This window comes from Chitinophaga varians, assembly GCF_012641275.1.
Taxonomy (GTDB): domain Bacteria; phylum Bacteroidota; class Bacteroidia; order Chitinophagales; family Chitinophagaceae; genus Chitinophaga; species Chitinophaga varians_A.
In genome coordinates this window covers 2,248,698-2,479,383 of record NZ_JABAIA010000001.1, presented here as the reverse complement: position 1 = coordinate 2,479,383, position 230,686 = coordinate 2,248,698, and the positions used below count along the sequence as shown (strand labels likewise).

The following is a 230,686-nucleotide window of genomic DNA, read 5'->3' as shown; positions in this document are numbered from 1 at the left end:
GCGTCCTGCTCGGAGTCAACGATCGTAAACTCAATGTGGTGGATGTGTTCCACCAGTTTGCGTGTTTTAAAGTTGTCATGATTTTTAACGAAATAGGAGCTTACCCGTTTGCGGAGGCTTTTGGCTTTGCCTACATACAGCAGGGTGCCGTCCTTGTCGTAATATTTGTAGATACCGGCGTTGAGCGGTATAGTATGTGATATTTGCTGGAACTCTGTTGCGGTCATGTGTTACATCCTGTTTTTGGGTGTGACGGCTACATTGACTTCAATCTCTTTGGGTGCCAGAAAAGCTATTTTCTGGTAGGTGGCGATACGGATATTTTTATTCCGCTGATATAACAGGTCCTGCCTGAATTCGTATACCATATTAACGGTATAGCTGTGAACGTTAACCTGCTGTATGGTCCCGTTTTTATCCAGTTCCATGGTGATCTCAGAGGGGAATGTTTGTTTTCCTTTAGACTTATAGATCACTGATTTCCGGCCGGAGAAAGGATCATATAGGCTGGAGGTATCGTATTCGTCCCGCAGGGAAGGTTTGTTCAGGTCGTTATCGGCAAATGGTTTCAGCAGGTCTTTCACTGCAGTGCTGTCGGCCCCGTCGATATAGGCGGTATCGCTAACGCCGTTCAGGGTGACTGTTTTATGCAAACTGAAACTGCCGGTGCGGATGTGTTCCCGTTCTCCGTTGAAGTAGGCCGGTAGTGGCTCAAATTTGGCTGCGGCCGTTGTTTTTCCTGTTGTATTGTTGTCCTGATGGCAGGCTATAAAACCGAATATGGTTAATAGTACCGTCATGTAGCGGTAATGTCTCATACGGCAAAATTAGTACTTAAATGCGGGTCAGAAAAAATGCGCCGTAAAAACGGCGCATCGATGCATGAGCAAATCTGTCGAGAGCACTAAAAATATGAATATCAGTCCGTAGGACTGAGAAAAAATCAGAATGGTGATAGTTAAACGGGAGGGGTGAAAGAAAAGTTACACGTCATGAAAATAATTTTTTGATAAAAGTGCAAATAAAAAAAGCGATGACCGTCGGTCATCGCTTTGTAATATGATGGATTGTGGTGTACCACTACACCAGCAGGTTGCCGGTCATTTCCTTTGGAGCGGCGAGGCCCATGAAATGCAGGATGGTAGGAGCAATATCGCCCAGTTTACCATCTTTCACTTTACCCTGGAAGTCGTTGCTGATAATAAAGAAAGGAACGAGGTTCAGGGTATGTGCTGTATTGGGGGTACCGTCTTCATTCACCATATAGTCGGCGTTTCCGTGGTCTGCGGTGAGGAATACCGTGTAGTTGCTGGCCAATGCGGCAGTCACTACCCTGTTCACGCAGTGGTCTACGGTTTCCACCGCTTTTATGGCAGCGGAGAATACACCTGTATGGCCCACCATGTCCGCATTGGCGAAGTTGAGGGCAATAAAATCGGCGGATTTTTCCTGGAGCACCGGAACGATGGCGTCGGTTACTTCGTTGGCGCTCATTTCCGGTTTCAGGTCGTAGGTGGCCACTTTGGGCGATGGTATCATGATCCTGCGTTCGCCTTCAAATTCTTTCTCGCGTCCGCCGGAGAAGAAGAAGGAAACGTGCGGATATTTTTCTGTTTCTGCAATACGTACCTGCGTATAGCCGTCTTTGGCCAATACCTCCCCAAGTGTCATGTTGAGGTTATCGTTTTCAAAGATGACGTGTACGTTTTTATAGGTTTTATCGTATTCAGTCATGGTGGTGTAGTATACTTCCAGCGGTTTCATATTGAAATCGGGGAAGGCTTCCTGTGTCAGCACCTGCGTTATTTCGCGGCAGCGGTCAGTGCGGAAGTTGAAGCAGAGCACAGCATCACCGTTCTGGATAGTGGCGAGTGGTTTGCCGGCTTCATCTTCCACGATGATCGGTTTGATGAATTCGTCGGTCACACCTTCCGCGTAGGAGGCTTTCACGGCGGTGAACAGGTCGTGGGTGCCGGTGCCGGTACCGTGTACCAGTGCATCATAGGCCAGTTTTACGCGTTCCCAGCGTTTGTCCCTGTCCATTGCATAATAGCGGCCGGTCACGGAGGCTATTTTACCGGTAGACTTTTCCAGGTGTGCCTGCAGGTCTTCCAGGAAGCCCAATCCGCTTTTCGGGTCGGTATCGCGGCCGTCGGTAAAGGCGTGGATATATACTTTTTCCAGTCCATGTTCTTTGGCGATGGAAGTCAGTGCTTTGAGATGTTCTATATGCGAGTGTACGCCACCGTTGCTCACGAGGCCGATCAGGTGCAGCGCTTTGTTGTTGTTTTTGGCATGGGCCAGGGTGTCCAGCAGGACGGTGTTGCCGGCCAGTTCGCCGTCACGCGCAGCTACGTTGATTCTTTGCAGTTCCTGGTATACAATTCTGCCGGCCCCGATATTCAGGTGGCCTACTTCAGAGTTGCCCATCTGGCCGTCCGGTAAGCCTACGGCTTCTCCGCAGGTAACAAGGTGGCTGTGGGGATATTTGTTATACAGGCTGCTCACAAAGGGTGTCTGTGCGTTTGCAATAGCGTCGGAAGCAGGTACTTTACCCTCGCCCCATCCATCCATAATTACGAGAATGGCTCTTTTCTTTTCCATATCCTGTCTGGTTAAGGTTAATTAGTTTTTATTGATTTCAACTCGGGAGGTGAAAGTACTTATAATGCAGTTGAATACTTTCTAAATATTTTACAAAAATAAGGCTAATCCAAAAAATACAAATGCAAGGGCTGGTCATCATGCATTTTGCTATTTAGTTATTTAAAATAATTTGCATATTAATTTTGTCTTATTATTTATGTATTCATTGCTACCACGATGGTGTGATTTTGTTGAAACACAGCGTGTTTGGCATAGTTTTCGCATTTAATTTGTGTTGATTAAGTTACTTTCTAATAAAAAAACTGACAATGAAGAAGCTATTGATTGTGCTGATGGTGTTGTTGGGAGGAATTATTTCAGCATTTGCGCTATCAGCGGGCACGGATGAATCACTGGTGGCCGGACCGTTCGAAGATGTGGTGGGTGCCATCAAGCAAGGCGATGTAAGCAGCTTATCCCGTTACCTGGACAATAATGTCGAAATTAATATCAGCGGCAAAGCGAATTCTTATAGTAAAGCACAGGCAGAAATCATCCTCAAGGATTTTTTCTCCAAAAACCAGGTGAAGTCTTTTGAACTGGTACACCAGGGAGGGGAAGCCTCCAGGTTCGGTATCGGTAACCTGAGCACCAGCGGGGGCAATTACCGCCTTTCCTTTTTCCTGCAGAAAAAGGGAGGATCGATGGTCCTCAACGAATTAAGATTTGAGAATAAGTAACCTTGACCACATAAATTCATTGAAAAGGCCTAAGTGCTCCGCGATTAATTGCGGAGCACTTTTTATTTTTGCAGCGGTTTCACGCGAAGAAAAGTAAGAGAGCCAGGAAACGAAGCTCCGTGATCTTTGCGTGCTTTGCTTACTTAGCCCGCTTTGCGAGCTTAAATTATGCACCTATGTTAGATGAAGCAGCGCTGAACGCGTTTATCAGAAGCGCCCTGGCAGAAGATATCGGAAACGGGGACCACTCCACGCTGGCCTGTATCCCGCCTACTGCCAAAGGAAAAGCCGTACTGAAAATAAAAGAAAATGGCATCCTCGCCGGAATGGAAGTGGCTGCCGCCATCTTTAAATGGCTCGATATGCACGCCGTCTTCACCCCGTTCAAAAAAGACGGTGATGCCATGGTGGCCGGCGAAACGGCCTTTGAAATAGAAGCTGCCGTACATACCCTGCTGATGGGAGAAAGACTGGTGCTCAACTGCATGCAACGCATGAGCGGCATCGCTACGCTTACCCACCAATATGTGGAGCTGCTGAAAGGCTATCATACCCGTATCCTCGATACCCGTAAAACCACTCCCAATTTCCGCATGCTGGAAAAAGAAGCGGTTCGTATAGGCGGCGGCGTTAACCACCGCATGGGGCTCTATGATATGGTAATGCTGAAAGACAACCACATCGATTTTGCCGGTGGCATCACCGCCGCTGTCAATAAAACCGTGGCTTACCTGGCAGAACGTAAACTGCCGCTGAAAATAGAAGTCGAAACCCGTAATCTCGAAGACGTGAAAGAAGTGTTGGCAGTAGGACAGGTAGACAGGATCATGCTGGACAATTTCACCCCTGAACAAATTACCGCTGCGCTGGTGTTAATTAATGGAAAGGTGGAAACGGAAGCCTCCGGCGGCATCACGCTTGATACTATCCGCGCATATGCTGAAACCGGGGTGGACTTTATCTCCGTAGGAGCCATCATTCATCATGCTGTAAGCCTGGACCTGAGTTTGAAAGCGATTATATCTTAAAACAGTTTTTTTGAAGAAGATCCTTTTTATCATAAACCGCAAAGCGGGCACAGATCGTGAGAAACGACTGGAGGGGGCTATTACCAGACATTTCCCGGCAAATCAGTTTGAGGTGAGCATCACCCATCTGGCTTACCTGGGACATGGCGCTGACCTGGCCAGGGAAGCCGTGAAGAACGGGGTGGATACCGTAGTGGCCGTTGGTGGCGATGGGTCTATCAACGAAATCGCCCAGGGGCTTATTGACAGCGATACCGCGATGGCCATCCTGCCACTGGGCAGCGGCAATGGCCTGGCCCGCGCGCTGAAAATACCGCTCGATGTGGATAAGGCACTGCGGCTGATCGTGAACAATAAACAACGGCCCATCGATGTGGGATATGCCAACGAACATTTGTTCCTCAGCAACGCCGGCGTTGGTTTCGACGCGCTGATCGCGGAACAGTTCAAACATACAAAGAAACGCGGGCTGGTGGGGTACGCTAAACTGGTGCTTAAAAGCTTCAGCAGCTACAATCCCGAAGCCTATCACATCAGTATCGACGGCCGTCAGCTGAATGAAAAAGCATTTTTGCTCACGGTGGCCAATGGTAACCAGTTTGGCTATGAGTTTAAACTGGCGCCGGGCGCCAGCGTTTTTGACGGGCAGCTGGACCTCTGTATTATGCCGCCGGTGCGCTTTTATCATCTGCTGCCTGTTAGTTTACACTCGCTGATAGGCAACATCGATAAAACACGTTATCTTAAACATCTCACCGGAAAAGAAATTACGATCCGCAGCAATTCGCTGCAATACCTGCAGGTAGACGGTGATGCTGTGCCGATCAATGGTGATGGTACGGTGCGGTTGTCGGTAAAACCTGCCGCTATTAAAGTGGTCGTGAATGAATAACCTCTAAACTTTTTGTGCAATGAGCAAGAAAAAAAACAGCTCCGGCAATGGTATTGTATACTCTACGGACCCTAATTTTTCTTTTGAACCGGAACATACGGAAGAGCAGGAAACCCTCTCCCCTGCTGACCAGCAGCTGAGAGTAAAACTGGATACCAAACAACGTGGCGGCAAGGTGGTAACGCTCGTAGATGGTTTTGTAGGGAAAGATGAAGATATAGAGAAACTGGGTAAGGAGCTGAAAACAAAATGTGGTACCGGCGGTAGTGTGAAAGATGGTCAGATATTGGTCCAGGGCGACTACAAAGAGAAAGTGATTAAATGGCTGCAGGATTGGGGCTATAAAAAAACCAAATAATACCATTTGGCTATTTAGTTATTTAGATATTTAATTATTGATGAAAGCCTTGCCCGTAAGTCATCTTCAATGATTAAATATCTAAATAACTAAATAATCAAATGATTACCGGTTTACCAGTTTCAGTGCGCCTTCACTGTATCTGGAACCAGCGATGCCGTCTTTCAGGATGGCATTTATTTTTTCAAGGTCAGCGTCGGACAGCTGAACGTCAGCAGCAGCGGCATTTTCCTGTAAATATTTCCTGCGTTTGGTGCCGGGGATAGGTATGATATCTTCTCCCTGGGCGAGCAGCCATGCAAGAGAGAGCTGTGCGGAGGTGATCCCCTTCTCTTTTGCGAAGCTATCCAAAGCAGTAACGGTTTGCAGGTTCTGTTCGAAATTACCTTCCTGGAAGCGTGGCAGCGTTTTGCGGAAATCGTTATCTGCCAGTGTGGCCGTGTCTGTGATAGCGCCGGTGGTCATGCCCCTTCCCAGCGGGCTGTAGGCCACCAGGGAAATACCCAGTTCACGGGTGGTTTGCAGGATTTCTCCTTCCACATCCCTGGTAAATAAGGAATATTCACTTTGTAATGCAGCGATCGGATGTACGGCGTATGCTTTCCGGATGGAGGCGGCGCTGGCTTCAGAGAGGCCAAGGTAGCGTACTTTACCGGCTTTCACCAGATCGGCCATAGCACCTACGGTTTCTTCGATGGGCACGTTTTCGTCCACACGGTGTGTGTAATACAGATCGATCACATCCACGTTCAGTCTTTTCAGGCTGTCTTCAACCGCTTGTTTCATGTGTTTGGGAGAGCCGTCAAAATAATAGGAGCCGTCTTCCTTGAACCTGAAACCGAATTTGGTAGCGATGAATATTTTATCTCTTTTGGTAGCCAGTATTTTAGAGAGCAGGATTTCGTTGGCGCCCTGCCCGTACATATCTGCGGTATCGAGGAAGTTGATGCCCAATTCCAGCGCAAGTTCCAGCGTTTTGAGGGATTCTTCTTCGTTGGTATCACCGTAAGCAAAGGACATGCCCATGCAACCCAGTCCTATCGCGGATAATGATTCGCCTGTTTTTCCAAGTTGTCTGTACTGCATATAGTTAAATTTTTATGGTGTCAAAATTAGCCAGCGGTGAGGAGATGATGATTGTAGCAGGCAAAGTATTAATTGTAAAAATCAAAGTATTACTGTACCCGGTAGACGTGTGGTGACTGCCCGCTGTGGTTTTTAAAGAAATGGGTGAAGTTTCCCGGCTCTTCAAAGCCGAGGCACCACGCTATTTCCGCAATTTGCCAGTTAGTGTGGATCAATAGCAGCCGCGCTTCCAGCAGCAGGCGCATGCGGATATGCTCGCTCACGGTACGGCCGGTTGCCTGTTTTACGCAGGCATTCAGATGATTGGGATGCGTATTCAGCTGCACCGCAAATTCTTTCGCGGATTTCAGTTTCACCTGGTGATGATTGAATTCAATGGGGAACTGTTTCTCCAGCATATCGGTAAAGCGGTGGGCAAGCGTCTGGGCGGCAGTTTGCGGCCGTTGCGGCGCCTGCGCTTCTGTGGCCAGCCGTTTGCCTTCCAGCATCAGTAACCGCAGGTAGATGAGAATGGCTTCCTGCTTAAAGGCGGCATTTTCATGATATTCCTTTAATAATTGCCGGAAGATAGACTGAAGGTAATCGCTTTGCTGTTGATTGAGTTTGAATACCGCCCTGGCTCCAAGTTGTAACAGCGGATGATGCAGCAGGTCTTCGTGCGGCGCATGGACAGAGTCAAACAACAGATCGGTGAAAAGGCAGAAGTAACCTTCCTGGTCGTCTGATGTGGCCCGCCATGTTTTTACCTCATGTGGGTTCAGAAATAATAATGTCGGACCTTCTATCTCATAGCGGTCCTCTCCCATCGTGAATATACCGGTGCCTCTGCTGATAAAGCTGATTTTGTAGTAATCGCGCCTGCTGGCGGTCACTTCGTCCACGCAAGGGTGGTCTGACCGGTCATGTACGGCAAAGCTGCCTTTCAGCGGGGCTTTGGGTATCATGTGCGGGGAATACAGTTTTTCGGTGAAATCCTCCATTCTTTGGAGCAGAATGGCGGGGGTTTTTCGAGTAGACATATTCAAATGTAGTAGTTTCCCGATAAATTTTTTACGGTCACGTTGACTGACTATGTTAAGTTTTTATACGGGCTGATGGCTTCAAATCCTTTACAGTACCGGATAGTGTTTTTAAATGCAGCGTTGTTGCAAATTCATTTTTGATTTATTTCCGAAAATTTCACAATTTGTTAACGCCTTTATCAACCAAAATCTTGTTATCATCGATGCCCTTGATGATCCCTTGTAAAGAGCGTCCTGCCTTGCATAGCGGATAAGCAAGATACTAAAGTTACCTGCGGAATGACTGCGCTTTTCAAGACAGTTTTCCGCTTTTTTATTTTGCTGACAATTTTTATCCTGACCTTGCATTTGATCAATCAAAATCGTACTCCATGGAGCTGAACCAGCGTCGTACTTCCCTGTTATTGCTCTTGCTGTTTCTGGTATTTAAGATAGTGTTTCAGTATACGGTGGTGAATCCGGCGTATGACCTGCACCGCGATGAGTATTTGCATCTGGACATGGGATATCATCTGGCGGCGGGGTATTTATCGGTACCGCCTTTTACCGCTTTTAACTCCCTTCTGGTGCGATGGCTGGGCGGTGGTGAATTCTGGGTGCGGTTTTTCCCGGCATTGTACGGTGCGCTGACCATGGTGGTGATATGGCGGATGGTGTGTTTCCTGGGTGGGGGCTTGTATGCGCAGGCACTGGCGCTGACAGTGTTTGTTTGTTCGGCCTTTTCCCGCTTAAACGTGCTTTACCAGCCCAACTCCTTTGATGTGCTGACATGGGCATTGATATGCTGGCTGATGATGCGTTACCTGCAAAGCCAACAGGGGAAATGGTTATTATGGACAGGTGTAGTGGCCGGTATCGGACTGCTCAATAAATATACGGTAGCCGTGTTGCTGGCCGGATGGCTGGCAGCATTGCTGTTGTCATCCCACCGGCGCATATTTCGGGAGAGGGATTTGTACCTGGGAGCACTGATTGCCTTGGTATTGGCGGCACCCAACCTGATATGGCAGGTACAACAGGGTTTCCCGGTGCTGCATCATATGAATGAACTGGTGGCTACGCAGCTGGTGCATGTGGACCGGATGGATTTTGTGACAGACCAGTTTATCTTTTTCCTGGGCGGCGCTTTTTTGATAGTGGCGGCGTTTGCAGGGCTGCTGTTCTACTGGCCCTACCGGTTGTACCGCGTTGTTTTGCTGATGTATGTGCTGGTGATACTGCTGCTGGTGTATATGCGGGCAAAGAGTTACTACGCCCTGGGATTGTACCCGGTGTTGATCGCCTTTGGTTGTGCCTACTGGGAGCGTGTATTCCGGAACGGCTGGAACCGTTACCTGCGTGTATTATGGCTGGCCGTGGTAGTGGTGCCTTTTGTGTACCTGCTGAACGTTGTTTTCCCGGTGTTGGGACCTGACCAGGCGCGGGAGAAGGGGGCTAAGTTTGCCGCCCTGGGCATGCTGCGGTGGGAAGACGGAAAAAAACATGCTTTGCCGCAGGATTTTGCAGACATGCTTGGCTGGAAAGAAGCCGCTCAGCTGGTCATGCAGGCCTGGCAGCGCATACCGGAGCAGGCGCGGAAAAATACGCTGGTGATCTGTGATAATTATGGTCAGGCAGGGGCTGTCAACTACTTTAACCGCGGCCGCATGCCGGCAGCGGTATCTTTCAGTGCGGATTACGTGTATTGGTTTCCGAAACTGGACACGCTGCAATACATTGTGCTGCTTGGAAATGAGCCCTCCGAAGGTTATCGTCCGCTTATCGGGCGGATGGAGGTTGTGGGCACGGTGCAGGATGCACTTGCCCGGGAATATGGCGCCAGTGTTTACCTGTTGTCCGGCCTGTCGCCGCAGGTGCCTGTACTACTGAAGAAGGGAGTGCAGGAAAAGCAGCAGAGCTATCATTGGAAACAGGGAGAGCGAAGATAGTTTCCGGTGGCGGCCACTATCTCCTCTGTGCTACGTCCACTTCCGAAACCTGATTGCAAAGGGGGCAAAAACAGCAGCGTTGCGCAGGGAGCATGGCGGGCGCTGATTACCTACCGGTGGCAGCCGTTATTTGCTCAGCACAAACTCCACTTCCCCGAAGCCCAACTGCAGGATTTCACCGTCCCGTTCGAGACAGAGGTGCCCGTCTGGTAATACTCCCCGGATGACGCCCTGGAAAACGACGCCGTCTTTCCGGTACAGGCCGGGTTGCTGCCAGCGAAAGAGCTTTGAGGTATATTCTGCCAGGAGTGTATCAAGAGCGGACATTTGCAGTGTCCGGATACGGGCGTCCAGGCAGCTGCATAGTTCCCGGGCCATGGTGGCAGCGTCCCATGTTTTGCCGGTGATCTGCTTTAATGACACGGCGTTGGGAAGATCGTCCGGAAATTTTCCCTGGTTCAGGTTGAGCCCGATTCCGATAATGGCATAATGCCACATATTACCCCGCAATACATTTTCTATCAGGATGCCTCCTGCCTTTCTGTCACGCCAGTAAATATCATTCGGCCATTTGATAATGGTTTCGTCGCCGGCATAGGCAGCGAGGAAATCATGTGCGCCCAGGGCCACTGCCATGCTCAGCATGAATTGACGGGAAAGCGGCAACATGGCTGGTTGCAGCGCTACAGAGAGGGCGAGGATATCACCGGGACGGGCTATCCATTGTTTGCCACGGGTCCCTTTTCCTGCTGTCTGGTTGCTGGTAAACCAGGCTGTACCGGATGTCACCTGGCCCGAATTTACCTGCTCCATGGCATAGTTATTGGTGCTGTCAATTTCGTCTAAAATATAAAACGGGTGTCCTACCACATGAACCTTTTTTAGTCTTAAAACAGCCGGAAAAGTACTTCATTTTATTATTTTCTTAACATTTGTAGGCCCTGAAGCATGATATTTCTGCATGTTATATTAGTGCTTGTTTAGTAACTTTGACAATTAAAGTTTATTTTTAACAAAAACGAGATTTATTGGCACCCTTAACCGTTCTGAGCACGAGGAAAAAGGCCCAAACGCGCCTGACCAGAGAAAGTGAAATTTTTACCACCATCATAAAAGCCATACAGGAAAAGAAGGGGGAAAATATCGTATCCCTGGATTTACGCCAGATTCCTGAAGCCGTGGCCGATTTCTTTGTAATATGTGAAGCCAATTCCAATACCCAGGTAAGAGCTATCGCCGATTTTGTAGCACACGAAGTAGAACTGAAGCTAGGTGAAGCCCCTTATAAACACGAGGGTTTTACTGCTCAACAGTGGATACTGGTGGACTACGTAAATATTGTAGTGCATATTTTCCAGCCGGAAACAAGGAAGTTCTATAATCTCGAGGAAATGTGGAGTGACGCCGACAGGATGGACCACAACGATGACTGAACAAAACAGTCGTGAAAGTATTAATTATTATATAAATATTCTGATTGTAATAAACATCCGTAAAGGAGCGTAAGATTATGGAAAAAGGAGGCAATAACTTCAACAAGGGTTCAGAGAAATCTCCAAAGAAAGGACCGAAGTTCAATATATACTGGGTATATGCTTTTATTGGCATCGCCCTGCTCGCAATGAACTTCTTCCCTGATTTCAGACCCTCTACCAAAGAGATCAGCTTCCAGGAATTTCAGGTAAGTTATTTGAAACCTGGGGACGTAGATAAATTGGTCGTTGTTAACAAGAAATATGTAGAAGTCTACATAAAACAGGACAGTCTTAAACTGCCCAAATTCACGGAAGTGGCCAGAAGCCGTTTTGGCGGCGGCCTGAATCCGGGCCCTCACTACCGCTTCTCTATTGGTAGTGAAGAAAGCTTCAAAAAGGACATCGACAAAGCCCAGGAAGGGATACCGATGGAAAACCAGGTCAAAATCTCCTATGACGAACGTCAAAGCTGGTTTGAACCGATCTTCCAGCTGCTGTTGCCCATTATCCTGATTATTGGCCTGTGGGTATTGCTGATGCGTAAAATGGGCGGCCCTGCCGGCGGTAGCGGTGGCCCGGGAGGTATCTTCAATATCGGCAAGTCAAAAGCCACCTTGTTTGATAAAGGCACCCGCGTAAACATCACGTTCAACGATGTGGCCGGCCTTGACGAAGCGAAAGTGGAAGTGATGGAAATCGTGGACTTCCTGAAAAATCCGAAAAAATACACCTCCCTGGGTGGTAAAATACCAAAAGGAGCCCTGCTGGTAGGCCCTCCGGGTACTGGTAAAACCTTGCTGGCCAAAGCGATGGCAGGGGAAGCACAGGTACCTTTCTTCTCCATGTCCGGTTCCGATTTCGTGGAACTGTTCGTGGGCGTAGGCGCCAGCCGTGTACGTGACCTGTTCAAACAAGCCCGTGAAAAAGCGCCTTGTATCATCTTCATCGATGAAATCGACGCGATCGGTCGCGCCAGAGGTAAAAACGTTATGATGAGCAACGATGAAAGGGAAAACACCCTGAACCAGCTGCTCGTGGAAATGGACGGTTTCGGTACCGACAGCGGTATCATCATCCTGGCGGCCACTAACCGCCCGGACGTACTGGACAGCGCCCTGCTGCGCCCAGGCCGTTTCGACCGTCAGATCTCTATTGACAAACCAGACCTGGCCGGAAGAGAAACCATTTTCGAGGTGCACCTGAAGCCAATCAAAACATCCCCTAACCTGGATGTGAAGAAACTGGCCTCTATGACTCCCGGTTTTGCCGGCGCCGATATCGCCAACGTATGTAACGAAGCGGCCCTGATCGCTGCCCGTAAAGGCAAGACACAGGTGGAAATGGAAGACTTCAACGACGCCATTGACCGTGTGATCGGTGGCCTTGAGAAGAAAAACAAAATCATCTCCCCGGAAGAAAAAGAAGTCATCGCTTATCACGAAGCCGGGCATGCTATCTGCGGATGGTACCTCGAACACGCTAACCCGCTGGTAAAGGTGACTATCGTTCCCCGCGGCGTGGCTGCGCTGGGATACGCACAATACCTACCGAAAGAACAATACCTGTACAATACCGAACAACTGCTGGACGATATCTGCATGACCCTCGGCGGCCGTGCGGTAGAGGAACTGGTATTCGGTAAAATATCCACCGGCGCACAAAACGACCTGCAGGTAATTACCCGTATGGCCTACGCCATGGTGACCGTATACGGTATGAACGATAAGATTGGTAACGTGTCTTTCTATGATCCAAACAGCGATCAGTCTTTCACCAAACCATACTCTGAAGAGACATCCCGGATGATCGATGAAGAAGTACGGAAACTGATCGATGCGGCTTATGTAAGGACTAAAAACCTGCTGACAGAAAGAATGGAACAGGTGAAAACCCTCGCCAAGGAACTGCTGGAAAAAGAAGTTTTATACCAGTCCGACCTGGAAAGGCTGATCGGCAAACGTCCGTATGATGTGCCGAGAGAACATCACCTGGGCAAGGAAGGCATGACTACTGACGGCGTACATCCGACAGACATCATCAATCCTTCTCCTTCACCTGCTAATGCATAAATTTTGATATGAAGATTTCTCCTGCCAAGGAAAATATTCTGAAGAGAGTACGGAATGCGTTAAGCCAGCCTGTACAGTTGCCCTTCCCCAATTCGGAGGGCAACTCCTCTGTTTTCAAAACAGAGAACGAAGGGCTGGAGCTGAGGTTTGCAGAAGAATTTACCAGGTTACAGGGGAAATTTGTTTTCTGTACCAGCAAAGCGGAACTGCTCGAAAATCTGCGCCTGCTGTCAGATAATAAGGACTGGCGGAACGTATACTGCCAGACGCCTGCCCTGCTGAAAGTGATAGGTAAGAATGATCTGCCTACGCTGAACCAGGGTAATATACACGAAGCGGATGCAGCCATCACAGATTGCGAATACCTGGTGGCCCGCACCGGTACAGTAGTGCTCAGCGCCGCTCAACCCAGTGGAAGAGCGGTGCCGGTTTATGCGCCTGTTCACATTATGGTGGCTTATACCCACCAGCTGGTGTTTGACCTGAAAGACGCTTTCAGCAGACTGAAAGACAAATACGGCAACGACCTGCCTTCAGCAGTTTCTTTTGCTACAGGCCCGAGCCGCACGGCAGACATCGAAAAAACACTGGTAGTGGGCATCCACGGACCGAAAGAAGTATACGTATTTTTAGTAGACGAATAAATCATCAGCAATAGCCTTCCGCTTACAGGTTTTAACAGAACATCCCGTTCTCCTGAAACCATATGCGGAAGGCTATAATGTTTGAGAGATAACACAAATTGTCACATGGAAATTCCTTTACCAGCCAATAAGAAAATATACTTTGCTTCCGATTTTCACCTCGGGGCGCCCAACATGACCGTCAGCCGGGAGCGGGAGAAACTCATCGTGCAATGGCTGGAAATGGTGGAAAAAGATGCTGCGCATATCTTTCTGGTTGGAGACCTTTTCGATTTCTGGTTTGAATATAAACATGTGATCCCCAAAGGATATACCCGCCTGCTGGGCAAACTGGCGGACCTGACTGACAAAGGCATCGGGATATCCGTATTTATCGGCAACCATGATATGTGGATGGACGGCTACTTTGAAGACGAGCTGAACATCCCGGTTTATTATGAGCCTCAGGAATATACCATAAATGGTAAGAAGTTTTACATTGGCCATGGTGACGGGCTGGGGCCCGGCGACCATGGATACAAATTCCTCAAGAAGATTTTCCGCAATCCTGTATGCCGCTGGTTGTTTTCCTGTATTCATCCGGTAATGGGCATCTCACTGGCCAACTACTTTAGTCGCAAGAGCCGGGCCGCTACCGGCCAGGAACTGGAGCATTTTCTGGGAGAAGACCAGGAATGGCTGGCTATCTACAGTCGTGAAGTATTGCAGCGGGAGCATTTCGACTATTTTATTTTCGGTCACCGGCACCTGCCGCTGGACCTGAAGGTGGGGCCTGACAGCCGTTATATCAACCTCGGCGAATGGCTTAACTATACTTCCTACGCTGTGTTCGACGGTGCTTCCACCACGCTGGAGTTCTTTACCGAAGCGGGCGCGAAACTGGCACGGTCAGGCGTCAAGGATCTCGTGCAGGATAGGCGGTGAGTGTAATTCCGTAAAATCCGGCATATGCAGCCGGAGAAAATCCAGATAAGCGTATAATAACTTTCTTCTCTTTTCTTTTGCCATGCTGACTGCTGCCAGCTGCTGCACTTCGCTGCATTGAATCAGCCGGTCGGTGAGCTCACTGTATTCGGGGTCCAGATGGTCGGTATGGTGGGGCGGCAGATAGCAGAACGTTCCCTCCTGCAAGTCCAGGTAGGGCGTATATTCCGAGAAGTGGCCGTTGAGCCGGAAGCCCAGAAATTCCGCCAGTTTGAGGGTATAAAACAGGGGCAGGTTGGCAATAACCGCCGTGGGAGAACCATCCAGCAGTTGCAGCGTATTTTCCGTAAAATAGTACAGTTCGAGCTGTTGCTCCGGTTGCTTCAGGCTTTTCTGCAGCAGTTCGATGAGATACAGCGCAATCGTGTTTTTGACCACGTTGTAATGCAGGGAAGTATAGATATAGCCTAGTTTGAACTCGGAAATGCGGTGCAGGTTTTTGACTTCATGGTGATACACCACCATTTCGAGGATATTGCCGGGTTGGAGCAGGTTGCCTTTGGCCGCTTTGGGCTTGGAAGACCGGACACCATTAACGATATACGATTGCAGCCCGAACAGCTCCGTGAAAATGCCCACGATCACGCTCGTGTCGCCATATTTCACCGTACGTAATACTATGCCGCGTGTTTTGTGAAGCAACTGTCTCTGTTTTTAAGGATGCCGCAGGAATAAAGTTGCAATTTAGGGCAAACAAATGTAATTCATCTGCCGGCAACAGGTTAGCTAATGGGTATTTTAACTACCTTTACGCCATTTAACAAATTGAAAAATCCTTATGTGGCAACGTTTAGCCAGCTTTGTGCTAAAATTCCGACTAACGCTCCTACTCCTGTTATTGGTCGCCACCGGCGTCATGGCATTTTATGCCTCCAAGGTGCAGATGTCTTACGACTATGTGGCCACCATACCGCATGATAATCCGAAATTTCTGGAGTACCAGGAGTTTAAGAAGAAGTTTGGCGGAGATGGAAATATGCTGGTGCTGGGCGTACAGACCGATAAATTTTTTCAGGCAGACTTTTTCCGTGACTACCTGCAGCTGAATCATGATCTGAAGAAGATCAGCGCCGTGGAAAATATACTGAGCGTTCCGCTGGCCATCAACCTGGTAAAGAACGACAGTACACAGAAACTGGAAGCCGGCCTGCTGTTTAAGGACAGCAGTTACACACAGGCGCAGATAGACAGTTTAGCGGGTGTTTTCAGGACGCTGCTGTTTTACAGGGGATTACTCTATAATCCCGATACAAAGGCCTATATGATGGCCATTTATGTTAATAAGGACGTTTTTAATTCTCCTAAGCGTACCGCTGTTGTTGCAGAAATCAATAAACTGGCACAGGCCTTCCAGGACAAGCATCATACAGAAGTTCATTTAAGCGGCCTCCCCCTGATTCGTACAGTCATGGCCGTTAAGGTTGCGGATGAACTGAAACTTTTCCTGAAGATCTCTTTTCTGCTGACGGGCCTCATTCTCTTTTTATTTTTCCGTTCTTTCGGTGCGGTGCTGATGTCGATGGTGGTGGTAGCTATCGGCGTGGTGTGGTCTGTGGCCACTATCGTGCTGATGGGATACAAGATCACGCTGTTGACAGGTTTGATACCATCGCTGATTGTGGTGATCGGTATCCCCAATTGCGTGTACTTCCTCAGCAAGTACCATACAGAATATGCGAAGCATGGCAATAAGACGAAAGCGCTGGTGCGTATGATACAGCGGATGGGTATTGTGACGTTGTTTACCAATCTTACCGCCGCTATTGGTTTTGGCGTGTTTTGTTTTACCAACAGCGCTATCCTGAAAGAGTTCGGTGTGGTAGCGGGACTGAACATTATGTTCATCTTCCTGATCTCCTTTATTTTCCTGCCGTCTGTGTTGAGTTTCCTGCCTCCTCCGAAGACCAAACATACCAATTACCTGGAGAATGGTTTCCTGGGCTCGGTGCTGGATTTTCTTACCACGCTGGTGTTTAAATACCGTAAGCCGGTATACTTTGTTACCGGTGCGCTGGTGATTGCTGCATTGGTGGGCATGAGCCGGCTGAAATCTGTGGGGTATATGCTGGACGATATCCCGAAGACAGACAAACTGTATACTGATCTGAAGTTTTTTGAGAATAATTTTAAAGGGGTGATGCCTTTGGAGATTGCTGTGGACACCAAACGCAAGAACGGCGTGGTGAACCTGCAAACGCTCAACAAGCTGGATGAACTGACACAGCTGATTGCAGCGCAGCCTGATTTTGCGCGGCCTTTATCCGTAGTGGAAGGTATCAAGTTTGCGAAGCAGGCGTATTACAACGGCGACAGTTCCAACTATGCCGTGCCTAATACGTTTGATCTGGGTTTTCTGGCGCCTTATCTCCGGATGAAATCCGCCGGTACCGGTGCTAACGCTTCCGCCTCTACGTTTTCAAAACTGGTGGCTTCATTTATGGACAGTACCAGGCAGGTGGCGCGTGTGAGTGTGAATATGAAGGACGTGGGATCGCAACGGCTGCCTCAGCTGATGGACTCGCTGGAGCCGAAAGTGACTGCTATTTTTGACACTGCGCATTATAAAGTGACCTTCACCGGTACCAGCGTTATTTTCCAGGAAGGTACACGTTTCATTATCAACGGTTTAACAGAGAGTATCCTGTTGGCTTTTGTATTGATCATGGTATGTATGCTTTACCTGTTCCGTTCGTGGCGGATGTTGCTGATATCACTGATCCCGAATATTATTCCACTGGTAGTTACCGCGGGAATAATGGGATGGGTTGGCGTGGCCCTGAAGCCTTCCACAGTACTGGTGTTCAGCGTGGCCTTGGGTATAGCCATTGACGTAACCATCCGTTTTCTGGTGAATTTCAAGCAGGAGCTGCCGCATCATAATCTAGACATATCGGCCACGGTGAAGCAGACTATTCATGAAACGGGGCTGAGTATTATTTACACGTCGATGATCCTGTTTGCCGGGTTTATGATTTTCAGTTTCTCTGAATTCGGAGGTACCAAGGCGTTAGGATGGCTGACCTCCCTGACGCTGGTGGTAGCGATGATCACGAACCTGACTATTCTGCCGGCTTTGTTGTTGTGGATGGAGAAAGCTTTGTTAAAGAAAGCGAGGAAAAAAGAGTTGTGGAAACCACTGGATGAAGAGGAAGATATCGAGATGTCTAAACTGGGTGTAAACGACACCGAGTAAACTTTAAATAGGAAAGTGCAAAGCAGCAAGGATGCCGAAGTATTTTAAAAGCGGCGCCCTTGCTGCTTTGCGCTTTTTATGCACTATGCTAAACAAATTATTTTTTTTAGCTAAAATGGACAAAAAAAGGCCTTAAAATAATCTAGTGGGCAGCATTCAAATACCCTTATCACCGCTTGTATAAAAGCTGTGTTTATACCGGATAAAAAATAAGAGGTTTATAATGCCATTCTAACCACTAGTTCATGAAAAACAAGTACTTAAAAGGTGCTCACTTATCTGAGCGCAAGTTTAAGGAGATCCTGCGGCTGTTCGCCGACGATCTCACTGCGACGCAGATCGCGGATATCAGCGGAGTAAGCAGAGTAACGATCAACAGTTACCTGAAAAAGCTTAGAAACCAGATAGCCCGTTTTTGTGAGGCGCAGCATCCAGCGCCGGTTCCGGTCGTAGCCTACGACAACCGGCTGGTTGAAACCCAGACAGACCACGACGGCGATACGCTGGTGGCTGTCAAACCGGAAGTTGACCGCATCGTAAAGCCGGTCATTTTTGGTATCTGCAGAATTGCTGACCGGTTGCACACCGAAATTTTACCTGATGTAAGCAGACCTATGATCCACGCCGCCACCCGCGGCCGTTCCGTGTTGGAAACACTGGATACGACGGAGCGTTTGCGTCGGTTTAACGGGGTGGTGGACCTGGGCCAGTACCGTTTGTACCGACTGGGTAGTTCAACGACAGACACCGTTAACGGCGGACCGTTAATGGACGAAGTAGATGCATTCTGGGGACTTACCAAGCATCGCCTGGCCAAGTTCAAGGGATTGAACCGTAATACGGCTTATTTGCATCTGAAAGAATGTGAGTACAGGTTTAATCATCGTAATGAGGACCTGTACAGCGTGTTGCTGGAGTTGTTAAAAAACTACCCGCTCACCCTTTCCTGATAACTTATTTGTCCCACCAACCGGTGGGACAACATTTATTTCGATTTAGATTTTGATGATGAGTGCAGGTGGTACTCTTGCCGCTTGTTTATTTTCACATATATATAAATTTATTAAAAAATTAATAAGTTAACACTTTGTTAAAAAGATGTTATCTGAATGTTATAGCCAATTTTTCCAGCTTAATTTTTTGTTAATAAAAACTATATTTACAGCTGGTTGAAAATTTGTTAAGGAAACTGCTTATGGGAAAGAAGTTAACTACTTCTTAAAGCGATTTATTGAATAAATCGTAATAGAAGTAGTCGGTTTTTGCGATTATAATACTGTATTGTACCTGCCGGCTTTAGTTCTCCACAATTACATCAACTTTTATTTACGACAAGGAAACCAAAGGAAATTGAGACTAAAGGTCTCGATATAGATTAGTATTTATTGAAGGTTAAAAACTAGGAACAAAATCATGCTTATGAGGAAAGTATTATTTCTCCTCCTGGCCGTGCTCTGCGTGGTCGGTCAGGCTTTTGCGCAAAGTCGCAACCTAACGGGGAAAGTTACCGACGGGAAAGACGGATCTCCTATACCTGGCGCAACCATCCAGGTAAAAGGTACCACCAGAGGTACAGCCACCACTCCAGACGGCTCATTCAGCCTGCAGGTATCTGCAAACGATGTATTAGTAGTATCATTTATCGGCTTTGAAAGCAAGCAAGTGCCTGTTGGAAATGCCACCACACTCAAAATCGCCCTCTCTACAGACTCCAAGAGCCTGGACGAGGTGGTAGTAACCGGTTATACCCTGGAGAAAAAAGTTAACTCCACTATTGCCGCATCTACCATTACCGGTGCAAAGGTGAACAACATTTCCCTGCCTGATGTAAACCAGATGCTGCAGGGTAATGCTCCCGGTATTTCCGTGTCCACCAACTCCGGCCAGCCCGGCTCTAAAACTGAGGTAAGGGTACGTGGTATTGGTTCTGTGTCCGCCAGCAACAGCCCACTGTATGTACTGGACGGTATTATCATGTCCTCTGGTGATTTCACGCAGAACACACCTTCCCAGGACATCCTTTCCAGCCTGAACCCTGCCGACATTGAAAACATTACCATTCTGAAAGACGCGTCTGCAACAGCGCTCTACGGTTCCCGTGGTTCCAACGGTGTGGTGGTTATTACTACCAAAACCGGTAAAAAAGGCCAGAGCAGAATCAATTTCAATGGTAAATTTGGTTTCCAGAACCTGGCCAAAAGCATCCCGATGATGAACGCCACCGAGCTGCTGCAATATCAGCGCGATGGACTGGCCAACGTTTTAAATGCAGATGGCACCAGAAAATACTCTGATGCTGACATTAAAAAATTCCGTCCTGATCACCTGGCTGATTATAACACAGACTGGATGGACCTGGCTTTCCGTACAGGCAAGACCCAGTCCTACGGCATCAACGCCAGCGGCGGTAATGAAAAAACCACCTTCTACGCTTCCGGCGATTACTTCAAACAAGACGGTATCCTGATTGGCAGCAACTTTAGCCGCTATTCCGGTCGCCTGAACGTAGATCACAAGTTCAACGATAAATTTGATCTGAGCGTGAAAATGAGCGGTTCCTATACCGATCAGAACAGCGCCGGTCCAGGTAACTCCTACTCTTCTCCGCTGATGGGCGCCATCACACAGGTTCCCTGGATCCCTGCGAAAGACGAGAACGGTAATCCTTATATCGGTTATGTAGGCGGACAGCCTGGTTCTCCTACCTGGTCCGGTGTTGCCGACATTCCTGATGCATGGCGTCCAACCCTGCAGGGTGGTAACTTCCTGCACACTGTTGCCAACAACTACCGCAAGAACAACAATACACAAACGATCTTCAACGCAGCCCTGGGTTACAACATCATTGAAGGTCTGCGCTTTGTGGTAAAGGGTAATGCTGAACTCACCAACATCCGTGAGAAACAATGGACTGCGCCGAACTCCTACGATGGCCGCAACTATGGCGGTTATCTGTACAACGGCAGCACCAGCATTGGTCTGTATACTGCACAACAGTTGCTGACTTACAACTTCAGCATCAACAAAGATCATAACTTCCGCCTGTTGGCCGGTAATGAATATTCTTACCAGAACCGCAGTTATTTCCTGTATGCAAAGAATGGTTTCCCTGGTAATCAGTTGCAGGTGCCTGACGTAGGTGCTAACCTGTTTGATGGTGCCGGTAGCGAAAGCGGTTATGCTTTCCAGGGCCTGATCGGCAAAGCTGACTACGACTATAAATCCAAATACTTCCTGAGCGCCAGCTACAGAAGAGACGGTTCTTCCCGTTTCCCTAAAAATGCCCGCTACGGTAACTTCTACTCTGTAGGCGCTGCATGGCGTATTACGGAAGAAGAGTTTGCCAAAAACATCTCCTGGCTGAACGATCTGAAACTGCGCTCCAGCTATGGTATCATGGGTAACGCAGAAGGGCTGGGTAAATACTCTGACTTCCCTTTCCGCGGCCTGTACAGCCTTTCCGGTGCTTACCTGGGTGAAACAGCTGCATTCGCCAACCAGCCTGGTAATCCTAACCTGAGCTGGGAAAAACAAAACCTGTTCGACATCGGACTGGATTTCAGCGTGCTGAATCGTCGTTTATACGGTAGCATTGGTTTTTATGACAAACGTTCCTCTGCCCTGCTGATGGAACTGCCGCTGTCCATGACCACTGGTTTTGAAGCGATCAACATGAACGTTGGTAAAATGATGAACCAGGGCTTTGAAATAACTATCGGTGGTGTTCCGGTAGCTACTAAAAACTTTACCTGGACTTCCGACGTGAACTTCGCTACCCTGCGTAACAAAGTATTGAACCTGGGTGGCCAGCAGGCTATCCCTGCCGGTTCCAGACAACGTATTGAAGTGGGCAGACCCTTCGGTTCCTGGTACATGCCGGTATGGTACGGTGTAGATCCGCAAACTGGCAGCCCACTGTGGGTTGGCAACGACGGTAAACCTACCACCAGCTACACAGAAGCACAGAACAACAGACAGTTTGTAGGTCAAGCACTGCCTAAAATCACTGGCGGCTGGACCAACAAAATCAACTACAAGGAATTTGACCTGTCTATGCTGATCACTTTCAGCGCTGGCAACAAAGCCTACAACTCCAACCGCGCCAACCTGGAGAGTGACGGTTCCAACACCCGTAACCAGGCAAAAGACGCATTGGACCACTGGCAAAAGCCTGGTGATATCTCCGACAGACCAAAAGTAGTTTTCGGTAGCATCACTGGTAATCAGATTTCTTCCCGTTATCTGGAAGATGTTTCTTACGCCAGAATCAGAAACCTCACCCTGGGTTATACACTGCCCAAACGTCTGTTGGGTAACATGAAACTGCAGTCTCTGCGTGTTTATGCACAGGCTGAGAATCTGTACACCCTGACCAGCTACAAAGGATGGGACCCGGATATCAACACTAACCCGCTGCCTCCAACCAGCACTGCCTCCGTTGCTACTACCAACGCAGGTGTTGATTTCTATCGTTATCCTACTTCCCGCGTGTTCACATTTGGTATCAGTGTAGGATTGTAATTGAAGAAGTTGATTAACAAAAACCTTGGTTAAATTATGAAATATCCAAAACTTTCTATACTCGCGCTGACGGCCGCTACTGCGTTTTCCGCATGTAACTCCAAGCTGGACATCGCACCTTCCAATGCGTTGGATAATGAATCAGCAGTCACCGAAGCAAATGCCCGTATTCTGGCCAACGGCCTGTATGAGCGTGCCCAGGAGCTGGAATATTATGGTCGTGATTTCAACGTGGTAACTGATGTTACCGGCAACGATATGAAGATCACTGCCGCTAACTCCAACCGTTTCCTTTACGAGTTTCAGTATATCTTCACACCGCTTACTGCTTCCCAAAGCAAAACCTGGCTGAACGCTTATCGCGTGGCCAACCAGGCGAGCGTGATCATCGATAAGCTGCCAGAAACAGCTACCACGAAAGAGTACAAAGGTGAAGCATATTTTATGCGTGCACTGGCGCACTTTGACCTGGCGAGAAGATATACCCGTCCTTATTCCCAAATGAAGAATGATGCGACGAAAGCCAATACAGGTGTGCCGCTGGCCATAAAGGCGGTAGACAATCCGGCTACTTCCAAGCCTTCCCGTGCTACGCTGAAAGAAACGTACGATGCTATCATCAGCGATCTGAAAGCGGCAAAAAACCTGGCGCCTGATGCAGCTACCAAAACTGAAAAAGTTTTCCGTGGCTCTAAAGCTGCTGCCAGCGCATTGCTGACACGTGCTTACCTCTATGTCGGTGATACATCTAATGCCACTGATCCTAACTGGCAGGCTGTAATTGATGAAGCAACACCGCTCATTAATGCTTTCCCGCTGTGGAGCGACGCCAATTATCTGGCAAATTATACCACCAATAATCCTACTTCAGAGGATATCTTCTCCCTGCGTTTCCTGACACCGGAAAACAGAGGCGCTGATAACTTTGGTAATATCTACCTGCCCAATGATGGTACATCCACCAGCGGTTATGGAGACGTGCGCCTGAATCAGAACTTTATGTCCCTGCTGGAGGCTGCCGACTACCGCAACACGATAGTGAAAACATTCTCAGGCAACAACTACATGATGAAGTGGATTGGTAACGGTCTTGGTTTGACTGGCATGTCCAATGTGAAAGTGTTAAGAGTGAGTGAGGTGTTACTGAATCGTGCGGAAGCGTATATGCGTCAGGGCAACCTGCAACTCGCTGCCAACGACATCAGCAACCTGCGTCAGCACCGTGGATTATCAGCGTTTACTGCTTCTGACTTCAACAGCGTGAGAGCAGAGCTGATCAAACAGCGCAGACTGGAACTGGTAGGTGAAGGCTTTGGTGCTACCGATCTGTTCAGGTTCATGGGTAAACGCTCTATTGCCGACGCAGATGCATTACGTCAAAGTGAGATCCTGCCGACTAGTCAATATGTGGCATTTCCAATTCCACAGACGGAAATCGACGCTAACCCGAACATCGTACAGAATCCGGGTTACAACAAATAATTCACAGTACTTACTGTATAAAGGGGCGCCATCTGGCGCCCCTTTTTTATTTAAAACCATGTTTGGCATCCTGACAACCTTATTGTCGATATCCTCCCCATCTGTAAAAAAATTCTTTTATGCAGATTTCTTCTTATTCGCATAAAAAAAATGTATTTCTCAGGGCGTATTTTTCTCAACATTTCCAAATGTCTTCCTGTTATCTAGATGTTATTTAACGAATATTTATATCTATCTATATAGCAAAATATCTGAATCTGTCTGATATTATTTTAACCAATCCTGATAATATATCAGCTTTTTTTGTCGTAATTTAACTGAGTTAACTTCTATTTAGTCAATCAAAACCAAAATTGCTTATGAAAAAAGAGCTACTACTATGGCTGTTCGTGTGCAGCAGCGTTCTCAGCGCAGTAGCCCAGACACGAACGATTAGCGGAAAGGTTACGGATGCAAAAGATGGTTCTGCTCTTCCCGGCGTTACAGTCGTAATAAAGGGTACTACCAAAGGGGTTTTTACGTCCGGTGACGGTACTTACAAGCTAAATAATGTGGCCAGTGGTACAACACTCGTTTTTTCCTTTGTGGGATATCTTACTAAAGAGGTCCCTGTCGGTCCGGGCAATGAAGTTGACGTAGCCCTGGAAGCTGATAAAAAACAACTGGGAGAAGTGGTGGTAACCGCCGTAGGTTTGAAACGGAACGAAACCTCGTTAGGTTATTCGGTGTCCACGGTCAAACCCGATCAACTGGTACAAAAGTCGGAACCTGACATGCTGAAAGGCCTGCAGGGAAAGGTAGCCGGTGTAGACATCAGAACTTCACAAGGTACACCGGGCGCCGCTACCCGTATCAACATCCGCGGTAACACCTCCTTTTTTGGTAATAACGAACCTTTGATCGTAGTAGATGGGATTCCTTACAATAATGACCAGGTGACCACCTCCAGCCAGACATCGGGCGGCGGTGCCTACTCCAGCGGTCTTTCATCCCTCGACCCTAATGACATTGCTTCGATGACGGTGCTGAAAGGCGCCGCCGCGGCAGCACTTTACGGATCAAGGGCCTCCAACGGCGCGATCATTATCACTACCAAATCAGGCAGCGCCAATACCGGCAAACGGAAAACAGAAGTGACTTACTCCTCTTCCCTTTCCATGGAAAGAGTGGCCAATCTTCCCAAATACCAGAATGAATACGGTCCCGGTGCCAGCTTCAATTATCAGAATGCCAACGGCTCCTGGGGCCCCCGCTTCGGTACACTTGACTCAATACCTGTTTGGCCCGACTACCTGAAGGCTTTCCCGGATTTGTTCCCCGCCTCCGGCAACATGGCTTACCGCGCAGTTCCCAATAACGTAAAAGACCTGTTCCGCACTGGCTGGATCACAGAAAATTCTGTGGGAGTGAACGGTGGCAATGATAAATCGGCCCTTAGCGCCACTGCCTCCTATCTGAGCCAGGATGGCTACGTGCCTCACTCCTACTTCAACAGAGGTAATATGTCTATCGGTGGTGTGACCCGTCTCACAAACGGATTGACGGTAAACGCCAATTTCAGCTATAGTACCAGTAACCAGGGCGGCAGTATCTTTGGTGAGAACCAGGTGCCCGGCGCAGCTTCTTCTTTCGCGCGTAACCTCTTTCTGGGACGAAACTGGAACATCGCCGGCCTGCCTTTTGAAAATGCTGCCGGTAAACCGGTATCTACCAACAGCGCACAATATGATAACCCGCTCTGGGCTTTCGCCCATAATACTATTACCACCGCGACTGACCGGTATGTGGCTGGTTTAAAACTCAACTATGAAGTGTTGCCCTGGTTTAACCTCAGTTATCAGTTTGGGGTGAACCAAAATAATTTCCTTCGTAAAGAAGTAACGGACATCGGCTCCAGAGGTGCGGAAGGTAACGGACAGATCATACAACAGAACTACCGTTTCACAGAATTGGAATCCAACCTCATTGGTACGTTTACGCCTAAACTGAAAAATGAAGACTTCGGTTTGAAAATACTGGTAGGCCATAACGTTAACCAGCGTACGACAAAATCTCAGATCAATACGGGTAAAACCATCGTAGTGCCGGGTGTATACTCTCTGTTGAATACCAAAACAGTGATCCCGACAGAAGATATCTTCATGCAGCGCAGGTTGTGGGGTATTTTCGGAGAAGTGGACCTGGACTATAAGAAGTGGTTGTTCCTGACCCTGACAGGCAGAAACGACTGGTCTTCCACGCTGCCTTCCAGCAACCGTAGTTATTTCTATCCCAGCGTGGCGGCATCGTTTGTGTTTACCGATGCGCTTAAGATGGAAAGCAAAGTGCTGACCTTTGGTAAACTGCGTGCCAGCTGGGCCAAAGTGGGCAGGGATGCTGACCCTTACCAGTTATTCAATATTTTCAGGGTTAACCCCGCCTTCCTCGGGCAGTCCGGTGTGATGCAAGACCCTTCTGCGGGCAATCCTAATCTGAAACCGGAGTTCACACAGGACTTTGAAGTGGGAACCAACCTCGAGTTTTTTGAAAGAAGGATAACGTTAGATTTTGCGTGGTATACCCGGTTGTCTACTAACCAGATCGCACCGCTGTCCCTGCCACCTTCTTCCGGCTACGGACAAGTGATCGATAACTATGGAAAGCTGACCAACAAAGGTATTGAAGTGGACCTGAACGTAGTGCCTGTACGTAATGAGAACCTGACATGGAGCATACATGGTATTTTCACAAGAAACAGAAGTGTGGTGAAAGAGCTGAAGCCAGGCGTTACCCGCCTGTTGCTGGCTGGTGTGCTGGATGAAATATCCCCCTTCCTGGAAGCCGGCAAGCCATACGGCTACCTGCGCGGAAGTGCTAACGTACGTGATAAAGACGGCAGCCTGCTCATTGATCCCAGCAACGGTTACCTGATCAGAAGCCCTGAACAACGCATGGTAGGCGACCCTAACCCCGATTTCAAGGCAGGCCTGGGTACGACTCTAAACTATAAAGGATTTTTCCTGAATGCACTCTTCGATCTGACCAGAGGTGGTGATATCTATTCCGTTACTGTTAGCTCTCTGCTGGGGCGTGGTGTGACCAAAGACAACGGTGTTGAACAACGCGAAAATGTATACGTTATTCCGGGATACTATGGAGATGTGAATACAGGTACACCATTACTGGATGATAAAGGGAATAGAATTCCCAACCATACTGCGATTAGCCGTTTTGAAATGTTCTTTGGTGAAACTTTCGCTATCAACTCAGCGACGGAATGGAATGTGTATGATGCTACCGTGTACACCTTCCGTGAGTTGACACTGGGATATGATTTTCCAAAGAAGTGGTTCAGTAAAACGCCTATCGGTGCGTTGACACTGACATTGACAGGAAGAAACCTCTGGTATTATGCACCGGGTTTTCCCAAGTACACAAGATTCAATCCTGAAGTGGGCAGCTTTGGTTCTACCAACGTCCAGGGTATAGAATTGTCCGGTGCGCCTACTACCAGACGTTTTGGTGTAAACGTGAAAGTGACATTCTAGTTTATTACAAAAAATTGAACCGATGAAAAGACTAAGCAGTATAATTTTAGTTACGCTCGTTGTAGTGACGGGATGTACTAAGGGGTTTCTGGATATCAACAAAGATCCTAACAACCCTTCCACCGCATCATTGAGTTTACTACTGACAGGTGCGCAGCAGGGGTTGGCATATGATCTGGGTTTTACCAATGCTGCCCGTGGTGCGAATGGTCTTACGGAAGTGCTGGCGGTATACACTCACCAGATAGTGGTGAGGGAGAGCCAGGACCAGTACGGGGCCACTGGTATATCCACTGATCTTAACGGCGCCTGGTCGTCCTTTTACAGCGCGCAGGCGGTAAGTGGTCTCCCTGACTTTATCGGGATGCTGCAAAACGTGGATGTGCTGATTACGCAGGCTTCCGCCAACAATGCCCGGCATTATGCCGGTATTGCGAAGTTGCTGAAAGCGTATGGTTTCAGCCAGTTTGTGGATGCCTTTGCAGACGTTCCTTTTTCGGAGGCCAACCAGTTTGCTACTAAGGGTACCCGCTATCCGAAATATGACAAGGGCGCAGATATTTATAAGCAGTTGTTCCCGATGATTGACGAAGCCATTGCTGACCTACAAACAGCCAACGGTGTGTTGGAACCGGGTAAAGATGATTTGTACTATGGCGGAGATGTGAAAAAGTGGATTAAGTTTGCCAATACGCTCAAATTAAAATTGTACAACCAGGTGCGCCTGGTGCAGGACGTATCCGGACCGGTCAACCAGTTGATCAGTAGCGGTAACCTGTTCAGCCAGACGAGCGATGGGTTTATGATGAAGTATACAGCACAGGTAGCGCCCGATGACAGAAACCCGGGTTACAGTGAATACTATGCTACCCAGAAGACGCACTATATCAGTCCCTGGTTTTATGAAATCCTGAAAGGGTACAACCCCCGGTTGTTTACAGGTATTAAGGACCCTCGTATTCCGTATTATTTTTACAATCAAAACTCCAAGGCCGGCGGTTCCCAGAACCCCACAGAATATCGTGACTCTGCCTTTATCTCCATCTATTTCGGGTCTACCGGTACCAACAAAGGTGCTTCGCAGGATAACAGCATGACAGTATTCGGGCTGTATCCGGTGGGTGGTCGTTATGATGCCGGTGATGCAGTAGTGGTAAATGCTGGCAGTGGTACCGGTGCGGCGCCTTTAAGGATGCTTACTTATGCTGATGTGCTTTATATAGAAGCAGAGCTGATGAATGTTGGTCTTGTGGCCGGTGATGCCCGTAAGAAGCTGTCTGACGCGATCGATGAGTCCTTCAAGCAGGTGGATTTTGTTGCGAACCTTGCCAAAGGCGGACAAAATGTACCGACCATTGTAGGCACTGCTTCTACCACTTACCGGAATGCGGTGCTGGGCGTATATGATGCCAGGACTACCCCTAAAGACAAGCTGGAAATCATCATGACGGAAAAATGGATACAAGCCTTCGGGTTTAGCTGTGATACTTATTCAGATTACCGGCGTACTGGTTTCCCGGTATTATTTAATCCAAATGATCCGACGATGGCTCCTGGTGGTTTTGCGCAGCCTCCTATTTTAGGTAATCCCACACTGCCGCCTCCGCAGGCCAAGGTGCCGGTCGCCCTGGGCAGGAATTATCCGCTTTCGCTGCCATGGCCCAATGTTGATATACAGGTGAATCCCAATGCCCCTGCACAGAAGCAGCCGGATATCACACCCGTATTCTGGGATAAATAACATCCACATTCACGGATCCAAAAAAAGTAAGTATGAAGAATAAGATTATCTATATAACAATGTTGGCGGTTGGCGTGGTGATTTTTTATGCCTGTCGGAAGAATGATAACCCGAAGCTGCCGGATGGTGTTAGTAACCGTCAGGTGCCGCAGTTGACACAGGATAAAAGCAAAGCCGTGCTGATCCAGTCAGACAACCTGCCTGATTTTAGTACAGCCTTCAACGTGGCATTGTATTTTCCGACCGGCGTACAGCCTAAAGCCACAGATGTGGTGGTGGCGATGAATGGGAAATACAACAATGTGAAGGTGTTGCAGGGCGGCATTGGTTCGTTGCCCACCACGGTGACCATGACCGGAACGCAGCTGATGCAGCTGTTTGGTCTCGGCGCCAACAGTCTTAAGGCGGGCGATTATTTTGAAGTGACCACCAATTTTACCATGAATGACGGTACGCAGATACATGGGTTTGGAGATACGATTACTTTGTCAGACGGCACTAAACGTTACCTGCGTCCTTATGGCTCCGATGTGCTGAATTCAGCAGGTCTGATCCGGATACTGACCTATACGAAGGTGTGCCCGTTGACGGTAAAAACTTACCTGGGAAGTATGACGGTGGATGATCCTGGTGTTACAGAAAGCACTTATCCGGTGACCGTATCTGTTAATCAGGACAGCACGATATTTACCTTCACCGGTTGGGCAGGCCTTGCGGGAGTGCCTGTGACGGCCACATTTGACAAGGCCAGTTATAGGTTTACCATGGCTAAACAAAAGATCGCAGACCTTTTCCAGGGATATCATAATCTGACGGTTTCGGGCAATGGGCAGATCAACCCCTGCGATACCACTATTGTATTGAATGTTACCACTGAGGTGGATGAAGGAAGTTTCGGCAGTAATGTGACAACTTTATCCAAGCCTTGATAATAACAAAGAAAGCAATTAACAGGAGCGCGTCATCCGTAAGGGTGGCGCGTTTCGCGTTAATACACAGGTGGTTTAACTTATCAAGAATTATTTAGGCGCAAGCTAATTTGTTAAAAATATTACCTTCGCTTAGTAGAAAATATTTTTTTGTTTTTATATCTTGTGTCCGTTTTTAAACAAAAATTAACATTTTAAACAAAAATCAAAATCTGATTATTACCAAATCTGAATTCAAGGAAAGTATTAAATACCAAATCTGAATTAAGAATTAAAATTGAATTGTGTGATGTTGTAACCCGTTACTTACAGGCTTTGCTTATGATGCGTTAGAATCCTATGCTGTGGAGTAGTGTACCTAATGCCCAATGCGTGCAATTAGACAACTCGTGTACCACCTGCGTTTTCCCGGAATGATGTTAAGCACCTAGTAATCCAACGACCCTGTGTTTTAGGTTAACTGAAATATTTATCAAATCTAAATTGCTTATGAAAAGAGGACTACTCTTGTGGCTGCTCGTGGCCATTAGCGTCATGCATGCTGCTGCGCAGACGCGAACGATTACTGGTACAGTAAAAGATAGCAAGGGTAACTCCCCTATTCCGGGAGTTTCCGTGGCTGTTAAAGGTAAAGGTACCGGTACCTCCACCGGTCCGACCGGTACTTACAAGCTCCAGGTTGCTAACGGTACTACGTTGGTATTTTCATTCATCGGCTACACTTCCCAGGAAGTAGTAGTAGGCGATCAAAACGTAGTGGACATCACCCTGGAAGAGGATAAGAAACAACTCAACGAGGTGGTAGTGACCGCGTTGGGTATTACCAGGGAAAAGAAAAGCCTCGGTTATAACGTGCAGTCCGTGAAAGGTGAAGACCTGGTACGTGCTGGTGAGAACAACATTATCGAGTCACTGTCTTCCAAAGCTGCCGGTGTTCAGGTAATTGGTTCCGGTGGTACACCGGGTGCTTCTTCCAAAATCCTGATCCGTGGTAACTCTACCTTTACTGGTAATAACCAACCACTGATCGTTATTGACGGAGTACCTGTCGACAACTCCACAAACTCCACTGTATCACAGACTTATCCGTATAATGCCAACTTGCAGGGAGTGAACAACTCTAACCGCGCCTTGGACATCAACCCGGATGATATCGCTTCTGTGACTATTCTGAAAGGCCCCTCTGCAGCAGCGCTGTATGGTGCCCGTGCAGGTAACGGTGCCATTATTTACACTACTAAAAGAGGTAAAGCCGGTTCCGTGCACGTGACTTACGACTTTAACGCTGGCTTTGATAAAGTGAGCCAACTGCCTAAAGAGCAGCATATTTATGCGCAGGGCTCTATCAAAAATGGCGTGCCTGTTTATCTGCCTAACTTTACAACTACTGCTCCTGTTGTTGAAAGCTGGGGTCCTAAAATCAGCTCTCTGAACGGCGTTACAGCTCATGACAACACCAAGGACTTCTTCCAGACAGGTACTAACTTTACCCACAACGTATCTGCTACAGGTGGTAATGATGTTTCTACTTACCGTATCTCTCTGAGCCGTGCAGACCAGAAAGGTATCGTTCCTAATACCAACTTCTATCGTACGTCTGTTCGTGCTAACTTCGATACAAAGGTTACACAGCGCCTGAGCATGAATGCCTCTATGAGCTATGCTGCTACAGAAGGCACCAAAGCACAGAATGGGAGCAATACATCCGGTGTTATGCTGCCGCTGATGAGGACTCCGGCCAGCTTTGATCTGAAAGATTACCTCAAACCTGATGGTTCCAGCAAGAACTTCGTTAACAACTACGATAACCCTTACTGGACAACTGCGAACAACCCATTCCAGGATAAAGTTGACCGTTTCGTGGGTAACATCGGTGCTAACTACGAAATCAACAACTGGTTGAAAGCTACCTATAAACTGGGGGCTGACGTATACACAGACGGAAGAAAACAAATATTTGCTATCGGCTCTAACGGTTACCCTACCGGCCAGCTGGAAGAAAATACCATCAGGAACAGACAGTATTACTCTGACCTGATCCTTAGCGGTCATAAGGAATTTAACGAGAAATATTCCATTACTGCCAATGTTGGTGGTAACGTAACTCAAACGCAAACACAAAATCTGTATGGCCGCGGTACAGATCTCTCTATCCCAAATTATAACAATCTGGGTAATGCTTCTACGCTGTATTCAGACGAAGCTACAGTTCTCACTCGTAGCTCCGCACTGTTTTATGATGTACAGTTCGGCTACAAAAACATGCTTTTCATTGGTACTACCGGTCGTAATGAATGGTCCTCAACCTTCGGATTGCATAAGAACAACTTCTTCTATCCTTCTGTGAACGCATCATTTGTATTTACAGACCTGGTACCGAAGAATGACATCCTGACCTATGGTAAACTGAGAGGTGCTATCGCCCGCGGTGGTTTAGCTCCTGATCCATATACTTCCCTTACGTATTACGTGAAGCCTTACTTTGCTGACGGTTTTACAGATGGTAACTCCTTCCCCTTCCAGAAGCAGAATGGTTTCGTCTACAACAACGTCATTGGTAACGCGAACCTGAAACCACAGACCGCGGTTGAAAAAGAAATTGGTTTGGACCTGAAGTTTTTTGACGCCCGTTTGAATGTTGAAGCGACTTATTATCATAAGAAAACTTCTGACTTGCTGGTAAGAAGACCACTGGCGGGTTCTTCCGGGTTCCAGAAAATAGTGGACAACACCGGTGCTATGGTAAACAAAGGATGGGAAATTTCACTGTCTGGTGATGTGATTCGTTCAAGAGATTTCAACTGGAATATCAATATCAATTTTACAAGAAACAAAAACGAAGTATTGGAACTGGGTGAAGGTGTTTCTGAAATTGATGTTGAACCGGCGTTTACTTCTATCGGTTCCTTCGCTATCGTTGGCAAGCCTTACGGCGCCCTCTATGCTTCCAGGTGGAAACGTACTGACAAAGGAGAGTTGATTATCGGCTCAAATGGTCTGCCAATTGTTGATGCTCAAAACGGTAACATTGGTAATCCATTCCCAGACTGGACCGCAGGTGCAAGATCTACATTCAACTATAAAGGCATTACACTGGGTGTACTCTTCGATATCCGCCAGGGCGGTAAAATTTGGAATGGTACTATTGCCAGAATGCACCAATTGGGTAGAACTGAAGAATCTGCTGACAGGGAAAGAACTTATGTTATTCCTGGTGTGACCGATGATGGTACTGGTAAACTGATACCTAATACACAGGCAATTACTGCAGAGAAATATTTCAAATCATATCTGGGTGATGGTGCAGGTTCTGCGACAGAGAACGCCGTATATGATGGCTCCTGGGTACGTCTGAGAGAAGTATCCCTCTCTTATCGCTGGAATCTGAAAGGTCAGAAAATCATTCGTTTTATTGAACTGACAGGTACTGGCCGCAACCTGTGGTTGTCTACCAAGTATCCTGGTGTAGATCCTGAAACCAGCTTGACTGGTGCAGGTTCTAACCTGACTGGATTTGATTACTTTAATAACCCGGGTACCAAAAGCTACGCCATTGGTGTGAAACTGGGCTTATAATAAAGTAAGACTTGGCGATACTAATATTTGGTAATACTAATAACGAGATAATGAAAAAAATCATAATAGCACTCACATTGCCTTGCATCATGCTTTCTACTTCCTGCAGTAAGTTTGTTGACGGGTATGAAGTTTCTCCAAACAACCCAGTTAAAGCCACCGGTCCATTGGTGTTGTCCAGTGCCGAACTCGGGCTGATGTCTGTTTATGCAGGAACACCTGCACGTACGGCTGGAGTCCTGACCCAACAGTTGGGTGGTACAGCAGATCAGATGTTGGCTATTGATATGTACGATATCAAAGAAGGTGATGCCACCAACGACTGGAATAACATTTACAATAACGTTATTCAGCCTTGTAATGATATAGTTGCCCAGTATAGCGAGGGTAACCCGCATAACAAAGCGATGGCACTTGTTATAAAGGCAATGGGCCTTGGCGTTGCAACAGACATGTGGGGAGATGTTCCTGGCCAGGAAGGTGGTATGGGCAACATTAACGGTAACTTTTCACCGAAGTATGACGCCCAGAAAGACATCTATGCACAAATCCAGTCTCTGCTGGATGAGGCAATCGGTTTGCTGAAAACCGCCGGATCTGATGTTCGCGAAGTGGGCGCCAATGACCTTTTCTTTAAAGGAGATTTGGCCAAGTGGTTAAATACCGCTTATCTGCTGAAGGCAAGATATGCTATCCACCTGACCAAAAAGAATGCTAATGACGCCGCTACCAAAGCGTTGGATGCATTGTCCAATGTGACCAATGTTGGCGACCTGAGGGCAACTTACGGTGAGTCTTACAACGAAAACAACCAGTGGTTCCAGTTTAGCCAGGGTCGTGCTACTCTTCTCAGAATGGGTGAGAACCTGATCAATATGATGAAGGCCAGCAATGATCCACGTCTTAGCGTATACGCTGCGGTTGCACCCGGTGGAGGTTATGTTGGTGCTGCTCCTGGTTCTGAGAACCAGAATGCTTCCGAATTGGGAACTTACATGGCAGGTCAGACCTCTCCTATTACACTCGCAGGATATGTAGAAGCGTTGTTCATCAAAGCTGAAGCAAACCTCATCCTGGGTAAAACACAGGAAGCTGCTGATGCCTACAACACTGCTGTGCTCACACATGTTCAAAACGCAACAGGTAGCCCTGCTCCAGCTGCATTTGTAACTGCTTACGCCAGCGAAACTGCGGCATCTATCACGAAGGAAAAAATCATGAATCAGAAATATGTTGCGCTGTTCGCACAGATAGAAGCATATACTGACTGGCGCCGTACAGGCTTCCCAACACTCACGCCTAACCCGCATAATGTGTTGAACAAACCTGCTATTCCACGCCGCCTGCCTACTGACCAGAATGAACGCCTGTACAACAAAAACGCTGTTGTGACAAGTGATATCCTGAAACCAGTATGGTGGGATGAATAATCACCAACATCTCTTTTCATAAAGCTGACAGGCTGGCCATTATTGGTCAGCCTGTTTTTTTATCCTTCTGGTGATATTGTTGGTACTCCTGATATATCCCCCAAATACAAAGGGCTGGCCCGTTTAAGGACAGCCCTTTGCGTTGATCAATATAATCGGAAGATATTATTTCAATACTTCTTTCAATTTCGCTATCAGCTCATCGCCTCTGAGATTGCTGGCGATTACTTTACCCTGTGGATCGAGCAGGAAGTTGGTCGGGATAGCGTTGATACCATACAATGGCACTACGGAAGAGTCCCAGAACTTCAGGTCGCTCACATGGTTCCAGGCGAGGCCGTCTTTTGCGATGGCTGCGGTCCACTGGTCTTTGGTTTTGTCCAGTGATACGCCAAGCACCGTGAAGTTTTTGCCTTTGAACTGCTGGAAGGCTTTTACCACGTTAGGGTTTTCTTCGCGGCAGGGGCCACACCAGCTGGCCCAGAAATCGAGCAGCACATATTTGCCGCGCATGGATTTCAGGCTGATCATTTTCCCATTAGGATCAGGAAGCGTGAAATCAGGGGCTTCCATGCCTACTTTTACAGCGGTAGCTTCTTCGTCATCGCCGCCGGCTGCATCACCATTGGTCAACTGGTTGTTTTTTTCCAGCTCCGCGATTTTGTCGGTCATGCTTTTTACCAGCGTGTTTTTCGGGAAGCGGGTAGTTAAACCGGTGATGGTTTGTTTATGGGAGATGATTTCCTCCGGGTTTCTTACCTGGCTGATAGCAAATACGGCGTTGGCCGGATTTTTTGTTTTTTCAGCCATGGTGAAGAATTCCTGTTCGAAATCCTTTTCTTTTTTCTGGATAGCGGCCAGCTGTGGCTGGAATACGCTGTCGGGCACTTTGGCGCCGTGGAGGCTGTCCACTTTACGCATTTCTTCCGTCAGGGCGATGGACTGCTTGCTGATGTCCTGCAGGAACTGCTGCAGTTCGGAAGTAGCTTCAGAGCCGCTTACTTTCAGCGCTTCGAGGTTGTTGACGTCCCCTTCGAGTTTCATATCGCCGGCATCGAGCGAGAGCAGGATGAATTTGCCGTTATCAAAGCGGATGCGGTAGAGCCCTTGTTCCGGCACCATGCCTTTCAGGGTAAATTTACCGCTGGCATCTTTTACGCTGGTGGAATCCACCACTTTCAGGTTGTCCAGCGTCAGTTCCTCCAGTACTACAGGTCCGAGGGGGAGATTGGTAAAATGTCCCTCAATTTTAAACTCTCCCTTTTCCGTTTGTCCGGCACATCCGGCCAGGAAGGCGGCTACGGACATCCACAATAAGTATTTTTTCATGCTACTGATTTTTTATCGTTTTCTGAGCCTTTCAACTGTCAATATTAGCTAAATATCTTCAAAGCGGCCTATCCTTTCAGTTTTTCTGCCAGCAGCTCGTTGGTAAGCCGTGGGTCGGCCTTGCCTTTGGACAGTTTCATCACTTCTCCTACAAACAGCGACATCAGGCCTTTTTTACCACCGCGGAAGGCGGCTACCTTGTCGGGGTATTTGGCCAGCACCTCATCAATAATGGGGCTGATATTGTCGGCATTGGTGTCTTGCAGGAGATTGAGCCGGGTGGCGATCGCCAGCGGGTCTTCAGTGGTGGCGGTGATCATCTCCGGTAATATCCTGGAAGAGGCGATGGAGAAGCTTACTTTTCCGCTGTCGGTGAGGTGGATCAGCGCTGCCAGGGCTGCCGGGGGGACCGGGAACTGAGAGATGTCTGCCGAATGTTCGTTGAGCCATGATTTTACAGGGCCCAGCATCCAGTTGGCAGCGGCTTTATACTGTGTGGTGACCCCGGTGAGGCTTTCAAAATAATCTGCAGTGCCTTTGTCATCGCAGATTACACGGGCATCGTATTCCGGCAGTCCGTATGTTGTCGTATATTTTTGGACCAGTTCTTCCGGCAGGGCGGGCAAAGTGGCCCTGACAGCGGCAATAAACTCATCGGTGAGATGGAACGGCGCCAGGTCCGGCTCGGGGAAGTAACGATAGTCGTTCGCTTCTTCTTTGGAGCGCAGGGAGAAAGAGCTGCCGGTGGCTGCCTCGAAGCTTCTGGTTTCCTGTATCAGGGTGCCGCCGGCTTCCAGCAGGTCTATCTGTCTTTTTACTTCATTATCGATGGCCCGCTTCACGTTGCGGATAGAGTTCATGTTTTTTACTTCCACCTTGGTACCCAATGTGGTAGTGCCTTTGATGCGTACGGAGATATTGGCGTCGCAGCGCATGCTGCCTTCTTCCATGTTGCCGTCACATACGCCGAGGTAACGTACGAGCCGCCGCAGCTCGGTCAGGTAGGCGTAGGCTTCGTCGCTGGTATGCATATCAGGCTCGCTCACGATTTCCACGAGGGGCACGCCGGCGCGGTTGTAGTCCACGTAGCTGTTGGCCGGGTCCTGGTCGTGCAGCAGCTTACCGGCATCTTCCTCCAGGTGGATACGGTTGAGCTGAATCTGCCGGCTTCCGGCTTCTGTGACTACTGGTACATATCCCCCTTTGCAAATGGGGGCGGTATGCTGGGATACCTGGTACCCTTTGGGCAGATCGGGATAGAAGTAGTTCTTACGGGCGAAATAATTATCCTTTTCTATTTCGCAATGACAGGCGAGGCCCAGTTTAATGGCATATTCGGCTGCTTTGCGGTTCATCCGGGGCAAGGTGCCGGGATGTGCCAGGGAAATGGCGCTGATATGTGTATTGGGCGCCCCGCCGAAGGCAGCACTGTCACTGCAGAACAGTTTGCTGTCGGTGAGCAGCTGGGCATGCACTTCCAGCCCTATCACTGTTTCATATTTACTGTAGATATCGCTCATAATCCGTACTGATTATCGCAAATATATTCAAATAATGCTGGGTTTCCGACCTATTTCATGCCCGGAAATGCCTAACTTGAGACAGATAAAGGTTAAATTTTACCCTATGATCAGCAATGCCCAGATAAGTCAGCTGTACAATGCCCAGCATGATTATTTCGATTCCGGTGTTACCCGCCCCTATGCCTTCAGAAAAGCGATGCTGCAAAAACTGAAGAAAGCTATTCAGCGGTACGAGCCCCGTATCCTCGAAGCGTTAAAGCTGGACCTCAACAAACACCCGCTGGAAGCGTATAGCAGTGAAGTGGGATTCCTGTATGAAGAGATTGCTTATATAGCGGCCAATCTGAAACAGTGGATGGAGCCGGAAGTGGTGACTTCCCCTTTTGTGACGTACCCCAGCAGCAGCCGTGTATACCGCGAACCGTTGGGACTGACGCTGATCATAGCACCCTGGAATTATCCTTTTATGCTTCAACTGAGCCCGCTGGTAGGTGCTATCGCAGGGGGCAACTGCGCCATTCTGAAACCTTCTGAACTGGCGCCGCATACGGCGACGGTGATCGCCGGCCTGATCCAAGAGACATTTGACCCGGCTTATATTACAGTGGTGGAGGGAGACGGCAGTACTGTGATCCCGGCATTGATGGCTTTCCGCTTCGATCACGTGTTTTTTACCGGCAGCATTCCTGTGGGCAAAAAAATTATGGAGATGGCGGTGCCGCACCTCACACCGGTTACGCTGGAGCTGGGCGGCAAGTCCCCTTGTATCGTAGATGAAAAAGTGAATATAAAAGTGGCGGCTAAACGAATTGTCTGGTCCAAATTCTGGAACGCGGGACAAACCTGCGTGGCGCCGGATTACTTGTTGGTGCATCATAAAATAAAAGAAGAACTGACGGCGGCGCTGAAAGCTGCTATCGTGGAGTTTTTTGGAGAAGATCCTGCTGCCAGCAAGGATTACGCCCGGATGATCAATACCCGCCGCTTTGATGCCGTAGCTGCCTATCTGAAAGAAGGGCATGTGCTTTATGGGGGGCAGACAGACCGCGATCAGCGTTATATCGCCCCTACCCTGCTGGAAGACGTGGAATGGGACGATCAGGTAATGCAGGAGGAAATCTTCGGCCCGGTGTTGCCTATTCTGACCTTTGAAACCTTGCCGCAGGCGATCCAGGTGATTAAGAAAAACCCTTATCCGTTGGCGTTATATGTCTTCACCAAAAGCAAAAAAACAGAAAACGCACTGATAGAGCAGGTGCGCTTTGGCGGTGGTTGCGTCAATAATGCGTTGGTACACCTTACCAATCCTGAGCTGCCCTTTGGTGGTGCAGGCTTTAGTGGTATGGGACAGTATCATGGCCGGTATAGTTTCGAGACGTTCACCCATGCGAAAGGTATGCTGAAAACCGGTACCTGGCTGGACGTGCCGGTAAAATATCCTCCGTTTAAAAATAAACTCGGCCTGTTGAAGAAGATCATGAAATAAAGTTTTCCCCGGGGGGTGACGATATAAAAACGAAGAGGCTGACCACGCAGGTCAGCCTCTCGTCTGTATAATTAAACCCAAAAGAAAAGTCTTGTTTTAAAGGTCTGCCGTGTGCAGTTTTTTCGGGACCTTGATGTCAATGGTCTGTGTCTGACCATTTCGTTTAATCGTTGCCGTTATAGTTCCCTTGTCGCGGTTGGCGCGATAAAGTTCTGCCACGTCATGTGCCGATTTTACGGGGCTGCCGGCCATGTCCGTGATCAGGTCATTGACTTTGAAGCCTGCTTTTTCGGCGGGAGAACCGGGCGCCATATTGATCACCTGCGCACCGTTGTCGTCATCGGTGTCCTGCACCTGGATACCAAGTTTTACGCCGTCATCGGCCCTGTTAAAATCAAAGCCCAGGCCTTGTCTGTTACGGGGCATGGGAAATGTGAACAGTTCGCTCCTTCTGCGGGGTGCGTTGAAGATGCCGCCAAAAGAATCCTCTTTCCTCTCGTCCAGTGTAACGCTTGCTTTATTTTGTTTGCCATTGCGTGTATACGATACCGTTATTTTGTCGCCGGGTTTGAAACGGCCGATGGTTTCAAACAGCGCTTTGGGTTCGTTGATGACTTCATCATTGATTTTTGTGATGGCATCTCCTACTTTGATGCCTGCTTTGTCTGCAGGGCTGCCGGGGGCGACGGATTTCACGGTGGCGCCTACGGCAGTGGTTTTTTCGGTGATAACGCCCAGTACGGCTTTATTATCGGTAATGGGAAGTCCTTCGCCTTCATCTTCATCATTGTTAAAGAGTTGGATTTCATCACGGGAAGACCCGTTGTCAAAGCTGAAGTTGTTACCATTCATGGGGGTAATGCGCCGGCGGAAAACGGAGATGTCAGGATTGTTGTACTGGTCCATCTTTTGGCCGTCCAGCAGGATACTACCGTCTTTGATTTCCACGGTGACCTTTCCGCCTTTGTTGCTTTTGTTTTTGATGACGATTTCATCATACTCGCCCATTTTATCTTTTGCTGAAGCACCCGGACTTTGTGCGGTGGCTACGCTTACGGCGAGGCAACTGAAGCCTGCCAGGGTAAAATTTCTGAGTACGTTTTTCATATGCCAGTTTGATTTTTGAGTGTTACAAAATTAACCGGGGCAACAGGAAAGAAAAAGTTAAAACTGGCCGTCAGATGACGGCAGTCACCAGAGGAATTGTTAAAATTTGCCCCTGGGGCTAAGATAGTGCATAAAAAAGGCTGACCCAAAAAGGTCAGCCTTTTCCGTTGACAAGCGAAATATATTTATCCGATGATGGCTTTCACAGCAGCTATCACCTGGTCCAGTTTATCTGCTTCCTGTCCGCCTGCGGTGGCAAAGGATTTCTGGCCGCCACCACCGCCTTTGATCAGCGGGGCTACTTTTTCCTTGATGATTTTAGGTGCTTCCCAGCCTTTGGCTGCCACTAGTTCATCCGCGATACTGAGGGCCACGCTGGCTTTGCCGCCGATGTTGGCTGCAAACAGCAGCACATGGTTGGGGATATCGTTTTTCAGCTGGAGGGCCAGTTGTTTAAGGCCTTCCGCATTGCTAACGTTTACGACCTGTCCGAGGAAGTTGACGCCGTTGATGTCCTGGGCCTGATCACGCAGGCTGGCGGCGAGCTGGCGTACTTTTTCCAGTTCCAGGGCTTCCAGCTGTTTTTCAAGGGAAGACTTGTCCTGTACCAGTGTTTCCACTGTTTTTACCAGTTCTTTCGGATTTTTCAGCGTGTTCTTGATCTCTTTGAGCTGTTGCAGCTGTTCGTTCACAAAAGCTTCCGCTTTGGCGCCGGTAACGGCTTCCACGCGGCGTACGCCGGCAGCTACCGCACCTTCAGATACAAACTTGAACAGGCCCAGTTCGCCGGTAGAGGCTACGTGGGTACCGCCGCAGAGCTCTACGCTGTAAGCCGGGTCCATGACCACTACCCGTACCACGTCGCCGTATTTTTCACCGAAGAGCGCCATGGCGCCGAGCTTCAGGGCTTCTTCCTTGGGCAGTTCCCTGATCACCACCGGAATATTCTGGCGGATTTTTTCGTTGACGATCGCTTCGATCTGTGCCAGTTCTTCGTCGGTCACTTTAGCGAAGTGGGAGAAGTCAAAGCGCAGGTTCTCGGCGTTCACCAGGGAGCCTTTTTGTGCCACGTGCGTGCCTAACACCTGGCGCAGCGCGGCGTGCAGCAGGTGGGTAGCGGAGTGGTGACGGGCCGTATTATGACGTTTGTCTTTGGCGACGGTCGCTTTCACTTTCGCTGCCGGGTTAGCAGGCAGTTTATCGGTGAAGTGAATGATCAGGTTATTTTCTTTTTTGGTATCGGTAACATGTACGATCTCATCATCGAAGTGGAGGATGCCGGTATCGCCTACTTGTCCGCCGCTTTCCGCATAGAAAGGGGTCTGGCCCAGTACCAGCTGGAACTGCTCTTTTCCTTTGGCTTTTACGGTACGGTATTTCAGCAGTTTGGTGATGCTGTCCAGTTGTTCGTAGCCGATGAACACGGAATCCGGTGTTTCGTCGAGTATTACCCAGTCGCCGGCGTCTACGGCAGTAGCGGCGCGGGAGCGGTCTTTCTGCTGCTGCATGGCGGCGTCGAAGCCTGGCTCGTCTACCGTAAAACCTTTTTCAGAGGCGATGAGGGTGGTAAGGTCGAACGGAAATCCGTAAGTATCGTATAATTCGAAGGCGGTCTGGCCGTCAATGGCTTTGGTGGCCGCCTGTTGGTGCATAAAGTCTTCGATCCGGCGGATACCGCTGTCGAGGGTACGCAGGAAGTTGTTCTCTTCTTCAAACACTACTTTCTTCACAAAGTCCACCTGCTGTTGCAGTTCAGGGAACACGTGAGAGAACTGGGCAGCCAGTACCGGCACCAGGTCGTGCAGCAGCGGCTTCTTCACGTCCAGGAAGGAGAAGTAGTAACGGACTGCCCTGCGCAGGATGCGACGGATCACATAGCCGGCACCGGTATTGGAGGGCAGCTGACCGTCGGCAATGGTGAAGGAGATGGCGCGGATATGGTCGGCGATTACGCGGAAAGCCACATCTTTGCGGTTGTCGGTGCCTTCATATTTTTTGCCGGTGAGCTGTTCGGTGATATGGATGGTGCCCATGAACACGTCGGTGTCGTAGTTGGAGGTTTTACCCTGCAGCACGCGTACCAGGCGTTCGAAGCCCATGCCGGTGTCTACGTGTTTGGCAGGCAGCGGCTCGAGGGACTTGTCCTTCAGGCGGTTGAACTGCATGAACACGTTGTTCCATATTTCGATCACCTGGGGGTGGTCGGCATTGACCAGCGTTTTACCGTCTATGGCAGCCCTTTCGTTGTCGGGGCGGCAGTCTACGTGTATTTCGGAGCAGGGGCCACATGGACCGGTGTCTCCCATTTCCCAGAAGTTATCTTTTTTATTGCCCAGCAGGATACGGTCTTCCGGAACATGTTCTTTCCAGAAGTTAAAGGCTTCCTCGTCTTTAGGCAGGTTTTCGCTCGCATCTCCTTCAAAAACAGTGACATAGAGTTTGTCTTTCGGGATTTTGTACACTTCTGTCAGCAGTTCCCAGCTCCAGGCGATGGCTTCTTTCTTGAAGTAGTCGCCAAAGCTCCAGTTGCCGAGCATTTCGAACATGGTATGGTGGTAGGTATCGATACCTACTTCTTCCAGGTCGTTATGCTTGCCACTTACACGAAGACATTTTTGCGTGTCCGCCACCCGGGTATGGGCCGGCGTTTGGTTGCCCAGAAAGTAGTCTTTGAACTGGTTCATGCCCGCGTTGGTGAACATCAGGGTGGGATCGTTTTTGATCACTATAGGGGCAGAAGGAACGATCTGGTGTCCTTTTGACGCAAAAAAATCCAGGAATTGCTGTCTAATCTCAGATGCTGTCATAAATATGGATGCGAGTTAATATGTATTTTTGTTGCCATGTAATAGCGAAAAACAGGCGTTTCTGTATTGTGTTTCAAGCCATTATAAAGTAGTTAGAAAATTGACATTCAAAAGGTTGATGTTTTAATCTAATTACATTAGGTTTGTGCGCCTTATTTTCCGACGGTTTACAGGGAGTGCAAAAATATTGAAACCTGTATGATTATTCAAAACAGGTTGTGTTACCCGGCAAAAAAGTTAAGGTGGACAGAAAATATTGCAAAAACAGCCATCCGCTTGTTTGGACCTCATGAAAATAAAATTGCTGGAACAGCGTTCACTGCTGTAGGTCAGCGTAAAGTACACCCGGTGCATGAAGAAGGTTAAATATTTTTACAACACCCAAACATTAAAATATGAGAAGCTCGTAGTATCGCTGCGGGTGAAGATCCTGAGGATACTCGGGTTTGTGTCTGCTGCTATCGTTACCGGGGCGATCTTTCTGTCGGTGGCCTACCGGGTGGTGGATTCTCCGAAGGAAAAGTCGTTGCGCCGCGACCTGGAAGGGATGAAGGAAAAATATGAAGCTTTACAGGGGCGTATGAAAGAGGTGAAAGGGAAACTGGCCGAACTGGAAGAGCGGGACAACGAAATTTACCGGGTGATATTTGAGGCCTCTCCCATCCCCGACAGTGCCCGGGAAGGCAAAATCAACCGCGATGAAGAGGCTGCCCAGCTGCAATCCTTTGCCAGCAGCGAAATCATCGCTTCTACGGGCATCCTGCTGAAAGAGCTGACCAACCGTATTAAATCCCAGGAAAAATCTTACGACGAGATCGACAATCTCGTGAAAAATAAACAGCAGATGTTGGCTTCTATTCCGGCCATACAGCCGGTGGCCAACAAGGACCTGAAACACATCGCTTCCGGTTTTGGATATCGTATCGATCCGATCTATAAAACCATGAAGTACCATGCGGGCCTCGACTTTGCGGCGCCCAGCGGCACGCCTATCTATGCTACCGGTGACGGTACCGTGGAAGAAGCCAGCCTGAGCGACGTAGGGTACGGTAACCATGTGATCGTACGGCATGGATATGGTTATAAAACATTATATGGCCACATGTTCCGCATGAAGGTGAAGGCCGGCCAGTCCGTCAAACGTGGCGATGTACTGGGCTGGGTAGGCAGCACCGGTAAATCCACCGGTCCGCACTGCCACTATGAAGTCATTAAAAATGGCGAGAAAGTTGACCCGGTGTACTTCTTCTTTAATGACCTCACTCCCGAACAATTTGACCGCATGCTGAAGATGGCCAGGTCCGGTAACCAGTCCTTCGACTAATATCCGGCGTTGTTAGTGCTTAGGTTTTAACGTGTTGTAACAGGTAAATGATATTTTTCCGGAGGATAAAAGCTGCATGCTTGCCATGAAAAGCTTAACTTCATTCCCGTAAAGAATATTTTTCACCGTTTTTTACCATTTATGCAACAGTTAGACCTCTTTTCCACACCTGGAACTCCCCACCCGGTACCGGAGACTGCGGGAGGCACTGTCAAAGCAAAAGTGAAGAAGACCATAGTTGTACCCAGATTACCTGGTAAAAAGCGGGGACGTAAATCATTGAAAGAGGTATCGGAAGACCCAGACTTGATTATGGAGTTGGACAAATTAGTGCTGGACAAGCAATATTATTCAATCAGTGAGGTAGCTGCCATGTTCCGGGTAAATACTTCGCTGATACGTTATTGGGAAAATGAATTCGATATTCTTCAACCCAAAAAGAACAGAAAGGGGGACCGGCTGTTCCGTCAGGAAGACATCCAGCACCTCAAACTGATCTACCATTTGCTGCGGGAAAGAAAATATACCATCGAAGGCGCCAAACAAAAATTGAAGGAAGATCTCAAACTGGCCGCCCGGAATTTCGAAATGGTACAGGCTTTGCTGAAGGTACGTGGTTTTTTAACCGAACTGAAAGATCAATTATAAAAACATGATTATGCGCTTGAAAACATTACTCCTGGGAGGCGGCCTGCTTTTTTCAACAATGGCCTGGGCACAGAATGGAAACGATAAAGTGATGAAAGGCAAAATTGAAATGAAGTCCCTGATGCAGGACCAGTCTACCGATTGGTTTTATAAAGGGGTGAACAGCTATCAGCCCAACGACAATATGCTCAACTACATCAAGGCCAATCGCACCAACTACAACCTGGTGGTGGTAATGGGCACCTGGGACGAAACCAGCCGCAAAGTGGTCCCTGAACTGTATAAAGTAATGATTACTGCCGGCAGCCCGGAAGACCAGGTACTGATGTTTGGCGCTGACCAGAAAATGCAGACAGATGCTCCTACTGACTATAAAGTGAAAAAACTGCCTACCGTGATCGTTTTCCGCGATGGCAGTGAAGTAGGCCGTATCGTAGGCTCTCCGAAAGAATCTATCGAAGGGGACCTGTCCCGCATCCTGCTGAACAGCTCCAAGAAGGAAAAAGAATAGCCCACTAAAGAACTTCTTCGTGAAAAGGCCCGTTGATGCTGCATCAACGGGCCTTTCTCATTCAGGATTTTGATATTTGGAGACTGCGAAAGCTGTTTAAATATCCGGATGTCCCAAACTACATATCTGAATTGCTGAAGGTGACATTTGTGGAGGTGGTAGGCAGTTTCACCTCATTGGCGGCCAGCAATCGAATTATGGACAGGTTCACGTTTTCCCGGAGAGACGCATATTGTGCGCCATCAATGATATAGGTATTGAAGATGACCTGTACGACGTAGGTGTCTTTTGTGAAATCGTGCAGGTTTACGGTGAAGCCAGGCAGTATATTGGAATTGTTTTTCAGCAGGCTGCGGATGTCGTCCAGTACCTTCATCAGCTTGTCAACAGGCGTTTCCGAGCCCATTTCGATGCGCATGGCCACCCGTTGCTGGGTGCGGAGCGACAGGTTGTCGAGGATGCTGTCTACCATTTTTTTATTGGGAACCGTCACGAAAGTCTTTTCCAGCGTGCGGATACGGGTGCTGCGCAGCCCGATCTTCTCTACGGTGCCCTGCCAGGAGTCAACCTTTACACTGTCGCCCACCCGGAATGGTTTGTCGAAGAAGATGATGAAGGAGCCGATCAGGTTTTCGATGCTCTCTTTGGCGGCGAGGGCAAGGGCTGCCGCACCGATACCAAGGCCGGCGATGATCTTCTCTACCAGCGACGGGCCGAAAAGTATCCGGATAAAGGCGATCGCCCCCATAATAAAGACAATGGCCTTGAAGAAATCACGGAAGAAGATGATAAACTGATTGTCCGTTTTGTCTTCTGTAAGTTCCGCCTTCTTTTCCAGTACCAGCGCAATGAAGTCGATCAGGCGCAACATGATCCAGATAATGCTCATGCTGAAAGCCAGTGACAGCAGGGTGTCTGTGATGTCCTTCAGCGTGGCTTTGTTGTACACATGTACGTTGAGCACCGTAGGAAAGGTAAACCGGTCGATGGTCAGCATAAAAGTGACCAGCAACAGGAAGTACTCCAGTGGCCGCAGCAGCAGGTTAATAAAGTCTTTTTCCTCTATCTGGGGCGACCAGTGGCGCACCAGGCGGAACAGGATGGTAGCCATCCCTTTAGACACATAACGTTTTACAAAAGATACGAAGAGCAGTACGCCAATCAGGATGAGATAGTCCCTTACGGGATTGTCCAGGAATACCTGGTTCAGGAAATCATTCATATGGTTAATTCTAAATAATACGTTTGGTGTTATCGGCAATCAATACTACGCCCGGCTGCATCCCTGCTCCGAAGCTGCCGTAGCGGCTTTCAATGCCCAGTGCTTTGGCGCCGTTGCTGGTGCCCCAGCGTAACAGCTCTGCCAGCGGTATGTCCGGGTAACGGGCCTGTATGGTCTTTATTTCTTCCCAGACTGACAGCTGATGGTTGGAAGCCAGGCTGTCAGTACCCAGTGCGATATTACATCCTGCTTCCCGGAACAGGGGAATATCGGGCAACCGGTCTTCAATATACAAATTGGCCTGCGGACAAAAGCACCACCAGGTTTCCACTGGCTGCTGCAGGGCGAACCGGATGTCGGCTGCCGAGGTATAAGTATTGTGCACCAGCAGGATTTTGTTGTGGGCAAACCGGGGAAGATAGGCTTCCAGGCTGTTGGTGCCGGCTGCCCGGAAGCTGCCGGCGTCCATCCCGAAATGAGCATAGAACCGGAGGAAATCGCCGGTTTTGGTGTTGTAGAGTTCATTTTCCGCCTCACATTCCTGGTTGTGGATGCTGACCGGCGTATTATGCGGCGTTTGGGCCAGCAGGCCGAAAAGCGCGCTGCTGACAGAGTAGGGCGCATGTGGTACAATGGAGGCGCTATGGCCGGTTATCTCCCGGAAAGCCTGTAATACCTCGAGGCTGTATTGATAGCGGGAGGAGGCGCTTACTTCCGCCACGCCCATGCATTCCACGAAGGTATGGTAGTAAAGGCGCTGGTGGCGTTTTTGGGCCACTGTAGCGGGACTGTTGCTGATATCCCCCACCGCCGCAATGCCGGCTTCCCACATGGCTTGTTCCGCTTCCGCGATGGCGGTAGCCTGATCTGTGCCACTGTTGCGGTTTTCCATCACCCGGGTAAGGAAAGCGGGCAGCCCTGTTTTTTCAGGGATCACTCCTTTCATGTGTGAAAGCTCCAGGTGACAATGGGTATTTACAAATCCCGGGCAGAGGATGCCGTCCAGTTCCCGGACATCGCCGCCGGCGGTGTTTTCCGCTACAATGCCCGCCACTGCGCCATCTTCGTTCAATATCAGCACCTGTCCGGGCCCCAGAAACCGCTGGCCGTCGAATATATCTTTTCCTTTTAATTTGATCTGTTTCAACAACCTGATATTTAATTAAATGAATGGTGTTAATTTTGCAACCCGATTAGTGGTATCACCTGCCGTCTTTCAGGAAGGGGTACTCAAAAGTCAAAGATAATTATGATAGACAAACTCGAAGCGATAAAAGGCCGTTTTGAACAGGTTGCGCTGGCGCTGACCAACCCGGAGGTAGTAAGCGACAACAAAAAATTTGGCCAGCTTAGCAAGGAATACCGGCAGCTGGAAAAAATCGTGAAGGCATATGATGCCTACCGGAAGCTGCTGGACAATATTGCCTTCAACAAGGAAGTGCTGGACAGTGGCGACGAAGAGATGCGCGAACTGGCCAAAGCCGAAACGGAAGCGCTGCAGGAGCAGAAGGTAGAGCAGGAAGAGCTGATCCGTAACCTGCTGATCCCTAAAGATCCTCAGGACGAGAAAAACGCCATCCTTGAGATACGTGCCGGTACCGGTGGTGATGAGGCCAGCCTCTTTGCCGGTGACCTGATGCGCATGTACCTGCGCTTCTGCGAAACCAAGGGCTGGAGCACCAACCTGCTGAATGAGACCCCTGGTTCTGCCGGTGGTTTTAAAGAGGTGGTAATAGAAGTCAGTGGTGACGATGTATATGGCACCCTGAAGTTTGAATCCGGCGTACACCGCGTACAGCGTGTGCCTGCCACAGAAGCCGCCGGCCGTGTGCATACCTCCGCTGCTACCGTGGCGGTGCTGCCCGAAGCCGAAGAGGTGGACGTGGACGTTCGTGAAGCCGATATTAAAATGGATACTTTCCGTTCTTCCGGCGCTGGTGGCCAGCACGTAAATAAAACCGAGTCAGCGGTAAGGCTTACCCACATCCCTACCGGCGTGGTAGTGGAATGCCAGGAAGGCCGTAGCCAGCACTCCAACCGCGAAATCGCCATGAAAATGCTGCGTACCCGTATCTATGAGGCCGCAGTCCGCAAACATGAGGACGCTATCGCTTCCCAGCGTAAAAGCCTTGTGTCTACCGGCGACCGTTCCGCGAAAATCCGTACCTATAACTATCCGCAGGGCCGTGTTACAGACCATCGTATAGGCATGACCGTTTACAATCTCGACGCTTTCATGAATGGCGAAATCAAGGACATGGTGGATGCCCTCCAGTTTGCCGAGAACGCCGAGAAACTGAAACAGGGTAGCTAATCACGCCACTGCTATTAATTAAGATGATGATACAGGGAGCGTACAGCCTTTGCAGGCGGTAGGCTCCCTGAATGTTTCCTTACAGGGTTTAAATCCGTGTTAATCCTCCCCCATCTTGTTTTTTCCTGCTGAAATAATCTTACATTTAGTTTATACCACAATATTTTCTTCCACAAAATCATATCAGAATGTTAGAGCAATTAATGGAACTTGTTCGGGAACATGCGCAGAGCACTGTTGTCAATAATCCCGCTGTGCCCAATGAACAGAACGAGGCAGTAATCGGTGCTGCCACAGAATCTATTGCCAGCGGCCTGCAACAGGAACTGGCCAATGGTAATACCGAAGGCGTATTGTCTTTACTGGGCGGCCAGTCTGCTACCGGCGCTACGCAGGACAATCCTGTAGTGGGCAATATCTCCAATAATTTTGTAGGTACCCTGCTCGAGAAATTCAATCTGGACAAAGGAACTGCCACGCAGCTGGCAGCGTCCCTGATCCCGACGGTACTGGGTTCTCTGGTGAACAAAACCAATGATCCGTCCAACAGCAATTTCAACCTCAATAACATTTTCAGCTCTCTGACAGGTGGCGCCGCCAATGGTATCGACCTGCAGGGTGTACTGGGCAAGCTGTCCGGCGGCCTGGACAAAAACGGCGACGGCAAGGTGGACCTCAGCGATCTGACCAGCCTCTTTTCCAATGGCGCTCAGCAGCAACAGGGCGGCAATGATGCCGGCGGTGGCATCGGCGGCATGCTGAAAAACCTTTTGGGTTAATTCGTTGTTTACTCTCCTGATGTATTCATAACGACAAAAACACAAGTATATCGTATATAATTATTTGATTATAGATTGATTGCTTGTGTTTTTTTTAATGTTTGTTCAGATTTAGATTTCAACCAGTTGTAAATGTTAAAATGAAACTGGCAAAGTATTTGTTTCCCACTTTTCGACTTACATTTGTCATCCTGAACCATATATAATAACCTTCATGTTTAAAATTACTAAGATGAAAAGACTCAATGTTCTGGTAGCCCTGGTTTTATCAGTAACCATGTTGTTTAGCTGTAGCACCTGGCAGAGCATGGACAATACTAAAAAAGGCGCTGCTATTGGCGTGGGCGGTGGCGCTGCTGCCGGTGCCATTATTGGTAAAGCGGCCGGTAACACAGCTCTGGGCGCTATTATTGGTGCCGCTCTTGGTGGTGCTGGTGGTGCGCTGATCGGTAAGAAAATGGACAAACAGGCACAGGAAATCAAAAATGAAGTGCCGAACGCTACGGTTGAACGTGTGGATGAGGGTATTAACGTGACATTTGATGCGGGCGTACTGTTTGGTTTTGATAAATCTGACCTGTCCCCTGCTGCACAGGAAAGCGTACAGCAACTGGCAAAAATCCTGAACAAATACCCTGACACCTACGTACGTGTGGAAGGTCACACGGATGACAGAGGTACAGATGCTTACAACATGGGCTTGTCTGAAAGAAGGACCAACACAGTAGTAAACTATCTGAAAACACAGGGCGTTGCTGCAAACCGTATCCAGGGCTTCTGGTATGGTAAGAGCCAGCCTAAAGTACCAAACGATTCAGATGCTAACCGCGCTAAAAACCGTCGTGTTGAGTTTTCCATCTTCGCTAACGACAAGATGAAACAAGACGCTAAGAGAGAAGCAGGTCAGCAATAAAGATATTTAATACACATATTTCTCATAAGCAGATATACATTCCCCCCTGGTTGCAGGGGGGATTTTTTATTTAGACTGCTTCAGAAAGAGATAACGAAAGAGCTTAAACACAAAGACGCCTGCAATAGCGCCCAGTGTATCGGCTGCCACATCGTACATATCAAAGCTGCGCCCGATGGCCCAGTATTTCTGAATCAGCTCAATAACAAATCCGTAAAAAGCCGCCAGTACCACAAAAAGGAATAACATGCCGGAAGACAGCTGTTTTCGCTGCCAGTATACGCCCAGGCTCAGGAAAAACACAATGCCGCCGAAAAGGCCGAAGTGAACGAACTTATCGAAATGGACTTTTTCAAAAAAAGAGTTCGTGGGGATATCCTTACCTGGCAGGGTACACACTATCAGGATCAAGATGATCCAAGCGGTGGCAGGAATATAGTATTTCCAGATTTTCATGGTCCGGTAAATCGATTAACGTTATCCAAAAAAAAGACAACAGGACGGCGGAACACGCATCCTGTTGTCTAATGCTATATAAAATTTTAGTTGGCGTAATTGTGTTAGTCGATCAGCTTCTGGTATTGATCGGCAGTCAGCAGCGCATTAACGTCAGCAGGGTTGGAAACGGTCAGTTTAACCATCCAGCCTTCGCCATATGGGTCGGAGTTTACCAGTTCCGGCTCATCGTTCAGGTCAGGGTTTACTTCGCTGATGGTACCAGCAACAGGCAGGAACAGGTCAGAAACAGTTTTTACTGCTTCAACGGTACCGAATACTTCTTCGGCGGCCAAAGTCTTACCTACTGTAGGAATATCAACAAAGACGATATCGCCTAATTCGCGTTGAGCAAACTCGGTAATGCCGATTGTAGCAACGTTACCTTCTAATAAAATCCATTCGTGATCCTTGGTGTAACGCAGGTTTGACGGAAAATTCATAATTAGTTTGGTTTTGAGCCGTAAAAGTACTGAATCCTTTAGTATTTACGTTTTTTTTGACTTTGATATTTTGATGAACCTTTTTTAAAAGAACAGCCACTTTTTAATGACCCTTATCTTCATGGGAACATTCTCCAGTGGCCTGTTGAGGCTATCGGTTTTCACGGCGGCGATTTTATCGATCACCTCCATGCCTTTAATAACCTGGCCAAATACTGTATAGTTTTGGTCAAGATGTGGGGAACCACCTTCTGTTTTGTACACCTCTCTTTGATCTACCGGGATTTTGCGGCCGCCCAGCCTTGTCTTCTCCAGTTTGTCCAGTTGTTCGTCGGTGAAGATTTTGCCTTGTACGATGTAGAACTGGCACCCGGAGGAAGCTTTGGTGGGATTATCGTCACGGGCCGCGGCCAATGCTCCTTTGCGGTGGAACAGGTCCAGCTGGAATTCAGGAGGGATCGTATATCCTACATCGCCTTCACCGAGCGGGGCGCCGGGTTTGGCATGTTTGGAGTCCGGATCGCCACCCTGGATCATAAACTGTTTGATAACACGATGGAACAGGGTGCTATCATAGAAATGTTGCCTGCTCAGCTTCAGGAAATTGTCCCGGTGTTTGGGCGTTTGGTCCCACAGGCGTATGATCATGGTGCCATAGGGGGTAATGACCTTCACTTTCCTGTTTTTGGCCATGGCCATAGCGGTGATGGCCATCAGTAAGGTACAAAGGAGTACAGTTTTTTTCATACCGGTGGATTATGCTTCCTCTTCGTCGGAGAAATACTCAATGATATGTTCTTTCAGAAATGCTTCCTGTTCTTCCAGGTTGAATTTAGGAACGGGCTGCAGTTCTTTGAAATGGGGCCATCCGTCTTTGTCGTAGCCATCCATTTCGTAGTAACCGCTTTTGCTGAGCAGGGTACAAACGGCCACGTGCATCAGGTCCTGCTTCTGTTCCTTCGTGTATTTCTTCTTCAGATGATTGATTTCGTTAACGCCGATGAGGAACAGGATAGCCTCCATATTGGGCTTTTTCCCGAACCTGGCCGTCAGCATATCTTCTACGGGTTTCCACCGCTTCTCAAGATCGTCCATGATATTGCCTTTTTTTGGGTCAGTGTTTGCTGTTAAGTGGCTCATAGCCATGGCAAATGTACGTTATACGGAAAAATATTATATAAATATGCGGGAGCTTTCTTAATTTGGGCATCCCCGTTAGGCTGGTTTACATGGGGATGAGCCACAGTGGCAAGTTTAACAGCACTTTAACGGCCATTTCACATATTGATAAGTTTTATTTGACAAGAGAATGTTTATTTTAGCACACTTGAAAAACTAACAGCATGGAAAATACATCGTCCGATATCCGGCAACTGAATGAAAAAATTCACCAGGCCAGCGCTTTTGTGGACCTCCTGAACATGGAGCTGGGCAAGGTAATTGTGGGGCAGCGTTACATGGTGGAAAGATTGCTCATCGGCTTGCTGGCACAGGGTCACGTTTTACTTGAAGGTGTACCTGGCCTGGCAAAAACCTTGTCTATCAAATCTCTGTCATCAGCCATCAATGCTAAGTTCAGCCGTATCCAGTTTACGCCTGACCTGTTACCGGCCGACGTAGTGGGTACCATGATCTACAACCAGCAGAAAAATGAGTTTGTAGTACGTAAAGGGCCTATTTTCGCCAACTTCATCCTGGCGGACGAGATCAACCGTGCCCCTGCTAAAGTACAGAGCGCCCTGCTGGAAGCCATGCAGGAAAGACAGATCACCATCGGTGATAATACCTTCAAACTGGATGACCCCTTCCTGGTACTGGCTACCCAGAACCCGATAGAACAGGAAGGTACCTATACCCTGCCGGAAGCGCAGGTAGACCGTTTCATGCTGAAAGTGGTGATCGGTTATCCTACCAAGGAAGAAGAAAGACACATCATCCGCCAGAACCTGAACCCAGAGGCCTCCACGCCTATCCGTGCGGTAATACAGCCGACTGATATCATGGAAGCGCGTAAGCTGGTGCGGGAAGTGTACATGGATGAGAAAATCGAAAAATATATTATCGATATCGTATTCGCTACCCGTAACCCGGAAGAATACAAACTGCAGAAGCTGAAGCCACTCATTTCCTATGGCGGTTCTCCAAGGGCCAGTATCAACCTGGCGCTGGCAGCCAAAGCTTATGCCTTTATGAAACGCAGAGGATATGTGATCCCGGAAGACGTACGCAGCATCTGCTTCGACGTAATGCGCCACCGTGTGGGGCTCACCTATGAGGCAGAAGCCGAAAACGTGACCAGCGAAAACATCCTCAGCGAAATACTCAATGCCGTAGAAGTGCCATAATCGTTTATCATGTTGGACACTGCCGAAATACTCAAAAAGGTAAGACAGATTGAAATCAAGACCAAAGGTCTTACCAACCACATCTTTGCAGGCGAATACCATAGCGCTTTCAAAGGCCGTGGCATGTCGTTCAGCGAGGTGAGGGACTATCACTTCGGGGACGATGTACGGTCTATCGACTGGAACGTGACCGCACGTTTCAATCATCCGTTTGTGAAGGTTTTTGAAGAAGAAAGAGAGCTGACGGTAATGCTGCTGGTAGATATGAGCGAAAGCTCCTCCTTCGGCACCCGGAAGCGCGACAAGCGGGACCTGATCACTGAGCTGTGCGCCGTACTGGCTTTTTCGGCTATCAAAAACAATGATAAGGTAGGCGTTATCTTCTTCAGCGACGGGATGGAAAAATATATCCCTCCCAAAAAAGGTAAGTCACATATCCTGTTCATTATCCGTGAACTGCTATCGTTCACGCCTAAACGAAAAGGTACCAATATCAAGGAAACGCTTCGCTTTTTTAACAATGCCGCCAAAAAACGCAGCATTGTGTTTATGCTGAGCGATTTCCTGTCCGGCGAATACCAGGACGCCCTCAACATTGCGGCCAAAAGGCACGATATGGTGGGTATCCAGGTGTACGACCAGCGCGACCGGGAGCTGCCCCCTGTAGGGCTTATCCAGGTGGCCGACGCCGAAACCGGCGCCACACAGTGGGTGGATACCGCCGACCGCCGGGTAAGGCAATACTATGAACACCAGTTTGCACAACATGCGCAATATTGCAAAAATGCCTTTATGAAAAGCGGCGCAGAGCTGATGACTATCCGTACCGATGAAGACTATGTAAAAGCACTGCAGACATTTTTCCTGAACAGGGCATAAGTTAATAAGGAGAGCAAATTCAGACATGTATAAACAGCAAGTGATAAGACGTATACTTTTATCTTTCTTTATTGGGTTGTTGTTCCCACTCGGCCTGCTGGCGCAGAATACCCTCGAAGTGACTGCCAAAGCGGACAGCAGCAGCATCCGGATCGGCGAGCAGGTGAAAGTGCACCTGAAGGCCACCGTGCCCGCAGCTGTTTTCAACAAGCCCGAATTCAGGCTGCTGTTTCCCATTGTGCCGGATTCCATGGACCATTTCGAAGTGGTGACCCGCTCCAATCCGGACACGCTGACTCAGCAGGACATGAAGGTGTTGCAGCAAACGCTCACCATCACCAGTTTTGACTCCGGTCACTGGGAATTTCCTCCCCTGAAATTTGAAGTATATGGCGCCACCGGCGCCAACAGTGTAGATACGTTGTTCAGCCAGCCGCTGGCCTTCGATGTCAATACTGTGGCCGTAGATACCACCAAGGCATTTAAACCGATCAAAACGGTACAGGCAGTTCCCTGGAACATCTGGGATTACTGGTTGTACATGGCCATCGGTGCTGCCGTAGTGCTCATTGCATTGGGCCTGTGGCTGTATTTCCGTAAACGCCCGGAAAAGAAGCCGGAAGTGAAACTGCCGCTGGTAACACCTTACGACCTGGCCCGGCAACAGCTGAAGTCACTGAAAGAGGAACAGCTGTGGCAGCAAGGCGATATCAAACAGTATTATACCCGTTTGACAGATATTTTGCGCACCTATTTTGAACACCAGTTTGGTATTGCTGCTTTGGAGCAGACTTCAGAAGAGCTGTTGAAGAACATCAAGCCGGTGACCAAACTGAACCAGCAACGGGATAAATTACGCTCCCTGCTGGCCATTGCGGACCTTGCCAAGTTTGCCAAATTACAGCCTACTGCCGATGAGCATGAAGACTGTATGCACAAAGCGGAAGAGATCCTGGAATGGACAAGGCCCAAAGAGGAGCCGGCAGCGCAAACGCCCGCTGCTCCGGATGAGAAGCTGCAACCAGGCGCGTAATTAGTCATTTAACTGAATTTAAGTAATGGATTTTTCAGCGTGGAAAAATATTGAATTTGCCTACCCGGTTTTCTTCTGGCTTTTATTGCTGATACCGGTGATGATATACTGGCGCATTGCCCGGCGGAAGAAATCGCAGGGCGTGATGAAGGTATCATCTGTGGCCGGTCTGAGAGGACTGCCCGTATCCTGGAAGGTGCGTTTCCGGCCGGTTTTGCTGGCCCTGCGTATCCTGGCCTATGCCGCGCTGGTAACGGCACTGGCCCGTCCGCAGACATCCAATACTTCTGAAAATATTGACAGTGAAGGGATCGACATCGTCATGGCGATCGATATATCCGGTAGTATGCTGGCAGAAGACCTGCAGCCCAACAGGATGGAAGCCGCCAAAAAAGTAGCGATGGACTTCGTGGACAAACGTATCAGCGACCGTATCGGCCTGGTAGTGTTTTCCGGCGAAAGCTTCACCCAGTGTCCTATCACAACAGATCATGCCGTGTTGAAAAACCAGATCATGCAGGTGAAAAGCGGTATGTTGCAGGACGGTACCGCCATTGGGATGGGCCTCGCTACTTCCGTGGACCGTCTGCGTAGCAGTCACGCTAAAAGCAAAGTGATCATCCTGCTGACAGACGGTGTGAACAACACCGGCCTGGTAGACCCGCTCACTGCGCTGGAGATAGCCAAAGCCTTTAAGATAAGGGTATACACCATTGGGGTGGGCACACAGGGCAAAGCGCCCTTCCCGATGCCGATGGCCGACGGCAGCGTGCAGATGGTGATGCAGGACGTACAGATCGATGAACCGCTGATGAAGAAAATCTCCAAAGAGACAGGCGGCAAGTACTTCCGTGCCACCAACACCACCGACCTGAAGAATATCTACTCAGAGATCGATCAACTGGAAAAAACGAAAGTGGAAATTACTTCCTATAAACGGTACGCAGAGCATTTCTTCCCGCTGGCCATGCTGGCGCTGGCCTGTATCCTGCTGGAGGTAGTGCTGCGTTATTCCGTATTCAGAAGTTTACCATAAGTTATTATAACAGACACAAAGCAGCAAAGGCACCAGGGATCTCCCCGGTGCCTTTGCTGCTTTGCAGAAACAAGTTACCTTTGGGGATATAAATTTCCGGACTATTGCAAGCAACAGTATACAAATCAACAGGCAGCTGGTATGTGGTGAAAACCACCACAGGTGAAATATTTCAGGCAAGGATGAAAGGTATCTTCAAAAAAAATGATGATATCACGTCCACCAATCCTATTGCCGTGGGCGATGTTGTGGAGATTGTGCCTGATGACAGCGATGCCAACGCCAAAAATGCCATGATCACAGAAATTGGCGGGCGCCGGAATTACATTGTGCGCAGTTCTCCGCATGGGCGTAACAAAAAACACATTATTGCCGCCAACCTGGACCAGGCGATGTTGATTTGTACCATCCGCGAGCCTCGCACCTCATTGGGTTTTATAGACCGTTTTTTGGTTACCGCAGCAGCCTACCATATTCCAGCGGTACTGGTGTTCAATAAAAAAGATATTTACCGCGCAAAGGAAATGGAGCTGTTTGAAGCCATCGAAGCGCTGTACACGGGGATCGGTTATCCGGTGAAGTTAATTTCCGCTACCGGGATGGAAGGCATAGAAGAAATCAGGGCGATGCTGAAAGACAAGACCACCCTGATGTCCGGCCATTCCGGCGTAGGTAAGTCCTCCCTGATCAATGACCTGGTGCCGGGGCTGGACTTGCGTACCACCGCGGTCAGCGGCTGGAGCGGCAAGGGGTTGCATACCACCACTTTTGCGGAGATGTATGACCTGCCCGGCGGTGGATGCCTGATAGACACCCCCGGTGTGCGTGAATTTGGTATCGTGGACATGGAGAAATCGGAACTGTCCCACTATTTCCTTGAAATGCAGCCTTACCTGTCCCAATGCCAGTTCAATAACTGTTTGCATATCAACGAGCCCGGTTGTGCCGTCAAGGAGGCCGTAGAAGCCGGGGAGATTGACCCTGAGCGTTATGTGAGCTATGCCACGATCCTCGAATCCATTGAGGAGGAACAGTACTAGTTATTTTTTAGGCTTACTGAGTTCGTCCAGAACTTTCTCTGCGCCCCAGTTGCGTTTAGGCAGGGGGCATCCTTTCTTTTGTGTACGGCAGGCCATGAGGGTGATGGCAGCGAGCAGGGCAAGGGCGATTATTTTGCGCATAGTATGGTTTTACTAGAATAAACGCATTTGTTTGCCTGCTTTGCGGTTGGACCGCTGTAAATCTTTTTTGTTGTAGCTGGTGGCGGGGCACCCGTATTTCTGCGAAGAGCAGCCTGGCAGTACAATGACGGCCAAAAGGAGCAGGCAAATAAACGTTTTCATAGAGGGATATTTGCCTGCAATATAATGAATTTTTATAAAGCGTTAGGATTGCTTCTCTCCTTCCTGGTACCAGGAAGCGTACATGTTATAGTTGCCGGAGATGCGGTTGATTTCCCCTTTGATAAGGGCCATATCGATGTCTTTCACTTTTTTAGCGGGAACGCCGGCCCAGATGGTGCCTGGCTCCACATGCGTGCCTGCCAGTATCACTGCGCCCGCAGCGATGATGCTGTTGCTGCTGATATGAGCGCCGTCCATCACGATAGCGCCCATGCCTATCAGTACGTCGTTGTCTACCGTACAGCCGTGCAGGATAGCATTATGGCCGATGGACACATTATTGCCCACAATGGTTTTGGACTTCTCATAAGTGCAGTGGATCACGGCGCCGTCCTGTACGTTCACATTTTCGCCGAGGCGGATGCTGTTCACATCGCCGCGAACGACGGCGTTGAACCATACGGTACAGCCTTTGCCCATCTCTACATCGCCGATAATGGTGGCATTGGGTGCGATAAAGCAGCCGTCAGCAATCTTCGGAGTAAATCCTCTTAAGGGTATAATATGAGACATAACTGATAGTTTTAATCTGAATGTTACAAAGATAACAATTACTAATTAGCCGTTGTTTTCTACCTTCGCAGAGAATGTAAGAGATATGAACAACAGGCAACTTTTTTTGCAGCACGTAGCGCAAACATCAGATGCGCCGCTGGCATTGGAGATCGTTAAAGCGGAAGGCATGTACATGTGGGATGTCAATGGCAGGAAGTATCTGGACCTGATTGCCGGCATCAGCGTATGTAACATGGGTCATTGTCACCCTGCCGTGGTGAAAGCTATCCAGGAACAGGCGCAGCAATATATGCACCTGCTTGTATACGGGGAATTCGTACAGTCGCCACAGGTAGCTTATGCTAAAGCGCTGACCGAACACCTCCCTGAAAACCTCGACTGTGTATACTTCACCAACTCCGGCGCCGAAGCAGTGGAAGGTGCCATGAAACTGGCCAAACGTTTCACCGGCAGAACAGAGATCGCGGCCTTTAACCGCAGCTACCACGGCTCTACGCAGGGGGCGCTCAGCATCCTCGGTGATGAATACTGGCGCAACGCATACCGCCCGCTGCTTCCCGGCATACAACACCTCGAATATAACAATTACGCTTCGCTGGAACTGATCACCCATAACACGGCGGCTGTATTCGCAGAAAGCATACAGGGAGAAGGCGGCGTGATCGTTCCCCAACTGGAATGGATACACGCTTTGCGCGCTAAGTGCAATGAAACAGGTGCCCTGTTGATACTCGACGAAGTGCAATGTGGCCTCGGCCGCAATGGAACGCTCTGGGCTTTTGAACAACTGGGCATTGTCCCTGATATACTGTTGCTCGGTAAGGCTTTGGGCGGCGGTATGCCACTAGGCGCGTTCATCTCTTCCCATACCATCATGTGGAGCCTCACCAACAACCCGGTACTGGGGCATATCACTACCTTCGGCGGACATCCGGTGAACTGCGCCGCAGGCCTGGCCGGTTTCAACGCACTGCTGGAATCGCAGGTGATCAAAGATGTGAAAGCCAAAGGAGAACTGTTCCGCCAACATTTGCAACATCCGGCCATTAGAGCGGTACGCTCACTGGGACTGATGATGGCAGTGGAACTGGAAAGTTTTGAAGTCAACAAAAAAACGATTGATTACTGTATAGCGAACGGTGTGCTCACTGACTGGTTCCTTTTTGCGCCGGAATGTATGCGCATCGCTCCACCGCTGATTATTACGGAAGAAGAGATTGTGCAGGCGTGTAGGGTGATTTGTGAAGGGTTGGATAGATTATAAAATGTAATTGATTTAAATACAAACGCCTCTACGAAAAAAGAATTTTTGTAGAGGCGTTTTTGTTTGATACTACAATGTATCAGGCATATAAATGATATAGTATCTATAATTAGATTTTTTATTGTTCATTTTTGCCTAGCAACTTTAATGTCTTCTGATACAGGTAATTCCCAAAATTCAGGAACATCCAATTCATCGATCCCATTATAAGACCGAAAGAGGGAATCATAAGAATCGCAATGAGTGCCCCTTTAAACCCATAATAAGGTTGATCATTAAAATATACAGGTACCAGATTAAAGAATGTTAGAAAGATAAAAAGCAACATAAGCGGCAATACAGCAAAGGTGCATGACCAGAAAAGACTCTTAAATGAAAAGCGGACATTTGACATAACTGTTATTTGTATTCTCTGAAAGGTTTGAATCAGTTATAACGACTAAAGTAATATCAATTACACGTAGTATAAGGATTTGCACACTGCGTTTCCGGCGGTATCCAGCCAATATACAGCTTCCCTTTCTGCCAAAGTGAAATCTTTACCCAGTTGGACTTACACGCAGATACCTGGACCAATTGATTGGTCCACTCAGGAATAGTAGATTTATTCGACTTCTTACTGGGCTCACTATAAATAGCGATGTTCCCTGAATAGGATGTAAGATAGGTGCCAATCTGCGCAGATTTTTTTATCCAGCCTTTTGATACGCCGCCTTTAACGAGGGAATACCTGGCAGTTACCTTAAACAGGCTGTCGTTGTCTTCTTTCAGGCGAAAGACAATGAAGTCTTCGTACCGGAAATTGTGTTCTACATATTTGGTGATGTTGCCTTTGTCATCGTATAATTCGGTCTTCCCGCTGAAGTTCGGGTCCATGAGCACGAGGCAGTCGCAGGTGTTGGTTTCCTGTGCATGGATACAAAGAGATAGAAGCTGAAGGCAGCAATACAGACAGAAGGTTAATATCGTTTTCATAAAGTTGTAGGGTGCTGTTGTTAACTATTCAGCCGGGTCATGTCCATCACTACCTGTCGGGCAAACACTTCCAGTTTAGCTTCTTCCAGAAATTCAAGTTGATAATAATACTCTCCTTTGGAAGTCATTTCATGATGATTGTTATTCATTTCAAAGTGGCTGCGATAAAAGAGCGTGAGTATGCTTCTGGGTTGCGTGGGATTGATACTGCAGCTTCCTAACCGGGCATCAACGAACGTAATAACAATCCTGTCATCATCGTTGGTGAACCGCAGTTCCAGCTTTTTGGCCATCAGGCTGTAGGTAATGCGGATGCATTTAAAATCGTTGTGCAGGTCGTAATACATGTCGCCTATCTCGCCGGACAGCAGCGTATCGAACAAGACGGTATGTGTTACGTCTTTTTTCATCAGAACTGCAATTTAAAGCTGCCAAATACGCCGAATTTCTTATTGGCCGGTTCATCTGGCAATACATCCGGAGCTACGCGCCAGATGAAGTCCACCCGCAGGAATTTAAAGATGTTTTCGATGCCGGTGCCAACTTCCAGGTAAGGGTTGCCTTCGAGTGTACGGAAAGGATAGCCGTTATAGAGGTTGAGTTTTTTATTTGGTTCTGACAGAGAGCCCACTACCCCTTTGGCGGTCCAGAACTGGCGCCATTTCAACTTCTTGATGAGTGGTATATATCCGAAGATACCGTTGCCGATGGTATGTTCCACGTTGAAACCAACATATTGATCGCTGAGGAATTCGAAGCGGTTCATCATGTTGAAGGCGTATTTGTTGTAGTAGTAGATCTCGTTGCCCGGATGTACTTCGAGGGAAGTGTAAGGCACGGTGCCGAAGATCTTGCCACCAAAAACGTTATAGTACAGGGAGCCGAAAGGAGGCAGCTTCACATAGTCAGACACGCTGAGGGATACACGCTGATATTGCTGGCCGCTGTTGGCGATACCCGGGATACCGACAGCGTACTTCAATTCCGTGATGGGGTATTTGCTGCCAAGGCTGATCCGGTAGTAGTTGCCTTCCAGGAATTGTTCATGAAAAGCCCAGCGGAGCTTCAGTTCCACTTCTGTGGTGGTGAGCGGGTCGCGGTTACTGATGGTTTTGGGAAAGAACTCAGCGGTTGGCAATGGCTCGTATGGCCTGGCCTGTTTATGGAGCAGCGTTATCTGGTGAGAGAAGCCGCTGTAATATTCTTTAAAGAATTCCAGCCGTTGTTCCTGTATCATGAGGAACTTCTGCGGGATACCGTTTTTGCGGATGGCGAGGGTGAAAATGTTGTCGGTGCCTACTTCATCGTAGTAGTGGGAGCCGTTGTCAAGGTCTTTCGTGTAGGCGCCGTAGAGATACATGCGCGGATGTCTTTTCAGCAGCCAGAGGGCGGACATTTTTCCTTTATAGACGTTGTCCTTGAAGCCGTAGGCCAGGTATCCGTAGAGGTAGATGTCTTTGTTGAACTTGGGCGTGGTGCCCAGGTCGAGCCGCAAACGGAACCCTTCCAGCCGGTTTTGCGAAAACAGGTAATAGTAAGGTCCCCACTCTATGGGGCCGAACGGTTTATAGCCTGTTGCCAGGAAGCGGATGGTATTGGAGTATTTCTGGAAGAGCGGCATCCGTTGGAGGGTGTCGATCATTTTGTAGATACCCATCTCATTTTTGCTGAGACTGTCCGGGCGGTTGTCCTGCCAGAAAGATTCTTTGCGGATGCGCGCGCTGTCGAGCACTACGACAGCCTCCGGGTATTTTTTGTCACTGAAAATGTTGGTGGCGGCAGTATCGTTCGTGATCACATTATCGTAGGTGGTGCTTTTGCGGCCGATAAAATCGAATGTTTTACCGGGTTTGGGGCTGGGTGCCCAGAAGTCGGCCACGAACTTGTCTTTATAAAGGAACCAGGTGCTGTCGTGCAGCTGCCGGAATTCCTGCACCATGCTCACGCGGCGGACAAAGTTGATGTTGGCATCTTTCGGTACAGAAAGGGTGGCTTTCATGACGGCGTAGGTAGTGTCATGTACCCAGATGTCGCCGATGAACGTGTTCTCTCCTTTTCGTTTAGGCGTAAAGTTGAGTTTGATGAACCGCTGGCTGCTGATGTACTGTGTATCGGCTATTTTATAGTCGTAGTAGAAGGCGCCGTTGTGGTGTATCGGGCTGACGAACTGTTTATCGAATACCGGAATGAAATTGTTGTAGACATTGATATTTTGGTACATGCCACCGAGGAATTTCGTCACGCTTTCGTTGTCGATGCCGGAGGTACGGGCGGCTTTGATGACTTCTTTTGTTTTCCGGGGAGATGATTGAAAATAATAATCCGACAGGGATTCGGTCAGGAAGATAGGGAGGAATGGTTTATCTTCTGATGTGCTGTCGATATTATCGAGGATGAAAGCAAATGGTTTGGTGAACCTGTTTCTGGACAGTTTTTCCTTGTTCAGGTTTTTCATGTCCAGTTCCAGTTTATTGTAAACTTCGTATTTATAATTATCGAGCCGGTTGTAATTATTTTCCGGTTTGTGTTTAACGATCTGTTTAAGGAGGATGAGGGCGAAGTTAACGTTGGCTTTTATTTCGTATGTTTTGAGGGAGAGATCTGAGCGGGTGACTTCAAAGTTGATGGTTTGCTCGTTCAGGGTACGGTTGACCGGCATTTTAAGAATGGTATATCCCATTACCCTGACCAGTAAGGAATCTGACGGGATAACATTTAACTCAAATAAAAATTTTCCTTCGGCATTGCTGACCATACCAGTTTGTGTGTGATCAAACTGAAGGGTGGCGAAGGGAATGATTTCCTGCGAGTGCGCATCTCTCACTGTTCCACTGACCTTATATTGCTGCGCCATCAATTCTGTACACCAAACGCTTATGCCTATTAGGACCGCTATAATTCTTTTCCAACCAAACATATCTGACAACAAACTTAGAGTATTTAACGCTAACCTGTATAGTTGCTTTCCTGAAGGTAACGCAGTTATGACGAAAAAAATATATTTTGAAATACCGGAAATTATTTTAGCTTTGTATTGCAAAGTGCTTTTTAGTATGACAGACGACCAACAACATTTGCAGACGTTAACAGACATCAAGCGTATCATGGAGCGCAGCAGCCGGTTTATTTCACTGAGCGGGCTGAGTGGCGTGTCTGCGGGGCTGTGCGCCCTGGTGGGTGCCTGGCTGGCGCGTGTTTGGCTGGTGGCGTATTATGAGCGTTGGGACAGCACGGGCGTATATAACGATGCCGACTATGCGGACCTGAAGGTTAAACTGATTACCACTGCCTTGGTGGTAATGGTGGCAGCGGTAAGCGGAGGGCTCTTTTTCACGTGGCGCCGGGCGAAGAAAAACAATCTTCCCATATGGGACGTGACAAGCCGTAAAGTACTGATCAATGTGTGTATTCCGCTGGCAGCCGGTGGCGCTTTTGCGGCGGGGATATTGTACAACCATATGGAAACGCTGGTGGCGCCTACCTGTCTGGTATTCTATGGCCTCGCGCTGGTGAATGCCAGTAAGTATACCCTGCCGGAATTACGTTATCTGGGCATCCTGGAAATCCTGCTTGGTATCGCTAATCTTTTTCTTTTGCGTAAAGGGCTTTATTTTTGGGCAGTGGGTTTTGGCGTGTTACACATCGTTTATGGTATCGTAATGTGGTGGAAATATGAGAGAAAGGGAAGCTTTCAATAATTAGCATGAATCCGATCGGTAATTTAAACAAGATATTTGAGAGCCGCATCCGACTGGGTGTAATGAGTGTGCTGATGGTAAATAATGAGGTCAATTTTAATGACCTTAAGCAGATGCTGGAAGTCACTGATGGTAATCTGGCCTCTCATCTCAATACCCTGGAGGAAAACGGCTACATCAAGGTATACAAAGGGTTTATTGGCCGCAAAACCAATACCACCTACGCTATTACCACTGCCGGGGAAAAAGCCTTCAAAGGCCATCTGGCGGCCCTTGAACACATGATCAAATTCACTAAATAATTTTTTTTGTCTTTTTACTTTGAAACACAAAGTGCTTTTTAAAAAATCATACCATGGAAGTTCCCGAAAACAACCTCAACACCTCCTTTTTTAGTCGTTACGCTTACGCCTTCAAAGCGATTGTCATTGTCATCATGATGATGGTATTACTGATCCCGGCCAGCATGATCACCGACGTCATCCGCGAACGCCAGGACAGGCAGTCCTCTGCTGTGGAAGAAGTCAGCAGCCGCTGGGGATACGAACAACATATTACCGACCCTATTCTGGCCATTCCCTATACCGTTGCCGGTTCCGCCAACGCCAATTACGTGTACCTGTTACCGGAACAATTAAAAATCAATGGAGAATTGTTGCCCCAAAAACTTAAAAGAGGCATCTTCAGCGTGGCCGTCTACGACGCCAAAATGCAGCTGAGTGGCTCCTTCAGCCCTGCCGCCATCTACAAATCAGGCGTACCGCCATCCGCCCTGAAATGGGACCAGGCATCCGTTATCATGGGCATCACCGACCTGCGTGGCATAGACAACCAGGTTAAAATGGTCTGGAACGGGAAAACATTCCCTTTCAGCCCCGGCGTGGTCAATACTGACCTGTTTAAAAGTGGCATCCAGTCCCCGGTATCGCTGGCCTCCGGCGATACCGCGGCCCTCGCCGGCACCTTCTCCCTGGAACTGGGCGTAAAAGGCTCAGGCAGGATCAGCTTCTCCCCCGTGGGTAAAACCACTACGGTACATACCAGCTCCAGCTGGCCCGACCCCAGCTTTGACGGCGCCTTCCCGCCGAAAGACCGCCGCGTGGACGCCAAAGGCTTTAGCGCTGCCTGGGAAATACAAGACCTCAACCGCGAATATCCCCAGAGCTGGGCCGGCAATAAATACGATATCCACAGCGCGGATTTCGGCATCAAATTCTTTATGCCGGCTGAAAGCTACCAGCAGTCCATCAGAGCGGTGAAATACGCTATCCTCGTCATCGGGCTTACCTTTATTATCTTCTATTTTATTGAACTCTCCCAACGCCGCGCCATTCATCCATTACAGTACGCCCTTGTAGGCCTCGCCCTCTGTATTTTCTATACCCTGCTGATATCCATATCAGAACAGCTTAACTTTACACTGGCCTACCTGATTGCCAGCGGTCTCACCATAGGCCTGATATCACTGTATGTGGCCAGCGCCTATAAAAGCGGCCGTATCGCTGCAGGCATTGGTGGTACCTTGCTGTTGTTGTACGGTTTTATCTATGTGATTATCAGCGCGGAAGACCAGGCCCTCCTGATGGGCAGCATTGGTCTCTTCCTGACACTGGCTGCCATCATGTATTTCAGCAGGACCATCAAATGGGACAAATTATCCGAAAAATCAACAGTACAATAAAATATGAGGAAAGATTCTTATTTCAGCAAACGGGTGGCCAGTTTCGGATATGCTTTCAGCGGGATAGCGGCTTTTCTTCGCAGTGAACCCCACGCGCGCATCCACCTGGTGGCCACTATCGTGGTAACGGCAGCCGGCTGTTGGTATAAGCTTTCCAGGATGGAATGGATATTGCTGATCATTACCATCGCGATGGTCTGGGTCACAGAAATGCTGAACACCGTCATCGAAAAAATCATGGACCACCTGTCGCCCGACTATCATCCACGTGTAAAGTGGATCAAGGACGTGGCGGCAGGTGCCGTGCTCATCGCGGCTATCGCCGCCGCCGGCATCGGCGCCCTGATATTTATCCCCCATATCCTGTCAACGGTTAATCATTAAAAAAACATTTGAACCATGCGACTGAAAGGCATCTTCCGTTTGATCCGGCAGCGGGTTGCGAAAAACCAGCAGCGATATACGCTGTACTTTTCCATTCTGTTTAGCCTGGCACTGTTGTGCTATCGTATATACCATTCCGGTACTTACCTGCGTGTATCTTTGGTGTGGAATCTTTTCCTGGCCTACGTGCCCTTTGCTATTACCCGCTGGATGGAAAAACATCCCGCGGAAATCAACAACCGCCTTACCTGGTACGGCTGTTTCGTCGCCTGGTTGTTATTCATTCCAAACGCTCCCTATATCCTCACGGACCTGTTCCATCTCTTCGATGGCGGTGTACCGCTCTGGTTCGACCTGTTCGTGATATTCTCCTTTGCCTGGAACGGTATGATGCTGGGCTACATGTCTATCCGCAGCATGGAACACCTCTGGAGCGCCCGCCATACCCGCTGGCCGGCCTGGCTGTTTACCTTCCCGGTAATGTTCCTCTGTGGCATGGGGGTATATATTGGCCGCTATCTTCGTTATAACAGCTGGGACCTGGTAAAAGACCCGCTGACGCTTCTGGGGGATATGAGAGACATTGTCCTGCATCCGGTGGAAAACCGCAGCGCCTGGGCTTTCACGATCTGCATGGGCGTCTTCCTCAGCCTGATGTATCCGCTGGTAAAAAAACAAAGCATTTAGGGTTTGTTGATTTACGATTTTGAAATTTCGGGATCATAACAGCGAAGTATAAAAGAAGTATAAATAAAAGAGAAGACCGAAGCAATCGCTTCGGTCTTCTCTTTTATGCGCTTGGGGCAATCCCCGAAATTCCAAAATCGTAAATTAAAAAATCCCTAAATCAGAAGTCCACGCCCATACCGAAATACCAGATCGGGCTGCCACGGAAGAACGCTACCATCGGCCAACCGGCATCTACACGAAGGAAGTAGCCGGCAATGGTAGTACGCGCACCGAAGCCATAACCGCCAATGAACGGACCAAGGAAACCTTCTTTGATACGGGTGGTCACCAGTCCGTTATCATCGTTGTAGCTGGTATAATTAGCGTCTTTAAAGCTCAGTTTCTCATTCCAGGCGGTACCAATGTCCATGAAGGTGGTTACCTGGAAGTTGCGCAGGAAAGCAGAGTTGATCGGTTTCTCGATGAAGGTGGCGAATACCGGCAGACGTAATTCTGTATTGAGCAGCATCACGTTGTTACCGTTTTTCGCATTCTGTTTGTAGCCACGCAGGTTTTCCGCCAGGGTCTGGAATGCGTAGTTGGCGCTCATATTCACCGGCGTATTGGTGTTGATCTGCGGGTTCAGCCAGTTGTCGATACCACCGAGGTAGTACAGCAGTTTGCGGGTACCCCAGGACATATCCAGTGAAAAGCGGGTAGCCCAGATGAAGTTGCGGTATATTTTCTCGTAGTGTCTAACGTCAACGCCCATATTATAGGTGAACCGTCCGCCGTTGGCAGGTGAATTCGGGTTGAAGATCTCATTCAGGCCGCCATTGGTCAGCTGGGAATTGATCTCTCCATAGACCTTGTAGCGGGTACCGTTCCATATGTTGATGGCCGGATTGATGGTATTGTCATATACATATTCCAGTCGGCCGATCGCATAACTTTCGCTGTAGTTTTTGCTCAGCAGTGACGGTTTCTCCACAGCCTGCGCCACCAGCTTATCGGTACGGTAACCAACAGTCAGGCGGATGCTGCGTACCTGGTCAAACGGATAACGTGCTTCTACCTGGTACAGGTTGGTGATGAACTTGGCGGGGGCACGGAATTGTCCCAGCGTAGAGTCGTTCACGATAACGTCGTTGTTTTTGTCCACTTTACGGTAGTAGGTGAACTTATAATCGAAGCGTTTCTTCAGGTAATTGGCCGTGAAGAAATACTCGGAACCCTGCAGGGAAGACGGAATACGGAACCCGCCGTTAAACTTCAGGTCCTCAAACAGATCGCTGACGCCTATACGAATTAACCCGTTCACAGGATCAGTCAGGCGGATCGGGCCAGACGGAGGACCGGTAAACGGCTGGTATTTGTTGATCAGGATAGAGTTGTCCAGCTGCAACACCAGGTAGTCCGATGCGAATTTGAACTTATAAGGGAAGAGCTTCGCTTTTTTCAGCACCGGTTCTTCTTTTTTCTTCTCGAATAGGCCCGGGATGGATGAAGATGGTGTGGTACCGGACACATTGTTATTGTTATTATTATTAGCATGACTGGTGGTATCCGCCGGATCATTGCCAAACTCGTTCTGGAAGAAGTTGGTATGCGGCGTGGTGTCTTTTGGGGCTGCCTGTTCAGAATAGGTAGGCAGGCCTAAACGAAGGCTGTCGGCATGCATTTCCGCCCGGCGGAAGTTGGTGGGACGGGCGTTTACATTTCTTTTCTTCAGCACGTTGGTGTCTACCTTCAGTTTCATGAGCCGTTTGATACCGGCATAGCCTACCACTTCGGATACTTCGCCCTGCTCGCCGGTGATGCGGGATTCCTGGATACCGTACGGATAGTTGGATATCGGGAAAGTGTAGGTAGAGTCCATGGTGATGGCCACCGCCTGTACAGAGTCCGGAGCAGTGGTGCCATAGGCTGCCAGCGTGGAGTCCAGCTCCTCCTTGTCCGGGTTATGGAGTATTTCCGAGCCTACGAAGAAAAGCGAGTCCACTCCGGCATTTTTTGATTTGAAGAAGCCGGCATAACGGTTACGGATACCGTTGGCATCTGACACAAAGGTGAAGTGCGTAGTGTTATACTGCATGGGCAGTCTGGCATCGCCATACTTCAGGTCGGTGAGCTGTGTGATCTGTTTTTCGCTGCTTTTGTTCCAGTTGTCCACCATGAAGATGTTGAACGGCCTGTTAGGCAGGGTGGTGTCGCTGCCTCTTCCTTTGGGCACGGGCCTGTTGGAAGAGTAGATGATACCGCTTTTGCCCGGGAAGGCGGCGAAAGACGGGTCGAGGTCGTCGTATACGTCGTTGGTGATCTGGTCAGTTTTGGAATTGCTGATGCTGTAGGTGAAGATGTCGGTATGTCCGTTTTTGATGGCAGACAGCAGGAGGGTATTTTCCTGTACCGGCATGTATTTGAAGTCCACCACACGGTCAAACTGCGGCAGGTCCTGACGTAGGGTCGTTTTCGTGATGAGGTCGTAGACCATCAGTTTGGTCTTGCCTTCATGCTCATATACGACGGCGAGGCGGTTACCTTTGGTATTCCAGGCCATCAGCGGATAGTTAGGGTCCACCTGGTTGGCCAGCTGCATGACGCCACTGCGCAGGAGCACTTTGGGTTTGTTCCAGCCCAGCTGTATTTGTACGCGGTAGACGCCTTTTTTGAATTCTACCACGGCATATGAGTTGTTTTTAGGATTGGGATTGAAGCGGTAGTAATCGGATTTACCGATTTCCTGTGCAACAATAGTGCGGCCTTTGGCAGATGTTTTACGTCTGCGGTTATCTTCAGCAAAACGTTTCTGGTAAAAAACGAAGAAGTCCTGGGTGGCTTTTTTGGGTGTCTGGTTGAGCACCTGCTCGAAGCCTTTTTTCAGCCCCCTGTTGATACGGGTGATGTACATCAGGTAAGGAACGGCATCTTTGCCATATTTGCTTTCCACATAGTACCAGAAAGCTTGTCCGGCCAGCAGTGGTTTATCATAGGCCAGTTGGTTGAAGCTGTTGTATTTACCGGAGAGCAGCACGGACTTCAGTTCTTCATCGAGCTTGGCGGTCCAGTTTTCGGCCGCGTAGGCGATAAAGCCGTCGGTAAACCATTTCGGGAAGTCTATCAGGGCGGCGTTGCCGGCAAATTCGCCGATGTCTTCACCAAAGAGAAGGGTTTCCAGCAGAATGCGGGCTATTCCCTGGCGGATCTGGCGGTGCAGGTTTTCGTGGTTGCCATCGTAGTAAACGATCATTTTATTGCCTACCAGCTTAGTAACGCCTCCGGTGTTCTGCCAGTCAACACCGATGCCGATATTGGACTGTTTCATCTCTCCGAAGCTGTTATAGACCACAATATTGATGCGCTGGCGGGGATTCGACTCCATGAACTGTTCTATCGAAGGTAATTCCTTTTCGGCTACCTGGACAACGTACTTGCCCAGTTCCAGCCCGTTCTGGCTGAAATAGGTGTTGAAATGCCGGCTTTGGTAATATCTCCACTTAAAATTCTTGAACTGAACACGATTTTGGCCGAATTCAACGGTATTGGTCTGGGCTTGTGTAACGAATGTTCCAAGTAATAGGGCACCGAATAATAACCTGGTAATAAATCTGTTCATACAGAAAGTATTGATAATATTGTGATCTGTTTTAAAATTAGCTAAAAATCAGGTAACATGATCGAAATCCAACAATTCACTTTTGGTCCTCTCCAGGAAAACACCTACCTGCTTATTAACGGAAAAAGGGAATGTATAATTATAGACCCGGGTTGTTATTTTCAGGACGAAAGAAAAGAATTATTACAATATATACAAACGGAACACCTAAATGTTACAAGATTGCTGAACACTCACTGCCACTTTGATCACATCTTCGGTAACAAACTGGTATCGCAAACCTATGGCTTAAAACCGGAGTTTCATGAGAAAGAACAGGTGGTGATGGACAATTCCCAGGCAGTGGGTGCCATGTATAACCTGCCGTTCGACCCCTCTCCCATGCCTGGGCGTTATATCGTGGAAGGAGAAAAGATTCCCTTTGGCGCTCATGAACTGGATGTGCTTTTCACACCAGGCCACTCGCCCGGAAGTATCTCCTTTTACTGCGCTGACCAGCAGTTTGTGATTGGAGGCGATGTGCTGTTTTACCAGAGCATCGGCCGTACAGACCTGCCAGGCGGCAATCATGCCACCCTGCTGAACAGTATCCGTGAGAAGCTGTTTGTATTGCCGGATGAAACCCGGGTGTTCCCTGGGCACGGTCCCGCCACTACGATTGGGTTTGAGAAGAAATACAATCCTTTCCTGGTATAGGAACTTGCCTATTTAATGTATTTCCCGATAAACGGCATCCGGGCGAACTCCTTTTTCTCCATCCGGAAGATAAACCATGCATAGGCTCCAAACAACAAGGTGGCCACTGCAAGGGATAAAGGCTTCATGGCATAGATATCGCCGGGGGAAAGCACTTTGGCATTCAGCCAGCTGAACACATAGTAGGTAAGCACGGCCAGCCCGATGTAGGTGATCAGTTTAGGGAGATGGTAAGGTATCGGGTAATAACGCTGCCCCCATACGTAGCAGACCACCATCTGCACGAAATAGCAGACCATGGTGGCCAGTGCGGCCCCATAGTAGCCCATTACGGGTATCCACCAGTAATTAAGAAGGAAAGCCAGTACAGCCGTGATCAGGGTGATGATGGCACCGGTCTTGGTACGGTCGGTGAGTTTGAACCAGATAGTCAGGTTGTAATAAATGCCGAGGAACATGTTCGCCAGCAGCAGCACGGGCACTATCCGCATGCCCTGGTAGTAGAAGGGCACCCGCAGGAATATCTTCCAGACATTGAGGTACAGGCTTACAAAGAGGAACATGAAGCAGAGCATCACTACAAACAGCTTCATAATCCTGGCATATACCTTTTGAGGGTCTCGACTTTCCGCCTGCTTAAAGAAGAAAGGCTCCGCCCCTAACCGGAACGCCTGTATGAACATGGTGATCAGTATGGCGAGCTTGTAGTTGGCGCTGTACAGGGCGATGATCTCTTTTTTGGCCTCCATATTGTTGCCGGGAAGGAACTGTGGCAGGAACCAGGCCCTGTCAAAGGTCTCGTTGACCATGCCGGCCATGCCTACAATGATCAGCGGCAGGGCGTAATGGAGCATCTTTTTCCAGAGCGCGGGGTCAAACTTCCATTCTATCTGCCGTATTTGCGGCAGGAACAGCACCAGGGTGACCGCGCTGCCCAGCATATTACTGAGGTAGATATATCCCGTTTGGTCGCTGCCGTTATGCAGGCCCGGTACCCACTGATGACCGGCTGCAGCCAGTTTGGGGCAGATGACCAGGAAAAAGATATTGAAAAAGATAGTAGTCAGGATACCGGCTACCCGGATGGCGGCATACCGCACCGGGCGGCCTTCCAGCCGCAACTGCGCAAAGGGGATGGCTGTCAGCGCGTCAAAGGCCATGAGCAGCACGATGTAGGTGTAAAACGCCGGATGCCCGGTAAGCCCGGCCAGTTCCCCGGTGTACGAATTGATCACCGGCCCCCGTAGCAGCAACAGCAGGATAGTGATGGATATCGTGGATATCAGCAGGGATATGGTGGACGTGCCCAGCACATGGGATTTGTTTTCCTGTTTGGCAAACCTGAAAAAGGCCGTCTCCATACCATAAGTGAGCACAATATTGGCGAAAGGGATATAGGCATATACGTTAGACATCTCCCCGAAGGAGGCCCTGCTTAAAATGCCGAGGTAAAAAGGCGTCAGGAAATAATTGAGCAGCTTGCTCACAATATTACTCAACCCGTAATAAACCGTCTGTCCTGCCAGTTTCTTGATGCTCAAACCCTAAAAATTTTATGCAAAATACAATTGCCGTTATTCAAAATTGCCTCTCCGCAGCTGTTTTTTCTCAGACAACCGCTTCTTGAACTGTATCCTTTTTTCAACTACCGCCTTGGGTATTTTGGTGGCTATTCTTTTCTTGCGGGGGACCAGTGCTTTGTTGACCAGGTCATTTATTTTGAAAATAACCTCCTGTTTGTTGCCCAGCTGGGTACGGGCCGTCTGTGATCTTACCTGTAGGATGCCTTCCGAATTGATACGGTTGGCCAGCTTCTCATGGAGCAGTTGTTTCTGCTCAGGGGTTAACAAGGCGGAGGCTTCAATGTTAAAAGCACCTTCCACCATGGTTTCCACCTTGTTCACATGCTGTCCGCCGGAACCGCCGCTGCGGGCCGTTCGGAAGGTGAGCTCAGGTGTAACATTAATGTTCATTGTATGATTCTTTTTTGTAATGCAAATTTACGTTAATTGGCCGGCAAAATCAATTCCGCGGCCGAAAGTCCCGGGTTGTAACGTTGAAAACAACGAAAAGGAGTTTCCGAAGGTAAGCATAATGGATGGCACATCACAAAAAGCCAGGACTGCCTGTGGCTGACTGGCTGAAATGAACAGTAGGAAAAAGATCACCGGGAAAAAGGAATGAGATAAGCGTCAGTGCTGTCTTTTTTAAGTGGTACAGCGTTATCCCCGACGGTAACGCCGGTAAGTTCGGAGGAACAGGCAACCTGCCTGAATACCATATTTATTTTCAACTGCACGACCTTGCCGGTTTGGCCAACTTCAAGCACCATGTTTGGCGCGGCAGGTCCCTGGAGATAGGTAACGCTGTTACGACGGGTGGCCTTTTCCACCCAGAAGCCGGATTGGCCATTGGGCCGGATAAATCGTACACTGTCAAGCGGAATAGTGGCTCCCGGGCCGGTGACGAGATCTGCGCCGGTTTGCGGATCGGTCAACCGGAACGGGAAACCGATGGCCGCCTTCAGGGTAGCAATGTCATTGCTGTTACAGGGAGTTTTGTCCTTACGGCTGCAGCTGCCTGCCAGCAGGGCGACTAACAGGATACCTGGTAAAATACGTGGCATAAACAATAGATTTTGGTATCTGTTAAGCGTACAAAAGCAGGAAATGTTACCGTGGTTTGTCTTAATTTTCCGCCTGATTAAAACAGGAATTTGATATGAGAGCAGTTATACAGCGGGTATCCGAAGCATCTGTCACAGTGGATGGCGTTATCACCGGCCAGATCGGGCAGGGCCTGCTGGTTTTGCTGGGCATTGAAGATGCTGACGGCCCGGAAGATATCCAGTGGCTGAGCAGCAAGATCGTCAACCTGCGCATTTTCAACGATGATGCCGGCGTAATGAACGTTTCCGTAAAAGACATGCATGCTGACATACTGCTGGTCAGCCAGTTTACCCTGCACGCTTCTACGAAAAAAGGCAACAGGCCTTCGTATATCCGTGCCAGTAAACCGGACGTGGCCATCCCCCTGTATGAAAAAATGATCGTACAGCTGGAGCAGGACCTTGGGACCACCATCCAGCGCGGCATCTTTGGCGCTGATATGAAAGTAGCGCTGCTCAACGATGGGCCGGTCACTATTATTATAGACACCCACCAGCGGGAATAACATAAAACCATTATGCCTGCAATCCGTTATCTTTAAACACTACAATTCATTATCCATGACTATACAGGAAGCACAGGAAAAAATCGACAACTGGATCAACACTACCGGGGTACGCTATTTCAGTGAGCTGACCAATATGGCCATCCTCACGGAAGAAGTAGGTGAAGTGGCCCGTGTAATGGCCAGGCAGTTTGGCGACCAGTCTGCTAAAGACAGTGACAAAAAAAGGGAACTGGCCGATGAACTGGCCGATGTCATGTGGGTGGTGTTATGTATTGCCAATCAAACCGGCATAGACATGACCGTGGCACTGGAGAAAAACTTCGACAAAAAAAATATCCGGGACGCTACCCGGCATACCAACAATCCTAAACTGAAATAATCACCCGCACTACGCCTATGCCACAGGAAGCAAATGCCTATGCATGCTTTTTGCTTCCTGTGGGTAAAAACCTGCAGCATGAATAAAACAATGGGAAAAATACAACTGTACTGGACGGTGCTAAAGGCGTCCGGCAGTGCTTTTATAGACGATAAAGTGCTGAAACTCAGCGCCGCGCTGGCTTATTATACTATCTTCTCCGTAGCTCCCATGCTCATTATCATCATCTTCTTCTGTGACCTGTTCCTTGGAAAGGAAGCGGTGGAAGGCAGTATATATGGCCAGATACAAGGCCTGGTTGGTAGCGAGGCGGCCATCCAGATACAATCCATGATCCGCAACGCTACCCTGTCCAACGATATGAGCTGGGCCACCATGGTGGGTTTTGTGACACTGATCATTGGCGCCACCGGTGTGTTTGCAGAAATACAGGATTCTATCAATTTTATCTGGGGACTGAAATCGAAGCCCAAGAAAAACGGCCTGCTGCGTATGCTCATCAACAGATTGTTGTCTTTTTCGCTGGTAGTCAGCATGGGCTTTATTTTGCTGGTATCGCTGGCTGTCAATGGCCTGGTGGAGCTGTTTCAGAATGTACTGACACAGCTTATCCCTACTAAATTGACCACCACCCTCATCGTATATGTGGCCAACCTGGTAGTGCCTTTCCTGGTGATCACCACCCTGTTTGCCATCATCTTCAAGGTCTTGCCCGATGCGCGGATCAAATGGAAAGACGTGCGGGTGGGCGCTGTGGCGACGGCCGTGCTGTTTATGATCGGTAAATTCGCCATCGGCTACTACCTGGGAGCCAGCAAGGTCAGCTCTACCTATGGGGCGGCAGGTTCTGTGGTCATTATCCTGTTATGGGTATACTATTCCGCAGCCATCCTGTATTTCGGAGCGGTTTTTACCCGCCAATACATAAAGCACTCCGGAAGAGAGATCTACCCCAATGATTATGCTGTCTGGGTAAAACAAATAGAAGTACCTCATGAGCCCCCAGCCCCCGTTGATGCGGTGGAAGAGGGGTAAAAATATTTATCTTAGTTAGATATATATAATAAAATAATTACAATCATATTTTCAAAATTGGCATTTATCTTTGCGCGACTATGTCTACAGATCAGAATAAATTCCAGGCGATCATATCGCACTGTAAAGAATACGGTTTTGTTTTTCAGTCCAGCGAAATATACGATGGGCTCAGCGCGGTGTACGACTACGGTCAGTACGGTTCCGAGCTGAAAAAAAATATTAAGGACTACTGGTGGAAAAGCATGACCCAGCTGCACGAGAACATCGTGGGGATTGATGCGGCCATCTTTATGCACCCTACCACCTGGAAGGCGTCCGGTCACGTGGACAACTTCAGCGATCCCATGATCGACAACAAGGACAGCAAAAAACGCTACCGGGTAGACCACCTGATTGAAGCGTATGCTGAAACGCTGCCTGAAGCAGAAGGCAACGCCGTGCTGGCCCAAATGGACGAGCTCCTGAAAGAAAATGACTTCGCAGGCCTGAAAACCCTGATCGAAGAGAAAAAGATAAGCTGCACTGTCAGCGGGACATCCAACTGGACAGACGTCCGTCAGTTTAACCTGATGTTCTCCACCCAGCTGGGCAGTGTTACTGACGAAGCCAGCGAAATATACCTGCGTCCGGAAACTGCACAGGGTATCTTCGTGAATTTCCTCAACGTGCAGAAAACCGGCAGGATGAAAGTGCCTTTCGGCATCGCGCAGATTGGTAAAGCCTTCCGTAATGAAATCGTTGCCCGTCAGTTCATTTTCCGTATGCGTGAATTTGAACAGATGGAAATGCAGTTCTTCGTACGCCCTGGCACACAGAAAGAATGGTATGAGAAATGGAAAGAAGAAAGGATGCAATGGCACCTGAGCCTCGGCACCGATCCTTCCAAATACCGTTTCAAAGACCACGTGAAACTGGCGCACTACGCCGATGCCGCTGTGGACATCGAATTCGACTTCCCGATTGGCTTTAAGGAAGTGGAAGGTATCCACTCCCGTACTGACTTCGACCTGAAACAACACCAGGAATACAGCAAGAAAAAAATCCAGTATTTCGATACGGAAATAAACCAGAACTACGTGCCTTACGTGATAGAAACCTCTATCGGTCTGGATCGTATGTTCCTGCTGACAGTCTGCAACGCTTACGAAGAGCAGGACCTCAGCACACCGGAAAAGCAGGACAGCCGCGTGGTACTGAAGTTCCCCGCGAAACTGGCGCCTATCAAACTGGCGGTGTTCCCGCTGACCAAAAAAGATGGTCTGCCGGAAGTCGCGCAATTACTCGTAAATGAGTGTAAACAACATTTCCATTGCTACTACGAGGAAAAAGATAGTATTGGCAAACGTTACCGCCGTCAGGACGCCATCGGTACGCCTTTCTGCGTGACCATTGACCACCAGACCAAAGAAGACGGAACCGTTACCATCCGTTACCGTGACTCCATGGAGCAGGAACGCGTTCCGCTCACAGAAGTGAAAAACATTGTTCTGAGCAAGATCATGTAACATATCAGGGGCCACAGCCGTTTAATTCGTATATCCCTTACCCCTATGCATATACGAACTGTAACGACTGTGGCCCTTTTGTTTTGCAGTATTTCCCTTTCTGCCCAAAACACGCCCCGGGACTCCACCCTTCATTCCCGCCCCCGCAAAGAACAACCGGTTTATTTGCCTAAGAAATGGCCGCATGTCGTGTATGGCACGCTGTTCGGGCCTGCCTGCGGTATTGGCGTTAACTATGATACGCGTTTTAATGGAAAAAGAACTGGTTGGGGAATGCGCGTAGGCGCCGGTATCGTGCCTCGTTATGAGGAAACATGGTACTCTCATAAACGTGTCCCGGCGGGAAGAACAATCCGGGACAGTACAATTACACACGGCTTTTCCGTTCCCGACCGCCCCACTCTCTTTGGAGGTATTAATTATGTGTTCGCCCTGCCTGATCCGGACAGGAACTGCCTGGAAGTGGGTGGTGGTATGACTTACATGTTTGGCGACTCGCTTTGGTTTGAAGAAGGGGCTTCGGATCGCACTATTCTGGGGTGGTTGTCAATCGGAGGCCGGCGGCATTTTATCAATAAACATTTTATATTCAGGATAGGAGCTATGCTGATGTTTTCTTCCAATCAGGTAACCCCTAATATGGACACAGGTTTCGGCTATTGTTTCTAAGCTTTATCCGTACAGCTCAAGATGTATGTCATGGCGGTCGTACCCCATAGCGGTGATGCGCTGCCGTGCCTCATCTATCATGGCTTTCCAGCCGCAAAGGTAGAAGTTGGCGGGCCGTTTGTCGCCGGCGAGGATTTCCTCGTAGATGCTGTGTACGTAGCCTTTTTTGCCGGCCCAGTCTTCCTGGCGGCTCAGCGTGGGGATGTAATGAAAGCGTGGCATGTCCTTGTCCAGCTGCCGCATTTCATCAGCGTACAGCAGGTCCTGTTCGTACCGGCAGCCAAAAATCAGATGGATATTGGGATGTGGCAGCTGATGCAGCTGTATATGATGCACCATGGAACGGAACGGCGCTATGCCAGTACCGGTGCAGATCAGGAACAGGTCTTTTTCCATGTCTGCCGGCAGGGTGAACATGCCCAGCGGGCCTCTTACCTGTAAGGTGCTCCCCTCTTTGATCTCATTGAAAAGATAGGTGCTGCCAACACCTCCCTCCAGCAGCACGATCACCAGTTCAAATTCATTGGTGCCGTCCGGATGGGATGCAATGGAATAACTGCGCCAGCGCTTGTTTTTCTTTTCATGAATGGGAAGGTCCAGGGTGACAAACTGCCCTGGCTTGAAATCAAATCGTTCCAGCTCTGGTATACGTATCCAGAAACGCCTTGTATTGGGTGTTTCATCTAACAGCCGGGTGACGATGCCTGTATACCAGATCTCCTGCATGGAAAAAGGAATTTGGTGTCACTGAATATAACAAAACATTTTGAATTTTATCATTTGAATATTTGGCCAGTGTGCCATTGGCTCTTTTGCTGTTACGAAAAACAAATAATTAAATCTCTAAATAACCAAATAAACAAATGTTCGTATCTTTGCAACCTTCATGAATTTACAGGCTGTATTACAATTATTTCAACGTGATGCCCGCCTGCAGACGCTGGTGAAGGGGATTCAAACACCCGCCCCACAATACTTTCAGCTTTCTTCCCTGAGTGGGAGTGCAATAAATTTTGTGGCAGTATCAGTCTGGGCCAATGCAGAAGCGAACCATCTCTTTATTCTGAATGATAAAGAGGAGGCAGCCTATTTCCAGAACGATCTGGAAGAACTCAGCCAAGCGCTGGATATTTTCTATTTCCCCGATTCCTTTAAAAAAACCGGACAGTTCCAGGAGTTCAACAGCAGCCACAGTATGTTGCGTACGGAAGCGCTGATGAAATTTTCCGGAGACAGTATCCGTAAAAAAGTACTGGTCACCTATCCCGAAGCACTCTGGGAGAAAGTGGCCGGCAGCAAGGCCTTCAGCTCCAATATGGTGCAGCTGAAAGTAGGAGACGTGCTGAAAGTGGACCCGCTGCTGGAGAAGCTGATAGGCTGGGGGTTTGAACATACCGACTTTGTATATGAGCCAGGCCAGTATGCCCTGAGAGGTGGTATCCTGGATATCTATTCTTTCGGCAACGAAAAGCCGTACCGTATTGAACTGTTTGGGGAAGATATCGACTCTATCCGCCTGTTTGACCCGGAATCACAGCTTAGCGAACGCAAGCTGACACAGGTGACGCTCATCGCTAATATGGACACCCACACGGTAGACCATCTGAAAACGTCACTCGTGGAATTCCTGCCCGCCAATACCGTAGTATGGATGAAAGACCCTGCTTACATCCAGGGCGTGGTGGAACAGATGGAACAACGGCTCGATGACTGGCTGCTGACCGGTCAGAAAGTGAAGGTGAACGATGACGAAGACATGGCGCTCAGCAGCGATGACTTCGTAAAAGCCGCTCCCCTCATGGAACAGCTGCTAGAGAAAACGACCGTGGTTTTCGGTAATAAAGAATACCTCACGGAGAAAGGCATAGCATCAACGACCATCGCCTTTGATACACAGGAACAGCCCGTCTTCAACAGACAGTTCGATCTCCTGATCAAAGACCTCGCGCAACATAACAACAACAAATATTCTCTCTTTATATTCGCTGATAACCCGCGCCAGCTCGAACGTTTGCGCAGTATCTTCGAAGACCTGAAGGCAGACTTTGTCTTCTTCCCCATACCGGTGGCCATCAGCCACGGGTTCATTGATCATTCCCTGAAACTTGCCTGTTACACGGACCACCAGATCTTCCAGCGTTTTCACAAATCAAGGGTAAAACAAGCCTACAACAAAAACAAGGCGATTACCATGAAAACCTTGCGGGAGCTGCAACCCGGCGATTACGTAACACACATCGACCATGGCGTGGGCGTGTACAGCGGTTTGCAAAAGATCGAATCCGGTGGCAAAATGCAGGAAGCTATCCGCATCATTTACAAAAACAACGACCTGTTGTATGTAAATATCAACTCCCTGCACAAAATCAGCAAATACACCGGCAAAGAGGGCGTGGAGCCGAGAGTCAACAAACTCGGCAGCGACGCGTGGGACAAGCTGAAAGAAAAAGCCAAAACACAGGTCAAGGACATAGCCAAAGACCTGATCAAACTATACGCCGTGCGTAAAGCCCAGCAGGGTTTTGCACACGCACCGGACACCTATCTGCAAACAGAACTGGAAGCCTCCTTCCTGTATGAAGATACGCCGGACCAAAGTAAAGCTACCGCCGATGTGAAAAGGGACATGGAAGGCCCCGCCCCCATGGACCGTCTCGTATGTGGCGACGTAGGCTTCGGTAAAACAGAAGTCGCTATCCGCGCCGCTTTCAAATCCATCGTGGACGGGAAACAGGCTGCCGTACTGGTGCCTACTACCATCCTCGCGTTCCAGCACTATAAAACGTTCTCCGAGCGCCTGAAAGATTTCCCCTGCACGGTGGACTATCTTAACAGGTTCAAATCTTCCAAAGAGAAAAAAGAAACGCTTAAAAAGCTGGAGGAAGGCAAGATCGACATCATCATTGGTACACACGCCCTGTTGAGCAAAGACGTGAAGTTTAAGGACCTGGGCGTGCTGGTGGTGGATGAAGAACAGAAATTCGGCGTATCTGCCAAAGAAAAACTGAAACAGCTGAAACATAACGTGGATACCCTCACCCTAACGGCAACGCCTATACCAAGAACGTTGCAGTTTTCGTTGATGGGTGCCCGTGACCTTTCCATTATCAATACGCCGCCGCCTAACCGGCAGCCTATTGAAACGGAAGTACAGGTCTTCAATCAGGATGCTATCCGCGACGCCATTTATTATGAAACGGAAAGAGGCGGGCAGGTGTACTTTGTGCATAACCGCGTAAAAGGCCTGGCGGAAATGTCTTCACTGATACAGGGCCTTTGCCCTGATCTGGCAATTGCTACGGCCCATGGCCAGCTCGAAGGCCATCAGCTGGAAGAAGTCATTCTCGATTTCATTGACCGCAAATACGATGTGCTGGTATGTACCAATATCGTGGAAAGCGGCGTGGACATCCCCAATGCCAATACCATTATCATCAATAATGCGCACCACTTCGGGCTGAGCGATCTGCACCAGCTCCGTGGCCGTGTAGGACGCAGTAACAAGAAGGCTTTCTGTTACCTGCTGGCGCCTCCCATGAGCACACTCACGGCCGACAGCCGTAAGCGCCTGCAAACCCTTGAACAGCACAGTGAGCTGGGCAGCGGCTTCCAGATCGCTATGCGCGACCTCGACATCCGTGGCGCTGGTAACCTGCTCGGTGGCGAACAAAGCGGTTTCATGGCGGAAATAGGCTTCGATATGTACCAGAAGATCCTGGACGAAGCTATCCGCGAACTGAAACAAAACGAATTCCGCGATCTCTTTAAAGAACAACTGGAAGAGAAAAAAGACTTCGTCAATGACTGTACAATCGATACTGACCTCGAAATACTGATCCCGGATACTTATATAGAAAGTATCCAGGAACGTCTGAACCTATACCAGGAACTGGACAACACCACAGACGATGGCAGGTTACAACAGTTTGAACATGAACTGACAGACCGCTTCGGCCCCATGCCCGACCCAGTAAAAGACCTGCTCACCATGATACGCTGCCGCTGGATGGCTATTCAGCTGGGCTTCGAGAAAATGATGCTCAAAGAAGAAAACCTCCGCTGCTACTTTATCAATAACCCCGACTCCCCCTATTTTGAATCACCTACGTTCAACCATATATTAACGTATATACAAACCCGTACCAACAACGCCAAACTTAAACAGGTAGGCAAAAACTTTATGCTGGTGGTAAACCGTATCCGTAATATGAACGATCTCTATGCTTTCCTCAAAGGCATAACCGACAGCCGCAAATAATTTTCTGTAACTTTTTTATTGCATAATCGTTTCATTCATAATATGAAACGAATGATTTAATTCGACTATATGATGCCGTTGAAAAATTTTTTCCCCTGCTTTTGTGGAAACACGGTTTTGTACTGCATCATGAGGGTGTAATAAACATCGAAAACAATTTTTTTAAATAAGAAAAACAAAGACACATGAAAAAGGTAATGTTATTAGCCGCCGGATTATTCTTCGCTCTGAGCACTTTTGCCCAACAGGCTGACAATAAACAGGTAAAGAAAATTGAAGTAACTGGTTCTGCTGAAATAGAAATCACACCTGATGAGTTAAACCTGGACATCGCCCTGAGAGAATATTTAAAAGGGAAAACAAAAGTGGACATCACCACCCTGGAAAAACAACTGGTGAAAGCCATCGCTGATGCTGGATTACCTAAAGAAACCCTCACCATCGAAAACGTGAACGGCTTTAACAACGAGTTCTTCCTGCGTAAGAAAAAAGATCCGGTTGAATTTATGACCCGCAAGCAATATCGCCTGAAACTGACCAGACTGGATAAAATCAACGATATCCTGGGCGCTATAGACGCGGAAGGTGTGGAAAGCACCCGCATCGCTTCTTATACTTCCAGCAAAATGGACCAGTACCGTAAGGAAGTAAAAATCAAAGCCATAAAAGCGGCTAAAGAGAAAGCGGAATATATGCTGGCAGCTATCGGTAACAGCATCGACGGTATCCTCGAAGTACAGGAAATCAGCACCGATAACTATACTGATTACCGTCCGCAGATCATGTCCAACGCAATGTTCAAATCTGCTGATGCAGTAGGTGGTGGCGCTCCTGAAATTGATTTCAAATCCATCAAAGTTCGCGCTGAAGTAAGAACAGTATTTACCATCAAATAACCTACATCATAAAAATGAAAAAGCCGCAGGAGTTAATTCCTGCGGCTTTTTTTATGTTGTTATCTGAACTTAGAAGCTGTATCTCAGGCCCAGCTGCATCTGGTGACGGGAACCAAAGAAGTCTTTGGAGTAAGGAGATCCCGGATTTTCCAGTTTCAGAACAGGGTAGTTGTTTACTACTTTTCCTGTTGGTGTAGCACCTACGCTGGCCATGGAATTGAAGGTGTTCGGTGAGAAGTACTGAATACCCCAGTCTTTGTTGATCAGGTTGGTCACGTTCACGATATCGTAAGTGAGGGTGAGGGTGTGCATGGTTTTACCGGCTTTGAAGTTGAAATCCTGGCTAAAGCGGAAGTCAGCCTGTGTGTTCCATGGTGTGCGGCCACCGTTACGCTCTGTGAACTGGCCTTTGCGACCGCTCAGGTATTTGTCAGCGTTGATGTAGTTCATGAACTCAGTTGCTTGTTGAACAGCCGTTTTGCCGTTAACATCAGCAAAGAAGTTGGTTGCTTCTGCTACATCTTTCGGGATGTAAGCAAGGCTCACCTGCTGAGGAGTTCCCTGTACGGTAGCGTTTACGAAACCATATGTATAAGGTAAACCGGAAGAAGTGTTAAAGAACAGGGAGAAGTTGGAAACCCATTTGTTTTTGGCATCCCAGCCGTGTTTATAACCAACAGTAGCTACGATACGGTTGCGAATGTCGAAGTTGGAGTAAGCCAGTGCCGGATTGTTCGGGTTCAGCGCCTGGTTCAGCTGCCAGTTAGACTCCATGGAGTTACGGATGCCGTTGGTGATGTCTTTAGCTTGTCCGTAAGTGTAGGCTGCCATAAAGCTCAGGCCAAACGGGAAGGATTTGGACACCTGGGCAGTGATGCTGTAGCGGTAACCCTGATCGGTGTTGGACAACAGGTAAGCATTCGTATATAACGGATTGATTTTGGCACCAGACCAGATAGGCTGTTGTTTATTCACATCATATGCATAGTAGGTGGGATTGTCGACCAGGTTGATCTGTTGGAACATCAGGTCTTTGATAACTTTGGTATAGATACCTTCGATGCTGAATTTCCACTGGTCACGGGTGTTGTATTCCAGCGCGAGGCTGCTTCTCCATACCTGAGGCATTTTGAAGTTATTGTCGATCAGGTCCACCTGGGTAGCACCGGAAGCATCGTTTACTTTAGCACCGTTCTGAGCTGCGAAGTCGGCGATACCGTTGGCAGAAGGTTTTGCTGCAGGGATCGGGCCGTTTACGAAAGGTTTGGTAGAACGCTGGTCGTATGCACCATAAGTTACACCGTTGTTGTAGTAAGCATAACCTAACCATGCGAAAGGAATACGGCCGGTGAAGAGACCAGTACCACCGCGCAGTACAAGGCTGTTGTCACCTTTGATATCATAGTTGAAACCTAAGCGCGGAGAGATCTGCACATTGTTCAGGAAGTTGTTTCTGATATCCTGAGGTTTGGTGTACGTATAGGTGTTACCGTAGTTTGCATCAACAGGCGCTTTGGTGGTTTTGTCGCTCAAAGGCTGTTTGTTCGGGATACCGGTATAGTCTAAACGGATACCCGGAGTGATTTTGAAGCGATCAGTCAGCTGGATTTCATCCTGACCGTACAGGCTCAGCAGGTTCACTTTGAACTGTGCCGGAGGATTGGCCATGATGTTATCGCGGGAGTTGTTGGCGTAGTTATAGTTGCCACGTACGCGGGTAGGCATGTTAGCGAGGAAAGAGTCAACGCTGTTGTAGTCGATACGACCGTTCCAGGAGTTTACGAAACCATAAGTGATGTTGTAAAACTCGTTGTGGGTGCCTACAGTGATGGTATGGTTGCCTTTGAAGATGGTTACGTTATCAGTTACTTCAAAGGTTTTTTGTTTCATGTTGAAGATACTGGCTTCACGGTCAGTACCGAGGAAGATGGTGGAACCGGCGGTACGGCCTTTGATCTGGATCTGCGGAGTAGCAGGATCAGACAGCGGGTCTCTGTAGTCATGAACGCTGGAGTAACCCAGGATCAGGCTGTTGGAGAGGGAGCTGTTGAAGTTGCTTTTCAGTTCAGCAACAGTAGAAGACTGGTTGTTCACCTGTTTGAAGTCGATGCCTTTGAAACGGAAGTTCTGTTGGTCACGTTCCAGGTTGGTAGCTTCGGAGGTGATGGTATTGTTACGGAGAGACAGGTGATGTTTGTCGTTGATGTGCCAGTCCAGTCTGTTGAAGAATTTGTTGGAATTGGAGTAGATGCTGGTGTTACCGGCAGTTCCGATATCCACGCCATAGGATTTCATTACAGCGGTGATGTCAGCAGCGTCTTTTTCAGTGAGGATGCCACCGCCATCAGCAGAACCTGCGGCGAGGATCACCGGGTCTACACGACGGGTGATTTCTTCGTTGGTGAAGAAGAACAATTTGTTTTTGATGATAGGGAAACCTACACGGGCGCCTGCCTGGTATTCATGGAAGTCGCTGGGCAGTTTGGAACCGTCGCCGGCGTTGTTTTTACCAATCATAGAGGCGTTACGGCCATAACCGTAGATGGAACCGTGTACTTCATTGGTACCGCTGCGGGTAACAGCGTTCACGCTACCACCGAGGAAGTTACCAACTTTTACGTCGAAGGGAGCCAGTAATACCTGTACGTCCTGGATCGCATCGAGAGACACGGGGTTGGTACGGGTGCTGCTGCCTGGCTGACCGCTTGTAGAGCTCTGACCGCCAAGGGAAGGGCTGAAGCCGATCGCGTCGTTGTTGATCGCGCCGTCTACAGTCACGTTATTATAACGGTAGTTGGTACCGAGGAATGAGTTGTTATTGCTCTGTGGCGTTACTTTAGTGAGGTCTTGCAGGCTGCGGCTCAGGCTGGGGATGCTTTTGATCTGCTCCTGTCCTATTTTGGTGCCGCCGGTTTTGCTGCCGGTGTTGCCGGTAACCACGATTTCGCTCAGCGCGGTGGATTCTTCCTGTAATTTAAAGTTGAAGTTGATAGTACCCAGTGCCAGGTTCACATTTTCTTTTACTTCTTTTTTATAACCGATGAAAGAAACGGTAATAGTATAAGGACCGCCCGGATTAAGGTTGGGTACAATATAACGACCGTCGCTGTTGGTCTGTGTACCGTTTTTAGTGCCGGTGGCGGTGTTTAATACTACCACTGTTACACCGGGGATAGCCTGACCAGCAGGATCGGCTACTTTACCTGAGATGATAGAGGTGGTGATCTGCGCTTGTGTGTTGTTAAAACATAAAACGACCAGAATGCTCGCTAAAAGCGTGACAAATGATTTCATAAAGCCTGTAAGTATTTACAGGTGCAAAACAACTACTCCAAAGCAACCAGAATGTTAACTCATCATTACCAAATTGTTAAGGACTACTTAAAATGATCTTAAAATAACCTTGTTAATCTGCAATTAAGGTAATTAAATATCAGGTTTAAGAATTTGTATGAAAACAATGTTAACAATCAACAAAGTAGGTGTCAGGACAAAATTGTTTAACAGTTCTTAAACAATAATTTTGTTAAGACAACCCATATGACTATACGAAAATAACGTATTCCTGTGCCTGTTATCTACGAAAAAACCCCGCCTCAAAAGACAGGGTTTCTCTTGTTTTTTTAAACGGTTTCTGCTTAAAAATAGACTTTGAAAGTCCCGTCCGTTAAAGGTTTTTCTATTTCACCACTAATTAAAGTGCCGGAGAAGGTACCCTCCGCTTGTTTACTATTAATGCTTTCAAGTTTGATGGAGATGGCTTTGGTAATGTAGCCCTCTTCTTTTTGCTGAATATCCATCAGCGTCATTTCACCAGCGCTTTGATCATACTGTCCGGCCTGAAGGCCATTGGGGAAAGTGATCATCAGTTCCATATGTTTGGTGAAATTGTTGGTGACACCATCTATTATCAGCGTCTTTTTGCCGGCAATAACGGTATCGGAAATATAACCCTGTGTAGAGTTGGAATGGTAGGTAACATCCCCTACCCGGAAAGTGAAAGTGCCCTCAGGCGTTGCTTCTTTCTTTTTGGAACAGCCAGCAAGTCCTGCTCCTGTAATAATCGCGACAACGGCCCATACGAAGATTTTCAAACGCATATGTTTTGTTATTTAATGCTGTCCTGTATTTGTGCCGCTGCATAAGGAAAACCGGGGAATTGGCCGGCAGAAATGCTGCCGCCAGCCATTCAAGTTGGAATAGGTGTACCGGTTAATATACGGGCATAGGGATAAATTCAGGTGCAATATATGTAATAAAAATTAAATTAAATAAAATGTTAATAAATAAATAGAGTGCAGGCAGTGGGAAGGAAGGCGGCAAAGTCAATATTAACAATATTTTTGTAGGGTAATTCCGTATTATTACTGCTCGGGATTTATCATTATTAAAAGCACATTATGTCATCGGAAGTAGTCAAACAATTACAGGAAGCCGTGCAGTTTTCACCGGAGAATGTGCCGTTGCGCTTACATCTGGCCCAGGTGCTGTTACAGGATTATGAATATGTGCAGGCAGAAGAACAGTACCGTAAAGTGCTGGAACTGTCGCCGGACCATACCGCCGCCCAGCTCGGACTGGCCCGTACCTTTTATCATCAGCAAAAATATTCTGCCGCTATAGTTGTACTGGAACAACTGGAACATCATGAGCCGGACCATTTCGATGCGCTCCTGCTCCACTGCCGCATACTGGTAAAGGAAAACTCCCTCCAGTCGGCAAAGGAGATTTATCAGCATCTGTTGCAGCTCAATCCCGGCTTCCGCGACGAAGCCCTCGATGCCCAGTTCCGCCTGCCGCAACAACAGCCGGCCACCTCCTACGAGGAAGACGACTCTATGGAAGATCCGGATAAAGTCTTCACGCTGGAGAAACCGGATATGAACTTCTCCGACGTAGGCGGCATGGAAAGAGAAAAGCAGGAAATAGACCTGAAAATCATCAAACCGCTGCAATTCCCCGACCTCTATAAAGCCTATGGCAAAAAAGCAGGCGGCGGTATCTTGCTGTACGGCCCTCCGGGCTGCGGTAAAACTTATCTGGCCAAAGCCACAGCCGGACAAATACAGGCGGAATTCATCAACGTAGGCATACACGATGTTCTGGACATGTGGATCGGCAACAGTGAAAAGAACCTGCATGCGCTCTTCGAACTGGCCCGCCAACGCAAACCCTGCGTGCTTTTCTTCGATGAAGTGGACGCGCTCGGCGCTAACCGCACTTCTATGCGCAACAGCGGTGCCAGTCACCTGATCAATCAGTTCCTGGCAGAGATGGACGGTATCGCGGCAAACAATGAAAATGTGCTGATCATCGGCGCTACCAATGCGCCCTGGAGCCTCGACCCGGCTTTCCGCCGCCCCGGCCGGTTTGACCGCATCATCTTTGTGGCGCCACCCGATACAGATGGCCGCGAATCCATCCTGAAGCTGCAACTGCGCAACAAACCCGTATCGGACGTGGATTATAAAGCCCTCGCGAAAGCAACGGCCGGCTATTCCGGCGCCGACCTGAAGGCGATCGTGGACCTCGCCGTGGAAGACAAGCTCCTCGAAGCATTACAGAAAGGAGTGCCACAACCTATATCACAAAAAGAACTGGTGAAAGCCATCAAAACACATAAGGCTACCACACGGGAATGGTTCAACACTGCCCGCAACTATGCCTTGTATTCCAACGAGGCCGGCCTGTATGACGATGTGCTGAAATACCTGGATATAAAGAAATAACTATGGCTGTACTCATTCAGCGTGCCCAGTTACTGCTGCAACAAGGGCGTTACCAGGATGCGCTGACCACCCTGAAACAACATCTCAGCACCAGCGCCAATGACATCGACGCCCTTTTCCTGCTGGCTATCTGTTACCTCGAAATGGGCAAGACAGAAGAGGGGGAACAGGTAGTCAACAATGCGCTGAGCTTTGCTCCGGACGACGACCGGTTCCTGTACCTGAAAGCACGGCTGGCACTTAATAAAAACCAGTACAACGAAGCGTTGCTGGCTATCAGTGAGGCGGTCGCCATTCATCCCTACCAGGCTGATTACTTCGGCATGTGGAGCCAGATACTGCTGTTTAAAAAGGACTACCAGGGCGCCCTGCAAAAAGCACAGGAAGGACTGGCCATAGACCCGGAGAACCTGGTGTGTCTCAACCTGCGGTCCAATGCGCTGTTTAACCTGGGCAAAAAAGAGGAGGCATTTTCCAATTTGCACGAAGCGCTGGAACATAATCCGGAAAATGCCTATACCCATGCTAATCTCGGCTGGAAATGGCTGGAGGCCGGCGATCACCGGAAAGCCCTGGAACATTTCAGGGAATCGCTGAAACTGGACCCCAACCAGCAATGGGCCAAGAGCGGCATGGTACAGGCAATGAAAGCCCGTTACTGGCTGTACCGCCAGTTCCTGAACTATGCTTTTTTTATGGGAAGGCAAAAGGCGGGCATGCAGTGGCTGATCATTGTCGGCATCTTTATTTTCACACAGATCGCCAGCAAAGTGTTCTTTCCGTTATATGTGTTGCTGGCACTGGCGGCATTGTCCACATGGCTGATAGTACCGGTGAGTAACCTGTTCCTGCGGCTGAACCCTTACGGTCGTTACGCGTTAACACCGCAGCAGATCAGGGTTTCCACCATGGTAGGCTGCCTGCTGCTGGTGGCGTTGTTGGCTGCAGCTGCCTACTGGATCACGGCCATTCCCGGCTTGCTGGCTGTCGCTATCTGTTCCGGTGTATTGCTGTTGCCGGTTTCCAGCATGTATGCGCCGGAGTCAAAAAAGAACAAAAAAATCTTCCGTATTTATACCCTGGTATTGGCGGTTATAGGGCTGTTGGGCATCACCTTCGCATTTATCACCAACGATTATGCTAATATATTCGTGGCCGTTATGCTGATCGGTGTGTTCCTGTATCAGTTGCTGGCCAACTATATTATCTCCAGGGAATAGCCATAATAATATATAAAAAGAGAACGCCCATTGATAATAGTATCAATGGGCGTTCTCTTTTTATACTGATAATGAACTTATGCGTCGATTTTCGCGTATTTCGCGTGTGATTCGATGAATGCTCTGCGCGGCGGTACTTCGTCGCCCATCAGCATGCTGAATACGCGGTCTGCTTCAGCGGCGCTTTCGATGGTCACCTGCTTCAGCGTACGTTTTTCCGGGTCCATGGTAGTGTCCCACAGCTGTTCTGCGTTCATCTCACCAAGACCTTTATAACGCTGGATGTTTACGCTGTCTTCTTTACCACCGGCGGCCAGTTGAATGGTAGCGGCTTTACGCTGCTCCTCTGTCCAGGCGTAGATTTGTTCCTTGCCTTTTTTAACGAGGTACAACGGTGGTTGTGCTATGTATACATAACCCTGTTCCACCATGGCTTTCATGTAACGGAATACGAAGGTGAGGATCAGGGTGGCGATGTGGCTACCGTCCACGTCCGCATCCGTCATGATGATCAGCTTGTGATAGCGGAGTTTGGACAGGTTCAGCGCTTTATCGTCTTCTTCGGTGCCGATGGTTACGCCCAGGGCAGTGAAGATATTCTTGATCTCATTGTCTTCGTAGATCTTGTGTTCCATGGCTTTTTCCACGTTGAGGATTTTACCACGGAGCGGCAGGATGGCCTGGAAGTTACGGTTACGGCCTTGTTTGGCAGTACCACCCGCCGAGTCACCTTCGACGAGGAACAGTTCGCACTTCATAGGGTCATTGTCGGAGCAGTCTGCCAGTTTGCCTGGAAGGCCGCTGCCGGTCATCACGCTTTTACGTTGCACCAGCTGGCGGGCTTTACGGGCCGCTTCGCGGGCCTGTGCTGCCAGCACCACCTTATTGATCACCAGTTTGGCTTCGCGTGGATGTTCTTCGAGGAAGGCATCCAGTACGGCAGCTACGGAGCTGTCCACCACGCCCATCACATCGGAGTTGCCGAGTTTGGTTTTGGTCTGGCCTTCAAACTGTGGTTCCGGCACTTTTACGCTGATGATAGCGCTGAGGCCTTCACGGAAGTCGTCACCAGTCACTTCCACTTTTGATTTCTCAAACAGTTTGTTTTTATCGCCATAGGCTTTAAACACACGGGTGATGGCGCGGCGGAAACCGGCCACGTGCGTACCGCCTTCAATGGTGTTGATATTATTAACGTAGGAGAAGATATTCTCACTGAAGGCTTCGTTATATACCAGAGCCACTTCCACGGCTACGTTGGATTCCGCGTCGTGGGCTTCTACGTAGATGGGCTCAGGCAGCAGCGGCGCACGGCGACCGTTTTTATCCAGCATCTGGATAAATTCGAGGATACCGCCTTCGCTATAGAAAGTTTCAGTGAAGATGTTGCCTTCTTCGTCTTTTTCACGTTCGTCAGACAGAACGATACGGATCTTACGGTTCAGGTAAGCCAGTTCCCTTAAACGGCCGGCCAGGATTTCCCGGTTGTAGGTCGTTTCCTTGAATATTTCGTCATCCGGTTGGAAGTGTACAGTAGTACCGGTAGTTTCGCTTACGCCGATTTCCCGTACAGCATATTGGGGGATACCGCGGTGGTATTCCTGTTCAAACAGCTTACCTTCAGTTTGTACGGTCACATGCAGGCGGCTGCTCAGTGCGTTCACGCAGCTGACACCCACCCCGTGCAGACCGCCGGACACTTTATAGGTGTTTTTATCAAATTTACCGCCGGCATGGAGCACGGTCATTACCACTTCCAGGGCGGAACGTCCTTCTTTGGGGTGAATGCCGGTGGGGATACCACGGCCGTCATCCTTTACCCGGATAGAGTTATCCTCGCAGATCGTTACTTCGATATTTTTGCAGTAGCCAGCCAGGGCCTCGTCGATGGAGTTATCAACTACCTCATATACCAGGTGGTGAAGTCCTTTGATGCCAATGTCGCCAATATACATGGCCGGACGCTTGCGCACCGCTTCCAGTCCTTCCAATACCTGAATACTCCCCGCATCATATCCGTTGCTGGGGCTGGTTGCTTGCACTAATTCTTCGCTCATATGTTGGTGTAAAATCGTTTAGAAACAAAATCGGTAGACAATCATGCAAAAATACGAAAAAAACGCCTGATTTCCATAAAAGAATAGCTGTTTTTGAGAGGGATGGACACCACTTTTTTGCCCCTATAATTTTCCGGCCCCGGCGGTCTCCTTCACCCCGGTAAATAATGTTTTCCACACCAGGTTAAAAAATGACTTCTGAACATCCCGTACATGGGTCACATTGGCCACCCGGACCTTCTCCCCCGGGAGGGGATTACCGTCTTTTATGACCATCACATTTGCCACAAAACTCATCAACCCTTTACGGCTGTAGTTTTTATGGTCCTTGTCCTGCTTCAGGATGGCTATTTTCAGGTTGTCATACAACATGGTAACGCTGCCGGCGGCTTTGCGCTCGTCACCCCGGATATTGAAATTCAGGTCCCGGATGTTGCACGACCGTATCTCTATCATGCCCAGGGGCCGGGTTACACTGTTCAGTTCCTTGCCGTTCATATTTTTCAACTGTCCGGACACGGCGAACTGGCCCGCCGGATTGTTGAGCGTAAAGTCAAAATGGGCCCTCAGCTTGCCGCTTTGCATGAAAATAGCGTCAAAATCGGCCATACAATGCTTATTCCGGGCCACCATGGAGTCAATATTGGTGATGTTAGTCAGCCTGGCATGGACATGATTAAAGTTGATCTGGCCCACGTGCCTGGAAACAGGGCTTAACTCGGCATATTGCAGTTCCACATTGTTGCCGGTAAGGGTATCGATTTTTATGGGCAGATGCAGCTTTTGCAGCACCTGGTTGGGGAACTGCCCCAGTTTATCACCCGGCGGCATTGGTAAGGTCCGGTCCCGGTAAATATGCAGCCGGCCATTGCCGATGTTGATACGCCGGGCCCATACCTGCTGCTCCTGCAGTAACAGCCGCGGGTCCAGTTCCTGTACTTTTATATCATTGAACTGCAGCTCATAACGGTCCTGCTGCACACCGCCAGTCTGCTGCTGAAACTGCGTTTTATCGTATCGGGGCTGTAGCTCAAACTGGCCGATGTTCAGCGTCCTTTCGGCCGCATCGTAACGGATACTACGCACATACATCCAGTAAAGGCTGTCGCGGGTGCGGTTCATATAGTCCCGCATGCCGATTTCATAGTTACGGGCATACAGGTAACGGGTAGGATCGTTCAAAGCTACAGAATCAATCAAAAAATCGTTTACCCCTACCCGTAGGTTATGGAACTGGTGTATCACACGGGAGGAATCTTTCCGGGTAAACACATATTTAAAATTGGTGCTGTCCAGCTGTAAATGCCCGATGAAGATGGATTTCATTTTGGAAGATATGTCCTCATAGGCTGTCCGGGGCCGGGTGGTGTCCCTGACGGTGCTGTTCTGGTCCATCACAATACTGGGGCCGGTCACTATCAGCTCTCCGGCGCTCAGCTCTTTTCTGGTGAAATACCGCCACGGTTTAAAGTAACGCAGTTGTAGTTTTTCCACACTGATGAGGTAGGTGTTTTCCGGCGCACGGTGGGCTGCCAGCATGCGCCTGTATACCGCTGAGTCCAGCGTCATGGCGGCTTTGTCCACTGTCAGACTGCCGGAAAGCACATTAAGATGCAGCTCTTTGAATTGTACGGTATACAGACTGTCTGACAGGTCCGTTACATAACCAGATAGTTCCTTGCGTAACAGCTTGGTCCAGTGTTGGTTAAGATACCAGCCTGTACATAATACCAATACCAGCAGTATAGACAATACGGTCAAAATAATCCTGATGATCCGGGGTAATTTCCTTTTCCTGTGTTCCATCTGTTATGAATAAACGAAATTTATACCAATTGATTGCTGCCACACTGCTCCAGATATGTAAAAGTTATTCCTTATGTTAGGAATGCTTTGTAAGTGTATTGTCAAAATGTATTTGATTAAAATTGGAAGTGTTAAATTTGTCCCGGTTTTAAAACATCAGGTAAAGTGAAAGAAATTCAGGAAATACTGGCATTAGCCATCCCGCAGCCCGCCATGAGCGACCAGCTACAGCTGGCGGAGCAGGATAGCGTGACTGTCCCGGATTGCCTGGACTTTACATTGCAGCGCTTTGTTTATGACAAGCCGCTACCGGTGGAAGACGTAGCCATGGTGGTATACCAGCCGGCTAAAAGAGGGCAGTCCGCCGCAATAGAACTTCGCTATTGTGTGGCCGGCAGCAAATATTGTAAAAATCCCGCCTGCACTGACCAGTTATGTGCAGAAGGCAACAAAGAAGCCTGTAAAGACAAGGTCCCTTCGGTAGACCTTATCACCGTCAGGTTCCAGCCAGCGTTTATTCAGTCGCTTCAGAAAAATACCACCTCGTTCTCCCTCTTTGAGAACCAGGCCCGCAAACCTTTCGTGAAAACCATCCAGCCCTGCACCAAATCCAAATCAGTGCTGGAAACGATGGTACATCATGACTATGAAGGAATGCTGAAAAACATCTTCCTGCAAAGCCGCGCCCTGGACTTACTGCTGTACAGTTCAGACCAGTTCATGCAGAACGATCCCGACGAACGCTACGGCTGCCGCTTCCTCACACACCTGGAAGACCGGGAGAAAATTGAAAAAGCAAGAAGTATCTTACTGGAACAACTGGATTCCCCTATCACCATCCGCGATCTGGCCCGCAAAGTAGCCATGAATGAATGTTACCTGAAAAAAGGCTTTAAAGCCATGTATGGTACCACCATCTATGACTATTTCCAGAAAGAAAGGATGGAAAAGGCCAAAGGCCTGTTGTACGAAAAAGGCATGTCCGTGTCTGAAGTGGCTATGCTCATGGGTTATTCCTGCATATCCCACTTTTCCACTGCCTTTAAAAAACATACAGGATTAAAACCGTGTGAGTTGTTACTTCGTTGATTATCAATTAGAAAGAGTTTATATAAATGCTGATGGTCCTTCGCCATCAGCATTTTTTTTGCAATTTCCCGCTTTGATCATTTCTTTTCCCGAATTGAAAACTGCAGCCGGAAATATCGCTGTTACTTTGTACCTGTTAAAACGACGGACAGATATCCATCTGTGAACCTTCAAAGCTTCCTTATTAGATTTGACCATGGGAAGAAACTTTTCTGGTGATTACATTGAGTAAAGCCATAAATTTTAGACTTGCGTTTTTTTGTCAAACACCAGGGGAACACAAGTTATTGCCAGAGAAGTTTTTACCAGATTTTATAAAGTCGCCTCACCTCCGTGGGGCGACTTTTAAATTTTCAGCAATGGGCAATCGCTTCGGCATATTCCACCTCATAAGTAGCCCCGTAAGTGCTTTTGTATTCTTTCAAAAATGATGCGTACAGATGGCGCGCCGCCGCATGCTGCCGCAGTGCTACCAATGCCCTGCATTTGTGACGCACAGCCTCTTCATGCAAAGAGTCGGCATGCAACATACAATCACATACTTCCAGTACAAATGCCGGAGCGGCATCGGGGTTTTCTTCCAGGAAATGACCCAGCAGCTCAATATTATGGGAGGCAATATCGGCCTTAAATTTATCCAGCCAGGGATATTCGGTGCCTTGCAGGAACGGTCCCCGCTTCAATAGCGCTGTCAATGCACTGATATTACCGGAACCCTCCTGTAACAACTGATAATAATGGTCCAGGTCTGTCTGTACAGCCGGCTCTTCAAACCGGAAAATCCAGCGTTCATTGTCTTTCGCCAGCGTATAGGCACCTGTTTTATCAAGTATGTTTTTTAGTTTGACAAGATTAACCGAACGGTTGTTTTTTGCGTCTTTTACAGACCTGCCCGGCCACAGCACCTCATTGATTTCTTCAGACGAAATACCACCCCTGCCAGGCAATGAGTGCAGATATAACAACAGAAACAGCTCTTTCAGCAAAGGACTGAAAGCGCGGGTGATGTCATTACCGTCTTTGTCGGTAACCGTAAAATGGCCAAACAACAGCACACCGGAATGATGGCCCGCGGCGACAGGAGCTGCAGCGGGTATGATGATAGTTGTAGCTGTAACTGGCGGTGGGGCAACAGGTGCGGGCGCTGTCGCTTTCCTGCGGTTCAGTGCTGCAATGCCAAGCGCCAGTAAAAACAGCGCAATCACCACGCCTATCGCTATCATAATTCTGACAAGATACAATGGCGCCGGTCTGTCGGCCGGTGCCTGGGCGCCGAGGCCATAAGGCGAAAACAGCAAAGTATGAATACGTACCTGCGTGGTATTGTTTTTCAGGGAAAACAACGTCACTACCGTCAGTTCATCATTTTCGGGTGTATAGAAGAGCCTCGCGGCCGACCGTATATCGTAAAAATCAAACGGTACAGGAGTGGCCATCGCGGTGTATACCGGTTCTTTCAAGGAGCCCCTGATCAGCTGAAGGGAAGAGTTCATCCGGTCGTTGGCAAAAGTCAGGGCATAATATTCCTGTTGCGCTGTATTCAGGATCATATTGCCGGCAAAGGCAAACTGTTCTTCCGGCTCTTTCAACCGGTAGATGGAGCGGAAGGTGCGGCGCTTTACATCAAACAATACCAGGTCGTACAGGTTATGCGGATTCAGTAGCTGATCGCCGGTAGTGCTGCCGTAACCCCCAAGTATATACGCAGTATCGCCGGCTTCGTTGTGCCCCAGCGCAGCCAGGTACCGGGGCGTGAAAGTGTCCCCTGTCATGGCCACCTGCTCCCACTGATGGCGTGAGGGCGTATAGCGGTGTACTTCGTTTTTATACCTGAAATCGCCATAACCACCTATGATATAAACACTGCTGTCATACGCGGAAAAAAAGAGATTGGAATGCCAATAGCTGGTGACGTTCTGTGGATTTAATGCTTTATCCCATGTGTGCCGGCCGGTATCACATACCGCTACCTGCTGGCTGTCGGCCATCAGCTGGTAAAGCTGTTTGTCTGCCGGATTAAAAACAGCGTGTAGCCCTTGGGGTGATATATGAGGGACCTGTGCCTGTGCCACTGTTTGATGGGTGTAACAGGAATAGCGGTAAAGGCTGTCATTGCTGGTGATATAAATAGTACCGGTTGCGGCGTCCATCGCTATGCCGGCGTTTCCTTTTACAATAAAGGAATCGGCTTTATGCCAGGTAGTAAATGCAGGCCGCATCCACACCGGATTTTTGACCTGCGCTGTTTGCCCGGTGACGAGATCTTTGTCGGTAAAGCCATCAGTCTGGTCCAGTGGCCAGTGATGCTGTAACCTGTTGCCGGCAAACAGCCGTATATCTTTCAGCCGCATGGGTGGCAGGTCAAACGTCCGGAAGGCCTTGCGGTAATTGGCGCCGAAGCAGATCCGGAGCATGCTGCCGGAAATAACGGGACTGCGTGCAATGCCTACCTGTTTCCCATTGACGGTAACGGCTAACGTATGTGCTTCATTGTTACCGTCCAGCCGGATGGTGTTCCATTGGTGAAACAGGCTGTCAGGGCCGATAGAGAAGGTAATGCCGGAAAATGAGTTGCCCGTGACCACATAAAATGCTTTTGTGCGGACATTATATATCAGGTCGATATTCTGGCGCTTTTCATCGGTTATCCTGAACACATAGCCGAAGTACGATCGGAAAAAAGGCTGGAAGGAAAGATCGAAAGACAGGCTGTAACTGCCTTTCACCTGGACAGGTTTTTCCGGTGTAAGGTCCAGTGAAGTGCGATCTTCCTGGGCAATGTTTTTACTGGCGAATGCCAGGCCATACCCCTCCTGTGCCTTGCCGGCTACAACAAGTGATATTAATATGATCAAAAAGACTATATATCTGTACATAGGCTACCTTACAAATCCTGTAAGTCTTTTTTTCATTTGTTCTAATAAGAAGCGGGACAGACCGGCTTTCTATAACGTGGCAAATTAAAATCTAATCGCTAGAAATTTCTGATATGGAAGTTAACTTTGCTTTAAGAAACTTCTCTAGTGTTAATTTAATAGATAAAACACGCATTTCATAATTTAATCGCTGCTTTTTTTCTGTTAATAACGGCCGTTAATCCCCAATTAATCCGCCTGTTAACCCGCTCTTTCTTACTTGCAGCGTGATAATTAACTCCTGTTCATCAAATTACAGAATGTCACCATGAAAAGATGGTTATACATGCTATTGCTGTTGTCTTATGCTTACGGCAGTTCGGCACAAACCCTTCCGCTGAAGGGAAGGGTGCTGGATGAAAGTGGGCAGCCATTGCCGGGTGTAACGGTAAAAGTGCTGGGCACCTCGTCCGGTACCAGTACCAACCCGCAAGGCGATTTTTCATTAAATGCCCCGGCCGGCTCCCGGCTGATTTTCAGTTTCGTCGGTTATCGCCCGGATACTGTGGCGGCAGGCAATCAAACCTTTATTCAGGTTGCGCTGAAAACCAATGTGTCCTCCCTGAGTGACGTGGTGGTAGTGGGTTATGGCACCCAGAAAAAAGTAAACCTGACAGGTGCTGTTACCCAGGTATCCGCCAAAGCATTGGAAAACCGTCCGTTGCCTAACCTGAGCCAGGGACTGCAGGGCGTAGTGCCCAACCTGAACCTCGTGCCGGGCGATGGTAAGCCCACACAGGCCCCGGCCTATAATGTCCGTGGTATCACTTCCATCGGACAGGGGGGAAACGCACTGGTACTGATCGATGGCGTGGAAGGCGACCCGAGCATGCTCAATCCTGCTGACGTGACCAGCGTTACTGTCCTTAAAGACGCGGCTTCTGCCGCTATCTATGGTGCGCGTGGCGCCTTCGGTGTGGTACTGTTCACCACCAAAACACCGGCAAAAGACAAATTAAGCGTTACCTACTCCACCAACTACTCCCTGAAAAAACCTACTACAGTACCTAATGTAGTGACGGACGGTTATGAATACGCTAAAAACTTCAATGAAGCCTGGACTGCCTGGAATGATTATTCCCAGGTGCCCCAGAATATCAATAAAACACAACCTTTCTCACAGGCCTATCTGGCCGCGCTGAAAGAACGTGCTGAAAATCCCGCTCTGCCCAAGACTATCGTCAATGCTGCGGGCAACTATGAATATTATGGTAATACCGACTGGTATGGCTTATTGTATAAAAACCACACCAGCGCTGCAGAACATAACCTCTCCGTTTCGGGTAGCAGCGGTAAAGCCAGTTATTATATTACCGGCAGGTATTATGGTCAGGACGGACTGTTCCGTTTTAATTCTGATGATTACAAGATGTACAACCTGCGTGCAAAAGGAAATATTCAGCTGTTCCCTTTCCTGAACATCTACAACAGCACCGAGTTTTCCAGCAGAGACTACCACAATCCGCTCAACGTGGGCGAAGGCGGCGGCATCTGGCGTAACCTGGCAGATGAAGGCCATCCGTCTTCCATGCTCTTCAATCCTGATGGCACCCTCACCTACACAGCTGCCTATACGGTAGGCGATTTCTTCTACGGTAAAAATGGTGTAGACCTCAACAAGCAGGTGTTCAGAAATACGACCGGATTTTCAGCAGACATCTATAAAGACAAGCTGCGACTGAAAGGCGACTTCACCGTGCAGAACACTGCCGATAACCAGAAGCGTTTACGCGTTCCCGTTCCCTATAGCAATGCGCCGGGAGCTATCGCTTATGTAGGTCTTGGTTATAATGATCTCATGATGAGCAATTATAACACGCTTTATCTGGCCTCTAATATTTATACAGAATATGAAACCCGCTTTGGCACCGACCATTATTTCAAGGCAATGGCAGGTTTCAACTACGAGCAGTCCACCTATAAAGGTTTTTCCACTACCCGCAACGGCCTCGTGTACAGCGATGCTAAAGACCTGAATCTGGCACTGGGCACCAATATAGCCACCGCCGGCGGTTATGAGCGCTGGGCTATTATGGGTGAATTTTTCCGGTTGAACTATTCCTATAAAGACCGTTACCTGCTGGAAGTGAATGGCCGCTACGACGGCTCGTCGAAATTTCCTTCCAGCCAGCGGTATGCTTTCTTCCCTTCTGTTTCCGGCGGCTGGCGCCTTTCCAAAGAAGCCTTTTGGCATATTCCGGAAACAGCGGTTTCTGATCTGAAAATCAGGGGGTCTTATGGTTCTCTCGGTAATGGTAATATCAAATCATATGCTTTCCAGGAGAAGCTGGAGATCAAACAATCCGGCAGAGTAATCAATGGCGTGCGCCCGCAACAGACGTCACAGCCGGTGGTATTGCCTGACGGCCTCACCTGGGAAACATCCACAACGCGCAACCTCGGCCTGGACCTCGCCGCACTGAACAGCCGCCTCACTTTTACCGGTGACGTATATACGCGGATTACTAAAAATATGTTTACCGTTGGCCAGACATTGCCTGCCGTTTTTGGTACGGATGTGCCTAAAGGCAACTATGCCGATCTCAAAACCAACGGATGGGAAATAGCCCTCGGCTGGCGCGATCAGTTCAACGTGGCCTCCAAACCGCTGCACTACAGCGTTAACGCCACACTGGCCGACTACAGCGCTACCATCACCAAATACAATAATACCAACAATAAACTGACCGACTGGTATGCCGGTAAGAAAGTGGGTGAAATATGGGGTTATGTAAATGATGGCTATTGGACCAAAGACAATGTGGCCGCAGCTGCGAAGGCACAAGCGCTTTTTAAAGCTTCCAACTCCGGCCAGTGGCTGCCTGGTGATATCAGATTCAAAGACCTCAACGGCGACGGTATCATTAACAACGGCGCTAATACCTTAAGCGATCATGGTGATATGACCATCATCGGCGACTCGCTGCCACACTATACCTATGGCATCAACCTCAGCGCCGACTGGAACAATATCTTCTTCAGCGTTTTCTTTCAGGGTGTTGGAAAACAAGACTGGTGGCCAGGTGCAGAGTCAGATGTTTTCTGGGGACAGTACAACAGGCCTTACAACTATATGCCTAAATCCCAGATCGGCAACATCTGGTCTGAAGATAATCAAGATGCTTACTTCCCGCGCTACCGTGGTTATGTGGCCCAGAATGGCGCCGGAGAGCTGAAAGCACAACAATCAAAGTACCTGCAGAATGTGGCTTATATCCGTCTGAAAAATATACAGATCGGCTACAATCTGCCTAAGGCGCTGATTTCAAGGGCGAAGCTCAATGCCGCAAGAGTATTCCTCTCTGCTGAAAACCTCTGGTCCTGGTCGCCGATGTACCGCATCACCCGTGACCTCGATGTGGAAAGCATTGGCCGCTCCGACACTGTCACCGATTCCGGCAACTCCGGTAACGGGAACAACTATCCCATCCTCAAAAGTTTCACGCTGGGAATTAGTGTCACGCTTTGATCATCATTGCTAAACGAAAAAAGGATAAACTATGCAACAATATAAAAACGCACTTTCCAAAAGGCTTACATGGCTGGGGATAGTGCTGACGGCCTGGGTGCTTACCGGAAGTTGCTCCAAAAACCTGGACCAGGCGCCGGTAGATACTGCCACTAAAGACGCCATCTTCGGCAGTGAAGATGGGATGAAGCTTTATTCCAACTCCTTCTACGATGTGTTGCCAGGCATCAACGATATCTATAAGACGGATAATATGGCAGACTACAGCGCTGTCAATGCCGTCCCTGATTTCCTGCGCCAGGGAGCTTATACCTCCAGAACGGCCACTGGCTGGGATTGGAAGAACCTGCGCAACATCAACTATTTCATCGCCAACTGCAACAACCCGAAGGTGCCACAGGCTGTGAAAAACAATTACGTCGGACTGGCCCGCTTCTTTCGTGCGTGGTTTTATTTCGACAAGGTAAAACGTTTCGGTGATGTGCCCTGGATTGGAAAGCCGTTTGAAGTGAACGATAACAACCTGTATGCCGGCCGTGACCCGCGGACCCTCATTATGGACTCTGTCGTGGCTGATCTGGACTTCGCTGCCGCCAACATCACACTGGCCAATGATCCTACCTGCAGCCAGATCACCAAAAATGTGGTGCTCGGGTTTAAGTCAAGAGTATGTCTGTTTGAAGGTACTTTCCGCAGGTATCAAACTTCCTACAACCTGATGGCGACGGCGCCTGACTGGCTGAAAGCTGCTGCTGCCGCTGCAAAAACCGTTATGGACAGCAAGGCGTTTTCCCTGAACCAGGGTGGCGGCGTTGCCCAGTCCTATCGTCAGCTGTTTATCAGCAATGCGCCGGTGGCGGCCGAAATCATGCTGGCCAATATCGCCAGCGCCAGCCTCGGCGTATTCAACGATGCCAACTGGTGGTATACCAGCTCTACCTATGGCGCCCGCCTGAGCTTTACACGGAAATTCATCAATACATATCTGAATATCGATGGTACGCCGTTTACCAATACTGACCGGTACGATACCCTGCCTTTCTTCAAAGAAACACAGAACCGCGATAAACGTTTGCAGCAAACTATTCGTATGAGCGGCTATACCAGGACCAGCAACGGGGCTACCATCGCTGCACCTCCGGTATTTTCGTACGTGTATACAGGTTATATGCCTATCAAGTGGAGCCTGGATGATACCTTTTATGACAACGGCGGCAATAATACGAACGCTATCACCCTGATGCGTTATGCTGAAATACTGCTCAACTATGCAGAGGCACAAGCTGAACTGGGGCTGCTCTCAGATGATGACTGGAGCAAAACGGTAGGTGCGTTGCGCGCCCGCGCCGGCGTCACCAGCGGTACTGCTGCAAAACCGGTTATCGTGGACGCCTATATGAAAAACAACTACTTCCCTGAAATCACCGATCCGGCCCTGATGGAGATCAGAAGGGAAAGAGGTATCGAGCTGGTGCTGGAAGGCTTCCGCTTCTATGATCTGGTAAGGTGGAAAAAAGGCGAGTTGCTGGCCCAGTCCTGGAACGGTATGTATGTGCCTGCCCTTGATGTGCCGATGGACCTCAACGGCGATGGCGTAAATGATGTGTGTTTCTACAAAACATTACCGGCTAACCAGCAGAAAGGCGTCACCTATATCAACGTGTCTCCCGTCGCCAATAATGTGACAAACCCGCAGCAGCTTGCCAATGGCAACTCCGGTGAAATTCACTGGCTGGACAATGTGCCGAAGGAGTGGAAAGATTATAAGTACCTTTATCCGGTGCCCTACACAGACCTTCAGCTGAATCCCAAACTGGGACAAAATCCTGGCTGGGTGGAATAATTGACCATTTAAAAAGACGCTCATGAAAAAAGTTGTTTGCCTGCTCTTTGCAGGGTTGTTGTGGTTGTCAAATACGGTAACGGGCCAACGAATTAATGTGGCCACTTATAATATGCGCAACGATAACAACAAAGAAGATTCTCTGCATGGAAATGGCTGGGGACAAAGATTTCCGGTTATAGCTTCCATGATAAGGTTTCACGATTTTGATATTTTCGGAACACAGGAATGCCTGTACCATCAGTTGGTAAATATCAAAGACAGCCTGCCGGAATTTGATTTTATCGGCATCGGCCGTGATGACGGAAAACAGGGCGGCGAACATTCCGCAATCTTCTACAAAACCGGTCGCTTTCAGTTGCTGCGACATGGCGATTTCTGGTTGTCAACCATTACCGACAAGCCTAATAAGGGGTGGGACGCTGTATTGCCCAGAATATGCTCCTGGGGCGAGTTTAAAGATAGGTCCACAGGTTTTGTGTTTTATTTCTTTAACCTCCACATGGACCATGTTGGCGTGGTGGCCCGTGCGGAAAGTGCCAAACTGGTGCTGGCAAAGGTGAAGGAGATTGCAGGCGACAAACCGGCGTTGCTGACGGGAGACTTCAATGTGGACCAGCATAGCGAGTCCTATGGCGTTATCCAAAACTCCGGTGTAATGAAAGATGCCTATGAGATAACGGCGATACGTTATGCATTGAACGGAACATTCAATTCATTTAAGTCAGATAGCAAAACTGACAGTCGTATTGATCACATCTTTCTGACAAAACAGTTTAAGGTAAGCCGTTATGGCATACTGACAGACACCTATCGCAGCAAACGTCCTGAAGAGCAGGCTGCGGACGCCGCTAATTTTCCAAAAGAAGTGAAGCTTTCGAAATACATAGCCAGAGAGCCTTCCGATCATTTTCCGGTAATGGCCGTGCTGGAATACGGCAAATAACCCGCTTTAACTGTCATAACGGGCCCGCCTACACGGCGGGCCCTGTTTGTGTAACCGGCAACTTATGCAAAAGCAATTGTTTTTTTTGTCGCTGGTAGCCTTGTTTTTCCTTGCCGGCTGTGAAACGCCGCCGGAAGAATATATGGACCCTGCTATCGGCAATGTATCCACGTTATTACAACCCACCCGGCCGGTTATGCAATTGCCCAACGAGATGGTCCGCGTATATCCGTTGAGGAGAGATTATACCGATGATCAGATTACCGGTTTTCCTTTACAGGTAGCGTCGCATCATGAGGGGGCGCTATTTATCATGAAGCCGTCTTCCCGCCCGTTATCTCCCGCCGAATGGCAACGCCGCTGTACCTATGATCCTGTGTTGGAGGTGATACGTCCCTGGTATTACAGCACTGTGCTTATAGAAGACAGTATCCGTGTGGAGTTTGCACCTGGTAGTAAAACCGGTGTTTACCGGTTTACATTTCCCCAGGATGCTGATCGAAAATTATTGTTTGCTACTCCCCTGAATTTTTCGGGGAATACTTTTACTGCCAGGACAATTTTTCATGCAGATGTTCCGGTGTACGTATATGGCAGATTTAATACAGCCATAACGGCAGGCTTCGTTTCGGATAGCTTGTATTTCGTGCGGTTTCCGGAAAGAAACGAACATGCGGTTGTAATGCAATACGCTGTTTCCTATGTCAGTGCAGAACAGGCCAAACAAAATTTTCAGCGGGAAATGGCTGGCCGTGATATGGCCGCTGTGATAGCGGAAGGCCGGCGCCGCTGGCATGAAGTGGCCAGCCAAATTCAGGTGGAAGGTGGAACACAGGCGCAGCGCAGGTCATTTTACACCGCGCTGTATCGTTGTCATGAACGGATGGTGAATATCACGGAAGATACGCTTTACTATAGCGGTTACAATAAAAAAGTCAATGTGGCCCGGCGTCCTTTTTATGTAGATGACGCCACCTGGGATACTTATCAGGCGCTGCATCCTTTGCGGATGGTGCTGCATCCGGAGCAGGAAGAAGATATGCTGGACGCTTATGTGACCATGTATGAACAAAGTGGCTGGATGCCTGCATTTCCGCGGTTGTATGGAGATCATCCTTGTATGAATGGTTTTCACAGCACCATTATTTTTCTGGATGCCTTACGCAAAGGATTAAAAATACCACGGTTGGCAGTCGCCTATGAAGGCATGAAAAAAAATGCGATGGAAGCAACGATGCTACCCTGGCGTAATGGCCACAGTGGACCACTCGACAGCTTTTACCAGGCAAAGGGTTATTATCCGGCCCTGCGTCCCGGCGATACAGAAGCAGTGGCAGCAGTACATCCGTTTGAAAAACGCCAGGCAGTGGCCGTCACTTTAGGGCACAGTTATGATGACTGGGCATTATCACAACTTTCAGGGGAACTGCATCTTCATGACGATAGTCTTTTGTTTGCCGCACGCGCCGAAAATTTCCGGCGGTTGTGGCATGACAGCGCCGGCTTTTTTCTTCCGAAAGACAGTGCCGGGCGCTGGATTGGCATCGATCCAGCGTGGGATGGCGGCCCCGGTGGCCGTGACTACTATGATGAGAATAATGGCTGGACTTATCTCTGGGCAGTGCAGCATAACATCCCGGCATTGGTCCGGCTGATGGGAGGAGAAAAGGCTTTTGAAAAAAGGCTGGACGAGCTGTTCCATACAGTACCGGCGATGCCGCGGTATATGTTCTGGCATCGCTTTCCGGACGCTACCGGGTTAGTAGGGCAATTTTCCATGGGTAATGAACCGGGATTTCACATTCCTTACCTGTACAATTACGTAGGGGCGGCATGGAAAACGCAGCGGCGGGTGCGTATGCTGCTGGACCTATGGTTTAAGGACAATGTTTTTGGCATTCCCGGAGATGAAGATGGTGGTGGGATGAGCGCGTTTGTGGTGTTTTCGTCTTTAGGCTTTTATCCGGTCACGGCCGGAGTGCCTGTTTATGCCATTGGAAGTCCGGTGTTCAGCAAGGCCAGTATCCGGTTACCGGGCGGTAAGCGGTTCACGATTGTAGCGCGTCATTGTTCAGTGAAGAATCAATACATTCAGAAAGCCTGGTTAAACGGGGAAGGGTTGTATGCGCCTTTTTTCACGCATCAGCAGCTGATGGACGGCGGTACGTTGTTACTGGAGATGGGGCCGTTGCCGGAGAAGCGCTGGGGCGCAAGTATCCATGCGCCTCGTTGCAGTGATGGAAAATGAAAAACCCCGCCCAAAAGAGCAGGGTCTGTCCTATTTATCCCTATACCTATGAAATACGTGTTTAATTATTCAGTGACGGTGCCTGCTTCGTTCAACAACACTGCTTTATCTGCACCATTGTCCTGAATGTTTACTTTGTAGTAAGCAGCTACATCTGCTCTCTCAATTTTCCAGCCATCTTTTATGGTGGCTGCCGGATATTTTGATTTCAGTGTACCAGCCACTGATTCCGGCAGGGTCTGTGCATCGTATGCGCTTCTGGTGGCAATCCATTTGCCGTCGGCGTCATACTCTGCAAGAGTCTGTATGTTGTCTTTGTGGAAACTTACGCTCCAGTGGCCAGCACTTGTCTTAGTCCACTTGGCGTCTGTAGTTCCGGCAAAGGTCTGATCAAAAGAACTTTTAACCGCTGCGGGTGCTTCCACCTTTTTAGCAACTGTTTTTGCTTTCTTAACTGATTTTTTTTGCTGTGCAAAAGTTGTGCCGGAAGTGATCAATACTGCACAAAAAATTAACGTCAACTTTTTCATAAATCAAGATATGGTTTATCCGCGTTGGGTTAAAATTACTGACTTAGGTTTTTCTAATTCTTCCTGGCAAAGAGCTAAAACAATGCCAAAAACGTAAAATAAATACTCTTTATTGTAAATTACTAAAAAATTTACGAAAAAAATTTCAAAACCCCCGTTTTTGGAAAAGTTGCCCCTTTAGGTGCCATCGTATTTTCTTAACTTCGCACAATTTTAATCAATTATTGTCTAAATAACATCAAAGGGCGGGGAATTGTTTTATGTCCAGCAAATATCAGGAATATAACCAGCTGAATTTACCTCAGATAGAGAAAGATATATTACAGCAATGGGAGCTTCACCAGGCTTTTGAGAAAAGCGTGGAAGTACGGGATGGCGCTACGCCATTTGTATTTTATGAAGGTCCTCCCAGCGCTAATGGTTTGCCAGGTATTCACCATGTGATTTCACGTACCCTGAAAGATCTGGTGTGCCGCTACAAGACCATGAAAGGTTTCCAGGTGAAACGCAAGGGCGGATGGGATACCCATGGCCTGCCGGTGGAACTGGGCGTGGAAAAGACCCTGGGAATTACCAAAGAAGACATTGGTAAAAAAATCTCTGTTGCGGATTATAACGAGACCTGCCGTAAAGAAGTACTGAAATATAAAGACAAGTGGGATGACCTTACCCTGAAGATGGGCTATTGGGTGGATCTGAAAGACCCTTACATCACATTTGACAACAAATACATCGAATCCCTCTGGTGGAGTTTACAGACACTGTACAAAAAAGGCCTGTTATACAAAAGTGTAAGCATCCAGCCCTACTCTCCTGCTGCAGGAACCGGCCTCAGCTCCCATGAGCTGAACCAGCCCGGAACTTACAAAGATGTGAAGGACACGACGGTGGTAGCTATGTTCAAGGCAAAAAACGCGGAAAACTCCAAATTCCTGTTTGATGCTGCGGGTTCAGAAGAGGTTTTCTTCCTGGCCTGGACCACCACACCCTGGACGTTGCCTTCCAACCTCGGTCTTACTGTCGGCGCCAACATTCAGTATGTACTGGTGAGCACTTTCAACCAGTATACCCATCTGCCGGTAAATGTAGTGATGGCAAAAGACCTGCTGGGCAAATATTTCAAGGCAGAAGGCGAAAACGCTGACTTTGACGCTTACAAGGAAGGCGATAAAGTGATTCCCTGGAAAATACTGGCCAGCTTTAAAGGCAGCCAGCTGGAAAATATCCGCTACGAGCAACTGTTGCCCTATACGCAGCCAGAAGAAGGTGATCCGTTCCGTGTGATCATCGGCGACTTTGTGACCACTGAAGATGGTACCGGTATCGTGCATACGGCTCCTGCTTTTGGCGCGGACGATAACCGCGTTGGTAAAAAATACGGTATCGGCATCCTGACGCTGGTGGACCGCGAAGGAAAATTTACCGACAACGTAGGAGAATTTTCCGGCAGATATGTAAAAAATTATAAAGACGACCCGGATTACAAAGATGTGGACGTGGATATCGCGGTGAAGCTGAAGAAAGAAAACCGGGCCTTCAAAGTTGAAAAATACGAGCATACCTATCCTCACTGCTGGCGTACTGACAAGCCGGTATTGTACTACCCGCTGGATGCCTGGTTCATCAAAACCACAGCGCTGAAAGACCGGATGGTAGAGCTGAACAAGACCATCAACTGGAAACCGGCCTTTACCGGTACCGGTCGTTTCGGCAACTGGCTGGAGAACATGGTGGACTGGAACCTGAGCCGCAGCCGCTATTGGGGCACGCCATTGCCTATATGGCGCACAGAAGACGGCAGTGAAGAAATATGCATTGGCGGTATTGAGGAACTGAATGCTGAAATCCGGAAGGCAAATGAAGTGCTGGGTGGCGACGTAAACAAGTCCTATCTGCATGAAGGTATCCTTGATCTGCATAAACCCTATGTGGACGATATCGTGCTGGTAAGCCCTTCAGGCAAACCAATGCGCCGGGAACCGGACCTGATAGACGTTTGGTTTGACAGTGGCGCCATGCCTTATGCACAATGGCATTATCCGTTTGAAAACAAGGAACTGCTGGACAAAGGGGAAGCATTCCCTGCTGATTTCATTGCAGAAGGAGTGGACCAGACCCGTGGCTGGTTCTACACCCTGCACGCCCTTGGTGTGATGTTGTTTGATAGTGTTGCGTATAAAACAGTGGTTTCCAATGGTTTAGTGCTGGATAAGAACGGCCAGAAGATGAGTAAACGCCTGGGCAACGTCGTGAATCCGTTTGAAACAATTGAGCAATATGGTGCAGATGCCACCCGCTGGTACCTGATCACCAACGCTTCCCCCTGGGACAGCCTCAAATTTGACGTAAAAGGCATCGGAGAAGCGCAACGCAAGCTCTTCGGTACTTTATATAATACATATAACTTCTTTGCTATGTATGCTAATCTTGATAAGTTTACATACAAGGAAGCATACATACCCTTACGGGAGCGTCCGGAAATTGACCGCTGGATCATCTCTGTACTGAACTCCCTCATCAGGGACGTGACCAGTTCCTTTGATGACTATGAGCCTACCCAGGCGGGCAGGGCTATTGAATCCTTTGTGGACGAACACCTGAGCAACTGGTACGTGCGTTTGTGCCGTCGCCGGTTCTGGAAAGGAGATTATGGCCATGACAAAATCAGTGCTTACCAGACATTGTACGAATGTTTGGAAAAAATTACACAATTGATGGCCCCGGTTTCCCCATTCTTCACAGACTGGATGTTTAACAACCTGAACCGTGTAAGTGGACGCTTTAACGCGCAATCCATCCACCATACTGATTTCCCTGTGTCTGATGCCGCTGCCATTGACAGCGATCTAGAAGAAAGAATGCAGTTGGCCCAGGATATTTCCTCACTGGTATTATCCTTGCGTAAGAAGGTGAACATCAAGGTAAGGCAACCTCTTCAAAAGATACTGATACCTGTGTCCGGTAATCATATGAAAGACCAGGTGGAAAAAGTGGAAGATCTTATAAAAAGTGAGGTAAATGTCAAAGGGATTGATTATCTTACCGAAACGGGAGGTTTTATCAAGAAAAAGATTAAACCGAACTTTAAGTCGCTCGGTAGCAAAATGGGCGCGAAGATGAAAACCGTAGCTGCAGCCATTGGCGCGTTCACGGATACAGATATTGCTACCATCGAGCGCGATGGCCATTTCAACCTGGCTGTTGAAGGCGAGCAATTGCAGATACAACTCTCTGATGTTGAAATAATTTCCGAAGATATTCCTGGATGGACAGTCGCGAATAAAGGTGCTTTAACGGTAGCGCTGGATATCACTATTACTGACCAGTTACAGGACGAAGGAAATGCGCGCGAGCTGGTAAATCGTATACAGAAAATCCGGAAGGACAGTGGTTTCGAACTGACTGACAGAATTGACGTTACGGTAGAGAGCGTAGACTCGCTCAAATCGGCGATTATAAACTATAATGACTATATTTGCACGGAAATTTTGGCAGATAGCTTGGATTTAGTGGAGCAATTACAGGGCGGAACAGAAATAGAGGTGAATGACCTTAAATTTAATGTATTAGTTAACAAAAAAAGCTAATCCCCCATGGCAACAAAAAAGAAGGTTGCTAGTAAATCGACCCAAAAGGTAGTTCAGGTGAAGAAGGCAGCAGCGAAGGCGACAACTGCAAAGAAAGCCGCCAAACCTGCTCCGGCTAAGAAAGCTGCGTCTGCCGCTCCTAAAAAAGTGGCCGCCGCCAAAAAAGCCGCCGCCAAGCCCGCTAAACCCGCAGCAAAAAAAGCCGTGGTAGCTAAAGCTGCAACAAAGAAAACCGCAGCTACCCCAAAAACCGTAATTAAAAAGGCTCCAGCCGCAAAAAACAGTAAAACATCGTCCGTCCCGAAAGTTGCTGTACCTGCAAAGAAGACCGTTAAAAAAGAGCCTGCTGTAAAGCAGCAAGTGGTCACTAAAAGTGTTGCCGCTGAAAAAGAGAAACCATTAATTTCTAAGTCAGAAGAAAAAGAACTTAAAACAATGGCAGTAAAGAAAGCAGATACAAAGGAACAAGTTGCTAAGGTGAAAGAATCCACTAAGAAAGCAGCGGAAAAACCTGCAGTAAAAGCAGAAAAATCAGCAAAATCCGAGAAAACCGAAAAACCCGAGAAAACAGAAAAACCGGAAAAAGCTGAAAAAGCCGAAAAAGCAGAGAAAAAAGGTGGAAAGCCTTCCCTGGTCGCTTATCAGCCTGAATTTACCAAATCAGTGCTGGACCAGCCCGAAGCAACTTCAGGTCCCCTTTTCAGATATAGTGATGCAGACCTGCAGGAGTTCAGGGAACTGATCCAGAAAAAACTGGAGTTCGCTAAAAAAGAACTGGTTTATCTGCAAGGCCTCATTACCCGCAAAGACGAAGCAGGTACCGATGATACTGAAAACAAATACATGAGCATGGAAGATGGCAGCGGCTCCCAGGAAAGGGAACAGCTGAACCAGATGGCCAGCCGTCAGATCCAGTTCATCGACCACCTGGAAAAAGCTATGATGCGTATCGAAAATAAAACCTACGGCATCTGTCGCGTGACCGGCAAGCTGATAGATAAAGCACGCCTCCGTGCCGTACCACATGCTACGCTGAGCATTGAAGCCAAACTGGCAAAAAGCAAATAAAAGATATCACCATAAACGAAAAACGGGATTTGAACTATCAAATCCCGTTTTTCGTTTATGGTTCACTGTCATGATTTAACAGTCCGCTTTCTGCCGGTTGCGCAGCTGCCGCATCGCGAAATACACCAGGCCCGCACCTGCCAGTCCAACAAGGCTGCCAATACCAATATTGCGCGCCTGCTTCTTACTGATGGCAGGCAACCTGAATTTTTTAGAAGGGCTCGCCGGCGCAATATCCAGCAATGGCGCCAGTGACAAGCCGGTAATAATTTTGTCGGCAACCTTTTCTACATATGCCCGTTGGTACTGTGGACAAAACGCAACACCGATACCCGCTTCTGTCAACAGTTGGGTGTCCTGCTTACCATCTCCCACATAAATGATATTCTGTGAATGGATATTGTACTGCTCTGCAACATAAGGCAACACAGCACTCTTACAATATTCACCGTTTCTCAGAAAATAATCCGGCACTGTTAATTCACCGGTAGCCACGCTGTTGACTAAATGTAATTTATTGGCCAATACGAAGTCCATTCCCAGCTGATTTTTAATATGCCTTGCTACCATGCCAAAACCATCTGTGATAAGGCCACAGGCATATCCCCGCTTCTTCAGTTCCTGTATTACTTCCCGGATGCCTGGTACCAGCGGAATAGCATCGGCTACTTCCAGCAGTTCTGCAATATTGCGGCCTTCAAAAAGGGCGGCAGTTTGCTCCAGGCGCGTGAGCGCGTCCGTTTCAGTAGCCATAATGCGCTGCAGTTCTTCTTCCTGATCAAATGCAATAGCTGCCCATTGAAGATAGTTCTGCGTGAAAACAGCGTGGTCCAGATTAAAGATGACCATCTTCTGCAACTTGTCGATAGACTCAAGAATGGAGTACTCCATCTGTTCCCTGATCAGGTTGATGTTGCCCAGTGTTTCCAGGTTTTCCTGCGGAATATTTTCTGCTTTACGTAAAATAGTTCTGGATACTTCGCGCGACATTTTGCTTAGCTGCTCCCAGGTCTGCATCGCGTTTTCCACCTTGCCGATATTGGCTTCCACAATGCGGGCGCCCAACTGGTGCATGTCTATCAGTAAACCGATGTCCACGCCATAATCATTTTCAAACTGTACTTTGGACAACATGGACTTACGCCCGGCGATCATGCCGCTGAGCGGCTGCTGGAAATGAGCGAGGTCCGGATAAAGAATACTCAGCAGTGGCTTGGCCACTAATTGTGTGACCCTGCCTGCCTGCCTTTCAAAGTAGGATTTAACGAAGTCAGCTTCGTCGCGCTCGATAGGATCAGTTAATAAGTCTACAATATTATCAGGATAAGTAAGAATATCTCCGTCAACATAGGCAATAATCTCGTGCTTGGCAGCCATCATACCTTCCCGCATGGAAATCCCCTTTCCCCGCTGGCTGCTGGTAATTACCCGTACCTGCTCTTTCATGGCCTCTTCCACCGTATTGTCGGTGGAATTATCGTCTACCACAATAATTTCAATTTTGCGGTTGGTCTTCTTTACGGTCTTTATTACCTGGCGTATGGTAGCCCCTTCGTTTAATACAGGAATTACGATAGATATCATAGGAGTTCGCTATGTTAAAAGGTTAAAGAAATAAGCAAGCTGCAAAGAGCTGGTTGGCATATCAGGACGGGTATAACAAAAACAGTACCAAAAGAAACGGGGAGATGCAGGCCAGATAATGATTTGGGGATTTTTTGATTTACGGATTTTTTGATTTCGCAGATTTTGATTTTATGATTTAACAACTTGATCTACGCTATTACATCACAAAATCGAAAATCCGTAAATCAAAAAAACCGTAAATGAAATTATTTAAACTCCTGCATTTCCACCAGTTTGTGGTAGATGCCTTCGCGGGAAAGCAGGTCGTCATGTGTGCCGCGTTCTTTTATTTCACCCTGGTCCATTACCACAATTTCATTGGCATGCTGAATGGTGCTCAAACGGTGTGCGATAACAATAGTGGTGCGGTTTTGCATGAGTTTGTCAAGCGCGGACTGTACCAGTTTTTCTGATTCGGTATCGAGTGCGGAAGTGGCTTCATCGAGGATCAGTATTGGCGGATTTTTAAAAATCGCTCTCGCGATGGTAAGGCGCTGACGCTGTCCGCCACTGAGTTTGAGGCCGCGATCGCCGATAGAGGTCTCATATCCGTTTTCCAGTTGTTCGATGAACTCATGTGCATTGGCAATCTTCGCCGCGCGGATCACCGCTTCGCGGTCTGCTTCCGGATGACCGAAAGCGATGTTGTTGAACACTGTATCATTAAACAATACAGCTTCCTGTGAGACAACGCCAATGAGTGCACGAAGATCGTTCAGTCGAAGGTCGCGTACATCGGTGCCGTCTATACGAATTTCACCTTCGTTGACATCATAAAAGCGGGGTAACACATCCGCCATCGTGGATTTTCCGGCGCCGCTGCGGCCCACCAGCGCGGTCACCTGGCCTTTGCGGATCGTCAGGTTGATATCTTTCAAAACATATTGCTGATCGTATTTGAAAGAAACATTGTTGTATTCAATTTTGTCGTTGAATGCGCTGACAGGCTGCGCATTGCTTTTTTCCTGCACGGCTACCGGCGAGTCCAGGATGCCGAAGATGCGCTCGCTGGCCACTATGCCACGTTGCATCGTAGTGATAGCGGTGGAAATATTTTTTGCCGGCTGCAGGATCTGTGAATAGAAAACCAGATAGGTCATGAAAGTGGCGCCAGTCAACAGATCGCTGCCATGCAACACCATAGTGCCACCATAGATCAACAGTACCACCACTACCATGACACCCAGTATTTCTGATACCGGTGAAGCCAGCTCACGCTGGTTGAACATGGCTTTGCTCACTGTAATAAAGCGATGGTTGACATCTCCGAATTTTTTCTGCATGAAAGGTGCCGCGGTGAATGATTGTATGATGCGGATACCGCCCAGTGTTTCCTCTGTCACATTCAGGATTTTGCCAAGCAGCTCCTGGCTGAACCAGCCTTTTTGTTTCAGCTTTTTAGAGATATAGGAAATCAGCAGTCCGGAGATCGGAAAAAATACGATAGTAAAAAGCGTCAGTTTCACGGAGAGATAGAAAAGAACAGCGAAGTAACCAATGATGATGAACGGATCACGTAACAGGATCTGAACAGAGCTCACCACGGAGACTTCCACCTCCTGCACATCGTTGGTCATCACAGACAAAAGGTCGCCTTTCTGTTTTTCACTGTAATAGCCCAGTGACTGTTCTGTGTATTTTTTATACAGGTTGGTCCGTAAACGGGAAAGCATGGTCATCTTCATCCGGGTCACCACACGGGTGCTCATATAGCGGCCCATGTTGGCTACGGTAACGCAAACGCCGATCACGGCACAGACAAAGTACAGTGCGCTTTCTTTAGATCCGCTGGTGTTGATAAAATAATAAAAGTAATAATTGAACAGGTCAATGAAGTACTTGATAGTGAAGGAAAACACAGGATGGTTAACTACCTGCGGCTCAGTCGTCACCTGGTCGAATATCACGTTCAGCAGCGGGATCAGCATGGCGAAGTTGACCATGCCGAAAACGATACCGATGATAGTATAAATAACATATTCCGGAACATAATGATGCAAGGGAGTAGCATATCCCAGTAATCGCTTGAAAGTCTTCATGCCTGATGCTTGCGTTTTTATTAGCATGCAAAAATAGCATAATTAAGTGACCACCTGCCTGTAAATAGGCCCAATCTTTCCCGGAAATGGTTAATTTCGCGTATAACGGGGCTGTTCGCGGTGGTCCCCGGTTGACGGTATTATATCATAAATATATTATTATTGTGCATATGTGCTGTTTTGTTAACGATTAAAATTGAATGCAATGCAGGAAACTAAAAGGCAAAAGCAAATAGGACAATTAATACAGGAGCAGCTGAGCGACGTGTTTCAGCGGATGGGGTTTAATGTAGTGGAAGGAGGCATGATTTCCATTGCTGCTGTTAAAATGACGCCTGACCTGCTGGAAGCGAAGGTATATCTGAGCATGTTTCAGATAAAATCTCCCAACGAGATGATGGACCGCATAAAAGACAGGATGGGGGAAATTAAAAAAGCACTGGGATTACGGGTGGGCAAGCAATTGCGCCGGATGCCGGAATTGACTTTTTTCCTGGACGACACCCTGGACTATGTTTTCAAAATGGAAGAACTTTTCAAGAAAATCAAAGAAGACGATTCTCACATTAAAGGAGACAACCAATAATCAATTACGAATTACGAATGACAAATGGAGGCCTTTACGTTGGCCCCATGCTGTTAGTGACTTCATCATTCGTAATTCGTAATTTGTAATTTGTAATTCAGAAAAGTATGGTTTGGCAGTTTGCTTCCCGTTACTTCAGGGCTAAAAAATCCACTAACGCCATCAACATCATTGCCTGGGTAAGTGTGGCTGCCATTGCGATAGGTACCGGAGCGCTGATTGTTATCCTCAGCGTGTTCAACGGGTTTGAAGGTTTGGTGAAATCCCTGTATTCCTCTTTTTATCCGGCTATTAAAATAGTGCCTGCCAGTGGAAAAACGCTGTTGCTTACGCCGGCACAGTTACAGGCTATCGGGCGTACCTCCGGTGTGGCCGCTTACTCCGAAGTGGTAGAGGAAAAAGCTGTGCTTCGCTACGGGGACGAGCCTACGATTGCGGTGCTGAAAGGAGTGGATAGCAACTACAACCGGGTGACGGACGTGAAGGGCAATATCGTCCGCGGGCGTTTTGATATAGGAGACGACGCAGCTTACCGAGCTGTATTGGGACTGGAGCTGGAAGGCGCGCTGGGCGTGGACGTAGAGCATAGCATGGTGCCGGTGACGGTATACGTGCCTCGCCGGAACGTAAATGCATTTGTGACGCCCGAAGACGCGCTGAACAACGGCGTGCTTTATCCGGCCGGCACTTTTGCCATTCAGCAGGAGTTCAACAGCAAATACGTCATCACGCATATCAATTTCCTGCGTAGTCTGCTGGAACTGAAGCCTGACGAGATGTCCGCGCTGGAGGTGGCCGCGGCGCCGGGAGTAAACCAGAATGAACTGAAAGACAGGCTGCAGCGCCAATTAGGGACATCTTACAAAGTGCAGACCCGGTATGAACAGAACCAGTCCCTATATGCGATCATGCAGACAGAAAAGTGGGCCGTGTATGTGATTCTCAGTTTCATTATGATTATCGCTGCTTTCAATATGATCGGGTCGTTATATATGCTGGTCATAGAAAAAGAGAAGGATATCACGATCCTGAAGGCAATGGGTGCGCGTAAGTCGCTGATAATGAGAATATTTCTTACGGAAGGACTAATTATTGCCGGTATTGGCACCTTGCTGGGGTTTGTGCTGGGGGGAGGCTTTTGCCTGATACAGCAGCATTTCGGGATTATCCGGCTGGAGGGCACTTCGTTCCTGGTGGACGCCTATCCGGTGAGCATGCATCTGGCTGATTTCGGGCTGGTGCTGGTGACTATTCTGATCATAGGACTGGCGGCCAGCTGGTACCCTGCACGCAGGGCGGCGGTGGAAGCTATTTCCCTGAAAGCCACCTGATAACATTTACGAATTTAGATATTTTGATATTTATAAAAAGGAAGCGGGACTTTAAGGTTAAAGTCCCGCTTCCTTTTATAAAAAATATTTTAATGTTTAGACAAATGTCTGAATATTAAAATATGTAAATCCCAGGATGTTTAGTAGTCGCCGAGTGTTTCCGGCAGTTGGGCCAGTGCTTTAGCCAGCTGTTCATCGCTCGGGGCGATACCATGCCATTCGTGGTGACCTTCCATGAAATCAACACCCTGTCCCATCACTGTTTTCATGATGATGGCGATAGGTTTGCCCTGGCCGGTAAGGCCTTTGGCTTTTTCCAGTGTAGCAACGGTATCATCCATGTCGTTGCCGTTCATGTGAAGGACGGTCCATCCGAAAGCTTCGAATTTAGCGCCTACATCGCCGAGGCCGGCCACGTCGTCGGTAGTGCCGTCAATCTGCTGACCGTTGAGGTCCACAGTAATGATCAGGTTGTCCACTTTGTGGTGTGGCGCAAACAGCACAGATTCCCAGATTTGTCCTTCTTCCAGTTCACCGTCGCCGTGCAGGCAGAAAACGATGCCCTTATCGTTGTTCAGCTTTTTGCTCAAAGCTGCGCCAATGGCTACGCTCATGCCCTGTCCGAGGGAGCCGGAGGCCATGCGTATGCCTGGGAGATGTTCGTGCGTGGTAGGGTGTCCCTGGAGGCGAGAGTTCAGTTTTCTGAAAGTAGCGAGCTCCTGTACCGGAAAGTAACCGGAACGGGCCAACGCACTATAGAAAACAGGGGAAATGTGTCCATTAGAGAGAAAAAACAGGTCCTGGTCACGGCCGTCCATGTCAAAAGGTTGGGGAGTATGCTTTAACACCTTGAAGTACAAGGCTGTAAAGAAGTCTGCGCAACCTAATGAACCACCGGGGTGGCCACTTTGAACGCCATGTACCATTCGTACAATATCTCTTCTGATCTGGCTGGCAATATCCTGAAGCTGTGGCATGATAGTTGAGTGATTTTGTGCCGCAAAACTAATTGATTTCTTAGATTTTGTGACGTTGAATGTTTGTTTTTGCGGTCTCAAAGTATTAAAAATCCCGATTTTTTTAGTGTTTCTTTTACATATTTGATTGAAATAAATATCTTTGCAAAACTTAAGCCCCACTAATGGAGAATGTTTTAATTGCTACCGTCCTGAGTTTTGTGGTAACCTATTTTTCTATTCCGATACTTATCAGAGTAGCGGAGTTAAAACACTTGTACGACGAACCAGACGAGAGAAAAACGCATAAGCAACGCATACCGACACTCGGGGGAATTGGCTTTTTCTCCGGGTTCATCATTGCTGCGACCGTATGTGTTCCCGCTTTACAGAATTCGCCGTTTCAGTATATGATGGCGGCTTTTTTCATCATTTTCATGGTGGGCATGAAAGATGACATCGTGGGATTGTCTCCGCTTAAGAAACTGATTGGTCAGCTCGTTGCCTCTTTTGCCATTATTTACCTGGGTAATTTGCAGATAACCAGTATGTATGGCTTTATGGGCATTACCACCCTTCCTTCCAACATCAGCCTGATGTTGACTTACTTCTACTTTGTTGTCGTGATCAATGCTTTCAACCTGATTGACGGGGTGGACGGGCATGCCGGCAGCATAGGTTTGCTGGTGAGCGCAGTGCTGGGCGCATATTTTCTCCATGTGGGTGAAATCACCTACGCAGTGTTGGGCTTTGCGCTGGCAGGTGGATTGGCCAGCTTCCTGATTTATAATATCTCCCCCGCCCGCATTTTTATGGGCGATACAGGTTCCCTGATGATTGGCCTGGTGAATGCCGTACTGGTGCTTAAATTCATTGAGGTGGCGGGCAACCCGACCAGCAAAATGCCGATTGACGCCACGCCGGCGGTAGCTATCGCCATCCTGATCGTGCCGCTTTTTGATACGTTGAGGGTGTTTTCCGTACGCATGCTCCAGGGCCGCTCTCCCTTTTCAGCGGACCGCAACCATATTCACCACTATTTACTGGACCTGCGACTGGACCACAGACAAACAACCCTGGTATCTGTGAGCGTAAACGCAGTCTTTATTGCAGGGGCTTATCTCCTTCAGGGATTGGGCACTACCGTGCTGACGATCGCTGTAGTGGGCGCAGCTACTACTTTTACTGGTGTCCTGTACCTGGCCCGTAAAAGAAAACAGGCCGTCAAAGTTGCTGTTACCACTATTACACAGCCCGCTGCCCAGAACGCTGCCGCGCCTAAAATACTGCGGGTTACCACTGGAGGCGTATTACAGGATAAATAGCCGGAAAACTGTTATATCCATTCTGTTAGCCATTCTTGTATCCGTTACTTTGATGATTAAAAGAAAACCTGTAGGTTTGCAGGCACTTAACTATTTATGTTATGCAAGATGATCTAACGCTTATCCTGGATGATGCAGCGGACTCGATGAAAAAAGCCATCGGGCACCTGGAACAGGAACTCACTAAAGTAAGGGCCGGTAAAGCCAATCCTCAGATATTGGACGGTATTACTGTAGACTACTATGGTGCTCCCACTCCACTTGCCCAGGTAGCCAATGTCAGCATCGCTGACGCTCGTACCCTGACCATTCAGCCCTGGGAAAAAAATATGTTGCAACCTATCGAAAGGGCCATTATTGCAGCTAATATCGGCATCAATCCTCAGAATGACGGTATCATCATCCGTTTGTTCCTGCCACCGCTGACGGAGGAAAGAAGAAAGGAATTCGTGAAAAGAGTAAACTCTGAAGGAGAACAAGCTAAGGTTGCCATCCGGAACATCCGCCGCGACGCGATCGAAGGCATCAAAAAACTGCAGAAAGACGGATTGAGCGAAGATACCGCTAAAGATGCGGAAGCAGATATCCAGGCTGTGACCGATAAACACATCGTGCTTATCGATAAACACTGCGAAGCAAAAGAAAAGGAAATTATGGCCATCTAATTGCGCCATTTAATCATTTGGTCATTTAATCATTTAAATGATTAAATAAACAAATGAATAAATGAACAGCGGAGAGACTTGCACATCGTGTGTCTCTCCGCTGTCCGTTTTATCAGGAGGCTGTTTTGGCCCGGTTAACTAAATACACGCCCAGCAGGATAATTCCCATACATACCACCTGAATCCAGGTGACCGTTTCATGAGCCAGCAATCCCCAGCCGATAGCGACTACCGGTAACGCATAAGTGACCATAGACGCAAACATGGAACCGGCACGGCGGATCAGCAGGTAAAATAACACGGCCGCCACCCCGGTGCCCATTACCCCCAGCACAAGACCGGCAGACAACGAGCGCCACGGCGCGTGGTCTGTCGCAAACTGAGGAAAAAAGTCACTGAAGAGCAACACCGGAAATGTAGCCAGTCCACAGAAAAACATGGCAATAGATCCCAACTGCAATGAACCAAACCCTTTCAGATAATGATGTACCAGGCTGATGTTGGTACCATAACTGACCGTGGCGGCCACCACCAGCAGGCTGTAATACCAGTGCCCGTTGGTATTGATCCCCTTGGAACTGAAAAGCAGCACAACTCCCAGTAAACCCACACATACCCCTAGCAGCTGCGCTTTTTTAATCGGGCTTTTGAATATAATCAGCCCCGTTAGCAACGCCATCAGTGGTGTCAGCGAATTTAAAATGCCCGCGAGCGAACTGTCTATCTCAGTTTCCGCCAGACAGAAAAGAAAAGCCGGAAGCCCGTTGCCCAGGATACCGGAAAGAATGATCACCGGCAGCTTGTTGACCGGCGTTTGCCGGATAGCTTTGGGCAGAAAAGGCAATAACGCCACCCCCGCCGCTACCAGGCGCAAACTGGCCACCTGCCAGGGCGTAAAAGATTCCAGTCCGATTTTCATTAAAATGAACGAGCTGCCCCAGGTCAGTGACAGCAGTAGAAAAACGCCCCAGTGGGCAAATTTGTGGTTCAAAGTGGCATTTTTTAAGAATACAAAATTGAGAATATAAGTCTATTACGCAAAATATAAATCGTTTGGGATGCAACACTTCTGAATTGATTTTGTTAAATTCATTGGTAAGAATGTAAATCCATGAGTAAAATCAAGTTGTCTGCCATTAGTACTACCGCACCCAAAAAACTGGACAAAGAAAAAATCAAAGTCGCCACGCGGGAAATTTTAGAAGAACTGGATGAGTTGCAAAACCTGTTATATGCCCAGCACAAGCACTGTGTATTGATGGTGATCCAGGGAATGGACGCCAGCGGGAAAGACGGGGTGATTAAAAATGTGACCGGCACCCTAAACCCGCAAGGTTGTACCGTGCACTCGTTTAAAGCACCTACTCCCGAAGAAGCGGACCACGATTTCCTCTGGCGTGTCCATAAACAGGCCCCCGGCAAAGGAATCATACAGGTGTTTAACCGCTCGCACTATGAAGATATTCTGATACAGCGGGTGCATAAGTGGATTGACGAAAAAACTGCCCGTAAAAGGATGACAGCCATCAACGATTTCGAAAAGCTGCTGACCGTGCATAACAACACGCACATCCTGAAATTCTATCTGCATGTGTCCAGGGAAGCACAACAGCAACGGCTGACCGAACGTACGGAAGACCCAAGGAAGATGTGGAAATATAACGAGAACGACCTCGCAGAAGCTAAATTATGGGACCAGTACATGGATGCATATGAAGACGCTTTTAGGTACTGTAATGATGTCCCCTGGATAATTGTACCGGCTGATCATAACTGGTATAAGGAATATATCGTGGCACTAACGCTCAGGGATACACTGAAATCACTCAATATGAAATATCCCCGATTGAAGAAATAATGGATTAATAATTAAGCAGTTCTGTGATTAAACACTATTTTCGTCGTCTTATTTTAACCAAATTAAAACCTTGCATTTATGTCATTCATCAAAGAGTTTAAGGAATTTGCCATGAAAGGCAATGTAATGGACCTGGCCGTAGGTGTGATCATTGGTGCTGCCTTCGGAAAGATCGTTACATCACTGGTAGACAATATCATCATGCCTTTAGTTGGAGTGGTAACTGGTGGTGTGAATTTCACTGACAAATTCGCCTACCTGGACACCAGCAAGGGGACTAATTTTCCTTCACTGGCCGCTGCAAAAGCTGCCGGCGCCAACGTATTCGCCTATGGCGCATTTATTCAGAGCGTGATCGATTTCCTGATCATCGCATTCTGTATTTTCCTGCTGGTGAAGTTTATGAATAAACTGACCAACAAACAAGCTCCGGGCCCGGCAGAACCTACCGCCCAGGAAAAACTGCTCATGGAAATCCGTGATGAACTGAAAAAAAGATAAACTCTCTTTATATCACTGCACAGTGCCCCGTTGCTCTCCCTGGTGGAGGATGGCAGGGTACTGTGTTTATATGTTAATCTAAAAAACACTAATTGATGAGAAAATTTGCTTTGTCCATTGCCTGTTGTTTGCTGGCTTTTACGGCAGTACAGGCACAAAACGACTGGATAAAGAGCCAGCGGGATGAAACCGCGAAAAAAATCAAGAAAGATGATAAAGACACAACGGTTAAGATCTGGAAGAAGGGTGTTAACCTGAATGTGAACATCAACCAGGGCTCACTGAGCAATTGGGCCGCCGGTGGTGATAATTTCACTTTCTCGCTGGGATCTACCGTATATGCGTACGCGTTCTATAAGAATGGCCGGCGTGCATGGGACAACGTTGCTGACCTGGCTTATGGTTTTATCAACACCACCAGTCTCGGCGCCCGCAAAGCAGATGACCGCATCGACCTTACTTCCAAATACGGATATGATATTGGCAGACACTGGTATATAAGCATGTTGGGCAACCTCAGGACACAGTTCACCAATGGTTATCTGTATCCTGCTGACACTACGCCACAATTATCTTCCCGGTTTTTTGCCCCCGCCTATGTGCTGTTGTCTCCTGGTTTTGATTATAAACCTGTACCTGAATTTTCACTGTTCCTCTCTCCTGCCACTTCCCGTTTTGTATTTGTGATGGACGATTACCTGGCAAGCCAGGGTGCGTATGGCGTAGACACCGGAAAACATTTTAAGTATGAAATTGGCGCGTACCTGTCTGCCAATTACATGAAAACAGTGGCTAAAAATATTACATACAAGGGCCGGCTGGACCTGTTCTCCAATTATCTCAACAATCCGCAGAATATCGTGGTGTTCTTTACCAACGCATTGGAACTGAAGGTGAACAAGTACATTGCAGCTACGCTTAATGTAGATATGATATATGATGATAATGTAAAGGTGTTTGAAAATAAACAAACTGGTGTAATGGGACCCCGACTGCAGGTCAAGCAGATATTGGGGATAGGCTTTGCCGCCAAGTTCTGATTAGCCGGAATTTTGTTATTTTTGATATTATGCAGAGGCGCAAAGGCGCAAGGCATCAAAAGTCTTTGCTGCTTTGCGCCTTTGTACTTAAAACATCATCAACGTGAGTGAACAGGTTTCCTATAAAATAAAACTCCCGCAGTTTGAGGGTCCTTTTGACCTCCTGTTGTTCTTTATAGAACGCGATGAGCTGGATATCTACAATATTCCGATCAATACCATCACGCAGGAATTCCTCGACTATATTCATCATATAGAATCGCTGAATATTGAGCTGGCAAGCGAGTTTATCCTCTTTGTGTCTACTCTGATGCGGATTAAGGCGAAAATGCTGTTGCCCCGCAAGGAACTGGACGAACAGGGAAATGAAATTGACCCGCGGATGGAGCTGATAGACAAGATCCTGGAATATAAACGATATAAGCAGGCAGCCGCGGAACTCGCCGAAATGGAGGCTGAGCGGATGCTGCATATCAAAAGAGGTAATATTGCTAAGGAACTGGCCGAGATTGGCGAGGTGACCAGTGAAGGAACGGAGATACAGACACTCACCCTCTTTAAACTGGCCCAGACTTTTGAGAAGGTAATGCAGCGCATGAAAGCGCGCGACCATAAGCCCCAACACGTGGTGTACAAATATGACTACACCATGGAGGGCTCGAGGATGTATATGGAAGAGCTGGCCAGGTCCGAACGGACTTTGTCCTTTGAAAAAATATTCGACCACTGCAAAGACAGGGTACATGCCATTTTCCTTTTCCTGAGCATGCTGGAGCTGGTACAGATGAAGCACCTGGGCATTATGGTGGGAGAAGGCAGAAACAACTTTATTATTGAATACATTGATCCGGAAAACAGGGAGGAAGAACCTGCCGGAACATTGATAGATGGTTAACAGATGGGTGAGAAACGTGACAATATCGGTATCATTTCTTTGCCGGCGTACGCGCAGGCAGATCCAAGTTTCGTAGTGTCCAGCATCTGCGAGCTGGGCGAGAACTTCTTTGATCAGGCAGGCGTGCCGCACCGGCATGACTTCTACACTGTTTACTGGATCAAAAGAGGTTCGCTGTTACATACCATTGATACTGTTACGCACGAAGTAAAAAAGAATACCCTCTTTTTCCTGGCTCCCGGCCAGGTACATAAGCTCCAGATGAGCGAAAGAATCGACGGATATATGATCGCCTTCCAGGAGGCTTTTATGTGCCTGAAAGACCAGTCGCAGGTGTCTGGTATCAATTCCGGACTTTTCTTTAATGACCGGTTTAGCAGCGTTATCACGCTGGACCCCGAGCAATCCACTGATATTGAGTCTATTGTTCGCCTGATGCTGAAGGAGCTCAACACCCGTGAACCGGAATACGAAACGGCGCTGCATGGCCTGCTACGCTACTTCCTGGTGCTGGTGTCCCGTATTAAGGGCCAGAGCGTTGCTATTCCGGCGGAACAACATGCGGTGCACAACAGTTCCATCTTCCTGAAATTCAAAAATCTGATCGAGGAAAAATACCGTGAACTGAAAACCGTCTCCGATTATGCCGGCCTGCTCCATATAAAACCTGTACTGCTCAACGAAATCAGTAAGCAATTGTCCGGTATTACCGCAGGAGAGCATATCCGTAACAGGGTCATCCTGGAAGCCCAGCGTTATCTTTATAATACAGACCTTACCGCCAAAGAAATCGCCTATAAGCTGGGATTTGACGATCCTCATTATTTCAGCCGCTTTTTTAAGAAATATACCTCCCAAAGCCCTTCCGAGTTTAAGGAAGCCTCCCGCTCTGTGAGCCACCAGCCTTAATTTGAACCGTTCAGGTAAAAAAGTCCATCAAGGAAGACGTTTTATCCATTCCGCATAGATGTTGTAACATGTATTTTTGTGTTGTCTTTTAAAGGAGGCAATTATGAAAAATGCAAAACATGTAAGTCAGATTTTAATAGCGCCTGCTCCCCATATGGTGGGTGACGGATTCAGGGTGCATAGCGTACTGCCCGGCGGTACCCGTTCCCAGAACAACCCTGTCAGCCCTTTTATCCTGATGGACTACGGCGCACCCAGTTACTTCCCGCCTACCAACAGACCCCGTGGCGTGGACCAGCACCCGCACAAAGGATTTGAAACTGTAACCGTGGTATACCAGGGAGAACTGGAACACCGCGATTCTACTGGCAGTCATGGTAAACTGGCTCCTGGCGACGTACAGTGGATGACCGCAGCGGCAGGTATCGTGCACGAAGAAAAACACGAAACCGAATTCAGCAAAAGAGGCGGTAAAGTAGAGATGGCCCAACTGTGGGTAAATCTGCCGAAAGCCTATAAAAACAGCAAGCCTGGTTATCAGAACCTTACCAAAGCGGAGATACCTGTGGTGAAAGTAAGTGAAGAAGGATATGTAAGAGTGATTGCAGGAGAATATAATGATGTTAAAGGCGCAGCTAAAACCTTCTCACCTGTAAACGTACTGGACGTACAGCTGAAAAAAGGCGATAAAATAGAAGTGGCTTTCCCGGCACATTTCAATACCATAGCGGTTGTGATGCGGGGAGAAGCAGACATCAACGGTAGCGCCGTCAAAGGTGTGGAAACCGTGCTCTTTGAGCATGATGGCACTGATATCACCATTACTGCTGTTGCAGACACCAGCATGTTGCTGTTGAGCGGTGAGCCCATCAATGAACCGATCGTGGCGTATGGTCCTTTTGTGATGAACACACCAGAGGAAATAAATGAAGCCATCAACGACTACAACGCCGGTAAAATGGGCTTCCTGAATTAATCCTGAACAACAAACACATCTATTTATAAAACTAAAACAAAAACATACTTGTATGACAACCTGGAAAATTGATCCCACTCATAGTGATGTACAGTTTAAAGTAAAACACCTGATGATCACTACCGTTACCGGCCAGTTCGGTACGTTCGATGCTACTATGCAAACGGAAGGCAACGATTTCAGTTCCGCGAACATCACCTTCAGCGCTGACATCAACAGCGTTACCACACAGAACGCACAACGTGACCAGCACCTGCTGGCAGGCGATTTCTTTGATGCGGCACAGTATCCCAAACTGCAGTTCGTTTCCAAAGAAGTGAAAAAAATTGATGACGAAACCTATAAACTGATCGGTGATCTGACTATCCGCGACAACACCCGTCCGGTAGAACTGAACGTGGAATTCGGTGGCGAAGTAGTAGACCCGTGGGGACAAACAAAAGCAGGCTTTGAGCTGAGCGGTAAAATCAACCGTAAAGACTTTGGTCTTACATTTAACGCTACCACAGAAACAGGCGGCGTGCTGCTGAGTGACGAAGTGAAACTGCTGGCCAGCGTACAAATGATCAAACAAGCATAAAAGAACGACGATGGATATTATACAAAAACTGGAATGGCGTTATGCCGTGAAGAAATTTGACCCGGTGAAGAAGCTGACTGCCGCCCAGTTGGACAGGATCACTACAGCTACCCGGTTGTCAGCATCCTCTTATGGGCTTCAGCCTTATAAGATGCTGATCATAGAGAACCCTGCCATCAGGGAAAAACTGAAGGCGGCCTCCTGGAACCAGTCACAGGTTACAGATGCCTCGCATCTGGTGGTGTTTGCCCGGGTACGCGACCTGAACGAGTCCCACGTAGACGATTATACGAATAATATAGCCGCCACGCGTAATATCAATCCGGAAGACCTTGCCGGTTTTGCGGGAATAATGAAAGGCACCGTGAACCGCCTGGATGCAGCGGCTGCCGCCGTATGGACCTCCAAGCAGGCTTACCTGGCACTGGGCACGCTGCTGACAGCCGCCGCAGCCGAAGGAATCGACGCTTGTCCGATGGAAGGCTTTGACGCGAATCAATATGACGAAATTTTGGGTTTAAAGGATAAAGGACTGGCTACTGTAGTGACAGCAGCCATTGGTTTCAGAGCGGAAGACGATGCGATGCAACATGCGAAGAAAGTAAGAAAACCAATTGCTGAATTAGTGGAAGTTATTTAACTGTGACAGACAGGATTACAGTGGATTTACCTGATGAGCGAAGTTCGGTAAGAAGAATTAAAAGATGATTGCGATAACCTGGCAGGAAACCTGCCGGGTTATCTTTTTTTAGATCATGATAATCCTGTTTATTTTTGTAATTTGGGGCCTCTACGCAGAGTAATCACCTCAAATTATTTAAAGTATAATAACATGAAAAGATTTGCAACAGCCAATTGGCAAGGCACTGGTAAAGAAGGTAAAGGTACCGTTAGTTCCCAGTCAACCGTGTTGAACAATACCCAATACTCCTACAGCAGCCGTTTTGAGGAAGGTGTAGGTACTAATCCGGAAGAACTGATAGCAGCTGCTCATGCCGGCTGTTTCACCATGAAACTGAGCTTTGTGATCTCTGGTGCCGGTTTAACTCCTGGTAACATCGACACCAAATGCACCATTACCCTGGAAAACGGCGCTATTACCTCCAGCCACCTGGAAGTGAAAGCCAGCGTTCCGGGCCTGGATGCCGCCAAATTTGCGGAAATGGCTGCCGATGCGAAAGCCAACTGCCCTATCAGCAAACTGCTGAACACCAATATTACCATGGATGCCGTACTGGTATAACCATCGTTCAATACATTTTATGGGAAGTGCAGCGGTGTCTCCGCTGCACTTTTTTTTGTCCACGTTTTTCAACAGATGATCCATTCTGTTCCCTTCACTTTATACCGACCTTTGTACTGTACAAAAACAAGGAGAACAATAGTTATGAAAAAGATTATACAGCGTGCAGATGACAGAGGTTATGCCAATCATGGCTGGTTGAAAAGCCATCATTCTTTCAGCTTTGCTAATTATTATAATCCTGATAAAATTCACTTCGGCGCTTTGCGTGTATTGAATGATGACCAGGTAAAAGGTGGTATGGGCTTCGGCGCACATCCCCACGATAATATGGAGATCGTTTCCATTGTGCTGGACGGTAGCCTGGAGCACCGTGACAATACCGGTACAAGGGGCGTGATCAGAAAAAACGATGTGCAGGTAATGAGTGCCGGCAGCGGTATCGTACACTCTGAATTTAACGCATCCAAAACAGATGACGTGAGCTTCCTGCAGATATGGGTATTTCCCAAAGAAAGAAATATTGCACCGCGTTATGATCAACGTACCTTTGATCCTGCTGACCGCCACAATGCTTTGCAGTTGGTAGTTGCGCCGGATGGCGCACAAAATGCGCTGAGCCTTCACCAGGATGCGTGGTTCTCACTGGGTGATTTTGAAGCAGGGCAAAAAATAGACCTGACACCCAAACAACAAGGCGCAGGCAGTTATCTGTTCCTTCTCAGCGGGGAAATAAAAGTAGCGGATGAAGTGCTGCAAACACGCGACGCCATTGGGTTATCTGATTACGAAAAGGTAACCGTGGAAGTGCTGGAACCGGCAACGTTTTTGCTGATAGATGTTCCCATGCTGAACTGATCTTCCGCTTCGTTAGATATTCTTATATATGCAAGTGACCGCCGGAAGGGCGGTCACTTGTTTTTTATTTTTGTTAAACCTGTGCACCGGGGTTGTATTCCCCGCACAAAGCTTTTATATTACCGTTCAACAGACGACTATCAAGATGTTATTAGCAACAGACTTAGACGGAACATTTCTGGCCGGCTCCGCGGCAGACAAAGATCAGCTATACGAGCTGGTCCGCAGCAGAGAAGACATACAACTGGTTTTTGTAACGGGAAGGGGTATACGTAGTGTATTGACTTTATTGGAAGATACGCGCCTTCCCCGTCCGGAGTATATCATTTGTGATGTGGGCGCCACTGTTACGCATCTGGCTTCGCTGGTATCGGTAGAGCCGGTGCAGTCCGATATTGCCAGATTGTGGCCAGGAGATCAGGTGCGGGAGCAACTGAAATCGGTGAAGGGATTATTGCACCAGGACGCGCAGCAGCAGTACCGTTGCTCCTATTATTATGACGATGCCACTGATATTGACACTGCGCGGGAAGTAGCCGAATCGCTGCACTGTGATCTGTTATTATCTGCCGGGAAATACCTGGATATTCTTCCCCGTGGCGTGAACAAAGGGAATACGCTGCAACAATTGTTAGGAGTGCTGGCATTGCCTCATCATGAGGTGTTGGTGGCCGGTGATTCCATGAATGATTTCTCCATGTATGAAATGGGATTTAAGGGCGTGGTAGTTGGTGGCGCTGAGCCGGAACTGCTTGCCCGTACGGAGGGAATGCCTAATGTGCTGCAAGCGGGCCGCAGCGGTACAGGTGGTATTTTAGAAGCCATGGCATGGTTTCCGGAGTTCGGCAGATATTTATAAACAATACCCGGAGAACGTTAAAAGTTGTGCCGGCGGCATTGAAAAAGGTCGTACCTTAGAAGTGGATCTTTGTTAATAGCAACGGGATGTAAACTGTTAAGTGGATATTGAAAAAAATGCTTGGGTAATGATGAATCATTATTGTTAATGGCTAAATCAATACACCATGGAAATTACAACTCAGCCAACTGATCTGACAGAGCAGATCAATTCCTGGAAGGAAGAAGTAAATGAAGTAAGAGAAGATGCAAAACTGATGCGGGAGCGCCTGGAACAAATAGCCCTCGGTTCTGCGCCCCGGGAAGTAATGACAAGAGTGGAACATTTTGAGAACCGTTTGTTAAGACAGCGGGAAGTTGCCGACGAAATGTTTCATGATCTTAAACAATGCGCCAAAAAGCTCTCGGCCGCGCAGCCACCAACAGTTATCCACGACGACCGGCCCATCTGTGACTATGATACCATGTCCCACCGTATGGAGATTTTTCAGAAATTATTTGTAGAGCTGAAAGAAGATTTCAACCAGTTTATGAATAGTGAACTGTAGCCGGTATTATTCAATATTTTTCACCTTGTGTTCTATTTTGTGAATGATTTCATCCAGTTGCCGGGTGGATTGGTGCAGCCATTCCATCAGCCTGGAATTGAGATGCACATCCTGGTTGCTTTTATCAAACAGGTTGGTGATGCTAAGGATAGACACCACTGGCCTGCGTATTTCATGTGAATTGATCCAGGCTATTTCCCGCAGGGTTTTATTTTGTTTTTCGAGGCGTACCGCCTGTTTCACGTATTGGTCTATATCCTGTACGATGCCTATCATGCGGGTGGGCCGGTCGTTTTCATAGATAATGAACGCCCGGTCCACCACATATTTAAAAGTGCCATCAGAGCAGCGGAAGCGGTATTGCTGTGACCAGGAATTGCTTTTGTTTTGCAGGCAGGTATCGAGGGAGGCCATGACTGCGGGGCCGTCGGCCGGATGGACATTGGATTTCCACCAGTCATACAGGTCGGTATCCGGCTGGGTGGGATGTTGAAACATGCTTTCGAGCCCGTGTTTCCAGAGCACCTCATTGGTGATGAGGTTGCGGTCGTAGAGCGCATCATTGGTGGCCTGTGCCAGCAGTTCGTACCGGATGCCGAGCTGATGGGCCTCTTTGGCGGCGCGTACCTGTTCATCGACATCTTTGGCCATGATAAAACGGGCTTCCCTTCCCTGATAGTAGGCCGTATGGGCATAGATCTCCACAAAGAAATTCTCCCCGTTTTTACGGCGGTGTTTCCAGATACCCCGGTATTCAGCTCCGTTACAGCGGTCACGGACATTTTCCATTAACGCATCAAGCTCTTCATTTTCCCGTATGTCCTTGATCGTGAGAGCAAGGAATTCCTGCCGTGTATAGCCGTATTTTTTACAGGCGGCTTCATTCACAAACAGGAAACGAAGGGTGTCTTTCTCGTAGATCCACATCGGGATCGGGTGATTAATGTACAGATTTTCGAACTGGGAAACCGGTTGTTTGCGTATAAGCGTAACGGTTAACAGCAGAAAGGCGCTGCAGAGTACAGTTTCATTGAGTATAAGCCAGGTTTTTTGAGTAGATGATTCGCTTCCGGTGAGGAGATAAGCATTGATAACAATGATTACAAAAAGCAAACACAAACCTGCAATCTTAATCGGGGAGCGTTGCATTTCTCGAATTTGCTAAAATTTAATGAAAATTCGCGCATGTAAAAAATAATAATCAGAGCGATATGATTAATAAAACTATTTACATTCTGGTTATTTATAATTCGATATTGATTTTATCGCTGGCGGGATAACCCACGCAGGTAAGGATAAGCCCTTCTGCCAGCTCTTTGTCGGTCAGCACCTCATTGACAGACATCCAGACTTTCCCGCTGGTACATTGTGCGGTACAGGAACCGCATACACCACCTTTGCAGCTGTATGGCAGCGGCACATCATGTTCCAGCGCGTAGCTGAGGATCGTTTGATTGGCGGGTACAGACAATGTATATGTTTCGTTGCGCAGCTGGATGTTCACTTCACGAGGCGTATCGTCAGTGGGAATGGTAGTATGGGCCAGTTTGGCCTCTGTGGTGATCACGAAGTTTTCTTTATGCAGCTGTGTGTCCCTGAAGCCCATAAAATGCAGGGTGAGCAGGATCATGCGCATATATTCCGGTGGGCCGCAGAGGAAAAATTGTGCGGTGTCCTTATGGTACAGCAGGTGTTCATTGACCAGCAGCTCCAGCAGTATGTTATTGAGCCGGCGATAAGCGTGGTGGCTGTCCGGGTCGTTGCTGAAGAGAAAAAGGATTTTAAGCTGTGGATGCTGTTGTTCCAGTGTCTGCAGCTGTTCGTAGAAGATAGTCCTTTCAGGCGTGCTGTTGCTGTAAATAAGGGTGATTTTAGACGCCGGTTCATCCCTGAGCATTTGTTTGAGCAGGGAGAACACCGGGGTAATACCGCTGCCGGCGGCGAGCAGGAAGATGTCGCGTTCTTCTGGCGAGGGTTCAAAGGTAAACCTGCCGGAAGGTTCGAGGGCGGTCAGGATATCGCCGGTTTTCCAGGTGTGCAGCAGGTGGCGGGATATCTCTCCGTTTTCCTTTTCCCGGATGGTAACGGCCATAACCGGGTCTATTCCGGGCGTGGTGCTGAGGGAGTAGGAACGGCGATGTTCTTTATGATTGAGCTGAATGACAAATGTGAGGAATTGTCCGGCCTGATATACTACAGGCTCCGGGATGGTATTTTCGAGGTAGTAGGTCTTGGTGCCGGGCGTTTCTTCTTTTATGCCAACAATCTTTAGTTGCAAATACATGCTACGAAATTACGAATTACAAATTACGAATTACGAATTAGAGGGCTTCTTTATAGAGCGGTTATTGTGTAACCAGTCTAAAAGGAAGCCCTCTAATTCGTAATTCGTAATTGATTTATACGGTAACGGTGATTTTTTCCCGCAGCATTTCCCTGGTGGCACGGGCGATGCCGGATGGATCGTAGCCGCATTCGCGGTACAGTTCTTCCGGTTTGCCATGTTCGATGATTTTATCGGGGATACCGAGCATTTTCACCTGGGCGTTATAGTTGTGTTTTGCCATGAATTCCAGTACAGCGCTGCCAACACCGCCGATGATGGCGCCGTCTTCCACGGTGATCACTTTGTTGAAGTTGCTGAACACTTCGTGCAGCATGGCTTCGTCCAGTGGTTTTACAAAGCGGAGGTCGTAGTGGGCAGGTTGCAGGCCATCGCTGATCAGTTCTTTGCAGGCTTCAGTAACGAAGTTGCCTACATGTCCGAAGGACAGGATAGCGATTTCCTTGCCGTCACGGATTTTGCGGCCGGTACCGGCTTTGATGGCTTTGAACGGCGTACGCCATTCAGGCATCACGCCCTGTCCGCGTGGGTAGCGGATCACATATGGATGGGTATTTTCTTCCAGTTGGGCGCTGTACATCAGGTTACGCAGCTCTTCTTCGTTCATGGGAGCGCTGATGATCACGTTGGGGATACTGCGCATATAGGCAATATCGTAGGCGCCATGGTGAGTGGGGCCGTCTTCTCCTACCAGGCCTGCCCTGTCGAGGCAGAATACAACCGGCAGGTTTTGGATGGCCACATCGTGTACGGCCTGATCGAAGGCGCGCTGGAAGAAGGAAGAATAGATGTTACAGAACACACGCATGCCCTGGGTGGCCATACCGGCGGAGAGGGTAACAGCGTGTTGTTCGCAGATACCTACGTCGAATGCACGGTCCGGCATTTTCTCCATCATGAATTTGAGGGAGGAGCCGGAAGGCATGGCTGGTGTGATACCGATGATTTTTTCGTTCTTTTCTGCCAGTTCGATCATCGTATGGCCGAAAACGTCCTGGTATTTGGGCGGCTGTGGCCTGTCGACCGGTTTTTTGAAAATTTCACCGGTGATTTTGTCGAACAGACCGGGCGCATGCCAGGTGGTTTGGTCCTTTTCTGCGAGGGCATAGCCTTTACCTTTGGTGGTAACGATATGCAGCAGTTTAGGGCCGGGAATATCTTTCAGGTCCTGAAGGGTATCGGCCAGTTTGGTAATATTATGGCCGTCAATAGGACCGAAGTACCGCAATTGGAGTGATTCGAAGAGGTTGGAGGATTTAGACACCACGCCTTTGAGGGAGGCTTCCAGTTTGGAGGCCATTTCGCGGGTGAAGCGTTTGCCAACCGGCAGTTTGCCGAGCAGGTGCCACACATCGTCACGCAGCTTGTTGTAGGTAGGCGATGTGGTGATATCTGTCAGGTATTCCTTGAGCGCGCCCACATTGGGATCGATGGACATGCAGTTATCGTTGAGGATAATCAGCACGTTGGCATTGGCCACCCCTGCGTGGTTGAGGGCTTCAAAAGCCATACCGGCCGTCATGGCGCCATCGCCGATAACGGCAATGTGCTGGCGGTCAAATTCTCCTTTGTAATGGGAGGCCATGGCCATGCCCAATGCAGCAGAGATGGAGGTAGAGGAGTGCCCTACGCCGAAGGTATCATATTCGCTTTCGTCTCTTTTGGGAAACCCGCTGATGCCTTTGTACTTCCGGTTGGTCGGAAAGGCTTCGCGTCGGCCGGTAAGGATTTTATGTCCATAAGCCTGGTGTCCTACGTCCCATACCAGCTGGTCATAAGGAGTATTAAAGACATAATGCAGGGCTACTGAGAGCTCCACAACACCCAGGCTGGCGGCAAAGTGGCCACCATGCACACTTACTACGTCAATAATGTATTGACGCAGTTCCTCACACACCTGATGCAGCTGATCTTTGCTCAGCTTTCTCAAATCCGCTGGGGAGTTTATCTGGCTTAAAAGTGAACCGGCCGTGATATTCATACTGTTTTGATGGTTCAGGGTTTAATTAAAAACAAAACTACTAAAAAATATGGGTTATCCGGCGACATTTGGCGGGAAAAACCCCGTATTCCCTGTTAATCCGCCATTCGGTACAGGGGATTCGCCATTTACCGGTTCTGATTCGCCATTTATAACATTTAGGTTTCGGTGGGCAGGGGCATAAGGTATTTTTGGAATACTGGGGAAGTTTACTAATTTGATTTAATGCTTAAACAAGTATCCAAATATTGGTGGGGGCAATTGTTGGGATGGTCTGTATATTTTCTGGTCAACGTATTTTTCAACTTCACCCTGAATAAACCAAATCTGCACGCAGCGGTGATCTATATGATCATCTTCACTATGTGCGGCATTGCTTCTACCCACTTGTTCAGGACGCTTTTAAACAAGTTCAGGGGCTGGGGTAGCTATAACTTTGAAAAGCAATTGGTTATATTTTTGGTGCTGGTAGTCAGTACGAGCCTGGTATGGTACTTCGTGTACAACCTGGTACTGGATTATATGGTGGGCAATCGCCCGAAGGGCAAAAACTTCCTGTTGAACCTTGTTGACAGGGGCTATCTGGCCTCTTTTGCCATTTCTTTCATCTGGTGGGTGATTTATTTCATCTGGCACTATGTGGACCGTAACCGGACGACCCAGGTGGACCGGCTCAAACTGGAGTCCACGGTAAAGGAACTGGAGCTGAAAACCATTAAAGCACAGCTGAACCCTCACTTTATCTTTAATGCGCTGAACAGCATCCGGGCGCTGGTGGATGAGAATCCGCAGCGGGCCAGAACGGCGATCACAGAACTGTCCAATATCCTTCGCAGTTCCATGGCTATCGAAAAGGTAGAGACCGTTAGCCTGGAAAATGAATTAAACATTGTAAAAGATTACCTTGCACTGGAACATATCCGGTTTGAGGAGCGGTTACAGGTGCGGTACGAAATAGATCCGGACACGCTGGAGCTTCAGGTACCGCCAATGATGTTGCAGACTCTGGTGGAAAACGCCATTAAGCATGGTATTTCCAGGATGGTAAGCGGTGGAACGGTGTTTATTGCCTCCCGGTTGAATGGCATGGAGCATGAAATCACTATTGAAAATACCGGGCAACTGGTAGAAAAGAATGTGGTAAACGGCCATGGTTTTGGATTAGAGAGCACCCGGCAACGGTTAAGCCTTTTATTCGGAAACAGGGCTACTTTTGATATCAGAAATAAAAACGAGGCAACGGTGGAGGCCCGCGTGGTGATGCCGTTACTCTGATTCACTTGTTATTCGGAAACCGCTATAGCAGGGCATTGAGCCGGGCTATGGCTTTAAATGTTGATAAAAAAATTGTCATCAACCAAACTTCATATTGCCAATGAAAAAAGCATTGATAATAGATGATGAACGCCTGGCCAGGAGTGAACTGAAAAAATTGCTGGCAGACCACCCGGAGATAGTGGTGGTGGGCGAAGCAGTGAACGCGAAGGATGGTATAGAAAAGATAGAGAATCTGCATCCCGACCTGCTGTTTTTAGATATTCAGATGCCTGACAAAACAGGGTTTGATCTGCTGGCCGAGCTGGAAAAATCGCCCCAGGTGATTTTTACGACCGCCTATGACGAATATGCCCTGAAAGCATTTGAATACAACGCGCTGGATTATTTGTTGAAGCCTGTAGAGCCCAAACGCCTGGCTGACGCCATTCACAAGCTGCATCAGCAGGACGAAAAGGACCGGCTGGCCGCTTCCGGAGGGATACGTACCCTTTTATCGGAGAATGACCAGGTGTTTGTGAAAGACGGCGACCGCTGCTGGTTTGTAAAGCTGCAGGAGATCCGGCTGTTTGAGAGCGTGGGCAACTATGCGCGGGTCTATTTTGAAGGCAACAAGCCGCTGATCCTGAAATCGCTCAACGCCCTCGAGGAGCGGCTGGACGAGCGGGTGTTTTTCCGTGCCAACCGCAAGCATATCGTTAACCTGCGGATGATTGAAAAAATTGACACTTACTTCAACGGCGGGTTACTGCTGGAGATGAAAGGGGGCGAAAAGATCGAGGTCAGCCGCCGTCAGGCTGTTAAGTTCAAGGAGATGATGAGCCTTTAGAATTTTGATATTTAACTATAAAAAAAGCAGCGGAGATTACCATAGGGCGATCTCCGCTGCTTTTTTATCTAAATAATTAAATGACTAAATGGTGATGGGTGCTGTAGAATGCACGGCATCTGCCAGTTCCTTGATCAGGGAGAGATCATTTTCGATGGCATTGCCTACCACGATGATATCGGCGCCGGCTTTGCAGTTCCGGTAAGCTTTTTCAGCGTCGCGGATACCGCCGCCCACGATGATGGGCACTTCCACCTGGCTGGCTACCCTGCTGATCATGGTTTCGGTGATGGGGTTACGGGCGCCGCTGCCGGCATCCATATAGATCACTTTCATGCCCAGCATCTCTCCTGCCATGGCGGTACACATCGCAATATCCGCCTTGTCGGCAGGAATAGGAGTGGCATTGCTGATGTAGGAAACAGTGGTAGGAGCACCTCCGTCAATGACCATATAGCCGGTGGAAATCACTTCCAGCTGGCTTTTTTTAACAGCAGCAGCGGATACTACGTGCTGGCCGATCAATAACTCAGGGTTCCTGCCTGAAATCATGGAAAGATAAAGGAGTGCGTCTGCATATCTCGAAACCTGCGAAGGGCTTCCTGGAAACAAAATAACAGGAATATCGCAACTGGCTTTCAATTGTTGCACGCATTCATCCAGATGATTGGTGATGACCAGGCTACCGCCAAGGAAGATATAATCAACTTTGGCAGCGGTGCATTTTGCCGCAAGTTCAATGATGCCAGCAGGAGTCACCTTGTCCGGATCAATTAAAACCGCGAATGCTTTTTCTTTCCTAGCCTTTCTTTCGATGAACGAAGTGTATATTTTATTGTACATCAATAGCGCATTGTTCCGGTTGTCGCAAATGTATAATTTTTTTATTAATAACCCACAATGCTAAATAAATATGCATGCAATTCATTTTCTATTCATGAACTGCATGATATCTAATGGCATTTTCAAGATGCATCCACCCGGGCAAATCACTGTTAGCGACAAATTTTAAGCCGGATTTTTTGGTGTAAGTCTGCTTTATAACAATCCTGCCCCGAAAGTGTTGATTCAATTATCCACAAGTTGTGCAAAATAATCCAGCTGCCCGAGACTTTTAAAAACTAATTTTAGTTCACCCCCCTTTCACATATTCTTTTTAATCCTGGAAAAAACTTTTGGATATGAAAAATCCAGCAAGCAGCAAGCGTGGCATGGCCTTCTCCCGGTACTTTACCAAAGAAGGGATGCGTCCGTATGAACAGTTTGAGTATGACCTGCGCTCTTCGGTGATCCGTAACCCCGGTGGCGACGTGGTGTTTGAAATGAACAATGTAGAGGTGCCTCAGCGATGGTCGCAGATTGCGACCGATATCCTGGCGCAAAAGTATTTCCGTAAGGCCGGCGTGCCCCAGGAAGATGGCAGCACAGGCCGGGAAACGTCGGTCAAACAGGTGGTGCATCGTATGGCCAATTGCTGGCGGGCCTGGGGTGAGCGTTATGGCTACTTCGCCTCTCAGGAAGATGCGCAGGTGTTTTACGAGGAACTGGTGTACAGCATGCTGAACCAGGCTTGTGTGCCTAACTCCCCACAATGGTTCAATACCGGCCTGTATGAAAGCTATGGTATCAAAGGAAAGCCACAGGGGCATTATTACGTAGAACAAAATACCGGCCGGCTGGAGAAGTCTACGTCCGCCTATGAGCGGCCCCAGCCCCATGCCTGTTTTATTCTCAGTGTGGATGACGACCTGGTGGGTGATGGCGGCATCATGGACCTCTGGATGAGGGAAGCCCGGATTTTCAAGTATGGCTCCGGCGTAGGCACCAATTTCTCTCACATCCGGGGAGAAGGTGAAAAACTGAGCGGCGGCGGCACTTCCAGCGGTCTGATGAGCTTTCTTAAAATCGGCGATCGCGCCGCAGGCGCTATTAAGTCGGGCGGCACCACCCGCCGGGCAGCCAAAATGGTATGCCTGGACCTGGACCATCCGGAGGTGCTGGACTTTATCAACTGGAAAGTGGAGGAAGAGAAAAAGGTGGCAGCCCTGATAGCCGCCGGTTATTCATCCGATTATGAAGGAGAGGCTTACCGGACCGTGTCCGGACAGAACTCCAACAATTCCGTTCGCATCCCCAACAGCTTCTTCAGGCAGTTGGCGGTTGACGGCGACTGGGACCTCATAGCGCGTACTACCGGTAAGGCCGTAAAGACCATCAAAGCCCGTGACCTGTGGGACCAGATAGCTTATGCTGCCTGGCGTTGCGCCGATCCGGGCACGCAGTACGACACCACCATCAATGAGTGGCATACCTGTCCGAAAGGTGGCCGTATCAATGCTTCCAATCCCTGCTCCGAATATATGTTCCTTGACAATACCGCATGTAACCTGGCATCGGTGAACCTGCGGCGGTTTTTTGACGAAGAAAAAGGGCTGTTTGATGTACCGGGATTTGAATATACCGTCAGGCTGTGGACCACAGTACTGGAGATTTCTGTGCTGATGGCCCAGTTCCCTTCCAAAGAGGTGGCGCAGCTGAGTTATGACTACCGGACGCTGGGGTTGGGATACGCCAATCTGGGCTCCATGCTGATGGTCAGTGGTATTGCGTATGACAGTGAAGAAGCGCGCGGTATTGCGGGCGCCATTACCGCTATTATGACGGGAGTGGCTTATCAGACTTCCGCAGAGCTGGCGTCACATCTGGGCGCTTTCCCGCGGTTTGCAGAAAACCGGGAAGATATGTTACGGGTAATGCGTAACCACCGGGCCGCAGCCTATGATGCCGCAGAAGCATACGAAGGGCTCGAAATTTCGCCGCGGGGCATCAACGCGCGGTATTGCCCCGATTACCTCCTGAAAGCCGCTACAAGGGCCTGGGATGAAGCTGTGCAGGCCGGTGAGAAATATGGCTACCGTAACGCACAAACGACCGTGATTGCCCCTACCGGTACTATCGGCCTGGTAATGGACTGTGATACGACGGGCGTGGAACCTGATTTCGCGCTGGTAAAATTCAAGAAGTTGTCTGGTGGCGGATACTTTAAGATCATCAATCAGTCCATTCCGACAGCATTGCACAATCTCGGGTATCAGCCCAATGAGATCAAGGCGATCGTGGACTATGCGAAGGGCACGGGTTCTTTTGCCGGGGCGCCTTACATCAATCATCAGTCACTCAGCGAAAAGGGGTTCATTGCCGAAGAGCTGAAAAAGCTGGACACGTCGGTATCTTCTTCGTTTGACATCTCTTTTGTGTTTAACGTATATACGCTCGGGGAGGCTTGTCTGCAGCGGCTGGGATTTGTGCCGGAGCAGTACTTTAATCTTGATTTCAGCCTGCTGCATGCCCTTGGATTCCAGGATGCTGAAATAGAAGCGGCCAACGACTATGTATGTGGCACCATGACGGTAGAGGGGGCTCCTTACCTTCAGGAAGCGCATTTGCCGGTGTTTGACTGTGCCAATAAATGTGGCAAACACGGACAGCGTTATATTCATCCGCACGGGCATATCCGGATGATGGCGGCTGCACAGCCTTTTATTTCCGGTGCTATTTCCAAAACCATTAACCTGCCGCATGAAGCGGAGGTGCATGAGATAGCAGATGCGTATATGCTAAGCTGGGAGCTGGGCCTGAAGGCCTGTGCGCTTTACCGTGATGGCAGCAAACTTAGCCAGCCGTTGAGCAATAAGACCGATAAAAAGAAAAAAGCTGATACAGCAGCCACCATAACAGCTACCGCTGTGCAGTTGCCCGATCTTGAGCAGGCCACGATTGATGAGTTGCTGGAGGAAGTGAACAGGCGTATGATGGCCAGCAAAGACACCACGTTGAAGCGGCAGTTGTCACGCATTGTAGAGCGGAAAACACTTCCGTCCAAACGGGGCGGATTTACGCAGAAAGCGAAAGTTGGCGGGCAGGCTATTTTCCTGCGTACCGGTGAATACAATGATGGCACGCTGGGAGAAATATTCATTGATCTGGCAAAAGAAGGATCTACTTTGCGGAGTATGATGAACTGCTTTGCCATAGCGGTTTCTGTGGGATTGCAATATGGTGTTCCACTGGAAGAATTTGTAGACAAGTTTGTGTTTACGCGGTTTGAGCCTGCGGGGATGGTGGACCATCCTAATATTAAATCCGCCACGTCGCTGGTGGACTATGTTTTCCGGGTGTTGGGCTATGAGTACCTGGGGCGTACAGACCTTGTACATGTGCTGGACGCGCCGGGAAACACAGGAGAAGAGGATGAAGATGAACCGATGGATACGCCCTCTTTATCCGGTATGCGGGTAACCGTTGGTAGCGGTCAACCGGCGAATGCTTCCAAAACGCCCAAGCAGCAAGCGGTTGCGGCACATCAAAGCGAAAGCGGCACGCAGGATTATTTGCGCAGCATGCAGCGTGATGCCCCTGCCTGTAACGTTTGCGGACATATCACGGTAAGATCCGGCACATGTTACAAATGCCTCAATTGCGGTAACAGCATGGGTTGTAGCTGATTCGGTGTTGCAACTCTTGTTAACGAGATGTTATTGTGCCTTTAAAATTTCAAAGAAAAATAACATGCACTTATCTTTGTATTCAAATAGGGTTTTCATAGGATAGTAACAAATTGAGGGCGCTTTTCTAGGCGCCCTTACTTTTTTTTAAAACCCAGATTTAAGCATCGTTTTCCGGTCACTTTCTCTTCGCTTCTCCCAATGGAGGTATAATCTCACATTTTATTTTATCTAATTTAAAGGCGTTTATTTTCCATTTCTGAGATTTTTTGATCTCATATTAAAAATTATTTAATTTTTAGACATCTTCTTCTGTCACGATATAATTTTATTATATTTGTTATTGTATTAATTTTTATTATGGTTACTGTCCTATGAAAAACCAAATATTCCTACACCGCATGACTCATCATGCACTGTAAATGACTCTCGAAAGCAATGGTTCGTCCATTGCTTTTGTTTTTTCAGGGGGTATGCGTGGTTATACGTATTTTTTTTCTGGATTAGAAATCTCGGAATATTAATGTATTTTTAAGACTCGAAAAATTTGGATACCTTATGACAAAGCTGTTGTTAATGCTGTTGGTAGTTTTGGCCGCAGCCACATCAGCAAATGCCAACACTGTTCATGGTAATGGCAACGGTAACGGAGACAACGCCACTACCGGTTGCAAGAACGGGGACAACAATGGAGATAAAAACGGGGATAACAACGATAACCGTAATAATGCCAGGAATAATGATAAGCCCAAGCCTGTAAGGGTTGAAGAGTTTGTGTTATTATTCCCCCGGGTAGAGACGGGAGAGAAAGTAGATGAAGCAGAGTTGGAAAAAGCTATTGTGGACCTATACAAATGGTATTTACAAAACGAAACAAAAATAAACACCAACGACTTCCTGAAAGGAAGTGGTAAGGAGCCGGCGTTCCCTTTCAAAGTGGACCCGAAAACCTTGCAACAGTATTTCCTTTTCATCAAGAAAAACTTTCCGGGCTTCAACGAGGAATCTCTTTCCACCCTGAAGCGTAACCGTAAGAAAGAAGCACCTGTTACTGTACGTGATGAAATGGATAATCCTATGTCGATTTCCGTAAACAGATAAAAATCGTTTTGCCAGGCGCCTAATGCAGTTAGAGTTTAGTTATAACAAGGGAGATGTATTGCACGCATTACGCTATCATTTTATGCATCGGGGAGAAATAAAGGTGTTCCGCAACACCCTTATTATTCTGCTGCTGGCCACTATTGCCGGCTATGCCTTCAACCTGGTGACTCCTGGCACCCTCTCCGGCATCACCATCATGGTTATTCTGCTTGGGCTCGTTTTCTGGTACCTCCTCCCCATCTCCATCTATAACAAAGCTGCCACCTTCAAGGATGATATCCATCTGCGCTACTCTGAAGAAGGCATCCAGATATCTACCCGTTCGAGTGACCACCTGCGTTCCATCAGCTGGAACAACTTCTCCAAAGTGGTGGAAACCAAAAAATTTTTCTTTCTCTATCGCGATAAAAAGACCTTTTTCCTGATTCCCATCAGTGCTTTTAAAACGGAGGACGCTTACCAGGGATTTAAGGAGATGGTAGAACCACTCAATAAGTAATTGATTATCACGTCTCTCTAAAAAAATCGGATAAGATTTTACATGTTGATGATCAGCTATCTACATTTAAAACCTTACCCGATATCTTTCTGATAAACTATCGTCAGATACTTATCATCCTGTTAATCATCGTATCAATAGTTACAGTTGCTGGAAAACCGCGAAGTGCAATATGTGGTTCATATTTCGCGCGCCATTGCCTCCCTGGACAAACTGGTTCATATACCCGATGTCGGCTTTGAGGGAACCGCTGAGTTTATAGCCAAAAGCGGCCAGAAAGCGGTTCTGGTCAAAGAAGAGGTTGCTGATGTCATTTCCCCATAAATTCAGGAATATTTCGTCCTGCAAGGCTACATAAAAGCGTGTGGCCTGCTGCTGGTGCCTTATATTGAGCTGGGTACGGTTGAAATAACGAAAACGGTTGCCGTATTTCCAGTCGCCGATAGCGTGGGCGGCATCAGGGCTGTTTGGCTGGGCCACCCAGCGCTGTTCCAGCCGGAAGCGGTGCGTCATGTCTATTTTCGGCGCTTTATAGATGTATTGTTCGAAAAGGCGGTGCTCCGGCAGCCAGGTATTGCTGACATTGTTATAGGTGGGCACAAAGGCATAACCCAATAATACCTGATGTTGTGGCGTAATGGCATATTGCAGCCCTCCCCTCATCAATAGCTGTCCTTTGTTGCTGATACCGTCGCGAATACGCCCCTGTATATCAAACGGGACAGACCAGCGCTGATTGATTTTTACATTCCCAAAATAAGTGTACCAGTGTTGATAGGCATGCGTGGTCTCTTGGGCCGTAGCATAGCGTGACAGGGCTATTACGGCCAGTAATAACAGTACTTTCTTCATAAAATCGCTTAAAACTTATTATAGGGGGGCTTAAAGATAACGCAGAATCGTTTACGAATTTGCTGATTTTGATATTTTAAGAGAGGGTGTCTTTATTTATGGCAGGTTGCAGGTGGCGGGAGACAAAAAAGGCGCCCGCAAAAGCAGGCGCCGGCTGATTGTTTTAGTTGAGTGAGTATTTCGTTAGAATTTGTTAAACCACAGTTTGGTGCCTTTCTGGTCGCCACCGATGGCCTGTGCTGCTTCAGTGTAAGCAGCCTGGTTTTGGGCCTGTTCAGTGACCAGGTAAGTAAGGCGGTAAGGCACGAATGGTGCTGACTGGTCCATGCTGCCTGAAACCGGTGCAATAAAAAATGCCTGACCGCCCGGTTTTTTGAAATTGAGCCTTGTGCGCTCGTACCAGCCCTGGAAACCTTGCGGATACAATGCCAGCCATTTCTGGGTACCGATCACATTGCGCCAGTCGGCCGCATCGTAAGGTACTCCTCCTACAAACTTATCAACCACAGCGTCGGTGATACCGGTGTTGTTGGTCAGTTTTTTCCAGTATTCAACAGAGGCCCTGATACCGTTGGTGTAGTGGGTAGAAGCCTCTCCTACGGTCATGCCGCGGGCAGCCGCTTCCGCCAGGATGAATTCCACTTCGGCGTAGTTCATCAGGATACCAGGCATGGTAGCGCTGTAGATCTGTATGCCGGGGTAGGAAAAGTGACCCGGGGAAGGCCTGGCGGCATCAGCGCTGGCCCAGCCATATGGCATGCCTTTCAGCGTTTTATCATCTTTGGAGGGACGTGCATAAATAGGCAGCCGGGGATCGCCGGTTGCCTGCATGTAATCCACCAGGGTGGCGCTGACGAAGAAGTCTGGTATTTCCCTTTCAGAATCGTTGAACGGGAATTTATTAGGCGCTGCATTCAGGTATACGAACTGCGCATTATCGTCATTGCTGGTAAATGCCTGCTGATAGTGGGCTTCGATGATCTGTTTGGCTTTGGCGCCATCGGCATCGGCCATGCGCATGGCTATACGGAGCATCAGCGAGTGTGCCAGTTTGGCCCATTTGTCGGCGCTGCCGTTGTAGATTACATCGCCGGTGGCGGTGACGCCTTTATTGGCGTCGAACACGGCGATCTGTGCCTGAAGCGTATCAAGAAGATGGCCATAGATGCTTTTGGCATCATCATACTTCGGTTTAAGGTTGCCTGCGTCTAGCTGGAAAGTGGAAGAGTAAGGCACATTGCCATAAGCGTCGGCCAGTATCTGGTATATCCAGCAGGAAGATACGCGGGCGATGGCTGTTTGCACGGCCAGCTGCGGCGTTGCCGGCAGGGTGGCGTTTTGCCGCACGATCGTTTCCAGGTTGTTCAGCGAAATACGATAAAGGTTGTTCCACATGGTGGAGTTGTTACCTTCATCCAGTTTGTAGCGGCTGTCATCTGTCCGGGAATTGGCAGACCAGTACTGGGCGTAGTGCATGGCAATGTACCCGTTCTGCAGACCGCTGTACAGTACGTCCATTGCGGCTTTTTGCGCGCCGGCCAGTAAGTACTGCGGTTCCGCAGTAGTGGGTTTGGTTGGGTCGTGATTGATATCGTCAAGCTTTTTACAACCGGTGAACGCCATGGCGGCCAGCAGCAGTAAAGCGGAACTATATTTCAGGATCTTGTTGGTCATCTTCACAAATTTTAGAATGATACATTCAGGTTTAAACCATAGGAGCGCAGCGAAGGCAGTGCTCCACCTTCAATCCCCTGTATATTGGAAGAGGAGTTGATGATGCTGGCCGGATCGACGTTAGGCGCGTTGGACTTGATCAGCCACAGGTTACGGCCATACAGGGAGAGGCGGGCACTTTGGGCGCCGATTCTCCGGTACCATGATTCCGGCAGGTTATAACCAATTTTAGCTTCTCTCAGGTAGATATAGCTGGCATCGTACATATTGGCCCGGCTGATAACGTTACCGCCGTTGGCAGCGAAGTGGTCCTGGGCGGTAATGTTAACCGTGTTAGGACGGCCGTCTGCAGTTACGCCCGGCACTACGATGCCGTTTTCGCGGATATTGTTTTCCACGGTGGTCTGTAACAGGCCGGATTTCTCTCCGTACAGGTTAGTATAGGAGAAGAAGCTGCCGCCATGCTGGAAGTCGACCAATGCTGACAGGTAGATGCCTTTGTAAGTGAAGGTGTTGGTGACACCGCCTACATAATCCGGATAGGCGTTACCAAGCGGAACACTGGTAGTGGTGGGAACATAGTGGCCTTTTTCATCCACAACCCGCTGTCCGTTCAGGTACGTGTAGTCGGTACCGATGAGCGTGCCCAGCGGTTGCCCTACCATGGCCACTACAGAAACTTTCTGTGTACGGCGGTCGGTGCCGATGAGATACACAGGAAGGTTGGTATTGTACTGGTCGATGTTCATGCTGAGCAACTTATTGCGGTTGCGGGCCAGGTTGGCGTTGATATCCCAGCGGAAGCCGTTTTTCAGGCGGATGGGGTTCAGGTTAAGGCCAATTTCAATACCCTTGTTTTCCACTTCACCACCGTTGGCATATGCCGTAGTATAACCGGTGGCGGCCGGCAGGGACAGATAGATCAGCTGATCTTTGGTCCGGCGGCGATAGTAGGTAAAGTCAACGCCTATACGGTTGTCGAGGAATTTCAGTTCCACCCCGGTTTCTATTTCGGTAGTGCGTTCAGGCTTCAGGTCTCTGGTGTATTTGGTATTGGAAGCCTGTGTAGCCGGATAGTTGCCAAAAGGCGGCAGGAACTCGTAGGTGTCGTAGATCCTGTATGGATCGGCGTCATTACCTACGGCAGCGAGGCTTCCTCTTACCTTACCGAAGGTCAGCCATTTCCAGTCTTTCAGCAGATCGGAGAACACGAAAGAAAGGGATGCTGACGGGTAGAAGTATTGATTGTTGCCACTTAACAGCGTAGAGCTCCAGTCGCTGCGGCCGGTAAGGTCGAGGAACAGCATGTTCTTATAACCCAGGTTGGCGGTAGCGAAAACGGAGTTGATCTGTTTTTCGGCGAAATCGTCGATGATCTTAGCTGGTTGTACAGAGTTGTTCAGGTTGTATACGTTCTTTACCAGCAGGCCTTGTTGGGTGCTACCGCCGGTGGTGGTCCACTTGCGGTGCATGATATTGCCGCCTACTGTGGCATTCAGCTGGAATTCCTTACCGAAGTCTTTTTTAATATCGGCAGTCACCTGATAGTTCATTTCACGGGAAGTGCGTACCCTTTTGATATAGCCGCCTATGAGATAATCTTTAGCTGTTCTTTCTTCTTCAAGGGTATTATAGTCGTCCATGAATACGCGGCCGGTGAAGGACAGCCATTTGGTAGCGTCGATGTCTACGCCGGCGTAACCGAAGAGGCGGTTACGGCTGTCAGTTTCATAGTCCATATAACGGTTCCAGTAGGGGCCGTTGCTGAACTGTACAGCAGGATCGCTCCATGACTTACGGTTCCAGGTGATCTGTGATCCGTCGCTGTACTGGTAGTTTTTTTCTTTTTCGATATCGAGCTGGCGTTGTCCGAACATGGTAAACTGAAGGGCCGGGTTAGGGCCGGTAAAACCGGTACCTGGGCGGCCTTTGGCTTTCAGTCCTACGTAGTTCATGGAAGCCACTGCCCTAACACCTTTGGTGACTTCGTAGTTACCGTTGAAGGACAGGTTGTTACGGCTGGTGGTAGCATTGGGCAGCACAAAGGTCTGGTTCATGTTACCGTAAGACAGGCGGAAACCGCCTTTATCGTTACTACCGGCCATGGATATATTATTAGTGAGCGTAAAGCCGGTGCGGTAGAAATCCTTCACATTATTGGGATGTGCTTCCCATGGAGCGGTCTGACCGAAGAGCGGGTTGCCCTTGTCTTTGTCCCATGACCAGTAGTGGCGTACGAGGCGGCCATCCAGGCGCGGGCCCCAGGAGGCATCTTCGTAGTACTGTGGCATGAGGTCATAGCGGCCTTTACCGTTATTATCGTCGTATGCAGCGCTTTGTTCGTTAAGGAAAGCTTCCGGGTGCTGGTTATAATAGAGCGTATCGAAGCGTGGGCTAGCACCGCCACCATACATGTTTTGGTAGGTAGGCAGTTTGTACACCTGATCGATCTGGGCATTGAGGCTGTAGGTTACGCCGATGCCTTTTTCCACGTCCGGGCGTTTTTTGGTGGTGATGAGCATAACGCCGTTAGCGCCGCGGCTTCCGTAGAGGGCTGTTGCGGCTGCGCCTTTCAGCACGGAGATGTTTTCGATGTCTTCCGGGTTGATGTCCTGGAGGGGGCTGCCGAAGTCGTAGCCACCGCCGCCGTTGAGCTGTCCGGGATCGTTGGTGCTGTTGTTCTGCATGGGCACACCATCTATCACGAAGAAGGCGTTGTTATCGCCGAGGATGGATTTTACGCCACGGATGGTGATTTTAGAGGAGCCTCCCATGGAGCCGGTGTTGGTATTGATTTGTACGCCGGGTACTTTACCGGTGAGGGCATTGACGAAGTTCACTTCTTTCGCTTCCTGTACCGCGTTGCCGGCTACTTCCTGCATGGCATAACCTACGGAGCGTGGGTTTTTCTTGATACCGAGGGCGGTAACTACCACTTCTCCCAATACTTTTTTGTTGGCATTTACAGGGGTAAGGGTGATGGTCAGCGGTTCTTTTTTCTCCACGATGATCGTCTGGTCTCCGAACGTTGGTGAAGTTATCGTGATGGTGTCGTTTTGTTTGGCTTTGATGGCGAATTTACCATCCGGATCGGACTGGGCGTTAGTGCCGGCGGTCTTGTTACGGATGAGGGCACCGGGAACGGGCGTAGCTTTATCGTCCTTTACGAGGCCGTTGAGCGTGAACTGTCCGATCTCCTTTTTGATGGTGGCATCATCGGGCGGAAGGATCAGTCCTGTATCTTGTTTCGGTTTTGCGGAATCTTGTTTGGGTGCCGAAGTATCCTGTGCGGGTTTCGCAGTGCCTTGAGCAGGTTTACTGGTATCCTGTGTGGGTTTCACGGAATCCTGCGCGGGTTTTTTGGTGGTATCCTGCCTGGGTTTGGCGGCAGTGTCGGCAGCAGCTGGCTTGATAACAACCGGAACGGTAGTATCCGCAGGCTGCTGCAGGACGGTGAGATACCTTTCGGGTTTCGTGTATGCGCTGCTGGGAGTATAGCAGAAAAAGGCATAGCACAGCCCCGACCAGGCTAGTACATGGCTTCTCATTGTATAGTGCTTGATTTGGTTACAAATTTTTTGTGCAGCTCTTGCAGACTGCTTATTGTTATCTGGACAATACATATCAAATAACAATACAATCGAAAGCCCTTTTACAATGGGCTTAAATTGATTTTATCAGGTTTTTCCTCATTTCGTAGTGTGGAATGCCCACTGCTGTAAACTCTTCTCCACAGATTTCGCAGCCGGTTGCCGATAACATCCCGTTGCCATGCTGCGCGCGTGCATCGTTAGCATTCCGAACCCCTTGTTCACTGCTGTTGTTTCTGTAAACCCGATAGTTGCAACTATCGTGGTCGATTATACGAAAATCCAGCATTCAGTCTTTTTCGGTTATGTGTGACACAAAGCTATCATGCGGTCAGGGAGCATATGCTACAGTCGTCCTCACTCTTGGGGGGTAAAACAAATAGCCTGCCAAGCGGCAGGCTGAAAATAAGTATGAGGGCTGATTTACGATGTTTAGCTTTTGGCGTTGATGGCGTTCACGATAAGTTGGGCGACGGATTTGACCTGGAGAAACTCATCCTGGATAAGCAGTGCGTTGGGATGTGTGTCGGTACAGACGATGCCTTTGATGATGCCACTGTCTTTGATTTTCTGGAATCCGTTGCCTGCGAAGATGCCGTGTGTGGTAATGACATAGATATCGCGTGCGCCGGCATCGCGGTAGGCTTCTGCGGCGTGGAGCAGGGAGCCGCCGGTGCGGATCATGTCATCATAAATGATCACAATTTTATCTTTCACATCGGCGCTGATAGCAGTGATAGCGGTTTCTTCGCCGGATATACGACGTTTGAAGACAAATGCTGCCTGCACGTGAAAGTCGTTGGCCAGCGACTCCACCCATTTTGCCCTGCCGGCATCTGTGCTGGCCAGTACAAACGGTTGGCCGCCAGCCAGTTCCAGGGCGGCTTCCCTTACAAAGTCTTTCGCGTAAAGATGAACGGGGCGGATATCATTTTCAAAATACCAGGTGATACCGTCCACATGCAGGTCTATCAGCATGACGCGGTTGCCCCGTGAGGTATTGGGAAGGGAAGAGAAAAGTACGGCCCTTGTTTTGGCTTTAACGATTTCACCATATTTGACTGCCCTTTCCATGGTAGAATATCCGAAGAAAGGGATGACTATGGTCAGGGAGTGGGCGCCCAGTTGTATGCAGCCGCTGGCCAGGTCGTACAATTCGAGTGTTGCCTTATCGTCGATGGTGCCGCCTATGAGGACCACCTCTTTGTTGCTGATTTCGCTGACGATGCGGTGATAATGTTCTCCGTCCGGAAAATCGCGGATTTCGAGTTCTCCGTTTTCCCAGGGAGCATCTGGCATTGACAGGATACGGTCTTTCAGATATTGATAGTGCTGTGTCGCAAAAATGATCTTCTGTGGCATGATAATGGTGAATTGAAGTAAAAATAAGCTATTTATAAGCTTGATAATTAATATTTTTGCGGCCGAGCACTGTCGCATGCCCGCTTTTTTAACTTTTCATTTGCGGGTGGAACGTTAAATTTGACAGATTAGTACGTCCAATGATTCGTTTTTTAGCATATATCGGAGCACTGTTTTTCTTCTTTTTCATATGCCAACAGCATACATCTGCCCAGGTAAGATTGTCTGGTATGGTGGCTGACCAGGAGACCAAAACGGGATTGCCATTTGTTTCCATCGTTAACAAGAGAACGATGACGGGTACTCTCAGTAGTGAGAGTGGACGTTATTATATAGAGGCTTTGCCGGGCGATACCCTGGAGTTCTCCATGCTGAGCTATGCCCAGCGCCAGATCGTAACACCGGGAATGTCCACCACACAGGACGTTTATTTGCAGAGACGGCTGTTTGAGCTGCAGGGAGTGAACGTAAAAGGGATCAACCACACCAAGGACTCCCTGGCCATGCGGCAGGAATACGGCCGTTATTTCAATTACAAGAAGCCGGGGGCCATGGACGTGTTAAAAACGTTGCCAGCCAATCCGATTACAGCATTGACTTACCTCGTGCCCAGCAAAACACGCAAGCGGAAGGAACAGTTCCGTGAACAGTTGGTATACTGGGAGAAGGAAAAGTATATAGATTACCGTTACTCCCCTGAGCTGGTGGCAAAGATGACCAAGCTGCAGTCGCCGGAACTTGATTCTTTTATGCATAAATACCGTCCCGGCTATCAGTTTTTGAATGATGCTTCCGAATATGATCTGCTGTTGTTTATTAAGCAGTCGTTTGAAGACTATCAAAAAGCAAAAGCCAACAAACAATAGACAATCATCTTCCTGTATAAAAATAAAGGCCCGGAACAGCGATGTCCCGGGCTTTTTTGTGTGCTTATATTACCAAATTGTTAACCTGCAAAACAGACTAGGAACATCTTATTTCCCGGACGTACTCTCTGTGTAAATACCCTGAGCAGGGACCGGGATTATGGATAAACAGTTACTGGACAAGTATTTTAAAGGGCAATGCACAACACAGGAAGCAGCCGCAGTTGAAAACTGGCTTGCTTCGGCAGACACGATGCTGCTGGACGAGTTTATGATGGGGAAATGGGAGGAAGCCAATGCGCCTGTTGTGATGAAACCCCGTGTACACCCGTTCTGGTATGGTGCCGCTGCGGCAGCCGTGATCGGTATCATTGTTTCCATCGCCTTTTTCTGGCAGCACCGTACCGGCGCGCGCCCTGTTGCCGTGAAATGGGACACCCTGCATAATACCAGCGACAACATACAATTGTTCACCATGGAGGATGGCAGTGAAGTCTGGCTCAATACACATTCGTCTATCATTTATCAGAACAGGTATAACAAGGAATCGAGGGAGTTATGGCTGCATGGTGAAGCTTATTTCAAGGTAACCCAAGACGAGCAGCGGCCTTTTCTGGTGCATACCGGCCGCCTGACCACCACTGTACTTGGTACGGTATTTAACATTGCCACTTCCAATATGGCCGATGGCAGTATTCAGATCAGCCTGTTGGAAGGGAAGGTGGCAGTGAGCAAACCAGATGCATTCAACGAAGTATTGTTGCCCGGTCAGATGTTGAACTATACAGATGGCAGACAGCCCCAGCTGACAAACTTCGAGAAGAGCGATGTGCTGGACTGGAAAAAAGGGAAAATTTATTTTAACCACACCCAACTGGCAGATGCATTGGCCCGGTTACAACAGCGCTATGGATGCAGGATTGTTCTGGACGATCCGTCGTTGGGCAAAAAGAAAATTTCAGGTGAATTCAGCCGGGATATGTCTTTGGAAAAAATACTATCCACATTAGGTTATGTACATGATATCTCATTCGTACGGATTAACGACACCACATACCAAACACAGAGTAAGTAGCTAACTACATCCATTTAAAATAAAGAATACATTATGCAAAAATCTACCTACAGATTTTGTACAGGGGAAAGTATGTCATGTCGTGTGATGATCCTGTTGTTTTTTTTCGTTCCACTATCGCCTATGCTGATATTAGCACAGGCTTACAAGTCCCTTACCGACAAGGTACAATTGCAGCTGGGCAAAACCAATGCTGCCGCTGTTGTGAAAGCGTTGCAACAACAAACACCTTATACCTTTATTTATGATCCGGAGTATCTACAACAGTGCACCGTTAGTGAAGCACGGTTTCCGGGTACGCCGCTGGGAGAAGTATTGAGCTATATCGATCAACATACGCCACTGGACGTGGAACTGACCGGAAATCATGTGATAGCACTGCGCAAAGGCAGTGTGGTTACACCGGCAGTACAGACCAATGGCCGCATCCGCGGGAAAGTGGTGGATGCTAAAAATGAACCGCTGCCGGGCGTTACAGTAGCAGCGCAGGGCGGGCAAGGCACCATCACGGCTGTAGATGGCAGTTATGAGCTGGTGTTGAATCCTGGTACGTACAGCCTTAGCTTCAGCTTTGTTTCCTATGAGACCAGGAAAGTGACAGATATCGCTGTAAAAGAAAAAGACATTATTCCGCTGAACGTAGTGCTGAAAAACAGCGGTTCCCGCCTGAAAGAAGTGACCGTGACCGGTAACTACCGCAAGGCTTCTATCGAAGGTCTGTATGCGCTGCAAAAGAATAACGCCGCTATTACCGATGGTATCAGTGCAGAACAAATTGCGCGTACACCGGATAAAAATATTGGTGAGGTATTAAAGAGAGTGAGCGGTCTGGCTACTATGGACAATAAATACGTGGTGGTGCGCGGGCTGAGTGAACGTTATAACCAGGCAGTGCTGAACGGGCAGATCATGCCCAGCACAGAGCTGAACAGAAAGAATTTCAGCTTTGATATTATTCCTTCCAATATAGTGGAAAATATTACGGTGATAAAGACCATCACACCTGACCGCAGCGCGGAATTTGGGGGTGGCCTGGTAGAAGTGAATACACTGGACATTCCTGCTGAAAATTTTCTGAACCTGTCTGTTGGCGGCAGTTATAATGATAAGACAACAGGAAAGGATTTTTTGTCCCTGCCATTGAGTGGCAGCGAGTATCGTGGCAGTGCGGCGAAACACCGTTATCTGTTTGGCACACTGGACTGGAAGGACAGATTTGATGCGGTTGATTATTATAATAAAGAAGGGAAAAACGCGGCTTTGTTTAACAACAACTGGGCGGTAACAAAATTTAAAGCACCGGTATCTCCCAACTTTCAGGCATCATTTGGTCATGTGCTGCGCGGTAATGCCGGCCAGCAATGGGGACTGGTGGCCGCTGCCAGTTATCGCAATACATTATCTACACAGGATATTGTGCTGGGAAGGGAAGGTTTTGCAGAAGTGGAGGGTAATCAGGGGCAGCGTGATTTATTGTTCAAAGGGCAGCGTTATGGCTTTGTCACCAATCTGGGAGGCATGCTGGGTATCGGCTATCGGAATGAAAAAAGCCGGATAGGTTTTCAATCACTCTATCTGCGAACGCTGGACCAGCAACTGATATTCGGTACAGGCCAGAACGGAAAGTTTGGTTCTGACAATACGTTGGGATTGTTTGATCTTGCTATGCAAACGTCTTTGTGGCAAAACCAGCTGAGAGGAGAACATGCCATCGGCCGCAACGGTGTTCGTTTGAAATGGAGCGGCAGTTACCTGAAACTGGACCGGCAGAAACCAGACAATCACATGATGCTGGCTGACTACAAGCAGGCGGATGGCGCAGACAAAAATGAGTACAACATTTCTACCGTTAGCAGCAATTTTTCGGAAGGCGCTCTGAGATGGTGGAGCCGTGCCCTGGAAAACAACTATAACTGGGATGTCGCGATATCTGTTCCCTTTAAGTTCGATGCCGGCAACGTAAAGTTTGATAATACTTTTAAAGGCGGTTATGCCGGATGGAGTAAAGACAGGTTGTTCTTTGTGCTTAACACCATGTCAAAATTCGATAATAAGGACGCCAATTATTTCCCCCTGACTAAGGCATTCACACCAGAGAACAATGTGCGGGTGGACATGAGCACATTTGGCGACAACTTCAAGCGCCGGTCAGCTTCTTTGCATGCTTTGTTCGCCATGTTCGACAACAGGATCGGTGAGAAATGGAGATTAGTGTGGGGATTGAGAGCGGAGTATTATAACCTGAACAAAGTAAATGACAATATTGACTCTATTTTCCGGAAGTACAAACGTGAACCAGGTAAAGAATATGATTATTCAGATTTGCTGAGCAGAGAACCTAATTGGCGTTTTTTCCCTTCCGCCAATCTTACTTACTCGCTTACACCGTCCATGAACCTGCGGCTAGCTTATTCAGAAAGTATTATCCGTCCGGACCTGCGCGAGCTGTCTATTTTCCAGGAGTATGATTTTGAATTAGGTGGTGAGTATGGTTCTGGGTTGTTAAGGTCGACGACTATTAAACATCTCGACTTCCGGTATGAGTGGTATCCTGGCCCTGGTGAAGTGCTTTCGGCATCTTTTTTCTATAAGGACCTTGCTTACCCAATGGAGATTTACCAGAAGGATTTGCTTAACAGTTTTGAGTTGAATAACAGTAAGTCGGCGAAGAATTATGGTGTGGAACTGGAGGTGAGAAAGTCGCTTGCTTTTACCCGGGTGCCGGTGCTGCGTAATATAACGCTGTATGGCAACTTCACTTATCTGGATGCGACTGTTAAGCGGATGACGTTGAATACAGGCCTTTTTGATCCTGCCAATCCGATGAAGGTGATGATAAAGGAAACGGTAGGGGAAGAAGAAAAGCGTCCTCAAATGGGAGCCAGCAATTTTATGTTAAACGCCGGGATTTACTACGACATGAACCCGGTATCAGTAAGTCTGGCTTATAATTCTGTTACCAATCGTGTTTTCCTGCCGAACCTTACCTATGCCTATTCCCTGATGGAGCGCCCTTTGCAGTCGCTGGACGCGCAGATTGGTTTCCGTTTCCTGAAGCAGCGGGCAGAGCTGAAGCTGAACTTGGGAAACCTGCTTAATAGTTATTCGGTGATTTACCGGAATCAGTTTTCTGCGGAAGAATCCAATGCTATTAAGGGAGGAAAGGCACCAAGTAAATCTGATATGAAATATAGCGAAGGAAATGATCTGATTAATTTCAAATCCATGCCTGGCCGGACTTACAGTGCAACGTTTACGTACAAGTTTTAATATTTAAACGTAGAATCCGATGAAAAAGAAGTTTTTACCAATGACCTTTGTGTCCGTTGCAGCGCTATTGAGCTTAATGGCGGGAACATCCTGTAAGAAGGAAAGCAACGTATCCAGGCAGGACCGTGTAGTAGTAGCCGGCGGTCCATCCGGTGTTTCCGGTACCTGTGGGGACAGTACCATAAAAGGGGTGATTACTTCCAATATTGTCCTGAAAAGCTGTAAGGTTTACAATTTGGATGGACTTGTATATGTGGCCAATAATGCGGTGATGACTATCGAACCGGGAACCGTTGTCAAAGGTGTTAAGGGGATCCCGCCAGAGGCCACTAATCCTGGCACGCCGGGAGGAGGATTGATCGTTACCAAAGGTTCAAAACTGATTGCGGACGGTACGGCAGCAGATCCGATTATTTTTACTTCGGGCGATGTTGCACCTAAGTCGGGAGACTGGGCGGGAGTGGCTATAATAGGCCGGGCTACCAGCAATCACCTTTCGGCGGTGTCTTTGCCTGGTATTGGGGGTGTTCCTATGGCAGACATTAGCTATGGAGGTCCTTCCAACAATGTTCCGAATGATAATAGCGGTATTCTGCGATATGTAAGAATAGAATACGCCGGTTACGAATTATCTCCCGATAATTCTCTGAGTGGTCTGACATTAGCTGGGGTTGGCAATGGTACAACGCTGGATTTTATCGAGGTATACAAATCCAGGACGGATGCTTTTGGGATTTCCGGAGGCACCTTCAATGCATCTCATCTGTTGGCCATTGATCCACTGGACGATATGTTCGATATTTCTGATGGTTATACCGGTACAATTACTTATGCACTTGGAATATCTGACCCCAGCCGTGCCGACAAAAGCCAGTCGAATGGCTTTGAATGTGACAACAACTACAATGGAGATGCGATAACTCCTTATACCCACCCTATATTGAACTATGTTACTATTATTGGCCAGCGTGACGCCACTGCCGCCGGCATCACGAACGGGCTGCCTTCCGGAACCGGTAAATACGGACGTGCCGCCCATATAAGAAGAAATGCCGAGTTTACCATTAACAACAGCATTTTTATAGGGTATTGGTACGGAATTTCTCTGGACAGGCAGAGACCTGCTGCTGGTGATAACTCCCAAACCAAATATACGAACGGGACTTCAACACTGACGAGCAACTATGTACATGCGTACGTATACCCATATGCTACGGAAATTAATTATGCTTCCTTTGGGGCATTTACTCCGCTGGGAGTAACCAACAGAGGTTATGTTAATGCTGATCCGAACATGAATATAAAACTTGGTGCTCCATTTTCTGCAACGCGTATCATCCGTAACTATATTCCACAGGTGTTGTCACCTGCCCGTCTTGTAGGTGCTTTCCCCACGGGGCAAACCACTTGGGCGGATGGTTGGACCGTGCTTTAATTGTTTATTCATATCATGTATAAATTCTAACGCTTTCGCGCGCGTATACCCGAAAAATATATCCTGATCAGGTATTCATCATTCATTCCGTATTCATTTGTTTTAAACTTTAAAAAGTAAAAATCCCATGAACAAAAAACCCTTAGCGGTAACCCTCGTGTCTGCAGCGACTGTGCTCGGCATGCTGTTAGGTACATCCTGCAAAAAAGACAACAACGTAGTAAACAATGACCGCGCAGTAGTAGCCGGTGGTCCTTCCGGCGCTTCCGGTACTTGTGGCGACAGCACCATCACTGGTGTGATCACTGCTAATATCACCCTGAAAAGCTGCAAAATTTACAAACTGGATGGTCTGGTATATGTAGCTAACAACGCTGTAGTAACTGTTGAACCCGGAACCGTGATCAAAGGTATCAAAGGTATTCCTCCGAGCGGCACTAATCCTGGTACTCCGGGTGGTGGCCTGATCGTTACCCGCGGTGCGAAACTGATTGCTGACGGTACAGCTTCTGATCCGATCATCTTTACTTCCAATGAAGCCGCTCCTCAGTCAGGTGATTGGGGTGGCGTGGTAGTGCTGGGGAATGCACCAACCAACCACACTGCTGCAGTAACTGTAGAAGGTATCACTGGCACTCCTCCTGCTGATGCTACTTACGGTGGCCCGGCCAACAACATTCCTACAGACAACTCCGGTATTCTGCGTTATGTAAGAATTGAGTACGCTGGTTATGAGCTGGCTCCGGACAATGAGCTGAACGGTCTTACACTGGCTGGTGTTGGTAGCGGCACTATCCTCGATTACGTTGAAGTGTACAAATCCAAAGATGACGCTTTCGAATTCTTTGGTGGTACTGTAAACGCTTCTCACCTGCTGGCTATCGATGCGCTGGATGATATGTTTGATACTGACAACGGTTATTCCGGTACTATCACTTACGCACTGGGCGTATCTGATCCTAACCGCGCTGACAAGAGCCAGTCTAACGGCTTCGAAAGTGACAACAACGCTAACGGTGATCCGTTTACTCCTTACACCCATCCTACTTACAACTACATCACTATCATCGGCCAGCCTACTGCAGCTGCTGCATCCATTACTAACGGTCTGCCTTCCGGTACCGGTAAATATGGCCGCGCTGCTCATTTGAGAAGAAATGCTGAGTTTGCGATCAATAACTCTATCTTCCTGGGCTTCAACTACGGTATCTCCCTGGATACGCAGAAACCTGCTTCCGGTGCTAATACCAAAACCAAGTATGATGCGGGTACTTCTACGCTGACTAACAACTACGTACATGCGTATCTGTTACCTTACTCTACTGAGATCAACTTTACCTCCTTTACTGCATTTACTCCTGTGGGTACTACCAATAAAGGTTACACTACTACTGACCCGAACTTCAACATCAAGTTGAACGCTCCGTTCGGCAGCACACGTGCAATCAACAACTACATTCCTGGTACCCTGTCTCCTGCTAAAGCTGCTGGTGCTTTCCCTACCGGAAACACTACCTGGGCTAACGGCTGGACTATTCTGTAATCATTTTTATCCATCATCACGTATAGAGGGTTTTCCTCTATACGTGATGATCATCTTTTTTCTGTTAATTATTTGAATATGTATCTGTTTTTTAAGCGTTTGCCGCTTCTTTTAACTGTTGTGACATTCCTGGCTTCCTGTCGTAAGGGAGAACTGCCGGAGGAACATTATTTTGGCAAAGTCAATGTTAAGTTGCTGAATCTTCCCAATACTCCTAAAATCATGATGTATTTTGATGGAAAGCAATTGGATACCATTGATGTACGGGGAGAAGGCAGTCTGTTTGTACTTCCCGCCGGTAAGCAGGGCAAATTGAGCGCCTATGATGCCGGTAAACAGCAGTTGCTTGCAGATACACTTATTACAGTTGCGGCCAATGGCCTGCAGCGGTTTAAATTTGCCTATAGTGCGGAATTGGGACTGAAAGGTTTTGTGGGTGCAGGTGGCGGTGGTTCAGTACCCGTTGATTCATTTGATATCCAGATATTCAATAATTTAAGCGCCTCCTTCTATTCCCTCGAAAAATATGACCTGGCATTTATTTATGCTGATCCGGATTCCGGAGAACTGCTCGATTATCCACTTGTTGTAAAAGGATGGACGAGAAAGTCATTGACAGCTGTTCTCAGGATGAGGGCGGTGAATACTAACGGAAACACCTATACGTTTGCCGCCAAGTTACTGGACCCTGCTACAGGGCAGGTGGTTTTACAGCCTGACGGTTCTGAGTTCTTTATTCTCACAGGTGCGGAACTGGCTGGTAAATCCAACATTACTACCATATTTGATGATAGTAACGGATCTATCCTGACTAACGAAATTAACCTCTGATTTTTATGCATCCCGCGAGCAAATATGTAACCCGTCTTATCCCCTACTGCTGGTATGGTTTGAGTAGCTTATCTGTTATCACTGCGGGTTGCAAAAAAAATGACGTGATAAATCCTGCGGCTGCGCAGGAAATTAAAATGGAAATCATCCCTGTGACCGACACCATACGGCAGGTTATTACTTCCAATATGTTACTGACGGCCAACCATCCCTGGTATATTGATGGTTGGGTGTACGTGGCGAACGAAGCGACCCTGCGGATGGAAGCCGGTACAGTGGTCAACATACTGCCCACCGCGGTAAACAAACAAGACGGCCGTCATAGCGGCGGATTAGTCATTACCCGGGGGGCGCATATCCTGGCTGAAGGTACAACAACACTGCCTATCCGGATAACAGTGGAAAGGGCTCCGGACCAGGGACCCTGCGGCCTGCTGATATTAGGCCGTGCCCCTGTCAGAAAAGGATATACTCCTTTCCGGGACCTGACCTTTGGCGGCAATCTGCCGGAAGACAGTTCCGGTGTGATCAGGCATTTGCACCTGCATTATACTCCTGCTGTGGGCAAAGGTTTCCGGGGCGGACTGCTACTGCTGGGAGCGGGCAGCAGAACAATTACAGAAGCGATCGTGACGCACGCTTTACCCGTTGCCGGGTCAGGCCTGAAAAGCGGGAAGCTGCGTTGAGACGTGTTTAAAATAATATGGAAAACCCTGTTTTACTGATTATTCTCCATTAAGTTTCATTTTTGTTAACCCCTCTCTTTCTCTTATCTCGGGATGATCACCATACTGTTAGCAGCCGCTTGTCGACCGGCATCATAGAAATGACGATGGCTGTTGTTACTTTCGGCAGCTGCTCTTACATTACCTGCAATTACTGACAGTGCTTTAGCTACCAGCGGATCATTGGCATCTCCCAATGGAAGTAATGGTTGTTGGCTCATTTCGTCTACCGCATATTGAGGTGCGATGCCATGCGTATAATTGCCATTACCATCGGCATTAGACAGCCGGTAGGTCAGTGGCTGGACCACCCAGGGAATACGGCGGGGGCTGCGCATGTCTTTTATCAGTACAGCACCTTTGTCTTTACCCACGGTGGTTTCTCCTATCTGTATCACTTTCGTATAGGGCTTCAGGTTATTTACCAGCAGTTCAGCAGCAGACACCGTCTGGCTGCCGGTCAACAGAAAAATGCGCGGAAGGTGCAGCCGCGCGGAGGTCAGTGTCGAGAAGCTGATGGGATCAGCATTTTCCGGAACGGACAGCGCGGTGGCAAAGCTGAGTGTCCGTGAACCGAGGCGGTTGTTGCCGCTGTATTGCACAAAGACGCTTTGGTCTGTTACGTCCGGCGCTATCAGTGCTGTAAGCATGGCCGCGGCGGCGAGGCTACCACCGGTATTGTAGCGGATGTCGATGATCAGTTCCGTTATTCCCTGACTTTTGAAGTTCCTGAATACATCCAGCAGGCTGGTGTTGTATGCGTCTATAAAAGCGTTGTAAAACAAATAACCTGTTTTGCGGGTGGCACCGTTTATTAACGTGGACGTATATACGGGATTGGGAGTTACCGGTCTGCCTTGCAGTAATACAGCTGTATTTTCGGTAATCGTAGTACCGCTGACGGTAGCGGGCGTGATAGTGCCGGTGGTAGCTGTCCGTAGCTGTTCGCTAAGCGTTGCGGCATTAGCGGCAGTGAGGCTGGTTCCATTGATGCGGGTAAAATAACTGCCTCTTTTCAGTCCTGCTGCTGCGGCGTAAGACCCGGGCACTACCAGTTTGATAACGCCGATAACACCTTCCGGCCGTTGTGGCCAGTTGATAATACTATAGTCGATACCGTATTTGCTACGGATATCAGTGGCATAGGTGGCCGGATCTTCAGGATTGTACAGCAGGGAGAACCTGTCTTCAGTATACTTGATGCCGGTAAAAAAAGCTACTGTTTCCAGGGAGGTGTTGGGATTGGCTGGCAGCTGATCATTCCACAAATAGAAGTAACGCATACTGTCCAGTACCCAGTTGTTGATTTCCTGTTGCGTGACGGGTCCTGTTGGCACAGGCGGCATGTCGTCCTTTTTACTGCAGGCGGTCATCAGCACGATACTGCCAAGGAAAAACGAACAGGAAAAGAGTCGCATGGCGGTGTTGTTTTCAGGGTGAGCAGTGTCAGCTATGATTGCTGCCGAAATGACTGGTCAGTTCTTTCCGGATATATTGAAGGGCTGCAGTCAGATGGTTTTTTACCGTGGCAGGGGAAATGGATAATTGCTGGCCTATCTCCCGGTGGCTATAGCCCAGGCTTCTGCTGAGCATATATACGTTCCGCCGTTGTTCCGGCATATTTTCCACCAGCTGGTGTACATGTGTGGTGAGTTCTTTTTGGAGCAACAGTTTTTCTCCGCTGTGGGCGGTTTCAATGGCCTGGTTGTCCGCTACTTTCGCCATCGCTTTTTTTTCGCGGTAAAGTTTGCGGGTTTCGTCGATGACCAGGTTTTTAACATACACGAACAATAAAGGAAATACGTCCTGCCCTTCCTTTAGCTGGTGCATGTTTTCCCAGAGGCGAACAAAGCATAACTGGGTGATTTCCTGCGCTCTGTTGGCATCGCCTGTCAACTTGAACGCAAACCGGTATACTTTTAAATTGTTCTCCTCAAATATCTTCTCAAATTGTTCTTTAGGCGGGCTATCAGACATAGTTCGAGGTTGTTGCATTATCCGGATATAAATATAAGCCGGCTATGTTACAGGAATGTTAAGGCCCGGATATTTCTTTTCGGCAGTGACGCAAAGTAACACACATAACAAAGCCCGGAAATATTCCGGGCTTTGTTATGAATTATTTGACAGTAAAGTGCCGTTATTGAAGCAGTGAACCGTTGAGCCGCTGCAGTTCTGTTTCAGCAAGTTTGGTATTGTAACGGGCCTGTATCAGCCGGTAGTTGGAGTCTTCAAGGCTTTGCTGCGCCTGTTTTACTTCAATGGTGGTAGACACGCCCTGCTTAAAACGTTCCAGCGCCACCATCATATTTTCTTCTGCCAGCTGGTTGTTTTCTTCTTCCAGCTCTAGTGCTTTCTTGTAATATTCGTAATCCTTGAAGGCATTGTTCAGGGAAAGGTCTACCTGTGACTTGACATTATCGAGCGTTAGGCTCTGGTAATCAAAATCGATCCGGGCGTTTTTCACCTGTCGTTTTACATTGAAACCATTGAAGATGGGAATGGCAGCGGTAAGGCCATAGTTGAACACGCCGTTGCGGTTGAACCGGGGGCTGAACGCATTGGAGGCGGCATTGGAGGTATTGCGGTTATAGTTATAACCGGAATTAAAAGTAACTACCGGGAAATAATCCGCACGGCGTTCTTTGATGGTCAGCGCGGAGATATTGATATTCTGCTGCTGTACTTTGATGGCGGTATTGTTATTAGCGACATTCTGTTGCAGGGTCACGAAAGACATGCCGGTATTGAGGGGGATGGAATCCGGCACATCGTAGCCTGTAGCGCCGGCAGGTACGGCCATCAGCTGGTTCAACAGCGCTTTGCTTTGTTCGATGAGCGTTATTTGTCGCAGCAGCAACGCTTTTTGTGCATTGTAGTCTACTTTGGACTGCAGCAGGTCTGTTTTAGGACCAAGGCCGGTGGAGAACTTGGCGTCAGACAGCTTTACCCTTTCTTCTGAAATAGACAGCTGTTCACGAACGGCGATCAGTTGTTGTTTTTGCTGTACTATATTATAGTAGCCATTAATCACGGTGGCGATGGAATTCTGTATCTGGTCTTTGATGGCCAGCTCGCCAAGGTCTTTGATGGCTGCCAGTTTATCACGGGTAGCGAACATTTTGAGGCCATCGAAGAGCGTCCAGCTGAGCGTGGCGTTAGCGCTGATATTGTTGCCTTTGATGCCGCTGGTGTCTCTCTTGGTGCCGTTTACGAATTCCTGCTTGGTGGCGGTATTGTTCCAGGTAGTGCCTGCCGTGGCGTTGAGGCGGGGCACGAAAGCGAAATTCGCATAGGCGTAATCGTTAGCCGACAGTTCGGCGGTGTTTCTGGCCAGCCGGATATTGAAATTGTTTTTAAGCGCCAGGTCTATGGCCTGCTCCAGGGTCAGTATCTTCTGTTGTGCGGAGGCACGCAGCGTGCTTCCCGCAAGGAAGATAAAGAGGAGGCCGATACCGGAGATATATTTCTTCATAATAAATTTAATAACGGTTTATGCATGAGCGGCGGCCGCTTCTTCTTCTTTGCCTTCCAGTCTTTCTTCTTCATCGCTGTCTTCTGACTTGTTACCGTGACGGGAGAAGAAGGTATACATGGCCGGGATCACATACAGGGTGAGGACAAGGGAGAAGATAATGCCGCCTACGATCACGATACCCAGCGGAATACGGCTGGTGGCGGCGGCGCCGAGCGACATCGCAATCGGCAATGCGCCAAGGGCCATCGCCAGGCTGGTCATCAGGATGGGACGCAAACGCATGGCGGAAGCGTGTATAACGGCATCGGACTTGGAGAGGCCGGCATCACGCTGGTGGTTCGCAAATTCCACGATAAGAATACCGTTTTTGGTTACCAGGCCAATGAGCATGATCACACCAATCTGTGAGAAGATATTCCATGTCTGGTCAAATACCCACAGTGACAGCAACGCGCCGGCAAAGGCGAGCGGCACGGTGAGCATGATGATCAGCGGATCTATCCAGCTTTCGAACTGCGCGGCGAGCACCAGGTAGATCAGTACCAGCGCCAGGCCTAATGCAAACATGGTGTTGGAGCCGCTTTCCGCGTAGTCGCGGGAGGAACCTGACAAGGCGGTGGTATAGGAATCGTCGATTATTTTCTCGTTTTCCAGTTTATTATAAATGCGGTACATCTCTTTCAGGCCGTCGCCGATGGTTTTACCAGGTGCAAGGCCCGCAGAGATAGTGGCAGATTTATAGCGGTTGAAGTGATAGATGATCGGCGGACTGGTTTCTTCTTCGATGGTCACCACGTTGTCGAGCTGGATGGCTTCTCCGCGTGAGTTGCGCACGTAGAGGTTTTCGAGGTCCATCGGGTCATCGCGGTCGGCGCGGAACACCTGTCCCATTACCTGGTACTGTTTACCGTTGCGAATGAAGTAGCCGTAGCGCAGGTTGCTCAGCGCCAGCTGCAGCGTCTGTGAGATATCCTGGACGGAAACGCCCAGCTGCGTGGCTTTGTCGCGGTTGATATGAATGCGCAGTTCCGGTTTGTTGAATTTGAGGTCCACGTCGGTGCCCTGGAATACGGGGCTGCTGCCTACTTCGTCCATGAAGCGGGGCAGTACGCGGGTGAGGGAGTCGAAGTTGATATGTTCCAGCACAAATGAAACGGGGAGACCGCTGCGGCGCCCTACCTGTATGGTTTGTGTTTCGATAGCAAATACTTTCCCCTGTGGATATCGGACCATGTTACGGTTCACCATATTCACAATTTCCTTTTGTGAACGCTGGCGCTCATTGGGCTCTGTCAGCATTACGTTGGCAAAGGCGGAGTTCACCGCGCCGGCGCCGCTGAATCCGGGAGAGGTAACGCTGAGGATAATTTTCTTTTCGGGTATGGAGTCTGCAAGGAACTGCGTGAGCTTGTCCACGTAGTTGTCCATATAGTCGAAGGAAGTGCCTTCCGGGGTGGTGATGGAAAGGCGGAACTGGCCGCGGTCTTCCAGTGGCGCCAGTTCTGCGGGCAATGTCCGGAAGAGGAAATAGATCATCACCAGACAGCCGGCGATCACGAGCCCTGCTATCCAACGGAAACGCATAAACGATTCCAGTGAATTTTTGTAGCCGTCTTCCATCCAGCGGAAGAATGGTTCTGATTTGGTATAAAACCAGGAATGGGTATGTGTTTTACGTCCCAGTTTCACGTTGAGCACCGGTGTGAGCGTCAGTGACACGAAGGCGGAGATCAATACTGCGCCGGCCACCACGATGCCGAATTCGCGGAACAGTTGGCCTACGAAGCCCTGCAGGAAGATAATGGGCAGGAATACGAAAGCCAGCGTGATGGAGGTGGCGATAACGGCGAAGAAGATTTCTTCCGACCCTTCGCGGGCGGCGCGCATGCGGGGCATGCCGGCTTCTATTTTTTTGTAGATGTTTTCCGTTACCACGATACCATCGTCCACCACAAGGCCGGTAGCCAGTACAATGGCCAGCAGGGTGAGGATATTGATGGTGAAGCCGCAGATGTACATAATAAAGAAGGCTCCGATCAGGGACACGGGGATATCTACCAGCGGGCGGAGGGCCATCAGCCAGTCACGGAAGAAGAGGTATACGATAAGGATCACGAGGGTGAGGGCGATGATCAGTGTTTCTTCCACTTCCTCGATTGACTTTTTGATGAACTTGGTATTGTCCATCGCGATGTTTACGGTGAAATCTTCCGGGATATCTTTTTTCAGCTGTTCATATCTTTTATAGAACTCATCGGCGATGGCCACATAGTTGGAGCCGGGCTGCGGGATGAGGGCGAGGGCGATCATGGGGCTACCGGATTCCTTAAGGATGGTTTCCTCGTTTTCCGGTCCCAGTACGGCCTGGCCGATATCGCGGATGCGTATTTCGCTGCCGTTTATATTTTTGATGATGAGGTTGTTGAAGTCGTCTTCCGTGAAGAGGCGGCCGAAGGTACGTACGGTGAAGTCGGTGGCGTTACCGGCAATTTTACCCGAAGGCAGTTCCACGTTTTCCCGTTGCAGGGCGGCTTGTATGTCTGACGGGGTGAGGCTGTAGGACGAGAGTTTGGCGGGGTCCATCCAGATACGCATGGCATATCTTTTTTCGCCCCATATCTGAATGGCGCTCACACCGGGGATGGTTTGCAGTTTTTCGAGCAATACGTTAGTGCCGTATTCGGTCACTTCCAGCTGGTTGCGGGTATTGCTTTGTACCGTCATAGAGATGATGGCGTCTGAATTGGCGTCCTGTTTGGACACTACCGGGGGCGCGTCAATATCAGGCGGGAGGCTGCGGAGGGCTTGAGACACTTTATCACGCACGTCGTTGGTGGCGCCTTCGAGGTCCTGGCCCAGTTCAAATTCCACGGTGATATTGCTGCTGCCCTGGCTGCTGCTGGAGGATATGTTTTTGATACCGGCTACCCCGTTGATGGATTTCTCCAGTGGTTCGGTGATCTGAGTTTCGATGATATCGGAGTTGGCGCCGGCGTATGACGTACGTACGTTAACGATAGGCGGGTCGATGGCGGGGAAATCCCGCACGCCGAGGAAGGTAAAGCCCACGAGGCCGAATATCACGATGATGATATTCATCACAATTGCCAGCACGGGGCGTTTGAGTGATAATGAAGGTAAACTCATTTTCCAATTACAAATTACGAATTACGAATTACGAATTGGGAATTCCGTACTGCGCAGGTCATAAGGAACTTTGTCCTGATGGCCTCCCAATTCGTAATTCGTAATTCGTAATTTGTAATTCCCATTATTGAATTTTATTGAACTTCAGCGGCATGCCTGGCTTCAGTTGCAGGATACCTGTGGTGATCACGGTATCTCCGGCTTTCAGTCCGCTGGTGATCTGCACGTTGCTTTCTGTACGGATACCTGTTTCCACGACTACAAATTTGGCTTTGCCGCTGTCGGCCACAATTACCTTTTTGTCACGGGTACCGGGGATGACGGCCTGGGAAGGTATCATCAGGGCTTCCGGCAGGTTCCGCAGGGTGATTTTCACTTTTGCGAAAGAGCCAGGGAAGAGGGTGCCATGGTTATTGGGAACGATGGCCCGGAGTTTAACCGTACGGGTAGTGAGGTCAATTTTCGGATCGATAGCATAGATGCTGCCTTTGTATTCGTTGTTGTCGCCGGCTACGAGGAAGTTCACCTGGTCTCCGTTTTTGATGACGTTGCGGTATTTCTCGGCCACTGCGAAGTCCATTTTAAGCGGGTCTATCTGTTGCAGGGTGGTGATCACGGAGGTGGAGGACACGATAGCGCCTTCGCTGACGTTGCGGAGGCCCAGCTTACCGCTGAACGGTGCGCGGAGTTCGGTTTTCTGCAGCTGGGTCTGGGTATAGTCCATGTCTGCACCATAGGCGCTGACCTGGTTGCGGGTCACGTCTACGTCCTGACGGCTGATGCCGTTTATTTTGAGCAGGTTTTCCTGGCGTTCGAGTGTTGTTTTGGCCAGCTGCTGTTGTAATTTCAGTTTTTGCAGTTGAGCGCGGAGGTCTTCATCGTAGAGTTTTACGAGGAGGTCTCCTTTTTTTACGTTGGTACCTTCTTTAAAGTAAAGGTGTGTGATACGGCCGTTGATTTCCGGTTTCACTTCCACTTCCTCGTTGCTCTGGAGCGTTCCGCTTGCTTCAATAGCCTGATCGAGGGTCGAAGTTTTCACAATCCAGGCATCTGTAAGGAGCTGTCTGGTGTTGGCGCCTTTAGCGGCGGCTCCATTGGAGGCGGCGGCCGCTTCTTTTTTGCCGGCTATTTTTTTGTAGACCAGGAAGAGCACGATACCGACAGCTACCAATATAATAATGGAGCGGACTGTTTTTTTGGTGTTGGGCATGTTAATGAGCCTTTTTGCGATTCGCTTTTAAGTGATAAATGACCGGAAGGAGCCTGTTGGGCTGTCTTATAGCGTTAAAATGCGGCTGTTTAAGTATTGTCTGAACAGCTGAATGATCCAATAATCCAATAACCCAATAATTGCGGCTTCTCATAAGCCGGACAAATTTAATAAATGGGGATTGTGAATGCACCCGGGGACTGTTAATTAGCGTTAAGGCGTTAGATAAGTGGTGAAAAAGCAGGTTAAATGGAGATTAAAATGGGTAGACTGCGAGGGTATTTCTTTATTTGACTATTTTATGATAGGGTCATATATATTTTTTCGGAGAGATGAGGATATACCCGAATGGGTATATAAATGGGTAGAAAAGGGGAATAAATGGCTGAAAGAGGGGGTGTATGAGAGAAAATCTTTTATTAACAAAGTGCAAAATATGTTTACTGTATTGGGTTTGGTGGGATTGCTCGTATGGGCAGGGGGTTAAAATTCGGGCTATCTGTTGGCAATTCAATAAAAATTATATTTTTGCAGTCAAGTTTTAAACCAAAAACACTTAAAATTATGTCAGACATTGCATCAAGAGTTAAAAAGATCATCATTGACAAATTGGGCGTTGACGAAGCCGAGGTAACTCCTGAAGCCTCCTTCACCAACGACTTAGGCGCTGACTCTTTGGATACGGTAGAACTGATTATGGAATTCGAAAAAGAATTCAACATCTCCATTCCTGACGAACAAGCTGAAACTATTACTACTGTTGGCCAGGCAGTTGCTTACCTGGAAGAACATGTAAAATAATCCTACTAATCAGAATTGTTTTAATGCAACCAAGACGAGTTGTCGTTACAGGTTTAGGCGCTCTTACACCGCTCGGCAATTCCGTAGCTGATTTCTGGCACGGATTGACGAACGGTGTATCCGGCGCGGATTACATCCGTCAATTTGACGCTTCCAAGTTCAAAACCCGTTTTGCTTGTGAACTGAAGAATTTCGACCCTACCAATTACCTGGATAAAAAGGAGGCCCGTAAGATGGACCCCTTTACACAGACAGCGGTGATATCCGCAGATCAGGCTATACAGGACGCCAATATCAACAAAGACAAGATCAATCTGGATCGTGCCGGTGTGATATGGGGTACTGGTGTTGGTGGGATGATCAACTTCAGCCATGAGCTTAAAGAATTTCATACCGGAGACGGGACTCCCCGTTTCAGCCCGTTCCTGATCACCAGGCTTATCCTTGACATTGCTGCTGGTTCTATTTCTATCCGCCACGGCTTCAGGGGGCCTAATTTCTCTGTTGTATCCGCTTGTGCATCTGCCACCAATGCTATTATTGAGGCGATGTACAGTATCCGTTACGGTAAAACGGACCTCGTTGTTACCGGCGGTTCAGAGAATGTGATCAACGAGCCTTGCGTTGGTGGTTTTAACGCCATGAAGGCTTTATCTGAAAGAAACGATGATCCTAAAACGGCTTCCCGGCCTTTCGACCTCGACCGTGATGGTTTTGTGATGGGCGAAGGTGCTGGTGCGCTGGTACTGGAATCATTGGACCATGCGTTGGAAAGAGGTGCAAAAATTTATGCAGAGCTGGCCGGCGGAGGCGCCACTGCGGATGCACATCATATTACGGCCCCTCATCCGGAAGGACTGGGCGCTATGAACGTGATGCGGCAGGCATTGGCTGATTCCGGTTTACAGGCGAGTGATATTGATTATATCAATGTACACGGTACTTCCACTCCACTTGGTGACATTGCAGAAGTAAAGGCTATCCAGAAGGTATTCGGTGAACATGCTTATGACCTCAACATCAGCTCCACCAAATCCATGACTGGTCACCTGCTTGGTGCTGCCGGCGCTATTGAATCCATCGCCAGCATCATGTCTATCATCGATGGCATCGTACCACCCACGATTAACCATTTTACCGACGACCCTCAGCTAGACCCGAAATTAAATTTTACCTTTAACACCGCACAACATAGAGAAGTAAGAGCTGCATTATCCAATACCTTTGGTTTTGGAGGACATAATGCCTCTGTGATTTTCAAAAAATTTGTTCCTTGATCTTGATTGTGTGAAATTACTGCCAGGATTTTTATATCGACTCGTATCCAAGAAGCGGCACTTGTACAAAGAGCTCACCAGCCTGTTGGGTTTCCCGCCAGGTAACTTTGCCCTGTATGAGATAGCCCTTAGCCACCGCTCGAGCAAGGAGAAGTTCCTCGAAAGCAACGAACGGCTGGAATACCTTGGCGATGCCATCCTGGGAGCTATCGTGGGCGACTATCTCTTTAAAAAATATCCTTACAAAACAGAAGGTTATCTCACTGAGATGCGCTCTAAAATCGTTAACCGCCAGCAACTGAACGATATCGCTATCAAAATGGGGCTGCGCAAACTCACGATCTACGATAAATACAACAGCTTCCTGAAGATCAGCCAGATCTTCGGGAATACCCTCGAAGCACTGGTAGGCGCGGTATACCTGGACCGTGGCTATAATAAAACCCAACAGTTTGTACACAAGCGCATCCTGATGCCATATATTGATATGGACCTGCTGGAAAGCGTGGAAATGAACCACAAAAACAAATTGTACGGCTGGGCTAATAAAAACGGCAAAGTCCTCGAGTTTGAACTGCTCGATGAACAAATGGACAATGGCCGGCGCATTTTTACCGTAGGCGCTGTAGTAGACGGTGAGTTGATTTGCACCGGTAAAGCCTTCAATAAAAAAGACGCCAGCCAGATTGCTGCCCAGCAGGCTATTCAGCAACTGGGACTCTCAGATTGATCCTCTTTCACTTATTTTACCGGATGCCGCAATATGGTCTTTAACTTCTCCGGTGCTGTTTTCCTGTAATCAGACAGGTATATTTCATGATGTCTGCCATTCATCTGTAATCCATGCTGGTGCATGAATCCCTCCATCTTCTGCAATGACGCCGGTTCTTCACTGAACGGACCGATATGCATCAGCTGCACACATTTCCCTTCTTCTTTCGTTTTAAGGTCTACATTTCTGAACAACTGGGACTGCTTCTTTTTTTCGGCAGACAATACGGACGCGGATAATTGCTGCCGGGTAACGTAGTCGGGCATACGAATGGCCAGCTCGTAGTACCATTCGCTGCGGGGTACCTGTAACGGCTCTACGGAGGTGTCTTCCACCCACCAGAAGCCTTCCAGCTTGCTCACCGTGAAATCCTTGTCGGCTTTTTTGCACAGGAATTTGATGCCATAGGCCACGGCATAGAGTGCACCGAGATTTTCAGCGTAAACGTCTCCGTTGGGATCGCCCTTGCCATTGATGGTCAGGAACAGTCCTTTTTCAATAACAGCCAGCTGCGGAGCGGTAGTGGCCGTGTAGTAGCTCTTAAAAGCTTTAGTAAGATCCAGTTTGTCCATTTGCGTTAGATTGAGTGTAGCATCAATTTTAAATCCTATAAGTAATAACAGTGCCCACCAAAGGGCATCCCTGTATTTCATGATATCAAGGTTTTATAATACCGATCTGAACATTGGTGATGTTTTGGTCCGGTTGATTGAAATCGTATTGGAAATACTGCTCCCGGTTGTAGCCGCTCATCGGGATGCCCAGTACCTGCAGGACACTTATCAGTTGACCGTAAGTATCTCCCAGTTTGTCCCAGCCGCCTTCATGGGTGGTGCTGATGCAGTCGAACGCCGGCAGGGTTTCACATTGATAAGGCGCCGGTACCGGGGCGGTGGCAGTCACCGGAAGACCGATATCCAGGCGGAAGACTGTTTGAGGGTTGCCATCAAACTGATGATAATGCCATTGTACCGGACCGGAGACTTCCAGGTCGGCGGCGATGGCTTGTTGGTACATCTCCCTTGTGGCAGTCCGCACCAGTGGCAGCATACCTTCCATATTTACTTCGTAGCTGCGGTAGAAGAAAGGCTGCGGGGCCACATGGCTGAATTTGGGCGCTGAGTTGGCGGCATCGAAGAAGCCGAACCAGAAAGCCAGTTCCTGTTTGTCCAGTACGCCGAGCGCGGCATAGATTTCTTTGGTAAAAGGCACCATAGCGGTACCGGCGGCGGTGATCAGGTTGCCGCTTGTGACAGCCGGTTTGTTGATATAGTGAGCTACGCCTTTATAGGCGGGGGCCATCATTTGCAGCACTTGGGCGTCGTTGCCGGTATGGGCCACATGGTCCAGCAGGCCCTGGTTGGCAAGGAAGGCTGTGGCGTCGCAGATGGCGGCCAGCAGGCGGCCGCTTTCCAGTTGTTTAAGGAGCAGGGGCAGCAAGGCACGGTGTTCGTTGCCGCTGGCGATGGTAGTGCCCCCGGGGATGATTAACAGATCGATGTCTGCTGCCATGGCCTGTTCCAGGCTTTGTTGCGGCTGTACGCGTACATTGCCGCCGGAAGTGACAGGCTGGCCGTCCAGCGAAAACGGCACCACCCGTATGTCAGTAAAATTGTTCAGCCCAAAAATGGCCAATGCGGGTTCCCAGTCAGAATAGCCGTTGTAGACATACACGTAGCAGTTGCGTTGCGTTTTCATATTGTATCTTTTAATTACAATACAAAGCAACGATGGGGGTGTGACAACCCTATGTCAGGAGAAATTTATTTATTTAGTCATTTGACCATTTACTTATTTTATTAAATGATCAAATGATTAAATGATCAAATGATTAAATGATCACATGAGATAGTGGTCTTTAAGTTCGGTGATCATCTCACGCATGGTGTCTTTGAGGGCTTCAGGCTCCAGGATGTTAACACCATTGGTGTACATGATCAGGTATCGGGCCAGGTAATGCAGGCCGGACGTAAGGAAGGTCAGTTCTATTTTGTCTCCGTTTATGGCTTCGTCCATCAGGCCGAAGTAATAAAGCTGGTTACGCATGTAGCGCCGCAGCTCTTTGTCCACGGCTATTTTTACCAGCAGCGTTTTCTCCGGGGCGGCGCTGCGGCGTTGTTCCAGGTATTCCTGCAGGGATATACGTTTGTCTTTTTTATAATAGGAAGAAGTGAGACTGAGCTTACGGATACGGTCTACCCGGAAATCGCGGTAACCCTGCCGGAGCCGGCACCAGGCAATCAGGTGCCAGTTGCTGCCGTCATGAAAGATCCCGATGGGCTCTGCCTCCCGCCGGGTGGCTACTTCTTCCTGGAAGGAAAAGTACTCCATATTGACCACCTGCTGGTGCCCCAATGCATGTTGCAGGTCAGAGAGGAACCGGTTGGGGAAATTATCCTCTTCCACAGGGCCGTAGTTCCGCTGTACCACGATGTTCTCATCGAGTGATTCCAGGAAGTCTTTTTCTGAGCCGCGCAGCACCGACCGGATTTTTTCCATGGCAAAGCCAAATTGTTTCCGGCTGGAGTGGTCGCCAAACTGCTCCATGAGCTTCTCCCCTGTCAGCAGGGCGCCAGCCTCTTCTTTGGAGAACATCACCGGGGGCAGGTGGTAACCGTCCACAATATAGTAGCCGGTGCCTGCTTCAGCCCCAATAGGCACGCCGGCCTCCTGTAAAGCCTTTACATCACGGTATACAGTACGCAGACTGATATTGAACCGCTCGGATATTTCGGCGGCTTTTACTATTTTTTTGCCTTGTAGTTGAATCAGAATGGCAGTTAGCCTGTCGATACGGTTCATGAAATTGCCAGGTTGAGACCTCTAATTTCGGGTGCCTGAAATTATTTTTCATTTTTTTTTGTCCTCCCATTAAACTTTGGGAAGATTAAACTGTCTTTAATATGTAACAAATCTCTGGAAAATAATTAAGTGGTTGATTTCGAGAGTTATAGGAATTTTTCAGAGATACACAAACACGATGCTACAGTACAGAATATAGGTTAAATGGTAAGCCCCTGCAATTTCTTGCGGGGGCCTGTTTTTTTCCCAGGGCTGAAGCCCTGGGTTACAATAAGTTCTCCTTTAATTTTAGGTTCCCCGCTTACTGGAAATGTCATTTCTGTTGTCTTTAGCGAGTATCGAGTATTAACGTGTGACTTTTAGGCCTGAAGCCCTTGTTGTCATCAGGATTGTTAATAGCTCATATCGGTGAGCTTCACCTTGCCCCGGAAAGTCCAGAAAACGAAAGTACTGTAGGCGATCACCAGCGGTGTGCCAACGGCAGCAATCAGTAACATGATCTTCAGTGACTTGTTGGAGGAGGCGGCCTGATAAATACTGATACTATAGGCTGGATCAGTAGTAGACAATACAATATTAGGGTACAGCCCTACCGCAAATAAAATCAGCAGGCAGGAAGTGATGATACAGGAATAGAAAAAGGCGGTAAAGTATTTCCTGGCGTCGATGTTCCGTTTGATGTTCAACAGGATAAATACCGCCACCATAGGAAGGATAAACAGTTCCGGATGATTTTTAAACTGGTGCGTCATATGCGGAATGTATATCAGTGTAGCCATCGACGTTAGAATAAAACACAGAATGAAAAATTTACTGCAATTATTCACCATGATCGTCAGCTTGGCATAGAGGCGGTTTTCAGTCTTCATCACCAGATAAATAGCCCCATGCAGCATAAACAGTGACAAAGTGGTGAAGGCTATCAGGATGGCATAGGGATTAAAAAAGGTCCACAGGTTACCGGTAAATTCATGTTCTTTATTAATTGGTAATCCGTGGATAAGATTGCCCAACACCAGTCCCAGCAGCAACGTAATGGCCGTGCTGGAAACGGTATAGGAGATGTCCCACATCTTCCGCCACCAGGGCCACGGCTCCTTGCTGCGGAATTCAATGGAGATCGCCCTGAAAATAAGCGCCACCAAAAACAACATAAAGGGAATGTAGAAGGTGGAAAATATAACGCCGTATACCAGCGGGAACCCGGCAAACAGCGCGCCACCGGCTATTACCAGCCACACTTCATTACCGTCCCATACAGGTCCGATCGCATTGAGCACCAGGCGCCGGCTTTCTTCTTTATTAAAAAACAGATGTAATGAGCCTGCTCCGAGGTCAAATCCATCGAGCACGCCGTAACCGGTGATCAGTCCGCCGATCACTAAAAACCACCAGGTGGGAAGGTCCAGTCCGAGTATTGTTTCCATGCAACTGTATTTTAAGAAGGAAGATTTGCCAAATTATTAGGATAGTACTGGTCATGGTCATCGCTCTTGCTGCCCGCTACGTCCGGCCCATGCTGTATTTTACGGTTCAGCAGATAAAGGAACAGCACAAACAGCAACATATATACCAGCGTAAACAATATCAGAGAAAACATCACCTGGTCGGCCGTTACTTTTCTGGACAGTGCGTCGGAGGTGCGTAACAGTTTGTATACCACCCAGGGTTGACGGCCTACTTCTGCCGCATACCAGCCTACCTGGTTGGCGATCTGTGGCAGTAACACGGCCCAGGCGAATATGATCATCAGCCAGCGCTGCTGAAACAGTTTCTTTCTCCACAGTAATATCAGCGCCAGCAGGGAGAGGCCAATCAGCGCCACGCCGATAGAGATCATCATATGATAGGTCTGGAAAACGAAGTTGACCGCGCGCGGCCTGTCCTGTGGAGGAGTGGCATGCAGGCCTTCCACGGGCGCGCTGAAGCTGCCATGTGTCAGGAAAGACAAGCCCCCTGGGATTTTAATGCCGGTGGTTTTTTCTTCTTTATTATTGACCCAGCCGATGATATACATGTCAGCCACAGCAAGACTATCATAATGCCCTTCCATGGCGGCCAGTTTGGCCGGTTGGTATTTGCTGACGTAGTGGGCGGAACGGTGGCCGGTGAAAAGCTGTGCCAGTGCGGCAATTACGGCTACAGACAGCCCTACTTTAAACATGGCCTGCGCATGTTCCACGAAACGTTTTTTCAGGATATACCATGCGCCTACGCTCATGACGAGGAAAGCGCCTGCAAGAAAAGAACCGATGATCACATGTGCATAACGGTCCATACTGGAAGGATTGTAGACCATCTCCCAGAAATCAGTCACCACGGCCCTGGCGCCCAGGTCGTGCCCTTCAATGCGGTAACCGGCCGGCGTTTGCTGCCAGGAATTGGCAATCACTATCCACAAGGCAGACAGGGCTGAGCCTACGGCTACCATGATCGTGGAAAAATAATGCACGGCTTTGTGTACCCGGTCCCACCCAAACAGTAATACGCCGAGAAAAGCAGATTCCATGGCAAAGGCGAAGATGCCTTCTGCTGCCAGCGCACTGCCAAAGATATCGCCTACATAATGGGAATAGGTGGCCCAGTTGGTGCCGAACTCAAACTCCATGACGATACCGGTGGCTACGCCGATACCAAATATCAATGCGAAGATCTTGATCCAAAACTTCGTGATTTCTTTGTACAGCAGCTTGCCTGTTTTCAGGTACAACCCTTCCATAATCACCAAACATAACCCCAGCCCGATACTCAGCGGAGGATAGATGTAGTGGAAGGCAATGGTAAAGGCAAACTGTATCCTGGATAGTATTTCAACAGAAGGCATAATTCTCGGATTATGGTCACAAAGTTAGTAGCTGCTCCAATCTGTCAACCTGATGTTTATCATGTATGTATAAATATATAATATTTTGGGGAGGTAAACCAGTACTATCGGGGGAATGCTAACGCAAAAAAATAAAGCGTGAAGGTAACTGCTGTTGACCTTCACGCTTTGTATGTTGAATGATATTTGGCAGGAAATCAGGCTTCCATGGTTTCAAATTCTTTTTTCCTTTCCCGGTATTCTTCCATAGTGAAGTTATACACCACGGAGTCGCGTTTGTTTTTGTTGGACACAAAGTGACAGGCGTGAATATACGGTTCAGCGATATTGAGTTTGTCCAGTGGTGTTACCACCAGCAGCTGGAGGTTGAGCTGGCCGCAATATTCCATCAGGTAGTGGCTTTTCTCAGGGTCCAGTTTGCTGAAGGCCTCGTCCACTGTGATGAAGCGCAGGCTGCGGTGCTGGCGGTTGGCTTCATTGATGCCGAACTGGTAGGCGATGGCAGCGCCCAGGATGGTGTAGGTGAACTGTGCTTTTTCACCACCGGAAAGGCTGGCGGTATCTTCGTAATATTTAAAGGCTTTGTTATCGGAGATATAGTATTCTTTAGCCCCGAAGTCGAGCCAGTTACGCACGTCGGTTACCTTACGGCGCCATGCTTCATTTTGCTGCAGCTCGGTGATCAGCACTTTGATGTTTTCAAAGAGCTGTTCGCCATATGCTTCATCTTTTTCCAGGTGGTATTTCATGGAGTCTGGTACGGCGCCGCTCAGTTTCTCTTTGAAATTGCGTATCTCCACGTCTTTAACGTGGCGGCATTCCAGCTGGAGATAGGTGTCCGGGTTTTTGTTGAAGGTGATGTTACGGAGCGGTTCGTTGAGATCGTCCATTACTTCGCGGATCAGGTCTTCCTGGCCGTATATCCATGCCCGGTAGTTGGTGATGGCATTGAGCATACTGGTGTCCATATATTTACGGAAACGTTCCTTATGCTCGATGAGGCGCTGATATTTGATGTTTTCGTACAGCGAGGTGAATTCGTCGAGGTACCGGACATGTGGCTGCAGGTCGCTGACGTCGCCGAGCCATTCCGGATAGGCGTCGTGGATGGCTTTGGAAGGCATCACGAAGGCTGACAGCTGCCGGGTGATTTCGCTTTCTTTTTCGGCCAGCTGGCGCATGGCGTCGTGCAGGGTGGCTTTCAGGTTGTCGTCAGCCCGTTTGCGGTAAGATGCCAGTTCCGCGGTGGTTTCGGCCGGTTCGGTGAGCGACAGGTCGGAGAGGTATTCCAGCACGTATTGCAGCGAGATATCGTCCAGCGGATTTACTTTCAGCTGATTGAAATGACGCAGCTTATCGGCCGCTTTATCATCGATACGGCCTTTTTCCTGCAAGGCCCTTTCTTTTTCTCTCTCTTTGTCCTGTATCTGGGCGATGGCTTCGTCGAGCTGATCGCAGATCACCTGGTATTTATCGCTGGTTTTCAGCAGTTGTGCTTTTTCCCTGGCGAAGGATTCGATGACGCCGGCATGTGTTTGCCAGTTGATCTCGCTGTAGTTGCGGAGCGAGAGGAAAGCGTTCAGCAGGGTGTTGGCGGTGGTGATGGCCTTGCGGCTGTTTTCCAGCTGTGAAATGCTGTGCTGCAGGGTTTCAATATTGCTGTTACATTCGTCCTGTTCCGCTTTGAGCAGCCGCAGCTTGTTTTTATTGTTCCAACCGAGCACGTAGTTGTTCTGTTGTGAGCGGTTGGGGCGGTCGTCTTTTTCGTGGCGTGTAGCCTGCCGCGTTAGTCCGTTGGAGGTAACGGCTTTGCGTGACTTGTTGAACACGGCCATATCATCGGTGCAGGTATAATCAAACTGGTCGAGCAGCTGGTTTTGCAGCCATTCTTTGAAGATGGTGCCGGGTTTGATTTCTATCTTTTGCAGGAGGCTTTCCTTTTCGGTAGGCATCCTGAGCATGGTATAGTTTTCGTCTTCCACTTTGTGGTAGACGAGGCGTGTTTGCAGGTTGTTGGAGTTGATGTATTTGTTGATGTCCATGATGTACTCTTCCGGCACCAGCAGGCGCAGGCCGAAGTTGTGGAGCACTTTTTCGATGGCGCTTTCCCAGCGGCTTTCGCTGTCTTTTACGCGTATCAGTTCACCTACAAAAGGCAGGTCGTCTTCCTGTACATCGAGCATGTCTGCCAGCTGTTGACGGATGCGCACCAGCTCGTAGGGGATATTGTTTTTACGGTTGAGGAAGGAATCGATTTCTTCTTCCAGCCGTGTTACCTGTGTCCTTTCGGCGGTGAGACTGCTTTTGTAGTGGAACATCTCTTCCTGCAGCGTTTCCAGCTGTTTGTCGTGTGCGGCCTTCAGTATTTCCGCGCCGGCGATATTTTCGTGGAACTGCTGTTCGTCCGGATTGGGGGCCAGTTCCAGCCTGTCGGCGAGCATGTTGTACTCTTCCATCTTGTTACGTTTCCCTTCGAGGGCTTTTTGTTCGTAGTGGATGGATTTTTCGATGGAGCGCAGTTGTTCATCGACGCTGTTATTGGCTTTCTGTGCAATCAGTTCATCCTTGCGGAGGTTCATCGTTTGCAGCTGTTCGTTGATGCTGCTGAGGATGGTGGCTGTTTTCTGCTGTTCTTTCTGCAGCGCTTCCAGTTCATTTTCCAGGATGTCTTTTTCCTGTTTGTTGAACCAGGCAGGCAGTATGTCCTGCAGCATCTGCAGCTCGCGGTTGCGGTCCTGCAGTTCCTGCCAGGCTGTTTTATTAGCGATGATGGGTTCCAGCATTTTAAGCTGGGTTTCATCTTTCTGGATGGCGCGGTGGCTGGACAGGAGACTGTCGTAGTTTTCGCGCAGTTTCAGGAATTCGCCTTCTGCATCGGTTTCTTCTAGCATCTGGCTGCGGATGAAGGTATTGAGGTCGCCCAATACTTTGATGCCGACTGTCTGGTTGAAGAGTGACAGGGCTTTTTCGCTGCGCAGGCCGAAGATATTGCTGAAGAGGGCGGCGTATTCCTTGAAGCTGTCGGTGATTTCTGTTTTGGGATATTCGAGGCGGAGTTTCTTTTTCCAGTCGCCTTTCATATCGAATTTACCGGCGCCGAAGTGGTCGTTGATATTGAGTTTGTGGGGGGAAACGATGAATTGTCTTTTCAGTTCCCCGGAATACCAGCGTACCTGCGCCAGGGTGATCTGGTGCATGGTGGCGGCGTTATAGAAATAGGCCAGCAGTACGGAATACGGGTTGTTTTCCTTGTGCCGGAGCTGTTCGGTTTTGGATTGCAGCGAGTCTTCCGAGAAGGTTTTGCCGTAGTATCCCCAGAAGTAGGATTCTTCGCCGCGGTCTTTTCGTTGGTCCGTACCGGATGACTGGTTATAGAAGCGTTTGCCTGCGGGCACGAGCAGTGTCAGCAGGGCGTCGATCAATGTCGTTTTACCGCTACCGTTAGCGCCGGTGAGCAGCGATGTCTGGCCACTGGTGTTTACGCGGTATATTTTATTATGGAACGTGCCCCAGTTATATATTTCAAGATATTGTAACCGGAACCCGCTTTCTTTTGAATCACTGTTGAACAGGGTTGACATGCAATTTCAGTTTTGATTTGATTTCTTCCAGTTTTTCGTTGTTGACCAGTGCTTTGATCACCCTTTTTACTTCGTACTGATGCAGTTCCTTATTGGCGGCGTCTTCGCGTGTGGCCTTCAGGATACCGATGTTGAGCAGGCTGTTGATGGGTTTGTTCAGGTCTTTGAGCAGTTTGGATTTGTTGTTCCGCTCTTTGAAGAAGAGGGCGAGCCTTTCCTTGATTTCCTTTTGTGTCATGAACAGCCGGGTACCGTTGCCTTTGATGTCAAATTCATCGAGGGCTTCGCGGAGCACGATGCAGAGCAGGGTGGCTTCGTAGGTGAGCCTGGTTTTACGCATCAGGCGTGGCAGGGGCTTGTCGCCGGAGGTATCGTCTGCTTCGGGTTGCAGGATACGGGCGAAGCCGTCGCTTTCGTTGATGATCAGTTGCAGTCCTACCTGGTTCAGGTATTTGCTGAGTTCTGTTTGCCAGCCCAGCAGGTCTTTCCAGTAAGCTTTGTCTTCTTCGTACACGGGGCCCTGCATGAGTTTCAGGAACACGTGCGCAAAGGGAGAAATATTGTTATCGGCCATGTTTCATGTTAGTTTTGAGAGTTTGTAAACAGCACCATCGGCATGTTGATGACGCGGTTGCCCAGGGATACCGGATCAGGTGTTTCCAGTATGATGTGGCTGGATGACTGGCTGGCGATGGAGAAATAGGTGATGAGCTCTGTCAGCCCTTTTTCTGTGCCATAGATATCTACCAGTTCCTTCAAACTGATCTGTTTTTTGTTTTGTAATTGGGTGTTGATGCGGTCCTCGAGGAGGGTGCGATCAATATTGAAGTGATTGAACAGCGCGTCCATATCGGAGTCGGAGAAGTCGTTGCCACCGATGCCTTCGGGGAATTCCACGTCGGGGTGTGTTTTTTTGTCTTCTGCCATCTCCCAGCGGTCCAGCATATCTATGTCCGGGTCGCTTTCTATATCGATATAAAATTCTTCGCCGGGTATATCGTCCAGTGTCTGGAAGGCCAGCTGGCGTATATCGTTGATGAGCTCCATGGCTTTGCGGTGATCGGTGAGGTTTTTCTCACTGAGTACGCGGCTGAGTTTATCGCTCAGTTTTTTGTTGGCGTCGATCACTTTTTTGCCGGAGGCATGGAGGAACTGTTTCAGCTTTTTGAGGAAGCGGTCATTTTTGTATTCGATGTTCCGTTCTTCGAGCAGACTGTAGAGTTTTTCTATCAGCTGCTGCATTTCTGTCTGTTTGGATTCGTCCATGAGGAACTGCCAGAACGAGTAGAAGCTTTTGCCCTGGTCTTTCTGGCGGAGGGCTTCGAAAGAGTCGAGGGTATAAGCCAGGAGGGCGCCTTTGGCGATATCGCGTTCACTTTGTTTGCGGTATATCTCCTGGGTGATCTGTTCAAAGTTATGCTCCACTTCCTTGAAGTCGCTGAGGAGCTCTCTGGACATGCGGTTTACATCGTAGCACCTTTCTTTGATCTGGGTGTCGTCGAAGACCTGTACCCTTCCGGAGATGGTGATGCTTTTGATCTCCTGTTCTATCTCGAATTTCTTTTTTTCCAGTTCCTGTATACGTTGTTTGGGATCTTTGTTGCTCTGGTCCACCAGTTCCTTCAGTTTGGAAAAGATGTCTTTAAAGCGGCTTTCTGTGCCCACAAATTCCCTTTTCTGGAGTGTAGACACCCAGTGCATCACTTTTTCCATGTCGCTGCTGAGCTCATGGATATCGTTGCCGTCGTCGTCGGGGTACTTCCGGAGGAAGCCCTTATTGCTCCATTGTTCCACATATTTCCTGGCTCTTTCATCTTCGTTGTCGAGCAGGGCGGAGGCGTCTATTTCGTCGTCTGTGGCGCGGTAGCCGGTGGCTACCAGGTAATCAGACAAACGGGTGACCAGTTCCACATTGGGAACGGTGGTATGGTTTTTCTCCTTGAATGTTTGGTGAAAAAATGACAACATCATTGGCGCGCTACGTGCCCGGAGTATCTTTAGTGTGATCGACTGGGCATATAGATTACATAATTGATCATAAGTCATGCGTAAAATTACGAATTACGAATTACGAATTACGAATTGGGGACTGATTATTGGCCATTTTTTAGAAATTTAGCCCCATAAGGACCCTAAATTCGCAATTCGTAATTCGTAATTTGTAATTTTTACATAATATATAGCCCGTCAAACTTGGGCTTTACCGGCTGTGGCACGGGCTCTTCTCCCATCAGTTCAATGAGGTTTATTTCGATGGTGCGGGAGATGCTGTCCAGTGGAATGCCCAGGGGATGGTACTCGAACGGGTTCATGAGGGTGATGCCGTTGAGATGGGTGACGTGAAAAACGAAGCCAAACACCCATCCGAAGAGGATGGCCCAGGCGCCGATGGACTCGGTCATCATCAGGGTATTCATGATCACGTAGAACCAGATGAACAGCCGGGTGAAATAGACGTAGCTGGGCGGGAAGACGGTGTTTTTGATGCGTTCTGACTTGCCCATTTGATCACAGTGGTTGACCAGCATCTGGTTAAGTTCCAGGAAAGCGAAACCGTCTACCACGCCGGACTGGCGTAGCTGTTGCAGGTCGGCCGACTGGAGGTTGAGCAGGGCGTTGGGAATATTTTGATGTTGCTGAACGTAGTCGATTTCTTCTTTGGTGAGGTATCGGGTGTAGTAGTCGTCGGGGAGTTTCCGGAGGTTGGTTTTCAGGGCATATACAAACGAGAGGTGGCGGTAGATCATATGGCGAACGAAGGCCTGTTTCTCCTGGTCACCGTCGGTCTGCGTGTAGTGGAGCAGGCTTCTGGCCCAGGAACGGGAGTCGTTGACGAGCGCCCCCCAGATCATGCGGGCCTCCCACCACCGGTCATAAGCCTGATTGTTATTAAAGCCGATAAAAAAGGCGATGGCGGTACCCAGTACGGCAGATACGGCCACGGGAATGGCTATATGGGCGGACAGCCAGTATTTATCAACAAAATATACGAGGGTACAGCAGAGCAGCAACATCAGGTCTACCTTCCAGGTGAAGGTAAAGATCTGGGCGAGCGAGAGTCGGTGTTTCAGCAGCATATGTCATTTTGATATTTGGGTATTTTGATATTTAAAGCGGTTTTAGTTCCCTGACAGCTTCAGATATCATCCGATTTATTTTTTTAGCAGCTTGTCTTTTAAAATGGTATTCATCACACTGTCTTTCAGTCCTCTGGACACCGGTACGGAAGCCTGTCCCATCATGATCCTGTTGCCTTCTATACTGGTGATTTTCCGGGTGTTGATGATATACGATTTATGGGTCTGAACAAATTCCGGACCGGTTACGTTTTCCGCTACCGCTTTCAGGGTGGAATGGGTCAGGTACCGGCCGTGCGTGGTATGGATATATACGTAGTTTTCCATCGCTTCTATAAAGATAATGTCTTCCAGCAGTACACGGACCAGTTTTTCCCCGGTTTTAATGTAGATGTCCCTTTCTGCCACAGGAACGTGCGTTGAGGGGGCCAATACCTCCCGGGCCCGGTTGGCGGCCTTCAGGAAGCGTTCAAAAGAGATGGGTTTCATGAGATAGTCGATGGCGTCCAGTTCAAAGCCTTTGAGGGCGTACTGTTCGTAGGCGGTGGTAAAGATCACTTTTGGCGGATGAGGCAGGCTTTCCAGTAGTTCCACGCCGTTGATATAAGGCATTTCAATATCCAGGAAGAGCAGGTCGGCCGGTTGGTGGCGGAGGAGGTTATTGAGCGACAGGGCGTCTTCGCAGACGCCTGCCAGGGAGAGAAAGTCTATTTTTTCCACATATCCGGCCAGTCCTTTACGGGCTACAGGTTCATCGTCGGTGATAATACAGCTGATCTTCATAACGCAATTTTTAGGTCTGCCGAATAGTTCTCGCGGCTGTTGCAGATGGCCAGTTCATGTTTGCCCGGGTAAAGGAGGGCAAGGCGTCGGCGCAGGTTTTCCAGGCCAATGCCGCCTTTTTTCTGTTTCATTTCTATGGCAGGTATGGCGTTGCTGACATGAAATACCAGCCAATCGTCCCGGAGGCTGGCGGAGATATTGATCCAGTATTCGCCGCCGGCGTATTTGAATGCGTTTTCCACCAGTGGTAATAACAATAACGGGTATACGCTTTGTTTGTTCAGCTGGTCGTCGATTTCCACGGTCAGCCGGAGGTGTTCGTTCATACGGCTTCGTTGCAGGTCGATATAGGATTGCAGGTATTGCAGTTCTTTTCCCACGGCAACGGTTTGCTGATGGTCGTACAGCTGGTAGCGCAGCAGTTCGGACAGTTTTTCCACGGTATGTTTGGCGGTGCCTACGCTTTCGTCCATCTGGAAATAGACGGTGTTCAGTGCATTGAACAGGAAATGCGGATGGAACTGGGCTTTGAGGAAACGGAGCTCTGTCTGGAGCTGGTCGTTGCTGATTTTCTCCAGCAACAGTTGCTGTTCATAGCTTTTCCGCAGGGAGGCGTTGGCACGTTTGATCACATAGTACAACAGATAGAACAAGGTTGGTATCAGCGTCAGGTTGATCACATCATACAGCTGGCATCCCCGCTCTCCGGTGAAATGCTGGATAGGCAGGATGATGCCGTCGGTGAAGGCGATGATCACTGCCGATACCACCAGGTATTCCCTGATCACGGGGCCGGGCTTGGGTTGGCGTTGATAATACTGCAGCAGGTAGTTCAGCATCCAGGCGTAAATGTATCCTGTTGACAGCAGTACGCATTCTATAGACGTTTCCAGCAACGGCCGTTCCCAAAATCGGAAGCCGGTAAGCACGGCATTGATCAGGCGCATGCTGACATAAATCAGGAAGGCATATACGACCGGGAAAATGTATTTGCGCCAGAACTGTTCCATCGGAATCAAGTTAGTAAAAAAACTCGGACTGGGGCAGTTGCACTTTCACCACTTTGCCGGTGGCGACCGGCGGTGTGCCGGGTTTTACGCCAAAGAAAAAACGGGTGATCACAAAAGGTTTGATCAACACATTAAAAATAATGACAGCTAAAAGCCAGCTGCTCAGCGTCACAAAAATGTATTCCAGTACCGGCGGATATTGCCAGTTGAGCACAAAGCCTGCTATAATGATAATCAGCGGTTGTTGCAGCAGGTAAAAAGGCCACGCAAAGAGATTGACGTACGTCCGAAGGCGATGTTCATGGTCGAGGTATCTTTTACCGTAACCTGTGAGGCAAAACACCCAGAGGCCGGCGTGTACGGGCTCCATCATCAGTGCTGCCAACGGGCCGGCATGATAGTTTTGTCCGGCGATGACAAGGGAAACGGCGATCAGCAATAATATCAGGGAGTAGCGGCGGTTACGTTCAAGACTGTCCATCAGTTGGGGTTGCATCATACAAAAGAAGCCGAGTACTACCAGCAGCCACCAGTACAGGAAAACGAGCAGGTGCCCGGAGGAACCCAGCAGCAGCCCCGTAATGAACAGGGCCGCTATGGGCAGCAGAAGGAGAAATATCCGTTGACCGGGAACGAACCACAGCAGCGATTGTTGAAACTTACGCGCCGAAGCCTTTCGCAGCCAACGGAACAGCGGAAGCATCATCACCATATAAAGGGCCAGACATACTACCACCCAGAGATGGTACCAGTTGGCCGGATGCAGTGCCTGTTTTACCGCCGTGCCGTAGTAGGACCAGAGCGTTCCGGTGCTGCCGCTTTCCCAATGGCCAAGCCAGATGAGGAGCGGCAGCAGCCCGAACAGGCTGGTGAGCAGCGGCGCCAGTAGCCGGCGTATCCATAGCAGCACCATTTTGGTGTTGTTACGTTTTAGGGCCATGTGCAGGGAGGCGGCCCCGGAGAGGAAAAACAGCAGGGGAATACAGCTGCTGTTGAGCATATAATTTACCTGGTCAGGCTGTTCGCTGGTAGCGGGCGGCGTAAACGGCCGGGCTGCGGTAAACAGGAAAATGCCCAGTATGGCCAGTGCCCTGAGCCAGTCGAGGTAAGCCAGTCGGCAGGTTGTTGTTTGCATCTGAATGGTGTTTTAGCGCAAACCTAAGCGCTGCGGATATTTTGGCGGGTTGTGTTTTGACCATTTGCAGGAAACCTTTGACGAACTGCAGGCGTGCCGGGGGCTTTGCTTTTGGATACCGGTTATGTCCTGTTGGTCTTCCTTTCCATCGGTCCTCTCTTCCTATTGATCCTTTATCTCAATGTCCTTCTCCCCTTATTTCTCCAAAAAAATATTACATTTCAACACTTTAAAAATCAATCTATTATATTTTCAAACACATATAGTCTATAGAATTAGTAGGATAATAGATTTTTTCCCCTATCTTTGTATCATTATTATAAACCAAAGCGTGATAAAACCCCCTGCAACGGACATTTTATCAGCCATTAAAAACAGCGAGCATGTCTACCTTACACCGTTACGCAGACTACCTGCCAGCCCCGATTGCCGATCAGTTCCCCAGTCCGGTAAAGAACCGGGAGCATATCCGTCCGTTAATACCCGGACAGTTTTTTTCGGATTTTTACCTGGAAGATGAGCAGGTGATCAACCGTGGCCCTTTGCTGAAAGATGCGACAGGCGTTACTTCCCTGCATTTACTGACAGCGCAGCCGTTGGTGGTGGCATTTTATTCTGTGAACTGGAATGGTTACGGAGATGCGCTGATAGCCGAACTAATTGAGAAACATGCTGCCATAGAAGCTGCCGGAGCGCGTTTGCTGGTACTGTCCAGCGAAAGCAAAAAGCACTTCGCCGAATTCAACCGTGAGCCGCTGCCTTTTGACGTGGTACGGGATGCCCAGCATCGTATAGCCCGGAAGGCCGGTATTTACAAAGAAACTGATCCTATCTGGGGCCGTGTTGCCGGCGTAAATGCGGACGTGCCTGTTCCGGCAGTTTATCTGATCACTCCTTCCCTCGAAATCACCTATAGCTTTACAGATATTTACCTGGAACAAAAGTTCTCTGCAGACGAGCTGTTGTCTGTAGTGGACAAACAACTGGCCATCAGTGCGTAATAATATTACGTATAACCGTTGCAGTTACATTATACAAATGTCCGTGTTCCGGAGGCTGTGTAAGTCATCCGGAACTCTTTGGGTGTACAGTCCTTCTTCTTTTTAAAGATGCGGTTGAAATTGGAGATATTGTTGAACCCGCATTTATAAGCTATCTCATTAACGGTATGCGTGGTCTCTATCAGCATCCGGGAGGCATGCCCCAGCCTTATTTCTATCAGTGTGTCCACAAACGTTTTACCAATCCTCGCTTTAAAGAAACGGCTGAAAGCCACGTCTGTCATAGCTGCCAGCTTAGCGGCCTCGTGCAGGGAAATATTCTTGTCGAAGTTGTGATTGAGATAATGCATTACCTTCTGCACACGGCGACTGTTATACGAAAATGTTTCCAGGTTGCTGAAACTGGCGTCTGATAAGATGCGCATGTTGCGGCTGGTAGACAGGTCATGCAGTACGGACATTAGTTCCAATACTGAATCGAAACCTTGTTTTTGTGGCAGGTGCACCAACCGGGGCATGATCTGCCGTGTGGTATCGGGGGAAAACAGGATACCCCTGAGCGAGCGTTCAAACATATTTTTGATGAAGCTCATCTGGTTGCGCTGCAGGAACTTTTCATCGAACAGGTCGCGGTGAAACTGAATAGTGATTTCCTTGATAATGCCGCCCTGATGTTTGTGGGTGAACCAGCCATGTTGCAGGTTGGGCCCTACCAGCACCAGTTCCAGGTCTTCAATATCCTCAATATGATCGCCGATGATGCGCCGCGCGCCGGTTGCGTGCTGGATGAAGTTGAGCTCGAATTCTTCATGATAGTGCAGCGGAAAATCGAAAGCTGTCTTCTCCCGGGAGAAGAGGGTAAAACAATCGCTTTGTGTTAGCGGGGTAATCTCGCGCAGTAATTTGCTTTTCATGTACCGTATTTTGGTGAACGTGGAATGTGTTGATTGTCTGCCTGTAACATCAGCAGGGATAAAAAAGCATCATTTTTTTATTGTTCCTGTAATAAAACCCAGCGTGGAACCTGGTATGTAATATTACTGATAATAGCTGATTTTATCCAGGGCGGCGGCGAAAATTTGTCCTGATATATTAATGAAAAGACTATCAAAGTATAACCAATAGATAATAAAGTATTACCTGCCTGTTGAAATAAAAATCATTTTTACGGGAGATCTTGACCACGTTATGTTTTGCCAGTGGCGGAGGACGGGTTGCATTTTATGTTGGGGAGCTAACAGCGAAGCCTGTTTGCGCGGCCGGCATACTTTGCGCACAAACAGGCTATGGGGAATTGACCAGATGAAAGCTTACTAACGGTATTGCCTATCCCGGAAGTTGTCCGTTGACAGTTGTTTTGGGCTGGCATCCGGTAATATCAGCTGACGCCTTTAGTTGCCGTTCCAGGGTGTTGCCGTCCACCAGTGTCCGGTGTTCGATGATCCGGCCATCTTTGATGGCGAAGGAGCGGAAGCCGCTGGTGATGGCGGTTTGTCCTGTTGCAGGGATACCTCGCCACAAGCCGGTATGTTTCATGTGCATGGAGATGCGGACCATGCAATGGCCGGGTTCGGCGAGGTGTTCCTCAATGACAGACAGTGGCTGGAACGATTCATGCACCATGGATACCCATTGTTTCAGGCCGTTGGCGTCTGCCGGGAGGCTGGCCGGGAGCGAATAATCTTTAAAGGCGGGATGCAGAAAAGTATCCAGGTTGGCGGTATTGCCGTTATTCCAGACTTCGTTGATGAAGCGGACGATCAGGTCTTTTTGCTCAGAGAGATGCATATGATGGCTTTTTGTGAGCCACAAAGGTACCGGCAGGCCATCGACCGGTATTGTGTCAAACGTCACAAAACGCGGCGGCGTATACGGCTGAGCGTTTCGCGGGAGATGCCGATATAGGAACTAAGTTGTGTAAGAGATACACGTTGTACCAGTTGAGGATGATGTGTTAATACGTACTGGTAGCGCTCTTCCGGGGTATGTGTTTTGAGCCAGTCGGCATGTGTTTCACCGGCAATGGCCAGTAGTTCCAGCTGTTCGCGGCCAAAAGCGGCGATGGCGGGTGATTGCTGATAGAGTGCGGCAAGAGTGTCCTTATGCCAGCGAAGAAGCACGGAACGCTCTGTAGTGGCCAGGTGATAGGCCGAAGGTTCATTGTTCCGCAGGCTTTTCATGTTGGTGATAAAGTTGTTTTCAAAGAAAAAAGCGGTGTTGACATCGCGGGTGTGGTGCTCGTAAAACGCCCGGCAGGCGCCCTTCTCCACGAGCCATACATGTTGACAGGTTTGGCCGGCCCGCAGGAGATGGTCACCCAGTTTGACCAACTGGATTTGTGCCGCGTTCCACATGAGTTCTTTGGAAGTACTGTCCAGTTGCGACCTGTGGAGGATGGATTCGTTGAAACAAACGATTGTTTTTTTCATGTGCGATATTCGAAAAACCGGTAGTAATACTGTAAAAATACTCACTACTAGGTATTTCAACAATCCTTTCCATCACTTACCTTTGCTTTCACAGATGTTTCACTGCCATCTGTTAACTGTCACACAAAGCTAATACTGTTCCAGGATCATCATATTTTTACCCCCAAAAAAGGGTCATCTTCTACACGAAGGGGACCCTTATCCGTTTTTTATATACATTTGTTATCAGAGAGCATTAAAAACCTACGACATTTACGGTTTATCCTATACACTATATAGCAGGACATGAGTACGTATACCGTATTATCCGAGGCTGCCAGTCTTGAAGAAAAGCTGCAGGCCCTTCAGGCCATAGAGCGCGAACTGCCGGCCGTATTTATCGTTATGAACGTGGAGAAGGATTATGTAGAATATATGTCTGAAAACGGAAGGCAACAGCTGGACGTTTCCATGGAGGACCTTCGGGCCATGGGCCACAATTATTATGATACTTATTTCAATCCGCATGATGTGGCAGACTATCTGCCTAAGGTGACCGCCATGCTTACCGCATCGCCGGAGAAGGACATGGCCATTACCTTTTTTCAGCAGGTGAGACTGGCCCGTCACCTGGACTGGTCCTGGCATCTGGGCACCACGCGGGTGTTCATGCGGAATGCCCTGGGAGCACCTACGCATGTGATCACCTGCGCCATTCCCATTGATCCCCTGCATCATGTGACCAGCAAGGTAAACCGGCTACTGGAGGAAAATAATTTCCTGCGGCGCAACCAGCATATTTTTGCGGCACTGACCAAACGGGAGAAAGAGATCCTCCGGTTAATGGCCCTTGGCCTCAGTGCCAGCGAAATAGCGGAAAAAGTGCATATCTCCGAAAAAACAGCCGTCACCCACCGACGGAATATCAAAAGTAAAATCGGCGCCCAGTCGGGCTACGACCTGACCAGCTTCGCCCAGGCTTTCGACCTGATCTGACAAGGGGCCCGCCGTTTCCGGGAAAATCCCGAAAATTTAAAGGCTGGAATGTGCTCGATATACAGATTTATCTGTATTTTCAGTGCTGTATACCATATTTTTTCCCTGTCTGCCTGTTTTGCAGCAGACTTGTTAACCGATTATTTATGTCTTTTAAAGCAGTTCTCAACATCGACGGAGAAGAGTTAAACGTACTCGAGTGCGATTTCACCTTCAGTCAACACACTGATCACAATGGAAAGCCTGCAGCACGCCCCAAAGGAGGCAACATCAATCTGAAAGTGGAATCTGCCGGCGAAACCCATCTTTTTGACTGGATGATCTCCAATACCCAAACTAAAAACGGCAGCATTACCTTCTTCCGCCGCGATTCCATGTCCAGGCTGAAAGAACTACGGTTTACCGACGCCTATTGCGTGGGCTACACCGAACAGTTCAATGCCGCCAACGATCAGCCCCTGCAGATAGTACTGTCGCTTTCTGCCAGGGAACTAAAGCTCAATAACTCCGTGTACCAGAACCCCTGGCCCATGTAGGCCCGAAAGTATTTCACGCAAAGCAGCCATGCGCAGAAAATGCCGCTGACCGGGGACATCTCCTGGCCGCTGTAACCCTATGCCCATGCTGCTTTGCGTTTTCAGCTTAGCCCTCTTCCCGCTGTTACCGCTTCTTTGCATACTAAATGTGCGTACCTTTATACCGCTGCAGCGAGCCTGCACCGGGCACTTATGGAAGACAAACAAGTAATCACCTACCCTAACGGCACCATGACCATGACCCGCTGGATGTGCGATGATATCCTCATCGGGCACGGCCTGTCATCCTTCCGTGAACTGTTCGCCCACCCGGCGCATAGTGACAACGATGTAGTAAGACTGCATTTCGGCCTGCGGGGAGATTACCTGTTCAACTACCGGCAGCTGGGCAAAACCTACGACCTGATCGGAGGACATCACAATTTCATGTACTCCCATCCCTTTGATATGGTGGTGGAAAACAAAACCTTTGAACTGGAGATTTTTGGGGTACAGTTCCCGCGGGAGAAATTCCTGAGCTTCACCCAGCATGGCAGCGATCAGCTCAAACGTTTTGCGGACAAAGTCGCCGCCGGTCAACCGGTTATCTTTACAGATACCTGGGGCGCACTGGACTCCCAGATGGAGCAGGTGATATCCCAAATCCGCTTCAGCAAATACGCCGGTGATTTCCAGCGGCTTTTTCTGCTGTCCAAAAGCCTGGAACTGCTGGTCCTGTCGGCTGAATCCTGCACTGCGGCAGACCAGCGGCAAGCCATCTACCTGAAAAACAAACAGGACACCGAAAAAATCATTGCGGTACGCGACCTGCTCAACGCACGGCTGGACTCCCCTCCCAGCCTGACAGAAATAGCCCGCGCCGTAGGGCTCAACGAATACAAACTGAAGCGCGGTTTTAAGGAAAAATTCAACAATACCGTTTTCGGCTACCTCACCGACCAGCGGCTGCAGCTGGCCCACCAATACCTGCGCGATACCGGCAAAACGGCCGCGGAAATAGCTGCTGAACTGGGCTATGCCACCCCACAGCATTTCAATAACGCCTTTAAGAAGAAGTTCGGCTTTACTCCTTTTTCGGTTAGAAATAATCCGTAACAGGCAATCCGCCCAATCACCTTTATTTTACTTTTGTGATGCGTCACAAGCGCAGCATATTTTTTATCTACCTGTAAAAAACTATCGTATGGGACAAGCATTAATCGTGAGAAACGACATTACCATCAATGCACCAGCCGCTGTGGTATGGGATACCCTTGTCAATCCCGCCAAGACCAGACAGTACATGTTCAACTGCGAAACAGTATCAGACTGGAAACAAGGCAGCGAGCTCCTTTGGAAAACAGTATATGAAGGCAAGGAACTGGTTGCCGTAAAAGGTACTATCGAAGAGATCATCCCCAACGAAAGGCTGATTTATACCACGATCGATCCCAATAGCAATATCGACGATACTTCCGAAAACTACCTGAAAGTGACCTATCAGTTAAGCCCTGACGACGGGCAAACCCTGCTGGTGGTAACCCAGGGCGACTACGCCACCGTGGCCGAAGGCGACCGGAGATATAAAGAAGCCATGGATGCCGGCGGATGGGCTTCTATTCTCACCGAAATCAAAAAAGTGGCGGAAGCCAGTTAAACCGGTAAAAAAAGGGCTTTTACCGGAACCAGCCCTCCGTTTACCTAGTGATGGTTGATTCCCCGGGCGCTGTGTCGCAATTTTGAGGTATAATCCTGTTTTATGACACAGCTCCCAACATCTTTTCATGTATTGATAGCCGGTGGCGGTATCAGTGGTCTGTCACTGGCGTTGTTCCTGAACAAGGCAGGCATTTCCTGCAGCATTTATGAAGCATACGGCTATAAAGCCACTATTGGCGCGGGCTTTAATATTGCGCCCAATGGTATGAACGTACTGGCAGCCCTGGGGCTGGCTGAACGGGTAACGGCCGCCGGAGCTGTGGCAGAAGACCTTTGCATGCGTAATGGCAAAGGTAAAGTGATCGCCAATTTACCAAACGGCTCTGTCGAAAAATATGGCCAGCAAGGTGTCAGCCTCTCCCGTGCTGCGTTATATGACATCTTGTTACAGGAGCTGAAGGAACAAGGGCTGACCGTACAATATCAAAAAAGACTTTGTGATATCCGTGAAAATGAAGATGGTGTAACTGCTGTATTTACAGATGGCACCAGGGTTACCGGCGATATACTGATTGGCGCTGACGGCGTTCATTCCGCTGCCCGGCAGCTTGTATTCCCGGAAGCGCCCACACCGGCTTTTACCGGTATGAAAAACTATGGCGGGTTTGCCCCTTTGTCGGCCTTACCCGAAATGACTGCACAGGAAATCAACAGCCTCAATTTTACTTTTGGAAATAACGGTTTCTTTGGCTACTGCGCTGCCGGAAACGGTATGGCCATGTGGTGGTCCAACCTGCCGTCTGACGTGCCTTTTACCAAAGAAGAGCTGGACTCCACCACGGTAGAAGAAGTAAAAACGTTGATGGCTGACCGTTATAAAAGTTATCATGCTCCTGTTCCTGCCTTAATCGCGCAGACAGAAAAAGTGCTGAAAGTGAATGTGGCTGATATCGCATCACTCGCTTCATGGCATAAAGGCCGTGTGCTGCTGATTGGCGATGCCGCTCATGCCGTAAGTCCCAGTGCGGGGCAGGGTGCCTCCATGGCGTTGGAAGACGCGATGTACCTGGGCATGTTACTGCGGGATGCCGGCGTTGGCTCCTATGCTGCGGCCTTCCGGAAATTTGAAGCCGACCGCAAGCCCAGAGTGGAAAAGATCGTGGCGGAAGGAAGACGCAGAAGTAAGTCCAAAACCATTCTCCGCCCGTGGCAGGCTAAGATCAGAGACTGGATGATGGCGATTTTCATCCCGCTGTTTGTTCCTAAAAATTTTGATTTTTTGTATGGATACAGATTGGACTGGCAGGTAAAATATTAGGGATGGCTTACCTTGTGGTAAATTCATATCACTATGCCGTCACGCTTCCCGAAGTTATTTACCTATGTTGTTGTTATCCCACTGGTCTTTGCGCTATTCATGTACGCCTGGTTTAACAAAGCGTCAGACGGCTTTTTTGTAGTAATGGGACTGGCTTTTCTGGTAGGCATTCCTTTGGGCGTTGGTGTTCTGACCATCTATCTCTCTCCCCGTGAAAAAGTAAAAAGCCTGACTTATCGGGTTATGATGCCCTGGGTGCCGCTGCTGTTTTTTTTCCTGATCACCCTGTTGTTTGCGTGGGAAGGCTGGGCGTGTTGGCTGATGGCGGCGCCGCTGTTTATGGTCGCTTCCTCCATAGGAGGATTATCTGCTGCCCATTATAAGCTGAAGGACAAGAACAAACAGGAACGCAGGTACGTTTCTCTGATCGTTTTACTCCCGTTGGTCATCTCTCCTATAGAACAAATGATTGCTAAAATACCGGGTCAATACAAGGCTTATACTTATATAGATATCCATGCCAGCAAGGAAAACATCTGGAAGAACGTTACCCGTGTGGGAGAAATCGCCGCCACGCAGGACAAGGGTTGGCTTACCCGTACGCTGGGTTTTCCCCGTCCCATCAGGGCAGAACTGAATTATGAAGGGGTGGGCGCTTTCCGCAAAGCGATCTTTGATAAAGGGTTGGTCTTCGATGAAAAGGTAACAGCGTATAGCCATCAGCGTAGCATGAGCTTTACTATTCATGCGGATCCTTATAATATTCCTTCCACCACTATGGACGAACATGTGGTGATTGGCGGACAGTACTTTGATGTACTGAACGGTACGTACGAGCTGGAACCATTGTCTGACGGTACTTGCAGGCTGCATCTCTACAGCCATTTCAGGTTAAATACCACCTTTAATTTTTATGCCAGCTGGTGGGCATCCTGGATCATGAAAGATATCCAGAACAATATCTTACAGGTGATCCGGCAGCGGGCAGAATCTGGTTTACCAGAAAACCGTATATAACGCAGTCAGAATACCAATGATGATAATGGAGCCTGCGATGAAGCCGGGCGTAGTACGGAACATAGACTTGTCTATTTCCAGTGCATGGGCTGTGGCTTCTTTCGTTGGACGGGTGATGCTGATGATGATCATCAGTACCACGATCAGCACAAACGTGATGGACATCCTGTCGAGGAACGGGTAGTCCGGGAAGGCGCCGTTTGTCCATGCGGGCAGGAATTTCAGTACGGTAGAAATGGGGATGGTCAACAGCGCACCAGTGAGGGCGGCACCGGCAGTAGTCCGCTTCCAGAAGAAGCCGAGCAGGAAAATGGCCAGTACGCCGGGAGAGATAAAACCAACGTATTCCTGAATGAACTGATAAGCCTGGTCCAGTGACCGTAATGACGGTGTTACGATGGCGGCCAGCAACATAGCGATGATCACCGCCCAGCGGCCTACGCTCACCAGCTTTTTTTCGCTGGCTTCACGATTAAAATATTTCTGGTAGATGTCCAGCGAGAAAATCGTAGAGATGCTATTGGCTTTGCCGGCCAGAGACGCTACGATGGCGGCCGTCAGTGCTGCAAAAGCAACGCCCTTCAGGCCGGGAGGCAGCAGGTTCATCAGCGTAGGATACGCATGGTCCGGTTTAATTACGCCGGCCGCATCGGTCATCTCCTGTTGGAACATACCGTTTTTATGCAGCACAAACATCACGATGCCCGGAAGTACGGCGATCACCGGCACCAGTAATTTCAGAAAAGCGGCAAATAAAATGCCCTTGCGTGCCGTCTGTAGGTTAGCGCCCAGCGCGCGTTGCGTGATGTATTGGTTGCATCCCCAGTAGGCGAGGTTGTTGATCCACATACCGCCTATCAATACTGACAACCCGGGAAGGTCTTTGTAATAGGGATGATCACTGTGGAAGATCATATGGAAATGTGAGGGAGCCTCTTTCCGCAGTACCGACAAGCCTTTCAGGATATGGCTGCCATAGCCGAATTTCTCAGACAGTAAAGTAAGTGCCAGATAAGTGGTCACCAGTCCACCGATGATCAGCACGGCCACCTGCACCACATCGGTATAGCCGATCACTTTCATGCCGCCGAGCGTCACGATCACCGAGAAGACACAAAGCCCTGCGATGCACCATTCAAAAGGAATGTTGGAGATGGAGGCGATGGCCAGCGCACCGAGGTAGATGATAGACGTGAGGTTGACGAACACGTACACCAGCAGCCAGAAAACGGCCATTACGGTACTGACTTTATCATTGTACCGTTTGGCCAGAAATTGTGGCATCGTGTATATCTTATTTTTCAGGTACAACGGGATAAAGAACACCGCCACGATGATCAGTGTGGCAGCGGCCATCCACTCGTAGGTGGAGATGGCCAGTCCGAGCGCAAAGCCGGAGCCGGACATACCGATGAAGTGTTCTGCAGAGATATTGGAAGCGATGAGGGAAGCGCCGATGGCCCACCAGGTGAGGGAGCCTTCCGCGAGGAAAAAATCTTTGGAGTTGGCGGTCGCTGATTTTTTACGATGATAAACGTAGTACCCGTAGGTGGCGATAGCAATGAAGTAGATAAAAAAGACGATGTAATCCGCTTGTTGCAGCTTATTCATGTGGAGGAAGTGTGGAATTTATAAAGTTGGTTGATAAGTTACATTAATTGCTGCGATCCCCCAAAAGGGGGACCTTATCGACATGCAGCAACAAACGGAGGTTTTTCAGAATAGTCAGAATTTCAGAGTGGCCGGGAGATATTTGGCCACGAGATCTTCGTAATAAGGACGAAGTGTCTTCCAGTCCGGCGGCACCGGATTTTTGGAATAGAGATCATATGGGTTGAAGAGTTTCACCCATTTGAGCATTTCGCGGTCATGATCATCGAGCAGATAATCATAGGCGCCTTCCCGGTGCCAGGCGTAGAAAGAGTGGTAGCGCAGCATGTACAGGCCGGATTCCGGCAGATGGTCTTTCATCATCTGGTACACGTATTCATCGTGGCCCCAGGACATGTGCACATTGCGCAGGCCGCAGCCGCGTTTATAAACGCCGGTACCTTCCTGGTACGCGGTATTTTGATAGTCCGGGTTATTGCGGAAATATTCCGGATAAACGACTTTATCTGAATAGGGCGCGCCTACAGGGAAAGTATCGCCAACGACGGCCCATTGCGGTTCTCCGAAGAGGCAGAGGACTTTGCCCATGTCGTGCATAAGGCCGGTGAGCACCATCCAGTCGGGATGGCCGTCATTACGGATGGCTTCCGAAGTTTGCAGCAGGTGCTGGAACTGGTCGAGGTCGGTATCCGGATCGGAATCATCCACCAGTTCATTCAGGAAATTGAAAGCATCCCATACCGGCATTTCCCTTTTGTTGAATTGCAGGAAATCGGCCCTTTTCTGTTGCACGAAATCATATGTCTGATAGGTATGATTGAGCCGGTAGAATTCGCGGACAGTATCTCTTTCCGGGGTATCGTAGTTCCGGTATTCATCCACGGATTTGGAGGTGGCGATACTTTCCGGAGTGGGGTACCGTTCCAGTACGGCGTCTTCCCACTGGTCGAGGCTTGTTAAAGGATTCACTTCTTTTTCAGTGAAGGAAGTCTTTTTATTGTCCATGGCAAGCTGTTTTATGGCTGACTTAAATTTCGGCTATTTTGACAGGATTATTGGCATGGGCGGGGAGTTTTATTTACGAAACCGGTTTCGTAGATTTATTGTCCATGAAAAACGTAAACATCAGGGCGCTGGCCCGGGAGTTGAATCTTTCGTTATCTACGGTTTCCAAGGCTTTGCGGGACAGTTACGAGATCAGTGCCGCCACCAAAGAGCGGGTGCGGGCTTTGGCCGCCGAATGGAACTATATTCCCAACGCTTACGCCAGCAGCCTGCGCGGGCGCAAGAGCAAAAATATCGCAGTCGTGCTGCCGGAGGTGGCCGACAGCTTTTTTTCGATCGCTATTAACGGCATAGAAGCAGCAGTGAAGGCGAAAGGATATCATGTGATCATCTACCTGACGCATGAAAGTTATGCAGGAGAGGCCGCCATATTAAAAGATATCCAGAGCGGCCGGGTAGACGGCGTGCTGTTATCAGTATCCAGGGAAACCACAGACACCGCGCATGTACAGGAACTGATGGACAAAGACGTGCCGGTGGTGTTTTTTGACCGGGTGCTGGAAACGCTGGCAGCGCCTAAGATAGTGACAGATGATGCCGAAAGCGCCTATAAGGCCACGGCTCATCTGATAGCGCAGGGATGCCGGGAAATCGCTTATCTCGGTATTTCCGACAGCCTGTCCATCTGCCGCCAGCGGATGGCGGGTTATATGCAGGCGCTGGGCGATCATCAGCTTCCCGTACATCAGCGGAACATGCTTACCTGTACTACTGACGGCGCCCGCAATTTCCAGCTGGTGAAAAAGCTGTTGCAGCGCACACACCGGCCGGATGGCATCGTAGCCTCCGTGGAAAAGCTTACCACCACGGTATACCAGGCCTGCCGGCAATTGCAGCTGCGTATGCCCGAAGACGTGAAACTGACATGTTTCTCCAACCTGGAGATCGCTACCATTCTGCAACCGTCGTTGACTACAATTACCCAGCCTGCTTTTGAGATGGGAAAGGCCGCTGCGGAAGTGCTGGTGAAGATGCTGGAAAAAAAACCGCTAACGGCGAAGGATATACGGATTGTGATTCCTTCGGAACTGGTGGTGAGAGAATCGAGCAGCCGACAGCATAAGTGATTTTTTATTCGTTATGTCATTGAAAATATTACATCGTTTAACCAGCCATAGCAGATGAAACAACTACTAACCTACATCCATTCCCTGACCCCTTTCTCCGAAGATAACTGGCAGCACCTGTTGCCGGCGTTGTCTTTACAGCACTATCAGAAAGACGAATTCCTGTTGCGTGCCGGAGAGGTATGTAACGCCCTGTTTTTTGTCAGCAGTGGCTATTGCAGGGCTTTCTATGATAAAGACGGAGTGGACGTCAATACTGATTTCTTTTTTGAGCAGGACATTGCTACCAATATCAATAGTTATGGGCGCCGGGAGAAATCCGCTTTTTCGATACAGGCCTGCGGACCGCTGGAAGTGGTGCGTTTTGACCGGGAGCTGTTATTGGCAGCCGCCGCTGCAGATCCTCAGATAGAAACGCTGGGCCGGCTCTGCCTGCAACGCATCGCGGCAAAACAGGAGAAGCACACTGCGTTGTTCAAACTGATGAGCGCGCAGGAGCGGTATGAATACCTGGAACAGGAGTATCCGGCGATGCTGCAACGGGTGTCGTTATCGCAACTGTCGTCTTTTCTGGGCGTAGCCCGGGAAACGTTGAGCCGTATCCGTGGCAGACGGTAGCTTTTTTTGTGACGATCGTCACAGGACAGTTTCCTGCTGTGGCCCGACCTTTGTGTGCAGATAAAAAAATTAAGACGATGGCACAACCAGGAAAAACCGTAAAGCAGTTCATCACTTCCCTGAACGAAGAAGACATGGCCACAGCCAGAACATTGCTGGCTCCCGATTTCAAATTTGTAGGCGTATTAGGCTCCCGTGACGGCGCCGACGTATATATGGAAGATATGGGCCGTATGAAAATGAAATACACGGTCCATAAAATATTTGAAGACGGGGACGATGTATGTGTGCTATGTGATTATATTATGGGTGATAAAACCGTTTTCGGGTGCAGCTGGTACCAGTTGAAAAATGAAAAGATCAGCTCCCTCCGGGTGGTGTTTGACCCCCGGCCTTTATTGTAAAAAATATTAAGCGCGGCATGCCGCGCTTAATATTTTAAAATCAGTCGGTTAGACTTAATGATTATATTTATGTTAAAATTTTCCCCCAAAAAGCCTGTTTAGCCGTAGGGTAAGGTATCCATTCTGGTACTACCTGTCAGGCATGGATAAAAATACCTTTCACGAATTAGTCAACCGATATCTGGACGGCACAGCCACCGCCGCTGAGCAGGCGCTGGTAGACCGCTATTGCGAGCGCCTGGAAACTTCCGGTGAGGCCGGATTGGAGCCGGAAACCGAGGCGTTGTTGCAGAAGGTCATGTATGACCGTATTATGCAAAAGGTCCGGGCGCCGCAGAAACGTTCCTACAGATGGGCCTATGCCGCCGCCGCAGCCGTATTGGTGCTGGTAGCCGCAGGAGGCATATTCCTCTTTCCCCGCAAGCAGGCGCCTTCTGTGGCCGTTGCAGAAAAATCAGTTTTTCATAATGATATAAAACCAGGAGGCAATAAAGCCACCTTGACACTGGCCAACGGATCTATCGTGGTGTTGGATGATGTGGCTGCCGATTCACTGGCGCCCCAGGGTAACAGTAAAATCACCCGGACCGGCAACGGGCAACTGAGTTATCAGCCATCCGGTGCGCCTCAGCAGGTGGTATACAATACCCTCTCTACGCCGGCAGGCGGCCAGTTCCGGCTCACCTTACCGGATGGCAGCCGGGTTTGGCTGAATGCCGCGTCTTCCATTACCTTCCCTACCGCTTTCACCGGCAAAGACCGTATCGTGGAACTGAAGGGAGAGGCTTATCTCGAAATCAGCCACAATCCCCAACAACCGTTTAAAGTAAAAGTCCATGATATGGAAGTGTCTGTGCTGGGCACACATTTCAATATCAACGCCTATCCCAATGAAGCAGGTATCCGTACCACCCTGCTGGAAGGATCGGTGCGCGTGAACAATGACGGACAGTCATATATACTGAAGCCTGGTCAACAGGCGCAGTTGCAGCCCAATGGGCAGTTTTCCCTTCAACAGGTAGATACGGAAGATATCACCGCCTGGAAAGACGGGCAGTTTTCCTTCAACGATGCAGACATTCATACCGTGATGCGCCAGGTAGCACGTTGGTATGGCGCCGAGGTGGTATATCAGGGCAATGTTACGCATCACTTTATGGGTACCATTCCCCGCGACGTGCCGGTGTCCCGGTTGTTGAAAATGCTGGAGCTGACAGGCCGCGTGTCTTTTGTGGTGGAGGGGAACAAGATCATCGTCAAACCTTAAAGCAAAAACCAATCAATACATCCGCCCAAAAAAATGGCCAGAGATATTCGCAGTATCCCTGGCCGGTGGGCAACCTTAAAATGTCCTGTTTAGAAATTTTATTCATCACCCAAAATCAAATGTATGATTTTAAGAGCTTGGTTCCAAGCCCAGCGTGGTACCTTGTGCCCGCCAGCTAATGAGCACTCCGGCAGTTACCCTGTCCGGAGAAAAATCTGGAAGATTATGAAACTGACTGTCATGTTACTGCTGGCTGCTTTTATGCATGTGAGTGCGGGCACTTTTGCCCAGACAGTAACGCTTTCTTTAAAGAAAGCACCATTAACCAGGGTTTTTAGGGAGATGCAACAACAAACAGGATATTCTTTCCTGTATTCAAAGGAAGATCTGCAACGGACAGACCATGTGGACCTTGATCTGAAGAACGTGCAGCTGTCTGCCGCCCTGAAGCTGTGTTTTGAAGATCAGCCACTGACTTTCACGATCGTGGACAAGGTGGTGATCATCAAACGCGCGCAAAGTGCAGCCCCGTCTGCCATCGAAAAAATAACAGCCATCCCTGTTACCGGTACCATCATTGATAGCTCCGGAACAGCCTTGCCGGGCGCTTCCGTGGTGATCAAAGGAACTACCCGCTCCGCCATTTCTGATGTGGACGGCAGGTTCAATATCGACGCCAAACCCGGCGATGTGCTGGTGATCCGCTATGTAGGCTTCAATACAAAAGAAGTGACCGTTGGTAAGAATAGCAGCATACAAATTAAACTGGAACAGCTCTCCAGCCGCCTGGCAGGTATTTCCGTCGTGAGCACCGGTTACCAGACGATCTCCAAAGAACGTGCTACCGGCTCCTACTCCACCATCTCCGCCGATGATATGGCCGGTAAAATGCAGACAGGCATACTGGACCGCCTCGAAGGGATGGCCGCCGGTATGACGTCCTATAAAGGTAAAATGCAGATCCGTGGCGTCACCACCCTGGGTAATCAAACTGCTCCGCTGTACGTGATTGACGGGATGCCCTTTGAAGGGGACAGCGCCGTGATCAATCCCGCAGATATTGCTACCGTCACTGTGCTGAAAGATGCTACCGCTGCTTCTATCTATGGTGCCCGTGCTGCTAACGGCGTGATCGTAATGACTACCAAACAAGGTAAAGCCGGTGCCATGAGGGTTACCTACAACAATGCCATCAAGTTTACGCCCCTGCCCAGCAGAAGTTATCGTAACCTGATGTCCAGCGCTGAACTGGTGGATTTTCAGCGGGACATGTTCAACTATCGTTCCGGCGACTACGGTGCTATCGATCCCCGTAAAGGTATGAACGATGTATACCGGTTACTATATGAACGAAAGGGCAACAAGATAACAGAAGAGCAGCTGCAAAGCGCACTGGACGTATATCGTAACAGTGACCGCTATGAGCAGATGACGGATGAACTGTTGCGCAAAGCCATGGTGACAAACCAGCACACCCTGGGCTTTTCCGGAGGCAGCGAAAAATACCGCTATAACCTCTCCGTGAACTATCTGGGCACCAATCCCTATGAAAAAGCACAGCAGTCGCAGCGTGTGGGTTATAACCTCCGCAATACTTTCAATTTCACCAAATGGATGCGTGTGGACGTAGGCGTCCTGGGAAGCAGCATCAAGGAAGACTTTGACAACGGATTCCTGGGAATGAAAAATTACAATACCGGGAAAGCATCTTATTATATGCTCCGTGATCCCAACGGACAGCCTACCCAGTGGTACCTGAACAAGTCCCAGTATGAGATAGACCGTCTGAAAGGCCTGGGGCTGCAGGATGAAACCTATCGCCCCCTGGATGAACTTGGCAGACAACATTACACCAGAAAAGGCAACTATCTGAATCTCAACATTGGCGCCAATTTCAAAATCATCAACGGGTTGACGCTGGATGTACGTTATCAGTCAGAGCGTATGGACACTACCATACAGCAGTTATATCGTAAAAATGCCAATTGGGTAACAACCACGCTTAATGATGCTACGCCTGTTGACTCAGCATTCTCCATGCTGCCGGTTGGTGGACAGTTTAATGAAACAAGGACCACTGTGGCCACCAATATGCTGCGGTTCCAGTTGAATTACGATAAACTAATTGGCAGTGATCATGAAGTCCAGGTATTGGCCGGCGCAGAACGCCGCCAGGTAAGAAATACTTCTACCAATATCTACAAATATGGTTATGATGAGTTTAGCCTCAATTATAAACCAATAAATGAACTGTCGCTCAGTCAGACCAGGAAAAATACCCAGGCACTTTTCAACCAGTTCCAGCTGGATAGCAGAAGCAAAGACAGAGAAAGAGGATTCCGTGACCTGGAAGACAGGTTTGTGTCCTTTTACGGTAATGCTTCCTACTCTTATAAACGCAGGCTGACAGCGTCCGGCAGTATCAGAATGGACCAGTCCAACCTGTTTGGTACAGATCCCAAATATCAATATAAACCGATGTGGTCAGCAGGTCTGATGTATGTAGTAACAGATGGTGGAGACATCAGTTGGCTGGATCGTCTGGCCGTACGTACCACGTATGGTGTGAATGGCAATATCCCTAAAGATGCAGGTCCATATATGATCACTATGGACAATAACACCAATCCCCTCACCAATGAATCACAAGCTTATGTATACAGTCCGCCTAATGCTGGATTACGTTGGGAAAAAACCAAGCTGGCCAATATCGGTGTTGACTTCAGCGTGTTCACTGGCAGACTGACTGGTTCTGTTGAATTCTATAATAAAAATACTTCCGACCTGCTGGGCAGAATGGCGGCGGACCCTACACTTGGCTGGAATTCCTATATTGTCAACTACGGTAGTATGTATAACCGTGGTATAGATATTACACTGACCAGCACAAATGTTAAAACCCGCGATTTCCGCTGGAATACTACGTTTAACTTCAATTACAACAAAAACGAGTTGACCAAGCTGGACGTATCTGATAATTCATTGTACGGATATGTATACGATCTGCAACGCCGGCAGGGGATTCCGCTGGATGGATTGTACAGTATTCGTTACGCCGGGCTGGATGCTACCGGAAAGCCACAGGCTTATACCAAAGACGGAAAGATCGTGAAATCCACGCAGAACCTAACCATCGGCGACCTGGTTTACAGCGGAACAACTGTCCCGCCGTATTCAGCGTCTTTACAGAACACCCTGCATTACAAGGATTTTGATCTCTTTTTTATGTTTATCTGTTATGGAGGCCACGTTATGAGGGATGTGACAGCACCTTATCTGACCAAGTTCCCTGAGCTGAATTACACCAGCAACATGGACCGTCTGGCGCTAAACTACTGGAAGAAGCCTGGTGATGAACAGAATCCGGACCTCGCACCAGCCTATTTCAGCGGTGCTTCTACCACTACTACCGCCATTTGGGATGCGGCTGATAATCACATCAGTAAGGCATCCTATATCAAATTGCGTGATGTGACCCTGAGTTATAATCTTCCGTTATCGTTGCTGAAAAAGGCTTACATACAAAGCGCACGACTGAGCTTCCAGGTACAGAATGTATGGCGCTGGTCTGCCAATAAACAAAATCTGGACCCGGAAGTATGGAATGGTACAGCTTTTAGTTCTCTCACCAGAGGCCAATTGGTTCCACCGAGCTATACGATTGGTGTAAATGTTAATTTCTAAACAGACAAACATGAAAAAAATATTCATACTGTTAATGACAGGCATATCTTTGACAATGTTATCTGCCTGTAACAAATACCTTGATATAAAGCCGAAAGGATATACCATCCCTGAGTATTTTGACGACTATCAGAAACTGATGAACAGCACCAGCCTTGTAGCTGCGGTGGCTGCCTATCCTGCCTATATCACCGATGATGTGGAAGGTGGCGAGGATAATGATGTCAATCAGCAGGCATCTTATTCATTCCTCAGCGTGTATAAACGTAATCTGTATAATTTCTCTCCCGGACAGATACTAGACCAGAACGATAATGACCCTCAGTGGAACCCAACCTACGCTAACATCTTCACCTGCAACACCGTTATCAACAACGTAATGAAGGTGGCAGATGCTACTGAACAGGACAAAAAGCGACTGCGCGCACAGGCACAGGTAGCCCGTGCATTTGAATACCTGACACTGGTAAATATCTATGCCGAACAATATGATCCTGCCAACGCTTCTGCTGCATTAGGGGTGCCGCTGGTATTAACGGAAGATATCACCCAGCCTTACGAGAGAAGAAGCGTTGCCGCTGTATATGCACAAATCAAACAGGACCTGGAGGAAGCATTACCGAACCTGCCGGACAACGTACCCAACACATTGAAGCCGGCTAAAAGTGCTGCTTATGGCCTGTTAAGCCGCGTGAACCTATACATGGCCGATTATAAAGCGGCGCTTGATAATGCCAACAAAGCGCTTGCTGTGAATAATACGCTGATGACTTACTCCTCGTATGATGTCCAGAAAGGTACCTGGAGCCGTGTATACAACCCGATGGATAAATCAGTTTTCCCGGATGGTCATCTCAATAAGGAAACCGTTTGGTTCCGCAGAGGTACACCCAGCTCATCCAGCATTTTTACAGAAGTATATGCCAGTCAGGACCTGATCGGTGTATACCAAAAGGACCTGCCGGCAGGCGCTACAGACAAGCGTTTTAGCCTGTTCTATTGCAACGGGGAAGCGCTTTTTGGCCCGAATAAAATATTATTCCCGGGCCGTGTATTGTGGGCGGCTTACGTTGACTTTAATTTAGGTGTAGGTACCCCTGAATTGTACCTGAACGCCGCAGAAGCGGAAGCGCGAACAGGCAACAAAGACAGGGCGCTGCAACTGATCAACACGCTGCGCAATAGCCGTATTGTAAACAACCAGCCATTGGTAGCTTCCGACAATGAGGCGGCGCTTCGCCTGGTACTGGACGAACGCAGAAGAGAACTGGCCCTGATGGGATACTACCGCCTGGCCGATCTGAAACGGTTGAACAAAGACGCCCGTTTCGCTAAAACCGTTACCCATACCCACAACGGACAGACCTATACGCTGCCGGCCAATGATAAGCGTTATGTGTTCCCGGTACCGCCAAAAGTGCTGGCGATGAATCCCGGTATCCCGCAATACGAACGTTAACTTTCATACAGCCCGGAGGTAGCCAGTCCTCCGGGCCCATCACCATTTTTTATGAAGAAGATATTATTAATGCTCTGCCTGCTGGTAGCGCTGAAAGGAATGGCCCAGGAAGAAATAGCGTTTAACAACGCCGCCTGGCAAGCCACCCTCGATCAGGCTGCCAAAGAGAACAAGCTGGTATTCCTCGATTGTTATACTTCCTGGTGCAGCCCCTGCAAATGGATGGAAAAGAATGTATTCAACGTACCAGCGGTTTACAACTACTACAATCAGCATTTCATCAACACTAAACTGGATATGGAAAAAGGCGAAGGCATAGAGCTTCGCAGTAAGTACAATGTCCAGTCCTTCCCTACTTATCTTTTCATCAACAGTAAAGGGGAAGTGATACATCGCACCGGTTCCCGCATGTCTGTGGAGGAGTTCCTGGAAGAAGCCCATATGGCCACTGACCCGGACCGCAGCATGTCGTCTCTCACTGCCCGCTACAATGCCGGCGAAAGAAGTGTGCCGTTCCTGCTGAATTACTATATGGCGGTGAACAGGTCCGACCGCCGTACGGCAGAGAAAATCGGTGAAGAAATCAGTACCAAAATCAATGATGCCGACCTGAATTCACCGCTGGGATGGAAGGTGATAAAAAATATCGCCCGTTCCGGAGATGACCGTCTGGGTAAATATTACCTGGCCAACCAGGTGCAGTTTACCTCTTATGCCGGTCAGGAAGAACGCGAAGCGCTGACTGACCGCCTTATCTCCAGCACCCTGTATCCAAAAATCTACGCCGGCGATGAAAAAGGCTTCTTTGAAGGATTGCAGCATTTCAAACTGTCCAAATCACCGGGAAGGCAGAAACAGGCCGTGATGCTGGAAGCGGAGTGGTACCAGCAACAAGGTAACGCCAAAGCATATGTGAAGCTGACAGACGCCGCCATGAAAGGTGTACTGAAGGCCGATGCGGAGAAGCTGAGTTTCCTGGCGCGCCGCCTCAACGGCAAACGGGAAGCTGACCCCAAAACCGCCGCCTTCCTGCCACAGGCTTATAAAATGGCCAAAAAAGCCGCAGCACTGGAGCCGGAGGAATACAGCATCCAGAGCACTTTTGGATGGGTATGCCTGACCATGAAGAAAAAAGAGGAAGGGCTGACAGCCGCCCGCAAAGCCAGAAAGCTGGCAGATGCCGAAACATCCAAAATCCAGAAACTGGCCCAGGGGCTGGTAGACGAGCTGGAAAAATTATAATATAACTGACCATATCCCGTGAAAAAAAGGGTGTGGCCGCATGGCCGCACCCTTTCCTTTTAAAAAGGACTTGCATTATTTCGCTGCTAAAGTTATCTTCGCCCTCACCAACCATCTAGAATGGACACTTGTTACTTCCTGTTTGTAGCCCGCAAACAACAGGTAGCGATTCATGTCGGATTACAACACATATACGGATGATCAGCTTTGGAGCCAGATAACACTGGATGATCAGGATGCTTTTACAGCGGTGTACAACCGTTATTGGAAAGTGCTGTATGTCCGTGCCCGTAATATGCTGTCTGACAGCGACCTGGCACAGGATATCGTGCAGGAGGTGTTCATCTCCCTGTGGCATCGCCGGCAGGAAGTGGAGGTGGTCCACCTGAAAGCCTACCTTTTTCAGGCCGTCCGCTTCCAGGAGCTGAAAGCCCTGCGTAATCTCAAATCTGACACTAATTTTTACGAAAGACTGGCCCACATCTCCAAAGACCTGCTCCAACATGAGCCCCTGGCTTTTAAGGAGCTGGATAGCGTCCTGCAGCGGGTATTGGCGACTTTCCCGGAAGACCAGCGCGCCATTTTCAGCATGAGCCGCGATGAAGGGCTTACCTACCGGGAAATTGCAGACCGGATGGAAATATCTGTCAAAACAGTGGAGAAGAAGATTTCCCAGGCGTTGCGTGCCATCCGCAAAGGCATGGACAGCGCTTTCCCGCTGTTGCTCAGTATAATGGCCGTAATGGAAAACAAAGGCTATTAACCTCGTGTGACCCACTTTTATAGAGGAATGATTATTTTTATAGTGCCCATTTATTAGCATTCCGATTTTAAGAAGATACCCAAATTGTCATTCATGAAGTTATCCTACAACAAAATCGCAGGAAAAAATACCCAACGCATAGAAGCCATCAGTGACGGAATATTTGCGGTGGCTATGACTTTGCTGGTATTGGAAATTAAAGTTCCGGCAGCAGAAGGTAAGCTCACGGAAGGGGAGCTTGCTCATGTTTTACTGGCCCAGATGCCGAGGTTTCTCGTGTATTTTCTGAGTTTTATGACCGCCGGTATTTTCTGGGTAGGCCAATCCGCTCAATTCGCCTACATCGAAAAAAGCGACAGGAACCTCAACTGGCTATCCCTGCTGTTCCTGCTGTTTGTGTCGTTGTTACCTTTTTCGACAGCATTTTTAAGTGATTATACGAATTACAAGTTTGCCATATTCGTTTACTGGTTTAATATATTGATGCTGGGCGTCAGTCTTTATATCAACTGGAGTTATGCGGTAAGGCAGAGGTTCGTTGAAACCGAGAGCGATCTTGAAGCTATTAGCGGCGCAATAAAGCGTCGTATTATCGTAGCACAGTTGTTATATTTTGCCGGAGCTTTATTGTGTTTTATCAATACTTACCTGAGTATTGGTTTTATTATCCTTGTACAGCTCAATTACGCTTTCGGGATTGTTGCCGGGCGTAGAAAGCAGTAATCCGGTGGGTGTAAAAAGTTTAAAGGCACTCTGCTGGAGTGCCTTTTTCAATACTGTAACCAGCTTAATTACCTGCCTGATATACCCCTCTGTCCATCGTTATCCCCAGCCGCTGATAAAATTCTGCCGGCTGAAACCCGGTCCGTTTATATTCTTCGAATACTTTGGCTTTGGCGTTGTCCAGGCTGGCCTGGTTTTTCCAGGTGGCGACGGTGACAATGGAAAACTGCCCGTTTTCTTGTTGCTGATAAACCTGGTCTGTAATAAAGCCTTCCAATTGCCGGATGAAGCTCCGGTTGTAGTTCACGCGTTCCATAAATTCGGGCACCGCTTGTGCCGGTACCGTGAATCTATCAATAAAATACACCTGCTCCTGTTTGGCCGGTGCTGCAATATCCGCCGGCAATATGCCTATTTGTTGCAGGAATCCCAGCCTGTCTGTCAGTATTTCATGAGAGACGACTTTCCCGTTTTTAAAGGTGTAGATGCCTGTTCCTTCGTTGGTAAGGGACTTATGGGTGGGTGCCATTCCGAGATAGGGCGTCTGATGGGTGCAGGTCATTTTTTGTTTTACAAACACTTTATCGCCTTCTGCGGCCATGCTGACGATCATCCATTGGGCATCCGGAAAGGTCTGTAGCAGGGTGGTCAGCTGGCTCATAAAGCCGGATATGCCTTTGGCTCCCAGGCTATTGGCGTAGTCTGCTGATACCAACTGGTCTATTTTGTCCAGTTGCCGGCGGTTCAGCATTTGTTCATAGAATTCGGTGATGGCGGCTTTGTGTTGTTGTACGGTATCCATGGTTAATTCTTTTTTGTGCTGCATATTTTTGATCTGTGAATGAGCGGTGCTACCTGCCAGCAGCAGGGCGCACAGCGATAGTCGGGTGATCATTGTACTATTGTTTTAGTACCACAAAATTGGGGAATACCGTCACTGAAGCATTGTAAAAAATCATTGATTTTACCAGAAGGAGGGCGCCTGGAAGAAGGCGGTGGGGGTCAGTCCTGTGAACTGTTTGAAGCTGCGGTTGAAATGTGCCTGGTCGAAGTAGCCAGCGTCCAGCGCAAGACGGGTTAGGTTCCTGTCTGCCGGTGGCTGCTGAAGGACGGCCCTCATCCGGATGATAGAGGCCATTTGTTTCGGCGTGGTGCCCATCACTTTCCGAAAGCGTTTTTCAAAAGCGTCCTGGCTGATGAAATGGGCCGTTGCCAGTGCTTTCATATTTACGTCGCCGTTAGCCGCGTGTATTTGGTGCAGCGCATGCAGTACCAGCTCGTCCTGTTTCGGGAAACGCAACTGCGCCAGCAGAAAATTATCCAGCAGCAGTACCCTTTGTGCATCACTGGCGGCGACTGACAGCTGTTCTTCCAGGTCTGTTAGCTGTTGCCGGTTGACGAAATGGTCCAGCGAAACGCTGTGCCCAAACAGTTCATGCAACGGTGTTTTGAAGAACGCTGCTGCGCCGGCGACTTTGAACTGCACAATGATGGCGGCAGTATCAGGTTGGTAGTTAATCAGCCGGACAGTGTTTCTCAGGCCGGAGATAACGGAGGCAGGCAGCGTAATGGCCGGCTGTTCACCTTCAATGTAGCGCAGTTGCCCTTTAAACCGGAACGCGATGGCCGGCGTGCTGTCCGGCAATACACGGTTCACCTTTTCATCCCGGCTTTCGATGATCCGGTAAAGCTGAATGAAAGGCTGAAGCGGTGGTGATGGCAGGTATGTCTTCATAACCGTATAAAGGTACTTATTTAATTGTTGCCTGCGTGGCATCCTCAGCTATCTCCGGCTTCCTCCCGGCAGCCGGTACACCTGAATGATTCCCTGATTTTTTGTACCTTGTCTTCTATGTTATTGGTTGGTGCCATCAGGAGATTATTTTCAAAAGTCAGCATATGGATGAGTTGTGTTTTAACCGGCACTTACGAGGAAACCAGGCATAAATATGGAAGTATTTGAAAAATGGCAGTAGTACAGAAAATATCATTGTTTATGGGTAAGTCAAACGGATCAATCCTGCATCAACAGAAAACATTCTCTGATGTGGATTATGCAGGAAGAAGATTGGAGAACAGAGAGTTTGTGCAATGTGAGTTTATCGATTGTGATTTTTCAAGGAGTGATTTACGTGATAACAATTTTGAAGATTGTCATTTTAGGCAATGTAATTTCTCCATCGTAACGCTGGACGGTGCGGGTTTCAGAGATGCCCACTTTACCGGCTGTAAAATGTTGGGCGTTGATTTTACCCAGTGTAACAGGTTTATGTTTTCTTTCTCATTTTATGAATGTATACTGGACTATTCTACTTTTTTAGGAACGAGGTTGAGAAAAACGCTCTTTCATAATTGCTCCTTAAAAGAAGTAGATTTTTCAGAAGCAGATCTTACGTGCGCTGACTTTAAAAATTCGGATTTGACAATGGCGCGGTTTTCAAAAACTATTCTGGAAAAAGCAGATTTTAGAATGGCGCAGAATTTTGGAATAGATCCGGAATTTAATAAGATGAAGAAAGCCAAGTTTTCTGCATTTAATCTTTCAGGATTGCTTTATAAATACAATCTTAATATCGAATATAAGTAAATGAAAAGCGCTGGTAGCTGTTGTTGCCAGCGCTTCAAAGACTACATAGCTTATTTTACAGCGTCACCGTCACCTGAACAGTGCTGCTCTTGTATTGGCCCAGTGTATTTCCGGCTACTAACCTGAACACATATACGCCGCTCACCATATTGGTCACTGCTGTAGTTGCTGCGTTTGGTGTAACGATCACAGATGCGCCCGTTACAGCCTGGGGACCTACAGGTTTGGTTTTCCTGAACCCTTGTATAACAGTCGAATTGTTGGGCAGGTAATAGTTGTTGGTATCTACGTTGGCTATCGCCATGGTGAGGTATTGAACATTTGCATCAGCCCCTGCCAATGGTCTGGTTACAATTTTGTCGTATCCATAATCCTGCGGATTTTCCGTGTATACATAGAAGCTGTCATAATTATCGCCACCGGCATTGTTCCGCGGAGCCATCAGGATATTTCGTTTCAGGATCACCTGCAGATTGTCGGTGCCGGTCACGCCACCGGATTTATTGTTATATCCGTTTACCCTTACCAGTGACCCGTTCCCACATCTGGAAAATGTATTTCCTTCCACTGTAACCTGGCCCGGATGATTTTCTGTGTTATTGGAGCCGGACCTTGCAGCGATGGAGGCCATATCGCCGCTAACATTCGATGCGTCTGTATTATAGCAAAGGTTGTTTTTGAAGATATGTCCGGTACCGGTGCCATAAAACTGAAAGTGTTCTCCCCAGGCATCATGGGTGATATTGTCGTGAACATTGCTGGTTTCAGACCGTCCGCCGATCAGAATCCCGCCGTTATGATTGGCTCTGTCAGGAACATTGACAGATGCCCAGTTGACAACTTCGTTTTGATAGACCTCTATATTCTTACAGGCTGAAATCTGAATACCATCTTTACCGGTATTTAATATCCGGCCATTCCACACCTTCACATTACTGATCATAATGGGTTGCTTGTACCGGTTGCTGTCTGCCGGAGGTGCATCATATGGGCTCTGATTATAGGGCGTGTTGCTGATTAAGTCCCAATAAGTAGCGGTATGTCCAATGTACAGGCCTTCATTGTAGGGGCTATCGATGACAAAGTCGTGTATCAGTATGTCCTGCAATGTTGTATTGGGATACCATGATGCGCTTTGTCCGGATACGGGGTCGGTCTTGGCTACGATGCAGGTGCCACCTTTTGTTGCCGTAAAATAGCAGATCTCGAATTGCTCGGAAAACGCATCAAACGACAGGTTCCTGTAAGCGGAGCGATAAGGTTCGCCGCCGCCGTCAGTATTGACTTCGGACCCTGTAAAAAGCAGGTTGTTCCAATGGGTCCCGGCAAAAATAAAGTGTTTGGAGTTGGAGGTTTGCAATGCATAAGCTGGTCCTCCGTTTGCGGCCCATGTGGTATTACCGATCCGCGTGGTTTGGCCGGCCGGGTTCCTGAAAACGATCGGGTTGGCTGCTGTGCCCTGCACATTGTTTAATGTTACAGACCTGAAGTTTCCGACCAGTATGATCAGATCACCGGGTTGGGTATTCGCGTTGTCAAAGACGATATCCCCGGCCCCGGAAGGGGTAAAGGTCCTTGTCCTCAACGGTGTAAATGAGCCTCCGTTAAAGCCGGTGCCAATGGGTTCTGCGGGGCCGGACTGTTTCGACCACCGATATGATGTGATGGAACTGTTGGGATCACTGGCAGCTCCCTGTAAGTTGGTATTGGCTACAGAGATGGTTTGATCCGGCCCTGCATTCACTACGATCGTGTTGGTGATATCATTTGCCCAGGCGGGAAATCCGTCTGCATCTACTTTGAGCATCTGGCCGACTGTTCCTGCGGGAATTCGGCGCATGTTCCCATCTGCGCCACGGGCGTACATGTCACCATAAGCATCTTCACTGTTTGTTTCTGTAATTAAAGCGTCCATCAATTGGAGGGTGTTGATGCCGGACATGTCTTCGGATTCTTTATGCAGCATTTTGGATGGCTGCTCATTCTTTAGGGTCATCTTGTTCAAATTAGTTTTGAGGTTATTCCACTAATTTAACAAACGTATGCGCACTCTATTTACGTAGCGTCCGGCGTTTCTGATAACACTGAAAACAAGGAAGGGACAGACGTAAGCCTGTCCCTTGAAAACCGCTGGTGCAGCTTGTTTATGGATGTGCTGTGTATTAATCCTTCAGTCCCAGGTAAGCTTTTACTTCGTTGTAATTGTTCCAGTTGACCCCATTTGTTTTCCTTGCAGCAACGCCGCCAGGTATAAGGATATACCGGTATTGGCGGCGTTTTACACCAGCATTATTTTGCACGGTGCTAATATCTCCGTTGGACTCTAATTGTATCGCCTGTTGATAGGCAACATAGCTGATGTAAAGGCCGCTCCTTAAATCGGTGTATGGCAGGGAGGTGATCACCGGATCGGCAGCGGAGTTCTGGTTGACATATACTTTCAGTTCACCGGAGTTCAGTATGCTGGTCGTTAATTTTGGAGCTGTGATAATGGCATAGTAACCTAATGTGTCAATGGTGCCACCGGCACGATGAACAGTATCGGGTTTATAGGCAACATCGAGCCAGTCGGAATAGATGACATTGGCGGTGCCTGGGTCGCCCTTGGAGCCGCCAGGGCCGCCGGCGCCGGTATCACCTTTATCGCCTTTGTCGCCTTTTTGTCCTTGCTGGCCGGCAGGACCGGGATCGCCTTTTTTGCTACAGGAGGTTATAGATGTTACAGCTGCTGTTATCAGCAGCAGAAAGGTGAGGGAATACATTAATTGTTTCATGGATCAGATAATTTAAATTTTGGAGATTTTATTAAAAGGTGGCTAAGACGATCTGAATAGGTGAAATCGGTATAGGAGCTCTCTGGTGCTGGCTGCGCTGGTATCGGGATATAAAGAAAAAACCCTGATGATCGGTGATCATCAGGGCATGGTGGCGGAGAAGAAGGGATTCGAACCCTTGATAGGCTTTCACCTATACACACTTTCCAGGCGTGCCAGTTCAACCACTCCTGCACTTCTCCGTGATTATCTTTGAAACGTTGCTGAAGGGGTTGAGTCTTCCGTTTCAGGGTTGCAAAGATAATCCTTTACTTTTATTTACCAAGTTTTTTTTAGGCTTTGTCATAAAGCTTCCAGATGGCTCCGCCGATAAGCCCGCCAATAACGGGGCCTACGATGAATATCCAGAGGTGGGCCAGCGCATCACCACCTACGAAGAGTGCCGGGCCTATGCTGCGGGCAGGATTTACAGACACACCGGTAACAGGAATGCCCACGATGTGGATCATGGTCAGGGAGAGACCGATGGCTACGCCTGCCAGTGCGCCGTTGCTGTTGTTTTTGCTGGTGGCGCCGTGGATCACTACCAGGAAGATAGCGGTGAAAACGATTTCAAAGATCAGGCCGCTGGCTACATTGTAGTGGTCCTGATAGTTGTCGCCGATACCGTTCTGTCCCAGTCCGTTGGCTGCCAGGGAATACTCGGCCCTGCCGCCTGCGATGCAGTAGAGGATGCCTGCCGCGGCAATAGCGCCCAGTATCTGCGCAACGATGTAAGCGCCCGCATCTTTACCGGAAATTTTGCCGAAGGCCAGCATGGAAATGGTAATAGCCGGGTTAATGTGGCATCCGGAGATATGGCCGATGGCATATACCATCGTCAGCACCGACAGGCCGAAGGCAAAAGAAATGCCCAGAAGACCTACGTGACTGCCGGCAATTACGGCGCTGCCGCAACCGATCAGCACCAGCACCAGCGTGCCGAAGAATTCTGCAATGAACTTTTGCGTTAACGAAACATTCATACTTTGGAGTTTTGTGGTGATAGAAACACTTTACAGATCAGGGATGGAATAGGCTTGATAATTAAATATAGAAAAAAAATTGCAATAAAAAAGCAGAAAGTATACTGTTTCAATACTTTCTGCTTTAATTCTCTTTTATATTCGTATTAATACACTTCTATCGGCGTCAGTTCACCACGCAGCGAAGTTTCGATCATTTTTTTGCATTCTGCTTTGGTAAGGCCCTGTCCCAGTACAAACATCAGCTTGGTCACTGCTGCTTCAAAGGTCATATCATGACCGCTGACAACGCCTGCTTCCACCAGGTGCTGGCTGGTTTCGTATTTGCCCAGTTCCACGGAGCCGCCATCACATTGGGTGATGTCTACTACGATAGCGCCGTTATCGATCACTTTTTTGATGCTTTCGATAAACCATGGCTGGGTATTGGTATTGCCACTGCCAAATGTCTCCATGATCACGCCTTTCAGGCCGGGAACGCTGAGAATGGCTTCCACGGCGCTGCGGGTAATGCCGGGGAACAGCTTCAATACGGTGATATTGGTTTCCAGCTCCTTATGCACTTTCAGCGGCGCAGAAGGTGTGGGCAGAATAAATTGCTGTTTGTATTTGATGTCTATACCTGCTTCCGCCAGCTGTGGATAGTTCATGGTATAGAACGCTTCAAATTTTTCGGCGTTGTATTTCTTGGAACGGTTGCCGCGGAAGAGGGAGAAGTCGAAATAAATACATACTTCCGGTACCATCGATGCCTGACTGCCGTTGTTATGCCGTGAGCAGGCTATTTCCATGGCGGTGATAATGTTCTCCTTCGCGTCGGTACGGATTTTACCGATGGGCAGCTGTGAACCGGTGAGGATAACGGGTTTGGACAGGTTCTCCAGCATGAAGCTCAGCGCGGAGGCAGTAAACGCCATGGTGTCTGAGCCGTGAAGAATCACAAATCCATCGTAGCGGTCATAACGGTCTTCAATGATACTGGCCAGTTCCACCCATATTTCCGGCTGCATGTCTGAGGAATCGATAGGCGGGTTGAACGCATACACGTAAAAATCAATCCCCATCCGGTATAGTTCCGGTAAATTGTTCCGTATTTCATTGAAGCCGATCGGGCGGAGCGCTTTGGTCTTGTCATCGTAGATCATGCCTACTGTGCCGCCCGTGTAGATTATCAGAATTTTACTCATTGTCTAACTGCCAGTTGCCCGCAAAGTTACCCTCTAAACAGTTAGAGCGTTTTGAATAATTTGCGCGCATTGCTGCTGGTAATAGCGGCTACGTCTTCTATTTTTAGATTTTTTATATCTGCCACCTTTTCACCGATCAATGGGATATAGGCACTTTCATTACGTTTGCCGCGGTAAGGCACCGGTGCCAGGTAAGGCGCGTCCGTTTCCAGTACGATGTGTTCCAGGTCAATGTTTTCGATGATTTTGTCGAGCCCGGATTTTTTAAATGTGGCCACTCCCCCGATGCCCAGGTAAAATCCGAGGCTGATGATCTCTTTAGCTTCTTCCAGCGTACCCGAAAAGCAGTGGAACACGCCGCTGAGATTGCCATCCTGTAAGGTTTTTACTTCGTGTATACATTCCCGTGTGGCCTCGCGGCTATGGATGGACACGGGCAGTTTGTATTGCTTCGCCAGTTGCAGCTGCTCCCGGAACGCCTGGTACTGCTGCTCCGCCAGCGACTTGTCCCAGTAAAAATCCAGCCCTATCTCTCCAATGGCCTTGAAAGAGCGGTGTATCAGCCAGTCTTTGATAAGCCGCATCTGATTTTCCACGTCCGGCTTCACATAACAGGGGTGCAGCCCCATCATGGCAAAACAGTTTTTGGGATACGCAGCTTCCAGTTTCAGCATGGCGGTAATGGACGATTCGTCAATATTGGGCAGCAGCAGGGTGGTCACCCCGGCATCCAGGGCACGTTTCACCATCTCCTGCTGGTCGGCCAGAAATTCATCCGAGTATAAATGGGCGTGCGTATCGATCCAGAACATGATAAAAATATTTATTAAATTTTTATTTTTTGTAATATTTAATAGGTATCTTGGTTTCGCAAAGGTAAATCCTGAAAAACCTAATTTAAAAAAACTATACCATGAAAAGCTATTTCAGTACAAATCGTGTGCTGGCAGGTACCATCGCTGTGGTGGCGGTGGCGACCCTTTTCTTCGCCTGCAAAAAAGAAGTGACCACCGATGCGGCGACCAACAACGAAAACGACAACAACACGCTGGTAGTGGCCTCCCACGAAACACAGGTGCAGGGCATGTATGGCGATTTATTTGAAACAGCCGCTATCGCGGCAGTAGACCAGAACGTGGCCGGCAACGTCCGTAAAGCGGATTATGCTGATTATGCCAACGTCACCGGCTGCCCTTCCATCCTCATCAGCAGCGCAGATCCCACCGTATGGCCCAAACAAATGACCATCGATTACGGTGACGCCTGCCGTGACAACTACGGCGTTACCCGCAGCGGTAAGGTATACATCAATTTCACCGGTTTCCTGTTCGCTAACGGTACCCGCGTGGAAATCACCCTGGAAGGATATAAATACAACGGCATCCCTGTCGCCGGCAAAAACGTCATCTCCGGTATCAGCTATAACACCACTACCGGTGTTAAATACACATCAGAAATAACCGATGGCCGCGTAAGCTACGCCGATACGCTGATCGTAGGTTATACCAGCAAGAAGACCGTGACACAAACCGCTGGCGCAGGCACCCCTACACCTAATGATAACGTGTACAGCCTCGAAGGTAATGCAGCCCTCACCTACGTAAAAGGCGGACCAACCGGCAGCGCTACCATCACCACCCAGTCGCCGCTGATAAAGGCCACCGCCTGTAAATGGGTAAGCCAGGGCAAGCTGCTGGTGGCTTACAACAGCCTCTCCGCAGTAATCGACTACGGTAACGGGGTATGTGATGATAAGGCAACCATCACCATCAACGGTGATAAAGTAAGGGAAGTAACGTTAAAATAAAGTCGCTCAACAAATCATATTACCGCCCGGGGCCTATGGTCCCGGGTTTTTTATTAATGGATGGCGGCCATGTTATAGCCCTGCTTTTTGCAGTATTCCAACACCCGCGGCAAGGCATAAGACATCCGGTCCCACGCTTTGGTGCTGTCGTGGAACACCACAATAGAACCAGGCTTCATTTTGAAAACCACGTTCTGTACACAGGCTTCACCATCTATCTCCTGGTCAAAATCCGCGCTCAATACATCCCACATGATGATTTTGGTACCGGGAACGGTCCGTTTCAGCTGTTTTACCTGGAAGGGCGTAATTCTGCCGTAGGGTGGTCTGAAAAGCGGTGAACTGATGTATTTCCCAGCCTCGAGAATGTTTTCGATATACTTGTCAGTGCTGGTCTTCCAGCCGTTCACATGATTGTGGGTATGATTGCCTGTGCTATGCCCTGCTTCCAGTATCTGCTGATAGATGTCCGGATGCTCCACCACATTTTTACCGATACAGAAAAACGTGCCTTGAGCATCATATTTTTTCAGCTGTTCGAGGATGAACGGGGTGGCTTCCGGATGGGGGCCATCATCGAAAGTCAGGTACACGTTATTGTTTGCAGGAGAAAGGTCCCATATGCAGCTTTTGTACAAAGCTTTCAGTATGCCGGGTGTTTTGGTAAGATAGAACAAGCGCTTTGACTTTTAGCAGTGAGCTGATGACCGCAAGATAGGTTAAAAGCACTAAAGCTCATGACAGAAACCTAAATGCTATTTCCTTACCTTTGCGATCTATGGATAATAAAAAAGTAAGAGTGCGTTTTGCCCCCAGTCCTACTGGTGGCCTACATCTTGGAGGTGTTCGCACTGTATTGTTCAACTATTTGTTTGCAAAGCAGCATAAAGGCGACTTTATCCTGCGTATCGAAGATACTGACCAGACCCGCTATGTGCCGGGCGCGGAAGAATATATTAATGAAACGCTGCGTTGGTGCGGCCTCTCCCCCGACGAAAGCCCTGCGGCAGGCGGCCCTTATGCCCCGTACCGCCAGAGCGAGCGTAAACCGCTGTACCGCCAGTATGCGGAACAACTGGTACAATCCGGTCATGCCTATTACGCATTTGACACCCCCGAAGAACTGGAGAGCATGCGTGAAAGGCTGAAAACGCCTGAGAATCCGCAGCCTCAGTACAATCACAGGATCAGGGAAAAAATGCGCAACTCCTTCTCCCTCTCCGAAGCGGAAGTAAAGGAGCTGCTGGCCAGCAATACCCCGCACGTTATCCGTATAAAAATGCCTGCCGACCAGGAAATGACCTTTACCGATATGATCCGCGGTGAAGTGACTTTCAACACCGGCCAGGTAGATGATAAAGTTTTGCTGAAAGCGGATGGTATGCCTACCTATCACCTCGCCGTGGTGGTAGACGATTACCTGATGAAAATAACCCACGCCTTCCGCGGAGAAGAATGGCTGCCTTCTGCACCCGTTCACATCCTCCTGTGGAAACACCTGGGCTGGGAAGCGGATATGCCGCAGTGGGCGCACCTGCCGCTGATCCTCAAACCGGACGGCAACGGTAAACTCAGCAAACGCGATGGCGACCGCCTCGGTTTCCCGGTATATGCCATGAACTGGACAGACCCGCGTTCCAACGAGTTCACCAAAGGTTTCCGCGAACTGGGTTTCCTGCCTGAAGCCTTCATCAATATGCTGGCAATGCTCGGCTGGAACGACGGTACCGAACAGGAAATTTTCTCCCTGGAAGAACTGGTCAACAAGTTCTCTATCGACCGTGTACACAAAGCCGGCGCTAAATTCGACTTTGAAAAGGCGAAGTGGTTCAACCACCAGTACCTGCATCATAAAGACAACGAAAGCCTGGCCCGCCTCTTTGCCCCAGTGCTGGAAGAAAAAGGCGTAGAAGCCCGGCCTGAATATGTGGCCACCGTAGCCGGACTGGTGAAAGAACGCTGCTATTTTGTAAATGAAATTTGGGACCACGGCTTCTTTTTCTTTGAAGCGCCGGCCGCTTATGATGAAGCTGCTGTAAAACCCAAATGGAACGCGGACAAAGCCGCTTTCTTTACCGCCTGGTCTGAAAAGCTGGATGATGTTTCCGCTTTCACGGCGCCTGAGCTGGAAGCCAGCTTTAAAGCGCTCGCAGCAGAGAAAAACATCAAAATGGGCGAACTGCAGCTGCCTTTCCGTATTATGCTCACCGGCGGCAAATTCGGTCCTCCGGTATTTGACATTGCAGCCACAATAGGGCTCACAGAAACCCGTACCCGCATTGCCAAAGGCGTAGCGGCTTTTAACAGCTGATAACCTGATTAACATAAAAGAGAAGGCCCCGTTGATATGACATCAACGGGGCCTTCTCTTTTATGATATATGCTTAGGCTTTGCCTTTCTCTTTTGCCCAGGCGTCTTTCAGGGTAACGGTCCTGTTGAACACCACTTTTTCCGGTGTGCTGTCAGGATCTACCGTGAAATAACCCTTACGCATAAACTGGAAACGGTCGCCAGGTTTTGCCTGCAGCAGGGATGGTTCCACATAGGCTTCTTTGATCACCTGCAGGGAGTCCGGATTGAGGAAGTCTTTGAAGTCGCCTTCTTCTGCGCCGGGGTTCTCTGATTTAAAGAGACGGTCGTACAGGCGTACCTCGGCAGTGGCCGCATGTTCGGCGCTCACCCAGTGGATAGTGCCTTTTACGGTCATGCCGCTGTTGTCTCCGCCGCTTTTGGTATCCGGCAGATAGCTGGCATAGATGGTGGTGATGTTGCCATCAGCATCTTTTTCCACGCTTTCCCCTTTGATGATGTAGGCGTTTTTCAGGCGTACATGCAGACCGGGGCCCAGCCGGAAGAATTTCTTCGGTGGTTCTTCCATGAAGTCTTCCCTTTCGATATAGAGCGTTTTGCTGAAATGCAGGGTACGGCTGCCGGCGGAAGCATCTTCCGGGTTGTTTTCAGCGGGCATTTCTTCCACCTGTCCGTCGGGATAGTTGGTAATCACCAGTTTAACCGGGTCCAGTACGGCCATTACGCGGTTGGCTGTTTTATTCAGCTCTTCACGGACACAGAATTCGAGCAGGCCGAGGTCGATCATCTGCTCACGTTTCTGTACGCCCACGCGCTCGCAAAACTGGCGGATGCTGTCAGGGGTATAGCCACGGCGGCGCAGGCCGCTGATAGTAGGCATGCGGGGGTCGTCCCAGCCGCTTACATATTTTTCTTCCACCAGCTGTTTCAGTTTTCGTTTACTCATCACCGTATAGTTCAGGTTCAGGCGGGAGAACTCGTACTGATGGCTGGGGAATATTTCCAGTTCTTTGATAAACCAGTCGTACAATGCACGGTGGGGAATGAATTCCAGCGTACAGAGGGAATGGGTGATATTTTCAATGCTGTCGCTCTGGCCGTGGGCGAAATCGTACATCGGGTAGATGCACCATTTGTCGCCGGTGCGGTGGTGGTGCGCATGTTTGATCCTGTACATAAGGGGATCGCGCATGTGCATGTTGGGAGAAGCCAGGTCAACTTTGGCGCGAAGGGTTTTTTCACCGTCTTTGAATTCGCCGGCGCGCATCCGTGCAAACAGGTCCAGGTTTTCTTCCACTGACCTGCTTCTGGCAGGGGTAGGCGTGCCAGGCGTGGTGGGCGTGCCTTTGCCGGCAGCAATTTCTTCAGCAGTGGCATCTTCCACGTAAGCCAGTCCTTTTTTGATCAGCTTTATGGCAAATTCATACAGCTGTTCAAAATAATCGGAAGCATACAATTCTTTGTCCCACTCATAACCCAGCCAGCGGATATCTGCCTTGATAGAATCCACATATTCAGTGTCTTCTGTGACAGGGTTGGTATCGTCAAAGCGGAGATTGGTTTTGCCATTGTATTTCTGGGCCAGGCCAAAGTTCAATGCAATAGACTTGGCGTGTCCTATATGGAGGTAGCCGTTGGGTTCGGGCGGAAAACGTGTCAGCACACGTCCGCCATGGACGCCGTTAGCAATGTCGTCTTCTACGATCTGTTCTATAAAATTGAGTGACCTTTCTTCGCTCATAAGAAAAATTAAATATGTCTGCAAAGGTAGCAAAAATAGCGCTTAGCTTTTAGTAACGGCTAATCCTTATCTTTACGACCTTAATTTTTAAGAATGGTCAACCAGTTAAATCGTCCTGTTCGTGTGTTGGTAGCTAAAGTCGGCCTCGATGGCCATGACCGCGGCGCCAAAGTGATCGCTGCCGCCCTCCGGGATGCCGGTATGGAAGTTATTTATACCGGATTAAGACAAACCCCCGAAATGGTGGTGAATGCCGCCCTCCAGGAAGATGTGGACGCGATCGGCATCAGTATCCTCTCTGGCGCACATATGACTGTTTTCCCTAAAGTGATAGCCCTCATGAAGGAAAAAGGCTTGAATGACGTACTGCTCACCGGCGGCGGCATTATCCCCGACGCAGACATGCAGGAGCTGCAGGAAATGGGCGTCGGTAAACTGTTCCCCCCCGGTACCCATACCAAAGACATCTCTGACTATATCACCACCTGGGTGGCCAGCCATAGAAATTTTTAATTTTTTTTTCGTGTAGCCGTAACATTTCCACGGGCGGGTCGTCTTCTCGGTATAAATCACCAAGAATCTAAGAAACCACAACCGCCGTTTTATGAAATACAAGTTATACCCTTCCCTGTTACTGTTGCTATTTTGCACTACCAGTGCCTTCGCCCAGGAACAAACAGATTCTACGGACCAGAAAAAAGCCGCTGAAGGTTCTGTGTCCATCAGCTTTGGAAAATATCCCAAAAAACGGGACAATATCTACGTCAGCAGCGGCCTGGCCGGCATGCTCTCCTTTGCGGACATGAAGCAGAACGGGGAGCATATGCGTAATATCCCGCGTTTCAGTTTCATCTTTAATTATCATGTGAACTTTAACAAGGACTTTACCCGCCACTTCGGAGCATTTACCGGCGTGGACTTCAAAAACATAGGGCTGATCTCCAAACCCACTGATTCCCTGAAGCTGAAGCAAAGGGTATACACGCTGGGCGTACCGCTCGGGGTCAAAATCGGGGATGTCACCGGAGGCACCTTCTTCTTCTTTGGCGGAGAGCTGGACCTGGCCTTCAACTACAAGGAAAAACAATTTGTGGACGGTAAAAAAGTGCACAAATTCAATGAGTGGTTCAGCGACCGTACCCCGCTGATCATGCCTTCTTTATTTGCCGGCCTGCGTGTGCATGGCTTCGGGCTTAAAGTGCAGTATTATCCGCAGAACTTCTTTAACCGTGATTTCAGCTCCGGTTCCGGCGCCAACAAAGTATATCCCTACAGAAACACAGATGCCAACCTGGTATTTGTGACCTTCGGTTACAATTTCAACGGGGTCAAATATTTTAAAGTGCCCAAGAAGAGACACTATATGAGAATGAAGAGCGGGAAAGCGCAAATTGAGGTGAACTATTAGCAGTCAAAAACGTTATCTTCATAATGTCCCGTAGCAAACTCAGTTTGCTACGGGATTTTTATTTGCAGCTGTCAACCGAAAAAGCTCAAACCCAGACTTTATGAAGAAATACTTACTCCTCTCTGCCACCTTTTTCCTGTTAACCCTATCCCTCCGGGCGCAGTTTGAAATCGGTGTTTCCGGCGGGTATGTCAACAATTATGTACATACCAATGCCGGCTATCGCGCTTTTACGCAGTATCATCAGTATGGTGGCTTTGTGGCCGGCCTTGTACTGCAATATCATTTCAATGACTGGCTGGCCATACAGGCAGATCCGTCGTATATCCGGAAGAGTTATGAGCTGCGCCGTGACCATTTTTTTGACGGTATTTACCAGTATAACCTCAACGGCTATCTGCAATTGCCCGTCATGGCCCATTTCTCGTTTGGCGGAAAAAAATGGCGGGGCTTCGTTAATGCCGGCGGCTACGGCGCCTATTGGATCAGTGGCCGTATCCAGGGCGCTATGGCTAATGTGTTCAGCAGCACACCGGATGTGCCGGGCGACCAGCAGACATCAGATTATTTCAGGTATAACGAGGCTTATCGCTACGATGAAAAGTACACCTTCGACAGCCGCCGTGACCGGCGTATGGAATGGGGCCTCGTTGCCGGCGGCGGCGTGGAATACCTGCTGAAGGAACGCTTCCGCCTTTTCGTGGAAGCCCGTTATTACTATGGGCTCACAGATCAACAGAAAAACTACATGATAGACCAGGTGCCCCGGTATAACGACAGCTATGTGCTTCAGGCAGGATGCCTGTTCAACCTCCGCCGCCTTTTCCATGGCGATGCCCAATAATCCTACTCACCTTTAATTTTTTATGAAGATGAAATCTCCTGTCAGATATATACTGCCCCTCCTGCTGCTGATGACCATGGCCTGCCGGAAAGACCTGCCGTAACTCAATGACCCGCAGAACTACGTCAACGCCAATTTCAATGAAGTGTTTGATGGCTTCTGGACCGGCATGAACAATAACTACGTTTTCTGGGATATTGATACGGTCAACTGGGACCAGGTATACCGTACCTATAAACCACTCTTTGCCAAACTGAATGTCAATGATTCCAACGATGTGCGCAAAGCGTATACGTACTTTAAGCAGATGACATCAGGATTGGTGGACTCGCACTATGATATTTCTTTTGCAGACACATGGCTGGCGGATTCCAACTCCGTGAACCCCGCCTACCAGCGAAAAATTGCCAGCCCAGGCTTTCACCCGCCGATCAGTATTTTTCATTTTTATGACACCATTCCGCGCCACTACCTCGATGCCGGCCGCCGTGGATTTACCAATACGCCCGATAAACAGTATGTGGCTGTTTCCGGTACCATCAATCAGAATATCCTGTACCTGTTTTTTAACGGCTTCAACCTCAAAACGCTGTTTAATACAGATACCATCAATGGCGTAAAACGGGTGGAGCAATATTTCTTCGATGCCCTGGCCAACCGTACGGACCTGAAAGGGATTATCATTGATGTGCGCGGCAACGGGGGCGGAAGCCTGGATGATCTGAACTTCCTGCTCGGTAAAATGATCACCCAGCCCCTTCATTTCGGGTACACCCGTTCCAAACTGGGCAACGGGCGGCTGGACTACAGCCCCTGGGCGCCGGCTTATGTGTCGCCGCAGGCCGGCAGCAAAGCTGTCACTGTCCCTATTGTGATGCTGGCCGACGCCTGGTCGGTAAGTATGGCCGAAATGACCACTATGGCCGTCAAAGCACTGCCCAACGGACATTTTGTGGGAGAGCGCACCTGGGGCGCCAATGGCCCGCTGACCGGCAACAAATTCTATAACGGCGGCCAGTTCAGCACCGGCTGGCTTAAGCTGGTATACACTTCCTCGCTGATGTTTAAATATAAAGACGGCAATATATACGAAGGCACCGGGTTTCCGCCCGATATGGCAGTGCCTTACAACCCTGCTGCGCTGAAAGCCGGCCGCGACCTTCAACTGGAGGCAGCCCTGAGCCTGATTCATTAGTTATCGAATATTGCTTAATATTGATAAACTAAAAAGAAGGCCCATGTATCAGACACTCACTACGCAACTGGACAATAATATCCTGATCGTGACGATCAACCGCCCGGAAAAGATGAACGCCCTGAACCAACAGATGATGGGAGAACTGGGCCTGGTGATCGACGAAATTTATCGCAATAAAGACATCAAAGCCGCCATCCTTACTGGTTCCGGCGAAAAAGCCTTCGTGGCGGGCGCAGATATCAGCGAATTCCTCACCCTCTCCCCCAAACAGGGCGAAGAGCTGGCCAAAAGCGGCCATGTGGTATTTCAGCGGATAGAATATTCACCCAAGCCCATTATCGCGGCTGTCAACGGTTTTGCGCTGGGCGGTGGCTGTGAGCTGGCCATGGCCTGCCATTTCCGTATCGCCAGCGAGAACGCAAAGTTCGGTCAGCCCGAAGTGAACCTTGGCCTGATTCCCGGTTATGGCGGTACCCAACGGCTTACGCAGCTGATTGGCAAAGGCAAGGCCACTGAACTGATGATGACCGGCGACATGCTCTCCGCCACCGAGGCGCAGGCATGGGGACTGGTAAACCATGTGGTAAAGCTGGAAGAACTGCTGCCCAAAGCCATCGCCATCCTTCAGAAAATACAAACCAAAGCCCCGTTGGCCATAGCCCGTGTGGTAAAATGCGTGAACGCCGCTGTAGACAAGGACATAGACGGCTGGGAAACCGAAATACGCGAATTTGCAGCCTGTTTTGCTACCAAAGACCTGCAGGAAGGCGCTGAAGCTTTTATTCAGAAAAGACAGGCAAATTTTAAGGGAGAATAGCCAGAACAGTTTACTTTTGCTGCATTAATTCATAAAAGCTTAAGCCATGGAATTTAGAATAGAGAAAGACACGATGGGTGAAGTACAGGTGCCTGTAAACGCCTATTACGGTGCTCAAACACAGCGCTCCATTGAAAATTTCAAGATCGCCCAGGATATCAACAGAATGCCCAAAGAAATTATCAGGGCATTTGCTTACCTGAAGAAAGCGGCGGCGCTCACCAACCTGGACGCAGGCGTGCTGCCAAAAGAAAAAAGTGATCTGATCGGTCAGGTGTGCGATGAAATACTGGAGGGCAAACTGGACAATGAGTTTCCGCTGGTAGTATGGCAAACAGGTTCTGGTACCCAGTCCAACATGAACGTGAATGAAGTGGTGGCTTACCGCGCTCACGTTATTCACGGTGGCCAGCTCACAGACAAAGAAAAGTTCGTTCACCCGAATGACGATGTGAATAAATCCCAGTCCTCTAACGATACCTTCCCTACTGCGATGCACATCGCGGCGTATAAAATGCTGGTGGAAACAACTATCCCCGGTATCAAAAAACTCCGCGACACACTGGCTAAAAAAGCAGAAGCCTTCAAACATGTGGTGAAAATCGGCCGCACCCACTTCATGGACGCTACGCCGCTCACCCTCGGACAGGAAATCAGCGGTTATGTGGCCCAGCTGGACCACGGTCTGAGAGCCATCAACAACGCGCTGCCTCACCTGAGTGAACTGGCCCTCGGCGGTACTGCCGTAGGTACAGGTATCAACACTCCGAAAGGTTATTCCGAAAACGTAGCGGCGCATATCGCCAAACTGACCGGACTGCCTTTCATCACCGCTCCCAACAAATTTGAAGCACTGGCTGCACACGACGCTATCGTGGAAGCACACGGCGCCCTCAAAACAGTAGCGGTAAGCCTGATGAAAATCGCTAACGATGTGCGTATGCTGAGTTCCGGCCCCCGCGCAGGCATCGGTGAAATACACATCCCGGACAACGAGCCAGGGTCTTCTATCATGCCGGGCAAAGTAAACCCGACCCAGTGCGAAGCCCTCACCATGATCGCTGCACAGGTAATGGGCAACGATGTGGCGATCTCCGTTGGCGGCGCCAACGGCCACTTTGAACTCAACGTGTTCAAACCGGTGATGATCTATAACTTCCTGCACTCTGCCCGCCTCATCGGTGAAGGCTGCGTGAGCTTCAACGATAAATGCGCTGAAGGCATCGAACCTATCGAAGCCAACATCCGCAAACACGTGGAAAACTCCCTGATGCTGGTGACTGCCCTCAATACCAAAATTGGCTACTACAAAGCGGCAGAAATCGCACAGAAAGCGCATAAAGAAGGTACCACACTGAAAGAAATGGCTGTGAAACTGGGCTACGTTACTCCCGAACAATTCGACGAGTGGGTAGTACCCGGCAACATGGTCGGTGAAATCAAGTAAACATACCGATTGATCATATTACGGATTTGTGTGGTGTCAAAAGCCCCGCAAATCCGTATTTTTTTGACCCTGTCTTAACCGCACGCACATGAAAATACTTTTTTTCAGCACCCAGCCCTACGATATCACCTACTTTAATCAGGCCAACGAAAACAACGCGCATCACTTCCGCTTCCTGGAATACCCGCTTAATGAAGACAATACTGCATTGATCAAAGACGAAACAGCCGTCTGTGTATTTGTGAACGATAAGGTAAATGCCGCCGTTGTCCGTCAACTGAAAGAAAAAGGTGTTCGCCTGATTGCGCTGCGCTGCGCCGGATTTAACAACGTAGACCTCAAGGCAGCCGGTGAAGCAGGTATCAGCGTTGTACGCGTGCCTGCCTATTCTCCGCATGCAGTGGCGGAACATGCCGTAACATTATTGCTGGCGCTGAACCGTAAAATCTATAAATCGTATAACCGTGTCCGTGATAACAACTTTACTCTAAGCGGGCTGGAAGGGTTTGATGTATATGGCAAAACTGTCGGCGTAATCGGCACCGGCAATATCGGCGCGGTATTCTGCCGCATCATGCTGGGCTTCGGTTGTAAAGTACTGGCACATGATGTGTACAACAATGATGCCCTGATGCAGGCGGGTGTAACCTATGTGTCGCCGGAAACGATCATGGCCGAATCAGATATTATCTCCCTGCATTGTCCGCTCACACCAGACACTAAACATCTTATCAACGCACATACGATCAGCCAGATGAAACCTGGTGTAGTATTGATCAATACCAGTCGCGGTGGCCTGATAGACACCCCGTCGGTGGTAGAAGCGCTGAAAAACGGGCATATTGGCGCTCTTGGCATCGACGTGTACGAACAGGAAGAACAACTGTTCTTTCAGAATCTCTCCGGCACTATTATCCAGGATGATGTCCTCTCCCGCCTCACCACCTTTCCCAACGTACTGGTAACGGCCCATCAGGGATTTTTTACCAAAGAAGCCCTGACACAAATTGCAGGAACAACACTGGACAATATCAATGCCTTTGAAAAAAACGAACCGCTGAAAAACGCGTTGTCCCAGGGCTGAAGCCCTGGGCTACGTTTTGTTTCAGATTTTCTTCAGAAGTGAAATGCCAAAGGAAAGGGCCATCAACCAGCTAGCATAAAGCTATGAGGTTGATGGCCCTTCAATTAGTAATTAATCAGTGAATGGATTTGAAAACAAAACGTAGCCCAGGGCTTCAGCCCTGGGACAATTATTTTTTAAACACGTTGTCCCACGTAATAGTAAGATAATACAAACCACGGATGGTAGGTCCGCCAACGTATTGGAAATATGGTGTGTTCAGCAGGTTGGAGGCGCCCACTTTAAAAGAGGTTTTGATTTTGGGCACACGATAGGTAACCTGGGCGTCTACGGTGCTGTAGGCTGGCACGTCTGCATTGCCGAAGAGGTTCTGCCAGTAGAAGGTGTCCTGCCAGTGCCATACTACGTTGAAGCCTATATTTTTAAAGAGGTTTCTGTTACCGATGCTGATG

At 48.7% G+C, this 230,686-nt stretch carries 189 protein-coding genes, 1 tRNA gene and 1 pseudogene (2 of these 191 only partly in view); 112 read left to right on the top strand and 79 right to left on the bottom strand.

Annotation, left to right across the window (positions count from 1 at the left end; all coding sequences use genetic code 11):
- The 3 genes from uvrC to gpmI form a co-directional block, all read right to left on the bottom strand.
- A protein-coding gene (gene uvrC / locus HGH92_RS10050; protein WP_168870593.1) for an excinuclease ABC subunit UvrC crosses the window boundary here: on the bottom strand, positions 1–227 show its start. 1,579 nt of this gene lie to the left of the window's left edge; only the first 227 of its 1,806 coding nucleotides appear in the window; it begins with the start codon at positions 225–227; its stop codon lies off the left edge, out of view.
- A 3-nt stretch (positions 228–230) separates the two neighbouring features.
- Positions 231–800, bottom strand: coding sequence for a hypothetical protein (locus HGH92_RS10045; protein WP_168870592.1), 570 nt, complete (start codon positions 798–800; stop codon positions 231–233).
- A 280-nt stretch (positions 801–1,080) separates the two neighbouring features.
- Positions 1,081–2,604, bottom strand: a complete 1,524-nt coding sequence (gpmI, locus tag HGH92_RS10040) for a 2,3-bisphosphoglycerate-independent phosphoglycerate mutase (protein WP_168870591.1) — start codon at positions 2,602–2,604, stop codon at positions 1,081–1,083.
- Between the two features lie 311 nt (positions 2,605–2,915).
- On the opposite strand from gpmI, the gene HGH92_RS10035 reads away from it, so the two are divergent.
- From HGH92_RS10035 to HGH92_RS10020, 4 genes are all read left to right on the top strand, one after another.
- Positions 2,916–3,326, top strand: a complete 411-nt coding sequence (locus tag HGH92_RS10035; RefSeq protein WP_168870590.1) for a DUF4783 domain-containing protein — start codon at positions 2,916–2,918, stop codon at positions 3,324–3,326.
- A gap of 176 nt (positions 3,327–3,502) precedes the next feature.
- Positions 3,503–4,354, top strand: a complete 852-nt coding sequence (nadC, locus tag HGH92_RS10030) for a carboxylating nicotinate-nucleotide diphosphorylase (RefSeq protein ID WP_168870589.1) — start codon at positions 3,503–3,505, stop codon at positions 4,352–4,354.
- Positions 4,355–4,364: 10 nt separating this feature from the next.
- Positions 4,365–5,246 (top strand): diacylglycerol/lipid kinase family protein, encoded by an 882-nt coding sequence (locus HGH92_RS10025; RefSeq protein ID WP_168870588.1) that lies wholly within the window; start codon positions 4,365–4,367, stop codon positions 5,244–5,246.
- Between the two features lie 19 nt (positions 5,247–5,265).
- Positions 5,266–5,604, top strand: a complete 339-nt coding sequence (locus HGH92_RS10020; RefSeq protein ID WP_168870587.1) for a translation initiation factor — start codon at positions 5,266–5,268, stop codon at positions 5,602–5,604.
- A 105-nt stretch (positions 5,605–5,709) separates the two neighbouring features.
- On the opposite strand, the gene HGH92_RS10015 is transcribed toward HGH92_RS10020, so the two are convergent.
- Both HGH92_RS10015 and HGH92_RS10010 read right to left on the bottom strand, forming a co-directional pair.
- On the bottom strand, positions 5,710–6,690 hold the full coding sequence (locus HGH92_RS10015; RefSeq protein WP_168870586.1) for an aldo/keto reductase: 981 nt from the start codon (positions 6,688–6,690) through the stop codon (positions 5,710–5,712).
- Between the two features lie 89 nt (positions 6,691–6,779).
- Positions 6,780–7,709: an AraC family transcriptional regulator gene (locus HGH92_RS10010; protein ID WP_168870585.1), complete on the bottom strand. Its 930-nt coding sequence runs from the start codon at positions 7,707–7,709 to the stop codon at positions 6,780–6,782.
- 374 nt (positions 7,710–8,083) lie between these two features.
- On the opposite strand from HGH92_RS10010, the gene HGH92_RS10005 reads away from it, so the two are divergent.
- Positions 8,084–9,640 (top strand): glycosyltransferase family 39 protein, encoded by a 1,557-nt coding sequence (locus HGH92_RS10005; protein ID WP_168870584.1) that lies wholly within the window; start codon positions 8,084–8,086, stop codon positions 9,638–9,640.
- Between the two features lie 126 nt (positions 9,641–9,766).
- Here the strand turns inward: HGH92_RS10005 and HGH92_RS10000 are convergent, their stop codons facing one another.
- Positions 9,767–10,510, bottom strand: coding sequence for a biotin--[acetyl-CoA-carboxylase] ligase (locus HGH92_RS10000; protein WP_168870583.1), 744 nt, complete (start codon positions 10,508–10,510; stop codon positions 9,767–9,769).
- Positions 10,511–10,668: 158 nt separating this feature from the next.
- Between HGH92_RS10000 and rsfS the strand changes: the two genes are divergently transcribed.
- The 4 genes from rsfS (at position 10,669) to HGH92_RS09980 (ending at position 14,752) form a co-directional block, all read left to right on the top strand.
- Positions 10,669–11,073 carry a ribosome silencing factor gene (gene rsfS, locus HGH92_RS09995; RefSeq protein WP_168870582.1) on the top strand — a complete coding sequence of 135 codons (405 nt, stop codon included), beginning with the start codon at positions 10,669–10,671 and terminating at the stop codon, positions 11,071–11,073.
- A gap of 77 nt (positions 11,074–11,150) precedes the next feature.
- Positions 11,151–13,184, top strand: a complete 2,034-nt coding sequence (gene ftsH / locus HGH92_RS09990; protein ID WP_168870581.1) for an ATP-dependent zinc metalloprotease FtsH — start codon at positions 11,151–11,153, stop codon at positions 13,182–13,184.
- An 8-nt stretch (positions 13,185–13,192) separates the two neighbouring features.
- Positions 13,193–13,828, top strand: a complete 636-nt coding sequence (locus tag HGH92_RS09985; protein WP_168870580.1) for a lactate utilization protein C — start codon at positions 13,193–13,195, stop codon at positions 13,826–13,828.
- A gap of 105 nt (positions 13,829–13,933) precedes the next feature.
- The gene (locus tag HGH92_RS09980; RefSeq protein ID WP_168870579.1) at positions 13,934–14,752 is read left to right on the top strand and encodes a UDP-2,3-diacylglucosamine diphosphatase; all 819 of its coding nucleotides are present in this window, start codon (positions 13,934–13,936) and stop codon (positions 14,750–14,752) included.
- Here HGH92_RS09980 and recO read toward each other — a convergent pair.
- Complete coding sequence (gene recO, locus HGH92_RS09975; protein WP_168870578.1) at positions 14,717–15,454, bottom strand: DNA repair protein RecO; 738 nt, start codon at positions 15,452–15,454, stop codon at positions 14,717–14,719. The two genes, HGH92_RS09980 and recO, sit on opposite strands and share 36 nt — an antisense overlap.
- A 136-nt stretch (positions 15,455–15,590) precedes the next feature.
- Here recO and HGH92_RS09970 point away from each other — a divergent pair, with 136 nt between their 5' ends.
- The 9 genes from HGH92_RS09970 to HGH92_RS09930 all read left to right on the top strand — a co-directional run bounded on the left by HGH92_RS09970 (position 15,591) and on the right by HGH92_RS09930 (position 35,211).
- Positions 15,591–18,005, top strand: coding sequence for an efflux RND transporter permease subunit (locus HGH92_RS09970; RefSeq protein WP_168870577.1), 2,415 nt, complete (start codon positions 15,591–15,593; stop codon positions 18,003–18,005).
- A 245-nt stretch (positions 18,006–18,250) separates the two neighbouring features.
- Positions 18,251–18,955 carry a LuxR C-terminal-related transcriptional regulator gene (locus HGH92_RS09965; RefSeq protein ID WP_168870576.1) on the top strand — a complete coding sequence of 235 codons (705 nt, stop codon included), beginning with the start codon at positions 18,251–18,253 and terminating at the stop codon, positions 18,953–18,955.
- A gap of 469 nt (positions 18,956–19,424) precedes the next feature.
- Positions 19,425–22,526, top strand: a complete 3,102-nt coding sequence (locus tag HGH92_RS09960; RefSeq protein ID WP_168870575.1) for a SusC/RagA family TonB-linked outer membrane protein — start codon at positions 19,425–19,427, stop codon at positions 22,524–22,526.
- 36 nt (positions 22,527–22,562) lie between these two features.
- Positions 22,563–24,008, top strand: coding sequence for a RagB/SusD family nutrient uptake outer membrane protein (locus tag HGH92_RS09955; RefSeq protein WP_168870574.1), 1,446 nt, complete (start codon positions 22,563–22,565; stop codon positions 24,006–24,008).
- A gap of 359 nt (positions 24,009–24,367) precedes the next feature.
- Positions 24,368–27,535: a SusC/RagA family TonB-linked outer membrane protein gene (locus tag HGH92_RS09950; protein WP_168870573.1), complete on the top strand. Its 3,168-nt coding sequence runs from the start codon at positions 24,368–24,370 to the stop codon at positions 27,533–27,535.
- A gap of 22 nt (positions 27,536–27,557) precedes the next feature.
- Complete coding sequence (locus tag HGH92_RS09945; protein ID WP_168870572.1) at positions 27,558–29,276, top strand: SusD/RagB family nutrient-binding outer membrane lipoprotein; 1,719 nt, start codon at positions 27,558–27,560, stop codon at positions 29,274–29,276.
- A gap of 32 nt (positions 29,277–29,308) precedes the next feature.
- Positions 29,309–30,205: a hypothetical protein gene (locus HGH92_RS09940; protein ID WP_168870571.1), complete on the top strand. Its 897-nt coding sequence runs from the start codon at positions 29,309–29,311 to the stop codon at positions 30,203–30,205.
- A 489-nt stretch (positions 30,206–30,694) separates the two neighbouring features.
- Positions 30,695–33,781, top strand: coding sequence for a SusC/RagA family TonB-linked outer membrane protein (locus tag HGH92_RS09935; RefSeq protein ID WP_168870570.1), 3,087 nt, complete (start codon positions 30,695–30,697; stop codon positions 33,779–33,781).
- Between the two features lie 89 nt (positions 33,782–33,870).
- Positions 33,871–35,211 (top strand): SusD/RagB family nutrient-binding outer membrane lipoprotein, encoded by a 1,341-nt coding sequence (locus HGH92_RS09930; RefSeq protein ID WP_168870569.1) that lies wholly within the window; start codon positions 33,871–33,873, stop codon positions 35,209–35,211.
- Between the two features lie 165 nt (positions 35,212–35,376).
- On the opposite strand, the gene HGH92_RS09925 is transcribed toward HGH92_RS09930, so the two are convergent.
- Together HGH92_RS09925 and gatB are read right to left on the bottom strand one after the other, a co-directional pair.
- Positions 35,377–36,540: a TlpA disulfide reductase family protein gene (locus HGH92_RS09925; protein WP_211092571.1), complete on the bottom strand. Its 1,164-nt coding sequence runs from the start codon at positions 36,538–36,540 to the stop codon at positions 35,377–35,379.
- A gap of 68 nt (positions 36,541–36,608) precedes the next feature.
- On the bottom strand, positions 36,609–38,060 hold the full coding sequence (gatB, locus tag HGH92_RS09920) for an Asp-tRNA(Asn)/Glu-tRNA(Gln) amidotransferase subunit GatB (protein ID WP_168870568.1): 1,452 nt from the start codon (positions 38,058–38,060) through the stop codon (positions 36,609–36,611).
- 106 nt (positions 38,061–38,166) lie between these two features.
- Here gatB and HGH92_RS09915 point away from each other — a divergent pair, with 106 nt between their 5' ends.
- Positions 38,167–39,549 (top strand): aldehyde dehydrogenase, encoded by a 1,383-nt coding sequence (locus HGH92_RS09915; RefSeq protein ID WP_168870567.1) that lies wholly within the window; start codon positions 38,167–38,169, stop codon positions 39,547–39,549.
- A 96-nt stretch (positions 39,550–39,645) separates the two neighbouring features.
- Here HGH92_RS09915 and HGH92_RS09910 read toward each other — a convergent pair whose 3' ends face one another.
- Both HGH92_RS09910 and alaS read right to left on the bottom strand, forming a co-directional pair.
- Positions 39,646–40,656, bottom strand: coding sequence for a PDZ domain-containing protein (locus HGH92_RS09910; protein ID WP_168870566.1), 1,011 nt, complete (start codon positions 40,654–40,656; stop codon positions 39,646–39,648).
- Positions 40,657–40,841: 185 nt separating this feature from the next.
- Positions 40,842–43,463: an alanine--tRNA ligase gene (gene alaS, locus HGH92_RS09905; RefSeq protein WP_168870565.1), complete on the bottom strand. Its 2,622-nt coding sequence runs from the start codon at positions 43,461–43,463 to the stop codon at positions 40,842–40,844.
- A 198-nt stretch (positions 43,464–43,661) separates the two neighbouring features.
- Between alaS and HGH92_RS09900 the strand changes: the two genes are divergently transcribed.
- The 4 genes from HGH92_RS09900 (at position 43,662) to HGH92_RS09885 (ending at position 45,946) form a co-directional block, all read left to right on the top strand.
- Entirely contained in the window at positions 43,662–43,829 is a 168-nt protein-coding gene (locus HGH92_RS09900) for a hypothetical protein (protein ID WP_168870564.1), read from the top strand.
- Positions 43,816–44,787, top strand: coding sequence for a peptidoglycan DD-metalloendopeptidase family protein (locus HGH92_RS09895; RefSeq protein ID WP_168870563.1), 972 nt, complete (start codon positions 43,816–43,818; stop codon positions 44,785–44,787). The genes HGH92_RS09900 and HGH92_RS09895 overlap by 14 nt, the downstream gene beginning before the upstream one ends.
- A 141-nt stretch (positions 44,788–44,928) precedes the next feature.
- A complete protein-coding gene (locus HGH92_RS09890) occupies positions 44,929–45,435 on the top strand; it encodes a MerR family transcriptional regulator (protein ID WP_246496235.1) in 507 nt (168 codons plus the stop codon).
- Between the two features lie 16 nt (positions 45,436–45,451).
- Positions 45,452–45,946 carry a thioredoxin family protein gene (locus HGH92_RS09885; protein ID WP_168870562.1) on the top strand — a complete coding sequence of 165 codons (495 nt, stop codon included), beginning with the start codon at positions 45,452–45,454 and terminating at the stop codon, positions 45,944–45,946.
- Between the two features lie 118 nt (positions 45,947–46,064).
- Here HGH92_RS09885 and HGH92_RS09880 read toward each other — a convergent pair whose 3' ends face one another.
- On the bottom strand, positions 46,065–47,168 hold the full coding sequence (locus HGH92_RS09880) for a mechanosensitive ion channel family protein (RefSeq protein WP_168870561.1): 1,104 nt from the start codon (positions 47,166–47,168) through the stop codon (positions 46,065–46,067).
- Positions 47,169–47,178: 10 nt separating this feature from the next.
- Positions 47,179–48,315 carry an amidohydrolase family protein gene (locus tag HGH92_RS09875; RefSeq protein ID WP_168870560.1) on the bottom strand — a complete coding sequence of 379 codons (1,137 nt, stop codon included), beginning with the start codon at positions 48,313–48,315 and terminating at the stop codon, positions 47,179–47,181.
- A 102-nt stretch (positions 48,316–48,417) separates the two neighbouring features.
- On the opposite strand from HGH92_RS09875, the gene prfA reads away from it, so the two are divergent.
- From prfA to HGH92_RS09860, 3 genes are all read left to right on the top strand, one after another.
- Positions 48,418–49,482: a peptide chain release factor 1 gene (prfA, locus tag HGH92_RS09870; RefSeq protein ID WP_168870559.1), complete on the top strand. Its 1,065-nt coding sequence runs from the start codon at positions 48,418–48,420 to the stop codon at positions 49,480–49,482.
- A gap of 188 nt (positions 49,483–49,670) precedes the next feature.
- The gene (locus tag HGH92_RS09865) at positions 49,671–50,261 is read left to right on the top strand and encodes a hypothetical protein (RefSeq protein WP_168870558.1); all 591 of its coding nucleotides are present in this window, start codon (positions 49,671–49,673) and stop codon (positions 50,259–50,261) included.
- Positions 50,262–50,493: 232 nt separating this feature from the next.
- Complete coding sequence (locus tag HGH92_RS09860; RefSeq protein ID WP_168870557.1) at positions 50,494–51,174, top strand: OmpA family protein; 681 nt, start codon at positions 50,494–50,496, stop codon at positions 51,172–51,174.
- A 66-nt stretch (positions 51,175–51,240) separates the two neighbouring features.
- Here the strand turns inward: HGH92_RS09860 and HGH92_RS09855 are convergent, their stop codons facing one another.
- The 4 genes from HGH92_RS09855 to HGH92_RS09840 all read right to left on the bottom strand — a co-directional run bounded on the left by HGH92_RS09855 (position 51,241) and on the right by HGH92_RS09840 (position 53,207).
- Positions 51,241–51,630 (bottom strand): VanZ family protein, encoded by a 390-nt coding sequence (locus HGH92_RS09855; RefSeq protein ID WP_168870556.1) that lies wholly within the window; start codon positions 51,628–51,630, stop codon positions 51,241–51,243.
- 104 nt (positions 51,631–51,734) lie between these two features.
- Positions 51,735–52,112 carry a glycine cleavage system protein GcvH gene (gene gcvH, locus HGH92_RS09850; RefSeq protein ID WP_168870555.1) on the bottom strand — a complete coding sequence of 126 codons (378 nt, stop codon included), beginning with the start codon at positions 52,110–52,112 and terminating at the stop codon, positions 51,735–51,737.
- An 84-nt stretch (positions 52,113–52,196) separates the two neighbouring features.
- On the bottom strand, positions 52,197–52,859 hold the full coding sequence (locus HGH92_RS09845) for a peptidylprolyl isomerase (RefSeq protein ID WP_168870554.1): 663 nt from the start codon (positions 52,857–52,859) through the stop codon (positions 52,197–52,199).
- Between the two features lie 9 nt (positions 52,860–52,868).
- Complete coding sequence (locus tag HGH92_RS09840; protein ID WP_168870553.1) at positions 52,869–53,207, bottom strand: hypothetical protein; 339 nt, start codon at positions 53,205–53,207, stop codon at positions 52,869–52,871.
- Positions 53,208–53,533: 326 nt separating this feature from the next.
- Here HGH92_RS09840 and HGH92_RS09835 point away from each other — a divergent pair, with 326 nt between their 5' ends.
- The 5 genes from HGH92_RS09835 to rsgA all read left to right on the top strand — a co-directional run bounded on the left by HGH92_RS09835 (position 53,534) and on the right by rsgA (position 58,445).
- Entirely contained in the window at positions 53,534–54,457 is a 924-nt protein-coding gene (locus tag HGH92_RS09835) for an AAA family ATPase (protein ID WP_410493905.1), read from the top strand.
- Positions 54,458–54,466: 9 nt separating this feature from the next.
- Positions 54,467–55,336: a DUF58 domain-containing protein gene (locus HGH92_RS09830; RefSeq protein WP_168870551.1), complete on the top strand. Its 870-nt coding sequence runs from the start codon at positions 54,467–54,469 to the stop codon at positions 55,334–55,336.
- A gap of 25 nt (positions 55,337–55,361) precedes the next feature.
- Complete coding sequence (locus tag HGH92_RS09825) at positions 55,362–56,369, top strand: hypothetical protein (protein WP_168870550.1); 1,008 nt, start codon at positions 55,362–55,364, stop codon at positions 56,367–56,369.
- A gap of 25 nt (positions 56,370–56,394) precedes the next feature.
- Positions 56,395–57,405: a vWA domain-containing protein gene (locus tag HGH92_RS09820; RefSeq protein WP_211092569.1), complete on the top strand. Its 1,011-nt coding sequence runs from the start codon at positions 56,395–56,397 to the stop codon at positions 57,403–57,405.
- Between the two features lie 104 nt (positions 57,406–57,509).
- The gene (gene rsgA, locus HGH92_RS09815) at positions 57,510–58,445 is read left to right on the top strand and encodes a ribosome small subunit-dependent GTPase A (protein WP_168870549.1); all 936 of its coding nucleotides are present in this window, start codon (positions 57,510–57,512) and stop codon (positions 58,443–58,445) included.
- On the opposite strand, the gene HGH92_RS09810 is transcribed toward rsgA, so the two are convergent.
- From HGH92_RS09810 to HGH92_RS09800, 3 genes are read right to left on the bottom strand one after another with little or no spacing between them, the layout of a single operon-like run.
- Positions 58,446–58,586 carry a hypothetical protein gene (locus HGH92_RS09810; protein WP_168870548.1) on the bottom strand — a complete coding sequence of 47 codons (141 nt, stop codon included), beginning with the start codon at positions 58,584–58,586 and terminating at the stop codon, positions 58,446–58,448. It abuts the gene before it with no gap.
- 12 nt (positions 58,587–58,598) lie between these two features.
- Entirely contained in the window at positions 58,599–58,748 is a 150-nt protein-coding gene (locus HGH92_RS09805; protein WP_168870547.1) for a hypothetical protein, read from the bottom strand.
- A gap of 42 nt (positions 58,749–58,790) precedes the next feature.
- Complete coding sequence (locus HGH92_RS09800; RefSeq protein ID WP_168870546.1) at positions 58,791–59,321, bottom strand: gamma carbonic anhydrase family protein; 531 nt, start codon at positions 59,319–59,321, stop codon at positions 58,791–58,793.
- Positions 59,322–59,406: 85 nt separating this feature from the next.
- Between HGH92_RS09800 and HGH92_RS09795 the strand changes: the two genes are divergently transcribed.
- A complete protein-coding gene (locus HGH92_RS09795) occupies positions 59,407–60,588 on the top strand; it encodes an aspartate aminotransferase family protein (protein WP_168870545.1) in 1,182 nt (393 codons plus the stop codon).
- Between the two features lie 450 nt (positions 60,589–61,038).
- Here the strand turns inward: HGH92_RS09795 and HGH92_RS09790 are convergent, their stop codons facing one another.
- The 3 genes from HGH92_RS09790 to HGH92_RS09780 are packed head-to-tail and all read right to left on the bottom strand — an operon-like array spanning position 61,039 to position 64,417.
- Complete coding sequence (locus tag HGH92_RS09790; RefSeq protein WP_168870544.1) at positions 61,039–61,563, bottom strand: hypothetical protein; 525 nt, start codon at positions 61,561–61,563, stop codon at positions 61,039–61,041.
- Between the two features lie 20 nt (positions 61,564–61,583).
- On the bottom strand, positions 61,584–61,973 hold the full coding sequence (locus HGH92_RS09785; protein WP_168870543.1) for a hypothetical protein: 390 nt from the start codon (positions 61,971–61,973) through the stop codon (positions 61,584–61,586).
- Positions 61,973–64,417: a DUF5686 family protein gene (locus HGH92_RS09780; RefSeq protein ID WP_168870542.1), complete on the bottom strand. Its 2,445-nt coding sequence runs from the start codon at positions 64,415–64,417 to the stop codon at positions 61,973–61,975. Before HGH92_RS09780 ends, HGH92_RS09785 begins: the two co-directional genes overlap by 1 nt.
- Before the next feature lie 199 nt (positions 64,418–64,616).
- On the opposite strand from HGH92_RS09780, the gene HGH92_RS09775 reads away from it, so the two are divergent.
- Genes HGH92_RS09775 through HGH92_RS09755 form a run of 5 tightly spaced genes read left to right on the top strand, consistent with a single transcriptional unit; the run spans position 64,617 to position 68,013 of the window.
- Positions 64,617–65,261, top strand: a complete 645-nt coding sequence (locus tag HGH92_RS09775) for a hypothetical protein (RefSeq protein WP_168870541.1) — start codon at positions 64,617–64,619, stop codon at positions 65,259–65,261.
- A gap of 5 nt (positions 65,262–65,266) precedes the next feature.
- Positions 65,267–65,563: a winged helix-turn-helix domain-containing protein gene (locus HGH92_RS09770; protein WP_168870540.1), complete on the top strand. Its 297-nt coding sequence runs from the start codon at positions 65,267–65,269 to the stop codon at positions 65,561–65,563.
- A gap of 53 nt (positions 65,564–65,616) precedes the next feature.
- Positions 65,617–66,942 (top strand): cell envelope integrity protein CreD, encoded by a 1,326-nt coding sequence (creD, locus tag HGH92_RS09765; protein WP_168870539.1) that lies wholly within the window; start codon positions 65,617–65,619, stop codon positions 66,940–66,942.
- Between the two features lie 3 nt (positions 66,943–66,945).
- On the top strand, positions 66,946–67,326 hold the full coding sequence (locus HGH92_RS09760) for a diacylglycerol kinase family protein (RefSeq protein ID WP_168870538.1): 381 nt from the start codon (positions 66,946–66,948) through the stop codon (positions 67,324–67,326).
- 15 nt (positions 67,327–67,341) lie between these two features.
- Positions 67,342–68,013: a DUF1361 domain-containing protein gene (locus HGH92_RS09755; RefSeq protein ID WP_168870537.1), complete on the top strand. Its 672-nt coding sequence runs from the start codon at positions 67,342–67,344 to the stop codon at positions 68,011–68,013.
- Between the two features lie 160 nt (positions 68,014–68,173).
- On the opposite strand, the gene HGH92_RS09750 is transcribed toward HGH92_RS09755, so the two are convergent.
- The gene (locus HGH92_RS09750) at positions 68,174–71,611 is read right to left on the bottom strand and encodes a hypothetical protein (protein WP_211092568.1); all 3,438 of its coding nucleotides are present in this window, start codon (positions 71,609–71,611) and stop codon (positions 68,174–68,176) included.
- A gap of 57 nt (positions 71,612–71,668) precedes the next feature.
- Here HGH92_RS09750 and HGH92_RS09745 point away from each other — a divergent pair, with 57 nt between their 5' ends.
- The gene (locus tag HGH92_RS09745; protein WP_168870536.1) at positions 71,669–72,307 is read left to right on the top strand and encodes an MBL fold metallo-hydrolase; all 639 of its coding nucleotides are present in this window, start codon (positions 71,669–71,671) and stop codon (positions 72,305–72,307) included.
- A gap of 8 nt (positions 72,308–72,315) precedes the next feature.
- Here HGH92_RS09745 and HGH92_RS09740 read toward each other — a convergent pair whose 3' ends face one another.
- From HGH92_RS09740 to HGH92_RS09730, 3 genes are all read right to left on the bottom strand, one after another.
- Entirely contained in the window at positions 72,316–73,848 is a 1,533-nt protein-coding gene (locus tag HGH92_RS09740) for a polysaccharide biosynthesis C-terminal domain-containing protein (RefSeq protein WP_168870535.1), read from the bottom strand.
- Positions 73,849–73,881: 33 nt separating this feature from the next.
- Positions 73,882–74,280 (bottom strand): alternative ribosome rescue aminoacyl-tRNA hydrolase ArfB, encoded by a 399-nt coding sequence (gene arfB / locus HGH92_RS09735; protein ID WP_168870534.1) that lies wholly within the window; start codon positions 74,278–74,280, stop codon positions 73,882–73,884.
- 191 nt (positions 74,281–74,471) lie between these two features.
- Entirely contained in the window at positions 74,472–74,933 is a 462-nt protein-coding gene (locus HGH92_RS09730) for a hypothetical protein (protein ID WP_168870533.1), read from the bottom strand.
- A gap of 95 nt (positions 74,934–75,028) precedes the next feature.
- On the opposite strand from HGH92_RS09730, the gene dtd reads away from it, so the two are divergent.
- The 5 genes from dtd (at position 75,029) to HGH92_RS09705 (ending at position 79,075) form a co-directional block, all read left to right on the top strand.
- Complete coding sequence (gene dtd, locus HGH92_RS09725; protein WP_168870532.1) at positions 75,029–75,481, top strand: D-aminoacyl-tRNA deacylase; 453 nt, start codon at positions 75,029–75,031, stop codon at positions 75,479–75,481.
- 55 nt (positions 75,482–75,536) lie between these two features.
- The gene (locus tag HGH92_RS09720) at positions 75,537–75,863 is read left to right on the top strand and encodes a nucleotide pyrophosphohydrolase (RefSeq protein WP_168870531.1); all 327 of its coding nucleotides are present in this window, start codon (positions 75,537–75,539) and stop codon (positions 75,861–75,863) included.
- A gap of 78 nt (positions 75,864–75,941) precedes the next feature.
- Positions 75,942–76,898 (top strand): YihY/virulence factor BrkB family protein, encoded by a 957-nt coding sequence (locus HGH92_RS09715; protein ID WP_247654858.1) that lies wholly within the window; start codon positions 75,942–75,944, stop codon positions 76,896–76,898.
- An 80-nt stretch (positions 76,899–76,978) separates the two neighbouring features.
- Entirely contained in the window at positions 76,979–78,406 is a 1,428-nt protein-coding gene (locus HGH92_RS09710) for a glycine--tRNA ligase (RefSeq protein WP_168870530.1), read from the top strand.
- Positions 78,407–78,451: 45 nt separating this feature from the next.
- Positions 78,452–79,075 carry a hypothetical protein gene (locus HGH92_RS09705; protein ID WP_168870529.1) on the top strand — a complete coding sequence of 208 codons (624 nt, stop codon included), beginning with the start codon at positions 78,452–78,454 and terminating at the stop codon, positions 79,073–79,075.
- A 3-nt stretch (positions 79,076–79,078) separates the two neighbouring features.
- Here the strand turns inward: HGH92_RS09705 and HGH92_RS09700 are convergent, their stop codons facing one another.
- Positions 79,079–79,801, bottom strand: a complete 723-nt coding sequence (locus HGH92_RS09700; RefSeq protein WP_168870528.1) for a ferredoxin--NADP reductase — start codon at positions 79,799–79,801, stop codon at positions 79,079–79,081.
- Positions 79,802–80,090: 289 nt separating this feature from the next.
- Here HGH92_RS09700 and mfd point away from each other — a divergent pair, with 289 nt between their 5' ends.
- Both mfd and HGH92_RS09690 read left to right on the top strand, forming a co-directional pair.
- Positions 80,091–83,333, top strand: coding sequence for a transcription-repair coupling factor (gene mfd, locus HGH92_RS09695; RefSeq protein WP_317166384.1), 3,243 nt, complete (start codon positions 80,091–80,093; stop codon positions 83,331–83,333).
- A 185-nt stretch (positions 83,334–83,518) separates the two neighbouring features.
- The gene (locus HGH92_RS09690) at positions 83,519–84,229 is read left to right on the top strand and encodes an SIMPL domain-containing protein (RefSeq protein ID WP_168870526.1); all 711 of its coding nucleotides are present in this window, start codon (positions 83,519–83,521) and stop codon (positions 84,227–84,229) included.
- 69 nt (positions 84,230–84,298) lie between these two features.
- Here HGH92_RS09690 and HGH92_RS09685 read toward each other — a convergent pair whose 3' ends face one another.
- Positions 84,299–87,523, bottom strand: coding sequence for a carboxypeptidase regulatory-like domain-containing protein (locus HGH92_RS09685; protein ID WP_168870525.1), 3,225 nt, complete (start codon positions 87,521–87,523; stop codon positions 84,299–84,301).
- A gap of 344 nt (positions 87,524–87,867) precedes the next feature.
- Positions 87,868–88,329 carry a hypothetical protein gene (locus tag HGH92_RS09680; protein ID WP_168870524.1) on the bottom strand — a complete coding sequence of 154 codons (462 nt, stop codon included), beginning with the start codon at positions 88,327–88,329 and terminating at the stop codon, positions 87,868–87,870.
- Positions 88,330–88,629: 300 nt separating this feature from the next.
- On the opposite strand from HGH92_RS09680, the gene HGH92_RS09675 reads away from it, so the two are divergent.
- Complete coding sequence (locus HGH92_RS09675; RefSeq protein WP_168870523.1) at positions 88,630–89,958, top strand: ATP-binding protein; 1,329 nt, start codon at positions 88,630–88,632, stop codon at positions 89,956–89,958.
- 2 nt (positions 89,959–89,960) lie between these two features.
- Positions 89,961–91,178 (top strand): tetratricopeptide repeat protein, encoded by a 1,218-nt coding sequence (locus HGH92_RS09670; RefSeq protein WP_168870522.1) that lies wholly within the window; start codon positions 89,961–89,963, stop codon positions 91,176–91,178.
- Positions 91,179–91,255: 77 nt separating this feature from the next.
- Here the strand turns inward: HGH92_RS09670 and gyrB are convergent, their stop codons facing one another.
- Positions 91,256–93,235 (bottom strand): DNA topoisomerase (ATP-hydrolyzing) subunit B, encoded by a 1,980-nt coding sequence (gyrB, locus tag HGH92_RS09665; RefSeq protein WP_168870521.1) that lies wholly within the window; start codon positions 93,233–93,235, stop codon positions 91,256–91,258.
- 123 nt (positions 93,236–93,358) lie between these two features.
- A complete protein-coding gene (locus HGH92_RS09660; RefSeq protein WP_168870520.1) occupies positions 93,359–95,041 on the bottom strand; it encodes a hypothetical protein in 1,683 nt (560 codons plus the stop codon).
- Positions 95,042–95,206: 165 nt separating this feature from the next.
- On the opposite strand from HGH92_RS09660, the gene HGH92_RS34145 reads away from it, so the two are divergent.
- Complete coding sequence (locus HGH92_RS34145) at positions 95,207–96,130, top strand: helix-turn-helix domain-containing protein (protein ID WP_168870519.1); 924 nt, start codon at positions 95,207–95,209, stop codon at positions 96,128–96,130.
- A 353-nt stretch (positions 96,131–96,483) separates the two neighbouring features.
- Here the strand turns inward: HGH92_RS34145 and HGH92_RS09650 are convergent, their stop codons facing one another.
- Positions 96,484–98,985 (bottom strand): bacterial transcriptional activator domain-containing protein, encoded by a 2,502-nt coding sequence (locus tag HGH92_RS09650; protein ID WP_168870518.1) that lies wholly within the window; start codon positions 98,983–98,985, stop codon positions 96,484–96,486.
- Between the two features lie 328 nt (positions 98,986–99,313).
- Here HGH92_RS09650 and HGH92_RS09645 point away from each other — a divergent pair, with 328 nt between their 5' ends.
- From HGH92_RS09645 to HGH92_RS09630, 4 genes are all read left to right on the top strand, one after another.
- The gene (locus tag HGH92_RS09645; RefSeq protein ID WP_168870517.1) at positions 99,314–102,514 is read left to right on the top strand and encodes a SusC/RagA family TonB-linked outer membrane protein; all 3,201 of its coding nucleotides are present in this window, start codon (positions 99,314–99,316) and stop codon (positions 102,512–102,514) included.
- A 31-nt stretch (positions 102,515–102,545) separates the two neighbouring features.
- Positions 102,546–104,357, top strand: a complete 1,812-nt coding sequence (locus HGH92_RS09640; RefSeq protein WP_168870516.1) for a RagB/SusD family nutrient uptake outer membrane protein — start codon at positions 102,546–102,548, stop codon at positions 104,355–104,357.
- 22 nt (positions 104,358–104,379) lie between these two features.
- Positions 104,380–105,303 carry an endonuclease/exonuclease/phosphatase family protein gene (locus tag HGH92_RS09635; RefSeq protein ID WP_168870515.1) on the top strand — a complete coding sequence of 308 codons (924 nt, stop codon included), beginning with the start codon at positions 104,380–104,382 and terminating at the stop codon, positions 105,301–105,303.
- Between the two features lie 64 nt (positions 105,304–105,367).
- Entirely contained in the window at positions 105,368–107,551 is a 2,184-nt protein-coding gene (locus tag HGH92_RS09630) for a GH92 family glycosyl hydrolase (protein ID WP_168870514.1), read from the top strand.
- 65 nt (positions 107,552–107,616) lie between these two features.
- On the opposite strand, the gene HGH92_RS09625 is transcribed toward HGH92_RS09630, so the two are convergent.
- Positions 107,617–108,081 (bottom strand): PepSY-like domain-containing protein, encoded by a 465-nt coding sequence (locus HGH92_RS09625; RefSeq protein WP_168870513.1) that lies wholly within the window; start codon positions 108,079–108,081, stop codon positions 107,617–107,619.
- 260 nt (positions 108,082–108,341) lie between these two features.
- Between HGH92_RS09625 and ileS the strand changes: the two genes are divergently transcribed.
- Together ileS and HGH92_RS09615 are read left to right on the top strand one after the other, a co-directional pair.
- On the top strand, positions 108,342–111,668 hold the full coding sequence (gene ileS, locus HGH92_RS09620; protein WP_168870512.1) for an isoleucine--tRNA ligase: 3,327 nt from the start codon (positions 108,342–108,344) through the stop codon (positions 111,666–111,668).
- A 6-nt stretch (positions 111,669–111,674) separates the two neighbouring features.
- Positions 111,675–112,736 carry a TraR/DksA C4-type zinc finger protein gene (locus HGH92_RS09615; RefSeq protein WP_168870511.1) on the top strand — a complete coding sequence of 354 codons (1,062 nt, stop codon included), beginning with the start codon at positions 111,675–111,677 and terminating at the stop codon, positions 112,734–112,736.
- Between the two features lie 75 nt (positions 112,737–112,811).
- On the opposite strand, the gene HGH92_RS09610 is transcribed toward HGH92_RS09615, so the two are convergent.
- Complete coding sequence (locus tag HGH92_RS09610) at positions 112,812–114,320, bottom strand: HAD-IB family phosphatase (RefSeq protein WP_168870510.1); 1,509 nt, start codon at positions 114,318–114,320, stop codon at positions 112,812–112,814.
- 248 nt (positions 114,321–114,568) lie between these two features.
- On the bottom strand, positions 114,569–116,401 hold the full coding sequence (locus HGH92_RS09605) for an ABC transporter ATP-binding protein (protein WP_168870509.1): 1,833 nt from the start codon (positions 116,399–116,401) through the stop codon (positions 114,569–114,571).
- 205 nt (positions 116,402–116,606) lie between these two features.
- On the opposite strand from HGH92_RS09605, the gene rbfA reads away from it, so the two are divergent.
- Together rbfA and HGH92_RS09595 are read left to right on the top strand one after the other, a co-directional pair.
- On the top strand, positions 116,607–116,987 hold the full coding sequence (gene rbfA, locus HGH92_RS09600; protein ID WP_168870508.1) for a 30S ribosome-binding factor RbfA: 381 nt from the start codon (positions 116,607–116,609) through the stop codon (positions 116,985–116,987).
- A 107-nt stretch (positions 116,988–117,094) separates the two neighbouring features.
- Positions 117,095–118,318 (top strand): FtsX-like permease family protein, encoded by a 1,224-nt coding sequence (locus HGH92_RS09595; protein ID WP_168870507.1) that lies wholly within the window; start codon positions 117,095–117,097, stop codon positions 118,316–118,318.
- A 140-nt stretch (positions 118,319–118,458) separates the two neighbouring features.
- Here the strand turns inward: HGH92_RS09595 and HGH92_RS09590 are convergent, their stop codons facing one another.
- Positions 118,459–119,295: a transketolase gene (locus tag HGH92_RS09590; protein ID WP_168870506.1), complete on the bottom strand. Its 837-nt coding sequence runs from the start codon at positions 119,293–119,295 to the stop codon at positions 118,459–118,461.
- A gap of 164 nt (positions 119,296–119,459) precedes the next feature.
- On the opposite strand from HGH92_RS09590, the gene HGH92_RS09585 reads away from it, so the two are divergent.
- Together HGH92_RS09585 and frr are read left to right on the top strand one after the other, a co-directional pair.
- Entirely contained in the window at positions 119,460–120,599 is a 1,140-nt protein-coding gene (locus HGH92_RS09585; protein WP_168870505.1) for a glycosyltransferase family 4 protein, read from the top strand.
- A gap of 101 nt (positions 120,600–120,700) precedes the next feature.
- Entirely contained in the window at positions 120,701–121,264 is a 564-nt protein-coding gene (gene frr, locus HGH92_RS09580) for a ribosome recycling factor (RefSeq protein WP_168870504.1), read from the top strand.
- Between the two features lie 112 nt (positions 121,265–121,376).
- Here the strand turns inward: frr and HGH92_RS09575 are convergent, their stop codons facing one another.
- Positions 121,377–122,255, bottom strand: a complete 879-nt coding sequence (locus HGH92_RS09575) for a DMT family transporter (RefSeq protein WP_168870503.1) — start codon at positions 122,253–122,255, stop codon at positions 121,377–121,379.
- 120 nt (positions 122,256–122,375) lie between these two features.
- Here HGH92_RS09575 and HGH92_RS09570 point away from each other — a divergent pair, with 120 nt between their 5' ends.
- The 12 genes from HGH92_RS09570 to HGH92_RS09515 all read left to right on the top strand — a co-directional run bounded on the left by HGH92_RS09570 (position 122,376) and on the right by HGH92_RS09515 (position 131,530).
- The gene (locus HGH92_RS09570) at positions 122,376–123,122 is read left to right on the top strand and encodes a PPK2 family polyphosphate kinase (protein WP_168870502.1); all 747 of its coding nucleotides are present in this window, start codon (positions 122,376–122,378) and stop codon (positions 123,120–123,122) included.
- A 78-nt stretch (positions 123,123–123,200) separates the two neighbouring features.
- Positions 123,201–123,623, top strand: coding sequence for a large conductance mechanosensitive channel protein MscL (gene mscL, locus HGH92_RS09565; protein ID WP_168870501.1), 423 nt, complete (start codon positions 123,201–123,203; stop codon positions 123,621–123,623).
- Positions 123,624–123,718: 95 nt separating this feature from the next.
- Positions 123,719–124,663 carry a DUF3078 domain-containing protein gene (locus HGH92_RS09560; RefSeq protein ID WP_168870500.1) on the top strand — a complete coding sequence of 315 codons (945 nt, stop codon included), beginning with the start codon at positions 123,719–123,721 and terminating at the stop codon, positions 124,661–124,663.
- Between the two features lie 103 nt (positions 124,664–124,766).
- Positions 124,767–125,558, top strand: a complete 792-nt coding sequence (locus HGH92_RS09555) for a segregation and condensation protein A (protein ID WP_168870499.1) — start codon at positions 124,767–124,769, stop codon at positions 125,556–125,558.
- 3 nt (positions 125,559–125,561) lie between these two features.
- A complete protein-coding gene (locus tag HGH92_RS09550; RefSeq protein ID WP_168870498.1) occupies positions 125,562–126,467 on the top strand; it encodes a helix-turn-helix domain-containing protein in 906 nt (301 codons plus the stop codon).
- Between the two features lie 103 nt (positions 126,468–126,570).
- On the top strand, positions 126,571–127,443 hold the full coding sequence (locus HGH92_RS09545) for a pirin family protein (RefSeq protein WP_168870497.1): 873 nt from the start codon (positions 126,571–126,573) through the stop codon (positions 127,441–127,443).
- Positions 127,444–127,495: 52 nt separating this feature from the next.
- Positions 127,496–128,023 carry a YceI family protein gene (locus HGH92_RS09540; protein WP_168870496.1) on the top strand — a complete coding sequence of 176 codons (528 nt, stop codon included), beginning with the start codon at positions 127,496–127,498 and terminating at the stop codon, positions 128,021–128,023.
- A 10-nt stretch (positions 128,024–128,033) separates the two neighbouring features.
- Positions 128,034–128,663, top strand: coding sequence for an NAD(P)H-dependent oxidoreductase (locus HGH92_RS09535; protein WP_168870495.1), 630 nt, complete (start codon positions 128,034–128,036; stop codon positions 128,661–128,663).
- 192 nt (positions 128,664–128,855) lie between these two features.
- Positions 128,856–129,266: an OsmC family protein gene (locus HGH92_RS09530; protein ID WP_168870494.1), complete on the top strand. Its 411-nt coding sequence runs from the start codon at positions 128,856–128,858 to the stop codon at positions 129,264–129,266.
- A 144-nt stretch (positions 129,267–129,410) separates the two neighbouring features.
- A complete protein-coding gene (locus HGH92_RS09525) occupies positions 129,411–130,124 on the top strand; it encodes a pirin family protein (protein WP_168870493.1) in 714 nt (237 codons plus the stop codon).
- Between the two features lie 145 nt (positions 130,125–130,269).
- Positions 130,270–130,983: an HAD-IIB family hydrolase gene (locus HGH92_RS09520; RefSeq protein WP_168870492.1), complete on the top strand. Its 714-nt coding sequence runs from the start codon at positions 130,270–130,272 to the stop codon at positions 130,981–130,983.
- Positions 130,984–131,149: 166 nt separating this feature from the next.
- Positions 131,150–131,530 carry a hypothetical protein gene (locus HGH92_RS09515; protein WP_168870491.1) on the top strand — a complete coding sequence of 127 codons (381 nt, stop codon included), beginning with the start codon at positions 131,150–131,152 and terminating at the stop codon, positions 131,528–131,530.
- 6 nt (positions 131,531–131,536) lie between these two features.
- On the opposite strand, the gene HGH92_RS09510 is transcribed toward HGH92_RS09515, so the two are convergent.
- The 3 genes from HGH92_RS09510 to dxs form a co-directional block, all read right to left on the bottom strand.
- A complete protein-coding gene (locus tag HGH92_RS09510; protein WP_168870490.1) occupies positions 131,537–132,679 on the bottom strand; it encodes a PAS domain-containing protein in 1,143 nt (380 codons plus the stop codon).
- Between the two features lie 94 nt (positions 132,680–132,773).
- Positions 132,774–133,814 (bottom strand): ferredoxin--NADP reductase, encoded by a 1,041-nt coding sequence (locus tag HGH92_RS09505; RefSeq protein ID WP_168870489.1) that lies wholly within the window; start codon positions 133,812–133,814, stop codon positions 132,774–132,776.
- 115 nt (positions 133,815–133,929) lie between these two features.
- Entirely contained in the window at positions 133,930–135,855 is a 1,926-nt protein-coding gene (gene dxs / locus HGH92_RS09500; protein WP_168870488.1) for a 1-deoxy-D-xylulose-5-phosphate synthase, read from the bottom strand.
- Between the two features lie 225 nt (positions 135,856–136,080).
- Here dxs and HGH92_RS09495 point away from each other — a divergent pair, with 225 nt between their 5' ends.
- Positions 136,081–137,130 (top strand): sensor histidine kinase, encoded by a 1,050-nt coding sequence (locus HGH92_RS09495; RefSeq protein WP_168870487.1) that lies wholly within the window; start codon positions 136,081–136,083, stop codon positions 137,128–137,130.
- Between the two features lie 100 nt (positions 137,131–137,230).
- A complete protein-coding gene (locus tag HGH92_RS09490; RefSeq protein WP_168870486.1) occupies positions 137,231–137,959 on the top strand; it encodes a LytR/AlgR family response regulator transcription factor in 729 nt (242 codons plus the stop codon).
- Positions 137,960–138,043: 84 nt separating this feature from the next.
- Here HGH92_RS09490 and HGH92_RS09485 read toward each other — a convergent pair whose 3' ends face one another.
- Positions 138,044–138,802, bottom strand: a complete 759-nt coding sequence (locus HGH92_RS09485) for a geranylgeranylglyceryl/heptaprenylglyceryl phosphate synthase (protein WP_168809261.1) — start codon at positions 138,800–138,802, stop codon at positions 138,044–138,046.
- A 338-nt stretch (positions 138,803–139,140) separates the two neighbouring features.
- Between HGH92_RS09485 and HGH92_RS09480 the strand changes: the two genes are divergently transcribed.
- The 3 genes from HGH92_RS09480 (at position 139,141) to HGH92_RS09470 (ending at position 144,067) form a co-directional block, all read left to right on the top strand.
- On the top strand, positions 139,141–142,464 hold the full coding sequence (locus HGH92_RS09480) for a vitamin B12-dependent ribonucleotide reductase (RefSeq protein ID WP_168870485.1): 3,324 nt from the start codon (positions 139,141–139,143) through the stop codon (positions 142,462–142,464).
- A 558-nt stretch (positions 142,465–143,022) separates the two neighbouring features.
- Entirely contained in the window at positions 143,023–143,565 is a 543-nt protein-coding gene (locus HGH92_RS09475) for a hypothetical protein (RefSeq protein ID WP_168870484.1), read from the top strand.
- Between the two features lie 22 nt (positions 143,566–143,587).
- Positions 143,588–144,067, top strand: coding sequence for a YcxB family protein (locus tag HGH92_RS09470; RefSeq protein ID WP_168870483.1), 480 nt, complete (start codon positions 143,588–143,590; stop codon positions 144,065–144,067).
- Positions 144,068–144,208: 141 nt separating this feature from the next.
- On the opposite strand, the gene HGH92_RS09465 is transcribed toward HGH92_RS09470, so the two are convergent.
- The 4 genes from HGH92_RS09465 to HGH92_RS09450 all read right to left on the bottom strand — a co-directional run bounded on the left by HGH92_RS09465 (position 144,209) and on the right by HGH92_RS09450 (position 151,545).
- The gene (locus HGH92_RS09465) at positions 144,209–144,919 is read right to left on the bottom strand and encodes a DUF2490 domain-containing protein (RefSeq protein WP_168870482.1); all 711 of its coding nucleotides are present in this window, start codon (positions 144,917–144,919) and stop codon (positions 144,209–144,211) included.
- A gap of 183 nt (positions 144,920–145,102) precedes the next feature.
- Positions 145,103–146,593, bottom strand: a complete 1,491-nt coding sequence (locus HGH92_RS09460; RefSeq protein WP_168870481.1) for a SusD/RagB family nutrient-binding outer membrane lipoprotein — start codon at positions 146,591–146,593, stop codon at positions 145,103–145,105.
- A gap of 11 nt (positions 146,594–146,604) precedes the next feature.
- Positions 146,605–150,141, bottom strand: a complete 3,537-nt coding sequence (locus HGH92_RS09455) for a SusC/RagA family TonB-linked outer membrane protein (RefSeq protein ID WP_168870480.1) — start codon at positions 150,139–150,141, stop codon at positions 146,605–146,607.
- Positions 150,142–150,615: 474 nt separating this feature from the next.
- On the bottom strand, positions 150,616–151,545 hold the full coding sequence (locus HGH92_RS09450) for a ribose-phosphate diphosphokinase (protein ID WP_168870479.1): 930 nt from the start codon (positions 151,543–151,545) through the stop codon (positions 150,616–150,618).
- Between the two features lie 140 nt (positions 151,546–151,685).
- Here HGH92_RS09450 and HGH92_RS09445 point away from each other — a divergent pair, with 140 nt between their 5' ends.
- The 7 genes from HGH92_RS09445 to HGH92_RS09415 all read left to right on the top strand — a co-directional run bounded on the left by HGH92_RS09445 (position 151,686) and on the right by HGH92_RS09415 (position 161,251).
- On the top strand, positions 151,686–152,411 hold the full coding sequence (locus HGH92_RS09445; RefSeq protein WP_168870478.1) for a carboxypeptidase-like regulatory domain-containing protein: 726 nt from the start codon (positions 151,686–151,688) through the stop codon (positions 152,409–152,411).
- 160 nt (positions 152,412–152,571) lie between these two features.
- The gene (locus HGH92_RS09440) at positions 152,572–153,486 is read left to right on the top strand and encodes a FecR family protein (protein WP_168870477.1); all 915 of its coding nucleotides are present in this window, start codon (positions 152,572–152,574) and stop codon (positions 153,484–153,486) included.
- 123 nt (positions 153,487–153,609) lie between these two features.
- Positions 153,610–156,756 carry a TonB-dependent receptor gene (locus HGH92_RS09435; protein WP_247654856.1) on the top strand — a complete coding sequence of 1,049 codons (3,147 nt, stop codon included), beginning with the start codon at positions 153,610–153,612 and terminating at the stop codon, positions 156,754–156,756.
- Between the two features lie 19 nt (positions 156,757–156,775).
- Positions 156,776–158,191, top strand: coding sequence for a hypothetical protein (locus HGH92_RS09430; protein WP_168870475.1), 1,416 nt, complete (start codon positions 156,776–156,778; stop codon positions 158,189–158,191).
- A gap of 127 nt (positions 158,192–158,318) precedes the next feature.
- A complete protein-coding gene (locus HGH92_RS09425) occupies positions 158,319–159,734 on the top strand; it encodes a T9SS C-terminal target domain-containing protein (RefSeq protein ID WP_168870474.1) in 1,416 nt (471 codons plus the stop codon).
- Positions 159,735–159,812: 78 nt separating this feature from the next.
- The gene (locus tag HGH92_RS09420) at positions 159,813–160,565 is read left to right on the top strand and encodes a hypothetical protein (protein WP_168870473.1); all 753 of its coding nucleotides are present in this window, start codon (positions 159,813–159,815) and stop codon (positions 160,563–160,565) included.
- A 104-nt stretch (positions 160,566–160,669) separates the two neighbouring features.
- A complete protein-coding gene (locus HGH92_RS09415) occupies positions 160,670–161,251 on the top strand; it encodes a hypothetical protein (RefSeq protein WP_168870472.1) in 582 nt (193 codons plus the stop codon).
- A gap of 83 nt (positions 161,252–161,334) precedes the next feature.
- Here HGH92_RS09415 and HGH92_RS09410 read toward each other — a convergent pair whose 3' ends face one another.
- From HGH92_RS09410 to HGH92_RS09390, 5 genes are all read right to left on the bottom strand, one after another.
- Positions 161,335–162,708: a S41 family peptidase gene (locus HGH92_RS09410; protein ID WP_168870471.1), complete on the bottom strand. Its 1,374-nt coding sequence runs from the start codon at positions 162,706–162,708 to the stop codon at positions 161,335–161,337.
- Positions 162,709–162,736: 28 nt separating this feature from the next.
- The gene (locus HGH92_RS09405; protein WP_168870470.1) at positions 162,737–163,267 is read right to left on the bottom strand and encodes an RNA polymerase sigma-70 factor; all 531 of its coding nucleotides are present in this window, start codon (positions 163,265–163,267) and stop codon (positions 162,737–162,739) included.
- Between the two features lie 163 nt (positions 163,268–163,430).
- Positions 163,431–164,765: a TolC family protein gene (locus HGH92_RS09400; RefSeq protein ID WP_168870469.1), complete on the bottom strand. Its 1,335-nt coding sequence runs from the start codon at positions 164,763–164,765 to the stop codon at positions 163,431–163,433.
- 18 nt (positions 164,766–164,783) lie between these two features.
- A complete protein-coding gene (locus HGH92_RS09395) occupies positions 164,784–167,915 on the bottom strand; it encodes an efflux RND transporter permease subunit (protein ID WP_168870468.1) in 3,132 nt (1,043 codons plus the stop codon).
- Between the two features lie 124 nt (positions 167,916–168,039).
- A complete protein-coding gene (locus HGH92_RS09390) occupies positions 168,040–169,125 on the bottom strand; it encodes an efflux RND transporter periplasmic adaptor subunit (protein WP_168870467.1) in 1,086 nt (361 codons plus the stop codon).
- A gap of 564 nt (positions 169,126–169,689) precedes the next feature.
- On the opposite strand from HGH92_RS09390, the gene HGH92_RS09385 reads away from it, so the two are divergent.
- The 3 genes from HGH92_RS09385 (at position 169,690) to rnc (ending at position 171,933) form a co-directional block, all read left to right on the top strand.
- Complete coding sequence (locus HGH92_RS09385) at positions 169,690–169,926, top strand: acyl carrier protein (protein ID WP_012788038.1); 237 nt, start codon at positions 169,690–169,692, stop codon at positions 169,924–169,926.
- A gap of 23 nt (positions 169,927–169,949) precedes the next feature.
- Positions 169,950–171,203 (top strand): beta-ketoacyl-ACP synthase II, encoded by a 1,254-nt coding sequence (gene fabF / locus HGH92_RS09380; RefSeq protein WP_168870466.1) that lies wholly within the window; start codon positions 169,950–169,952, stop codon positions 171,201–171,203.
- A 61-nt stretch (positions 171,204–171,264) separates the two neighbouring features.
- Positions 171,265–171,933 carry a ribonuclease III gene (rnc, locus tag HGH92_RS09375; RefSeq protein WP_247654855.1) on the top strand — a complete coding sequence of 223 codons (669 nt, stop codon included), beginning with the start codon at positions 171,265–171,267 and terminating at the stop codon, positions 171,931–171,933.
- Positions 171,934–171,944: 11 nt separating this feature from the next.
- Here rnc and HGH92_RS09370 read toward each other — a convergent pair whose 3' ends face one another.
- The 12 genes from HGH92_RS09370 to HGH92_RS09315 all read right to left on the bottom strand — a co-directional run bounded on the left by HGH92_RS09370 (position 171,945) and on the right by HGH92_RS09315 (position 187,187).
- A complete protein-coding gene (locus HGH92_RS09370) occupies positions 171,945–172,628 on the bottom strand; it encodes a GyrI-like domain-containing protein (protein WP_247654854.1) in 684 nt (227 codons plus the stop codon).
- A 4-nt stretch (positions 172,629–172,632) separates the two neighbouring features.
- Positions 172,633–173,673, bottom strand: a complete 1,041-nt coding sequence (locus HGH92_RS09365) for a DJ-1/PfpI family protein (protein WP_168870464.1) — start codon at positions 173,671–173,673, stop codon at positions 172,633–172,635.
- Positions 173,674–173,814: 141 nt separating this feature from the next.
- The gene (locus tag HGH92_RS09360; protein ID WP_168870463.1) at positions 173,815–174,777 is read right to left on the bottom strand and encodes a helix-turn-helix transcriptional regulator; all 963 of its coding nucleotides are present in this window, start codon (positions 174,775–174,777) and stop codon (positions 173,815–173,817) included.
- Between the two features lie 392 nt (positions 174,778–175,169).
- A complete protein-coding gene (gene cydB, locus HGH92_RS09355) occupies positions 175,170–176,204 on the bottom strand; it encodes a cytochrome d ubiquinol oxidase subunit II (protein ID WP_168870462.1) in 1,035 nt (344 codons plus the stop codon).
- Between the two features lie 11 nt (positions 176,205–176,215).
- On the bottom strand, positions 176,216–177,601 hold the full coding sequence (locus HGH92_RS09350) for a cytochrome ubiquinol oxidase subunit I (RefSeq protein ID WP_168870461.1): 1,386 nt from the start codon (positions 177,599–177,601) through the stop codon (positions 176,216–176,218).
- Positions 177,602–177,798: 197 nt separating this feature from the next.
- The gene (locus HGH92_RS09345; protein WP_168870460.1) at positions 177,799–181,182 is read right to left on the bottom strand and encodes an ATP-binding protein; all 3,384 of its coding nucleotides are present in this window, start codon (positions 181,180–181,182) and stop codon (positions 177,799–177,801) included.
- Positions 181,160–181,756 (bottom strand): DUF4194 domain-containing protein, encoded by a 597-nt coding sequence (locus HGH92_RS09340; protein ID WP_078669261.1) that lies wholly within the window; start codon positions 181,754–181,756, stop codon positions 181,160–181,162. The genes HGH92_RS09345 and HGH92_RS09340 overlap by 23 nt, the downstream gene beginning before the upstream one ends.
- An 8-nt stretch (positions 181,757–181,764) precedes the next feature.
- Positions 181,765–183,228, bottom strand: coding sequence for a DUF3375 domain-containing protein (locus HGH92_RS09335; protein ID WP_168870459.1), 1,464 nt, complete (start codon positions 183,226–183,228; stop codon positions 181,765–181,767).
- A gap of 122 nt (positions 183,229–183,350) precedes the next feature.
- Entirely contained in the window at positions 183,351–184,259 is a 909-nt protein-coding gene (locus HGH92_RS09330) for a bestrophin family protein (RefSeq protein WP_168870458.1), read from the bottom strand.
- Between the two features lie 75 nt (positions 184,260–184,334).
- A complete protein-coding gene (locus HGH92_RS09325; protein WP_168870457.1) occupies positions 184,335–185,042 on the bottom strand; it encodes a LytR/AlgR family response regulator transcription factor in 708 nt (235 codons plus the stop codon).
- Positions 185,039–186,052, bottom strand: coding sequence for a sensor histidine kinase (locus tag HGH92_RS09320; protein WP_168870456.1), 1,014 nt, complete (start codon positions 186,050–186,052; stop codon positions 185,039–185,041). Before HGH92_RS09320 ends, HGH92_RS09325 begins: the two co-directional genes overlap by 4 nt.
- Before the next feature lie 10 nt (positions 186,053–186,062).
- On the bottom strand, positions 186,063–187,187 hold the full coding sequence (locus HGH92_RS09315) for an acyltransferase family protein (protein ID WP_168870455.1): 1,125 nt from the start codon (positions 187,185–187,187) through the stop codon (positions 186,063–186,065).
- Positions 187,188–187,570: 383 nt separating this feature from the next.
- On the opposite strand from HGH92_RS09315, the gene HGH92_RS09310 reads away from it, so the two are divergent.
- Entirely contained in the window at positions 187,571–188,188 is a 618-nt protein-coding gene (locus HGH92_RS09310) for a redoxin domain-containing protein (RefSeq protein WP_168870454.1), read from the top strand.
- A 29-nt stretch (positions 188,189–188,217) separates the two neighbouring features.
- Here the strand turns inward: HGH92_RS09310 and HGH92_RS09305 are convergent, their stop codons facing one another.
- The 3 genes from HGH92_RS09305 to HGH92_RS09295 form a co-directional block, all read right to left on the bottom strand.
- On the bottom strand, positions 188,218–189,102 hold the full coding sequence (locus tag HGH92_RS09305; RefSeq protein WP_168870453.1) for a helix-turn-helix transcriptional regulator: 885 nt from the start codon (positions 189,100–189,102) through the stop codon (positions 188,218–188,220).
- A gap of 412 nt (positions 189,103–189,514) precedes the next feature.
- On the bottom strand, positions 189,515–189,976 hold the full coding sequence (locus HGH92_RS09300) for an ester cyclase (RefSeq protein WP_168870452.1): 462 nt from the start codon (positions 189,974–189,976) through the stop codon (positions 189,515–189,517).
- A gap of 62 nt (positions 189,977–190,038) precedes the next feature.
- On the bottom strand, positions 190,039–190,617 hold the full coding sequence (locus HGH92_RS09295) for a Crp/Fnr family transcriptional regulator (protein ID WP_168870451.1): 579 nt from the start codon (positions 190,615–190,617) through the stop codon (positions 190,039–190,041).
- Positions 190,618–190,902: 285 nt separating this feature from the next.
- Between HGH92_RS09295 and HGH92_RS09290 the strand changes: the two genes are divergently transcribed.
- The 6 genes from HGH92_RS09290 to HGH92_RS09265 all read left to right on the top strand — a co-directional run bounded on the left by HGH92_RS09290 (position 190,903) and on the right by HGH92_RS09265 (position 196,101).
- Complete coding sequence (locus HGH92_RS09290) at positions 190,903–191,592, top strand: helix-turn-helix transcriptional regulator (RefSeq protein WP_168870450.1); 690 nt, start codon at positions 190,903–190,905, stop codon at positions 191,590–191,592.
- 146 nt (positions 191,593–191,738) lie between these two features.
- On the top strand, positions 191,739–192,128 hold the full coding sequence (gene tssD, locus HGH92_RS09285) for a type VI secretion system tube protein TssD (protein WP_168870449.1): 390 nt from the start codon (positions 191,739–191,741) through the stop codon (positions 192,126–192,128).
- Between the two features lie 192 nt (positions 192,129–192,320).
- Positions 192,321–193,223, top strand: a complete 903-nt coding sequence (locus HGH92_RS09280; RefSeq protein WP_168870448.1) for a helix-turn-helix domain-containing protein — start codon at positions 192,321–192,323, stop codon at positions 193,221–193,223.
- An 88-nt stretch (positions 193,224–193,311) separates the two neighbouring features.
- A complete protein-coding gene (locus tag HGH92_RS09275) occupies positions 193,312–193,764 on the top strand; it encodes an SRPBCC domain-containing protein (protein ID WP_168870447.1) in 453 nt (150 codons plus the stop codon).
- 102 nt (positions 193,765–193,866) lie between these two features.
- A complete protein-coding gene (locus tag HGH92_RS09270) occupies positions 193,867–195,084 on the top strand; it encodes an FAD-dependent oxidoreductase (RefSeq protein ID WP_168870446.1) in 1,218 nt (405 codons plus the stop codon).
- 33 nt (positions 195,085–195,117) lie between these two features.
- Positions 195,118–196,101 (top strand): hypothetical protein, encoded by a 984-nt coding sequence (locus HGH92_RS09265; protein ID WP_168870445.1) that lies wholly within the window; start codon positions 195,118–195,120, stop codon positions 196,099–196,101.
- On the opposite strand, the gene HGH92_RS09260 is transcribed toward HGH92_RS09265, so the two are convergent.
- Both HGH92_RS09260 and HGH92_RS09255 read right to left on the bottom strand, forming a co-directional pair.
- Positions 196,081–197,712, bottom strand: coding sequence for a sodium/sugar symporter (locus HGH92_RS09260; RefSeq protein WP_168870444.1), 1,632 nt, complete (start codon positions 197,710–197,712; stop codon positions 196,081–196,083). The genes HGH92_RS09265 and HGH92_RS09260 overlap by 21 nt on opposite strands.
- Positions 197,713–197,826: 114 nt before the next feature.
- Entirely contained in the window at positions 197,827–198,717 is an 891-nt protein-coding gene (locus tag HGH92_RS09255; protein WP_168870443.1) for an inositol oxygenase family protein, read from the bottom strand.
- A gap of 104 nt (positions 198,718–198,821) precedes the next feature.
- Between HGH92_RS09255 and HGH92_RS09250 the strand changes: the two genes are divergently transcribed.
- The 9 genes from HGH92_RS09250 to HGH92_RS09210 all read left to right on the top strand — a co-directional run bounded on the left by HGH92_RS09250 (position 198,822) and on the right by HGH92_RS09210 (position 210,004).
- Complete coding sequence (locus tag HGH92_RS09250) at positions 198,822–199,844, top strand: LacI family DNA-binding transcriptional regulator (RefSeq protein ID WP_168870442.1); 1,023 nt, start codon at positions 198,822–198,824, stop codon at positions 199,842–199,844.
- Between the two features lie 54 nt (positions 199,845–199,898).
- Entirely contained in the window at positions 199,899–200,462 is a 564-nt protein-coding gene (locus HGH92_RS09245) for a Crp/Fnr family transcriptional regulator (RefSeq protein WP_168870441.1), read from the top strand.
- A gap of 77 nt (positions 200,463–200,539) precedes the next feature.
- The gene (locus HGH92_RS09240; protein WP_168870440.1) at positions 200,540–200,866 is read left to right on the top strand and encodes a nuclear transport factor 2 family protein; all 327 of its coding nucleotides are present in this window, start codon (positions 200,540–200,542) and stop codon (positions 200,864–200,866) included.
- 142 nt (positions 200,867–201,008) lie between these two features.
- Complete coding sequence (locus tag HGH92_RS09235; RefSeq protein WP_168870439.1) at positions 201,009–202,133, top strand: FecR family protein; 1,125 nt, start codon at positions 201,009–201,011, stop codon at positions 202,131–202,133.
- Between the two features lie 225 nt (positions 202,134–202,358).
- Positions 202,359–205,817 (top strand): SusC/RagA family TonB-linked outer membrane protein, encoded by a 3,459-nt coding sequence (locus tag HGH92_RS09230; protein WP_168870438.1) that lies wholly within the window; start codon positions 202,359–202,361, stop codon positions 205,815–205,817.
- 10 nt (positions 205,818–205,827) lie between these two features.
- Positions 205,828–207,276 carry a RagB/SusD family nutrient uptake outer membrane protein gene (locus tag HGH92_RS09225; RefSeq protein WP_168870437.1) on the top strand — a complete coding sequence of 483 codons (1,449 nt, stop codon included), beginning with the start codon at positions 205,828–205,830 and terminating at the stop codon, positions 207,274–207,276.
- A 51-nt stretch (positions 207,277–207,327) separates the two neighbouring features.
- A complete protein-coding gene (locus HGH92_RS09220; protein WP_168870436.1) occupies positions 207,328–208,518 on the top strand; it encodes a thioredoxin family protein in 1,191 nt (396 codons plus the stop codon).
- A gap of 172 nt (positions 208,519–208,690) precedes the next feature.
- Positions 208,691–209,281: an RNA polymerase sigma-70 factor gene (locus HGH92_RS09215; protein ID WP_168870435.1), complete on the top strand. Its 591-nt coding sequence runs from the start codon at positions 208,691–208,693 to the stop codon at positions 209,279–209,281.
- Between the two features lie 93 nt (positions 209,282–209,374).
- A complete protein-coding gene (locus HGH92_RS09210; protein ID WP_168870434.1) occupies positions 209,375–210,004 on the top strand; it encodes a TMEM175 family protein in 630 nt (209 codons plus the stop codon).
- Between the two features lie 64 nt (positions 210,005–210,068).
- Here HGH92_RS09210 and HGH92_RS09205 read toward each other — a convergent pair whose 3' ends face one another.
- Positions 210,069–210,899: an ester cyclase gene (locus tag HGH92_RS09205; RefSeq protein WP_168870433.1), complete on the bottom strand. Its 831-nt coding sequence runs from the start codon at positions 210,897–210,899 to the stop codon at positions 210,069–210,071.
- A gap of 69 nt (positions 210,900–210,968) precedes the next feature.
- On the bottom strand, positions 210,969–211,739 hold the full coding sequence (locus HGH92_RS09200) for a helix-turn-helix transcriptional regulator (RefSeq protein ID WP_168870432.1): 771 nt from the start codon (positions 211,737–211,739) through the stop codon (positions 210,969–210,971).
- A gap of 261 nt (positions 211,740–212,000) precedes the next feature.
- On the opposite strand from HGH92_RS09200, the gene HGH92_RS09195 reads away from it, so the two are divergent.
- Positions 212,001–212,591 (top strand): pentapeptide repeat-containing protein, encoded by a 591-nt coding sequence (locus HGH92_RS09195; protein ID WP_168870431.1) that lies wholly within the window; start codon positions 212,001–212,003, stop codon positions 212,589–212,591.
- 55 nt (positions 212,592–212,646) lie between these two features.
- Here the strand turns inward: HGH92_RS09195 and HGH92_RS09190 are convergent, their stop codons facing one another.
- From HGH92_RS09190 to HGH92_RS09165, 6 genes are all read right to left on the bottom strand, one after another.
- A complete protein-coding gene (locus tag HGH92_RS09190; protein WP_168870430.1) occupies positions 212,647–214,587 on the bottom strand; it encodes a hypothetical protein in 1,941 nt (646 codons plus the stop codon).
- Positions 214,588–214,753: 166 nt separating this feature from the next.
- Positions 214,754–215,365 carry a hypothetical protein gene (locus HGH92_RS33555; protein ID WP_211092567.1) on the bottom strand — a complete coding sequence of 204 codons (612 nt, stop codon included), beginning with the start codon at positions 215,363–215,365 and terminating at the stop codon, positions 214,754–214,756.
- 152 nt (positions 215,366–215,517) lie between these two features.
- A tRNA-Ser gene (locus HGH92_RS09180) sits at positions 215,518–215,607 on the bottom strand.
- A 90-nt stretch (positions 215,608–215,697) separates the two neighbouring features.
- Positions 215,698–216,390, bottom strand: a complete 693-nt coding sequence (gene aqpZ / locus HGH92_RS09175) for an aquaporin Z (protein WP_168870429.1) — start codon at positions 216,388–216,390, stop codon at positions 215,698–215,700.
- A gap of 146 nt (positions 216,391–216,536) precedes the next feature.
- A complete protein-coding gene (locus HGH92_RS09170; RefSeq protein WP_168870428.1) occupies positions 216,537–217,577 on the bottom strand; it encodes an asparaginase in 1,041 nt (346 codons plus the stop codon).
- A 41-nt stretch (positions 217,578–217,618) separates the two neighbouring features.
- Complete coding sequence (locus HGH92_RS09165) at positions 217,619–218,389, bottom strand: TatD family hydrolase (RefSeq protein ID WP_168870427.1); 771 nt, start codon at positions 218,387–218,389, stop codon at positions 217,619–217,621.
- Between the two features lie 101 nt (positions 218,390–218,490).
- Here HGH92_RS09165 and HGH92_RS09160 point away from each other — a divergent pair, with 101 nt between their 5' ends.
- Positions 218,491–219,384, top strand: a complete 894-nt coding sequence (locus HGH92_RS09160; protein ID WP_168870426.1) for a hypothetical protein — start codon at positions 218,491–218,493, stop codon at positions 219,382–219,384.
- Between the two features lie 53 nt (positions 219,385–219,437).
- On the opposite strand, the gene HGH92_RS09155 is transcribed toward HGH92_RS09160, so the two are convergent.
- Complete coding sequence (locus HGH92_RS09155; RefSeq protein WP_168870425.1) at positions 219,438–220,061, bottom strand: polysaccharide deacetylase family protein; 624 nt, start codon at positions 220,059–220,061, stop codon at positions 219,438–219,440.
- Between the two features lie 101 nt (positions 220,062–220,162).
- Here HGH92_RS09155 and gltX point away from each other — a divergent pair, with 101 nt between their 5' ends.
- A complete protein-coding gene (gltX, locus tag HGH92_RS09150; RefSeq protein WP_168870424.1) occupies positions 220,163–221,695 on the top strand; it encodes a glutamate--tRNA ligase in 1,533 nt (510 codons plus the stop codon).
- A 73-nt stretch (positions 221,696–221,768) separates the two neighbouring features.
- Here the strand turns inward: gltX and HGH92_RS09145 are convergent, their stop codons facing one another.
- Positions 221,769–223,436 (bottom strand): glutamine--tRNA ligase/YqeY domain fusion protein, encoded by a 1,668-nt coding sequence (locus tag HGH92_RS09145; RefSeq protein WP_168870423.1) that lies wholly within the window; start codon positions 223,434–223,436, stop codon positions 221,769–221,771.
- Between the two features lie 93 nt (positions 223,437–223,529).
- Between HGH92_RS09145 and HGH92_RS09140 the strand changes: the two genes are divergently transcribed.
- The 8 genes and pseudogenes from HGH92_RS09140 (at position 223,530) to HGH92_RS09110 (ending at position 230,234) form a co-directional block, all read left to right on the top strand.
- Positions 223,530–223,949 (top strand): cobalamin B12-binding domain-containing protein, encoded by a 420-nt coding sequence (locus HGH92_RS09140; protein WP_168870422.1) that lies wholly within the window; start codon positions 223,530–223,532, stop codon positions 223,947–223,949.
- A 91-nt stretch (positions 223,950–224,040) separates the two neighbouring features.
- Complete coding sequence (locus tag HGH92_RS09135) at positions 224,041–224,844, top strand: hypothetical protein (protein WP_168870421.1); 804 nt, start codon at positions 224,041–224,043, stop codon at positions 224,842–224,844.
- A 100-nt stretch (positions 224,845–224,944) separates the two neighbouring features.
- A complete protein-coding gene (locus HGH92_RS09130; protein ID WP_168870420.1) occupies positions 224,945–225,688 on the top strand; it encodes a porin family protein in 744 nt (247 codons plus the stop codon).
- A gap of 142 nt (positions 225,689–225,830) precedes the next feature.
- Positions 225,831–225,935, top strand: a pseudogene (locus HGH92_RS34295) (hypothetical protein); the annotation flags it as partial.
- A 60-nt stretch (positions 225,936–225,995) separates the two neighbouring features.
- The gene (locus HGH92_RS09125) at positions 225,996–226,883 is read left to right on the top strand and encodes a S41 family peptidase (protein WP_247654915.1); all 888 of its coding nucleotides are present in this window, start codon (positions 225,996–225,998) and stop codon (positions 226,881–226,883) included.
- Between the two features lie 43 nt (positions 226,884–226,926).
- Positions 226,927–227,703 (top strand): enoyl-CoA hydratase/isomerase family protein, encoded by a 777-nt coding sequence (locus HGH92_RS09120; RefSeq protein ID WP_168870418.1) that lies wholly within the window; start codon positions 226,927–226,929, stop codon positions 227,701–227,703.
- A gap of 46 nt (positions 227,704–227,749) precedes the next feature.
- On the top strand, positions 227,750–229,150 hold the full coding sequence (gene fumC / locus HGH92_RS09115; protein ID WP_168870417.1) for a class II fumarate hydratase: 1,401 nt from the start codon (positions 227,750–227,752) through the stop codon (positions 229,148–229,150).
- Between the two features lie 88 nt (positions 229,151–229,238).
- Positions 229,239–230,234, top strand: coding sequence for a 2-hydroxyacid dehydrogenase (locus tag HGH92_RS09110; RefSeq protein ID WP_168870416.1), 996 nt, complete (start codon positions 229,239–229,241; stop codon positions 230,232–230,234).
- A 169-nt stretch (positions 230,235–230,403) separates the two neighbouring features.
- Here the strand turns inward: HGH92_RS09110 and HGH92_RS09105 are convergent, their stop codons facing one another.
- Positions 230,404–230,686, bottom strand: partial view of a TonB-dependent receptor gene (locus tag HGH92_RS09105; RefSeq protein ID WP_168870415.1) — the 3' portion only. Its footprint extends 2,579 nt past the window's final position; only the last 283 of its 2,862 coding nucleotides appear in the window; its start codon lies beyond the right edge, outside the window; it ends in the stop codon at positions 230,404–230,406.

Excerpts from the sequence above, each read along its gene's own strand:
- HGH92_RS10045 (WP_168870592.1), bottom strand. The coding sequence starts at position 800 with ATGACGGTACTATTAACCATATTCGGTTTTATAGCCTGCCATCAGGAC.
- gpmI (WP_168870591.1), bottom strand. The coding sequence starts at position 2,604 with ATGGAAAAGAAAAGAGCCATTCTCGTAATTATGGATGGATGGGGCGAG.
- HGH92_RS10035 (WP_168870590.1), top strand. The coding sequence starts at position 2,916 with ATGAAGAAGCTATTGATTGTGCTGATGGTGTTGTTGGGAGGAATTATT.
- nadC (WP_168870589.1), top strand. The coding sequence starts at position 3,503 with ATGTTAGATGAAGCAGCGCTGAACGCGTTTATCAGAAGCGCCCTGGCA.
- HGH92_RS10020 (WP_168870587.1), top strand. The coding sequence starts at position 5,266 with ATGAGCAAGAAAAAAAACAGCTCCGGCAATGGTATTGTATACTCTACG.
- HGH92_RS10015 (WP_168870586.1), bottom strand. The coding sequence starts at position 6,690 with ATGCAGTACAGACAACTTGGAAAAACAGGCGAATCATTATCCGCGATA.
- HGH92_RS10010 (WP_168870585.1), bottom strand. The coding sequence starts at position 7,709 with ATGTCTACTCGAAAAACCCCCGCCATTCTGCTCCAAAGAATGGAGGAT.
- HGH92_RS10005 (WP_168870584.1), top strand. The coding sequence starts at position 8,084 with ATGGAGCTGAACCAGCGTCGTACTTCCCTGTTATTGCTCTTGCTGTTT.
- ftsH (WP_168870581.1), top strand. The coding sequence starts at position 11,151 with ATGGAAAAAGGAGGCAATAACTTCAACAAGGGTTCAGAGAAATCTCCA.
- HGH92_RS09985 (WP_168870580.1), top strand. The coding sequence starts at position 13,193 with ATGAAGATTTCTCCTGCCAAGGAAAATATTCTGAAGAGAGTACGGAAT.
- HGH92_RS09980 (WP_168870579.1), top strand. The coding sequence starts at position 13,934 with ATGGAAATTCCTTTACCAGCCAATAAGAAAATATACTTTGCTTCCGAT.
- HGH92_RS09970 (WP_168870577.1), top strand. The coding sequence starts at position 15,591 with ATGTGGCAACGTTTAGCCAGCTTTGTGCTAAAATTCCGACTAACGCTC.
- HGH92_RS09965 (WP_168870576.1), top strand. The coding sequence starts at position 18,251 with ATGAAAAACAAGTACTTAAAAGGTGCTCACTTATCTGAGCGCAAGTTT.
- HGH92_RS09960 (WP_168870575.1), top strand. The coding sequence starts at position 19,425 with ATGAGGAAAGTATTATTTCTCCTCCTGGCCGTGCTCTGCGTGGTCGGT.
- HGH92_RS09955 (WP_168870574.1), top strand. The coding sequence starts at position 22,563 with ATGAAATATCCAAAACTTTCTATACTCGCGCTGACGGCCGCTACTGCG.
- HGH92_RS09950 (WP_168870573.1), top strand. The coding sequence starts at position 24,368 with ATGAAAAAAGAGCTACTACTATGGCTGTTCGTGTGCAGCAGCGTTCTC.
- HGH92_RS09945 (WP_168870572.1), top strand. The coding sequence starts at position 27,558 with ATGAAAAGACTAAGCAGTATAATTTTAGTTACGCTCGTTGTAGTGACG.
- HGH92_RS09940 (WP_168870571.1), top strand. The coding sequence starts at position 29,309 with ATGAAGAATAAGATTATCTATATAACAATGTTGGCGGTTGGCGTGGTG.
- HGH92_RS09935 (WP_168870570.1), top strand. The coding sequence starts at position 30,695 with ATGAAAAGAGGACTACTCTTGTGGCTGCTCGTGGCCATTAGCGTCATG.
- HGH92_RS09930 (WP_168870569.1), top strand. The coding sequence starts at position 33,871 with ATGCTTTCTACTTCCTGCAGTAAGTTTGTTGACGGGTATGAAGTTTCT.
- HGH92_RS09925 (WP_211092571.1), bottom strand. The coding sequence starts at position 36,540 with ATGAAAAAATACTTATTGTGGATGTCCGTAGCCGCCTTCCTGGCCGGA.
- gatB (WP_168870568.1), bottom strand. The coding sequence starts at position 38,060 with ATGAGCGATATCTACAGTAAATATGAAACAGTGATAGGGCTGGAAGTG.
- HGH92_RS09915 (WP_168870567.1), top strand. The coding sequence starts at position 38,167 with ATGATCAGCAATGCCCAGATAAGTCAGCTGTACAATGCCCAGCATGAT.
- HGH92_RS09910 (WP_168870566.1), bottom strand. The coding sequence starts at position 40,656 with ATGAAAAACGTACTCAGAAATTTTACCCTGGCAGGCTTCAGTTGCCTC.
- alaS (WP_168870565.1), bottom strand. The coding sequence starts at position 43,463 with ATGACAGCATCTGAGATTAGACAGCAATTCCTGGATTTTTTTGCGTCA.
- HGH92_RS09900 (WP_168870564.1), top strand. The coding sequence starts at position 43,662 with ATGATTATTCAAAACAGGTTGTGTTACCCGGCAAAAAAGTTAAGGTGG.
- HGH92_RS09895 (WP_168870563.1), top strand. The coding sequence starts at position 43,816 with ATGAAGAAGGTTAAATATTTTTACAACACCCAAACATTAAAATATGAG.
- HGH92_RS09890 (WP_246496235.1), top strand. The coding sequence starts at position 44,929 with ATGCAACAGTTAGACCTCTTTTCCACACCTGGAACTCCCCACCCGGTA.
- HGH92_RS09880 (WP_168870561.1), bottom strand. The coding sequence starts at position 47,168 with ATGAATGATTTCCTGAACCAGGTATTCCTGGACAATCCCGTAAGGGAC.
- prfA (WP_168870559.1), top strand. The coding sequence starts at position 48,418 with ATGATAGACAAACTCGAAGCGATAAAAGGCCGTTTTGAACAGGTTGCG.
- HGH92_RS09865 (WP_168870558.1), top strand. The coding sequence starts at position 49,671 with ATGTTAGAGCAATTAATGGAACTTGTTCGGGAACATGCGCAGAGCACT.
- HGH92_RS09860 (WP_168870557.1), top strand. The coding sequence starts at position 50,494 with ATGAAAAGACTCAATGTTCTGGTAGCCCTGGTTTTATCAGTAACCATG.
- HGH92_RS09855 (WP_168870556.1), bottom strand. The coding sequence starts at position 51,630 with ATGAAAATCTGGAAATACTATATTCCTGCCACCGCTTGGATCATCTTG.
- gcvH (WP_168870555.1), bottom strand. The coding sequence starts at position 52,112 with ATGAATTTTCCGTCAAACCTGCGTTACACCAAGGATCACGAATGGATT.
- HGH92_RS09845 (WP_168870554.1), bottom strand. The coding sequence starts at position 52,859 with ATGAAAAAAACTGTACTCCTTTGTACCTTACTGATGGCCATCACCGCT.
- HGH92_RS09840 (WP_168870553.1), bottom strand. The coding sequence starts at position 53,207 with ATGGACGATCTTGAGAAGCGGTGGAAACCCGTAGAAGATATGCTGACG.
- HGH92_RS09835 (WP_410493905.1), top strand. The coding sequence starts at position 53,534 with ATGGAGCTGGGCAAGGTAATTGTGGGGCAGCGTTACATGGTGGAAAGA.
- HGH92_RS09830 (WP_168870551.1), top strand. The coding sequence starts at position 54,467 with ATGTTGGACACTGCCGAAATACTCAAAAAGGTAAGACAGATTGAAATC.
- HGH92_RS09825 (WP_168870550.1), top strand. The coding sequence starts at position 55,362 with ATGTATAAACAGCAAGTGATAAGACGTATACTTTTATCTTTCTTTATT.
- HGH92_RS09820 (WP_211092569.1), top strand. The coding sequence starts at position 56,395 with ATGGATTTTTCAGCGTGGAAAAATATTGAATTTGCCTACCCGGTTTTC.
- HGH92_RS09810 (WP_168870548.1), bottom strand. The coding sequence starts at position 58,586 with ATGCGCAAAATAATCGCCCTTGCCCTGCTCGCTGCCATCACCCTCATG.
- HGH92_RS09805 (WP_168870547.1), bottom strand. The coding sequence starts at position 58,748 with ATGAAAACGTTTATTTGCCTGCTCCTTTTGGCCGTCATTGTACTGCCA.
- HGH92_RS09800 (WP_168870546.1), bottom strand. The coding sequence starts at position 59,321 with ATGTCTCATATTATACCCTTAAGAGGATTTACTCCGAAGATTGCTGAC.
- HGH92_RS09795 (WP_168870545.1), top strand. The coding sequence starts at position 59,407 with ATGAACAACAGGCAACTTTTTTTGCAGCACGTAGCGCAAACATCAGAT.
- HGH92_RS09790 (WP_168870544.1), bottom strand. The coding sequence starts at position 61,563 with ATGAAAACGATATTAACCTTCTGTCTGTATTGCTGCCTTCAGCTTCTA.
- HGH92_RS09785 (WP_168870543.1), bottom strand. The coding sequence starts at position 61,973 with ATGAAAAAAGACGTAACACATACCGTCTTGTTCGATACGCTGCTGTCC.
- HGH92_RS09780 (WP_168870542.1), bottom strand. The coding sequence starts at position 64,417 with ATGGCGCAGCAATATAAGGTCAGTGGAACAGTGAGAGATGCGCACTCG.
- HGH92_RS09775 (WP_168870541.1), top strand. The coding sequence starts at position 64,617 with ATGACAGACGACCAACAACATTTGCAGACGTTAACAGACATCAAGCGT.
- HGH92_RS09770 (WP_168870540.1), top strand. The coding sequence starts at position 65,267 with ATGAATCCGATCGGTAATTTAAACAAGATATTTGAGAGCCGCATCCGA.
- creD (WP_168870539.1), top strand. The coding sequence starts at position 65,617 with ATGGAAGTTCCCGAAAACAACCTCAACACCTCCTTTTTTAGTCGTTAC.
- HGH92_RS09760 (WP_168870538.1), top strand. The coding sequence starts at position 66,946 with ATGAGGAAAGATTCTTATTTCAGCAAACGGGTGGCCAGTTTCGGATAT.
- HGH92_RS09755 (WP_168870537.1), top strand. The coding sequence starts at position 67,342 with ATGCGACTGAAAGGCATCTTCCGTTTGATCCGGCAGCGGGTTGCGAAA.
- HGH92_RS09750 (WP_211092568.1), bottom strand. The coding sequence starts at position 71,611 with ATGAACAGATTTATTACCAGGTTATTATTCGGTGCCCTATTACTTGGA.
- HGH92_RS09745 (WP_168870536.1), top strand. The coding sequence starts at position 71,669 with ATGATCGAAATCCAACAATTCACTTTTGGTCCTCTCCAGGAAAACACC.
- arfB (WP_168870534.1), bottom strand. The coding sequence starts at position 74,280 with ATGAACATTAATGTTACACCTGAGCTCACCTTCCGAACGGCCCGCAGC.
- HGH92_RS09730 (WP_168870533.1), bottom strand. The coding sequence starts at position 74,933 with ATGCCACGTATTTTACCAGGTATCCTGTTAGTCGCCCTGCTGGCAGGC.
- dtd (WP_168870532.1), top strand. The coding sequence starts at position 75,029 with ATGAGAGCAGTTATACAGCGGGTATCCGAAGCATCTGTCACAGTGGAT.
- HGH92_RS09720 (WP_168870531.1), top strand. The coding sequence starts at position 75,537 with ATGACTATACAGGAAGCACAGGAAAAAATCGACAACTGGATCAACACT.
- HGH92_RS09715 (WP_247654858.1), top strand. The coding sequence starts at position 75,942 with ATGAATAAAACAATGGGAAAAATACAACTGTACTGGACGGTGCTAAAG.
- HGH92_RS09710 (WP_168870530.1), top strand. The coding sequence starts at position 76,979 with ATGTCTACAGATCAGAATAAATTCCAGGCGATCATATCGCACTGTAAA.
- HGH92_RS09705 (WP_168870529.1), top strand. The coding sequence starts at position 78,452 with ATGCATATACGAACTGTAACGACTGTGGCCCTTTTGTTTTGCAGTATT.
- HGH92_RS09700 (WP_168870528.1), bottom strand. The coding sequence starts at position 79,801 with ATGCAGGAGATCTGGTATACAGGCATCGTCACCCGGCTGTTAGATGAA.
- HGH92_RS09690 (WP_168870526.1), top strand. The coding sequence starts at position 83,519 with ATGAAAAAGGTAATGTTATTAGCCGCCGGATTATTCTTCGCTCTGAGC.
- HGH92_RS09685 (WP_168870525.1), bottom strand. The coding sequence starts at position 87,523 with ATGAAATCATTTGTCACGCTTTTAGCGAGCATTCTGGTCGTTTTATGT.
- HGH92_RS09680 (WP_168870524.1), bottom strand. The coding sequence starts at position 88,329 with ATGCGTTTGAAAATCTTCGTATGGGCCGTTGTCGCGATTATTACAGGA.
- HGH92_RS09675 (WP_168870523.1), top strand. The coding sequence starts at position 88,630 with ATGTCATCGGAAGTAGTCAAACAATTACAGGAAGCCGTGCAGTTTTCA.
- HGH92_RS09670 (WP_168870522.1), top strand. The coding sequence starts at position 89,961 with ATGGCTGTACTCATTCAGCGTGCCCAGTTACTGCTGCAACAAGGGCGT.
- gyrB (WP_168870521.1), bottom strand. The coding sequence starts at position 93,235 with ATGAGCGAAGAATTAGTGCAAGCAACCAGCCCCAGCAACGGATATGAT.
- HGH92_RS09660 (WP_168870520.1), bottom strand. The coding sequence starts at position 95,041 with ATGGAACACAGGAAAAGGAAATTACCCCGGATCATCAGGATTATTTTG.
- HGH92_RS09645 (WP_168870517.1), top strand. The coding sequence starts at position 99,314 with ATGAAAAGATGGTTATACATGCTATTGCTGTTGTCTTATGCTTACGGC.
- HGH92_RS09640 (WP_168870516.1), top strand. The coding sequence starts at position 102,546 with ATGCAACAATATAAAAACGCACTTTCCAAAAGGCTTACATGGCTGGGG.
- HGH92_RS09635 (WP_168870515.1), top strand. The coding sequence starts at position 104,380 with ATGAAAAAAGTTGTTTGCCTGCTCTTTGCAGGGTTGTTGTGGTTGTCA.
- HGH92_RS09630 (WP_168870514.1), top strand. The coding sequence starts at position 105,368 with ATGCAAAAGCAATTGTTTTTTTTGTCGCTGGTAGCCTTGTTTTTCCTT.
- HGH92_RS09625 (WP_168870513.1), bottom strand. The coding sequence starts at position 108,081 with ATGAAAAAGTTGACGTTAATTTTTTGTGCAGTATTGATCACTTCCGGC.
- ileS (WP_168870512.1), top strand. The coding sequence starts at position 108,342 with ATGTCCAGCAAATATCAGGAATATAACCAGCTGAATTTACCTCAGATA.
- HGH92_RS09615 (WP_168870511.1), top strand. The coding sequence starts at position 111,675 with ATGGCAACAAAAAAGAAGGTTGCTAGTAAATCGACCCAAAAGGTAGTT.
- HGH92_RS09610 (WP_168870510.1), bottom strand. The coding sequence starts at position 114,320 with ATGATATCTATCGTAATTCCTGTATTAAACGAAGGGGCTACCATACGC.
- HGH92_RS09605 (WP_168870509.1), bottom strand. The coding sequence starts at position 116,401 with ATGAAGACTTTCAAGCGATTACTGGGATATGCTACTCCCTTGCATCAT.
- rbfA (WP_168870508.1), top strand. The coding sequence starts at position 116,607 with ATGCAGGAAACTAAAAGGCAAAAGCAAATAGGACAATTAATACAGGAG.
- HGH92_RS09595 (WP_168870507.1), top strand. The coding sequence starts at position 117,095 with ATGGTTTGGCAGTTTGCTTCCCGTTACTTCAGGGCTAAAAAATCCACT.
- HGH92_RS09590 (WP_168870506.1), bottom strand. The coding sequence starts at position 119,295 with ATGCCACAGCTTCAGGATATTGCCAGCCAGATCAGAAGAGATATTGTA.
- HGH92_RS09585 (WP_168870505.1), top strand. The coding sequence starts at position 119,460 with ATGGAGAATGTTTTAATTGCTACCGTCCTGAGTTTTGTGGTAACCTAT.
- frr (WP_168870504.1), top strand. The coding sequence starts at position 120,701 with ATGCAAGATGATCTAACGCTTATCCTGGATGATGCAGCGGACTCGATG.
- HGH92_RS09570 (WP_168870502.1), top strand. The coding sequence starts at position 122,376 with ATGAGTAAAATCAAGTTGTCTGCCATTAGTACTACCGCACCCAAAAAA.
- mscL (WP_168870501.1), top strand. The coding sequence starts at position 123,201 with ATGTCATTCATCAAAGAGTTTAAGGAATTTGCCATGAAAGGCAATGTA.
- HGH92_RS09560 (WP_168870500.1), top strand. The coding sequence starts at position 123,719 with ATGAGAAAATTTGCTTTGTCCATTGCCTGTTGTTTGCTGGCTTTTACG.
- HGH92_RS09550 (WP_168870498.1), top strand. The coding sequence starts at position 125,562 with ATGGGTGAGAAACGTGACAATATCGGTATCATTTCTTTGCCGGCGTAC.
- HGH92_RS09545 (WP_168870497.1), top strand. The coding sequence starts at position 126,571 with ATGAAAAATGCAAAACATGTAAGTCAGATTTTAATAGCGCCTGCTCCC.
- HGH92_RS09540 (WP_168870496.1), top strand. The coding sequence starts at position 127,496 with ATGACAACCTGGAAAATTGATCCCACTCATAGTGATGTACAGTTTAAA.
- HGH92_RS09535 (WP_168870495.1), top strand. The coding sequence starts at position 128,034 with ATGGATATTATACAAAAACTGGAATGGCGTTATGCCGTGAAGAAATTT.
- HGH92_RS09530 (WP_168870494.1), top strand. The coding sequence starts at position 128,856 with ATGAAAAGATTTGCAACAGCCAATTGGCAAGGCACTGGTAAAGAAGGT.
- HGH92_RS09525 (WP_168870493.1), top strand. The coding sequence starts at position 129,411 with ATGAAAAAGATTATACAGCGTGCAGATGACAGAGGTTATGCCAATCAT.
- HGH92_RS09520 (WP_168870492.1), top strand. The coding sequence starts at position 130,270 with ATGTTATTAGCAACAGACTTAGACGGAACATTTCTGGCCGGCTCCGCG.
- HGH92_RS09515 (WP_168870491.1), top strand. The coding sequence starts at position 131,150 with ATGGAAATTACAACTCAGCCAACTGATCTGACAGAGCAGATCAATTCC.
- HGH92_RS09510 (WP_168870490.1), bottom strand. The coding sequence starts at position 132,679 with ATGCAACGCTCCCCGATTAAGATTGCAGGTTTGTGTTTGCTTTTTGTA.
- HGH92_RS09505 (WP_168870489.1), bottom strand. The coding sequence starts at position 133,814 with ATGTATTTGCAACTAAAGATTGTTGGCATAAAAGAAGAAACGCCCGGC.
- dxs (WP_168870488.1), bottom strand. The coding sequence starts at position 135,855 with ATGAATATCACGGCCGGTTCACTTTTAAGCCAGATAAACTCCCCAGCG.
- HGH92_RS09495 (WP_168870487.1), top strand. The coding sequence starts at position 136,081 with ATGCTTAAACAAGTATCCAAATATTGGTGGGGGCAATTGTTGGGATGG.
- HGH92_RS09490 (WP_168870486.1), top strand. The coding sequence starts at position 137,231 with ATGAAAAAAGCATTGATAATAGATGATGAACGCCTGGCCAGGAGTGAA.
- HGH92_RS09485 (WP_168809261.1), bottom strand. The coding sequence starts at position 138,802 with ATGTACAATAAAATATACACTTCGTTCATCGAAAGAAAGGCTAGGAAA.
- HGH92_RS09480 (WP_168870485.1), top strand. The coding sequence starts at position 139,141 with ATGAAAAATCCAGCAAGCAGCAAGCGTGGCATGGCCTTCTCCCGGTAC.
- HGH92_RS09475 (WP_168870484.1), top strand. The coding sequence starts at position 143,023 with ATGACAAAGCTGTTGTTAATGCTGTTGGTAGTTTTGGCCGCAGCCACA.
- HGH92_RS09470 (WP_168870483.1), top strand. The coding sequence starts at position 143,588 with ATGCAGTTAGAGTTTAGTTATAACAAGGGAGATGTATTGCACGCATTA.
- HGH92_RS09465 (WP_168870482.1), bottom strand. The coding sequence starts at position 144,919 with ATGAAGAAAGTACTGTTATTACTGGCCGTAATAGCCCTGTCACGCTAT.
- HGH92_RS09460 (WP_168870481.1), bottom strand. The coding sequence starts at position 146,593 with ATGACCAACAAGATCCTGAAATATAGTTCCGCTTTACTGCTGCTGGCC.
- HGH92_RS09455 (WP_168870480.1), bottom strand. The coding sequence starts at position 150,141 with ATGAGAAGCCATGTACTAGCCTGGTCGGGGCTGTGCTATGCCTTTTTC.
- HGH92_RS09450 (WP_168870479.1), bottom strand. The coding sequence starts at position 151,545 with ATGCCACAGAAGATCATTTTTGCGACACAGCACTATCAATATCTGAAA.
- HGH92_RS09445 (WP_168870478.1), top strand. The coding sequence starts at position 151,686 with ATGATTCGTTTTTTAGCATATATCGGAGCACTGTTTTTCTTCTTTTTC.
- HGH92_RS09440 (WP_168870477.1), top strand. The coding sequence starts at position 152,572 with ATGGATAAACAGTTACTGGACAAGTATTTTAAAGGGCAATGCACAACA.
- HGH92_RS09435 (WP_247654856.1), top strand. The coding sequence starts at position 153,610 with ATGCTGATATTAGCACAGGCTTACAAGTCCCTTACCGACAAGGTACAA.
- HGH92_RS09430 (WP_168870475.1), top strand. The coding sequence starts at position 156,776 with ATGAAAAAGAAGTTTTTACCAATGACCTTTGTGTCCGTTGCAGCGCTA.
- HGH92_RS09425 (WP_168870474.1), top strand. The coding sequence starts at position 158,319 with ATGAACAAAAAACCCTTAGCGGTAACCCTCGTGTCTGCAGCGACTGTG.
- HGH92_RS09420 (WP_168870473.1), top strand. The coding sequence starts at position 159,813 with ATGTATCTGTTTTTTAAGCGTTTGCCGCTTCTTTTAACTGTTGTGACA.
- HGH92_RS09410 (WP_168870471.1), bottom strand. The coding sequence starts at position 162,708 with ATGCGACTCTTTTCCTGTTCGTTTTTCCTTGGCAGTATCGTGCTGATG.
- HGH92_RS09405 (WP_168870470.1), bottom strand. The coding sequence starts at position 163,267 with ATGTCTGATAGCCCGCCTAAAGAACAATTTGAGAAGATATTTGAGGAG.
- HGH92_RS09400 (WP_168870469.1), bottom strand. The coding sequence starts at position 164,765 with ATGAAGAAATATATCTCCGGTATCGGCCTCCTCTTTATCTTCCTTGCG.
- HGH92_RS09395 (WP_168870468.1), bottom strand. The coding sequence starts at position 167,915 with ATGAGTTTACCTTCATTATCACTCAAACGCCCCGTGCTGGCAATTGTG.
- HGH92_RS09390 (WP_168870467.1), bottom strand. The coding sequence starts at position 169,125 with ATGCCCAACACCAAAAAAACAGTCCGCTCCATTATTATATTGGTAGCT.
- HGH92_RS09385 (WP_012788038.1), top strand. The coding sequence starts at position 169,690 with ATGTCAGACATTGCATCAAGAGTTAAAAAGATCATCATTGACAAATTG.
- fabF (WP_168870466.1), top strand. The coding sequence starts at position 169,950 with ATGCAACCAAGACGAGTTGTCGTTACAGGTTTAGGCGCTCTTACACCG.
- HGH92_RS09370 (WP_247654854.1), bottom strand. The coding sequence starts at position 172,628 with ATGAAATACAGGGATGCCCTTTGGTGGGCACTGTTATTACTTATAGGA.
- HGH92_RS09365 (WP_168870464.1), bottom strand. The coding sequence starts at position 173,673 with ATGAAAACGCAACGCAACTGCTACGTGTATGTCTACAACGGCTATTCT.
- HGH92_RS09360 (WP_168870463.1), bottom strand. The coding sequence starts at position 174,777 with ATGAACCGTATCGACAGGCTAACTGCCATTCTGATTCAACTACAAGGC.
- cydB (WP_168870462.1), bottom strand. The coding sequence starts at position 176,204 with ATGGAAACAATACTCGGACTGGACCTTCCCACCTGGTGGTTTTTAGTG.
- HGH92_RS09350 (WP_168870461.1), bottom strand. The coding sequence starts at position 177,601 with ATGCCTTCTGTTGAAATACTATCCAGGATACAGTTTGCCTTTACCATT.
- HGH92_RS09345 (WP_168870460.1), bottom strand. The coding sequence starts at position 181,182 with ATGTCAACCCTGTTCAACAGTGATTCAAAAGAAAGCGGGTTCCGGTTA.
- HGH92_RS09340 (WP_078669261.1), bottom strand. The coding sequence starts at position 181,756 with ATGGCCGATAACAATATTTCTCCCTTTGCGCACGTGTTCCTGAAACTC.
- HGH92_RS09335 (WP_168870459.1), bottom strand. The coding sequence starts at position 183,228 with ATGACTTATGATCAATTATGTAATCTATATGCCCAGTCGATCACACTA.
- HGH92_RS09330 (WP_168870458.1), bottom strand. The coding sequence starts at position 184,259 with ATGCTGCTGAAACACCGACTCTCGCTCGCCCAGATCTTTACCTTCACC.
- HGH92_RS09325 (WP_168870457.1), bottom strand. The coding sequence starts at position 185,042 with ATGAAGATCAGCTGTATTATCACCGACGATGAACCTGTAGCCCGTAAA.
- HGH92_RS09320 (WP_168870456.1), bottom strand. The coding sequence starts at position 186,052 with ATGGAACAGTTCTGGCGCAAATACATTTTCCCGGTCGTATATGCCTTC.
- HGH92_RS09315 (WP_168870455.1), bottom strand. The coding sequence starts at position 187,187 with ATGCAAACAACAACCTGCCGACTGGCTTACCTCGACTGGCTCAGGGCA.
- HGH92_RS09310 (WP_168870454.1), top strand. The coding sequence starts at position 187,571 with ATGTCTACCTTACACCGTTACGCAGACTACCTGCCAGCCCCGATTGCC.
- HGH92_RS09305 (WP_168870453.1), bottom strand. The coding sequence starts at position 189,102 with ATGAAAAGCAAATTACTGCGCGAGATTACCCCGCTAACACAAAGCGAT.
- HGH92_RS09300 (WP_168870452.1), bottom strand. The coding sequence starts at position 189,976 with ATGCATCTCTCTGAGCAAAAAGACCTGATCGTCCGCTTCATCAACGAA.
- HGH92_RS09295 (WP_168870451.1), bottom strand. The coding sequence starts at position 190,617 with ATGAAAAAAACAATCGTTTGTTTCAACGAATCCATCCTCCACAGGTCG.
- HGH92_RS09290 (WP_168870450.1), top strand. The coding sequence starts at position 190,903 with ATGAGTACGTATACCGTATTATCCGAGGCTGCCAGTCTTGAAGAAAAG.
- tssD (WP_168870449.1), top strand. The coding sequence starts at position 191,739 with ATGTCTTTTAAAGCAGTTCTCAACATCGACGGAGAAGAGTTAAACGTA.
- HGH92_RS09280 (WP_168870448.1), top strand. The coding sequence starts at position 192,321 with ATGGAAGACAAACAAGTAATCACCTACCCTAACGGCACCATGACCATG.
- HGH92_RS09275 (WP_168870447.1), top strand. The coding sequence starts at position 193,312 with ATGGGACAAGCATTAATCGTGAGAAACGACATTACCATCAATGCACCA.
- HGH92_RS09270 (WP_168870446.1), top strand. The coding sequence starts at position 193,867 with ATGACACAGCTCCCAACATCTTTTCATGTATTGATAGCCGGTGGCGGT.
- HGH92_RS09265 (WP_168870445.1), top strand. The coding sequence starts at position 195,118 with ATGCCGTCACGCTTCCCGAAGTTATTTACCTATGTTGTTGTTATCCCA.
- HGH92_RS09260 (WP_168870444.1), bottom strand. The coding sequence starts at position 197,712 with ATGAATAAGCTGCAACAAGCGGATTACATCGTCTTTTTTATCTACTTC.
- HGH92_RS09255 (WP_168870443.1), bottom strand. The coding sequence starts at position 198,717 with ATGGACAATAAAAAGACTTCCTTCACTGAAAAAGAAGTGAATCCTTTA.
- HGH92_RS09250 (WP_168870442.1), top strand. The coding sequence starts at position 198,822 with ATGAAAAACGTAAACATCAGGGCGCTGGCCCGGGAGTTGAATCTTTCG.
- HGH92_RS09245 (WP_168870441.1), top strand. The coding sequence starts at position 199,899 with ATGAAACAACTACTAACCTACATCCATTCCCTGACCCCTTTCTCCGAA.
- HGH92_RS09240 (WP_168870440.1), top strand. The coding sequence starts at position 200,540 with ATGGCACAACCAGGAAAAACCGTAAAGCAGTTCATCACTTCCCTGAAC.
- HGH92_RS09235 (WP_168870439.1), top strand. The coding sequence starts at position 201,009 with ATGGATAAAAATACCTTTCACGAATTAGTCAACCGATATCTGGACGGC.
- HGH92_RS09230 (WP_168870438.1), top strand. The coding sequence starts at position 202,359 with ATGAAACTGACTGTCATGTTACTGCTGGCTGCTTTTATGCATGTGAGT.
- HGH92_RS09225 (WP_168870437.1), top strand. The coding sequence starts at position 205,828 with ATGAAAAAAATATTCATACTGTTAATGACAGGCATATCTTTGACAATG.
- HGH92_RS09220 (WP_168870436.1), top strand. The coding sequence starts at position 207,328 with ATGAAGAAGATATTATTAATGCTCTGCCTGCTGGTAGCGCTGAAAGGA.
- HGH92_RS09215 (WP_168870435.1), top strand. The coding sequence starts at position 208,691 with ATGTCGGATTACAACACATATACGGATGATCAGCTTTGGAGCCAGATA.
- HGH92_RS09210 (WP_168870434.1), top strand. The coding sequence starts at position 209,375 with ATGAAGTTATCCTACAACAAAATCGCAGGAAAAAATACCCAACGCATA.
- HGH92_RS09205 (WP_168870433.1), bottom strand. The coding sequence starts at position 210,899 with ATGATCACCCGACTATCGCTGTGCGCCCTGCTGCTGGCAGGTAGCACC.
- HGH92_RS09200 (WP_168870432.1), bottom strand. The coding sequence starts at position 211,739 with ATGAAGACATACCTGCCATCACCACCGCTTCAGCCTTTCATTCAGCTT.
- HGH92_RS09195 (WP_168870431.1), top strand. The coding sequence starts at position 212,001 with ATGGGTAAGTCAAACGGATCAATCCTGCATCAACAGAAAACATTCTCT.
- HGH92_RS09190 (WP_168870430.1), bottom strand. The coding sequence starts at position 214,587 with ATGACCCTAAAGAATGAGCAGCCATCCAAAATGCTGCATAAAGAATCC.
- HGH92_RS33555 (WP_211092567.1), bottom strand. The coding sequence starts at position 215,365 with ATGAAACAATTAATGTATTCCCTCACCTTTCTGCTGCTGATAACAGCA.
- aqpZ (WP_168870429.1), bottom strand. The coding sequence starts at position 216,390 with ATGAATGTTTCGTTAACGCAAAAGTTCATTGCAGAATTCTTCGGCACG.
- HGH92_RS09170 (WP_168870428.1), bottom strand. The coding sequence starts at position 217,577 with ATGAGTAAAATTCTGATAATCTACACGGGCGGCACAGTAGGCATGATC.
- HGH92_RS09165 (WP_168870427.1), bottom strand. The coding sequence starts at position 218,389 with ATGTTCTGGATCGATACGCACGCCCATTTATACTCGGATGAATTTCTG.
- HGH92_RS09160 (WP_168870426.1), top strand. The coding sequence starts at position 218,491 with ATGAAAAGCTATTTCAGTACAAATCGTGTGCTGGCAGGTACCATCGCT.
- gltX (WP_168870424.1), top strand. The coding sequence starts at position 220,163 with ATGGATAATAAAAAAGTAAGAGTGCGTTTTGCCCCCAGTCCTACTGGT.
- HGH92_RS09145 (WP_168870423.1), bottom strand. The coding sequence starts at position 223,436 with ATGAGCGAAGAAAGGTCACTCAATTTTATAGAACAGATCGTAGAAGAC.
- HGH92_RS09140 (WP_168870422.1), top strand. The coding sequence starts at position 223,530 with ATGGTCAACCAGTTAAATCGTCCTGTTCGTGTGTTGGTAGCTAAAGTC.
- HGH92_RS09135 (WP_168870421.1), top strand. The coding sequence starts at position 224,041 with ATGAAATACAAGTTATACCCTTCCCTGTTACTGTTGCTATTTTGCACT.
- HGH92_RS09130 (WP_168870420.1), top strand. The coding sequence starts at position 224,945 with ATGAAGAAATACTTACTCCTCTCTGCCACCTTTTTCCTGTTAACCCTA.
- HGH92_RS09125 (WP_247654915.1), top strand. The coding sequence starts at position 225,996 with ATGACATCAGGATTGGTGGACTCGCACTATGATATTTCTTTTGCAGAC.
- HGH92_RS09120 (WP_168870418.1), top strand. The coding sequence starts at position 226,927 with ATGTATCAGACACTCACTACGCAACTGGACAATAATATCCTGATCGTG.
- fumC (WP_168870417.1), top strand. The coding sequence starts at position 227,750 with ATGGAATTTAGAATAGAGAAAGACACGATGGGTGAAGTACAGGTGCCT.
- HGH92_RS09110 (WP_168870416.1), top strand. The coding sequence starts at position 229,239 with ATGAAAATACTTTTTTTCAGCACCCAGCCCTACGATATCACCTACTTT.